The sequence below is a fragment of the Micromonospora sp. NBC_01412 genome (assembly GCF_045040215.1).
GTDB classification, from domain to species: Bacteria; Actinomycetota; Actinomycetes; order Mycobacteriales; family Micromonosporaceae; genus Micromonospora; species Micromonospora rubida.
This window is the reverse complement of sequence record NZ_CP109528.1, coordinates 2972018-3200478: the sequence shown is the minus strand read 5'-3', so window position 1 is coordinate 3200478 and position 228461 is coordinate 2972018. Positions and strand designations below refer to the sequence as shown.

General features: G+C 72.9%; 202 protein-coding genes, 4 tRNA genes, 3 pseudogenes and 1 riboswitch (1 of these 210 cut by a window edge). Of the genes and pseudogenes, 93 read left to right on the top strand and 116 right to left on the bottom strand.

Going from position 1 to position 228461, the window contains the following annotated elements; translation table 11 throughout:
- Positions 1-582: the 3' portion of an epoxide hydrolase family protein gene (locus OG617_RS14650; RefSeq protein WP_405102162.1), read on the top strand. 555 nt of this gene lie to the left of the window's left edge; only the last 582 of its 1137 coding nucleotides appear in the window; its start codon lies off the left edge, out of view; it ends in the stop codon at positions 580-582.
- Positions 583-616: 34 nt separating this feature from the next.
- Here OG617_RS14650 and OG617_RS14645 read toward each other — a convergent pair whose 3' ends face one another.
- A complete protein-coding gene (locus OG617_RS14645; RefSeq protein WP_396676543.1) occupies positions 617-868 on the bottom strand; it encodes a hypothetical protein in 252 nt (83 codons plus the stop codon).
- Positions 865-1233, bottom strand: coding sequence for a DivIVA domain-containing protein (locus OG617_RS14640; protein WP_405103708.1), 369 nt, complete (start codon positions 1231-1233; stop codon positions 865-867). Before OG617_RS14640 ends, OG617_RS14645 begins: the two co-directional genes overlap by 4 nt.
- Before the next feature lie 383 nt (positions 1234-1616).
- Between OG617_RS14640 and OG617_RS14635 the strand changes: the two genes are divergently transcribed.
- Positions 1617-1847: a winged helix-turn-helix domain-containing protein gene (locus OG617_RS14635; RefSeq protein ID WP_405102159.1), complete on the top strand. Its 231-nt coding sequence runs from the start codon at positions 1617-1619 to the stop codon at positions 1845-1847.
- Between the two features lie 118 nt (positions 1848-1965).
- On the opposite strand, the gene OG617_RS14630 is transcribed toward OG617_RS14635, so the two are convergent.
- Positions 1966-3021 carry a hypothetical protein gene (locus OG617_RS14630; protein ID WP_405102157.1) on the bottom strand — a complete coding sequence of 352 codons (1056 nt, stop codon included), beginning with the start codon at positions 3019-3021 and terminating at the stop codon, positions 1966-1968.
- A gap of 65 nt (positions 3022-3086) precedes the next feature.
- Here OG617_RS14630 and OG617_RS14625 point away from each other — a divergent pair, with 65 nt between their 5' ends.
- The 3 genes from OG617_RS14625 to OG617_RS14615 all read left to right on the top strand — a co-directional run bounded on the left by OG617_RS14625 (position 3087) and on the right by OG617_RS14615 (position 5412).
- A complete protein-coding gene (locus OG617_RS14625) occupies positions 3087-3587 on the top strand; it encodes a cation:proton antiporter regulatory subunit (RefSeq protein ID WP_405102155.1) in 501 nt (166 codons plus the stop codon).
- Between the two features lie 7 nt (positions 3588-3594).
- Entirely contained in the window at positions 3595-4800 is a 1206-nt protein-coding gene (locus OG617_RS14620) for a cation:proton antiporter (RefSeq protein WP_405102153.1), read from the top strand.
- Positions 4801-4980: 180 nt separating this feature from the next.
- Positions 4981-5412, top strand: a complete 432-nt coding sequence (locus OG617_RS14615) for a hypothetical protein (protein ID WP_405102151.1) — start codon at positions 4981-4983, stop codon at positions 5410-5412.
- A gap of 74 nt (positions 5413-5486) precedes the next feature.
- Here the strand turns inward: OG617_RS14615 and OG617_RS14610 are convergent, their stop codons facing one another.
- The 5 genes from OG617_RS14610 to dnaK form a co-directional block, all read right to left on the bottom strand.
- Positions 5487-5735 (bottom strand): hypothetical protein, encoded by a 249-nt coding sequence (locus OG617_RS14610; protein ID WP_405102149.1) that lies wholly within the window; start codon positions 5733-5735, stop codon positions 5487-5489.
- A 175-nt stretch (positions 5736-5910) separates the two neighbouring features.
- Positions 5911-6345 (bottom strand): heat shock protein transcriptional repressor HspR, encoded by a 435-nt coding sequence (locus OG617_RS14605; protein WP_396676550.1) that lies wholly within the window; start codon positions 6343-6345, stop codon positions 5911-5913.
- A gap of 32 nt (positions 6346-6377) precedes the next feature.
- A complete protein-coding gene (dnaJ, locus tag OG617_RS14600; RefSeq protein WP_405102147.1) occupies positions 6378-7565 on the bottom strand; it encodes a molecular chaperone DnaJ in 1188 nt (395 codons plus the stop codon).
- Between the two features lie 78 nt (positions 7566-7643).
- Positions 7644-8375 (bottom strand): nucleotide exchange factor GrpE, encoded by a 732-nt coding sequence (grpE, locus tag OG617_RS14595; RefSeq protein ID WP_405102145.1) that lies wholly within the window; start codon positions 8373-8375, stop codon positions 7644-7646.
- A 45-nt stretch (positions 8376-8420) separates the two neighbouring features.
- The gene (dnaK, locus tag OG617_RS14590) at positions 8421-10292 is read right to left on the bottom strand and encodes a molecular chaperone DnaK (protein ID WP_405102143.1); all 1872 of its coding nucleotides are present in this window, start codon (positions 10290-10292) and stop codon (positions 8421-8423) included.
- 195 nt (positions 10293-10487) lie between these two features.
- Between dnaK and OG617_RS14585 the strand changes: the two genes are divergently transcribed.
- From OG617_RS14585 to OG617_RS14575, 3 genes are read left to right on the top strand one after another with little or no spacing between them, the layout of a single operon-like run.
- Entirely contained in the window at positions 10488-12335 is a 1848-nt protein-coding gene (locus OG617_RS14585) for an ABC transporter (protein WP_405102141.1), read from the top strand.
- Complete coding sequence (locus OG617_RS14580) at positions 12332-14023, top strand: GTPase (RefSeq protein WP_405102139.1); 1692 nt, start codon at positions 12332-12334, stop codon at positions 14021-14023. The genes OG617_RS14585 and OG617_RS14580 overlap by 4 nt, the downstream gene beginning before the upstream one ends.
- Before the next feature lie 52 nt (positions 14024-14075).
- Entirely contained in the window at positions 14076-15293 is a 1218-nt protein-coding gene (locus OG617_RS14575; RefSeq protein ID WP_405102137.1) for a hypothetical protein, read from the top strand.
- A 131-nt stretch (positions 15294-15424) separates the two neighbouring features.
- Here the strand turns inward: OG617_RS14575 and OG617_RS14570 are convergent, their stop codons facing one another.
- Together OG617_RS14570 and OG617_RS14565 are read right to left on the bottom strand one after the other, a co-directional pair.
- Positions 15425-16165, bottom strand: coding sequence for a phosphoesterase PA-phosphatase (locus OG617_RS14570; protein WP_405102135.1), 741 nt, complete (start codon positions 16163-16165; stop codon positions 15425-15427).
- Positions 16155-16907, bottom strand: coding sequence for a hypothetical protein (locus OG617_RS14565; protein WP_405102133.1), 753 nt, complete (start codon positions 16905-16907; stop codon positions 16155-16157). The genes OG617_RS14570 and OG617_RS14565 overlap by 11 nt, the downstream gene beginning before the upstream one ends.
- Positions 16908-17405: 498 nt before the next feature.
- On the opposite strand from OG617_RS14565, the gene pdhA reads away from it, so the two are divergent.
- The 6 genes from pdhA to OG617_RS14535 all read left to right on the top strand — a co-directional run bounded on the left by pdhA (position 17406) and on the right by OG617_RS14535 (position 26764).
- Positions 17406-18590, top strand: coding sequence for a pyruvate dehydrogenase (acetyl-transferring) E1 component subunit alpha (gene pdhA, locus OG617_RS14560; RefSeq protein WP_405102131.1), 1185 nt, complete (start codon positions 17406-17408; stop codon positions 18588-18590).
- Positions 18590-19579 carry an alpha-ketoacid dehydrogenase subunit beta gene (locus tag OG617_RS14555; RefSeq protein WP_405102129.1) on the top strand — a complete coding sequence of 330 codons (990 nt, stop codon included), beginning with the start codon at positions 18590-18592 and terminating at the stop codon, positions 19577-19579. Before pdhA ends, OG617_RS14555 begins: the two co-directional genes overlap by 1 nt.
- Positions 19576-21066, top strand: a complete 1491-nt coding sequence (locus OG617_RS14550) for a dihydrolipoamide acetyltransferase family protein (RefSeq protein ID WP_405102127.1) — start codon at positions 19576-19578, stop codon at positions 21064-21066. Before OG617_RS14555 ends, OG617_RS14550 begins: the two co-directional genes overlap by 4 nt.
- 221 nt (positions 21067-21287) lie before the next feature.
- Entirely contained in the window at positions 21288-21425 is a 138-nt protein-coding gene (locus tag OG617_RS14545; protein WP_201753571.1) for a hypothetical protein, read from the top strand.
- Positions 21426-21765: 340 nt separating this feature from the next.
- Entirely contained in the window at positions 21766-24807 is a 3042-nt protein-coding gene (locus OG617_RS14540; RefSeq protein WP_405102125.1) for a hypothetical protein, read from the top strand.
- A gap of 124 nt (positions 24808-24931) precedes the next feature.
- Complete coding sequence (locus tag OG617_RS14535; protein ID WP_405102123.1) at positions 24932-26764, top strand: NHL domain-containing thioredoxin family protein; 1833 nt, start codon at positions 24932-24934, stop codon at positions 26762-26764.
- Positions 26765-26803: 39 nt separating this feature from the next.
- On the opposite strand, the gene OG617_RS14530 is transcribed toward OG617_RS14535, so the two are convergent.
- From OG617_RS14530 to OG617_RS14520, 3 genes are read right to left on the bottom strand one after another with little or no spacing between them, the layout of a single operon-like run.
- The gene (locus tag OG617_RS14530; protein ID WP_405102121.1) at positions 26804-27553 is read right to left on the bottom strand and encodes a LamB/YcsF family protein; all 750 of its coding nucleotides are present in this window, start codon (positions 27551-27553) and stop codon (positions 26804-26806) included.
- Positions 27537-28466 (bottom strand): biotin-dependent carboxyltransferase family protein, encoded by a 930-nt coding sequence (locus OG617_RS14525; protein ID WP_405102119.1) that lies wholly within the window; start codon positions 28464-28466, stop codon positions 27537-27539. Before OG617_RS14525 ends, OG617_RS14530 begins: the two co-directional genes overlap by 17 nt.
- Entirely contained in the window at positions 28463-29074 is a 612-nt protein-coding gene (locus OG617_RS14520; protein ID WP_405102117.1) for an allophanate hydrolase subunit 1, read from the bottom strand. The genes OG617_RS14525 and OG617_RS14520 overlap by 4 nt, the downstream gene beginning before the upstream one ends.
- Positions 29075-29180: 106 nt before the next feature.
- Here OG617_RS14520 and trhA point away from each other — a divergent pair, with 106 nt between their 5' ends.
- Complete coding sequence (trhA, locus tag OG617_RS14515) at positions 29181-29858, top strand: PAQR family membrane homeostasis protein TrhA (RefSeq protein ID WP_396676568.1); 678 nt, start codon at positions 29181-29183, stop codon at positions 29856-29858.
- Between the two features lie 174 nt (positions 29859-30032).
- On the opposite strand, the gene OG617_RS14510 is transcribed toward trhA, so the two are convergent.
- Positions 30033-30320: a DUF6458 family protein gene (locus OG617_RS14510; RefSeq protein ID WP_405102115.1), complete on the bottom strand. Its 288-nt coding sequence runs from the start codon at positions 30318-30320 to the stop codon at positions 30033-30035.
- A 115-nt stretch (positions 30321-30435) separates the two neighbouring features.
- On the opposite strand from OG617_RS14510, the gene OG617_RS14505 reads away from it, so the two are divergent.
- Positions 30436-30966 (top strand): SixA phosphatase family protein, encoded by a 531-nt coding sequence (locus OG617_RS14505; RefSeq protein ID WP_405102113.1) that lies wholly within the window; start codon positions 30436-30438, stop codon positions 30964-30966.
- A 145-nt stretch (positions 30967-31111) separates the two neighbouring features.
- On the opposite strand, the gene OG617_RS14500 is transcribed toward OG617_RS14505, so the two are convergent.
- From OG617_RS14500 to OG617_RS14485, 4 genes are all read right to left on the bottom strand, one after another.
- Positions 31112-31381 (bottom strand): DUF6458 family protein, encoded by a 270-nt coding sequence (locus tag OG617_RS14500; protein WP_043961115.1) that lies wholly within the window; start codon positions 31379-31381, stop codon positions 31112-31114.
- A 266-nt stretch (positions 31382-31647) separates the two neighbouring features.
- The gene (locus OG617_RS14495) at positions 31648-33504 is read right to left on the bottom strand and encodes an acyl-CoA dehydrogenase (RefSeq protein ID WP_405102111.1); all 1857 of its coding nucleotides are present in this window, start codon (positions 33502-33504) and stop codon (positions 31648-31650) included.
- A 281-nt stretch (positions 33505-33785) separates the two neighbouring features.
- Entirely contained in the window at positions 33786-34913 is a 1128-nt protein-coding gene (locus tag OG617_RS14490) for a PP2C family protein-serine/threonine phosphatase (protein WP_405102109.1), read from the bottom strand.
- Between the two features lie 121 nt (positions 34914-35034).
- The gene (locus tag OG617_RS14485; RefSeq protein WP_405102107.1) at positions 35035-35664 is read right to left on the bottom strand and encodes a septal ring lytic transglycosylase RlpA family protein; all 630 of its coding nucleotides are present in this window, start codon (positions 35662-35664) and stop codon (positions 35035-35037) included.
- A gap of 247 nt (positions 35665-35911) precedes the next feature.
- Here OG617_RS14485 and OG617_RS14480 point away from each other — a divergent pair, with 247 nt between their 5' ends.
- Positions 35912-36460, top strand: a complete 549-nt coding sequence (locus OG617_RS14480) for a phosphoribosyltransferase family protein (RefSeq protein WP_405102105.1) — start codon at positions 35912-35914, stop codon at positions 36458-36460.
- A 97-nt stretch (positions 36461-36557) separates the two neighbouring features.
- Positions 36558-36971 (top strand): ASCH domain-containing protein, encoded by a 414-nt coding sequence (locus tag OG617_RS14475; protein ID WP_405102103.1) that lies wholly within the window; start codon positions 36558-36560, stop codon positions 36969-36971.
- 11 nt (positions 36972-36982) lie between these two features.
- On the opposite strand, the gene OG617_RS14470 is transcribed toward OG617_RS14475, so the two are convergent.
- On the bottom strand, positions 36983-37873 hold the full coding sequence (locus OG617_RS14470) for an LLM class flavin-dependent oxidoreductase (RefSeq protein ID WP_405102101.1): 891 nt from the start codon (positions 37871-37873) through the stop codon (positions 36983-36985).
- A gap of 135 nt (positions 37874-38008) precedes the next feature.
- Positions 38009-38902: a LysR family transcriptional regulator gene (locus OG617_RS14465; RefSeq protein ID WP_405102099.1), complete on the bottom strand. Its 894-nt coding sequence runs from the start codon at positions 38900-38902 to the stop codon at positions 38009-38011.
- 155 nt (positions 38903-39057) lie between these two features.
- Here OG617_RS14465 and OG617_RS14460 point away from each other — a divergent pair, with 155 nt between their 5' ends.
- The 5 genes from OG617_RS14460 (at position 39058) to OG617_RS14440 (ending at position 42512) form a co-directional block, all read left to right on the top strand.
- Positions 39058-39411, top strand: coding sequence for a DUF1801 domain-containing protein (locus tag OG617_RS14460; protein ID WP_405102097.1), 354 nt, complete (start codon positions 39058-39060; stop codon positions 39409-39411).
- Positions 39408-39839 (top strand): VOC family protein, encoded by a 432-nt coding sequence (locus tag OG617_RS14455; protein WP_405102095.1) that lies wholly within the window; start codon positions 39408-39410, stop codon positions 39837-39839. The genes OG617_RS14460 and OG617_RS14455 overlap by 4 nt, the downstream gene beginning before the upstream one ends.
- A gap of 9 nt (positions 39840-39848) precedes the next feature.
- Positions 39849-40325, top strand: a complete 477-nt coding sequence (locus OG617_RS14450; protein ID WP_405102093.1) for a GNAT family N-acetyltransferase — start codon at positions 39849-39851, stop codon at positions 40323-40325.
- A complete protein-coding gene (locus tag OG617_RS14445; protein WP_405102091.1) occupies positions 40322-40960 on the top strand; it encodes an SAM-dependent methyltransferase in 639 nt (212 codons plus the stop codon). The genes OG617_RS14450 and OG617_RS14445 overlap by 4 nt, the downstream gene beginning before the upstream one ends.
- Positions 40961-41699: 739 nt before the next feature.
- Positions 41700-42512 carry an inositol monophosphatase family protein gene (locus OG617_RS14440; protein WP_405103706.1) on the top strand — a complete coding sequence of 271 codons (813 nt, stop codon included), beginning with the start codon at positions 41700-41702 and terminating at the stop codon, positions 42510-42512.
- Here OG617_RS14440 and OG617_RS14435 read toward each other — a convergent pair.
- Complete coding sequence (locus OG617_RS14435; RefSeq protein WP_405102089.1) at positions 42509-42769, bottom strand: e9imm peptide; 261 nt, start codon at positions 42767-42769, stop codon at positions 42509-42511. The two genes, OG617_RS14440 and OG617_RS14435, sit on opposite strands and share 4 nt — an antisense overlap.
- Positions 42770-42886: 117 nt before the next feature.
- Here OG617_RS14435 and OG617_RS14430 point away from each other — a divergent pair, with 117 nt between their 5' ends.
- Positions 42887-43750, top strand: a complete 864-nt coding sequence (locus tag OG617_RS14430) for a hypothetical protein (protein ID WP_405102087.1) — start codon at positions 42887-42889, stop codon at positions 43748-43750.
- Positions 43751-43809: 59 nt separating this feature from the next.
- On the opposite strand, the gene OG617_RS14425 is transcribed toward OG617_RS14430, so the two are convergent.
- The 4 genes from OG617_RS14425 to OG617_RS14410 form a co-directional block, all read right to left on the bottom strand.
- Complete coding sequence (locus OG617_RS14425; protein ID WP_405103704.1) at positions 43810-44448, bottom strand: response regulator; 639 nt, start codon at positions 44446-44448, stop codon at positions 43810-43812.
- Positions 44445-45695 (bottom strand): sensor histidine kinase, encoded by a 1251-nt coding sequence (locus OG617_RS14420; RefSeq protein ID WP_405102085.1) that lies wholly within the window; start codon positions 45693-45695, stop codon positions 44445-44447. Before OG617_RS14420 ends, OG617_RS14425 begins: the two co-directional genes overlap by 4 nt.
- Positions 45692-47209: an alpha/beta hydrolase gene (locus OG617_RS14415; RefSeq protein ID WP_405102083.1), complete on the bottom strand. Its 1518-nt coding sequence runs from the start codon at positions 47207-47209 to the stop codon at positions 45692-45694. The genes OG617_RS14420 and OG617_RS14415 overlap by 4 nt, the downstream gene beginning before the upstream one ends.
- A 272-nt stretch (positions 47210-47481) precedes the next feature.
- Positions 47482-48432 carry an AraC family transcriptional regulator gene (locus OG617_RS14410; RefSeq protein WP_405102081.1) on the bottom strand — a complete coding sequence of 317 codons (951 nt, stop codon included), beginning with the start codon at positions 48430-48432 and terminating at the stop codon, positions 47482-47484.
- Positions 48433-48527: 95 nt separating this feature from the next.
- On the opposite strand from OG617_RS14410, the gene OG617_RS14405 reads away from it, so the two are divergent.
- The gene (locus tag OG617_RS14405; RefSeq protein WP_405102079.1) at positions 48528-49382 is read left to right on the top strand and encodes an NAD(P)H-binding protein; all 855 of its coding nucleotides are present in this window, start codon (positions 48528-48530) and stop codon (positions 49380-49382) included.
- A 5-nt stretch (positions 49383-49387) separates the two neighbouring features.
- Positions 49388-49888, top strand: a complete 501-nt coding sequence (locus tag OG617_RS14400) for a DUF1772 domain-containing protein (protein ID WP_405102077.1) — start codon at positions 49388-49390, stop codon at positions 49886-49888.
- Between the two features lie 194 nt (positions 49889-50082).
- On the opposite strand, the gene OG617_RS14395 is transcribed toward OG617_RS14400, so the two are convergent.
- Positions 50083-50156 (bottom strand) — tRNA-Gly (locus OG617_RS14395).
- A 266-nt stretch (positions 50157-50422) separates the two neighbouring features.
- Here OG617_RS14395 and OG617_RS14390 point away from each other — a divergent pair.
- Positions 50423-51406, top strand: coding sequence for a zinc metalloprotease (locus OG617_RS14390; RefSeq protein WP_405102075.1), 984 nt, complete (start codon positions 50423-50425; stop codon positions 51404-51406).
- 74 nt (positions 51407-51480) lie between these two features.
- Here OG617_RS14390 and OG617_RS14385 read toward each other — a convergent pair whose 3' ends face one another.
- The gene (locus OG617_RS14385; RefSeq protein WP_405102073.1) at positions 51481-52041 is read right to left on the bottom strand and encodes a pyridoxamine 5'-phosphate oxidase family protein; all 561 of its coding nucleotides are present in this window, start codon (positions 52039-52041) and stop codon (positions 51481-51483) included.
- A gap of 99 nt (positions 52042-52140) precedes the next feature.
- Between OG617_RS14385 and dcd the strand changes: the two genes are divergently transcribed.
- Positions 52141-52719, top strand: coding sequence for a dCTP deaminase (dcd, locus tag OG617_RS14380; RefSeq protein WP_396676594.1), 579 nt, complete (start codon positions 52141-52143; stop codon positions 52717-52719).
- Between the two features lie 51 nt (positions 52720-52770).
- On the opposite strand, the gene OG617_RS14375 is transcribed toward dcd, so the two are convergent.
- Entirely contained in the window at positions 52771-53811 is a 1041-nt protein-coding gene (locus OG617_RS14375) for an NlpC/P60 family protein (RefSeq protein ID WP_405102071.1), read from the bottom strand.
- Between the two features lie 12 nt (positions 53812-53823).
- Positions 53824-53964, bottom strand: a riboswitch (cyclic di-AMP (ydaO/yuaA leader).
- Positions 53965-54175: 211 nt separating this feature from the next.
- Here OG617_RS14375 and OG617_RS14370 point away from each other — a divergent pair.
- Entirely contained in the window at positions 54176-56167 is a 1992-nt protein-coding gene (locus OG617_RS14370; RefSeq protein ID WP_405102069.1) for an N-acetylmuramoyl-L-alanine amidase, read from the top strand.
- 72 nt (positions 56168-56239) lie between these two features.
- Here the strand turns inward: OG617_RS14370 and OG617_RS14365 are convergent.
- The 8 genes and pseudogenes from OG617_RS14365 to OG617_RS14330 all read right to left on the bottom strand — a co-directional run.
- A pseudogene (locus OG617_RS14365) lies at positions 56240-56683 on the bottom strand (IS30 family transposase); the annotation flags it as partial.
- Positions 56684-56755: 72 nt separating this feature from the next.
- On the bottom strand, positions 56756-58504 hold the full coding sequence (ltrA, locus tag OG617_RS14360) for a group II intron reverse transcriptase/maturase (RefSeq protein ID WP_405094407.1): 1749 nt from the start codon (positions 58502-58504) through the stop codon (positions 56756-56758).
- A gap of 726 nt (positions 58505-59230) precedes the next feature.
- Positions 59231-59971 (bottom strand): annotated as a pseudogene (locus OG617_RS14355) (IS30 family transposase); the annotation flags it as partial.
- Between the two features lie 367 nt (positions 59972-60338).
- Positions 60339-61358: an NlpC/P60 family protein gene (locus OG617_RS14350; RefSeq protein ID WP_405102067.1), complete on the bottom strand. Its 1020-nt coding sequence runs from the start codon at positions 61356-61358 to the stop codon at positions 60339-60341.
- 177 nt (positions 61359-61535) lie between these two features.
- On the bottom strand, positions 61536-62537 hold the full coding sequence (locus OG617_RS14345) for a hemolysin family protein (protein WP_405102065.1): 1002 nt from the start codon (positions 62535-62537) through the stop codon (positions 61536-61538).
- Positions 62530-63840 carry a hemolysin family protein gene (locus OG617_RS14340; protein WP_405103702.1) on the bottom strand — a complete coding sequence of 437 codons (1311 nt, stop codon included), beginning with the start codon at positions 63838-63840 and terminating at the stop codon, positions 62530-62532. Before OG617_RS14340 ends, OG617_RS14345 begins: the two co-directional genes overlap by 8 nt.
- 123 nt (positions 63841-63963) lie before the next feature.
- A complete protein-coding gene (locus OG617_RS14335; RefSeq protein WP_405102063.1) occupies positions 63964-66159 on the bottom strand; it encodes a (Fe-S)-binding protein in 2196 nt (731 codons plus the stop codon).
- Positions 66160-66467: 308 nt separating this feature from the next.
- A complete protein-coding gene (locus OG617_RS14330; protein WP_396676600.1) occupies positions 66468-66731 on the bottom strand; it encodes a cell division protein CrgA in 264 nt (87 codons plus the stop codon).
- Between the two features lie 230 nt (positions 66732-66961).
- On the opposite strand from OG617_RS14330, the gene OG617_RS14325 reads away from it, so the two are divergent.
- Genes OG617_RS14325 through OG617_RS14310 form a run of 4 tightly spaced genes read left to right on the top strand, consistent with a single transcriptional unit; the run spans position 66962 to position 70251 of the window.
- Positions 66962-67768 carry a DUF881 domain-containing protein gene (locus tag OG617_RS14325; protein ID WP_405102061.1) on the top strand — a complete coding sequence of 269 codons (807 nt, stop codon included), beginning with the start codon at positions 66962-66964 and terminating at the stop codon, positions 67766-67768.
- A complete protein-coding gene (locus OG617_RS14320) occupies positions 67765-69318 on the top strand; it encodes a class E sortase (protein WP_405102059.1) in 1554 nt (517 codons plus the stop codon). Before OG617_RS14325 ends, OG617_RS14320 begins: the two co-directional genes overlap by 4 nt.
- Before the next feature lie 2 nt (positions 69319-69320).
- Complete coding sequence (locus tag OG617_RS14315; RefSeq protein WP_405102057.1) at positions 69321-69596, top strand: hypothetical protein; 276 nt, start codon at positions 69321-69323, stop codon at positions 69594-69596.
- Between the two features lie 4 nt (positions 69597-69600).
- A complete protein-coding gene (locus OG617_RS14310) occupies positions 69601-70251 on the top strand; it encodes an aminodeoxychorismate/anthranilate synthase component II (RefSeq protein WP_405102055.1) in 651 nt (216 codons plus the stop codon).
- A gap of 106 nt (positions 70252-70357) precedes the next feature.
- Here the strand turns inward: OG617_RS14310 and pknB are convergent, their stop codons facing one another.
- From pknB to OG617_RS14275, 7 genes are all read right to left on the bottom strand, one after another.
- The gene (gene pknB, locus OG617_RS14305) at positions 70358-72166 is read right to left on the bottom strand and encodes a Stk1 family PASTA domain-containing Ser/Thr kinase (RefSeq protein WP_405102053.1); all 1809 of its coding nucleotides are present in this window, start codon (positions 72164-72166) and stop codon (positions 70358-70360) included.
- Positions 72163-73620 carry a protein kinase domain-containing protein gene (locus tag OG617_RS14300; protein WP_405102051.1) on the bottom strand — a complete coding sequence of 486 codons (1458 nt, stop codon included), beginning with the start codon at positions 73618-73620 and terminating at the stop codon, positions 72163-72165. The genes pknB and OG617_RS14300 overlap by 4 nt, the downstream gene beginning before the upstream one ends.
- A 1-nt stretch (position 73621) precedes the next feature.
- Positions 73622-75124 carry a peptidoglycan D,D-transpeptidase FtsI family protein gene (locus OG617_RS14295; protein ID WP_405102049.1) on the bottom strand — a complete coding sequence of 501 codons (1503 nt, stop codon included), beginning with the start codon at positions 75122-75124 and terminating at the stop codon, positions 73622-73624.
- Positions 75121-76548 (bottom strand): FtsW/RodA/SpoVE family cell cycle protein, encoded by a 1428-nt coding sequence (locus OG617_RS14290; protein WP_405103700.1) that lies wholly within the window; start codon positions 76546-76548, stop codon positions 75121-75123. Before OG617_RS14290 ends, OG617_RS14295 begins: the two co-directional genes overlap by 4 nt.
- Before the next feature lie 93 nt (positions 76549-76641).
- Positions 76642-78063 (bottom strand): PP2C family protein-serine/threonine phosphatase, encoded by a 1422-nt coding sequence (locus tag OG617_RS14285; RefSeq protein ID WP_405102047.1) that lies wholly within the window; start codon positions 78061-78063, stop codon positions 76642-76644.
- Complete coding sequence (locus OG617_RS14280) at positions 78060-78548, bottom strand: FHA domain-containing protein (RefSeq protein ID WP_161688774.1); 489 nt, start codon at positions 78546-78548, stop codon at positions 78060-78062. The genes OG617_RS14285 and OG617_RS14280 overlap by 4 nt, the downstream gene beginning before the upstream one ends.
- A gap of 6 nt (positions 78549-78554) precedes the next feature.
- Positions 78555-79358 carry a DUF3662 and FHA domain-containing protein gene (locus OG617_RS14275; RefSeq protein ID WP_161688773.1) on the bottom strand — a complete coding sequence of 268 codons (804 nt, stop codon included), beginning with the start codon at positions 79356-79358 and terminating at the stop codon, positions 78555-78557.
- A gap of 206 nt (positions 79359-79564) precedes the next feature.
- On the opposite strand from OG617_RS14275, the gene OG617_RS14270 reads away from it, so the two are divergent.
- From OG617_RS14270 to OG617_RS14255, 4 genes are all read left to right on the top strand, one after another.
- Positions 79565-79650, top strand: a tRNA-Leu gene (locus OG617_RS14270).
- A 127-nt stretch (positions 79651-79777) separates the two neighbouring features.
- On the top strand, positions 79778-80851 hold the full coding sequence (locus OG617_RS14265) for an NAD-dependent epimerase/dehydratase family protein (RefSeq protein WP_405102044.1): 1074 nt from the start codon (positions 79778-79780) through the stop codon (positions 80849-80851).
- Entirely contained in the window at positions 80833-81654 is an 822-nt protein-coding gene (locus OG617_RS14260; protein ID WP_405102042.1) for a WecB/TagA/CpsF family glycosyltransferase, read from the top strand. Before OG617_RS14265 ends, OG617_RS14260 begins: the two co-directional genes overlap by 19 nt.
- Before the next feature lie 100 nt (positions 81655-81754).
- On the top strand, positions 81755-82357 hold the full coding sequence (locus tag OG617_RS14255) for a hypothetical protein (protein WP_405102040.1): 603 nt from the start codon (positions 81755-81757) through the stop codon (positions 82355-82357).
- Here OG617_RS14255 and OG617_RS14250 read toward each other — a convergent pair.
- From OG617_RS14250 to OG617_RS14240, 3 genes are all read right to left on the bottom strand, one after another.
- On the bottom strand, positions 82328-82732 hold the full coding sequence (locus OG617_RS14250; protein ID WP_405102038.1) for a hypothetical protein: 405 nt from the start codon (positions 82730-82732) through the stop codon (positions 82328-82330). The genes OG617_RS14255 and OG617_RS14250 overlap by 30 nt on opposite strands.
- Before the next feature lie 233 nt (positions 82733-82965).
- On the bottom strand, positions 82966-83187 hold the full coding sequence (locus tag OG617_RS14245) for a DUF397 domain-containing protein (RefSeq protein WP_396676614.1): 222 nt from the start codon (positions 83185-83187) through the stop codon (positions 82966-82968).
- Positions 83157-84038, bottom strand: coding sequence for a helix-turn-helix domain-containing protein (locus tag OG617_RS14240; RefSeq protein WP_405102036.1), 882 nt, complete (start codon positions 84036-84038; stop codon positions 83157-83159). Before OG617_RS14240 ends, OG617_RS14245 begins: the two co-directional genes overlap by 31 nt.
- Positions 84039-84661: 623 nt before the next feature.
- Here OG617_RS14240 and OG617_RS14235 point away from each other — a divergent pair.
- Together OG617_RS14235 and OG617_RS14230 are read left to right on the top strand one after the other, a co-directional pair.
- On the top strand, positions 84662-84946 hold the full coding sequence (locus tag OG617_RS14235; RefSeq protein WP_405102034.1) for a hypothetical protein: 285 nt from the start codon (positions 84662-84664) through the stop codon (positions 84944-84946).
- A 102-nt stretch (positions 84947-85048) separates the two neighbouring features.
- Positions 85049-85501 carry a hypothetical protein gene (locus OG617_RS14230; RefSeq protein ID WP_405102032.1) on the top strand — a complete coding sequence of 151 codons (453 nt, stop codon included), beginning with the start codon at positions 85049-85051 and terminating at the stop codon, positions 85499-85501.
- A 55-nt stretch (positions 85502-85556) separates the two neighbouring features.
- Here the strand turns inward: OG617_RS14230 and OG617_RS14225 are convergent, their stop codons facing one another.
- The gene (locus tag OG617_RS14225; RefSeq protein ID WP_405102030.1) at positions 85557-86291 is read right to left on the bottom strand and encodes a PASTA domain-containing protein; all 735 of its coding nucleotides are present in this window, start codon (positions 86289-86291) and stop codon (positions 85557-85559) included.
- 130 nt (positions 86292-86421) lie between these two features.
- Positions 86422-87114, bottom strand: a complete 693-nt coding sequence (locus OG617_RS14220; RefSeq protein WP_405102028.1) for a PASTA domain-containing protein — start codon at positions 87112-87114, stop codon at positions 86422-86424.
- 108 nt (positions 87115-87222) lie between these two features.
- Here OG617_RS14220 and OG617_RS14215 point away from each other — a divergent pair, with 108 nt between their 5' ends.
- Complete coding sequence (locus OG617_RS14215; RefSeq protein ID WP_405102026.1) at positions 87223-88605, top strand: hypothetical protein; 1383 nt, start codon at positions 87223-87225, stop codon at positions 88603-88605.
- A gap of 7 nt (positions 88606-88612) precedes the next feature.
- Here the strand turns inward: OG617_RS14215 and OG617_RS14210 are convergent, their stop codons facing one another.
- Entirely contained in the window at positions 88613-90091 is a 1479-nt protein-coding gene (locus OG617_RS14210) for a glutamate--cysteine ligase (RefSeq protein WP_405102024.1), read from the bottom strand.
- Between the two features lie 369 nt (positions 90092-90460).
- Positions 90461-91042 (bottom strand): YceI family protein, encoded by a 582-nt coding sequence (locus OG617_RS14205; protein ID WP_405102022.1) that lies wholly within the window; start codon positions 91040-91042, stop codon positions 90461-90463.
- A 101-nt stretch (positions 91043-91143) separates the two neighbouring features.
- Here OG617_RS14205 and OG617_RS14200 point away from each other — a divergent pair, with 101 nt between their 5' ends.
- A complete protein-coding gene (locus OG617_RS14200) occupies positions 91144-91653 on the top strand; it encodes a MarR family winged helix-turn-helix transcriptional regulator (protein WP_405102020.1) in 510 nt (169 codons plus the stop codon).
- A 277-nt stretch (positions 91654-91930) separates the two neighbouring features.
- Here OG617_RS14200 and OG617_RS14195 read toward each other — a convergent pair whose 3' ends face one another.
- From OG617_RS14195 to OG617_RS14175, 5 genes are all read right to left on the bottom strand, one after another.
- Positions 91931-94636 (bottom strand): ATP-binding protein, encoded by a 2706-nt coding sequence (locus tag OG617_RS14195; RefSeq protein WP_405102018.1) that lies wholly within the window; start codon positions 94634-94636, stop codon positions 91931-91933.
- Between the two features lie 152 nt (positions 94637-94788).
- The gene (locus OG617_RS14190) at positions 94789-95943 is read right to left on the bottom strand and encodes an acyl-CoA dehydrogenase family protein (RefSeq protein WP_405102016.1); all 1155 of its coding nucleotides are present in this window, start codon (positions 95941-95943) and stop codon (positions 94789-94791) included.
- A gap of 96 nt (positions 95944-96039) precedes the next feature.
- Positions 96040-97572, bottom strand: a complete 1533-nt coding sequence (locus OG617_RS14185) for an acyl-CoA carboxylase subunit beta (RefSeq protein WP_405102014.1) — start codon at positions 97570-97572, stop codon at positions 96040-96042.
- Between the two features lie 253 nt (positions 97573-97825).
- The gene (locus tag OG617_RS14180; protein WP_405102012.1) at positions 97826-98737 is read right to left on the bottom strand and encodes a hydroxymethylglutaryl-CoA lyase; all 912 of its coding nucleotides are present in this window, start codon (positions 98735-98737) and stop codon (positions 97826-97828) included.
- A 489-nt stretch (positions 98738-99226) separates the two neighbouring features.
- Complete coding sequence (locus OG617_RS14175) at positions 99227-99382, bottom strand: hypothetical protein (protein ID WP_405102010.1); 156 nt, start codon at positions 99380-99382, stop codon at positions 99227-99229.
- Positions 99383-99812: 430 nt separating this feature from the next.
- On the opposite strand from OG617_RS14175, the gene OG617_RS14170 reads away from it, so the two are divergent.
- Positions 99813-100739, top strand: a complete 927-nt coding sequence (locus OG617_RS14170) for a hypothetical protein (RefSeq protein ID WP_405102008.1) — start codon at positions 99813-99815, stop codon at positions 100737-100739.
- Between the two features lie 77 nt (positions 100740-100816).
- Here the strand turns inward: OG617_RS14170 and OG617_RS14165 are convergent, their stop codons facing one another.
- The 4 genes from OG617_RS14165 to OG617_RS14150 form a co-directional block, all read right to left on the bottom strand.
- Complete coding sequence (locus OG617_RS14165) at positions 100817-102184, bottom strand: acetyl/propionyl/methylcrotonyl-CoA carboxylase subunit alpha (RefSeq protein ID WP_405102006.1); 1368 nt, start codon at positions 102182-102184, stop codon at positions 100817-100819.
- Positions 102185-102340: 156 nt separating this feature from the next.
- Positions 102341-102964, bottom strand: a complete 624-nt coding sequence (locus OG617_RS14160) for a TetR/AcrR family transcriptional regulator (protein WP_405102004.1) — start codon at positions 102962-102964, stop codon at positions 102341-102343.
- 71 nt (positions 102965-103035) lie between these two features.
- On the bottom strand, positions 103036-105882 hold the full coding sequence (locus tag OG617_RS14155) for a hypothetical protein (protein ID WP_405102002.1): 2847 nt from the start codon (positions 105880-105882) through the stop codon (positions 103036-103038).
- A 7-nt stretch (positions 105883-105889) separates the two neighbouring features.
- A complete protein-coding gene (locus OG617_RS14150; RefSeq protein ID WP_405102000.1) occupies positions 105890-107677 on the bottom strand; it encodes an HSP90 family protein in 1788 nt (595 codons plus the stop codon).
- A 123-nt stretch (positions 107678-107800) separates the two neighbouring features.
- On the opposite strand from OG617_RS14150, the gene OG617_RS14145 reads away from it, so the two are divergent.
- The 3 genes from OG617_RS14145 (at position 107801) to OG617_RS14135 (ending at position 110576) form a co-directional block, all read left to right on the top strand.
- Positions 107801-107989, top strand: coding sequence for a hypothetical protein (locus tag OG617_RS14145; RefSeq protein WP_405101998.1), 189 nt, complete (start codon positions 107801-107803; stop codon positions 107987-107989).
- An 863-nt stretch (positions 107990-108852) separates the two neighbouring features.
- Positions 108853-109398 (top strand): SigE family RNA polymerase sigma factor, encoded by a 546-nt coding sequence (locus tag OG617_RS14140; protein ID WP_405101996.1) that lies wholly within the window; start codon positions 108853-108855, stop codon positions 109396-109398.
- Positions 109395-110576 carry a hypothetical protein gene (locus tag OG617_RS14135; protein WP_405101994.1) on the top strand — a complete coding sequence of 394 codons (1182 nt, stop codon included), beginning with the start codon at positions 109395-109397 and terminating at the stop codon, positions 110574-110576. Before OG617_RS14140 ends, OG617_RS14135 begins: the two co-directional genes overlap by 4 nt.
- Positions 110577-110692: 116 nt before the next feature.
- On the opposite strand, the gene OG617_RS14130 is transcribed toward OG617_RS14135, so the two are convergent.
- The 3 genes from OG617_RS14130 to OG617_RS14120 form a co-directional block, all read right to left on the bottom strand.
- Complete coding sequence (locus OG617_RS14130) at positions 110693-111595, bottom strand: sulfurtransferase (RefSeq protein WP_405101992.1); 903 nt, start codon at positions 111593-111595, stop codon at positions 110693-110695.
- Between the two features lie 97 nt (positions 111596-111692).
- Complete coding sequence (locus tag OG617_RS14125; RefSeq protein WP_405101990.1) at positions 111693-112139, bottom strand: imidazolonepropionase-like domain-containing protein; 447 nt, start codon at positions 112137-112139, stop codon at positions 111693-111695.
- A complete protein-coding gene (locus OG617_RS14120) occupies positions 112139-112906 on the bottom strand; it encodes an SGNH/GDSL hydrolase family protein (protein ID WP_405103698.1) in 768 nt (255 codons plus the stop codon). The genes OG617_RS14125 and OG617_RS14120 overlap by 1 nt, the downstream gene beginning before the upstream one ends.
- A gap of 339 nt (positions 112907-113245) precedes the next feature.
- Between OG617_RS14120 and OG617_RS14115 the strand changes: the two genes are divergently transcribed.
- From OG617_RS14115 to OG617_RS14100, 4 genes are all read left to right on the top strand, one after another.
- On the top strand, positions 113246-115042 hold the full coding sequence (locus OG617_RS14115; RefSeq protein WP_405101988.1) for a proline--tRNA ligase: 1797 nt from the start codon (positions 113246-113248) through the stop codon (positions 115040-115042).
- A gap of 59 nt (positions 115043-115101) precedes the next feature.
- Positions 115102-115527, top strand: coding sequence for a CBS domain-containing protein (locus tag OG617_RS14110; RefSeq protein ID WP_405101986.1), 426 nt, complete (start codon positions 115102-115104; stop codon positions 115525-115527).
- A gap of 68 nt (positions 115528-115595) precedes the next feature.
- Positions 115596-116027, top strand: coding sequence for a SufE family protein (locus OG617_RS14105; protein ID WP_405101984.1), 432 nt, complete (start codon positions 115596-115598; stop codon positions 116025-116027).
- 58 nt (positions 116028-116085) lie between these two features.
- Complete coding sequence (locus OG617_RS14100; RefSeq protein ID WP_405101982.1) at positions 116086-116721, top strand: DsbA family protein; 636 nt, start codon at positions 116086-116088, stop codon at positions 116719-116721.
- 51 nt (positions 116722-116772) lie between these two features.
- Here the strand turns inward: OG617_RS14100 and OG617_RS14095 are convergent, their stop codons facing one another.
- The 3 genes from OG617_RS14095 to OG617_RS14085 all read right to left on the bottom strand — a co-directional run bounded on the left by OG617_RS14095 (position 116773) and on the right by OG617_RS14085 (position 119240).
- Positions 116773-117321 (bottom strand): YbaK/EbsC family protein, encoded by a 549-nt coding sequence (locus OG617_RS14095; RefSeq protein WP_405101980.1) that lies wholly within the window; start codon positions 117319-117321, stop codon positions 116773-116775.
- Positions 117322-117443: 122 nt separating this feature from the next.
- Entirely contained in the window at positions 117444-117638 is a 195-nt protein-coding gene (locus OG617_RS14090) for a hypothetical protein (RefSeq protein ID WP_405101978.1), read from the bottom strand.
- A 177-nt stretch (positions 117639-117815) separates the two neighbouring features.
- Complete coding sequence (locus OG617_RS14085; RefSeq protein ID WP_405101976.1) at positions 117816-119240, bottom strand: MFS transporter; 1425 nt, start codon at positions 119238-119240, stop codon at positions 117816-117818.
- Positions 119241-119549: 309 nt separating this feature from the next.
- Here OG617_RS14085 and OG617_RS14080 point away from each other — a divergent pair, with 309 nt between their 5' ends.
- Positions 119550-124049, top strand: coding sequence for an HAD-IC family P-type ATPase (locus tag OG617_RS14080; RefSeq protein ID WP_405101974.1), 4500 nt, complete (start codon positions 119550-119552; stop codon positions 124047-124049).
- Positions 124050-124152: 103 nt separating this feature from the next.
- Here the strand turns inward: OG617_RS14080 and OG617_RS14075 are convergent, their stop codons facing one another.
- Positions 124153-125118, bottom strand: coding sequence for an L-threonylcarbamoyladenylate synthase (locus OG617_RS14075; RefSeq protein ID WP_405103696.1), 966 nt, complete (start codon positions 125116-125118; stop codon positions 124153-124155).
- Positions 125119-125577: 459 nt separating this feature from the next.
- Between OG617_RS14075 and OG617_RS14070 the strand changes: the two genes are divergently transcribed.
- From OG617_RS14070 to OG617_RS14060, 3 genes are all read left to right on the top strand, one after another.
- Positions 125578-125928, top strand: coding sequence for a hypothetical protein (locus OG617_RS14070; protein ID WP_405101972.1), 351 nt, complete (start codon positions 125578-125580; stop codon positions 125926-125928).
- Positions 125929-125938: 10 nt separating this feature from the next.
- On the top strand, positions 125939-126592 hold the full coding sequence (locus tag OG617_RS14065) for a class I SAM-dependent DNA methyltransferase (protein WP_405101970.1): 654 nt from the start codon (positions 125939-125941) through the stop codon (positions 126590-126592).
- A 74-nt stretch (positions 126593-126666) separates the two neighbouring features.
- The gene (locus OG617_RS14060) at positions 126667-127233 is read left to right on the top strand and encodes a histidine phosphatase family protein (RefSeq protein ID WP_405103694.1); all 567 of its coding nucleotides are present in this window, start codon (positions 126667-126669) and stop codon (positions 127231-127233) included.
- Positions 127234-127475: 242 nt separating this feature from the next.
- On the opposite strand, the gene OG617_RS14055 is transcribed toward OG617_RS14060, so the two are convergent.
- The 6 genes from OG617_RS14055 to gyrB all read right to left on the bottom strand — a co-directional run bounded on the left by OG617_RS14055 (position 127476) and on the right by gyrB (position 133524).
- Positions 127476-127551 (bottom strand) — tRNA-Ala (locus OG617_RS14055).
- A 43-nt stretch (positions 127552-127594) separates the two neighbouring features.
- Positions 127595-127723 (bottom strand): DLW-39 family protein, encoded by a 129-nt coding sequence (locus OG617_RS14050; RefSeq protein ID WP_405101968.1) that lies wholly within the window; start codon positions 127721-127723, stop codon positions 127595-127597.
- 43 nt (positions 127724-127766) lie between these two features.
- Positions 127767-127840, bottom strand: a tRNA-Ile gene (locus OG617_RS14045).
- 151 nt (positions 127841-127991) lie between these two features.
- Entirely contained in the window at positions 127992-128921 is a 930-nt protein-coding gene (locus OG617_RS14040) for a DUF3566 domain-containing protein (RefSeq protein ID WP_405101966.1), read from the bottom strand.
- A gap of 3 nt (positions 128922-128924) precedes the next feature.
- Positions 128925-131447, bottom strand: coding sequence for a DNA gyrase subunit A (gene gyrA / locus OG617_RS14035; protein ID WP_405101964.1), 2523 nt, complete (start codon positions 131445-131447; stop codon positions 128925-128927).
- A 130-nt stretch (positions 131448-131577) separates the two neighbouring features.
- Positions 131578-133524 (bottom strand): DNA topoisomerase (ATP-hydrolyzing) subunit B, encoded by a 1947-nt coding sequence (gene gyrB, locus OG617_RS14030; protein ID WP_405101962.1) that lies wholly within the window; start codon positions 133522-133524, stop codon positions 131578-131580.
- Between the two features lie 528 nt (positions 133525-134052).
- Here gyrB and OG617_RS14025 point away from each other — a divergent pair.
- Complete coding sequence (locus OG617_RS14025; RefSeq protein ID WP_396676658.1) at positions 134053-134607, top strand: hypothetical protein; 555 nt, start codon at positions 134053-134055, stop codon at positions 134605-134607.
- Here the strand turns inward: OG617_RS14025 and OG617_RS14020 are convergent.
- Positions 134592-135074: a MarR family winged helix-turn-helix transcriptional regulator gene (locus tag OG617_RS14020; RefSeq protein WP_396676659.1), complete on the bottom strand. Its 483-nt coding sequence runs from the start codon at positions 135072-135074 to the stop codon at positions 134592-134594. The genes OG617_RS14025 and OG617_RS14020 overlap by 16 nt on opposite strands.
- 102 nt (positions 135075-135176) lie before the next feature.
- On the opposite strand from OG617_RS14020, the gene OG617_RS14015 reads away from it, so the two are divergent.
- The gene (locus OG617_RS14015; protein WP_161688735.1) at positions 135177-135404 is read left to right on the top strand and encodes a hypothetical protein; all 228 of its coding nucleotides are present in this window, start codon (positions 135177-135179) and stop codon (positions 135402-135404) included.
- Positions 135405-135407: 3 nt separating this feature from the next.
- On the opposite strand, the gene OG617_RS14010 is transcribed toward OG617_RS14015, so the two are convergent.
- From OG617_RS14010 to dnaA, 5 genes are all read right to left on the bottom strand, one after another.
- On the bottom strand, positions 135408-136061 hold the full coding sequence (locus OG617_RS14010; RefSeq protein ID WP_405101959.1) for a DUF721 domain-containing protein: 654 nt from the start codon (positions 136059-136061) through the stop codon (positions 135408-135410).
- Complete coding sequence (gene recF / locus OG617_RS14005; protein WP_405101957.1) at positions 136051-137184, bottom strand: DNA replication/repair protein RecF; 1134 nt, start codon at positions 137182-137184, stop codon at positions 136051-136053. Before recF ends, OG617_RS14010 begins: the two co-directional genes overlap by 11 nt.
- Positions 137185-137200: 16 nt before the next feature.
- The gene (gnd, locus tag OG617_RS14000; RefSeq protein ID WP_396676662.1) at positions 137201-138073 is read right to left on the bottom strand and encodes a phosphogluconate dehydrogenase (NAD(+)-dependent, decarboxylating); all 873 of its coding nucleotides are present in this window, start codon (positions 138071-138073) and stop codon (positions 137201-137203) included.
- A gap of 41 nt (positions 138074-138114) precedes the next feature.
- Positions 138115-139248: a DNA polymerase III subunit beta gene (dnaN, locus tag OG617_RS13995; protein WP_405101955.1), complete on the bottom strand. Its 1134-nt coding sequence runs from the start codon at positions 139246-139248 to the stop codon at positions 138115-138117.
- Between the two features lie 870 nt (positions 139249-140118).
- Positions 140119-141984, bottom strand: a complete 1866-nt coding sequence (dnaA, locus tag OG617_RS13990; RefSeq protein ID WP_405101953.1) for a chromosomal replication initiator protein DnaA — start codon at positions 141982-141984, stop codon at positions 140119-140121.
- 585 nt (positions 141985-142569) lie between these two features.
- Here dnaA and rpmH point away from each other — a divergent pair.
- From rpmH to OG617_RS13940, 10 genes and pseudogenes are all read left to right on the top strand, one after another.
- Positions 142570-142707 carry a 50S ribosomal protein L34 gene (gene rpmH / locus OG617_RS13985; RefSeq protein WP_088959667.1) on the top strand — a complete coding sequence of 46 codons (138 nt, stop codon included), beginning with the start codon at positions 142570-142572 and terminating at the stop codon, positions 142705-142707.
- A gap of 35 nt (positions 142708-142742) precedes the next feature.
- Positions 142743-143159 carry a ribonuclease P protein component gene (gene rnpA / locus OG617_RS13980; protein WP_405101951.1) on the top strand — a complete coding sequence of 139 codons (417 nt, stop codon included), beginning with the start codon at positions 142743-142745 and terminating at the stop codon, positions 143157-143159.
- Positions 143156-143443, top strand: a complete 288-nt coding sequence (gene yidD / locus OG617_RS13975; RefSeq protein WP_405101949.1) for a membrane protein insertion efficiency factor YidD — start codon at positions 143156-143158, stop codon at positions 143441-143443. Before rnpA ends, yidD begins: the two co-directional genes overlap by 4 nt.
- Before the next feature lie 3 nt (positions 143444-143446).
- Positions 143447-144436: a membrane protein insertase YidC gene (gene yidC / locus OG617_RS13970; RefSeq protein WP_405101947.1), complete on the top strand. Its 990-nt coding sequence runs from the start codon at positions 143447-143449 to the stop codon at positions 144434-144436.
- Between the two features lie 217 nt (positions 144437-144653).
- Entirely contained in the window at positions 144654-145247 is a 594-nt protein-coding gene (locus tag OG617_RS13965) for a protein jag (protein WP_405101945.1), read from the top strand.
- 4 nt (positions 145248-145251) lie between these two features.
- Positions 145252-146172, top strand: a complete 921-nt coding sequence (rsmG, locus tag OG617_RS13960; protein ID WP_405101943.1) for a 16S rRNA (guanine(527)-N(7))-methyltransferase RsmG — start codon at positions 145252-145254, stop codon at positions 146170-146172.
- A 265-nt stretch (positions 146173-146437) separates the two neighbouring features.
- On the top strand, positions 146438-147793 hold the full coding sequence (locus OG617_RS13955; RefSeq protein ID WP_405101941.1) for an AAA family ATPase: 1356 nt from the start codon (positions 146438-146440) through the stop codon (positions 147791-147793).
- A 27-nt stretch (positions 147794-147820) separates the two neighbouring features.
- Positions 147821-148882 carry a ParB/RepB/Spo0J family partition protein gene (locus OG617_RS13950; RefSeq protein ID WP_405101939.1) on the top strand — a complete coding sequence of 354 codons (1062 nt, stop codon included), beginning with the start codon at positions 147821-147823 and terminating at the stop codon, positions 148880-148882.
- 1378 nt (positions 148883-150260) lie between these two features.
- Positions 150261-150455, top strand: coding sequence for a hypothetical protein (locus OG617_RS13945; protein WP_405101937.1), 195 nt, complete (start codon positions 150261-150263; stop codon positions 150453-150455).
- A 760-nt stretch (positions 150456-151215) separates the two neighbouring features.
- Positions 151216-151810 (top strand): annotated as a pseudogene (locus tag OG617_RS13940) (hypothetical protein); the annotation flags it as partial.
- Between the two features lie 203 nt (positions 151811-152013).
- Here the strand turns inward: OG617_RS13940 and OG617_RS13935 are convergent.
- Together OG617_RS13935 and OG617_RS13930 are read right to left on the bottom strand one after the other, a co-directional pair.
- Positions 152014-153009 (bottom strand): D-alanine--D-alanine ligase, encoded by a 996-nt coding sequence (locus OG617_RS13935; RefSeq protein WP_405101935.1) that lies wholly within the window; start codon positions 153007-153009, stop codon positions 152014-152016.
- 7 nt (positions 153010-153016) lie between these two features.
- A complete protein-coding gene (locus OG617_RS13930) occupies positions 153017-154330 on the bottom strand; it encodes a PLP-dependent aminotransferase family protein (RefSeq protein WP_405101933.1) in 1314 nt (437 codons plus the stop codon).
- Positions 154331-154629: 299 nt separating this feature from the next.
- On the opposite strand from OG617_RS13930, the gene OG617_RS13925 reads away from it, so the two are divergent.
- Complete coding sequence (locus OG617_RS13925) at positions 154630-155295, top strand: GNAT family N-acetyltransferase (protein ID WP_405101931.1); 666 nt, start codon at positions 154630-154632, stop codon at positions 155293-155295.
- Positions 155296-155382: 87 nt separating this feature from the next.
- On the opposite strand, the gene OG617_RS13920 is transcribed toward OG617_RS13925, so the two are convergent.
- From OG617_RS13920 to murJ, 7 genes are all read right to left on the bottom strand, one after another.
- Positions 155383-156552, bottom strand: a complete 1170-nt coding sequence (locus tag OG617_RS13920; RefSeq protein ID WP_405101929.1) for an N-acetylmuramoyl-L-alanine amidase — start codon at positions 156550-156552, stop codon at positions 155383-155385.
- Between the two features lie 220 nt (positions 156553-156772).
- Complete coding sequence (trxA, locus tag OG617_RS13915; RefSeq protein WP_405101927.1) at positions 156773-157096, bottom strand: thioredoxin; 324 nt, start codon at positions 157094-157096, stop codon at positions 156773-156775.
- A 74-nt stretch (positions 157097-157170) separates the two neighbouring features.
- Positions 157171-158124 carry a thioredoxin-disulfide reductase gene (gene trxB, locus OG617_RS13910; RefSeq protein ID WP_396676677.1) on the bottom strand — a complete coding sequence of 318 codons (954 nt, stop codon included), beginning with the start codon at positions 158122-158124 and terminating at the stop codon, positions 157171-157173.
- Between the two features lie 220 nt (positions 158125-158344).
- Positions 158345-159349: a hypothetical protein gene (locus OG617_RS13905; protein WP_405101924.1), complete on the bottom strand. Its 1005-nt coding sequence runs from the start codon at positions 159347-159349 to the stop codon at positions 158345-158347.
- Positions 159346-160125, bottom strand: a complete 780-nt coding sequence (gene sigM / locus OG617_RS13900) for an RNA polymerase sigma factor SigM (protein ID WP_405103692.1) — start codon at positions 160123-160125, stop codon at positions 159346-159348. Before sigM ends, OG617_RS13905 begins: the two co-directional genes overlap by 4 nt.
- Positions 160126-160168: 43 nt before the next feature.
- Complete coding sequence (locus OG617_RS13895; RefSeq protein ID WP_405101922.1) at positions 160169-161773, bottom strand: protein kinase family protein; 1605 nt, start codon at positions 161771-161773, stop codon at positions 160169-160171.
- A 450-nt stretch (positions 161774-162223) separates the two neighbouring features.
- The gene (gene murJ / locus OG617_RS13890) at positions 162224-163969 is read right to left on the bottom strand and encodes a murein biosynthesis integral membrane protein MurJ (protein ID WP_405101920.1); all 1746 of its coding nucleotides are present in this window, start codon (positions 163967-163969) and stop codon (positions 162224-162226) included.
- A 126-nt stretch (positions 163970-164095) separates the two neighbouring features.
- On the opposite strand from murJ, the gene OG617_RS13885 reads away from it, so the two are divergent.
- Positions 164096-165559, top strand: a complete 1464-nt coding sequence (locus tag OG617_RS13885; protein WP_405101918.1) for a CCA tRNA nucleotidyltransferase — start codon at positions 164096-164098, stop codon at positions 165557-165559.
- Positions 165560-165617: 58 nt separating this feature from the next.
- On the opposite strand, the gene OG617_RS13880 is transcribed toward OG617_RS13885, so the two are convergent.
- From OG617_RS13880 to OG617_RS13865, 4 genes are all read right to left on the bottom strand, one after another.
- Positions 165618-167111, bottom strand: a complete 1494-nt coding sequence (locus tag OG617_RS13880; RefSeq protein WP_405101916.1) for a flotillin family protein — start codon at positions 167109-167111, stop codon at positions 165618-165620.
- Positions 167112-167166: 55 nt separating this feature from the next.
- A complete protein-coding gene (locus OG617_RS13875) occupies positions 167167-167679 on the bottom strand; it encodes a hypothetical protein (RefSeq protein ID WP_405101914.1) in 513 nt (170 codons plus the stop codon).
- Between the two features lie 135 nt (positions 167680-167814).
- Entirely contained in the window at positions 167815-168915 is a 1101-nt protein-coding gene (locus OG617_RS13870; protein WP_405101912.1) for a hypothetical protein, read from the bottom strand.
- The gene (locus OG617_RS13865) at positions 168912-169433 is read right to left on the bottom strand and encodes a SigE family RNA polymerase sigma factor (protein WP_405101910.1); all 522 of its coding nucleotides are present in this window, start codon (positions 169431-169433) and stop codon (positions 168912-168914) included. The genes OG617_RS13870 and OG617_RS13865 overlap by 4 nt, the downstream gene beginning before the upstream one ends.
- A 100-nt stretch (positions 169434-169533) precedes the next feature.
- On the opposite strand from OG617_RS13865, the gene OG617_RS13860 reads away from it, so the two are divergent.
- Positions 169534-170013, top strand: a complete 480-nt coding sequence (locus OG617_RS13860; RefSeq protein WP_405101908.1) for a methylated-DNA--[protein]-cysteine S-methyltransferase — start codon at positions 169534-169536, stop codon at positions 170011-170013.
- Positions 170014-170035: 22 nt separating this feature from the next.
- Here the strand turns inward: OG617_RS13860 and OG617_RS13855 are convergent, their stop codons facing one another.
- The 3 genes from OG617_RS13855 to OG617_RS13845 form a co-directional block, all read right to left on the bottom strand.
- Positions 170036-170566: a hypothetical protein gene (locus tag OG617_RS13855; RefSeq protein WP_405101906.1), complete on the bottom strand. Its 531-nt coding sequence runs from the start codon at positions 170564-170566 to the stop codon at positions 170036-170038.
- A gap of 110 nt (positions 170567-170676) precedes the next feature.
- Positions 170677-171756: an inositol-3-phosphate synthase gene (locus OG617_RS13850; protein WP_405101904.1), complete on the bottom strand. Its 1080-nt coding sequence runs from the start codon at positions 171754-171756 to the stop codon at positions 170677-170679.
- A 23-nt stretch (positions 171757-171779) separates the two neighbouring features.
- A complete protein-coding gene (locus OG617_RS13845) occupies positions 171780-172418 on the bottom strand; it encodes a PadR family transcriptional regulator (RefSeq protein WP_350880212.1) in 639 nt (212 codons plus the stop codon).
- 175 nt (positions 172419-172593) lie between these two features.
- Here OG617_RS13845 and OG617_RS13840 point away from each other — a divergent pair, with 175 nt between their 5' ends.
- From OG617_RS13840 to OG617_RS13830, 3 genes are all read left to right on the top strand, one after another.
- On the top strand, positions 172594-173067 hold the full coding sequence (locus OG617_RS13840) for a DUF5318 domain-containing protein (protein ID WP_405101902.1): 474 nt from the start codon (positions 172594-172596) through the stop codon (positions 173065-173067).
- A 191-nt stretch (positions 173068-173258) separates the two neighbouring features.
- The gene (locus OG617_RS13835; protein WP_405101900.1) at positions 173259-176147 is read left to right on the top strand and encodes a transglycosylase domain-containing protein; all 2889 of its coding nucleotides are present in this window, start codon (positions 173259-173261) and stop codon (positions 176145-176147) included.
- 130 nt (positions 176148-176277) lie between these two features.
- Entirely contained in the window at positions 176278-177792 is a 1515-nt protein-coding gene (locus OG617_RS13830; RefSeq protein WP_405101898.1) for a glycosyltransferase family 87 protein, read from the top strand.
- 22 nt (positions 177793-177814) lie between these two features.
- Here the strand turns inward: OG617_RS13830 and OG617_RS13825 are convergent, their stop codons facing one another.
- Positions 177815-180022 (bottom strand): hypothetical protein, encoded by a 2208-nt coding sequence (locus OG617_RS13825; RefSeq protein ID WP_405101896.1) that lies wholly within the window; start codon positions 180020-180022, stop codon positions 177815-177817.
- A complete protein-coding gene (locus tag OG617_RS13820) occupies positions 180019-180810 on the bottom strand; it encodes a deoxyribonuclease IV (RefSeq protein ID WP_405101894.1) in 792 nt (263 codons plus the stop codon). Before OG617_RS13820 ends, OG617_RS13825 begins: the two co-directional genes overlap by 4 nt.
- A gap of 717 nt (positions 180811-181527) precedes the next feature.
- On the opposite strand from OG617_RS13820, the gene rpsF reads away from it, so the two are divergent.
- From rpsF to dnaB, 5 genes are all read left to right on the top strand, one after another.
- Positions 181528-181818 carry a 30S ribosomal protein S6 gene (gene rpsF, locus OG617_RS13815; RefSeq protein WP_120683045.1) on the top strand — a complete coding sequence of 97 codons (291 nt, stop codon included), beginning with the start codon at positions 181528-181530 and terminating at the stop codon, positions 181816-181818.
- Positions 181819-181906: 88 nt separating this feature from the next.
- Positions 181907-182455, top strand: a complete 549-nt coding sequence (locus OG617_RS13810; protein WP_405101892.1) for a single-stranded DNA-binding protein — start codon at positions 181907-181909, stop codon at positions 182453-182455.
- Between the two features lie 41 nt (positions 182456-182496).
- A complete protein-coding gene (gene rpsR / locus OG617_RS13805; RefSeq protein WP_007073789.1) occupies positions 182497-182736 on the top strand; it encodes a 30S ribosomal protein S18 in 240 nt (79 codons plus the stop codon).
- Between the two features lie 14 nt (positions 182737-182750).
- Complete coding sequence (gene rplI, locus OG617_RS13800) at positions 182751-183197, top strand: 50S ribosomal protein L9 (protein WP_405101890.1); 447 nt, start codon at positions 182751-182753, stop codon at positions 183195-183197.
- Positions 183198-183450: 253 nt separating this feature from the next.
- Complete coding sequence (gene dnaB / locus OG617_RS13795; RefSeq protein WP_405101888.1) at positions 183451-186603, top strand: replicative DNA helicase; 3153 nt, start codon at positions 183451-183453, stop codon at positions 186601-186603.
- A gap of 87 nt (positions 186604-186690) precedes the next feature.
- On the opposite strand, the gene OG617_RS13790 is transcribed toward dnaB, so the two are convergent.
- Genes OG617_RS13790 through OG617_RS13775 form a run of 4 tightly spaced genes read right to left on the bottom strand, consistent with a single transcriptional unit; the run spans position 186691 to position 191651 of the window.
- The gene (locus OG617_RS13790; protein ID WP_405103690.1) at positions 186691-187098 is read right to left on the bottom strand and encodes a zf-TFIIB domain-containing protein; all 408 of its coding nucleotides are present in this window, start codon (positions 187096-187098) and stop codon (positions 186691-186693) included.
- A 19-nt stretch (positions 187099-187117) separates the two neighbouring features.
- On the bottom strand, positions 187118-187753 hold the full coding sequence (locus OG617_RS13785; RefSeq protein ID WP_405101886.1) for a phosphoribosyltransferase: 636 nt from the start codon (positions 187751-187753) through the stop codon (positions 187118-187120).
- On the bottom strand, positions 187750-189123 hold the full coding sequence (locus OG617_RS13780) for a glycosyltransferase 87 family protein (RefSeq protein WP_405101884.1): 1374 nt from the start codon (positions 189121-189123) through the stop codon (positions 187750-187752). Before OG617_RS13780 ends, OG617_RS13785 begins: the two co-directional genes overlap by 4 nt.
- Positions 189120-191651, bottom strand: a complete 2532-nt coding sequence (locus tag OG617_RS13775; protein ID WP_405101882.1) for a putative bifunctional diguanylate cyclase/phosphodiesterase — start codon at positions 191649-191651, stop codon at positions 189120-189122. The genes OG617_RS13780 and OG617_RS13775 overlap by 4 nt, the downstream gene beginning before the upstream one ends.
- Positions 191652-192389: 738 nt before the next feature.
- On the opposite strand from OG617_RS13775, the gene moaC reads away from it, so the two are divergent.
- The 4 genes from moaC to OG617_RS13755 all read left to right on the top strand — a co-directional run bounded on the left by moaC (position 192390) and on the right by OG617_RS13755 (position 195139).
- Positions 192390-192881, top strand: a complete 492-nt coding sequence (gene moaC / locus OG617_RS13770) for a cyclic pyranopterin monophosphate synthase MoaC (RefSeq protein ID WP_405101880.1) — start codon at positions 192390-192392, stop codon at positions 192879-192881.
- Positions 192878-193348 (top strand): molybdenum cofactor biosynthesis protein B, encoded by a 471-nt coding sequence (locus tag OG617_RS13765; RefSeq protein WP_387022387.1) that lies wholly within the window; start codon positions 192878-192880, stop codon positions 193346-193348. Before moaC ends, OG617_RS13765 begins: the two co-directional genes overlap by 4 nt.
- 103 nt (positions 193349-193451) lie before the next feature.
- Entirely contained in the window at positions 193452-194711 is a 1260-nt protein-coding gene (locus OG617_RS13760) for a molybdopterin molybdotransferase MoeA (protein ID WP_405101878.1), read from the top strand.
- Positions 194708-195139 (top strand): molybdenum cofactor biosynthesis protein MoaE, encoded by a 432-nt coding sequence (locus OG617_RS13755; protein ID WP_405101876.1) that lies wholly within the window; start codon positions 194708-194710, stop codon positions 195137-195139. Before OG617_RS13760 ends, OG617_RS13755 begins: the two co-directional genes overlap by 4 nt.
- Before the next feature lie 60 nt (positions 195140-195199).
- Here the strand turns inward: OG617_RS13755 and OG617_RS13750 are convergent, their stop codons facing one another.
- Both OG617_RS13750 and OG617_RS13745 read right to left on the bottom strand, forming a co-directional pair.
- Positions 195200-196654 carry a glycosyltransferase 87 family protein gene (locus OG617_RS13750; protein ID WP_405101874.1) on the bottom strand — a complete coding sequence of 485 codons (1455 nt, stop codon included), beginning with the start codon at positions 196652-196654 and terminating at the stop codon, positions 195200-195202.
- Positions 196655-196870: 216 nt separating this feature from the next.
- The gene (locus OG617_RS13745; RefSeq protein ID WP_405101872.1) at positions 196871-197413 is read right to left on the bottom strand and encodes a DoxX family protein; all 543 of its coding nucleotides are present in this window, start codon (positions 197411-197413) and stop codon (positions 196871-196873) included.
- Between the two features lie 156 nt (positions 197414-197569).
- Between OG617_RS13745 and OG617_RS13740 the strand changes: the two genes are divergently transcribed.
- The gene (locus OG617_RS13740) at positions 197570-198115 is read left to right on the top strand and encodes a GNAT family N-acetyltransferase (protein WP_405103688.1); all 546 of its coding nucleotides are present in this window, start codon (positions 197570-197572) and stop codon (positions 198113-198115) included.
- Positions 198116-198155: 40 nt separating this feature from the next.
- Here the strand turns inward: OG617_RS13740 and OG617_RS13735 are convergent, their stop codons facing one another.
- The 3 genes from OG617_RS13735 to OG617_RS13725 all read right to left on the bottom strand — a co-directional run bounded on the left by OG617_RS13735 (position 198156) and on the right by OG617_RS13725 (position 200946).
- Positions 198156-199391 carry an AAA family ATPase gene (locus OG617_RS13735; protein ID WP_405101870.1) on the bottom strand — a complete coding sequence of 412 codons (1236 nt, stop codon included), beginning with the start codon at positions 199389-199391 and terminating at the stop codon, positions 198156-198158.
- 159 nt (positions 199392-199550) lie between these two features.
- Positions 199551-199997, bottom strand: coding sequence for a hypothetical protein (locus tag OG617_RS13730; protein ID WP_405103686.1), 447 nt, complete (start codon positions 199995-199997; stop codon positions 199551-199553).
- 511 nt (positions 199998-200508) lie between these two features.
- The gene (locus tag OG617_RS13725; RefSeq protein WP_405103684.1) at positions 200509-200946 is read right to left on the bottom strand and encodes a hypothetical protein; all 438 of its coding nucleotides are present in this window, start codon (positions 200944-200946) and stop codon (positions 200509-200511) included.
- Between the two features lie 559 nt (positions 200947-201505).
- Here OG617_RS13725 and OG617_RS13720 point away from each other — a divergent pair.
- Positions 201506-202543 carry an EamA family transporter gene (locus OG617_RS13720; RefSeq protein WP_405101868.1) on the top strand — a complete coding sequence of 346 codons (1038 nt, stop codon included), beginning with the start codon at positions 201506-201508 and terminating at the stop codon, positions 202541-202543.
- 10 nt (positions 202544-202553) lie between these two features.
- Positions 202554-203306 carry a prepilin peptidase gene (locus tag OG617_RS13715; protein ID WP_405101866.1) on the top strand — a complete coding sequence of 251 codons (753 nt, stop codon included), beginning with the start codon at positions 202554-202556 and terminating at the stop codon, positions 203304-203306.
- Between the two features lie 19 nt (positions 203307-203325).
- Here OG617_RS13715 and OG617_RS13710 read toward each other — a convergent pair whose 3' ends face one another.
- The 5 genes from OG617_RS13710 to OG617_RS13690 form a co-directional block, all read right to left on the bottom strand.
- Positions 203326-206523: a UvrD-helicase domain-containing protein gene (locus OG617_RS13710; RefSeq protein WP_405101864.1), complete on the bottom strand. Its 3198-nt coding sequence runs from the start codon at positions 206521-206523 to the stop codon at positions 203326-203328.
- A gap of 117 nt (positions 206524-206640) precedes the next feature.
- A complete protein-coding gene (locus OG617_RS13705; protein WP_405101862.1) occupies positions 206641-207885 on the bottom strand; it encodes a metallophosphoesterase in 1245 nt (414 codons plus the stop codon).
- 9 nt (positions 207886-207894) lie between these two features.
- On the bottom strand, positions 207895-208170 hold the full coding sequence (locus tag OG617_RS13700) for a MoaD/ThiS family protein (protein WP_396676716.1): 276 nt from the start codon (positions 208168-208170) through the stop codon (positions 207895-207897).
- A gap of 3 nt (positions 208171-208173) precedes the next feature.
- Positions 208174-209187, bottom strand: a complete 1014-nt coding sequence (moaA, locus tag OG617_RS13695) for a GTP 3',8-cyclase MoaA (RefSeq protein WP_405101860.1) — start codon at positions 209185-209187, stop codon at positions 208174-208176.
- Entirely contained in the window at positions 209184-210101 is a 918-nt protein-coding gene (locus tag OG617_RS13690) for a fructosamine kinase family protein (RefSeq protein WP_405101858.1), read from the bottom strand. Before OG617_RS13690 ends, moaA begins: the two co-directional genes overlap by 4 nt.
- Positions 210102-210332: 231 nt before the next feature.
- On the opposite strand from OG617_RS13690, the gene OG617_RS13685 reads away from it, so the two are divergent.
- The 3 genes from OG617_RS13685 to OG617_RS13675 all read left to right on the top strand — a co-directional run bounded on the left by OG617_RS13685 (position 210333) and on the right by OG617_RS13675 (position 212913).
- Positions 210333-211364 carry a DUF4192 domain-containing protein gene (locus tag OG617_RS13685; RefSeq protein ID WP_405101856.1) on the top strand — a complete coding sequence of 344 codons (1032 nt, stop codon included), beginning with the start codon at positions 210333-210335 and terminating at the stop codon, positions 211362-211364.
- A 203-nt stretch (positions 211365-211567) separates the two neighbouring features.
- Positions 211568-211921: a hypothetical protein gene (locus OG617_RS13680; RefSeq protein ID WP_405101854.1), complete on the top strand. Its 354-nt coding sequence runs from the start codon at positions 211568-211570 to the stop codon at positions 211919-211921.
- 170 nt (positions 211922-212091) lie between these two features.
- Positions 212092-212913 (top strand): metallophosphoesterase, encoded by an 822-nt coding sequence (locus OG617_RS13675; protein ID WP_405101852.1) that lies wholly within the window; start codon positions 212092-212094, stop codon positions 212911-212913.
- A gap of 42 nt (positions 212914-212955) precedes the next feature.
- Here the strand turns inward: OG617_RS13675 and fdhD are convergent, their stop codons facing one another.
- On the bottom strand, positions 212956-213810 hold the full coding sequence (gene fdhD, locus OG617_RS13670; protein ID WP_405101850.1) for a formate dehydrogenase accessory sulfurtransferase FdhD: 855 nt from the start codon (positions 213808-213810) through the stop codon (positions 212956-212958).
- Positions 213811-213953: 143 nt separating this feature from the next.
- Positions 213954-214541 carry a flavoprotein gene (locus OG617_RS13665; RefSeq protein ID WP_405101848.1) on the bottom strand — a complete coding sequence of 196 codons (588 nt, stop codon included), beginning with the start codon at positions 214539-214541 and terminating at the stop codon, positions 213954-213956.
- Between the two features lie 324 nt (positions 214542-214865).
- Here OG617_RS13665 and OG617_RS13660 point away from each other — a divergent pair, with 324 nt between their 5' ends.
- From OG617_RS13660 to OG617_RS13650, 3 genes are all read left to right on the top strand, one after another.
- Positions 214866-216056, top strand: a complete 1191-nt coding sequence (locus OG617_RS13660; RefSeq protein ID WP_405101846.1) for a hypothetical protein — start codon at positions 214866-214868, stop codon at positions 216054-216056.
- Between the two features lie 125 nt (positions 216057-216181).
- Positions 216182-218302, top strand: coding sequence for a tetratricopeptide repeat protein (locus tag OG617_RS13655; protein ID WP_405101844.1), 2121 nt, complete (start codon positions 216182-216184; stop codon positions 218300-218302).
- Positions 218299-218883: a flavin reductase family protein gene (locus tag OG617_RS13650; protein ID WP_405101842.1), complete on the top strand. Its 585-nt coding sequence runs from the start codon at positions 218299-218301 to the stop codon at positions 218881-218883. Before OG617_RS13655 ends, OG617_RS13650 begins: the two co-directional genes overlap by 4 nt.
- Here the strand turns inward: OG617_RS13650 and OG617_RS13645 are convergent.
- Positions 218870-221791 (bottom strand): AAA family ATPase, encoded by a 2922-nt coding sequence (locus tag OG617_RS13645; protein WP_405101840.1) that lies wholly within the window; start codon positions 221789-221791, stop codon positions 218870-218872. The genes OG617_RS13650 and OG617_RS13645 overlap by 14 nt on opposite strands.
- A gap of 104 nt (positions 221792-221895) precedes the next feature.
- On the opposite strand from OG617_RS13645, the gene OG617_RS13640 reads away from it, so the two are divergent.
- Entirely contained in the window at positions 221896-222618 is a 723-nt protein-coding gene (locus OG617_RS13640; RefSeq protein ID WP_405103682.1) for a molybdenum cofactor guanylyltransferase, read from the top strand.
- Positions 222615-222869 (top strand): DUF6457 domain-containing protein, encoded by a 255-nt coding sequence (locus OG617_RS13635; RefSeq protein WP_405101838.1) that lies wholly within the window; start codon positions 222615-222617, stop codon positions 222867-222869. Before OG617_RS13640 ends, OG617_RS13635 begins: the two co-directional genes overlap by 4 nt.
- A 161-nt stretch (positions 222870-223030) precedes the next feature.
- Here OG617_RS13635 and OG617_RS13630 read toward each other — a convergent pair whose 3' ends face one another.
- Positions 223031-223399, bottom strand: a complete 369-nt coding sequence (locus tag OG617_RS13630; protein WP_405101836.1) for a hypothetical protein — start codon at positions 223397-223399, stop codon at positions 223031-223033.
- Between the two features lie 337 nt (positions 223400-223736).
- Between OG617_RS13630 and OG617_RS13625 the strand changes: the two genes are divergently transcribed.
- Positions 223737-224840 carry a T3SS (YopN, CesT) and YbjN peptide-binding chaperone 1 gene (locus OG617_RS13625; protein ID WP_405101834.1) on the top strand — a complete coding sequence of 368 codons (1104 nt, stop codon included), beginning with the start codon at positions 223737-223739 and terminating at the stop codon, positions 224838-224840.
- Positions 224841-224937: 97 nt separating this feature from the next.
- On the opposite strand, the gene OG617_RS13620 is transcribed toward OG617_RS13625, so the two are convergent.
- Together OG617_RS13620 and OG617_RS13615 are read right to left on the bottom strand one after the other, a co-directional pair.
- The gene (locus OG617_RS13620) at positions 224938-226848 is read right to left on the bottom strand and encodes a beta-propeller domain-containing protein (RefSeq protein ID WP_405101832.1); all 1911 of its coding nucleotides are present in this window, start codon (positions 226846-226848) and stop codon (positions 224938-224940) included.
- A gap of 162 nt (positions 226849-227010) precedes the next feature.
- Complete coding sequence (locus OG617_RS13615) at positions 227011-227466, bottom strand: Lrp/AsnC family transcriptional regulator (RefSeq protein WP_387022487.1); 456 nt, start codon at positions 227464-227466, stop codon at positions 227011-227013.
- A gap of 59 nt (positions 227467-227525) precedes the next feature.
- Between OG617_RS13615 and ddaH the strand changes: the two genes are divergently transcribed.
- Entirely contained in the window at positions 227526-228359 is an 834-nt protein-coding gene (gene ddaH, locus OG617_RS13610; protein ID WP_405101829.1) for a dimethylargininase, read from the top strand.
- Positions 228360-228461: the final 102 nt, after the last annotated feature.

Here is a 228461-nt window from a genome sequence, read left to right as displayed (position 1 = left end):
GTCGGCCGGTTCGACCCCGAACACGTCGTCGGGGTGCACGTCACCCAGCTCTTCTCGTTCCCGTCCGGCGACCCGGCCGAGTTCGCGGGGCTGTCCGAGGCCGACCAGGCGGCGCTCAAGCACCTCCAGTGGTTCTACGAGAACAAGTTCTCCTTCAACCAGGTGCACAGCCAGCAGCCGCAGACCCTGGCCTTCGCCGTGGCCGACTCGCCGGTCGGGCTGCTGGCCTGGAACGCCCAACTCTTCGACACCAGCCTGGACGCCGACTTCGTCCTGGCCAACGTGGCGATCTACTGGTTCACCGGCACCGCCGCCTCGGCCATGCGCTTCTACTGGGAGGACGCGCACGCCACCGAGCAGCCCGCCGGGCCGACCACGGTGCCGACCGGGCTGGCGATGTTCCCCGGAGACTTCCAGTCGATCCGCCGCTTCGCCGACCGGGACCACGCCAACATCGTCAGCTGGCACTCCTTCGACGCCGGCCCGGGCGACCGGGGCGATGTCGGCGGCCACTACCCCGCCCACGAGGCGACCGACGTGCTGGTCGGCGACATCCGCCAGTTCTTCGCCGCCCTCCGCTGACCACCCCGGCCGGGGACTCCTGTGGGGGCCGCAGTCAGCGGGGCACACGCGCCGCGCAGGGCGTCTCGTGTTCGGCCCGCAGCACGCACCGCCGCCCACCATCGAGCCGGCGGTCGCAGAACACGCGGTGGCGTACCCCCTGGTTGTCCTCGGTCGAGACGGTGGTCTCGCCGGGATCGACGGGGGCGACGATGGCCAGCGAGCGGACGGCGGTCCGGGCCAGGATCTTGGCGCGGGCCAGGTCGGCCGCCGTCACCGGCAGGTGGATGACGTACCGGCGGCTCACGGACGCCGCCGGGCCAGGTCACGCGCGGCGGGTGCCTGGCGGGACTGCCACTCCCGCAGCGCCGCCTTGATCCGGGCGACCTCCTCGCGGCTGCGCGCCAGCGCCGCGTAGGCGGCGGCCAGGTCGGCGGCGACCCGGTCGAGGAACTCGGCGACCTCCACCGGGTCCGCGCCGCGCCGGCGCGGCGTGAAGGTCCGGCTCCGCACCTGCCAGGGCCGCAGGGGAAGGTACGAGCGGTACGCGCCGGCCGGCGGCCGGTTGCGCGGACCGTGCCCGACGGGCCGGGCAGCACCGACGGGCCGGTGGGCTGCCGAGTATGGCCCGGCGTGCCGGCGGCTGAGCAGGGATCGCAGAAGTGCACGCACCACAGGCTGTCCTTTCCTCGACGACTCGGTGTGCGATGCCGGAAGGGGCGGTCGGTCGACACGGCCGACCGACCGCCCGGCCCTGCCCTCCACAGCCGCCAAGCCGCAGGAGAGCAGGACCACCCAGGGGGCGATCCGGCACTTGAGCCGGACCACCCACAGGGCTGACACGACCCGGACCAGGGGGAGGCCCGGCTATGCCAGCGGGGCGGACGTCAACGCCGGGGCCGGCTGCCTACCAGGCTTTCCGCTGAAGAACGTCCGCCTCGGCAACATACAATGCAAAGCATTGTAGGGCAAGGGTCGCCATGCTTAGCACGCAAAGTCTTGGCTGACCGGGCGGTGCCATGGGAGGATCTTGGGGCCTACCAGGAGTTGCCGCCATGCCCCGAGTTCCCGACCGTCAGCGCATCGCCCAGGACATCCGAGACAAGATCGCCTCAGGTGAGTACAGCCCGGGCGACAAGCTGCCATCGCTGCGCGAGTTGATCGCCCACTACGGAGTCTCCGCCGAGCCGGTGCGCTCCGCCCTGCTCATCCTCCAGGCCGAAGGGCTGATCGAAGGACACCAGGGCAAGGGCACCTACGTCAGCCCTCGCCCTCCGGCCACCTGAACCACGGTCCGCAGCGGTTGACAGCACAAACGATTCAGCTCCATAGGCGGCGGAACAGCACCACCCCGGCCGTACCGCCCGATCGGCGTGGCAGCCGCCATCCGCACGGGCCGGCCGCTCAGGTGGGTTCCAGCACCACCCGCACCCATTGACGGCTGCCGACCGGCCCCGAGGCCAGCAGCACCTCGTCGGAGGCGCGGCCCAGCACCGTGCCGTCGTCCAGCAGGGTCAGGTAGTGCTCGGGGCCGAGCGGCCAGTCGAGCCGGTCGTACCGGCCGTCGGCGACCACGCCCACGCCGTCCGGGCCGCTGACGGCGAACCGGCCGGTGGTCAGGGGCACCACCGAGAGCGCCCGCGCCGGATGCCCCTCGGCGGGCACGGGCAACCACCGGCCCAGGTAGCGCCAGAGGGCGGGAAATCTCGTCCGGTCCGGCGGCCAGCCGATCAGCCGCGCCTCGCCGTCCGGCCCGGCCACCGGGCGCAGTATCCCGACCTCGCCGTCGAGGGCCGGCACCGCCGTCCGCTGCCAGCTCCGCCCGCCGTCGGGGGAAACCGCGGCGTACGGCCTCCCGCCGTCGACGCCGGCCGCCACCAGCAGGCCACGGGTCTCGACGAGGCCGCGCAGGTTGGGCACCGGCGGCTGGGCGGGCAGGGGTGTCATCCGCTGCCCCTGCCAGCGAACCGCCCGGCCGGTGGCCTCGTCGAGCTGGAACCGGCCCTGGGCGGCCTGCCAGGCGGCGGGGCCCCGCTCCCCGATGGCGTGCGCGAAGGTGAGGCCGCCGTCGGTGGAGGTGTACCAGTCGCGGGACCCGACGGAGATCGCCAGCGCGCCCGGGGCGACGTAGAGCTGCGGGTTCTCGGAGACCGGGTGCGGGTGCCGGAGCCGCCGCCAGGTGCGCCCGCCGTCGGTGGTGGAGTAGAGCAGCGCCGGGCAGCGCTGGCCGCTGCAGCCGCTGAACTGGGCGTACCCGCGCTCGGCGGTGACGAACTCGACGTACGGCGGGTCGTACCGCCGGCCCACGGCGACCCGGACGTGGCGTATCTCGACGTCGGAGGCCGTGGGCGACGACGCCGGCGCGGTGGTCGCCGGATCGGGCGAAGGGGCCGTCCGGTCCGGGGGTGGGCGACGGACAGGGCCGATCGAACAGGCCGTCACCAGTGGTACGAGCAGCACAGCGACCGCCCATCGGAGGAACCGACCATTCATCGATCTTCCCCTCAGCCGGTAGCCTTGCCCGCGTGCGAGTACGTGTCGAACAGACTGCCCTCCCCGGAATCGGAATGCGTCACGACCTGGTGACGGAATCCGGCCGGCGGCTCGGCGTGGTTTCCCACCGCAATGGCCGCCGAGACCTCGTCCTGTACGACCCGGACGACCCCGATTCCTGCCAGGCCGACATACCCCTGACCGACGACGAGGCGGAGGCGCTGGCGGACATCCTCGGCGCGTCGCTGATGCTCGGTCAACTCTCCGGGCTCCGCGAGCAGGCCGCCGGTCTACTCACCGAGCAGGTCGCCATCCCGGCCGGCTCGAAGTACGTCAACAGGCGGCTCGGCGACACCAAGGCTCGCACCCGGACCAGCGCCTCCATCGTGGCGGTGCTGCGCCACGGCGAGGTGATCGTCTCGCCGGACCCGGCCTTCCGCTTCGAGGCCGGCGACGTGGTCGTCGTGGTCGGAACCCGCAAGGGTCTCGACGGCGTGACAGCCATCCTCGCCGACAACGATCCGGACGGCTGAGGCGCGGATGCACGAGACCACAACGCTGCTCATCGAGGTCGGTGCGCTGCTCTTCCTGCTTGGGCTGCTGGGGCGGCTCGGCCGGCGGATCGGCCTCTCACCCATTCCCCTCTACCTGCTCGCCGGGCTCGTCTTCGGGCACGGCGGCGTGCTTCCGCTGGCCGCCAGCGAGGAGTTCTTCGCCGTCGGCGCCGAGATCGGCGTGATCCTGCTACTGGTCATGCTCGGCCTGGAGTACTCGGCCGGCGAACTGGTCGGCAACCTGCGCTCGGCGGCGCCCGCCGGGTTGATCGACGGCGTGCTCAACGCGCTGCCCGGCGCGGCCTTCGCCTTCCTGCTCGGCTGGGACTGGGTGGCCGCCATCGTGCTCGGCGGCATCACCTGGGTCTCCTCGTCCGGGGTGATCGCCAAGGTGTTGGCCGACCTTGGCCGGCTCGGCAACCGGGAGACGCCGGTGATCCTCTCGGTGCTGGTCATCGAGGACCTGGCGATGGCCCTGTACCTGCCGCTACTCACCGCCGTGCTGGCCGGCAGCGGCCTGCTCGGCGGTGGCATCGCGCTCGGCGTCGCGGTCGGCACCGTGGTGCTGGTGCTCGTGGTGGCGATCCGGTACGGGCACCTGATCTCCACGGCCCTGTCGGCGAAGGACCCGGAGGCGCTGCTGCTCGGCGTGCTCGGCCTGACCCTGCTCATCGCCGGCCTCGCGGCGAAGCTCCAGGTGTCGGCGGCGGTCGGCGCGTTCCTCGTCGGCATCGCGCTGTCCGGCCCCGTGGCCCACCACGCCACCGAGATGCTCTCCCCACTGCGGGACCTCTTCGCCGCGGTCTTCTTCGTGTTCTTCGGGCTGGTCACCGATCCACGGGACATCCCGCCCGTGCTGCTGCCGGCGCTCGCGCTGGCCGTGGTGACGATGGGCACCAAGACGATCACCGGGTACCTGGCGGCCAGGCGGGTCGGGATCGCCGAGCCCGGCCGCTGGCGGGCGGGACTTGCCCTGGTGCCCCGCGGCGAGTTCTCCATCGTCATCGCCGGGCTCGCCGTCGCCGCCGGCAGCGTGGAGCCGAAGCTGGCCGCGCTGGCCACGGCGTACGTGCTGATCACCGTGGTGACCGGGCCGATGCTGGCCCGGCTGCCGGACTTCGCCTGGTTCAAGGTGTGGCTGCGGCAGCGGGCCGTCCGCCAGCGAGCGAAGTCGCTGGCCAGCGCCGACTGATCCGCGACGCAGGCACGGGAACGGGCCGGGTCGGCCGTACGGTCGACCCGGCCCGTTCCATCGGTTGTCGAATTGGTGCGCGGAGCCCTTCCGCTGGTCGGCGGCCCGGGCTACCGTTCGCCCCAGCAGCCAGGGTCCGCGGGGGGCGGTCCCCCGCGTACGCGAGCGGAAGGTTGGCCGGTGAGCGTGCAGGAGTCGACGTTCCACGGCTTCACCAACCCCGTCGACCCCTCCCCCGCGGAGCTGCGGGCGTGGGCCTACCAACCGGACTCCGTGCCGCTGACCTCGATGCCTCAGGACTGGGACCTGCTGGTCGCCGGGGACCACCTCGTGCAGACGCTGTTCGAGCTGGCGATGGATCCGGCCTGCCCGGCCCGCCGGTTCGCGCTGCACTGCCTCTACATCTACGCCGCCGACGGCATCCGGACGAACTTCCGCGCCCATCCCAAGCGGCGCTTCCGCAAGCTGGTCGAGCAGGCGGAACGGGCCGGCGACGAGCTGATGCACAACTGGGCGCACAACAGCCGGGTGTTGCTGGCCCGCCCGGACCTGTTCGCCTACCGGGACTGGTGCGAGGGCGGTCTGGTCCGGGAGAACCGCCGCATCGGCTGACGGCATGTGTCCCTGACACGCGAACGGGCCGGGTTCCCCCGTGGAACCCGGCCCGCACGTCGTCGCACCGGCCGTCAGGCGGCCGATCCGCCGCGCCTTTCGCGCTGCTGGTCGCGCCGCGCGTCGGCCCGCCCCTGATTGCGCCGCGCGTCGGCCCGCCCCTGGTCGACGCCGTGGTCGAGCTGGTCGGCGAACCGACCTTCCTTGATCCTGTCGGTGAACCGACCCTCGGTGATCTTGTTGAACTGCTCCTGGGCGGACTTCGCGATCCGGTCGAGCCGCGACTCCGCCTGCTGCGCCACCTTCTTGACCGGTTCCGACATGGTCCCCCCTCGCCGGCGCGGTGGTTCCAGCGGTGCCTATGGCCCGAATTGAGCTGATAGGGCCTGATTCACAGGTTAACGGAACGGCCCGGTCCGCGCCGGGATACCCGGGAAGCGGACCGGGCCGGTGGAGCGGTCCGGAGCGGTGGAGCTGTGCGGGGGTGCGGCGGTGCGGTCAGCGGTCGCGGCGCGGGCGCCAGACCACCAGGGCGGTGGACGTGCGGTTGGTGGGCACCAGATCCCGGCCGGGAAACCGGGCCAGCGACTCCAGCTCGGCTACCCGGCGGTACGCGGCGTCGAGCTCCGCCTCCAGCCGGGCGATCCGCTGCTGCGCCTGCTCCAGCAGACGTTCCAAGCCGATGATCCGCTTGACCCCGGCCAGGTTGACGCCCTCGTCCTGACTGAGCCGCTGCACCTCGCGCAGCAGCACCACGTCCCGGACGCTGTAGCGGCGCCCGCCGCCGGCCGCCCGGCCGGCCTGCACCAGGCCGAGCCGGTCGTACTGGCGCAGTGTCTGCGGATGCATCCCCGCCATCCGCGCCGCCACCGAAATCATCAGGACCTTGGCCTCGTAGGCAGGGTCATCCGAGCCGGTGAACTGTCCCACCATCCCCGCTCACCTCCGCACGCACTCCAGCAGGCTCAACTGAACCGACGCACCCGGGCGTCGAGATGTTCCCGGGCGGCCGGCGGGGCCTGCTCGGCGAACGCCTCCAGCGCCGCCCGCGCCTCGTCGGACACCCGTGCCGGCACCACCACGTCGAGCGTGACCAGCAGGTCGCCGGCCTGGCCGTCCTTGCGCACCACGCCCTTGCCGCGGGCCCGCAGCACCCGGCCGCTCGGCGTGCCCGGCGGCACCCGCAGGGTCACCGTGCCGTCGAGCGTGGGGACCCGCAGGTCCGTGCCGAGCACGGCCTCCGGGAAGGTGATCGGCACGGTCAGCGTCAGGTCGTCCCCGGTACGCCCGAACAGGTCGTCCGGCCGGACCTTCACCTGCACGAACAGGTCGCCGGCCGGGCCGCCGCGCTCGCCCGGCTCGCCGCGCCCGGCCAGCCGGATCCGCTGCCCGTCGGCCACCCCGGCGGGGAAGCGGACGTTCAGCGTGCGGGTCTTGGTGACCCCGCCGGTGCCGTGGCACTCCGGGCACTTCTCCTCGACGACCGTGCCCACGCCCTGACAGTTGCGGCACGGCTCGGAGAGGCTGAACGACCCCTGGTTCCGGGTGGTCACCCCGGCGCCGTGGCAGACCTGGCAGGTCACCGGCTGGGTGCCGGGCTTCGCCCCGCTGCCGTGGCAGATGTCGCAGATCCCGGGCGCGCGCAGGGTCAGCGGGAGGGTCACCCCGCGGACCGCGTCGTCGAAGTCGAGCGCCACCTCGGTCTCGATGTCCCGGCCCTTGGCGGGGCCACGCGGACGGGACGGGCCGCCGGCTGCCCCGCCGCCCGAGAAGATCGAACTGAACAGGTCCTGGAAGCCGGCCCCGCCGAAGCGACGGTCACCGCCGCCGGCCGCGCCGCCGAACATGTCCGAGACGTCGAACGGCTGCCCGCCGGGCCCGCCCGCGCCCCGGGCGTTGCGCCGGAAGGCACCCGAGCCGAACAGCGAGCGCATCTCGTCGTACTCGCGGCGCTTGGCCTCGTCGCCGAGCACCGCGTACGCCTCGGAGACGGCCTTGAACCGCTCCTCGGCCTGCGGTTCACCGGGGTTGTGGTCCGGGTGCGACTCCCGGGCCAGCTTCCGGTACGACTTCTTGATCTCGTCCGGGGAGGCGGACTTCTGCACGCCCAACGTGGCGTAGTAGTCCTTCTCGATCCAGTCCTTGGAACTCACCGGTCCACCCCCTTCCATGGGACGTGCCAGGCCGTCCCGTCCGCCCGGTGTGGGCGGACGGAACGGCCCGGGTCAGTACTACTCCGGGTCGGCCACCGCGACCATGGCCGGCCGCAGCAGCCGTTCGCCGAGCTGGTAGCCCCGGCGCATGACCTGCACGCAGGTCGGTTCGGTCACGTCGGCGGAGGTCCGGTGGGCCACCGCCTCGTGCCGGGTCGGATCGAACGGGTCGCCCTGCTCGCCGAACGCGCTCAGGCCGAACTTGCCCAGCGCGGTGGTGAGCTGCTCGGCCACCGTGCCGAACGGGCCCACCAGGTCGCCGTGCTCGCGGGCCCGGTCCAGGTCGTCCAGGATCGGCAGCAGCGCGGCGAGCACCGAGCCGGCCGCCTGCTCCTGAACCAGGCCGCGGTCCCGGTCCACCCGCTTGCGGTAGTTGGCGTACTCCGCCGTCACCCGCTGGAGGTCCCGGGTCCGCTCGTCGAGCTCGGCCCGCAGCCCTTCCAGCTCTGCGCCGGGGGCCGGGGTGCTGCCCTCCACCGGCTGCGCCGGGGCGTCGACCACGGGCGGCCCGTCCACGGAGGCGGCCTCGACCTCGATCTCGTCGACCACGACCTCGGCGTCGGCGACCAGCCCCTCCGCCGGGACGTCCGCCCCGGCGTCGGCGGCGGCGGGCTCCTCCGACGTACTGATCTTGCGATTGTCACGGACGACGATCCGCGGCTGCTCGCCGGCGGACTGCCCGGCGGTCGCGGAGCCACCCGGCGCCGACCCGGTGGAGTCCGGGTCGGCGGCTCGTGGCTTCTCCGTCATGCGGTTACCTCATCCCTGCCGTGAGTACGCGTCCGAGGCGAATCGTCACTTCTTGTCCTCGTCCACGATCTCCGCGTCGACCACGTCGTCGGCGCCGCCGGCCTGCGCGCCACCGGTCGCCCCGGCGCCGGCGCCAGCGCCCGCCGCGCCCGGCTGCTGGCCCGACTCGGCCTGGTCGGCCTGCTGAGACGCGTACAGCAGCGAGCCGGCCTGCTGGGAGACCTGCGCGAGCCGCTCGTGGGCCGCCTTGATCTTCTCGATGTCCTGACCGCCGAGCGCGCCGCGCAGTTCACCGAGGGCCTCGTTGAGCTGCTCCCGGTTCTCGCCCGGCAGCTTGTCGCCGCTCTCGGCGAGGAACTTCTCGGTCTGCCACTGGAGCGCCTCGGCGAGGTTGCGGGTCTCCGCCTCCTCGCGGCGACGCTTGTCGTCGTCGGCGTGCTCCTCGGCGTCCCGGCGCATCCGCTCGATGTCGTCCTTCGGCAGCGAGGAGCCGCCGGTGATCATCATCTTCTGTTCCTTGCCGGTGCCCAGGTCCTTGGCGTGCACGTTCACGATGCCGTTGGCGTCGATGTCGAACGTGACCTCGACCTGGGGCACGCCGCGCGGCGCGGGCGGGAGGCCGGTCAGCTCGAAGGTGCCGAGCTTCTTGTTGTAGGCCGCGATCTCCCGCTCACCCTGGAACACCTGGATCAGCACCGACGGCTGGTTGTCGTCGGCCGTGGTGAAGACCTCGGAGCGCTTGCTCGGGATGGTGGTGTTGCGCTCGATGAGCTTGGTGAAGATGCCGCCCTTGGTCTCGATGCCCAGGCTCAGCGGGGTCACGTCGAGCAGCAGGACGTCCTTGACCTCGCCCTTGAGCACGCCCGCCTGGAGGGCGGCGCCGACGGCGACGACCTCGTCCGGGTTGACGCCCTTGTTGGGGTCCCGGCCGGTGAGCTGCTTGACCAGGTCGGTGACGGCCGGCATCCGGGTCGAGCCGCCGACCAGGATCACGTGGTCGACGCCGGCGACCTTGATCCCGGCGTCCTTCACGGCCTGCTCGAACGGGCCCTTGCAGCGGTCCAGCAGGTCCTGCGTCAGCCGCTGGAACTCGGCGCGGCTGAGCGTCACGTCCAGGTGCAGCGGGCCGGCCGAGCCGGCGGTGATGTACGGCAGGTTGATGTTGCTGGTGGTGGCCGCCGACAGCTCGATCTTGGCCTTCTCGGCCGCCTCGCGGAGCCGCTGGAGGGCCATCTTGTCCTGGGCCAGGTCGATGCCGTGCTCGCCCCGGAAGGTCTTCACCAGGTGGTCGATGATCCGCTGGTCCCAGTCGTCGCCACCGAGCTGGTTGTCACCGCTGGTCGACTTGACCTCCACGACGCCCTCGGCCAGCTCCAGCAGCGACACGTCGAAGGTGCCGCCGCCGAGGTCGAAGACCAGGACGGTCTGCTCCTGGGAGCCCTTGTCCAGCCCGTACGCCAGGGCGGCGGCGGTCGGCTCGTTGACGATCCGCAGCACGTTGAAGCCGGCGATCTCGCCGGCCTCCTTGGTGGCCTGGCGCTGGCCGTCGTTGAAGTAGGCCGGGACGGTGATCACCGCGTCGGTGATCTGCTCGCCCAGGTACGCCTCGGCGTCCCGCTTGAGCTTCATCAGCGTCCGGGCCGAGATCTCCTGCGGGGTGTACTTCTTGCCGTCGATGTCGACGGTCCAGTTGGTGCCGATCTCCCGCTTGACCGAACGGATGGTCCGGTCGGGGTTCGTCACCGCCTGGCGCTTGGCGACCTCACCGACGAGCACCTCGCCGTTGCGGGCGAACGCGACGATCGACGGGGTCGTCCGCGAGCCTTCAGCGTTGGCGATGACGGTGGGCTCACCGCCCTCGAGAACGCTGACGCAGGAGTTCGTCGTGCCGAGGTCGATACCGACCGCACGTGCCATCTTCGCTTCCTCGCTTCTTACGTTGGAGCAGGTGACGGGGTCCGCCCGCCGCGCACTCGCCACAAGTTGAGTGAACTTGACTCAATAGTGCCACGCCCACGGCGATCGTCAAATCGGGTTGAGCCGACCCGACGCAACCTCGCGTTCCGGGGAGCCCGGTTGTCTTCCCTTGCCCCGGTCGGGCACGCTTTAGCGGTGACGACGCACGGGGATCCCGTTAGCCGCTCCGGTTCGCCCGCCGTCGCCGCCCGTACCGGCACCGAGGACGCCGGGGAGGACCCGTCCGGCCCTACCGCAGACGGCCTGCCCGCCGCGCTCACCGACCTGCGGGCCGCGATCGGCGCTGCCCGGTTCCCGCTCACCCTGCCCTCGGCCGAGTCCGCCCGCCAGATCGGCGCGAGCCTCACCGCGCAGCTCGACGACTATCTCCTGCCCCGGTTGGCCCGGCTCGACGCGCCGCTGTTGGTGGTCGTCGGCGGCTCGACCGGGGCCGGCAAGTCGACCCTGGTCAACAGCCTGGTCCAGGCCCGGGTCAGCGCCGCCGGGGTGCTCCGGCCGACCACCCGCTCCCCGGTGCTGGTGTGCAACCCGACCGACTCAGGCTGGTTCCGCCAGGGCGAGCTGCTTCCGGGCCTCACCCGCACCAACGAGCCGAGCGAGGACCCGGGCACCCTGCACCTGGTCACCGCCCCGGCGCTCCCCGCCGGGCTGGCCTTCCTCGACGCCCCCGACATCGACTCGGTGGTCGACGCCAACCGGGCGCTGGCCGGGCAGCTCCTCGCCGCCGCCGACCTCTGGCTCTTCGTCACCACCGCCGCCCGGTACGCCGACGCGGTCCCCTGGGAGCTGCTGCACACCGCGCGGGACCGGGGCGTGGTGATCGCGATGGTGCTCGACCGGGTGCCGGCGGAGGCGACCGACGAAGTGGCCGCCCACCTGGCCGAGATGCTCGCCGACCAGGGCCTCGGCGCGGCGCCGCTGTTCGTCCTGCCCGAGACGTGGGTGGACGGCCAGGGCCTGCTGCCGGACCAGGTCACCGCCCCGCTGAGCACCTGGTTCGCCCGGCTGGCCGCCGACGCCGGGGCGCGGGCCGCCGTCGTCCGGCAGACCCTGGACGGGGCGCTGGCCGCCCTGCACCCCGCGGTGGCGGGGCTGGCCGACGCCGCCGACGAGCAGATCGCCGCCGCCGACGCCCTCGACGAGCGGGTGCTGGCCGCGTACCGGGGGGCCGAGCGGACCGTGGAGCAGGGGCTGAAGGACGGCCGGCTGCTCCGCGGCGAGGTGCTCGCCCGCTGGCAGGAGTTCGTCGGCACCGGCGAGTTCTTCCGCACCCTGGAGGCCAGGATCGGCCGGCTGCGGGACCGCCTGGTGGCCACGGTGACCGGCCGGCCCGCGCCCGCCACGGAGCTGCGCAACGCCATCGAGTCTCAGCTCGTCACACTGCTGCGCGGGGTGGCCTCCGAGGCGGCCGAGAACACGTACACCGGGTGGCGGGCACACCCGGCCGGGGCGGCGCTGCTCGACCCGCCGCTGGCGCACCCGGCCGAGGACCTCCCCACCCGCGCCGAGCGCCTCGTCCGCGACTGGCAGCGCGGGGTGCTGGAGCTGGTCCGGGCGGAGGGCGGCGACAAGCGGTTCGTGGCCCGCACCGCCGCGTACGCGGTCAACGCCACCGGGCTGGCCGTGATGATCGCCGTGTTCGCCTCGACCGCGTTCATCCCGACCGGGCTGGAGGTGGCCACCGGGGCCGGCACGACCGTCGCCGCGCAGGCCGTGCTCCAGGCGATCTTCGGCGACCAGGCCGTGCGTACGCTGGCCGACCGGGCCCGGGGCGACCTGCTGGCCCGGGTCCGGGAGCTGCTCGACGCCGAGGCCGACCGGTTCCTGTCCCGCACCGCGGCGGCCCGCCCGGCGGCGGACGCCGGCGACCCGCTGCGCGCCGCGGGCGACCGGGTGGAGGACGCCCGGCACCGCAGCGGCCTGGCGACGGCCGGCGTGTCGGGCCTGCCCGCCGCACCGACCCCGGAGGCCGAGACCCGATGACCAACATCGCCGGCCGAGTACGCGAGGCGCTCCGGGGTGACCAGCGGGTCGACCCGGACGCGCTGATCGCCCGCCTGGACGCGGTCCGCCGGTTCCTCGACGCGGTGGACGGCGAGCTCCCCGACGCCCAGCTCGTGCCCGCGCACACCCTGGTCGAGCGGGCCGGCACCCGGCTTGCGCTCTCCCGGGACCACACCGTCGTCGCCCTCGCCGGGGCCACCGGCAGCGGCAAGTCGAGCCTGTTCAACGCGCTCGCCCGGCTGACCCTCTCCACGGTCGGGGTGCGCCGCCCCACCACCGGCGTGGCGCACGCCTGCGTCTGGGGCCCGCTGGACGGGGCGAACCGGCTGCTCGACTGGATCGGCGTGCTGCCCCGCCACCGGTTCGTCCGGGAGAGCGCGCTGGACGCCGACGACGAGTCCGCCCTGCACGGGCTGGTGCTGCTCGACCTGCCGGACTTCGACTCGGTGCAGCGGTCGCACCGGCTGGAGGTGGACCGGCTGCTCGGCCTGGTCGACCTGGTGGTCTGGGTCGTCGACCCGCAGAAGTACGCCGACCGGGTGATCCACACCAGCTACCTGCGAGAGTTCCACCGGCACCGGGACGTGACGCTGGTGGTGCTCAACCAGGCCGACCGGCTGCCCCCGGCCGAGCTGCCCCGGGTGCTGGACGACCTGCGCCGGCTGCTCGACGTCGACGGGCTGGGCGGGGTGCCGCTGCTGGCCACCACCGCCGTCGACCCGGCCGGGATCGTCGAGCTGCGCGGGACGCTGGAGCGCACGGTCGCCGGGCGGCAGGCCGCGCTGCGGCGCCTCGCCGGGGACGTCGACGCGGTCGTCGCCGGACTGGACGAGCTGGTCGCCGCCGACGCGCCGGCCGACGCGCCGGACGAGGGGACCGTCGGTTCGCTGAGCCGGGCGCTGGCCGGGACGGCCGGCGTGCCGGCGGTGGCGGCGGCGGTCGAGGGGGCGTACCGGCACCGGGCCGTGGCGAGCACCGGCTGGCCGCTGGTGCGGGGCTGGCGGCGGCTGCGCCCCGACCCGCTGCGCCGGCTGCACCTGCCCGGCCCGGTCGCCGACGCGGACGCCGGGGACCCGGCGGAGAGCCTGGTCGCCGCGACCTCCGTACCGGATCCGACCGCCGCCCAGCGCTCGGCGCTGGGGCTGGCCGTGCGGGCGGTGGCCGACCGGTCCGGCGCGGGCCTGCCGGCCCTCTGGGCGACCGCGGTGACCGCCGCCGCCCGGTCCCGGCTGGGCGACCTGCCGGACGCGCTGGACCGCGCGGTGGCCGGCGCCGACCTGGGGATGGACCGCCGGCCGGTCTGGTGGCGGTTCGTCGGCGCGGTGCAGTGGCTGGTCACGGTCGCGGCCGTCGCCGGCCTCGGCTGGCTCGCCCTCGGCTACGCGCTGCGCGCCCTCGGCCTGCCGGCGCTGGAGTATCCGCGGGTCGGCGAGGCCCCGCTGCCCACCGTGTTGCTGCTCGGCGGCCTGCTCGCCGGGCTGCTGCTGGCCGCGCTGACCCGCCCGGTGGTGCGGTGGTCGGCCCGCCGGGCCAGCCGCCGGGCCGAGAGGCGACTCACCGCCGCCGTCGATGCGGTCGGCCGGGAATACGTGGTGACGCCGGTCCGGGCGGTGCTCGACCGGTACGGGCAGGCGAGGCAGGCGTTGCGGGACGCCGAGCGCCGCTGAACCCGGTCAGCCTTCACTGTCCGGGGCTCTCCCGCGGGCGTAGGGTCGACGCATGGCCACGCCTCAGACCCCCTACGACGCGGTGCTGCACGCCGCACGCGACGTGACCAGGCTCGACACCGCCCTCGATGCCGAGATGCTCGGCGCGGCGCTGCTGGGCAGCGTCTACGCCGTCGCGGAGACCGGTCGGGAGGAGGCCCTCCGGGAGTTCGTCTCCGGCTTCCTCGCCGCCACCACCCGCCGGCGCACGGCCGCAGCAAGGACCATCCGCGCCGTCTTCGCGGCCCTGGTGCCCACTGCGGAGGGCGCGGCGAAGGTCCACCCCGGCACCCAGGCCCCCGCCTGGTCCGAGCAGCTCGGCCGGGTGCGCCTCACCGGCACGTGGTGCTACGGCGATGTGTACGGCGACCAGACCTCCTACCTGGCCACCTTCGCCTACGACGATGAAGCCGGCGGCCCGGAGCACGCGCTGGTGGCCCTGGTCGACCACAACATCGGCATCGCGAAGGACATCTTCGTCGGGGGCCCCGCCGGCCGGATCGTCGACCAGGTCCGGGAGATGGTCGACGGCGACGAGTTGACCTGGTTCCGGGAGGAGGACCCGGCCCGGCTGCACGGCGAGGTCGGCCGGCACCTCGCGGTCACCGACGAGCTGGGCGAGCTGCCCGCCGAGGGATCGCTCGCCACCGACCGTGCGCTGGCCGGCGCGCGGTTGGCGCTGCTGCCCCGGCCGGCGCGTGCCGCCCGGGGTGCCGAGCCGCTCTCCGGCGACGAGCGGACCGCCCTGGTCCGGGCGTTTCTCGCCTCGCCCGAGGCGGTCCGGTTCGACCTGGACCCGTCCGACGACGCGGGGCTCGCCTCGCTGCACTTCTGCCTCAGCCTGCTGCTCGACCACGCCGCGAGCTTCCCGGACGCGGACCCGCTGCGGTGGAGCCCCACGGTGGCCGAGCTGTTCCTGCTCGACTGGGTGCACCGGCGGGCCGTGCTCGACATGGACGACGCCGCGATGCTCCCCCGGGTGCTGCGCGGCTGGGCGGCGTACGCGGCCCGACGCAAGGGGCTGCCGGAGGCTGCGGCGACCCGGACCGACACTGCGATCGAGGAGATGGTTCCGGAGTTCGCCCGGCTCTACTCGACAGGGGAGCGGCGCAGCCCGGCCACCGCGGCCGTGGCCCAGCTCATGGCCGACGGGGTTGACCCGGACGACCCGGTCGCCCTGGACGCCTGGATCGAGGCGAACCGGCACCGGCTCGCCGACGACGGGGCCTGAGCGGGGCGGGGCACCGCTGCTCGGCCGCTGAGCGCCCCGCCCGGGCGGGGTCGCCGGCTTTGCCGACGGGGGGCCGGCCCTGCCCGACGGCCCGCGCGGGCTGCGGGGTCAGGAGCGGTCCGCGCGGCGGCTCAGCCGAGCGCGGCGTAGACGACGCCGGCGACCAGCCCGCCGACGGCGCCACCGACCACCACCTGCGGGAGCGTGTGGGCGCGCAACCGCACCCTTGACCAGCCCGCCAGCACGGGCAGCGGCGCGGCGGCCAGCAGCGGGGCGCCGAAGGTGAGCGCCAGGACGACCACCGCCCCGGCTGCCACCGCCGTGTGGATCGACAACTTCCACCAGTGGCTCACCGTCACCGCCACGACCAGCCCCACCACGCCTGCGGCCACCAGGGCAAGCAGCGGGCGGGGCGCGCCGAACGCCGCGAGCAGGGCCCACCCGACCGCCACCGAGGCCAGCCCGAACAGCAGCGGCAGCCGGCGCTGCTCGCGTACGCCGACGTGGTGGTCGGTGAGCCGCCCGCGCCGCACCCCGCCGAGGATGTACGCGAACGGGATGCCGCTGGCGAAGACGGTGGCGAGCAGCCCCCAGGCCAACCCGTGGGCCCCGCCCCGGGCTCCGTGCCAGGCCACCACCACGGTCAGCAGGGTCACCAGGACGGCTGGGGCGGTCAGCTCGGTGACCAGCCGGGCGATCCGCCGGCCCGGCCCGGCTGGCCCGGCCGGCTCAGCCGGCTCGGCCGGCTCGGCCGGGACCGGAGGCTCGGCCGGGAGGCCCGGTCCGCTCAGCGCCCCGTCCCCGGTCGCGCCGGCCGGTCCCCGCTCCAGTCGATGCCGCGCACCTGCCCGCCGATCCGGTTCACGCTCCACGACCCCGGAGCGTCCCACGCGGCCGGGCTGCCGGGTCGACGGTCGCGCCGGGGCTGCTCGTGGTCGGCTCCCAGCTGGGCGGCTCCGAACTGGTCGGCTCCGAACTGGTCGAGGGCCCGGTGTCGCCTGGCGGGGAAGGGGCCTGCGTCGAGCCGGAGATCGTCACCGTGGGTTCGGCCGTGGGCGTCGGCTCCGGCGTCGGCGGGTCGGTCGGTGACGGCACCGGCGTCGGGTGTGGCGCCGGGGTCGGGCTCGGCGAGGGGGACGCCGTGGGCGGCCGGGGGGCCGGCGGGGGGATCGGCGCCGGTGGCGGCGGATCACGTACCGCGTCCGGGTCGGACCGGTCGGGGTCAGTCGGCGGGGCCGGGCCCTGCGGCGCGAGACCCGGGCCGGACGGGCCGGTCGACGGCACCACGACCAGGCCCAGCCGGGCGGACGGGATCGCCCCGGGCCGGCCGGTCCCCGGCAGCGGGACGACCACCGGGCCGACGGACGGGGTGGGAATGAACGGGGTGCCGCTGTCCGGCAGCGCCGTGCTGCCCACCGTGGCCGAGCCCGCGCTGACGGCGGCGAGGATCGGCATCGAGGCGGTGCCGGCGAGCAGGGCGACGGTGAAGAGGTATCCCCGGCCGTGGGCGGCGGAGCCGGGGGCGCGGTGCGCGCCGACGACCCGGCGGTAGCCGCCCGCCGCGCGGTGCCGACCGAGCAGCGGAACGGCCGGACCCTCACCTGGCTGGGACACGCACACTCCTCGTCGTCGGACACGGTCACGGGCGGCGCGGCAGCAATAAGCGGACATAAGCCCACGAAAAGTGCGGCTCGGCGTCATCAGCTTGAACCAGTGACGGTCAGTTCACCAGGCACCACAGCGTGTCGACACACAATTTGTCCGACCCCACCTCCCGGCCGCGAAACCGCCTACGACAAATCCGTCGATGAGCCGCGAAGCCGACAGCGGCCGGAAACCTGGGCGGGCGTACTGTGGGGTCCCTCACCTCCTCTGCGAATATGGACCATGACGGCAACGCAGCCGCGGCCTCCGCGCACCCGCGGCAGACGCGGTTGGGCGCCGGCGCTCCCGAACCGGGTTCGTCCCACGGATCCGGCTCACGCCGCGCGGCAACCCCCACCGGGGCTAGGCGCGGCCGCCAAGGCCAGCCCGGCACCGGCCGGGCCGGCGCACGATTTGCGCGGACGGGTCACCCCCCGGCGCCGACGCAGACACGACAGGGAGAGACGGATGGCAAAGGGCGACCCCGGGGTCACCACCCGCGGCCGGCGGGCCGCACCCCGTTCCAAGCGGGCCGCGTCAGCGGCTGCAGGCAACCCGGAACTCGTACAGCTGCTTACGCCCGAGGGCGAGCGCATCGAGACGGCGTTCGGCCCGGACGGGACGGAGTACCGCGTCGACTTCACCGACGAGGAGTACCGCGGGCTCTACCGCGACCTCGTGCTGGTCCGCAAGCTCGACGCCGAGGCCACCGCGTTGCAGCGGCAGGGCGAACTGGGCCTGTGGGCGAGCCTGCTGGGCCAGGAGGCCGCGCAGGTCGGCTCCGGCCGGGCGCTGCGCAGCCAGGACATGGCCTTCCCGACGTACCGGGAGCACGGCGTCCTCTACTGCCGGGGCATCGACCCGATCATGCCGCTCGGCCTGTTCCGCGGCGTCGACCAGGGTGGCTGGGACCCGAACGAGTTCAAGTTCAACATGTACACGATCGTGATCGGGGCGCAGACCCTGCACGCGACCGGGTACGCCATGGGCGTTCACATGGACGGCAAGACCGGGACCGAGGACGGCGAGGCGGTGATCGCCTACTTCGGCGACGGCGCCACCAGCCAGGGCGACGTCAACGAGGCGTTCGTCTGGGCCAGCGTCTTCAACGCCCCGCTGGTGTTCTTCTGCCAGAACAACCAGTACGCCATCTCCGAGCCCCTGGAGCGGCAGACCCGGGTGCCGCTCTACCAGCGGGCCGGCGGCTTCGGCTTCCCCGGCGTCCGGGTCGACGGCAACGACGTGCTCGCCTCGTACGCGGTGACCCGGCACGCGCTGGACAACGCGCGACACGGCCAGGGCCCCAGCCTGATCGAGGCGTACACCTACCGGATGGGGGCGCACACCACCTCCGACGACCCGACCCGGTACCGGATCGCCAGCGAGGTCGAGGCCTGGCAGGCCAAGGACCCGATCGCCCGGATGAAGGCGTTCCTGGAGAAGCAGAAGATCGCCGACGCGGACTTCTTCGCCGCCCTCGACGAGCAGGCCCGCGCCGAGTCGGTGCACCTGCGCGAGCGGGTGCTCGCCATGCCCGACCCCGAGCCGGTGACGATGTTCGACCACGTCTACCCCCACGGGTCCCCTGAGCTCGACGAGCAGCGGGCACAGTTCAGCCGCTACATGGAGTCGTTCGATGGGAGCGCCCACTGATGGCCACGGAGACGCTCACCCTCGGCAAGGCGCTCAACACCGGCCTGCGCAGGGCCCTGGAGGACGACCCGAAGGTCATCATCATGGGCGAGGACGTCGGCAAGCTCGGCGGCGTCTTCCGGGTCACCGACGGGCTCCAGAAGGACTTCGGCGACCAGCGGGTGATCGACACCCCGTTGGCCGAGTCGGGCATCATCGGCACCGCGGTCGGCCTGGCCATCCGCGGCTTCCGCCCGGTCTGCGAGATCCAGTTCGACGGCTTCGTCTACCCCGCGTACGACCAGATCGTGTCGCAGGTGGCGAAGATGCACTACCGCTCGCAGGGCAAGGTCCGCATCCCGATGGTCATCCGCATCCCGTACGGCGGGGGCATCGGCGCGGTCGAACACCACTCCGAGTCGCCGGAGGCGTACTTCGCGCACACCGCCGGCCTGAAGGTCGTGACCTGCGCCAACCCACAGGACGCGTACTCGATGATCCAGCAGGCGATCGCCTCGGACGACCCGATCGTGTTCCTGGAGCCCAAGCGGCGCTACTGGGAGAAGGGTCCGGTCGAGCTGGACGCCCCGCTGTCGGCGGCGTACCCGCTGCACTCGGCCCGGGTGACGCGGCCCGGCACGGACGTGACCGTGCTGGCGTACGGGCCGATGGTGCGCACCTGCCTGGACGCGGCGGCCTCCGCGGCGGAGGACGGCCGGGAGCTGGAGGTCATCGACCTGCGCACCCTCTCCCCGCTGGACCTGACCGCCGCGTACGAGTCGGTGAAGCGCACCGGCCGGTGCGTGGTCGTGCACGAGGCCCCGGGCAACCTGGGCCTGGGCTCGGAGATCGCCGCCCGGATCACCGAGGAGTGCTTCTACTCCCTGGAGTCCCCGGTGCTGCGGGTGACCGGCTTCGACACCCCCTACCCGGCTTCCCGGGTGGAGGAGGAGTACCTGCCGGACCTCGATCGGGTGCTCGACGCGGTCGACCGGACCTTCGGGTGGTGAGCGGCGTGTCGCGGATCAAGGAGTTCAACCTGCCCGACCTGGGCGAGGGCCTGGCCGAGGGCGAGATCCTCGCCTGGCTGGTCAAGGTGGGCGACATGATCGAGCTGAACCAGCCGATCGTCGAGGTGGAGACGGCCAAGGCCGCCGTCGAGATCCCGGCGAAGTGGGCCGGCCAGGTGCGGTCGATCTTCCACCCGGCGGGCAGCACGATCGAGGTCGGCACTCCGATCATCGCGATCGACACCGACCCGGGCGCCGGCCCGATCGAGGAGTCGACCACGGGCACCCCGTCGGCGGCGTCGCTGGCGGCGGTCGAGGTGGCCCCGAGCGAGGGCGCGATCGAGCCGGGCCTGATCGGCGGCCCCGCCCCGGGCGGCCGTACCGCCGTCCTGGTCGGCTACGGCCCGCGCACCACGACGGCCAAGCGCCGGCCGCGCAAGGCTGGCGTCCCGGCCCAGGCCCCGGCCGCCCCGGCGACCCAGGCCCCGGCCGCCCCGGCGACCCAGGCCCCGGCCGTTCCGGCGCCGGTCCCGGCCGCCCCGGTGGTCGCCGCGTCGACGAACGGCAACGGCCACGGGGGTACGCGCACAGGCGGGCCGGTGCTGGCCAAGCCGCCGGTACGCAAGCTCGCCCGGGACCTCGGCGTCGACCTGGCCGCGCTGACCGGGTCAGGCCCACTGGGCTCGATCACCCGGGAGGACGTACAGCGGGCGGCGAGCGGCACCGCAACGGCGGCCGAGCCGCTGACGGTGACGGCGCCGACCACGGCGGCGGCGAGCTTCGGCGCGGACCGTGAGCAGCGCATCCCCGTCAAGGGGATACGCAAGCTCACCGCCGAGAACATGTCCCGCTCGGCGTTCACGGCCCCGCACGTGACGGAGTTCCTGACCGTCGACGTCACCCGGGCGACGAAGGCCCTGGACCGGCTGCGCGGCCGGCGGGAGTGGCGCGACGTCCGGGTCTCGCCGCTGCTGCTGGTGGCCAAGGCGGTGCTGCTCGCGGTGCGGCGGCACCCGATGGTCAACTCGACATGGGCCGGCGACGAGATCGTCGTCAAGGACTACGTCAACCTGGGCATCGCGGCGGCCACCGAGCGCGGGCTGATCGTGCCGAACATCAAGGACGCCGGCCGGCTGTCGCTGCGCGAGCTGGCGGACGCGATGACGGACCTGGTGCAGACGGCCAAGGCTGGCCGGACCACGCCCGCCGCCATGTCCGGCGGCACCCTGACGATCACCAACGTCGGGGTGTTCGGGGTGGACACCGGCACGCCGATCCTGCCCCCGGGCGAGTCGGCGATCCTGGCCTTCGGCGCGGTCCGTGAGATGCCCTGGGTGCACAAGGGCAAGGTCCGTCCGCGTCAGGTGACCACGCTTGGCCTGTCCTTCGACCACCGGATCATCGACGGTGAACTCGGGTCGAAGTTCCTCCGCGACATCGGGGACTTCCTGACCGACCCGGAGGCGGCGCTGCTCGCCTGGACCTGACGGTTAGCCGACACCAGCCACGGCCGGTGTGCCACGGGTGAACGCCCGGCACACCGGCCGTTGCCGTTGGCAGAAGAAAACCCATGAATAGGGCCTCGTTGGCCTACGATCCTTAGGCAAGTGTCTCAGCTCACCTACTAATCGATGGATTCTCCGTCCTCCATGCGCTTCAATGGACACATCAGGGGCTGACAACCGAATAGCTATGAGGAGAGACCCAGATGAGCATGATCGAGCGAATCCGCAACCGCCGCGACGCCAACCGCCGTGCCCGCGCCATCGAGCACGCGCTGCGTTCCGCCAACTCGCCTGCGGTCCGTGACGAGCTTCTCGCCATCGCCCAGCGTCACGTGAGCTGACGCCCCGCACTTTTCTCTCCTCCTCCAGTTCGACGACCCGCCCGGTCACCCCCGGGCGGGTCGTCGGCGTTTCGGACCGATTGACACCGGGATTCCGCCTCGCGGCACCGCCCGGTACGGTGGGGATCGGTCGTCAACCGCACGTCCGGACCCGTCGCGCCGATAGATGCTGCTCGACACGGTTCGGCAACGCGCAGTGACGGCCGGTGCTCCCCGGATGCCCCGGGCGGTCACCGGATACGGTGCGGGGAGTCCCCACAGCCGGTCCGCCGGCGACGCCGGCACCAGGCCGACGCAACGTCGGCATCGGCGGCCGACATGTGATGGAGGAGGCGCACCGATGACGTCCGAGGGCCCGCACCACCCCGGCCAAGAACCGGACGAGGTGTCGCCGGGCAACGGCGCACCGGCGTCGTACGGCGTCGCCAACCCGGACCTGGGCTGGGCGCCTCCGCCCCCCACGGCCCGGCCGAATCCGCCAGCTCCCGCCCGGGTCGCGCAGAACGACCAGCCACCCACGGCTGCCTGGGGTGCCGCCGCCCAGCCGAACGCCCAGCCGCCGACCGCCGCGTGGGGCGCCGCGCCTCAGGGCGGCCAGCCGCCCACGGCGGCCTGGGGCGCCGCACCGCAGAACGAGCAGCCACCCACCGCCGCGTGGGGCGCCGCCCAGGTGCCGGCACAGCAGCCGGAGCCGGCTCGGCCGGACGCGTGGGGCCCGCCGTCCGCCGCGCCGCAGCCCGCCTGGGGCGAGGCCGACCAGCCGATGCCGGGCTGGAAGCAGGAGGATCAGCCCGGCCCGGCCTGGGCCGCCACCGCGCCGACCACGCCGCCCGGCTCCGCCGGTGTTCCGCCCCAGCCGGCCTGGGGAGCGCAGCCCGAACAACCGGCGCCGGCCTGGGCCGCCCAGGCCGAGCAGCCGCCCGCCGCGTGGGGCCAGACCGAGTCGGCCGCCCGGGGCGCCGCCCGCGTCCCCGGCCAGGCCACCCCGCCCCAGGACGCCTGGCCCGCCCAGGCCGACGCCAACCGGCCCGACGGCTGGAACCCCACCGGCCAGCAGGACGACGAGCCCGCCCGCCCTGGCGGCTGGAACGCCGGCGGCCAGCAGGACGACCCCGCCCGCTCCGGCGGCTGGAACGCCGGCTCGCCCGCATCCCCTCAGGACGACCCCGCCCGCTCCGGCGGTTGGAACGCCGGTCGGCAGCAGGACGACGAACCCGTTCACCCGGGTGGCTGGGCCCCGGCCGAGCAGCCCGCGTTCGCCGGCAACGCCGAGCAGCCGCCCGCCCCCTGGGGGCAGACCGAGTCGGCCGCCCGGGGCGCCGCCCGCGTCCCCGGCCAGGCCACCCCGCCCCAGGACGCCTGGCCCGCCCAGGCCGACGCCAACCGGCCCGACGGCTGGAACCCCACCGGCCAGCAGGACGACGAAGCCGCCCGCCCGGGCTGGAACGCCGGCCCGCCCGCCTCTCCTCAGGACGACCCCGCCCGCTCCGGCGGTTGGAACGCCGGCGGGCGGCAGGACGACCCTGCTCGCTCCGACGGCTGGGCCGCAGCCGAGGGCAGGCCCGACGACCAGCCCCAGCCGACCGCCTGGGCCGGCGCCGACGGGACGGCCAAGCCCGGCGCGTGGGGCGCGGCATCGGTGCCGCAGCCGCAGGATGATCGGCCGGCCGTCCCGGACTGGGCGGCGGCCGAGCCGACGTCCGTGCCGCCGGCCCGGGCCACCGCCACCGTCGGCGTGGACGGGCCGCCGTCCTGGAGCGCCCCGGCGGAGAATCAGCAATGGCCCGGACCGGACCGGACCGAGCGGCCCGGCGTGCCGGACGTCGAGCCGTGGGCGCCGGGCGAGGCGTGGGGACGTTCCGCCGAGGCGGAGCCCGCCGCGCCGCAGCCGGCCGGCAACGGATGGGGGCCCGAACGGTCGGAGGATCGGCCGCTGTACCAGCCGGCACCGGCCCCGGGGATCTCACCGGCCAACGCCGTCCCGCTGCCGCCACAGGAGCAGCGGGTGCCCGGCGCCAGCCTGGCCGCCGCCCCGCCGGCCGACTACCTGCCGCCGGCCCAGTTCACCCCGGAGGTCGAGGCGCCGGTCGAGCCGGGCGTCCGCGAGGGAGGGCCGTCGGCGTACGAGCCGGAGCCGGCGGGGGTCGACAACGGCTGGGGCCACGCCGAGGAGCCGCAGTCTCCGGCCGGCCCGGTCGTTCCCGCTCCCCGGATGTCGCCGGAGGGCCAGGCGTCCGCCCGTGCCGCTGTCTCCCTGCCGGAGGCCGGGGAGTCCGCAGCCGGCGCCGCCGGCAGCGTCTCGGCGAGCGCGTCCGTGCCGCTGACCAGCCGGGTGATGCCCCCGACCGACCAGGCCCTGCGGCCCGGCGACACGCCCGCGCCACAGCCCCGGGTGTACGGCCGGCCCACCCGCCCGGAGCCGGTCGAGGAGCCGGAGCAGGCGGAGGACCTCGGCTTCCACCCCGACCCCAACCCGCCGCACCGCTTCGACGCGCCGGCCCCACAGGGCCGCTTCGACGAACACGATCCCCAGGGCCGATTCGACGAGCCGGGCCAGCGCGGGCGCTTCGACGAGCCCGGGTCCCAGGGCCGGTTCGACGAGCCCGGGCCGCATGGCCGGTTCGACGAGCCCGGCCAGCAGCAGCAGCGGTTCGACGACCGGGCGCCGCAGCGCTTCGACGAGCCCGACCGGCAACACGGGTACGGCGACGGGCCGCCCGCCGCAGCGGCGGCGGTTCCGCCTGTCTTCCCGCCCGGCGTGCCGTCCTTCGTGGACCCGCCGGCCAGCAACCGGCCGGTGAACGGCGTCCGGCCGCACGACGGCGACCGGCCGGGTGACCAGTTCGGCGGCCCGGCGGGCTCGGCCGGCGGCGGCACCGCCGTCCAGGGCGCGGTGCCGGGGCACGGCCCGACACCGTTCGGCGAGCCGGCCGGGGGTGGCTTCCCGCCAGCCTTCCCGGCGCAGGGCCAGCAGTCCGGTTCGTCCTGGGACGTGGAGTCCGAGCAGGGCCGGTTCGACACGTTCAAGCCGGACGCGGCCGAGCAGAAGACCGAGGCACCACCGCCGAAGGTGCGCAACGGCCGGGTGCTGGCCGCCGTGCTGGTGGCCGCCGTGCTGATCCTCGCGATCCCGCTCGGCCTGCTCACGCTGCTCGGGAAGTTCAGCGACGACAAGGCGCCGACGTTCGACCCGGCGGTCGGCTCCTGCGTGAAGCAGACGGGCGACAACGCGACGGCGGCGACATGCGGCGGCGCCGACACCTTCACCGTGGTGTCGAAGGTCGCCGCCAAGGAGAAGTGCGCCGACCCGGCGCAGCCGCACGTAGTGCTCCGAGGCGACCTGCCGAACAAGGTGCTCTGCCTGAAGCCGTCCACCAAGTAGCGGATTTCCCGAGGGCGGGGCCACGGACCACCGTGGCCCCGCCCCCGTCGTACGCCGCCGAATGTGACCGGGGCCGCGCAAGGTGTTGGCGGGTGGGGCATCCCCGTTCGGGCAGACTGAGGGGATGAGCGCACGAGTACGGGCCCCGGAGCTGCGCGGACGGGGTTGGCTGAACACCGGTGGGCGGGACCTGAAGCTGTCCGACCTGCGCGGCAAGATCGTCGTCGCGGACTTTTGGACCTTCTGCTGCATCAACTGCCTGCACGTGCTCGACGAGCTACGCCCGCTTGAGGAGAAGTACGCCGACGTGCTGGTGGTCGTCGGCGTCCACTCGCCGAAGTTCGAGCACGAGAAGGATCCCGACGCCCTTGCCGCCGCCGTCGAGCGTTACGGGGTGCACCACCCCGTCCTCGACGACCCCGAGCTGGACATGTGGCAGCAGTACGCGGCCCGGGCCTGGCCGACCCTCACGGTGATCGACCCCGAGGGGTACGTGGTGGCCACCATGGCCGGCGAGGGCCACGCCGAAGGGCTGGCCCGGCTGGTGGACGAGTTGGTCGCCACCCACGAGGCGAAGGGCACCCTGCACCGGGGCGACGGCCCGTACGTGCCGCCGGCCGAGCCGGAGACCACCCTGCGCTTCCCCGGCAAGGCCGTCCTGCTCGACGACGGTAACCTGCTGGTCTCCGACTCGGCCCGGCACAGCCTGGTCGAGCTGGCCCCCGACGGCGAGACGCTGGTCCGCCGGATCGGCTCGGGCGACCGGGGGCGGGCTGACGGCCCCGCCGACGCCGCCGCGTTCTCCGAACCGCAAGGGCTGTGCCGGCTGCCGGAGCACGTGGCCGAGGTGGCCGGGTACGACCTGGTCGTCGCGGACACCGTCAACCACCTGCTGCGCGGAGTGAAGCTGGGCACCGGCGAGGTGGTCACCGTCGCCGGCACCGGCCGGCAGTGGCGTTCCACGGTGGACGACCACGCCCACGACGCGCTCTCGGTCGACCTCTCCTCCCCCTGGGACCTGGCCTGGTACGACGACAAGGTGATCGTCGCGATGGCCGGCATCCACCAGCTCTGGTGGTTCGACCCGATCCGACGCACGGCCGGGATGTACGCCGGCACGACGGTCGAGGCGCTGCGCGACGGCCCTCAGGCCGAGGCGTGGATGGCCCAGCCGTCCGGCCTGTCGGTGTCGACCGACGGCGCGCGGCTGTGGGTAGCCGACAGCGAGACCAGCGCGGTCCGGTACGTCGAGAACGGCATCCTGGCCACCGCCGTCGGGCAGGGGCTGTTCGACTTCGGCCACGTCGACGGGCCGGCCGAGCGGGCGCTGCTCCAGCACCCGCTGGGCGTCTGCGCGCTGCCGGACGGGTCGGTGCTGGTCGCCGACACGTACAACGGCGCGGTCCGGCGGTTCGACCCGGGGACCGGCCAGGTGTCCACGGTCGCCGACGGGCTGGCCGAGCCGAGCGACGTGGTGCTGACCGCCGACGGCGGGGTGCTGGTGGTCGAGTCGGCGGCGCACCGGCTGACCCGGCTGGCTCCGGGCGCGCTGTCGGCCGCCGGGGCGAGCACGGTCGACGGCCCCCGGCACCGCACCGAGCGGAAGCCGACGGACGTGGCGGCCGGCGAGGTCACCCTGGACATCGTCTTCACCCCGGCCCCGGGGCAGAAGCTGGACGAGACGTACGGCCCGTCGACCCGGCTGGTGGTCTCGGCGTCCCCGCCGGAGCTGCTGCTGGAGGGGGCGGGCACCGGCACCGGCCTGTCCCGCCGGCTGGTGGTCGACGGGGCGGTGGCCGGCGGGGTGCTCCAGGTGACCGCCCAGGCGGCGACGTGCGACGCCGACGTGGAGCACGCGGCCTGCCACCTGACCCGGCAGGACTGGGGCGTGCCGGTCCGGGTGGTCGAGGGTGCCGCGGCCCGGCTCCCGCTGGTCCTGCGCGGCCTGGACGCCTGACCGCCGCCGCCCCGAGGCGGGGCCGGCGGAGCGGGCCGTTCACACGAACGGGGTGGGGGCGACTCCCGCGTCGATGAGCGCGGCCCGCACCAGGGCGGCGGACGCGACCGCGCCCGGGGTGTCCCCGTGCAGGCAGATCGATTCGACCGGGCAGGGGACGACAGTGCCGTCGACCGCGACCACGGTCCGCTCGGTGGCCATCCGGACGGCCCGCTCGGCCACCTGCTCGGGGTCGGTGACCAGCGCGCCGAGGGCGGTGCGGGGCACCAGCGTGCCGTTGGGCAGGTAGCCCCGGTCGGCGAAGCCCTCGGCGACCACCCGGATGCCCGCCCCGGTGGCGAGCTGGGCGAGCACCGAGCCGGGCGCGCAGAGCACCGGCAGCTCGTGGTCGTAGTCGTTGATCGCGGCGACCAGCGCGGCGGCCTGCGACTCGTCGGCCGCCGCCGCGTGGTAGAGCGCGCCGTGCGGCTTGAGGTACCGGACCCGGATGCGGAACGCCCGGCAGAACGCGTCGAGCGCGCCGAGCTGGTAGGTCACCTCGTCGCGCAGGTCGGCGAAGGCGTACGCGATGTGCCGGCGGCCGAAGCCGGCGAGGTCGCGGTAGCCGACCTGGGCGCCGACGGTGACCCCGCGCTCGGCGGCGGCGGCGCAGACCCGGCGCATGGTGGACGGGTCGCCGCCGTGGAAGCCGCAGGCGACGTTGGCCGAGGTGATCAGGTCCAGCAGCGCCTCGTCGTCGCCGAGCCGCCAGATGCCGAAACCCTCGCCGAGGTCAGCGTTGAGGTCCATGGAACCTCACCGTAGTGCCTGGGCGGGCCTGCGCGAGTCCGGTCACGTCGTCCACCACCCCGACGACCGGGTAGCCGCCGGTGGTCGGGTGGTCGGCGAGGAAGATCAGCGGCTGGCCGTCGGCGGGCACCTGCACCGCGCCCAGCACGACGCCCTCGCTGGGCAGTTCCCCGGCCACCGCGCGGGGCAGGGGTGCGCCGACCAGTCGCGCGCCGACCCGGTTGCTCACCGCGCTCACCGTGTACGCCGTGCCGTACAACAGGTCGAACGCGGCCGGGGTGAACCATTCGTCGCGGGGGCCGGGGCGCAGCCCGAGCAGCAGCTCGGCCAGGGCCGGACGGCCGACGGTGCCGTCCACCGGCGCGGGGTCGCCGGGCGGGGCACCGAGCGGCAGGGTGTCGCCGTCGCGCAGCGGGGGCGGCCCGAGGCCGGAGAGGGTGTCGGTGGACCGGCTGCCGAGCACCGGTGCGACGGCGATCCCACCGGCCACCGCGAGCCAGCTCCGCAGTCCGGTGCGGGCCGGGCCGACCCGCACCACCGCCCCGGCCGGGACCGCGAGGGGCCGGCCGACGTCGCCGGGCCGGTCGCCGACCCAAACGTCGACGTCTGCGCCGGTGATCGCGACCGTCCCGGCCCGGGTCAGCCGCAGCGTGCAGCCGGTCAGGGTGATCTCCAGGCCGGCGGCGGCCTCCGGGTTGCCGACGAGGCGGTTGGCCAGCCGCAGCGCCGCCGGATCGAGCGCCCCGGACCGGGGTACGCCGAGGTGCGCCCAGCCGGGCCGCCCCTGGTCCTGCACGGTGGTGAGCGCGCCGGCCCGGAGCACCTCGATCCGGCCGGCCGGTTCGTCGCCGGCCGGGGCGGCGGGTCGGGCGGCGGGTCGGGCGGCGGGTCGGGCGGCGGGTCGGGCGGTCACCTGGCCGCCAGGCGGACCCGGGTGCCCGGGGTGAGCCGGGCCGGCGGGTCGGCGCGCACGTCGAACAGGGTCAGGTCGGTCCGGCCGACGAGCAGCCAGCCGCCGGGCGACGCGCCGGGATAGATCCCGGCGTACGGGCCGGCCAGGGCTACCGAGCCGGCCGGCACCCGGGGCCGGGGCGTCGGCAGCCGGGGGACGGCCCATTCCGCCGGCAGCCCGGTCAGGTACGCGAACCCGGGCGCGAACCCGCAGAAGGCGACCCGGAACTCGGTGCCGGTGAGCCGGGCGACCACCTCGGGCACGTCCACCCCCCAGTGGCCGGCGACGGCGGGCAGGTCCGCACCGTCGTACCCGACGGGGACCTCAGCCTCGTCGACGGGCGCGGCGGCGTCGGCGGGCCGGGGCGTCCAGCCGGCGACGAGCGTGGCGGCCCGGGCCTGGTCGGGCACCCCGTCGAGCAGCACGGTACGGGCCGCCGGGACGATCTCGACGGCGGTCAGCTCGCCGGCTGCCCGGCGGCGCCACAGCTCGGCGCGCCATGCCTCGACCTGGTCGGGGCCGTCACAGTCGAGCAGCAGGGCGTTCGTGCCGACGGGTCGGATCCGCATCCCGTCATGATTCCCGATCCGGCGGACGGCCAGGGGCGTCGGACCCCTCGGTCTCGTGACCCGAGACACTACTTGCAGGTAACCTACGGTGCCGTAACCTAATGGTGTGACGACCTCCGCCCCGCTTCGACTCAAGCCGGTCGACATCGGAAAGCCCCGGATGCGGGGCTGGCTGCACGCCTACGCGTTCTTCGTCGCACTCGTCTGCGGCATCGTGCTCTGTTCCGTCGCGGCCAGTCGGCCCGGCTGGGCTCCGCTGGTGAGCTGCCTGATCTACAGCCTGACCGTGTGCGGGCTCTTCGGCACCAGCGCGCTCTACCACCGTCGGGTGTGGTCGGAACGCGGGTACCAGATCATGCGCCGGATGGACCACTCGATGATCTTCGTGTTCATCGCCGGCACGTACACGCCGCTCTGCGTACTGCTGCTGGACGCCCGGCACGCGACCACCATGCTCGCCCTGGTCTGGGGCGGCGCGCTGGGCGGGGTGGCGGTGAAACTGATCTGGCCGCACGCCCCGCGCTGGGTCTCCGCCCCGCTCTACCTGGCGCTCGGTTGGGTCGCGGTGGCGATGCTGCCGCAGATCCTGCACTCCGGTGGGGTGACCGCGCTGGTGCTGCTCGCCGTCGGCGGCGCGATCTACAGCGTCGGCGCGGTCTTCTACGCGCTGCGCCGCCCCAACCCGTGGCCCACGGTCTTCGGCCACCACGAGTTCTTCCACGCCTGCACCCTGGTGGCCGCGATCTGCCACCACATCGCGATCTACTTCGCCCTGTTCGCCTGAGCCCCACCACCCGACCCCTGTACGTATCCACCGAGGGCCCCGCACCGTTGCGGGGCCCCGGGGTTCTCGGGTTCTCGGGTGGGTCGCCGGCCGGTGGTCGGCCGGGCCGACAGGGCCGGCAGGCTGTCCTCGGCCAGCCGGCAGGCGGTCGTCGCCGGGCCGGCAGGCGGTCGTTCAGACCGTCCGGCGCGGGCGGCGCACCTCGCGGTACTCCTGCACCACCGGCTCGCCCTGCACCGGCACGACCCGGTCGGCCACGACCCGGTTCTCCCGCACCGGGGTGGCCACCATGGTGCGGCGGCCCCGGTTCCAGAAGTAGAGGGTGGTGAGCAGGCTGACGACCCCGGTGAGCATCAGCACCCAGCCGACGACGCCGAGGTTGAGCCACCCCAGGTCGGCCTGCACGGCGAACGCGAAGATCGCACCCAGTGCGATGAGGAAGATGCTGGCACCAATGCCCATTTTGTCGCCTCCTTGGCTGTCAGCTGGCGCTGCTACCCGCCGCGGCCATGGATGAGGTTGCGGCACCCATCGACATACCCCGGCACTCCGCTCGCCAATCGGGCAAGCTGGGTCCATGACGGACGCCGGGGGTACGGAACGGACGCTGGTGCTGCTAAGGCACGCCAAGGCGGAACCGCCGGGCGACGACAGGGACGCCGATCGGCGGCTGACCGCGCGGGGCGACGCCGACGCCGCCGCAGCCGGCGCCTGGCTGGCCCGGCACGGCCTGCTGCCCGACGTGGTGTTCTGTTCGACCGCGAGACGCACCCGGGAGACCTGGCACGGGGTGGCGCTGGGCATGACCGGCTCGCCGGACGAGACCGGGCCCGCCGGTTCCTCCCCGGCGGTGCGCTACGAGCCCGGCGTGTACGAGGCAGGCCCGGCGGAGCTGCTGGCCCTGGTCCGGTCGGCACCGCCAGGGGCGACGACGGTGCTGCTGGTCGCCCACAACCCGGGTGTCTCGCTGCTCTCGGCGCTCCTCGACCCGGAGCGGGCGGACCCGCAGGGCATGCGTACCGCCGACCTCGTGGTGCACCGCACCCGGTTCCCCTGGGCCGACCTGCGCCAAGCCGACATCACCGCCCGCCACACCGCACGGGGCTGAGCCCGCGAGGCGGGCCCCTCTGGACGCGGTCCACGGACCCGACACTTCCTCAACGCCCGACAAAACCACGCCCGGGCGGCGGCAACAGGACGGGTACGCGTGGCAGGGGCCCCGGTGCGACCAGGGCCCCTGCTCACGGGCTCACTCAGGACGGCGGCGCCGTGGGCGGAGGCGGGTCGGGCGGAGGCGGCATCATCGCGGTCGGATGCGACAGCCGGTTCTCCTCCACGATCAGGGTGCGCGCCCGCTTGCGCCGGTCCTGCCAGAACCAGAGCGTGGTGAGCAGCACGGCCAACCCGGCCAGGATGAACACCCAGCCGACCGCGCGCAGGTCCACCCACCAGACGTTCGCCCGGATGGCGAAGGTCAGGATCGCGCCGATGGCGATCAGGAAGATTCCGCTACCAATGCCCATGTGCGCTGCACCCCCACGTGCGGTGGCTCTGGGCGTTCACTGACGACGTCCGCGCCCCGGTTACCCGCCCGCGCCGGCAACTACCCGCCCCAAGCCCCCCGATAGCGACACAATCCACGCACCCCGACCCAACACCGCCCCCGCCCCACGGCCCGGGGGCCGTCCCGAACCAGGCGCCGGCACTTTCACGGAATTTGTGGCCTCCCGGCGCGGGACAGCCCCTCATTCCGTGAAAGTGCCGGCGTAAACCCGGGGGGTGGGGTGGGTTAGAAGGACTCCTCCGGGAGGTCCATTACGTCAAGGTCGGTGTTCTCGATGATGCGCCGGTCCGCGCCGAGGCGGGGCAGCACCTCGCGGGCGAAGAACTTCGCGGCGCCCACCTTGCCGGTGTAGAACGCCTTGTCCGCGGCGGACAGCTCACCGTTCAGGGCGCGCAGGGCCACGTCGGCCTGCCGCTGGAGCAGCCAGCCGACGACCAGGTCGCCGATCGCCAGCAGGAACCGCCGGCTGCTCAGGCCGACCTTGTAGAGCGCGCGGGAGTCGCCGGCCTGCGCCTCGCCCAGCCAGCCGGTGAGCACGCCGAGGATGCTCTGGATCTCGGCGAGCGCCTTGCCGAGCGCCTGCCGCTCCTGCTTGAGCTGGCCGTTGCCGCCCTCGGAGGTGATGAACTCCTGGATCTCGGTGGCCACCGTCATCAGGGCCTTGCCGTTGTCCCGGACGATCTTCCGGAAGATCAGGTCGAGGCTCTGGATCGCCGTGGTGCCCTCGTACAGGGTGTCGATCTTGGCGTCCCGGACGTACTGCTCCAGCGGGTAGTCCTGGAGGAAGCCGGAGCCGCCGAACGTCTGGAGCGACTCGTGGCCGAGCATCTCGTACGCCCGCTCCGAGCCGACGCCCTTGACCAGCGGCAGCAGCAGGTCGTTGACCCGCTTGGCGATCTTCGTCGCCTTCTCGTCGCCGGCCGCCTCGGCGATGGCGACCTGGTCCTGCCAGGTGGCGGTGTAGCAGACCAGGGCGCGCAGGCCCTCGGCGTACGACTTCTGCAGCATCAGCGAGCGGCGCACGTCCGGGTGGTGGGTGATGGTGACCCGGGGCGCGGTCTTGTCGGCCTGCTGGATCAGGTCGGCGCCCTGCACACGGTTCTTCGCGTACTCCAGGGCGTTGAGGTAGCCGGTGGAGAGGGTGGCGATCGCCTTGGTGCCGACCATCATCCGGGCGTACTCGATGATCATGAACATCTGCCGGATGCCGTCGTGCTTGTCGCCCAGCAGCCAGCCCTTCGCCGGCACGCCGTGCTCACCGAAGGTCATCTCGCAGGTGTTGGAGACCCTGATGCCCATCTTGTGCTCGACGTTGGTGGCGTAGACGCCGTTGCGCTCGCCCAGTTCGCCGGTCTCCTCGTCGAAGTGGTACTTCGGGACGACGAACAGCGACAGCCCCTTGGTGCCCGGGCCGCCGACGCCCTCTACGCCGACCGGGCGGGCCAGCACGTAGTGCACGATGTTGTCGGTCAGGTCGTGCTCGCCGGAGGTGATGAAGCGCTTCACGCCCTCGATGTGCCACGAGCCGTCCGGCTGCTGGACGGCGCGGGCGCGACCGGCGCCGACGTCCGAGCCCGCGTCCGGCTCGGTGAGCACCATGGTGGAGGCCCACTGCTTCTCGACGAAGAGCTTGGCCCACTTCCGCTGCCGCTCGTTGCCCTCGACGTGCACCACGTGCGCGAAGGAGGGGCCGGAGGAGTACATCCAGACCGGGGCGTTCGCGCCGAGCACCAGCTCGGCGAGCGACCACCACAGGGCGCGCGGGGCGTTGGTGCCGTCCAGCTCCGGCGGGAGGTCCAGCCGCCAGAACTCCGAGTCCATGAACGCCTGGTACGACTTCTTGAACGACTCCGGCAGCGGGGCAGTGTGCGTGGCCGGGTCGAAGACCGGCGGGTTCCGGTCACTGTCCGTGTAGCTGGCGGCCAGGTCCTCGCGGGCGAGGCGGTCCACCTCGGCGAGGACGCTGCGCGCGGTGTCGACGTCGAGATCCGAGTACGGCTCCTGGCCGAACGCCCGGTCCGCCCCGAAGACCTCGAACAGGTTGAACTCGAGGTCCCGAAGGTTGCTCTTGTAGTGGGTCATGCTCGCTGGCCCCGCTTCCGGACAGGTGCTACCGATCAGTAACTCCGAACTGTATTACTCGTCGGTAGGCAGCGACAAGCCGATCGTGGAAGTGACAGCGATTACACACCCGCGTTCCGGGGCTCGCCGGGCCACCGAAGCAGCAGGCCAGCGGCCATGGAGCCGCCGCCGTCCGGAGCCGGATGACGAAATCGTGCCCAATCTTGGAAGCAGCGGGCTCAACCGTGCCGCGACACACACATCTTCCAGGAAACAACATGATTCCGACACGGGGCGTCTCGTCAGCTCTCGGCGGCGCCGACCTCCCAGCTCGGCACCGGGGCGGTCGCCGCGCTGCTCGGGCCCGCGTACTCCATCAGGACCAGGGCGATGTCGTCGTCGAGCCGGCCGTGCACCCACTCGACCAGGGCGGTCTCCAGCGAGGCCAGCCCGTCGCCGACCGTGCCGTGGCCGAGCAGCCGCCAGGCCCGGTCGGCGGTCGGGAAGAACTCGCCGTCCCGACGGGCCTCGCCGAGACCGTCGGTGAACAGCAGCAGGCGGTCGCCTGGCTCCAGCCGCTCGACCCGGGGCCGGACGACCGGCATGAAGCCCAGCGGCGGGGCGGGGGCCGGCGGTTCGAGGGGGATCACCGCGCCCCGGCGCAGCAGCAGCGGTGCCGGGTGTCCGCAGTTGACGATGGTGAGCGTGCCGCCCCGCTCCTCGACCAGCGCAGCGGTGACGAAGTCCTCGTCGCCGACGTTGCGGGCCACCGCCCGGTCCAGGTCGGCCACCACCGCCCGCAGGTCGGCCCGCTCGTACGCCACGTGCCGGTACGAGCCGAGCACGATGCTGGCCAGCCGGACGGCGTCCAGCCCTTTGCCCCGGACATCGCCGATGATCATGCGGACGCCGTACGGGGTGTCGATCGCCTCGTACAGGTCGCCGCCGATCTCGGCGGTGGCGGTGGACGAGATGTAGCGCCCGGCCACCGCCAGGGTGCCCACCTGCGGGCCGAGCGGACGCAGCACCGCCTGCTGGGCCACCGCCGCCAGCTTGGACAGCTCGGCGATCTGCTCGGCCTGCCGCTCCCGGACGCCGGCCACCACACCCGCGATGGCGGTGGCCAACGCGATGCCGGCCACGTTGACCGCGGTCACCAGCGACGTCGTCGGCTCCATCAGGGCGAAGGTCGACCCGATCGCGGTGGCGGCGGCGCCCACCCCGAGCACCACCCGCCAGGAGGCGAGCGCGGCGGCGAGGAAGGGCGCGGCGACCATCAGGGCGATGTAGTGCGCCGGACGCCCGTCCGCCAGCTCCACCGCGGAGATGATCGCGAGCAGGGCAAGGGCCGCGCCGAGGCCGGCGCGGGATCCGGGGCTCAGCGGGCCTCGGCCCGACTGAAAGGCATGCGTGCGTACGAGGGACAGCATGCCTGATCGACGTGGACCGGTGAATGAACCTGGCCCGTCGTCCGAGGATGTTCTGCCCGGCCGGTCTGTGGCGTCGGACCGACGGGCGACGGGTACCTTGCCCACCGCCAGGGCCGCCGAGTCAGCCCAGGACCTCGTACTTCACCGTGAGCGCGCCGACGTCGACGGAGGTAATGGTGGCGAACGCGGCCCGGGACAGGTCGATGCAGCGGCCCTCGATGAACGGGCCACGGTCGTTGATCCGCACGGTGACCGACTTGCCGTTCGCCGGGTTGGTCACCCGGACCTTGGTGTCGAACGGCAGGGTCTTGTGCGCGGCGGTCAGCTCGTCGGGGTTGAAGTTCTCCCCGTTGGCCGTGAGCTGGCCCTCGTCGTAGAAGGACGCGCCGCAGGAGCCGCTGTCGACGACGGTGCTGGTCGGGGCCGGCTTCTTCGTCGTGGCGGCCGGCTTCGGCGCGGCGGTGCGGGCCTTGCTCCGCGACGCGGCCTGGGTCCGGGTCGCCTTCGGGCTGGCGGTGACCGTGGGCGAGGGGCTGGCGCTGGGCGGCAGGCCCGCGCTCGGCGAGGCCGGCACGGTGGGGCTGCTCGCCGGGGCGTCGACGAGGGCCGGCGCGGAGTCCGCCGGTTCGCCGGAGGCGAGCTGGACGGCGCCGACGGTCCCACCGACGACGAGCGCGACGCCGACAGCGGCGGTGGCCGCGATGCCGGCCGGCGAGGTGAACATGCGGATACGGGAGTGCCTACCAGCCACCGGGCCCGTCCTTTCGTCGTCGCTGAACAAACCGGCCCGGACCGTAACGAGAGAAGCACTTCCGAAGTCAACGTGGTCATGGTGCTATGCACGCATTTGCTCGCATACGTGTAGCCGATCATCCGAGGCGAGGGGGCCCACTCGGCCCCGAACCCGTCCGGCCCCGAACCCGTCCGGCCCCGAACCCGTCCGCCGCCGGGCCCGGCCGGTGCCGCACGGGTCGCCGGGATGTCGCAGGATGGGCGGCATGCCCGCTGAGCTGAGCGAACGCCTCGTCGAGCTGTTCCGGTGGATCGATCCCGGCCCGGGGAGCACCCACCTGGTCAGCGACGTCTCCGGCTGGTGGCGGGACCCGGCGGTCCTGGCGGAGCTCGGGCCGGCCCTGGTCGCGCCGTTCCGGGCCGCCCGGCCGACCGTGGTGCTCGCCCCGGCCATCACCGGGCTGCTGCTCGGCCCGCTCGCCGCCACCGCACTCGGGGTGGGCTTCGTGCCGGCGTACAAGGCCGGGGACGGGCGGCTGCCCGCCGGGGCGACCACCTGGGCGCAGAGCCCGCCCGACTTCCGGGGCCGCCGGGTCGAGCTCGGCGTCCGGGACCGGCACCTGGGCCCCGGGGACCGGGTGCTGGTGGTCGACGACTGGGTGGCCACCGGCGCCCAGCTCCACGCCCTGTACGAGATCTGCGCGACCCGGGGGGCCGAGGTCCTCGGCACGTCCGCGGTGGTCGCCGACTGCCCGCCCGCCCTCGCCACCGAGCTGCGGGTACGCGGCCTGCTCGACGCCGCCCGGCTGGGCTGAGCGGCGACTGTGCGCCGGGCAGCTCAGCCGAGCGCCGAGGCCAGACGGTGGTGAAATCGGGCGGCGGTCGGCGGCGGGCCCGCGTAGCCTCGGCAGGATGTGGCCTCGCATCGGTGGACTGCGTTCCCTCGCCCTCGGCACCCCCGGCGAGCAGCGGGCCCGACTCAACGCCCTGGTGCTCGCCGGGGTCAAGACGGCGACCGCCGGCCTGATCGACGAGTACGCCGAGGAGGGCGAGGAAATGGAGCGGGCCGGCGAGCGGCTGGCCCTCGTGGACGACCACGACGCGCTGATCGGGGTCGTCGAGGTGACCGGCGTCGAGGTGGTCCGCTTCGCCGACGTCCCCTGGGACTTCGCCCATTCGGAGGGGGAGGGCGACCGGTCCATCGAGGAGTGGCGGGCCGGGCACGCCGCCTACTGGGCCCGGGTCGGCACCCCCGTCACCGACGACACCCAGGTCGCCTGCATCCGGTTCCGGCTCGTCTCGACCGAGGGCGGCACCGCCACCTGACGCGCGGGCGGTCAGGCGGGGGCGAGGCGGCGCAGCTCGGGCAGCAGGCGGGTGGCCGCGTCCACCAGGACGGCCTCGTCGCCCGCGTACCAGCTACTGGCCCGCGGCCAGTGCGTGACCACGTCGGTGAAGCCCAACGCGGCGGCCCGCCCGACCTGCTGGGCGAAGAAGTCCGCGCTGCTCAGCGAGAAGACCGGGGCGGAGTCGAGGGAGAGGTAGCGGTCCAGCGTGGCCGGGTCGCGGCCGGCCTCGGCCAGCGTCCGGTCCATCCGGGCGGCGAGGTCGGACACGGTCCCCCACCACGCCTCCAGGTCGTCGCCGCCCTCGCCGGTGGTCACCCAGCCCTCCCCGAACCGGGCCACCAGCCGCATCGAGCGGGGGCCGTTGGCGGCCATCACGAACGGCACCCGGGGACGCTGCACGCAGCCGGGATTGTTCCGGGCGTCCACGGCGGCGAACCACTCGCCGCGCCACGTCGTCCCGTCCTCCCGCAGGATCAGGTCGAGCAGCTCGGTGAACTCGGCGAGCCGGTCGACGCGCTGGCGCGGCGGCAACGTCTCGCCGCCCAGCACGGCCGAGTCGAAGCCGATGCCACCCGCGCCGAGACCGAGCAGGAACCGGCCGGCGGAGACGTCGTCGACGGCGGTGACCTGCCGGGCGAACGCCGCCGGGTGCCGGAAGTTGGGCGAGGCGACCAGGGTGCCGAGCCGGATCCGGGAGGTCACCGTCGCGGCGGCGGTCAGCGTCGTCATCGAGTCGAACCAGGGCCCGTCGACCAGGTCCCGCCAGCCCAGGTGGTCGTACGTCCAGGCGTGGTCGAAGCCCCACTCCTCCGCCTGCCGCCACCGGCGCTGCGAGTCCGACCAACGCTGGTCCGGGAGGATCACGATGCCAATCCGCATGATCGCCAGCGTACGGCCTGCCGGGTTCCCGACCCGCTCGCCGCCCGGCGCCGACCCTCGTTCCCGGCGCGGCACCGGGCTCAGCCAGCCACCGAGCGAGGCTCAGGCCACGGAGCGAGGGCCGGCGGGCGAGGCTCAGGCCGGTGTGCGTGCCGTCGCGTCCGTCGCGGCCCGGACGAACTCAAGGACCCGGGCCGTCGTGTTGCTCTCCAGCCAGACCGGCCCGCGCCGGATCGGCGGGGCGTCGCTGATCGGCACGTACGCGACATCGGGACGTGGGTAGTAGCGCCGGGTGTGCTCACCGACCGGCAGGACGCCCCGGCCCAGCGCCACCAGGGTCAGCATCTCGGAGAAGGTGTCCCCCGCCGGTCCCTTCGGCACCGGCCGGCCCGACGGGGTGCGCTCGGGGGTGCGGTCCCGCTTGAACTCCGCCGAGGTCACCGCCGGGTACTGCACCACCGGGTGCTCGGCCAACACCTCCAGCGAGACGGACCCGGCGCGGGCCAGGGGATGCCCGGCGGCCACCGCGAGCACCCGGCCCTCCGTGAGCAACGCCGGGCCGCACGCCATCCCGTCGAACGGGTACGAGGCCACGAGCACGTCGACCGAGCCGTCAAGCAGGCTGGCCCGGGAGTTGGCGAGCTGCGCCTCGCGTACCCGCACCTCGCAGTTGGGGTGCCGCTCGCTGAACAGGGCGACGACCCGCAGCAGCACCGACGCCGTCCCCTCACCGAGGAAGGCGACCCGCAGCTGCCCGGTCGTTCCCCGCCCCGCCTCGGCGGCCCGGCGCACCGCCGCCTCCATCCCGTCGACCAGCGGGCGCAGGTCGTCGGCGAGGCGGCGGCCGATCGGGGTCAGGGTCACCACCCGGCTGGTACGTGCGAACAGCGGCGCGCCGATCCGCCGTTCCAGCTTCTTCACCACGTGGCTGACCCGCCCGGTGGTCACCCCCAGCCGCCCGCCGGTACGCCCGAAGTGCAGCTCCTCGGCCAGGGTCAGGAACGTCTCGACCTCGTACCGTTCCAGCATCCGACCCCCACCACGCGGCGACCCGACCACCGTTCGTTGACCGAGGGTAAACGATCGTAGCCCGATCCTGGCTTGGTCGGACGCGCCGTCCGGTCGATCGTTGAGGGCATCACCCGGGGCCCTGCCCCACCCCTGACGACCACGAGGAGTACGCCATGCCCAGCAACTACCTGACCGAACTCGACGCCCCGCTGCGGGAGGTCGGGCAACGCGTCCACGCCGTCGTCGAGGCGGCCCTGCCGGAGGCGACCGGAGCGCTGTGGCACGGCCACCCCGTCTGGGGCCTCGGCGACCGGCCCGGCAGGCAGCCCGTGTGCCTGCTCAAGGCCCAGTCGACGTACGTGACCTTCGGGCTGTGGCGGGGGCAGGACGTCGCCGACCCGTCCGGGCGGCTCGTGCCCGGCGCGCGGCGGATGGCGTCGGTGAAGCTGCGCACCGTCGACGAGGTCGACCCGGCCCTGTTCACCGGCTGGCTGCGCCGGGCGTACGCGCTGGAGGTGGCGGCGTGAGCGCGGTCCGGGTGACCGGCTTCGACCACCTGGTCCTCACCGTCGCCGACGTCGAGCGCTCGCTGGCCTTCTACTGCGGGACGCTCGGACTGGAGCCGGTCCGCGTCGACCAATGGCGGGCCGGTGAGGCCCCCTTCCCGTCGGTGCGGGTCAGCCCGGGGACGATCATCGACCTGGTCCGGGGCCTGAGGGGTGGGTCCAACGTCGACCACTTCTGCCTGGTGGTGGCCCCGCTCGACTGGGCCGAGATGATCGCCTTGGGCACCCTCGACGTCGTCGAGGGGCCGGTGGGGCGGTTCGGGGCGCGGGGCAGCGCCACGTCGGTCTACGTCCGGGACCCGGACGGCAACGTCGTCGAGCTGCGCTGGTACCCGCAGGACGAGCCGGCCGACGGTTATCCGGTGGATCGGGAGCCCGTCGGCCCCTAGGTTCACGGGGTGGGTGATGAAGTCAGGGCGGAGATCCGGCTCGCGGACGGGGCGGACGCGGCGGTGATCGCGCGTATCCATCTGCACTCCCGGGCGGCGACCATGCCGTATCTCCCCCCGCAGAAACGCAGCCCCGAGCAGGTGACCCGTTGGGTCGAAGACGTTCTGCTCAAGGAGTGCCGCATCTGGGTGGCGGTACGGGACGCGGTGGTCCTCGGCTACGCCGCTCTCGGGGGCGACGTGCTCGAACACCTCTATCTGCGGCCGGACGCCCGCCGTCAGGGCATCGGCACGCTGCTGCTCGACGAAGTCAGACGGCACAGCCCTCACGGGGTGTCGCTGCACGTCTTCCAGCAGAACACCGACGCCCGCGCCTTCTACGAGCGGCACGGCTTCACGGTCCTGGGCACCAGCGACGGCAGCCAGAACATGGAGCACCTGCCCGACATGACCCTCTGCTGGACTCCGAGCGACGCGGCGGGATGACGGCCCGGACCGACTGGCAGGCGTGGCACGAGCCCTACGCCGACGAGGGGTCGCCCCTGTCTCGCCGGCTGCGCCTCGTGCGGCGGGAGATCGCCGCGTGGCTGGACGAGCGCCCCGGCGAGAGGCTGACGGCGGTCAGCGTCTGCGCAGGCCAGGGGCACGACCTCGTCGGCGTGCTCGCCGGGCGGGCCGACGCGCACCGGGTCCGCGCGACGCTGCTGGAGTACGACGCGGGCAACGTGACCGCCGCCCGGGATGCCGCCGGCCGGGCCGCCCTCACGAACGTCGCCGTCGAGCGGGCGGACGCGGGGCGGCTCTCGTCGTACGCGGGGGCGGTGCCCGCCGACCTGGTGCTCCTGGCCGGGGTGTTCGGGAACGTCACCGACCATGACGTACGCCGGACCGTGGCCGCCCTGCCGCAGCTCTGCGCGGCGGGTGCCACGGTGATCTGGACGCGGACCCGGCGCGCCCCCGACCTGACTCCGGCGCTGCGTGGCTGGCTGCGCGACGCCGGCTTCGTGGAACGGGCGTTCCACGCGCCGGAGGGTGTGCTCTTCGCCGTCGGCGTGCACCGGTTCGCCGGCACGCCACGCCCGCTGGACGCCTCCGGGGAACTGTTCACGTTCGTCCGCTAGCTGACAGCTACCGGTCTGGCCATCAGACCGCAGCCGTTAGAGCCTGTGTCGAAGTCGGCCTACCTCGACTCGGCTCGGCGCTGTTGGCTCGGCGTGGGTGAGAGCGGGGTGGGGTTTCCCCGGGACCCGCCCGCTCCGGGCGTTCAGGCTTGCCCCCTGCGCGGGCGGGCCCCGACGTGTGGGCCCGCACGAGCGCACACGATCGCGCTGGACCGCGCTGGATCGGGGAACAAGATCGTGCTCGATCAGGGAAAGTGTGGCCTCCTACTCGTAACGAGGCCACACTTTCCGGGATCGAGCACGACCTTGCACGCCTGGCCGATCAACGGCGGTCCCGGGAGGCCGCCCGGCCCCGGAACGCTCCGGGACTGGTAGATCTCCGCTGATCGTCAGGGCAGCGGTCGGTTCCGGTTGGTGACGATCGCGCTTGCCTGCCGCCGGAGACGTGGCCGTGCGTCTCCCCGCACCTCGACGGCAGAGCGCCCGCCCCACGGCGCTCGACCTGGCCGCCGAGTTCTACTGCCATTCGGTCGCGCTCGCCTTCTACCTGGCCACGTCGATGTACGAGGCGATGGACGACGTGTACCGGCTGGGCGGGCGTCCCGACGGGGCCGCCATGTACGCCCGGTTCCTCGGCTGGCTGTCCCTGACGCGCCGGCCGCGCCACAGGACGCAGCGGAGCGCCCGAAACGGCGGATCGGGCGACATTCGACCCGCCGAGGGCCGGTACTCTGCGCGCATGCTGGACAGCGACGAGGACGTGGCGATCGAGGCCGCGCAAGCGGGAGCCGTCATCGTCCGGGCCAGGTACGGAGCCGCCCTGACCCGCTTGGAGAAGTCCGGGGGTGACTTCGCCACCTCGGCCGACATCGAGGCGGAGAACGCCATCCTCGGTGTCCTCCGCTCCGCGCGGCCGGAGGATGCCGTGACGGGTGAGGAGAGTGGACGCACAGGTGCCGACGGCACCGCACGCGAGTGGCTGGTCGACCCCCTGTGCGGCACGCTCAACTACGCCGTACGCAACATGCTGGTCGCCGTGAACGTCGCGCTGCGGACCGATGCGAAGGTCACCGTGGCGGCCTCGGCCGACCCGTTCACGGACGAGGTGTTCTGGACCGACGGCACTCACGCGTACGTACGCCGCGACGGCGTGGACGAGCGGCTCATACCTTCCGCCGAGTCACGGTTGGTGGATGTCAATCTCGATCCGCCGTTTCCGAACGCTCCCCGGTTCCAGGCGGCGCGGTTGCTCGCCGACCCGGGGTTCGTCGAGCGGTTCCGGCCACGCGTGGTCTCCACCACCCTGGCGGTCGCCTGGGTCGCCGCCGGCCGACGGGCCGCCTATGTCACCGACGGCGACCTGCGGGACAGCGTGCACTTCGCAAGTGGGATCGCTCTGTGCCAGGCCGCGGGATGCGTGGTGACCGGCATCCAGGGACAACCGCCGCACACCGGCTCGGGCGGGCTCATCGTGGCGGCGGATCGTCAGACGCACGCCGCCCTGCTGGCGCTGGTCGACAAGCAGTTCCCACCTGACGGCGATGCCACCTAGCTGGTCGACGGCTCCGTCCACGGCCCGGACCGCATCTCGATCGGCTCGTAGGCGACGGCCCGGTCAACGACCTCAGCGGCCGTCATCTCGGGGACCGAAAAGATCATTTCAGCGACGTCCGGGCAGACGAGGTCACGTTCGAGCTGAGCCAACAGGTCGTTGAGCTCAGCGTCGTCCGCGTAGCCGAGACTCATGATCCGCTCAACGAGGGCGATGGCCTCATCCCGGGTGAGCTTCGGAGGCAGACTCTGATCCATGCCGCGCAGCGTAGGCGAGGGTGTTCGACTCCCCGGCGTCCCGGTCGTGTTCGACCCGCCGACCACCCCACGCCGCCCCGGCTGGCCAGGGGACCAGCACGACTATTCTTCATGATCATGGGCGGCCTGTACGGGGACCTGACGGTCGAGGAGTTGCGCGAACGCTGCGCCGGGTGGGACCGCGCGGCTCTGCTCGCCGACTTCGACCGGCTCTGCGACTACCGCAGCGCCGCCGACTGGAACGCGCTGGTGCGTGTCTGCGAAGCATTCGCCCTGATCGGTTGGGGCGACCGGGAGCCCGTCGAGGCGTTCGCCGAGCGCTGGATCAACGGCTCCTTCTACACCCAACTGCAGGACGTACGGTTCCGGGCGATCGCCGGCACCGCACACGGCTGGTCCCGGCGCGGCGACACGTTCGTCGTCGACGGCGGCCCGGAGACCGTCGACCCCTCGGTGACCGCCCTGCACTCGCAGCGCATCCCACTGGCCAAGAACCCTGTCCGGCTGGTCCGATCCGGCAACTACCAGATCGAGGCGAAGCCGTTCGTCGACGAACTGGCCCGCCTGCGGGGCCTGCTGGACGAGCGGCTCGCCAGGCCGTACGGCCCCGGCTTCGGCTACCTCGGGCTCCGCCTGCTGTTCAGCCTCCCCCACGGCGGCCCGGGGCTCGGCATGGAGTACTTCCACGACGACATCGGCCCGCCGTCCGCCCCGGACGCCAAGCCGTTCCTGCGGCCCCGGCTGGAGCTGGGCCGGCTCACCCGGCGCCGCGGCGAGGTCGTGCTCACCGTCGAGCGGCACTACACCGACGCCGAGGCCCGCGCCGGCCTGGACCGACAGAAGCGGGACTTCGCGGCCGACCTCGTGGCCACGATCGACGGGCTGGCGACGAAGCTGCGCCGCAAGGCCCCCGAATACCGCCTCGACGAGCTGCGCGCCGATCTCGACACGATCCTCGACGAGTGGATGCCGTCGGCCTGACGGACCCATCGCTGCGCCCCGTCGTCCGCTCACCGGGGCCAGCAGCCGAAGAGGGCCCGTCAACCTCGCAGGTAGGTCAGGACGGCGAGTACCCGGCGGTGGCCGTCCTCCACGGGAAGATCGAGCTTCATGAAGATGTTGCCGATGTGCTTGGCCACCGCGGCGTCGCTGACTCCGAGCGTGCGGGCGATCGACGGGTTGGAGCGGCCCTCGGCCATCTGCCCGAGCACCTCCCGTTCCCGCCGGGTCAGCCGGTCGAGCGGATTGGTGGTGCGTTGCCGACCCAACAACTGCCGCACCACATCGGGGTCGATGACGGTCTCGCCGGCCGCGACCCGCGACACCGCATCGGCGAAGTCGGCGACTTCACCGATGCGGTCCTTGAGCAGGTAGCCGACCCCGGCCTGACCGGACGGGCCGAGCAGTTCGGCGGCGTACGCGGTGGCCGCGTACTGCGACAGCACCAGGACCGCCGCGTCCGGGTCACCGGCGCGCAGTGTCACCGCGGCGCGCAACCCCTCATCGGTGAACCCGGGCGGCATGCGGACATCGGTGATGACCAGGTCAGGCCGGCACTCCAGGGCGGCCCGCAACAGCGAGTCACCGTCGCCGACCGCCGCCACGACCGTGTGGCCGAGGCCTTCGAGCAGGCTGACGAGACCAGCCCGCATGAGGGTGGAGTCCTCGGCCAGGACTATCCGCAGCGACACGGCAGGTCGATCCTCACCACGGTCGGGCCTCCTCGCGGGCTGTTGATCTCCAGGGTGCCATCCATGACGGCCACCCGGTCGGCCAACCCCCGGATGCCCGTGCCCAGCGCCGGGTCGGCGCCGCCCCGCCCGTCGTCGGTGATCGTCAGCACCAGCCGATCCTCCACGACTCCTCCGGTGACCTGGACGCAGGTGGCGGCGGCATGCCGAACCACGTTGGTCAGGGCCTCGGAGACGACGAAGTAGGCGGTGGACTCCACCGCGGGCGACGGGCGGCTGGGCATGACGAGGTCGACCTCGACCGGAATCGGGCACCGCTCGGCGAGCTCGCGTACCGCCTCGGCCAGCCCGAAATCGGTGAGGATCTGCGGATGGATGCCGCGGATCTGCTCCCGGATCGCCGCGAGCGCCATCCGGGCCTGTTGGTGGGCCACGCCGACGAGCTCGCCCGTCCGTTCGTTCTTGCCGGCGAGTTCCATCTCGGCCAGGCTCAGATTCATGGTCAGGAGCAGCAGGTGCTGCTGTGCGCCGTCGTGCAGGTCGCGTTCGATACGCCGGCGTTCGGCCTCGAACGCATTCACCAGCCGATTGCGCGACTGGGCCAGCTCGTCCATCTGACGGCTCAACTCGGTACCGGTGGGGGCGAGCAGCCACCTGGCGAACTCCGCCTGCCCACCGGCGAGAACGCTGATCCCGTAGAGAGTGACGACCGTCGCGGGCACCCCGACCAGGGCGGCGACGGCGAACGCCTGGCCAACCGTGTCGACCGACCAGGCGACCAGATCGATCTGGATCTGACCCGGGTCCATCGTCGCGACGAACAGCGGCAGCGCCAGCAGGATGACGCAGATGAAGGCGACGAACAAGGCGACCGTGTCAAGGAGGAGGAGCACCGACTGCAGGCACGCGAAATAGCCGAGTTCGCGCCAGGTCGACGCCTCGCGCACCCGCAGCCGCGCCCACGCCAGCCCGCTTCCGGGCGCCGTCGCGTGCGGGTTGCGGACCTGGGCCGACGTCAGGAGGCGGAGCCGGTGACGCTCCAGTGCCCCGATCGGCATACCGATGAGCAGGAGCAACGGCGGGAACAACAACAGCGCCAGTACGGCGACCCACGCGGCTCCGGCGACCGCCACCGTGCTGGCGACGTAGGCCAGGCTCCGCCACGGCCACGACGACCGGAGAAAGCCGAGCGGATTGCCCGCTATCGCCCGCCACACGCTCGCAGCCACGTTCACGCCCCTGCGACACAGTCTGTGTCGCGGATCGGCAGAACGCCGTCGACCAGGTAGCGGTTCACGGTGCCGTCAACGCATTCATTCTCCGCGGCGAGGTACTGGCCATGCGCGAAACGGCCGCGCAGCGTCACCATCCGCGAGCCCGCCAGCGCCTGGTGCATCGCCTGCTGCCCCGGGTACGGGGTGGCCGCGTCGCCGTCAGCCCCGACGATCAGCGCCGACGCGTTGTTGCGGATCGTCGTGGTCGCCTCGGCCGGCCGCACCGGCCAGAACGCGCACGGCGTGATGTTGCGGGTCAACGGCCCGAACAGGGGCTCGTCGGCACGGTGGGCCTGAATGTCGCGGAAATACGTGCCCGGATCCCGAGAGGCAACTCGGTCGGCGCAGAGGACGGCAGTCCCGGCTCGGTCGGCGGCGTAGCCCACGCCGGTGAACAGACCGGAGAGAAACGCCTCCAGCGACGGCGTCGGCGTGGGCGTCGTCGGTTCACCGCCTGCTGCAGCGTCGAACACCCGCAGTTGCTCGGCGAGATCCGCATAGTCCTCGACGAGGTCGTCGTAGAAGTGGACGAACAGGAGATACGGCAGCACGTGCGAATCCACCGTGTACGTGCCGATCTTGAGCGGACGGCGAGCGGTGGCGCTGTTGATGCGGTCAACCGTGGCCAACACCTCGCCGACGGTGGCGCCCAGGCCGTACTCGTCGTTGCGATCGGCCGCCCACGCGGCCCAGTGTTCGAGCGCGGCCTGGATCGCCGCCGCGTTGCGGGAGAACAGGCCCGGGCCGAAGATGTCCGGATCCACGGCGCTGTCCAGCACCACCCGGTCGGCGCGGGAGCCGAACATCTGCAGGTAGACCGCCCCTAGGTAGGTGCCGTACGAGTAACCGAGGTAGGACAGTTTCCGTTCCCCCAGGACGCCTCGAATGAGATCCATGTCCCGGGCGGTGTTCCGCGTGGACGCGTGCGGCAGGAGATCGAGGTTACCCTGCGCACACCCGGCGGCGAGCTCCTTCGCCAGTGCCACGCTCTCGTTGAACGTGCCCCGGTTCGGGCCGGCGGAACGCAGGAACGTGTTGGTCTCCCACCGGCACTCGATCGGGCTGCTTCGGCCCACGAACCGCGGGTCCATCCCGATCAGGTCGTACCGGGCCGCGACCTCCGGCATCCGCTCGCCGGCGAGCACCATCCCCATCCCACTGTCTCCAGGGCCTCCCGGGTTGAGCATCAGGACGCCACGGCGCCGGGCCGGGTCGGTCGCCTTGACCCGCGCCATCGCGACCGTGGTCGTACGGCCGTGCGGGCGGCTGTAGTCGACCGGAACGGTCACCTCGCCGCACTGGGCGCCCGCGTCGTCGAGAGCGGCACCCAACTCGTCGGCCGGGCCGGTGAGGCAGCCATGCCAGTTCACCGACTGCTGTTCGGCAACCCCGGCCGACGCGACAGTCGCGGTCAGTACTCCGCCGATGGTGAGTGCACCGGCGGCGACAATTGCCGTGATTCTTCGAATTCGCACAGGTCAACCCTAGGAACCACCCATTCGGCGCGCGATGGTGCACGAGCCCGCACACGCGGTCGAGGCGCCGGTACCCGAACGGTATACCTGGCCCTACCTTCCGCAGCGGGGTGCACCGGACGCCCCGGCCCCGACGGCCGAAGTCGAGGCACCGGACGGGTCGCCGTAGCCCGCAATCTGCTCCGGGTGGTTGAGACGCCCTGACTTGCTTGCGCGAACTTACCGGCAGTTCGGGCGCTTCTACGTGGGTGACCGCCGGAGGGCGAGCGGGTTCAGACCGCCGCCAACCCCTCCGCGTTGATCCGGTGTTCGGCCGGGCTGACCCCGCGTACCCGCTTGAACGCGGCGCTGAGCGCGAACGGACTGCCGTAGCCGACCCGGCGGGCCACCGCGCTGATGGTGGCGTCCGGCTCTCTCAGCAGATCGGCCGCCAGGGCCAGTCGCCAACCGGTGAGGTACGCCATCGGCGACTCACCGACAAGCTCGGTGAACCGGCGGGCCAGCGCGGCCCGGGACACCCCGGTACGGGCGGCGAGCGTCGCCACCGTCCAGGGGTGGGCCGGATGGTCGTGCAGCAGCCGCAGCGCCAGGCCCACCACCGGATCGCCGTGTGCCCGGTACCAGGCCGGGGCCGCCGCCTCCGGACGGGAGAACCAGGCCCGTAGTACGGCGATGAGCAGCAGGTCCAGCAACCGGTCGAGGACCACCTCCTGGCCCGCCTCGTCCTTGGCCATCTCGTCGGCGAGCAACGGGACCAGCGGGCTGCTCCACGCCTCATCCGGCAGCACCAGCAGCGCCGGCAGCACCCGCAGCAGGCGCTGGCTCACCTCCCCGTGGAACTGGTAGGTGCCGCTGAGCAGCACGGCCGAGCCGTCCAGCCGCTCGCCCCAGGTGCGTACGCCCAGGTCCATCACGGCGCACAACTCTTCTCCGGCCGGAGTGGCGCTGCGCTCACCGGGGTGGATCACCGCCTGCGGCGGGGTGCCCGGGTCGTCGGCGATCGTGTACGGCTCCGGACCCCGGATCACCGCCACATCGCCGGGGCGAAGCCGGACGGGGGCGCCGGTGTCCGGCACCACCCACGCGTCACCACGGAGCATGGACACCAGGGTGAGTGGTGCGCGGTCCTGGATCCGTACCGACCACGGCGGGTCGAACACCGATCGGAGCAGGAACGCGCCGCGTGCTCTCGGCCCGTCCAACAGCCCCGCCAGTGCGTCCATGCACCCAGGCTAGAAGAACCCTGGTGAGACGCCCGAACATGGAGCCAAGCGTCTCACTCATTCCCGGTCAGGCCCCGCTCGGCTTGGCTAGTGACATGACAGAAAACGTGTACGAACAGCCCATCCTGGTCCTCGGCGGCACCGGCAAAACCGGTCGTCGCGTGGTGGACCGCCTCACCGCCCTCGGCCGTCCGGTACGGGTCGGTTCCCGCTCCGGCGAGCCACGGTTCGACTGGACCGACCAGAGCACCTGGGCCGGCGTGCTGGAAGGGGTCGGGTCGGTGTACCTGGTGTACTACCCGGACCTGGCCGCACCGGACGCCCCCGCCACGATCCGCGCGTTCGTCGAGCAGGCGGTGGCCGGCGGCGTCGAGCGGATCATCCTGCTCTCCGGCCGGGGCGAGGAGGCGGCTCAGCTCTGCGAGCAGGTGGTACAGCGATCCGGCGCGGAGTGGACGATCCTGCGGGCGAGCTGGTTCAGCCAGAACTTCAGCGAGGATTTCCTGGTGGACTCGGTGCGCGGTGACGAGATCGTGCTCCCGGCCGGCGACGTCGGGGAGCCGTTCGTCGACGCCGACGACATCGCCGAGATCGCGGTCGCGGCGCTGACCGAGGCGGGCCACGTGGGTCAGCTCTACGAACTGACCGGGCCCCGGCTGCTCACCTTCGCCGAGGCGACCGCCGAGATCGCCAAGGCGGTCGGGCGACCGATCACCTACCAGTCGGTCTCCCCGCAGGAGTACGCCGAGGTAATGGCGCGTTACCAGGTGCCCGCCGAGCTGGTGGCCGTCCTGACCGACCTGTTCGGCAAGGTCCTGGACGGGCGTAACGCCCACCTGACCGACGGTGTACGACGCGCTCTGGGCCGCCGGCCCCGGGACTTCGCGGACTACGCGCGGGACGCCGTCGCCACCGGCGTCTGGGCGACCGGACAACCGGATCGGGGCTGATCGTCATGAACACGCTGGCAGCCTGGTCGGCGGCGGTGACCCTGGTGGTGACCGGTCTGATCGCCGGGGTCTACTACGCCTTCTCCGTGTCCGTGATGCCCGGGTTGAACGCGACCGACGCCGGCACCGCGATCCGGTCCATGACGAGCATCAACCAGAAGATCCAAAATCCGCTCTTCTTCGTCACCTTCTTCGGTCCCATCCTCGCGGCCACGATCACCGGCGTACTGCTGCTGATCCTCGGCCACCGTTCGGCGGCGCTGCTGTTCTTCCTGGCCGGGGCCGCGTACCTGGTGGGCGCGTTCATCCCGACGGTGGCCCTCAACGTGCCGATGAACGAGGCGCTCGACGCGGCCGGTGTGCCGACCGACCCGGCGGAGGCGGCGCGGATCTGGGCGGACTACGCCTCGCGCTGGACCTGGTGGAACACCGTGCGCGCCGGGGCGAGCGTGGTCAGCCTGCTGCTTGCCGGATTCGGCGTCTACCTCTGGGGCAGCCAGCGGTGACCACGTCGCCCCGGCGGCGCGGACGAGGCCGCCCGCAAGCGCATCGAGGGTGCCCTCGGCGACTCTGACGACGGGTCGGCTGGAGTGCTCGCCAAGGTCGGTTAATGGCACGTGAATGGCACGCGGCACGTTCCGGGTAGTCGAGATATAGATGAGGCTGGTCAGGCTACCTACCCTGACCAGCCTCATCGTCTTGGAGCGGGTGACGGGAATCGAACCCGCACTGTCAGCTTGGGAAGCTGATGTTCTGCCATTGAACTACACCCGCAGGCGGCCCCACTGTACCCGACGGCGTCGTCGGCTGCACCCAGGCACCCCCATCGCGTGCCGCCGACCGGCAGCATGCGCCCGGGCCGCCGCCGCCACCCACACTCCCTACTTCCCCGCGATCTCCGGGCCATCGATGGATCGAAGAAGTTTCAGGCCGGCACCACATAGCCGTTCTCAAATTCGTCGATGGGTTGTAACGTCTGCCGCACGTTCTAGCCATGGCGCGACACACCCCCTGCCGCGCCGCCAGAAAGAGGTAGGCCCATGGGACTCCGTGCCAACCTGCTGACCCGGCGTACCGCCGGCGTCGCGTCGACGACCCTCGCACTCCTGCTCAGCACCGCCGCCGTGGGTGTCGTTCCGGCCGCATCGGCCTTCTCAGCCGCCCCGGCGGAGGCGTGCGCCGAGCCGGCCGACGTGCACTCCGACGCCCGGGTCAAGGCGGGCGCGCAGGCCAAGCACGAACCCAACGAGCTGACCGCCGCACAGGTCCGCCAGCGCGAGGCCGACCTGGCGGGCGCCCTGCGCGAGCGGGCCAGCTTCCGGGCCGGCGCCGGTGCCGGCACGCTCGCCACCGTGACCATCCCGGTCGTCGTGCACGTCATCCAGGAGAACAGCACCCGGGCCGGCGGCAACATCCCGGACTCGCTGATCACCTCGCAGATCACCGTGCTGAACCAGGCCTACAGCGGCGCCACCGGCGGCGCGGCGACCGCCTTCGCCTTCCAGCTCCAGAAGATCAACCGGGTCACCAACCCGGCGTGGTACCCGATCGTGTCGGGCTCGTCGGCCGAGCGCTCGATGAAGACCTCGCTGCGTGAGGGCGGCAAGAACACCCTCAACATGTACCTCGGCGAGCTGAGCGACAGCCTGCTCGGCTGGGCGACCTTCCCGCAGAAGAAGCTGAACAGCATGGACGGCGTCGTCGTGCTGAGCGAGTCCCTGCCGGGCGGCACCGCCACCAACTACAACCAGGGTGACACCGGCACCCACGAGATCGGCCACTGGCTGAACCTGTACCACACCTTCCAGGGTGGCTGCTCCGGCTCGGGCGACAGCGTGAGCGACACCCCGGCGGAGGCCTCGCCGGCGTTCGAGTGCCCGACCGGGCGGGACACCTGCACCGCCACCGGCAAGGACCCGATCACCAACTTCATGGACTACACCTACGACTCGTGCATGCACCAGTTCACCGCTGGGCAGGCGAGCCGGATGCTGACCGCGTGGAACGCGTACCGCGCGGCCTGACGCACCCCTGTTCCTGACCCTCCGGTGCCGGCTCCGTCCTTCGACGGGGCCGGCACCGGCGTCGTCGTCGGGGGTCAGGCCGCCGCGCGGTGGGCGCTGCGGGCGTGCCGGGCCAGCCCCTGATCCGGCACGCCCACCGGGGCGCCGCCCGCGCCGCCGGCAGCCCGGTGGTCGAGCCACACCTGCACGGCCGGCTGCCCCGGGCCCCCGCCCGGGAAGACGGAGCCGCCCTGGTAGCGGCGGGCGAGCATCGCCACGTCGACGGTGAACTCGAACAGCCGCCAGTCCACCTGCGGGGCGGCCCGCCCCAACTCGGCGAGCCGGGCCACCCGGGCCTGGTCGGTCACCGGCCGGGCGTGCCCCGCCACGTACGCCTCGTCGTCGCTGTCCTCCGGCGGGAAGGAGTGCAGCGCGTAGCGGCCGTCGCGTTCGAGGTCGCGCCGCTTCGGCGAGTCGACGATGAAGCAGAAGAGCCCGTCGTCGGTGATCACCGGGGAGACCGGGTGCACCCGGGGCCCACCGTCGGCGCGGACGGTGGCCAGGTAGCCGAAGCCCGGCCCGTACTGCTGCATGAGGAGGCGGATCCCGCCGGCGAGTCGTGGCTCGTCAGCGGCGAATTCGGACCAGGAAGCCATGCCGACATTCTATCGAACACGTGTACGACAGGCGAGCGCGGCACGCCGGGTGCAGCGGGCGATGACAGGCCCACCGACCAGGGTCGCTATGGTGTGGCGATGCTGCTCTCCGACCGCGATCTCGTCAGCGAGCTGAAGGCTGGCACGCTCGCGCTGGAGCCGTTCGAGCCCACCCTGGTACAGCCGTCGAGCATCGACGTGCGCCTCGACAAGCTCTTTCGGGTCTTCAACAACCACCTCTACACGCACATCGACCCGTCGGTGCAGCAGGACGACCTGACCTCGGCGGTCGAGGTGCCCGACGGCGAGCCGTACGTGCTGCACCCGGGAGAGTTCGTGCTCGCCTCCACGCTGGAGGTGATCTCGCTCGGCGACCAGCTCGCGGGCCGGCTGGAGGGCAAGAGCTCGCTGGGCCGGCTCGGGCTGCTCACCCACTCGACCGCCGGGTTCATCGACCCGGGATTCTCCGGTCACGTCACGCTGGAGCTGTCCAACGTGGCGAACCTGCCGATCACGCTCTGGCCGGGCATGAAGATCGGCCAGCTCTGCATCTTCCGGCTCTCCTCGCCGGCCGAGCACCCGTACGGGTCGAAGGTGTACGGCTCGCGGTACCAGGGCCAGCGCGGCCCGACCCCGAGCCGCTCCTGGCAGAACTGGCACACCTGGCCCACCCGCTGACGGCGCGGGCGTGGTCGAGGGGCCCGTCCCGCAGAACGGGCCCCTCGCCGCTCAGTCGGGGCGGCCGTAGCTGTTGATCTGGCCGTCGTCGACGCGCTTCATCTTGACGGGCTGGCCGGCCTGGGAGGCGTGCACCACCCAGCCGTTGCCGACGTACATGCCGACGTGGTGCAGGTCGGCGTAGTAGAAGACAAGGTCGCCGGGGCGCAGGTCGGCGCGGCTCACCCGGGCGGTCACCGACCGCTGCTGGGCCGCGTTGTGCGGCAGCGACACGCCGGCCTTGGCCCAGGCCGCGAGCATCAGGCCGGAGCAGTCGTACGAGTTGGGACCTTCGGCGCCCCAGACGTAGGGCTTGCCGATCTGGGCGCAGGCGAACTTCACCGCGACCCCCGCGCCGCCGCCCGGGTAGGCAGCCGGGCAGGGGGCGGGCCGCAGCGCGCCGCCACCGCCGTTGCCGTACACCTTGAGCCGCAGCTTCTGGAGCCGGTCGATCTCGGCGTTGATCTGCTTCCGCTTGGCGGCGAGCTGCGCCTCGGTGCGGGCGAGCTGGGTGACCATCTCGTCCAGCGGCTTCTTCTTCGCGTCCAGTTCGTCGCGGAGGTCGATGACCGCCCGGACGTCGCGCTGCTGGCGCTCGGCGAACTGGTCGAGCAGCTCCAACTGCCCCATCATCTGACCGGGCGAGCGGCTGCCGAGCAGCGCGTTCACCGCCGAGAGGTTCTCACTCTTGTACGCCTCGACGGCGAGGCCGCTGACCTTGTCCATCGCCTCGTCGACCCGGCGTTGCAGCGGCCCGATCTGCTTGGCGAGCGCGTCGGCCTGCCGGCGCTTGAGGGCGAGGTCCTGGCGGGTGGCGTTGTGCCGCTCGATGAGCGGTTCGAGCTTGTTCCAGTCCTGGTCGATCTGCCGCTCGATCTCGGCGACCGAGGGGTCGGCGTGGGCCGCGATCGGGGCGCCGGTCAGGACGACGGCGGCGCCGGCCAGGGCGGCGAGGGCGGTGGTGAAGCGTGACCAGCGTGGGCGCGGCGCGGCCGGCATCCGGTCGGCGAGCGCCGACCGGCGTGACGGGCGCCGCGGGGCATGGTGTGCCACCGGGCTCCGTTCTCCTTCTTCCCTGACCGCCTACCAGGTTAGCTGACGGGTTCGGGCGGGAAGGGAGAGCGCCCTACCGCAGCGGCGCTGCGGATTCACCCCGGCGTACCTGGGTCCCCGGCTCGCCCGGAGGCGACTCGGCGGTGTCGGACCGTCACCGCCCGGCTGGGCGGTACAGCTACCGGCCGACGATTGACCAGAGTAGAGACGTCCGTTATCGATCCGCAACCCGCCAGGCCGTGACACGGCATACCACACCACCGTGTGGAAGTTTCCTTCACATCAAAACGCCTGGTGGAAAGCTATTGACGCGGGAGGACGACGGCGGGAGGGTGACCTCATCAACATCCACTCGGGAGGTTCAATGCCCCGTTTTGTCGCGTCGTCGAGCAGGCGGATCCTGCTCGGTGCCGCCGTGGCCGCCACCACGGCCCTCGTGCCCCTCGGTACCGTAGCCACCCCGGCCGCAGCCGGCCAGACCCCCGACCGCCAGCAGCAGTACGCAAACGCCGCCGCCGAGTACGGCGTGCCGGAGAGCGTCCTGCTCGGCGTCTCCTACCTCCAGTCCCGCTGGGACACCAACGCCGGCACCCCCAGCACCAGCGGGGGGTACGGGCCGATGCACCTCACCGACGCCGAATACGTGACCGGCCTGCCCACCGGCACCCACCACGACTCCGGCGACGAGGACCCGCGGGGGGACGACTCCCGCCCGGCCCCCGCCGCCGCCCAGCCGTCTGCCGACGAGGCCCCGACCGCCGAGTCGTTGCAGACCCTGGACACCGCCGCCACCCTCACCGGGGCCGACGAGGCGGCCCTGCGCGCCGACGCGCCGACGAACATCCGGGGCGGGGCGGCGCTGCTCGCGTCGTACCAGCGGCAGATCGGCGCCCCGGTCGGGGCCGGCACCGACCCGGCGGCCTGGTACGGCGCGGTCGCCCGGTACGCCGGCGCGGACGGCGCCGACGCGGCGGCGGCCTTCGCCGACGAGGTCTTCGGCACCATCGCCGGCGGCGAGAGCCGGGTGACCGACGACGGGCAGCGGGTGACCCTCGCCGCCCGCGCGGTGACCCCGCAGAAGTCCTGGCTGGACCGGCTCGGCCTGCGCCTGCCGGAGCGCCCCGACGGCCTGGAGTGCCCGTCGAGCATCTCCTGCGAGTGGATCCCCGCGCCGTACCAGTCGCTCGGCGCCGACCCCGGCGACTACGGCAACCACGACCTCTCCGACCGGCCGAAGCGGCAGAAGGTCGAGTACATCCTCATCCACGACACCGAGGCCAGCTACGCGAGCACCCTCAGGATGGTCCAGGACCCGACCTACGTGAGCTGGCACTACACGCTGCGCTCGGTGGACGGGCACATCGCCCAGCACGTGAAGACCAAGGACGTGGCCTGGCACGCCGGCAACTGGTACATCAACTCCAAGTCGATCGGGCTGGAGCACGAGGGCTTCGCCGCCCAGGGCACCTGGTACACCGAGGCGATGTACCGCACCTCGTCGAAGCTGGTCCGGTACCTCGCGCTGCGGCACGGCGTCCCGCTGGACCGGCAGCACATCATCGGCCACGACAACGTTCCCGGCACCGTCGCGGCGAACGTGCGGGGGATGCACTGGGACCCGGGCCCGTACTGGGACTGGTCGCACTACTTCGACCTGCTGCGCGCGCCGGAGCTCAACACCGGCACCCCGCTGACCGGCATGGTGCGGATCGACCCGGACTTCGCCACCAACCGGCCGGCGTTCACCGGCTGTGTGACGGCAGGCGTGCCGTGCCCCTCGCGCGGCTCCTCGGCGGTGGTGCTGCGCAGCGCGCCGCGCGCCGACGCGCCGCTGGTCAACGACGTCGCCCTGCGCCCCGACGGCTCGCCGGCCACGATGCACATCTCCGACCACGGGGCCCGTGCCTCGTCGGGGCAGACGTACGCCCTGGCCGGCCGCGAGGGCGACTGGACGGCGATCTGGTACCTCGGGCAGAAGGCGTGGTTCCACAACCCGTCCTCCGCGCCCACGGCGGCCTGGACCATCGGCCTGGTGGCCACCCCGAAGGCCGGGAAGGCGACGATCCCGGTGTACGGGCGGGCGTACCCGGAGGAGGCGGCGTACCCGGCCGGCGTGCCGTACCAGCCGATCTCGCCGTTGCAGTACACCCTCTCCGCCGGCCAGCGGTACGCCGTCGGCAACGTGCTGCCCAGCGAGTACTACCGGGCCACCACGTTCGACGGCTCGGCGCCCGGTGACTGGACGGTGATCCGGGGCGAGAAGAAGTACGTGCAGATCCAGTTCGGCCACCGGATCATGTACGTCGACCGCGCCGACGTGAACCTGGTGCCGTCCCCGCTGGGCGCGCCCCGCTGACGGTTTCCTCGGCACGACGAAGGCCCCCGGTCGGGTGGGCGGTTTCTGGGGGTCCTCGCAACACCTGATGGCTTAGGTGGCTGTCAGTAGATCACGCAGACGCTCGGCTGGGTTGTCCCAGCCGAGCGTCTGTCGTGGGCGGCCGTTGAGTTCTTGAGCGACGTGCTCAAGGTCTGCGGGTCCGTGGACCGACAGGTCGGTGCCCTTGGGGAAGTACTGGCGGAGCAGGCCGTTGGTGTTCTCGTTGGATCCGCGCTGCCAGGGCGAGTGCGGGTCGCAGAAGTAGACGGGCACCCCGGTGGCGAGGGTGAACTGCTTGTGGGCAGCCATTTCCGCGCCCTGGTCCCAGGTCAGCGATCCGCGTAGGTGGGCCGGCAGTGTGCCGATGAGATCCACCAGCACGTCGCGGACTTCTTCGGCGGTGTGCCCGCCGGGCAGATGCCCGAGCATCACGTACCGGGTGGCGCGCTCGACCAGCGTCACGATCGCGGACTGGTTGCCCGCGCCCATGATCAGTCGGGTAGCCCCGGCGCATTGCTGCGCCGGGGCCCCCTCAGAACCGTGCTTGCGGCGTTAACCGCACACGGCTCAAGCAAGCCCTGGAGGCTCGCTGACGGGCAGAATGCTTGGCCTTTGGCCTTCGCCGGCTGGCTGCCGTCGGAGGCAGTACGCGTGTATGAGACGGGAATGAATAGCGTCCGGCTTACCGTCGATCGGGGCGACGACATGTTGTCTGACGATCGCCTTCCGGATCGTGCGTGTCCACAGTTCCCATTCGGTTGGGGTCTGCGGCGCGTGCTCGGCGTGTAGCAGAAACCCTCGGCAGAGCGAACATCGACCTTGCTGTTTCTTCAAAAGATACAGCGTGGCTTTGCCCGTTGCTGGAGGTCCTTTGCAGCGCCGATCGGCCCAATACTTGCTGAGAGCAGGATCGTCCGGGGACGCCGTGCCCTTGACCAGTTGGTGCCGGACGATCTTCGTCCAGGAAAACTTGATCAGGTAGGAGCCGCTGTCACGGTCACCAAAAACCCACCTGTCCTGCCTGGCCTGGTTGAACCGGCCGAAGTACCTGTCAACGATCCAGTGCTTCGACTTATTCGGGTGGCTGTGTTTCGCCCACTTGTAAAGCAGAATCCACACATAGTTGTCCAGCGCCGTGAATATCTCGCTCGACACCACCGTCCGGTAATAGGCAGACCAGCCCCGGACGATGGGGTTGATCTTGTAAAGCACCGCCGCCGCGTTAGCTCCTCGCAAAGCTATTATCTCGCCGCGTAGCCTTTCCCGGATCCGTCTCAATGCCGCCTTGCTCGGTCTGATCAGCAGTTTCCCGTGATAGCGGCGGACGTTGAACCCCAGAAAATCGAACCCATCGCCAGCATGGACGATACGAGTTTTGCCCTCGTTGAAGGCTAATCCTCTGGACGTCAGCCATTGCCGTAGCCTTTCCTTGGCCTGGTCGGCCCGCTCATGGCTGTGGCACATCACGACGAAATCGTCTGCGTATCTCACCAGCACCGGACTGTCTGTTACCGCACTGCCGGCATCTCTGCCGGCTGTGAGGTAACGGACCCCGGCGGCATTCTCCATTCCATGCAAAGCCACGTTGAACAGCGTCGGGCTGATCACTCCGCCTTGGGGAGTTCCTTCCCCGGTCGGGGCGAACCGGCCATTATCGATCACACCTGCTTTCAGCCATCGTTCCACTCGATCCCTGGCGGGAAACGCGCCAAGCAATGTCAGCAGGTGCCGGTGATCGATCCGGTCGAAGGCTGCCGTCAGGTCAGCGTCGAGGATCCACACCCGCTGCGGGTTCTTACCGTTGAGCGTGGAATAGATGGCCCCGATCGCGTCGTGACAGCCGCGGCCCGGCCGAAATCCGTAGGACTTCGGCTCAAATCGGGCCTCCCATTCAGGTTCCAACGCGTTCGCTGTCAAGGCTTGTAAGGCCCTGTCGGCGATCACGGGAATGCCGAGACCACGCCGTTTCGTGGTTCCGGGCTTAGGAATGTAGACACGCTTGACGGGACGGGCAGTCCACATGGCGCTGTCGTGCTGCATCCAGTCGGCCAGTTCAGCCTTGGATTCCGGGTGCAGCACGACTTTCCCGTCGACGCCCGCCGTCTTACGGCCAGCGTTGATCTCCGTGACTCGCCGCACGCTGATCAGCGTGTTAGCGCGAGAACGGAGCATCAGTTTCTGCAGATTGCGGACCCGTTTAAGGTCCCCCGCCTGCGACGCCGCGAAAATTCTCTGACGCAGACGACCCACGGCATCTTCAGCCTGGCGCCAAGCGATCGACGACCAGTCGATAACATCGCCCTCCGGTCCGTTCACCACGGCAACATACTCACCACGAGCCAATCGGAGTGAACACTTGCGTCACTGTGACGTCCAACTTGTCCTTCGGTTCCGGTGTCATTGTTCAGTGTTTCTCCACAGGCTCACCAGACCCACGTCAGCACCCTTTCGAGTCCGGGCATCGCCCGTATCCGGCCAGTTATACGGAAGAATCCGATGGAGGATCGGATGACTCCTCCGATTTCCTGTTTCCTTTCGGCTACCGGCATTCGCTTCTTGGGCCTTCCTGTCCCCGCTGAAGAATTGAGCTTTCCTCGCAGTCGGCCGACCGGTCATCGAGACCCGGACTCCAACGGGATTTCCACGTTCCGCACGAGTGAGACACGACCGGGGTGGGTGCCCTCTTTATCCCGAGGCGGCGGTGTCCTTCTGGCTGGAGTGACCTCTACCAGCCAGCGCCTGCCGCTTCTCAACGGCCAGCCCTGTACCCCATTACCGCATTCCGTCGACAGGGCTTGGGATCACGAGACATCATCGAGGGTTCATTTGCATTCACCCGTCCGGTCTTCCCCTTAGCCTGTAGCTCCCGGACGGAACGGAAACCCTTGGGCTTGACTCCTGAGCTTCACACCCCGCCGTTACCAGCAACGCATGTCAGGAGAGGGGACGAGCCAACGGACACAGGACCGGGACTTGCCATCAGTAATAGACGAACCTCCAAGCGGCAAATCCACTCAAACTCGTGCGACTTCGTGTCGCACGGTCGCCTTCCCAGTGGCCGGGCACGGCGCGGTCCTCGGCCTCGGCCGGGCGCTCGCTGATCATGACCATGCCGTCGACGAACCGCGGGGTGCGCTGGTCGGGGCGACGATGTGGCTTGCGTCGGGTGCGGCCGGTGCGCAGCGCCGCGGCGACCTCGCGCTTGAGCGCGCCACGGGCCTGGACGTACAACGCCTGGTAGATCGTCTCCGCGCTCACCCGCATCTCCTGGTCCTCGGGGTACTGCCTGAGCAGAGCGTTGCAGATCTGCTGCGGTGACCAGCGTTCGCGTAGCCCGTCGACCACGAAGTCGCGCAGCGGACCGTCCTGCAGAAGCTTGCGGTCCTTAGGCCGGGGCCGGGACGCGGCCCAGGCTCGGTGCGCGGCATAGGCGCGGTAGACCCCGTCGGCGCCGGCGTGGTTGTCGATCTCGCGCTTGATCGTCGAGGCAGATCGCCCGAGCGCTCGCCCGATCGCGTTGAGCGACTGCCCGACGCGGCGCATGTCCGCGATCGTCTCGCGCTCTGCCACGGTCAGGAACCGTGAGTGCAGCTCCTTGTCCAGTGCCGTCAGCGACGGCAGCACCTGAGTGACCACCCCGCTGTTGTAGTCCACCCGGCGCCCATCCCGGTACGTCCGAGAGCTGCGTGTCTTGCGTACTCCCCAGTCCCAGTCCTTGGCGGTGCGCTCGTTGACCCCGACCAGCTGCGCGGCACGGCGCCGGGCAACCCCCTGCTCACGCAGGCGCTCGTACTCATCCCGACGGGGATGACGCCGCGAGGTAGGCGTCGAGCGACGCCCTGCTCGACGAACCCACCCGTACGCGGTGTTCCGGTTGACTCCGGCTTCCCGCGCAGCAACGGCCACGCTGCCAACGCGATCGAAGATCTCGAAGAACCTTGCCTCGAACTCAGCAGAAACGGACACGGTCCTCGCAACTCCCAGAAGGTCTGGGTGTTGCGAGGACCGCTAGATCCCAAGGTGACCGGGGGCCTTCGTCGTGGACGGTCTCAGGTGAGGGGCCTCGCGTGGCACCGGGTCCGGATGGCCTTCGCGGGGGCCGCCCCGGGACGCCTGCTGCGCGCGGCCCGCACCGGGGCCACGTGCGGCGTCAGCCGGGTCGGCGGAAGCCGGCGACCGGCATGGTGTTGATGCTGCTCACGTTGACCGGCTTGCCGGCCCGGGGCGCGTGCACCATCTTGTCGTTGCCGAGGTAGAGGCCGACATGGTGCAGGTCGCTGAAGAAGAACACCAGATCACCGGGGCGGGCCTCCGAGCGCGGGATGGCCCGGCCCTCGTTCCACTGCGCGCCCGTGAAGTGGGTCAACGAGATCCCGGCCGCCTTGTACGCGTACTGGGTCAGGCCGGAGCAGTCGAACGAGTTCGGGCCGGTGGCCCCCCAGACGTACGGGTCGCCGACCTGGGCGCAGGCGGTCCTGATCGCGGTCCGGGCGGCCGAGCTGACCACGCCCTGGATCGTCGGGCAGCCGCCGCCGGCGGGCACCACGGTCTTCGGCATCGACGACTGCAGCTGCTTGATCTCGGTGTTGATCTGCGTCTTCTTGGCCGCCAGTTCCTTGGTCTGCTTCTCCTGGCCGACGATCAGCGTGTCCAGCTTCAGCTTCTGTCCGTCGTACTTGGCCCGGACGGCGAGCACGCCCTCCAACTGACGGCGCTCCTCCGAGGCCAGCCGGTCCAGCATGGTGAGCTGCTCGGCGAGCGTCCCCGGCTTGGTGCTGACCAACAGTGCGCCGAGGTCCTGCGACGGGCCGGAGATGTAGTAGCGGGCGGCGAGGTCACCGACCCGGTTCATCGCCAGCTCGGTCTCGAGCGCGAGCGGCTCGATCTTCTTCTCCAGCTCCGCCGACTTCTGCTTGTTCACCTTGAGCTGGGCGCGCACCTTGTTGTACTGCTCGATGGTGGGTTCGAGCTGCTCCCACTTCTTGTCGATCTGCGCCTCGATCTCGTCGACCGAGGGCTCGGCGTACGCGGGCGCGGTCAGCGCTCCCGCGCCCACGACGACCGCCGCGACCAGGGTGAGCAGGCGGCGCCCAAACCGGCGAGCGCCACCCGGACGAGCCGGTGACCAGCCCGGGACATGGCGATGAGGGGGCATGGATGCCACCGGCACCGACTCCTTCGCAACCGACCGCCGGGCGCCTCGCGAGAGGGAAGATCGAGGCAGACGACCCACAGCGGTCAGCGCCCCACATTAGGCGAGGCCGGCTCGGGTAATCAAGGTGGGTCGGCCCACCATCACGCACCGACAACCGTTCACACACAACGGGTGTGGGCCGACGGGTGCGGCTCAGCCGACGATGGCCGTCAACACGTCGTCGAGGGTCACGACGCCCAGCGGCAGGCGGCCGTCGCTCACCAGGACCATGTGCCGCCGCTCGCGGCGCATCGACAGCAGCAGGTCGGCCAGCGTACGGTCCGGCGGGACCACGGCCAGCGGGTGGTACACCCCGTCGGGCACCGGCGCGCGGCGGTCCGCCCCGGCGTACCCGAGGACGTCCTTGACGTGCACGAAGCCGAGCACCTTGCGGGTGGACCGCTGCACCACGGGGAACCGGGACCGGCCCGTGCGGGTGGCCAGCACCTCCAGGGAGGCCGGCGAGACGTCCTCGGCCACCGTGGTCACCGTCGACCAGGGTTGCAGGGCGTCCGCCGCGGTACGGGTGTGCAGGGCGAGCGCGCCGGTGATCCGGGCGTGCTCCTCCGCGTCGAGCAGCCCCTCCGTGCGGGCCTGGGCCACCAGCCCGGCCAGCTCCTCGGCGGTGAAGACCGTCTTGACCGAGTCCGTCGCCTCGACCCGCCACAGCCCCAGCACCTGCCGCGCCGCCCACTTCATGGCCAGCAGCAGCGGCTTGGTCGCCGTGCAGAACGCGAGCATCGCCGGCCCCAGCCAGAGCGCCGCCGGCTCCGGCCCGGCGAGGGTGATGTTCTTCGGCACCATCTCGCCGACGACGGTGTGCAGGAAGACCACCACGCCGAGGGCGATCAGGAAGGCCACCGGGTGCACCGCCCCGGCCGGCAGCCCCAGCGCGTGGAACGGCGTCTCCAGCAGATGCGCCAGCGCCGGTTCGGCGATCGCGCCGAGACCCAGCGAGCAGACCGTGATGCCGAGCTGCGCCCCGGCGATCATCAGCGGGATCTGGTTCATCGCCGACAGCGCCCATCGGGCCCGCTTCGACGTCGCCGCGAGCGGCTCGATCACGGTCCGCCGGGACGCGATGAGCGCGAACTCGCTGCCGACGAAGAAGGCATTGCCGAGCAGCAGCAGCACGGTCACCGACAGTTCAAGCATCGTCGCCGGGCTCCTCCGGGCGGACCACCCGCACCTGCTCGATGCGGTGCCGCTCCACCTCGACCACGGTGAACTCGTACCCGCTCTCCTCGACCGTCTCCCCGGCCACCGGGATGTGCCCGAGCCGGGCCATCAGGAAGCCGGCGAGGGTCTCGTACGGGCCCTCGGGCAGCCGGAAGCCGGTCTGCTCGGCCAGCTCGTCCTCGCGCAGCACCCCGTCGACCAGGGCGGTCCGCTCGCCGCCCGGCACGGTCAGCTCGACCGGCCCGCCGTCGTCGACCGCGGCCGGGTCGAACTCGTCGGCGATCTCCCCGACCAGCTCCTCCACCAGGTCCTCCATGGTCACCACGCCGTCGGTGCCGCCGTACTCGTCGACCACGATCGCCAGGTCCGAGCCGGCCGCCTTGAGCGCCGCGAGGACGCCGTCGAGGTCGAGGCTCTCCGGCACGTACACCGGCTCCCGGGCCACCGAGGCGACGCTGGTGCTGGCCCGGCGGGCGAGCGGGACACCCAGCGCATCCGGCACCGCCGCGACGCCGGTGACCAGGTCGAGGGTCTCCTCGAAGACCGGGAACCGGGTCCGGCCGGTCTGCTGGGCGAGGGTGAGCAGCTCGGCCACGCTGGCCGTGGCGCGCAGCGCGATCACGTCCACCCGGGGGGTCATCGCCTCGGCGGCCCGCTTGTCGCCGAAGCGGATGGTGCGCCGCAGCAGCATCGCGGTGTCCGGGGGGAGCGCGCCGGCCTGGGCCGAGATCACCGCGAGCAGGCCCAGTTCCTCCGGGGATCGGGCGCTGGCCAGCTCCTCCTGCGGCTCCACCCCGAGGCGTCGCACCAGCGTGTTCGCCGAATTGTTCAGCCCTCTGATCAGCCACCCGAACGTCCGGGAGAAGCCGCGCATCCCCGGGGCCGTGGCCAGCGCGGTGGGCATCGGCCGGGCCAGCGCCAGGTTCTTCGGCACCAGCTCGCCGAAGAGCATGGAGAGCAGGGTCGCGAGGCCGAGGGCGAGGAACGGGGTGAACCGGTCGGCGGCCGCCCCCAACGGGTGCAGCAGCGGGGTGAACAGGCGGGCCAGCGCCGGCTCGGCCAGGTACCCGGTGAGCAGGGCGGTGATGGTGATGCCGAGCTGTGCCCCGGAGAGCTGGAAGGAGAGTTCGTGCAGCGCGTAACGGACGGTGGCCGCCCCGCTGTCCCCGGCCGCGGCCCGCCGATCGAGCTCCGGCCGGTCCACGGTGACCAGGGCGAATTCGGCCGCCACGAAGAATGCGTTGCCCGCCGTCAGCAGCACGAAGCCGACCAGGGGCAACACCGTGGTAACGAGAGGACTGTCGATGATCGGTTCACCTCGGCGCGATTGTTCCACGACCGGCCGCATCGCACACGACCACGCGCAGTGGCCGCCGGCCCGTCGCCGCCCGGGGCTCCGCCGTCAGCTACCGGCCGTCGCGGTCTCCTTCGCGCCGGCGGCGTCCGCCGGCTTGATCGAGCGGAGCAGCACGCTGGCGACGTCGATGACCTCGACCTGCTCGCCGGCGCCCTTACCGTTCACGCCGTCGTTCAGCATCGTCGAGCAGAACGGGCAGCCGACCGCGATGGTCTTCGCCCCGGTGGCCATGGCCTCCTCGACCCGGTCCACGTTGATCCGCTTGCCGATCTTCTCTTCCATCCACATCCGGGCCCCTCCGGCGCCGCAGCAGAAGGAGCGCTCGCTGTTGCGCGGCATCTCGGTGACCTCGCCGGCGATGGAGCTGTCGAGAACCTCGCGCGGCGGGGCGAAGACCCGGTTGTGCCGGCCCAGGTAGCAGGGGTCGTGGTAGGTGACGCCGCCGTCGACGGGCTGGACCGGGGTGAGCTTGCCGGTGCTGACCAGGTGGGCCAGGAGCTGGGTGTGGTGCACCACCTCGAACTCACCGCCGAGCTGCCCGTACTCGTTGCCCAGGGTGTTGAAGCAGTGCGGGCAGGTAGCGACGATCTTGCGCTTGTTCTTCTCCCGGCCCTCGAAGGCCTCGTTCAAGGTCTCCACGTTCTGCTGGGCGAGCATCTGGAAGACGAACTCGTTGCCGATCCGGCGGGCCGGGTCGCCGGTGCAGGTCTCGCCCTCGCCGAGGATGGCGAAGCTGACGCCGGCCTCGTTGAGCAGCGTGGCGACCGCCCGGGTGGTCTTCTTGGCCCGGTCCTCGAACGCGCCCGCGCAGCCGACCCAGAAGAGGTACTCGAAGTCCTCGACCTCGCCGACCCGGGGCACCTCGAAGCCGAGGCTCTTGGTCCAGTCCTCCCGGGTGTTCTGCGGCGCGCCCCACGGGTTGCCCTTGTTCTCCAGGTTGCGCAGCATCACGCCGGCCTCCGACGGGAAGCTCGACTCGATCAGCACCTGGTAACGGCGCATGTCGACGATGTGGTCGATGTGCTCGATGTCGACCGGGCACTGCTCGACGCACGCCCCGCAGGTGGTGCAGGACCAGAGCACGTCCGGGTCGATGACGCCGCCGTCCTCGGCCCCGCCGATCAGCGGCTTCTCCGCCTCGGCGAGCGCCAGCACGTCCATGTGGGCGAGCTGCGCGGCGGTGGCCTTCTCCTCGCCGGTCAGGTCCTTGCCGCCGCCGGCCAGCAGGTACGGCGCCTTGGCGTACGCGTGGTCGCGCAGGCTCAGCACCAGCAGCTTCGGCGACAGCGGCTTGCCGGTGTTCCAGGCCGGGCACTGCGACTGGCACCGGCCGCACTCGGTGCAGGTGCTGAAGTCGAGCAGGCCCTTCCAGGTGAACTGCTCGACCTGGGCGACGCCGAACTGGTCGGACTCGGGGTCGGCCTCCTCGAAGTCGAGCGGCTTGCCCTTGCTCATCATCGGCCGCAGCGCGCCGAGCCCGGAGCCGGCCTCGCCCGGGTTGCGCTTGAAGAAGATGTTGAAGAACGCCAGGAAGCGGTGCCAGGCGACGCCCATGGTCACGTTGAGCGCGATGACGATCAGCCAGGTCATCGAGATGGCGATCTTGATGACGGCGGCGATGCTGACGCCGGCCTCCCAGTCGGGCAGCAGCGAGCCGACGGCGTGGCTGACCGGGGCGGCCCAGACCGGGTACTCGAAGTGGTCGGTGGCGACCTTGAAGCCCCGGATGACGAAGCCCATGATCAGCACCGCGAGGACCACGGCCTCGACGAAGTAGCCCTGCCACATGGTCGAGCCGGTGAACCGGGACCGCCCGCCCGGCCGGGTCGGCCGGTTCAGGACCCGGATCGCGATCAGCACCAGGATGCCGACCACGCCGAGCACCGCGATCAGCTCGGTGACCAGGCCGTAGACCGCCAGGCCACCGATCAGCGGCAGGCCACCGGTCGGGGAGACGACCTCGAAGTACGCCTCCAGCACCAGCAGCGACAGCACGATGAAGCCGACCATCACGAACCAGTGCGCGGCGCCCACCACGCTCCACCGGAGCATCCGCGTGTGGCCGACGGTCTCCGCCAGCATCGTCTTCGTGCGGGTGGCCCTGTCGGTGAACCGCTCCGGATCGGGCTGACCCAACCGGATCACTGCCACCATCTTCATGACGGCACGCACCGCGAGCCACACCGCCACGGCGGTGATGGCGGCCGCGAGGATCGTGGTGACGATCTGGACGCTGCCCATCGAGTTGGCCTCCCGGTCTGCTGCCTGTCGAGCGGCTCGGCGACAGGGTCGGGTCTGGTGCGTGACCGGCGTTCCGCCGCCCGCGCACATCGACCGGACCGGTCGATGACCTCGCTCACTCAGTCATGCAGTGCAGCCTACGCGCAAGGTTACCCAGCAGTAACGTGAGTCATCTCGCAGCCCGGGGCCACGCCGCCCTGCGGACACCATAGGGTGCCCGGCGCCGAAGCGCCGGGCAGGGGCTCGCGGGGTGACGTGGATCGTGTCCACCGCCGGGGATGACGCGCCGGGCCGACTGCCCGGCCGGGTCAGCGCCAGCGGGAGAGCAGCACCAGGGATCCGACCATCGCGCCGAAGCCCACCGCGAGGTTCCAGTAACCCCACGACAGGACCGGGTACGCCTGCTCGGAGAGGTAGTAGATCACCAGCCAGCCGATGCCGGCGACGATCAGCGCAACCGCCGTGATCGGCAGCCAGACCGGGCTAGGCTTGCGCGTCGCCGCCGTCGCCGTCGGACGCACGTCCGTCGGCGGGGTGTACACCTTCTTCTTGCGGACCTGAGACTTGGGCACGACGCTCTCCAGAGGGGGTGACGACCTCGTCCGGCCTGACAACCGGGCACGGGGGCGACGGTCCATGGCCAATAATGTTTCGACAGCTAGCGTAGTCCCGAAGGCCCGTCCAGGCCATGAATGGGGTCAGGCCGATGCGCCGAGTGACCGAAAAGGGCGGGACTGTTCGGGTGCCCACACCGGTCCGCGTCGTGGCGGGCTGACACCAGACGACGCGGAAGGAACGGTCGGTGGAGTACACATCCGGCGCCGCCTCCTGGCGGAAGGTCCTCCGGCGGGCGGTCATCGCCCTCCTGCCCCGACGCCCACGCCAGCGCCGACCGGGCTGGTCGATCGGGGTGCCGCTGATCGCCGCCGCGGCCGGGCTGCTCTTCACCACCACCGCGACGACCGCCGGGGGCACCGCCCTGCGCGAGGACCGCCGCCCCCAGCTCACACAGCTCATCGAGGACCGCCGGGAACAGGTCGCGACGAGCGAGCTGCGGGCCGCCCGGCTACGCGGCGAGGTCGAGGACGAGACCGCCGCCCTCGCCGACTCCGACGGCCCGATCAGGGATCAGCGGGACCGCGCCGCCGCCAGCCGCCAGGCCGCCGGGTTCACCGCGCTGAGCGGGACCGGCGTCGTCGTGGAGCTGGACGACGCGCCGCGACGCCCGGAGCAGGGGCTGCCCGAGGGCGCCAGCAACGACGACCTGGTCGTCCACCAGCAGGACGTCCAGGCCGTGGTGAACGCGTTGTGGGCCGGCGGCGCGGAGGCCATGTCAATCATGAACGTCCGCGTGCTCGCCACCAGCGCGGTACGCTGCGTGGGTAACACCCTGCTGCTGCACGGCCGGGTGTACTCCCCACCGTTCAAGATCGTGGCAATCGGCGATCCCGCTGCCCTCCAGCAGGCCCTCGCCGCATCCGAGGGAGTCCGGGTGTTCAAGGGCGTGGTCAACGACTTCCACCTCGGGTACCGGGAGACGGTCTCGACGGTCACCGTGCCGGCCTTCGAGGACTCGACAGCCCTGCGCGCGGCCAAGGTGCCCCGGTGAGCCGGACGCCCGACGACCGCTGGGACGGCCGGCACCCCGGCCGGGACGAGGAAGCGACCGACTTCCTTCCCCCGGTCGACCGGCCCGGCCCGAGCCCGTCGGAGCGACCCGGCCAGGCCGGCGCCTGGCCCGACCCGGTGCTGCCGCCCCGCTCGACGGCCCCCCGGGGCGGCGATCCAACGGCGCCCGGCACCCGGCCGAAACCGGCGGACACGCCGCCCGCCTGGCCCGGCCCCGCCACGAACCGTCCCCCGGCCCGCGCCCCCGAGTTCAGGGGCAGGCCCCCGACGGGTGCGCCCCAGCGGCCCGGTCCCACCCGGCCGCCCGCAGACACGCCGGTCCCCAGGCCGACCCCCGGCGCTGGCCCGTTCCCCGGGCCGACCCGGGACCCGCACGCCCGTCCCACCGCCGGTCCGGGGCGACAGCCCGACCCGTATCACGCGTCCGGGCGCGGACCCGACCCCCGGGCCGCCGACGGCCCGGGCCTCCCGCCGTACGGGCGGCCCGACCAGGCCACGCCGGAGTCGTACGGGCGGCCCGCCGACCAGGCCGCGCCGGAGTCGTACGGGCGGCCCGCCGGGGATCGTCCCGAGTTCGGGCCCACGAGCCGACCGGCGTCCGCCGCAGAGGCCCCCACCGCCTTCCTCCCGACGGTGCCGCCCGGCCGGCCACCGGCCACCGGCCCGGCCCTGGACTCGACCGCGCTGATGGGTGCCGTGCCCCGCACGGCGGATGGCCACGACCCGGGCGGTGCCGACGCCGAGCCGGCCGAGCCGCCCCGGCCGCGCCGTGGCGAGCGGGTGGTCCAGCTCCGGGCCGAGCAGACCGGCGAGGGCTACAAGAGCGTCTACTCCGAGCTGACCCGGCCGTCCGTCTGGACCCGGCTGCGCACCGGGGTGCGGGTCACCGGCGAGGTGCTGATCACCTTCGGCCTGGTGGTGCTCCTCTTCGCCGGGTACGAGGTGTGGGGCAAGTCGGCCATCGTCGACGCCCACCAGAACGACCTCGACCGCCAGCTCGCCCAGGCCTGGGGCGCGACCGGCGACCCGACCGTGGCCCCCACCGCCACCGCCACCGCGAAGCCGAAGCCGCCGGTGCACGGCAAGCCCCTCGCCGGGCTCTACATCCCGAAGCTGGACAAGAACTGGGTGGTGGTCGAGGGCGTCACCCAGGAGGACATCCGGTACGCCCCCGGCCACTACCCGGACAGCGCCATGCCGGGCGAGGTGGGCAACTTCGCGGTCGCCGGGCACCGCAACCGAGCCACGTTCTGGCGGCTGGACGAGCTGGACAGCGGCGACGCCATCGTGGTCGAGGGCAAGACCGACTGGTACGTCTACAAGGTCTACAAGACCCGGATCGTCAAGCCGAACCAGGTCGAGGTCGTCGCTCCGGTGCCGATGGAACCGGACGCGAGGCCGACGAAGAAGCTGCTCAGCCTCACCACCTGCAACCCGAAGTTCGACAACTACCAGCGCCTGATCATCCACGCCGAGCTGGACCGCACCGAGGCAAAGTCGGCGGGCCGGCCGGCGGAGCTGGAGGGCTGACGATGTACGGCTGGATCTGGCGCAAACTGCCGCTGGGGCTGCCCGGCAAGCTGGCCGGTTCGCTGCTGCTCGCCACCGCGACGGTCGCCCTGCTCTGGTACGTGGTCTTCCCGTGGGCGGAGCCGCTGCTCCCCTTCGACGACGTGCAGGTCACGCAGGACTCCGGCGTGCCGGGCGGCGACCCGGGCGTGGACGGGAGCGCCCCGGCCGGCGACGAGCACGACCTGCCGTACAACACTGACCAGAACAACACCCCGCCCCCCACCCCGAACAGGTGAGTCGATGCGCGTCCTGGTGATCGACAACTACGACTCGTTCGTCTTCAACCTCGTGCAGTACCTCGGCCAACTCGGCGTCGACTGCGACGTGCGGCGCAACGACGAGATCGACGTCGAGGAGGTGGGCCGGGTCGGCGCGGCCGGCGTCCTGCTCTCCCCGGGGCCGGGCAGCCCGGACCGGGCCGGCATCTGCCTCGACGTCATCCGCCGGTACGCGGGCGAGCTGCCGATCTTCGGCGTCTGCCTGGGTCACCAGGCGATCGGCGAGGCGTTCGGGGCGACCGTGGCCCGCGCCCCCGAGCTGCTGCACGGCAAGACGTCCGAGGTGCGACACCACTCGGTGGGGGTACTGGCCGGGCTGCCGGACCCGTTCACCGCCACCCGGTACCACTCGCTCACCGTGCTGCCCGAGACGCTGCCCGACGAGCTCGAGGTCACCGGCTGGACGGGATCCGGGGTGGTGATGGCGATGCGGCACCGGACGCTGCCGATCGAGGGTGTCCAGTTCCACCCGGAGTCGGTGCTCACCGAGGGGGGCCACCTGATGCTGGCCAACTGGCTGGCGACGTGCGGCCACCCCGAGGCGCTGGAGCGGGCGCCGGAGCTGGCCGCCGAGGTCGACGCCCGCCGCCGCTCCGCCTTCACCGCCGCCTGACGTCGACCGGTCGTTCGCGCCGCCCCGAAGGTCGACCGTCGCGTTCGCGCCGCCCCGAAGCCGGAAACGACGAGCCCGGCCCCTCTGGAGGGGCCGGGCTCGGAGGTCACTGCTCGGGGAGGCGGACCGGCGGGGTCGGGAACGGCTGTCCGCCGCCGCCGCCGCCCGGCGGCGGGGTCGGACTGTTGGTGGGCGTCCCGGTCGGATCGGTGGGCTCCGGGCTGGGCTCGGGCACGTCGACCTCGATGGTCACCCGCTCACCCTGCTCCAGATTCGTGCCACCCCGCGGGCTCTGGCCGGAAACCTTGCCGGCCTGGTCAGCCGGCACCTCGTCGCCGTCGACGATCTTCACCCGGTAGCCTGCCCGCTCCAACTCCCGCTTCGCGTCCTCCGCCGAAGAGCCGACGACGTTCGGCACCTCACGGATGTTGCCCTTGGAGACCGTCACCGTCACCTCGGTCTCCTCGGCGACCTTGGTGCCGGAGGGCGGGTCGACCGCCGTGACGTTCCCCTTGGGGGCGGCGTTGTCGACCTCCTTCTTGGTCACCCTTAGGTTCAGCCCCTTGAGCTGCTGCTCCACGTTCTTGAACGGGGAGCCGACGAGGGCGGGCGGGATCGCCACCTCCGGCTTGCCTCCGCAGAGCTGGATGGTGACCCCCTCGCCCTTCTCCAGCTTGGTGCTCGCCGGCGGCTCCTGGTTGACGACCGTGCCCTTCTTGCAGGTGCTGTCGAAGACCTGGTCGCCGACGGTGGGGACCAGGCCGGCTCCCTCGATCGCGGCCACTGCGGCGGCGCTGGTCTGACCCGCCACGTCTGGGACACCGACCTTCTCGGAGCCGCCCTGGTTCAGCAGGATGCCGGCGACCAGGGCGATCACGGCGAGCACGCCGAGCGCGGCGAAGGTGGCGATCACCCAGGAGGAGGCCTTGCGCTGCCGGGGGTCGCCGACCCGGGCCGGCGGCTGCTGCCGGGTGGCCGCGCCGCCGACGACCTGCGTCGGGTAACCCGACCCGGCGGCCGCCATCGGAGCGGTCTCGGCCTCCTGCATCACGGGGGTGGCCAGCACCGGCCGGCCGGCCGCCGCCCGGAGCAGGTCGGCCCGCATCTCGCCGGCGCTCTGGTACCGGTTGAGCGGGTTCTTCGACAGCGCCTTCAGCACGATCGCGTCGATCGCGGGGGTGACGTCCGGGTTGATGTCGCTGGGGGTCGGCGGGGCCTCCCGGACGTGCTGGTACGCCACGCTGACCGGGCTGTCCCCGACGAACGGCGGGTGGCCGCAGACCAGCTCGAAGAGCACGCAGCCGCCCGCGTACACGTCGGATCTGGCGTCGACGGCCTCGCCGCGCGCCTGCTCGGGGGAGAGATACTGCGCCGTGCCGATGACCGCACTGGTCTGGGTCATCGTGGTGACACCGGAGGCCAGGGCCCGGGCGATGCCGAAGTCCATCACCTTGACCTGGCCGGTCTGGGTGAGCATCACGTTGCCGGGCTTGATGTCCCGGTGGATGATGCCGTGCCGGTGGCTGAACTCCAGCGCGGCGCACATGTCGGCGCAGATCTCCAGCGCCCGGCGCGGCTGGAGGCGCCCCTCGATACCCAGGAGCTCCTTGAGGGTCCGCCCGTTGACGAACTCCATCACGATGAACGGCAGTGTCTCGCCGGTCGGCCCGGTCTCCTCGCCGGTGTCGTACACGGCGACGATCGCCGGGTGGTTGAGCGAGGCGGCGTTCTGCGCCTCCCGACGGAACCGCATCTGGAACGTGTCGTCCCGGGCCAGGTCGGCCCGGAGCATCTTGATCGCGACGTCCCGACCGAGCCGGAGGTCACGGCCGCGGTGCACCTCGGCCATGCCGCCATAGCCGAGCAGCTCGCCGACCTGGTACCTGCCACCGAGCAGGCGGGCCTGCGCTGTCATCGCGTCTGTCGTCCTTCGCTCGTCGTCGTCTCGTCGCCACCCGGCAGGAGCCGTTCCACCCGACGGTACGGCGTCCGGAAGGATTCGTCGCCCTCGCCGGCCACCGACGCACCGGAGGTCACGGCCCGGATGCCGAGGACGCCGGGATCACCGGCCGCCGAATTCTTCCGCCAGTTGTAGGAAATCACGCCGGAGCAGAGCAGGACCACTACGGCCAGCGCGATGACCAGCAGGACCACCCCTGAACTGGACCGTTGCGGAGGGGCCGGCGGTGGGCCGAGCTGCCGTGCGTACCCGATCGGGCCGGCCTGCCGGACCGGGGCCGGTGGCACGGTCGCGGCGCCGCGCGGGTAGGCCGGCGGGGCGGCGACCGGCGGGCGGGAGACGGCCGCCGGTGGCTGCGCCTGCTGGTGGGTGACCGGCGGGCGCGGCTGGTGGACGACCGGCGGCCGGGGTGCGGCGACCGGCGGCCGGGGCTGCGGCGGCGCGGACGTCGGGACCGGCCGCTGTGCCACCGCGGGCGGGCGGGGCGGCTGGCGCGTGGCGGGCGGCACCTGGGCGCGGGCCTGCGGGGCCGCCGGGGATGCCGGCGCGGCGGAGATCTGGCCGAGGTGCCCGGCGGTGCGGGACTGCTGGCCGAGCGCGAGCTTCGCCTGCCGGGCCACCCCGGCCAGGGCGGCGGCGCTGGGCCAGCGGGCGGTCGGATCCTTGGCCATCGCCCGTTCGACGATCGCCCGCACCGGCGGCGGGATGTCGCCGGGCAGCGGCCGGGGTGCGTCCCGGACGTGCCTCATCGCGATTTCAAGCGGATTGTCCCCCTCGAACGGCCGCCGTCCGGCGAGGCACTGGTACGCGACCACTCCGAGGGCATAAACGTCGGAGGCGGGCGTGGCGACCGCGCCGGTGGCCTGCTCGGGGGAGATGTACGAGGCGGTGCCGAGCACCGAGCCGGCTGCGGTGAGCTGGCCGACCAACTCGGAGCGGGCGATGCCGAAGTCGGTCAGCACCAGCGTCCCGTTCGGCCGGACGAGCAGATTTCCCGGCTTCACATCGCGGTGCACGATGCCCTTGCAGTGCGCCGCGTGCAGCGCGTCGGCGGCCTGGGCGAGCAGTGCCATGGTGCGGGCCGGGGTGAGTCGGCCGACCCGGCCGAGCGTGGAGGAGAGTGCGTCGCCCTCGACGTACTCCATCACCAGGAAGGCGATCTCCTGGTCGCTGCCGAAGTCGTAGACGTCGACCACGCCGGGGTGGTTGATGGTGGCCATGGTGCGGGCCTCGCCGCGGAACCGCTCGGCGAAGCCCGGCTCGTCCAGCAACGCCGGGAGCAGGCTCTTCACCGCGACCGTCCGGCCCAGCACCTGGTCGGTGCCGCGCCACACGTCGCCCATGCCGCCGCTGGCGATCCGCTCGTCGAGGCGGTAGCGGTTGCCGAGCTGGACGCCGGGGCTGAGCATGTCAGCGGCCCCCGGGGTCGGCGATCGCCGCCTGCATGATCTTGCCGGCGATCCGGGCCGCCTCGCCGCTGCCGCCAGCACCCGCCTCCTCCAGCATCACGCAGACCGCGGAGACCGGGTTGCCGTTCTTGTCGAACGCGAAGCCGATGAACCAGCCGTGGTCGGGAGTCTGCGGGCCGGACTGGGCGGTGCCCGTCTTGCCGCCGACCGTGTAACCGTCGATCTTCGCGTTGCGGCCGCTGCCGTTCTCCACCACGCTGACCATCATGTCGCGCAGGTCCGACGCGACGGGGCCGCTGACCGGCTGGCGCAGCTCCCGCGGCTTCGCGGTGTAGTAGCTGGTGGTGCGGTCCGGCGCGAGCAACTGCCGGACCAGGTACGGCCGCATCTGGCTGCCGCCGTTGGCCACCGTCCCGGCGATCAGCGCCCCCTGGAGCGGGGTCATCTTGACGTCGCGCTGGCCGATCGAGGACTGCGCCAGGGCGGCCGGGTCGGTGGCGCCGTCGGGGGCCTCCATCGTTCCGGTGCGGCTGGCCGCCGTCGGCAGCCCGCCCTCGCCGAGCTGGCCGACAGTGAGGTCCTCCTCGAAGCCGAACTGGCGGGCCTTCTCCTTCACCTTGTCGGCCCCGAGCTTGACGCCGAGCTGGGCGAAGCCGGTGTTGCAGGACTCGGTGACCGCGTCGAGGAGGGTGACCTGGTCCTCGGGGCAGATCGACGGCGCGGCGTTACGGATCGGGGTGCCCGAGGTCGGCGGGGTCCAGCTGGAGCCGGCCGGGATCTCGGTGTTCTTGCCGACGCCGTTCTCCAGGGCGGCGGCGGCCACCACGATCTTGAAGGTGGACCCCGGGGGCAGCACCTCCGACAGCGCCCGGTTCTTCAGCGGGCCGTCCGGAGCGTTGTCCAGCTTGTTGTACGCCGCCGTCGCCTCGTTGCTGTCGTGGCTGACCAGCGGGTTCGGGTTGAAGCTGGGCATGGAGACCAGCGCCTGCACCGCACCGGTACGCGGGTCGAACGCGATCGCCGCGCCCTTCTTCGCCCCGACCTTGTTGTCGGCCAGCCCGGTGTACGCCGCGTCCTGGGCCCGCTTGGAGAGGGTGAGCAGGACGTTGCCGCCGCCGGTCTCGTCGCCGGTGAACATGTCCCCGATCCGGTTGACGATCAGCGCGTCGCTGGTGCCGGCGAGGAAGTCGTTCTCCACCCGCTCGATGCCGGTGTCGCCGAGGTTGACTGGCTTGTAGCCGAGGACGTGCGCGTACTTCTCCCCGCCGGGGTAGGTCCGCAGGAACCGCAGCTTGCCGCCGGTCTCCTTGCTGGTGGCCAGGGCGGTGCCGCCGGCCTCGATGTTGCCGCGCTTGCGCTCGTACTCGGCCACCTGGACCCGGCCGTTGTAGTCGCTGTTGCGGTATTCGTCCGCCTTGTAGGCCTGGATCCAGTTCAGGTTCGCGAAGAGCAGACCGAACAGGACCATCGCGACGACGCCAACGCGGCGCAGGGGTGCGTTCACGGCCGGATCACCTCCGTGGGGGCACCGTGCAGTTGCTCGGGCGGGCCGCCCCCGGGTCGGGCCGCGGAGCCGCCGGCCCCGGCCAGCGGACGGCGCGCGCCGTCGGAGACCCGCAGCAGCACCGCGATGAGCAGCCAGTTCGCCATCAGCGACGAGCCACCGGCGGAAAGGAACGGGGTGGTCTGACCCGTCAGCGGGATCAGCTTGCTGATCCCGCCCACGATCACGAACACCTGGAGTCCGAGGGTGAAGGCCAGGCCACCGGCGAGCAGCTTGCCGAACGAGTCCCGCACCGCCAGCGCGGCCCGCAGCCCCCGCTCCACGATCAGCAGGTAGACCACCAGCAGCGCGGAGAGCCCGAACAGGCCGATCTCCTCGCCGATGCCGGCGAAGATGAAGTCGTTCTGCACCTCGGGGATCTCCAGCGGCTGCCCGCCGCCCGGCCCGGCGCCGAACAGGCCGCCGCTGCCGAGCGCCAGCAGGCCCTGCACCAGTTGGTAGCCGTCCTCGTACGGGTCGGCGAACGGGTCCAGCCAGATCTCGGCGCGCAGGTGGAAGTTCGCGAACGGCCCGCCGATCACGCCACCCAGCACGTACGCCAGATAGGCCCCGCCGAAGAACAGGATCAGGCCGATGAGCAGCCAGCTCACCCGTTCGGTGGCGATGTAGAGGGTCACCACGAACATGCCGAAGTAGAGCAGCGAGGTGCCCAGGTCCTTCTCGAAGACGAGCACCAGCACGCTCAGCACCCACACCGCGAGCACCGGGCCGAGGTCCCGCCCGCGCGGGAAGTCGATGCCGAGCACCCGGTGACTGGCCAGCGACAGCACCTCGCGCTTGCGCACCAGGTAGTAGGCGAAGAAGACGAGCAGGGCCAGCTTGGCGAACTCGCCGGGCTGGATGCTGAAGCCGCCGATGCGGATCCACAGCTTCGCGCCGTAGATCTCGGAGTACTTCGCCGGCAGCACCGCCGGGATCATCACCAGCACGATGCCGGCGAGACCCAGGGTGTACGCGTACCGCGAGACCGACCGGTGGTCACGCATCAACGCGAGCAGGACGGCGGCGAGGAACACCGAGGCGAGCGTCCAGGCGAACTGCCGGCCGCCGTTACCGGCGAAGATCGCCAGCGACTCCCGCTCCCCGGGGGTGGCCCTCGCCAGGTCGAGCCGGCGCAGGAAGCCCACCCCGATCCCGTTGAGCAGGGCCACCGCCGGCAACAGGGCCGGGTCCGCGAACGGCGCGAGGAACCGGATGACCACGTGCAGGGCGAGGAAGACGGCCGCCAGCACGGCGGTCGGGACCCAGAAGTCCGGGGTGACCGTGTCGAGCACGGTCGCCTCCACCGTCGCGCCGTACGCGGCCACGATCACCAGGGCCAGCAGCAGCAGGGACAGTTCGGCGTTGCGCCGCGACCTGGCCATGCGTACGCCGGACTGCTCGCCCGTCGTGGCGGGCGAGGCTGCCGGTACGGCCGCTGCGGTCACGGATGGTCCTCGGACTTTCTCAGCCGACGCTCACTCGGGTGACCGGCAGCCGGCGGGGTCCGCCGTGGCCGTGTCGGAGGGCAGCGTGTCGGGTGTGGTGGTGGGCGAGGACGTCAGGGTGGCGGCGGGTTCGCCGCTGGCGACCGCAGTACGGCTCGCCTTGGGGGTGACCGCAGGGGTGGGGGTCGCCGAAGCCGAGTTGGCCGGATCCGGCGTCGCCGTCGGGTTGGCCGGGCAGATCGGCTTGAGGTTCGGGTTGGCCGGGTCGTCGCTGGTCAACTCGGCCAGCCGGCGTTCGGCGTCCGGCTCGTTCTTGGCCGGGATGCCCTGCTTGACCTGCTCCTGCGCCGCCAGGGTGAGGTCGTCCAGCCGGGCGGGGCTGGTGGAGTGCACGGCCGAGAGGTCCAGGCCGGCGACCTGCCCCTGAACGCCCCGGAACACGGCCACCTGGCCCTGCTCGGTGGCGCCGACGTAGTACTGCCGCTGGGTGTAGCTCCAACTGGCGAAGAGCACGCCGCCGAGGATGACCACGAGGCCGACGAGCATCGCGGTGGTCCGCAGCGGGCGCCGCTTCGGGCGGTCGTCGTCCTCCTCGGCCGGCTCCTCGGGGGCGGGCGGCCGGGGCGCGGACAGCGCCGAGGCCCGCGCGGCGGGCGTGGAGACGTCGGCGGAGGTGGCCATGCCCCGGTCGCGGGCGGCGGCGCCACCGACGATCGGGCTCGCCTCGACGATGTCCTGGGCGGTGGCGTCGGCGATGATCACCGTGATGTTGTCCGGGCCGCCGCCGCGCAGCGCGAGCTGCACCAGCCGTTCGACGCACTGCTGCGGGTCGGTGTACTCGCGCAGGGAGTCGCCGATCGTCTCCGCGCTGACGACGCCGGAGAGGCCGTCGCTGCAGATCAGGTAGCGGTCGCCGGGCAGCACCTGCCGGACGCTGTACTCCGGGTCGATGTCGCGGCCGTCGAGCGCCCGGGTGAGCAGCGAACGCTGGGGGTGACTGCTCGCCTCCTCGGCGCTGATCCGGCCCTCGTCGACGAGCATCTGGACGTACGTGTCGTCCTTGGTGATCTGCGCGAACTCACCGTTGCGCAGGAGATAGGCCCGCGAGTCACCGATGTGGACCATGCCCAGCTTGGTGCCGGAGAACAGGGTCGCGGTCAGCGTGGTCCCCATCCCCTCCAGCTGCGGGTTGGCGTCCACTGTGTCGCGGAGCTGCTGGTTGGCGGTGCCCACGGCCGAGCGCAACGCGTCGACCAGGGCGTCACCGGGGACGTCCTGGTCAAGCGGCTCCATGGCACCGATGACGATGTTGCTGGCGACGTCACCGGCGGCCATGCCGCCCATGCCGTCGGCGACGGCGAGAAGCCGCGGTCCGGCGTAGACGGAGTCCTGATTACCGTCTCGGATCAGACCGCGGTCGCTGTGGGCCGCATAGCGCAGGGTCAGAGTCATGGCCGTAATTCGAGAGAGGTGCGGCCGATACGGATCGGCACGCCGAGGGGGACGGGGGTTGGTCCGGTGACCTTAGCGCGATCCAGGTAGGTGCCGTTAGTCGATCCGAGGTCCTCGACGAACCATTGCCCGTCACGCGGCACGAGTCGGGCGTGTCGCGCGGAGGCGTAGTCGTCGGTGATGACGAGGGTCGAATCCTCGGCCCGACCGATGGTGATCTGCGATTCGCCCAGGGTGATCCGGGTGCCGGCGAGCTGGCCGGCGGTCACCACCATCTGGTGTGCGGCCCTGCCCCGTTTCACCTTCGCCGGCTTGGCCAGCGGCTGCCCGGTCGAGGCCCCCACGGCCCGTGGCGCAGCCACCAGGCGACCCGAGCGGGCACCCGCGAACAGGTCCCGGCGGATGACGCCGACCACCGTGAACACGAAGATCCACAACAGGATGAGGAACCCGAACCGGGCGACGGTGATGACGAGTTCCGGCAAGGCGGATCAGCCGTCCACGCGGAAGGTCAGGGTGGTGGTGCCGAGCTGGATCATGTCGCCCGGGTTGAGGGCGACGGCGGAGACCCGCTGGCCGTTGACCATGGTGCCGTTGGTCGACCCGAGGTCGGTCAGCACGACCTGGCCACCGTCGAAGTCCAGCCGGGCGTGTCGCCGGGAGATGCCGACGTCCGGCAGGCGCAGGTTGGCCTGGTCGCCGCGGCCGATCACCGTCGAGCCCATCTGGAGCGGGTAGGTGCGGCCGTCGCCGGAGACCAGCCGGACGTTGCGCCCGCCGCCGTGCCCGGGCGGCGGGCCGTAGCCGCCGCCCTGGTCGTACGCCGGGTACGCGGGCGGGCCCTGGTCGTAGCCGCCCTGGTCGTAGCCGGGCGCGGAGACCGGGGCGACGTCGCCGCCGGTGTAGACCTCGGCGGTGACCCGGAACATCCCGGTGTCGAGGCCCTCGCCGCGCTCGATCTCGACGATCACGTCGCCGTAGACCGTCCAGGCCTGCTCGCCGATGAACTCCGCCTGCGACTGGGCCAGCTCCTGGGCCAGCGCGGCGGCGTACGGCGCCAGACGGCTGTGGTCGTAGGGCGAGAGATCGATCACGTAGCGGTTGGGCACCAGCGTTCGCCCACCGGCCAGGATCGCCTTGTGCGCCTCGGCCTCCCGCTGCATGGCGTTGAGGATCTCCACAGGGTGGACCACCCCTTTGAAGACCTTGGCGAAGGCTCCCTCGACCAGGCCTTCCAAACGCTTCTCAAAGCGTTGCAGCACGCTCACCGGCTCCTCCTCGGGTCCCGAGGACATGATGGTATCCGGCCGGCGCGCATGCAGCTCACACGCCGCTCGGCCGCCCGCTGCCGGCCCGCTCGGACGGGCCGGTGCCCTCGTGCTACAGTTTCGTCCGCCACGAACGGTAACCGGTCGTGGCCAGGGTCGGAAAGACCGTAGGATGTGTCGGGCCGCTGGCGACAGCGAAACCGGGGCGGGCTACAGTATTACCGGTCAGCCACGGGGAAGTGGCGGAATGGCAGACGCGCACGGTTCAGGTCCGTGTGTCCGAAAGGACGTGGGGGTTCAACTCCCCCCTTCCCCACCAGATCGAGGGCTTCGCAGCGATGCGGGGCCCTTGAGTCATTCCGGGGGGCTGCGTCGCGTCCGGCCGGTGCCGGACGTCACGCTATGCTCCGATCGTTTCCCTGCCTCCTATGGACCAGGAGTGGCGTGTGAGTGTCGCGTTGGTGACCGGGTCGGGCGGCCTGATCGGTTCCGAGGCGGTCCGGCACTTCGCCGGCCTCGGTCTCGACGTCGTCGGCATCGACAACGACATGCGGCAGGAGTTCTTCGGCGCCGAGGCGTCGACCGCATGGAACGTCCGGCGGCTGACCGAGGAGCTGGGCGGGGCGTACTCCCACCACAGCATCGACATCCGGGACCGCGACTCGCTGGCGACGCTCTTTGCCCGGTACGGCCGCGACATCGCCGTGGTGATCCACACCGCCGCGCAGCCGTCGCACGACTGGGCGGTCCGGGACCCGTTCACCGACTTCGACGTCAACGCCGGCGGCACCCTCAACGTGCTGCAGAACGTCCGCGAGCACTGCATCGAGGCGCCGGTGATCCACTGCTCCACCAACAAGGTGTACGGCGACCGCCCCAACAGCCTCCCCCTGGCCGAGTTGGAGACCCGGTGGGAGATCGAGCCGGGGCACCCGTACGAGCAGGGCATCCGCGAGGACATGTCGATCGACGCCTGCCTGCACTCGGTCTTCGGCGCGTCCAAGGTCGCCGCCGACGTGATGGTGCAGGAGTACGGCCGCTACTTCGACATGCGGACCGCCTGCTTCCGGGGCGGCACGCTGACCGGCCCGGCGCACTCCGCGACCGAGCTGCACGGCTTCCTCGGGTACGTGATGCGGGCCAACATGGAACGCCGGACGTACAAGATCTTCGGTTACCAGGGCAAGCAGGTCCGGGACGCGATCCACAGCTCAGACGTGGTGTCGGCATTCGAGGCGTTCTTCCGCAACCCGCGCTCGGCTGCCGTCTACAACCTCGGCGGCGGGCGGCACTCCAACACCTCCAACCGGGAGGCGTTCGCCCTGGCCGAGGAGATCACCGGCCAGGAGATGGTCACCGAGTACGTCGAGGCGAACCGGGTCGGCGACCACAAGTGGTGGATCGGCTCCAACGAGGCGTTCCAGGCCGACTACCCGGGCTGGAAGCAGGTCTACGACGTCCCGATGATCATGCGGGAGATCCACGAGGCCAACGTGGACAAATGGGTTCCGGGCGCATGACGGTCGGCAGCAAGCGCAACGTCCTCGGCGTCCTGGTCGACGCCACCGACTACGCCACCGCGACCGAGCGGGTGGTGGCCGCGGCGCGCGAGCGCCGGCCGCTGGCGCTGACCGCGCTCGCCGTGCACGGCGTGATGACCGGCGTGCTCGACCCGGCGCACAACGCCCGGCTCAACTCGTTCGACGTGGTCACCCCGGACGGGCAGCCGGTGCGCTGGGCGCTGAACCTGCTGCACCACGCCGGCCTGGCCGACCGGGTCTACGGCCCGCTGCTGACCCTGCACGTGCTGCGCCGCTTCGCCGAGGAGGGCCTGCCGGTCTACCTCTACGGCTCGACGGAGGACACCCTGGGCCGGCTGATCCCGGAGCTGGAGCGGATGTTCCCGGCCCTGAAGATCGCCGGGGTGGAGCCGTCGAAGTTCCGGGCCGTGCAGCCGGGCGAGGACGTCGAGATCGCCGACCGGATCAAAGCCAGCGGTGCCCGGCTCGTCCTGGTCGGGCTGGGCTGCCCCCGCCAGGAGATCTGGGCGTACGCCATGCGGCCCCTGCTCGACATGCCGCTGATGGCGGTCGGGGCGGCCTTCGACTACCACGCGGGCCTGCTCCGCAAGCCGCCGCCGTGGATGCAGCGGGCCGGCCTGGAGTGGTTCTGGCGGCTCGGCCTGGAGCCGAAGCGGCTCTGGCGCCGGTACGTCATCCTCAACCCGGCCTACCTGGGCCGGCTGGCGGCGCAGAAGACCGGCCTGTGGAAGGCCAAGCCGCCCGCCCCGGCCAACGAGCGCCCCGCCACCTTCGCGGTCTGACCGGCCTCTTCCGGTCCCCGCCCCTAGTGGTGGCAGTTGCGGGACTAACCGGGGGCCGGCCCGGATCCGCCCCGGGGCAGGGTTGGGCGAGGCTGGGCCCATGGATGAGCATCTCATCGTTCTGCTGCCGGTCGCCGGCGTCTGGCTGGCTGCGGGGTTCCTCGCCGACCGGTTGCCCCGGCTGGACCGCGCCCGCGCACTGCACCGGCGTACCGGATGGGTGCTCGCCCTGACCCTGACCGGCCTCGGCCTGACGGCGGGCGTGCTGGCCGCCGGGTTGCAGAGCGCCGGCGCCGGCACGGTGGACCGGGCCGCCGCCGGGCTCGCGCTGGCGGCCCCACCCGCGCTGCTCGTCGCGGTCTGCACCGTCAGGCGGGTCCGCCGGCTGCGAACCGGCGCGGGCGCCCTCGCCACGGCGCCGCACGCCCCGGCCCCGCACGGCCTGCGGGCCGCCGCCGCCCATCCGCTCGTCGGCCTGCCGCTCCAGGTCACCGGCCTGGCCACCGTCCCGGGCGTGCTCTCGGCCAGCGGCCTGGACGTCTTCGCCGGGCCCGGCACGACCGGGGCCGCGGTCACCGTCGGCGCGCTGGGTGTCGCCGCCATCGGGGTACGACACGCGCTGCGCCACAGCCGGCTGGCCGAGCGGGCGCTGCCCCAGCAGCAGCCGGCGTCATCACGGGTGGCCAGTCCCCTGCACGTATAGCAGCTCCAGGATCGCCCGGGTCGCCTCGAACCAGCGGTCCATCCAGCCGGGCGGGGGCACGCTCCCCTTCGGCGGCAGCTCCAGCAGCAGGCCGCGCAGCAGCGGGTGGTCGGCCAGGGACTCGGCCGAACCGGTCGGCCAGCCGGCCGGCGGGAACGACGGCTCGGTGAGCGGGTTCGGGTCCAGCGAGGGCAGCGACAGCGGCGGCCCAGCCTGCTCGGGTGCCGGCGACCCGCCGTCCCGGCCACCGAAATCGGTGTCGGTGGAGACCACTTCTGTCAGCACGGTGTCCCGACGGGCCCCGCGGTACTTGCCGCCGAACCGCTCCGGTTTGCCCGGACCGTTGGTGAGGTTCTCTGACCCGATCGTCGTCATCGTCTCGCCTGCCTCGCTCGGTTGCCGATCCGTGCGGCGGGTTGTCGACCAGCGCCGTACCGAGGGGTACAACGACCCGGGGCGGGGGTGGCGACGGGTCCGGGCCCGATCCGTACCGCCGACTGCCGATCCGTACCCGCAGGTCACGGATCCACCCCCGGACGCGCGACGGGCGCGGAACGTCCGGCTACGCTGCCGGACGGGCCGCGCCCGTCGTGTCTGGGTCCGGTCCATCAGTCCCGGGCGAAGGTGCCTTCCCTGGTGCCGGCGACAAAGGCGTGCCAGTCACCCGGAGCGAAGATCAGGTTGGGCCCGCTCTTGTCCTTCGAGTCCCGCACCCCGATCGCCCCGGTCACATACGCCACCTCGACGCAGTTGTCACAGTTCGGCCCACTTTTCGAGCTCTTGAACCACGTCGCCCGCGTCAGGTCCCCACGGGACCACTTGGTCGCCACTTCCACAACGGCTCCTCTGCCAGTTTTGCGATTTGTGCGATGGATTCCTCCGGGCGTCTGGCCGCTGCTCGAATGTGATCGAAGATGAAGTGGTACCGCTGCAGTTCGTCGCTCTTCTCGAGAAAGAGCCCACCCGTGGCGTTCTCCGCGTACACGACATCGGGATCACCCGCTTCGGGGAAGCTGAGGATGGTGAAAGTGCCGTCCATGCCGGCGTGCGCCCCTACCGAGAACGGCAGGATCTGGAGCGTCACGTTCGGCAGCTCCGCCACCTCCACCAGCCGCCTGAGCTGACCACGCATCACCGCGTCGCCGCCCACCGGCCGGCTCAGCACCGCCTCATCGAGCACCACCCAGAGATCGGCCGAATCGTCCTGGGTCAACAACGACTGGCGGTCGATTCGGACACGCACTCTCTGCAAAACCTGATCGGCGGTGAAGTCCGGACGGGCGGTGCGGATCATCGCCGAGGCGTACTCCTCGGTCTCCAGCAGGCCCGGCACCACCTGCTGCTCGTACGTCCGGATGGAACTCGCGGCCGACTCCAAGCCGACGTACGACCCGACCAGCACCGTGCTGTACGGGTGCCACCAGCCCTTCTGCCGGGCCTCCCGGGCGATCTGCACCAGCTCGTCGCTCTCGGTGCCGGACACCCCGTAGATCAGCAGCATGTCCCGGACATCGCGCGGGGTGGCGGTGGTGTGGCCGGTCTCGATCCGGGAGATCTTCGACGCGGAGCACTCCAGATGCTCGGCGACCACCTCGATCGTGATGCGTGCCGCGTCGCGGTGGCGGCGCAACTCGGCGCCGAGTCTGCGACGGCGGATGGTGGGGCTACGTCGCTCACTCACGGCGTCCCCCAGCGGGCCACGTGGCCGGACCGATCGCTGCTCGCGCTCACCCGGTTACCTCCGGTCGATCGCGCCCGGAATCGACGCCCGCCGGGGGCGCGACCGTCGGGCGGCGAGCGTTTCGCGGCAGAGGCGTGGTGCCGGTCGTCGACCGGCCGCGGCGGGCGAAACCGGCGTCCAGTGTGCCGCCCCGGGGACAGCCGCATCAAGCGTCTATTTCCGCGCGCCGCTCACGTATCGGCAAAAGTCGACATGCAACTTGCATGAAACCCGCCGCTGATGCAGTCTGTCCGTAGGGCCAAGGTCACTCACCGTTCCGGTTGGCCACCGGAGAGGCGGGTGCTCCGCCGCGACGGAGCGCCCGGTCGAGGGACCCGCCCCAGGCACCACACGGACCTGCCCCGGTTCCAGGCCCCGTTGTCGCATGCCACTGGCTGCGACGGCGGGAGCGACGACCGGATGCAGTCGGGTGATGGTCGGGTGACGGCACGCCACCAGCGTGCACGGCCCGACCACCACCGACCCGCCTGACCGGTTCACGAGGCACGACCACGTCACCGGGCCCACGGCATCCCCCGAATCACCGCCGGCACACGCCGGCCGATCCTCTTCAGGAGTCCTCTGTGCTTCCCCGCTCAGGTGACGTACTGCACGTGACTCGCGCGGCGAGTGTCCAGTTCCTCAGACCGATCATGTTCCGCGTGATCCGGGTGCACGACTGGCCCACGTACGAAGGTTGGGTGTGGCTCGACGGCTACGAGTTGAACGCGGCGGGGGACGCGGTCAACCAGCGGTCAATCTTCGTGCAGGCGGCCGGGCTGCGTCAGCTCCGGACCGCTTCGCAGCCCCGGCAGCACACCGCCCGCCCGCGCCGCCCGGTGGTCCGTACGGCGGTCCGGGTGGGCTGACCCGCCGGAATCGCAGGTCGGGAGGCGTGCCGCCGGCATAGAATCGGTACGCCCACCCCGGCGAACGTCTCCACCCCGCGCGTCCCGGACCCTGAACCTGGGATGGTCATGGTCATTCTGCCCGCCGCGCGGCGACACCACCGCTCCCGTACCCTCTATGCCTTCGGCCTGCTGGCGCTGCTCGGCATCGTCACCACCCTCGTGGTGGTGGTCCGATATCCGGCCCTGTCCGCCACCGAACTGAGCGCTCCGGTCCCGGCCCCCGAGATCACCGTGGTGGACGAGGGGTCCGATCCCGGGCCGGGCTGGGCCGACCGGGCTGACCCGGCGGCGGGGGCGCAGGGCGCTCCGGCGGGGGCGGTCGGCGTGCCGGGCCCCGCCGGCGCGGGCGCCGGCGACGGAACGGACACGGTGGTCGAGGCCCACCGGGCACCGGGTGGGGCGGCGGAACGCCGGGACGACGTGAGCCGCTCACTGTTCTGGTCCGGGGTCCTCGGCCTGGCCATCTCGCTGGCCGGACTGGGACTTGTCGGGACCAGACGCCGGAGGTGGTGAGCGCCCGACCGACGCGGCAGGGGCTCCGGCGCCGCCGAGGGCCGGCCCGGCAGCGTCAGGGCGTCGGACTGGCAGCCGTGGTCGCCGACGGCTCGACCGCGCTGGTGGTGGGTGCCGGGGCCGCCGCGACCACCAGCGTGACCTTCTCCCCGGCGGGCACCAGCTCGCCGGGGCCGGGGTCGGTCTCGATCACCGTGCCGGCCGGCTGGTCGGACTCCCGGGCCTCGATCCGGTGCTCGATGCCGAGCTGCTCCAGGACCTGCTCGGCCGTCGCCCGGGACAGCCCGACCAGCGGCGGCATCGGCACTGCGGGGCGGGTGGTCGACGGCGGGGTGGTGGACGGCCCGGCGGTCGTCGCCTCGGTCGTCGGAGCGCCGGTCGTCGCCGGGGCGGTGGTCGGCCGGGCCGAGGGGGTGTCCCCGGGACCGGGGGAGTCGCCGGCCGACGTGAGCAGCCAGAGGCCGGCCCCGAGCAGGCCGGCCAGCAGCAGCGCCAGGACGCCGAGCAGGATCGGCGTCCACCAGCGCCGGCCGGGCTGGTCCTCGGCGTACCAGTCCTCGCCGGCCGGGTCGCGGTAGTCCGCCGGGCGCGGCGGCGGGACCCCGGCCCGCCCGGACCAGACCTCAGGGGTGGCCGGCGGCTGCCGACCGGTGTCCCCGGACCGGGGCAGCGGCCGGGTCTCGTCACCGGCGCGGGATTGCGGCCGGGTCTCGTCGCCCGGGCCGGGCAGCGGCCGGGTGGGGTCGTCGGCGTCGTCGGCGGGTGGCGGGTCCTGACGGTCGTCGCTCATCGCACGTCCTCTCCCCACCGGGCGGGCGGCCTGGCCCTCGGCGTCCACGCTAACCGCTGCCGCGCGCATCGGCCGGGATCAACGCGGCGAGCCGCAGGGGTGGGAGGCCGGTCGGTGCGCCGGCCGGAGGTCACGGGGTCGGTGCCGGCTTCCCGCTCGGTTCCGCCGGCTCCTCGCCGCAGGTCAGGGTCACCGGATCGTTCCAGTACGCCGTGCTGTCGGGCTCCGGGTCCTGTGCGGTGACGATGCCGGTCCGGCCGGTGCGGTAGCGCGGGTAGAGGCCCTCCTCGACCAGGTCGTCGGCCGCGTCGGAGCAGTCGTCGTCGAGCAGGTCCGGGACGCTGACCTCGGGTGCCGGCCCCGCGACGTACAGCGCGACGGTGGTGCCCCGGCGCACGGCCGAGCCGACCGGGGGGTCGGCGCTGCGCACGTCCCGCCCCGAACCGGTGCCGAAGACCAACCGCCAGCCGAGATGGAGGTCCCGCAGCTCGTCCCGGGCGTCCTCGAAGTCCGTGCCCAGCACCGGCGGGACGGTCAGCCCGCCGGACGGGGTGGACGCGCTGGTCCGGGGCGCGGACGGCGCAGTCGTCCGGACCGTCGGCGACGGGGTCTCGGAGGGGGTGGCCGGGACCGTCGCGCCGGCGTCCACATTCCGGCCGGACGGTGGGGTGCCCTCGTCGGCCAGCAGCCAGCCGCCGGTCGCGCCGACGGCCGCCAGGAGCACGACGGCGAGGCCACCGCCGAGCACCTTGACCATCCGGCCCGACCCGGATCCGCCCGGCTCGCCGGGATACGTCTCCCGAGCGGTGTTCCCGTCCGTCATCGCGCCCACCATCTCATCACCGGCGACCGTACCGGGCCGCGCCAAACGCCGGGGCCCGCTCTCCGCCACGACTCGCCGGGCCGACCTCGGGACGTTACGCTCCCCGGCATGGCCAGACGAGGCTGGGGAGGATCGATCGCCACGGCGGTCGGCGTCGCTGCCGGCGCGGGCGCGGCCCAACTGGGCTTCGGCTACGGGCTGGGCATCATCAACTGGGCGGCGGCGGACGCCGGTGGCGGGACGGCCTGGGTGGCCAGCCTGGCCTGGGCGACCTGGATCGCGAGCACCTCGACGATCGCCGGGGCGGTCTGCGCCCAACGGCTGCGGCTGCGGCAACGCGCCCCGGCACCGGCGGCCCCCGCCCCGGACGCTCCCCCCGTCGCCGAGCAGCGCCCGGAACCGGTCGCCGCCCCCGACGCGCCCGTGGTCCCGGCCGGTGGCGGCTCCCCCGACGGCCCGGACCCGGTCGGCACGCCCGCCTGGGTGGACCCGGTCGGTGTGCCGTCCGCGCCCGAGCCGGTCGGTGGGTCCGGGGTGGGCCCGGTCGGCTCCTCCGGTGTGACCGTTCCCGCCCCGGCCCCTGGCGGTTCCGGGTGGGGCGAGGCCGGCGGGCTCGGATCGACGGTCCTGGCGCTCGCCGGGGGCGTCGGCGCGCTGGTCACCATGCTGCTGGTGGCCGTACCGGCTCGGGCGGCGAGCGTCCCGGACGTCTCCGCACCGCAGGCCGTGGCAGCCGCGTACGCCGGGGCCGGGGTGCTGATCGGGATGCTGGTGGCCAGGTGGGCGCTACGCTCGCCGGCTGCGGCGGCCGGCGTGATCGCCACCGTCGGCTGGCTCTGGCTGCTCGCGATGGTCGCCGTGGCGGACGGGGTGTTCTCGGGGCGCGGGCTGACCACCGCCCAGCTCGGCATCTGGCAGCTCAGCGCGGACCGGCCAGGCCTCTGGATCCGGGACTGGTTCTACTGGCCCGGCGCGCTCCTGGCGCTCGGCTCGGCACTGCTGATCGGCGCCCTGGCCGCGCGGCGTACCGCCCGGTCCCCGGAGCACCGGCTCGGGGCGGCGGCCTCGGGCGCGGCGGGTCCCCTGCTCATCGCGCTGGCCTACCTGCTGGCCGTGCCCGGCCTCGCCACGACCGGGCGGGAACAGGTGTCGGCCCACCTCATCGCGCCGTACGCGGTGCTGGCCGGTCTCGCCGGGTCGATGCTGACCGCGGCGCTGGCCCAGCGGGCGGCGGCCCGCCGCGCCGGCGTACCGGGGCCGCCTGCGGCCCTGCCCAGGTCCGGTGCCCCGGTGCTGGTGCCCCGACAGCGCTCCGGCCCGGCCGACGCCGAGCCGGAAACGCCCGTCGCCGACCAGGCCGGCCCGCTCACGCCCGCCGCCGGCCAGGCTGCCGGATCCGGGACGGTCGAAGAAGCCGGGACGGTCGGGACCGCCGGGGAGGCCCGGCCGCCGACGGCGGCGAAGCCACCCGGCGGCCGGCGCACCCGATGACGCCTGGTCAGTCGACCGGCCAGGTGTGCACCGGCTCGTTGCTGCGCTGGAGCGCCACGTAGCGCTGCACCATGTCGTGCAGGGCCGCGCCACGGTCCATCCCCCGGTGCCGCTCGGCGGCCCAGACCGCCTCGGTCTGCCACACCGCGCCGTTGCGGCCGGTGCGGCACCGCTGCTCGATGATGCCGAGCAGACGGTCCCGCTCGGCCGGCGCGACGCCGAAGCGGTCCAGCCCGACGGCCGCTGTCGGCAGCAGGGTGTCGAGCACCAGCTTGGTCACCGGCACGTCCCCGAGGCGGGGCCAGTGCAGGACGGCGTCCATGCCGCGCCGGGCGGCGGTGTGGAAGTTCTCCTCCGCCGAGCTGAACGTCAACTGGCTCCAGATCGGCCGGTCCGCCTCGGCCAGGCCCCGGGCCAGCCCGAAGTAGAAGGCGGCGTTCGCCAGCATGTCGACCACCGTGGGGCCGGCCGGCAGCACCCGGTTCTCCACCCGCAGGTGCGGACGGCCGTTCATGATGTCGTAGACCGGCCGGTTCCAGCGGTAGACCGTGCCGTTGTGCAGCCGCAGCTCCGCCAGCTCGGGGACGCCACCGGCGTGCAGCACCTCGACCGGGTCCTCGTCCTCGCAGATCGGCAGCAGCGGCGGGAAGTAGCGGACGTTCTCCTCGAACAAATCGAAGATCGAGGTGATCCAGCGCTCCCCGAACCAGACCCGGGGGCGTACACCCTGGGCCTTCAGCTCGTCGGGGCGGGTGTCGGTGGCCTGCTGGAACAGGGCGATCCGGGTCTCCGCCCAGAGCTGCCGGCCGTACAGGAAGGGCGAGTTCGCCCCGACCGCCACCTGGACGCCCGCGATGGCCTGGGAGGCGTTCCAGTAGTCGGCGAAGCTGTCCGGGGCGACCTGGAGGTGGAACTGGAGGCTGGTGCAGGCGGCCTCCGGCGCGATGGAGTCGGTGTGGGTCTGCAACCGCTCGACACCGCGGATGTCCAGCTCGATGTCCTCGCCGCGGGCGCCCACGATCTGGTCGTTGAGCACCCGGTACCGGGCTGCGGTGGAGAGGTTGTCGACGACCAGGTGGCGCTCGGTGAGGGTGGGCAGGATGCCGACCAGCACGATCCGGGCCTCGGACCTCGCCGCCCGCTCGTCGGCCCGGGTCAGGCTGCTGCGCAGGTCCTGCTCGTAGTCGGCGAAGCCGCCGCCCTCGATCAGCCGGGGTTTGGCGTTCAGCTCCAGGTTGAACTGCCCCAGCTCGGTCTGGAAGAGCGGGTCGGCGATGTCCGCGAGGATCTGCTCGTTGCGCATGGCCGGCTCGGCCGCCGGGTCCATCAGGTTGAGTTCGATCTCCAGCCCGGTCATCGGCCGGTCGGCGTCGAACCCGAAGTCGTCCAGCATCAGCGCGAAGACGTCCAGACATCGCCGGACCTTCTGCCGGTAGCGGACCCTGTCCTCTCGGGAGAAGGCGCCCTGCTCGACGTCCCTACCCATGTGCCCTCCCGGCGCGAGGCGCTGCGGAACGGTACCGCCCCGCAGCGCATTGTGAACCTTCTACGGTAAAAGTGCCCAGCGCGTCGGGCCAGAGGCCGGCGCCGGGCGATCACCGCGACGGACGACCGCGACCGGAACGAAGAGCGCTCCCGACGGATCTCTACCCAGGTGGACGCCACCGCCACCGCCCAGGACGCGCGACGGCACGTGACGATCCACACCGTCACCGCCCGGGATGCCGGCTCCGCGCCGCGCCAGGGGCTCATGGGCCGGCACGGCCGCAGGCCCGCGTCGACTGGTACGACGCGGGCCTGCGGGGTCTTCCGGTACGGGACGCGGAGGCACGCGGTCCTCGCGAGTCAAGGAAGATCAGGCCTGGCGGACGGCCTCGCCCTCGATCTCGATCTTGATCTTCTTGCCGACCAGCACGCCACCGGTCTCCAGGGCAACGTTCCAGGTCAGGCCGAAGTCCTCGCGGTCGATCTCGGTGCTCGCGGAGAAGCCGAAGATGTCCTGGCCGAACGGGCTGCGGCCCACGCCCTCGAACTCGACCTTCAGCTCGACCGGACGGGTGACGCCCTTGATGGTCAGCTCGCCGGAGAGCACGAACTCGTTGCCGTCCCGGGACTTCACGCCGGTGCTGCGGTACTCCAGGGTCGGGAAGGTCTCGGTGTCCAGGAACTCGGGGCCGCGCAGGTGGGCGTCCCGGTCGGCCTGGGCGGTGCTGATGCTCGCGGCCTGGATGGTCGTGGCGACCGAGGACTGCAGCGGGTCCTCGGCGATCGTGATCGTGGCGGTCGCCTCGGCGAACTCACCACGGACCTTGCTGACCATCATGTGCCGGGCGACGAAGCCGACCCGCTTGTGAGCCGCGTCCAGCAGATAGGTGCCGGCGGCCGGGATCGTGAGGCCGTCCCACTCGCGGGTAACCGATCCGGTGCTGCTGGTCATGGTCCTGTCCTCCAGGGGAGATTGTTTAGTAGCCTGACGGCTGACTGAGCAACTATAGCCACAGCAATATTCCTCATGTCAAGTACTGCTACGATGGACGGGTGGACCAGAACGTGTTCGACGACCCCCGGATCACCGCCGTCGGCCTGCTCGTCGAGGCGCACGCCGGGCTGTCGGCCCGGTTCGCCGCCCAGTTCGAGGAGCACGGGCTGTCCCCGGTCGAGTTCGAGGTGCTGACCCGCCTCGCCCGCTCGCCCGGCAACCAGCTCCGGATGACGGACCTGGCCGCACAGACCTCGCTCTCCACCAGCGGGGTGACCCGGGTGGTGGACCGGATGGAGCGCGACCGGCTCATCCGCCGCCGGGCCTGCCCGTCCGACCGGCGCAGCTCGTACGCCGTGGTCACCGCAGCCGGCCTGGAACGGCTGGACCAGACCCTCCCGGGGCACCTGCGCATCATCGAGCAGTGGTTCACCGGCCAGTTGGCACCCGACACGCTGCACGTCCTCCTCGACGGCCTCCGGCAGGTACGCGACGCCGTGCACCCGGGGGCGACGGCGGGCAGCACCAACCCGAACCCGGAGGAGCCGGCCGCCCCGCCGGGTTGCTGATCCGACCGGCCGCTGATCCGACCGGCGCTCGCGGCCGGATGCGGGAGCGCAGGTCGGGCGGGTCCGGCGTGACACCGGCAGAAAGACCGGCAGAATCCGTTGAGCCAGCGGTAGCTATCCGGACGGAACGGACGAAACAACTTACCTGTGGTGGCTACTGTGCTCTGAGCGGGGGCGCACCGGGGGGTGCTGGCGCGAGCGATGAGCGAGGGGTAACACCAAGGGGGCTTCTTCGCTCGCGCCACCCCTCGCGCCACCTTCCGCGTCATCTTCCGCGTCATCTTTCCGCCGCTCCGCAGCGACCGAGATCGTGGCCGGAGGCCGACCGCAGGGGCGCGAGCTGGGCGACCTCCCGGGGCAGCAGACTGATGCCACTCTCCCGGCAGACCCGGTCCAGCCGGTCGAACACCTCCGCGTCACCGACACTCGCCGCCAGCCCGACCAGGGCCTCCACCACGTCCCGGCGGTGCCGTCCGCCGGCGCCAGCGTCGACCGCGGCGGCGAACCACTCAGCCGCCAGGTCCCGGTCCCCCCGGTGCAGGGCGATGTTCGCCTCGATCAGCGCACAGGCCGCCTCCTCGACCCGGGCCTCCCCGCCCCGGCCACAGGCGTCCCAGCCGAGGACCGACCGGACACCGGCCGGCCCCGCGCCGAGCGTCGCGTCGCCGGCCACGCACGAGCGGAGGCCGGACAGCACCTCGGTCGCCTCGTCCGGACGCCCGTCCTGGGCCAGCGCCAGTCCGACGGTGCCGAGGGCCCGCCGGCGGTGCCCCGGATCGCCGAGCTCCGCCACCCCGGCGAGCACCCGTCGGCCCTGCGCCACGGCATCGGCGTACCGGCCCTCCAACCGGGACACCTCCGCCAGGTTCGCCCGGGCCAACACCCGCAGTCGCCGCTCGCCGCACTGGGCGGCCAGCCGGTCCACCGCGGCCAGCCGGCGGCGGGCCCCGGCCAGGTCGCCCAGCCGGGTCTCGTGCCAGGCCAGGTTGTTCTGCGCCACGGCCATGTCGCGTACCCGTTTGTGCCGGGTGGCCAGGGACAGGACCGCGAGCGCCTGCTCCCGCGCCTCGTCGTGCGCGTCTGTGGCGACCAACAGCGCCCCGAGCACCGTACGCGCCTCAAGTTCGCCGGTCACGTCGCCGACCCGGTGGAACACCGCCCAGGCGCCCCGCGCCGCCGGCAGTTCCTGCTCCGCCGCCCCGTGCTCGGCGGCCAGCCGGGCCACTCCGAGCACCGCCCAGGCGCGCAGCATCGGGTCGGCGTCGGCGGTACGCGGGTCGGCCAGCAGCCGGCGCAGCCACTGCCGCCCGAGGACGTTGCGCCCCCGGAACCGCCACCAGCGGGCCAGCCCCGCGGCCAGCCGCAGCGCGGTGACCGGGTCGTCGACCGCCGCGTGGGCCAGCGCGGCGGTGATGTCGCCGGCCGCCTCGTCGAGGCGGCGGACCGCCGAGGTGAGCTGGGAACCGGCGAGTTCGACGACGGTGCGGGCCACCAGCCGTGCGAAGACGTCGGCGTGCCGCCGCCGGACGACGCTCAGCTCGCCGGCGCCGATGGCCTGCTCGGCGGCGAACTCCCGCACCGCGTCGAGCAGCCGGAACCGGAACGGCCCGACACCGCGCACGCTGAGCAGGCCGAGCTGGAGCAGGCGGTCCAGCAGCGGCACCGGGTCGACCGACACGGTGCCGTCCGGGTCGGCGTCGTCGGCGAGCATCTCCTCGGCCAGCTCCACCGACCACCGGTTACGGAACGCGGAGAGCCGACGCAGCGCTGCCCGCTCGTCCGGCGCGAGCAGGCGGTAACTGGCCGCCACCGCGTCCCGCAGGGTGACCGGCGCCCCGCCCACCGCCCCGCCGGGCTCGGACGCCGCCCACCCCGGCCCAGGGGCCGGCAACGGCGAGGTGGCGAGGTCGAGGACACGGTCGCCGTACCGGTCGAGCAGCTCGTTGAGGTCGAGGATGCGCCCCCGGGCGGCCATCAGTTCGATGGCCAGCGGCAGCCCGCCCAGCCTACGAGCGAGCGCGGCGAGGGCCGGCAGCTCGGCCGGATCCGGCGGCTCCCGCCGCACCCGGGCCAGGCGCGCGGTGAACAGCGCCACCGCCGGGTAGCCGGCGAGGACGTCGGGCTCCGCCGGGTCGAGCTCGGGCGGGGGCACGTCCAGCGGCGGCACCGGCCAGACCCGTTCGCCGGGCACGCCGACGGGATGCCGGCCGGTCACCAGGATCCGCAGCGTGGGCACGGCACGGGCGAGCCGGTGCAGCGCCTCGGCCACCGCGTCCGGCGCGCGTTCCACCGCGTCGATCAGCAGCAGCGCCTGGCGGCCGGCGAGCCGGACGGCGAGGTCCGGGGGGCGGGCGCCGCCGAACACGGCCGCCACCGCCGAGAGCACGTCGGCGGCGTCCGAGCCCTCCCCGACGAGCACCCCGGCCGCGCCTCCCGGTGCCCGTCCGGCGACGGCGTGGGCCACCGCCAGGGCCAGCGCCGTCTTCCCCACCCCGGCCAGCCCGACGAGGCTGACCACCGGTGGGCCGTGGCCGGCGGTCAGCAGCTCGACGAGCTCGGCCACGTCCCGCTCCCGACCGATCAGCTCAACCGGGGGCGGAAGCGCGATCGGCGTACCGGCGGAGTGGGCGGCCGACGACGGCCCGGCGCCGACGGGCGGGGGCGGGTGCCACGACGGCCCGGCGGCGAGGCCTTCGGGCGGGGCCGGGGCGGACCGGGCCGGGGCCGCGCCCCGGGCGGCGGCGGTGAACTCCGCGAGCGCCGGACCGGCCAGGTCGAGCGCGCCGGTGAGCAGCTCGACGGTGGTCCGCTGCGGTCGTGCGGACCGACCGCGCTCCAGGTCGCGGACCGTGCGCACGCCGATGCCCGCCCGGGACGCCAGCTCGGCCTGGGTGAGGCCGGCCGTGCGCCGGTACGCGCGCAACAGGTCCGACAGGCCGGTACGCCCGTCCACCCCCGGCGGACGATCATGATCGGGCGCCATGGGCAGGAAGGGTACGGATCGGGTGCGACGGCCGGCAGGCAACCGTCGCCCTGCCGACGCCTCGGGGCACGGATATCCGACAATCCCGCCGCAACGGCTGCGGTCGGCGGTGTTCCCCCCGTGCCGCAGGCGTCAGCGAGGGGCCGTTCCGTTCACAGGCCGAGGTCGCGGGCGATGATCATGCGCTGGACCTCGCTGGTGCCCTCGCCGATCTCCAGGATCTTGGCGTCCCGCCAGAACCGGGCCACCGGGTACTCGTTCATGAAGCCGTAGCCGCCGTGGATCTGGGTGGCCTCGCGGGCGTTGTCCACGGCGATCGTGCTGGCGTGCAGCTTGGCGATCGCCGCCTGCCGCTTGAACGGCTCGCCGGCCAGCATCCGGGCCGCCGCGTCGTAGTACGCGAGGCGGGCGGTGTGCGCCTTCAGCTCCATGTCGGCGATCTTGAACTGGATGGCCTGGTAGTTGCCGATCGGCTGGCCGAACGCCTGGCGCTCCTTCGCGTACTTCAGCGACTCGTCGACGCATCCCTGGGCGAGGCCGACGGCGAGGGCGGCGATCGCGATCCGGCCCTCGTCGAGGATGCTGAGGAACTGGGCGAAGCCCCGGCCGCGCTCGCCGAGCAGGTTGGCCGCCGGGACCCGGCAGTCGTCGAAGGTCAGCTCGTGGGTGTCCGAAGCGTTCCAGCCGACCTTGGAGTAGCCCGGGGCGACCGTGAAGCCAGGGGTGCCGGACGGGACGATGATCGTGGACAGCTCCTTGGCGCCGTCCGGCCGGGTGCCGGTGACGGCGGTGACCGTCACCAGGGTGGTGATGTCGGTGCCCGAGTTGGTGATGAACGCCTTCGAGCCGTTGATCACCCACTCGTCGGTGGACTCGTCCAGCACCGCCCGGGTCTGGGTGCCACCGGCGTCGGAGCCGGTGCCGGGCTCGGTGAGGCCGAAGCCCGCGAGGGCCTCGCCGCTGACCAGCTTCGGCAGCCACCGCTCCTGCTGCTCGGCGGTGCCGAACCGGAAGATCGGCATCGCGCCGAGGGAGACCGCCGCTTCCAGGGTGATCGCCACGCTGGAGTCGACCCGGGCCAGCTCCTCCAGGGCGAGGCAGAGCGCGAAGTAGTCGCCGCCCATCCCGCCGTGCTCCTCCGGGAAGGGCAGGCCGAACAGGCCCATCTTGCCCATCTGCCGGATCACCTCGTACGGGAAGGTGTGCTTCTCGTAGTGCTCGGCGATGACCGGGGCGACCGCCTCGCGGGCGAAGTCCCGCACGCTCTCCCGCAGCGCCTCTTGCTCGTCGGTGAGCCGGAAGTCCATCGGTTCCTCCTGTACGGGTTCCTCCGCCGGACGCTCGTGACGCCGACGGTCCTTGGTCGCGGTGGCGGTGCCGGTGCCCCTGGGGTGGGGGGCGGTCTAGACCGGGGTGACGCCGTGCCTGCGGCGGGAGAAGTGCCGGTCCTTGGTGCGGGCGGCGGTGAACCGGCGGACCAGCTCGGCGCGCAGCTCGTGCGGCTCGACGATCGTGTCGACCACCAGCTCGCTGGCGAGCCGGACGATGTCGATGTCCCGCTCGTACTCCTCGCGCCTCGCGGCGACGAAGGCGGCCCGCTCGGCCTCGTCGGCGATGGCGGCAATCTTGTTGGCGTAGACGGCGTTGACTGCGGCCTCCGCGCCCATCACCGCGATCTTCGCGGTGGGCAGGGCGATCGTGGCGTCCGGCTCGAAGCCGGGGCCGGCCATCGCGTACAGGCCCGCGCCGTACGCCTTGCGCACCACCACGCAGATCTTGGGTACGGTCGCCTCGGAGATCGCGGTGATCATCTTCGCCCCGTGGCGGATGATGCCCTGCTTCTCCACCGCGCTGCCGACCATGAACCCGGGCACGTCGGACAGGAACAGCAGCGGCACGTTGAACGCGTCGCAGAGCTGCACGAACCGGGTCGCCTTGTCGGCCGAGTCGACGAAGAGCACCCCGCCCTTGAACATCGAGTTGTTGGCAACCACGCCGACGACCTCGCCGTCCAGCCGGCCGAAGCCGATGGTCAGCTCCTTGGCCCAGAGCGCCTGGATCTCGAAGAAGGAACCGTCGTCGAGCAGGCCCCGGACGTACCGGCGCATGTCGAACGCCTGCCGCTCGCTGGCCGGGACGAGCGCGGCCAGGTCGGCCTTCTCCGGGGCGGGCAGCGCCTCGGCGGCCGGCGGCGGCTGCGTCCAGTTCGCCGGCAGGTACGACAGGTAGCGCCGGACCACGTCGAGCGCGTCCGCCTCCGTCTTGCAGAGGAAGTGCCCGACGCCCGACTCGGCGCAGTGCACCTTGGCCCCGCCCATCGCCTCCAGGGTGGTCTTCTCCCCGGTGACCATCTCGACCATCCGGTCGGAGCCGAGGTACATGCTGGCGTTGCCGTCCACCATCGCCACCACGTCGCAGAACGCCGGAATGTACGCCCCGCCGGCCGCGCTCGGCCCGAACAGGGCGCACACCTGCGGAATCGAGCCGGACGCGCGGACCTGGTTCCAGAAGATCTTCCCGGCGCCGCGCCGGCCGGGGAACAGGTCGACCTGGTCGGTAATCCGGGCGCCGGCCGAGTCGACCAGGTAGACCATCGGCACCCCGGTCGAGTACGCCCGCTCGATGATCCGAATGATCTTCTCGACGGTGCGCGCGCCCCAGCTTCCGGCCTTGACCGTGGAGTCGTTGGCCATCAGGCAGACCTGCCGGCCGTCGATGATGGCGGTGCCGGTGACCACGCCGTCGGCGGGCAGGCCCTCGGCCAGCGCATTGGCGTACAGGCCGTCCTCGACGAAGGATCCCTCGTCGACCAGGAGCGCCACCCGCTCGCGGGCGAACAGCTTCCCCTTGGCGGCGTTCGCCGCGTGGTACTTGTCCGCACCGCCGGACCGGGCGCGCATACGCAGCTGCTCCAGTGCCTCACCGTCGAGCGTCACGCCGACTCCCTCGCCGCCTGCCCCGGCCGCGCGGCCTTGTGAACCGCCCGACACCCAACCTGAACGATCGTTAGGCTAGCGCATCCCCCCACCCCCCTGCGACCCGCCACCCCACCCCACCCCGCTCCCACCCTCCACCCTCCACCGAGGCGTTGATCAAGAGGTTTGCGTCAGGAGGGGCAGGAATCCTGACGCAAACCTCTTGATCAACGGGGCCGGCTGGGGGCCGGGTTGGGGCCGGGTTGGGTGGGGGTTAGGTGGGGAGGGGGGTTAGGCGGGTGCGGGGGCCGGCGCGGAGGACGCCGGAGGGGAGCTTCTTGTTGAGCAGGTGCTCCGCCAGCTCGGCTGCCTCGATCAGGGCGTCCAGGTCGATGCCCGTGTCGATGCCCATGTCGTGCAGCATGTGCACCGCCTCCTCGGTGGCCAGGTTGCCGCTGGCCCCCGGGGCGTACGGGCAGCCGCCGAGGCCGCCGACGCTGGCGTCGAACTCGGTGATCCCGAGCTCCAGTGCGGTCAGCAGGTTCGCCAACGCGGTGCCTCGGGTGTTGTGGAAGTGCAGCAGCACCGGGACGTGGGCGTTGCGGTCGCGTACCGCGGTCAGCAACTCGCGGACCCGGCGCGGCGTACCCATGCCCGTGGTGTCGCCGAACGCGACCCGGTCCGCGCCGTCGCGGACCACCCGGTCGACGATGCCGGCGACCCGCAGGGGGTCGATGTCCCCCTCGTACGGGCAGCCGAAGCTGGTCGCCACGATCACCTCGGCGGTCGCTCCGGCGCCGTGCAGCAGGTCGATCAGCTCCGCGATGTCGTCGAGCGACTCGTCGGTGGACCGGTTGACGTTGCGCCGGTTGTGCGTGTCGCTGGCCGAGACCACCACCTCAACCTCGGTGAACCCGGCCGCGAGGGCGCGCTGGGCGCCCCGGGTGTTCGGCACCAGCGCTGAGTAGCGCACCCCGTCGACCCTCGCGACCCGCTGCCACACCTCGTCCGCGTCGGCCATCTGCGGGATGGCCTTGGGGTGCACGAACGACACCGCCTCGATCCGGCGTACGCCGGTGCGGGAGAGCGCGTCGATCAGCCGCACCTTGGCCCCGGCCGGGACCGGCTCCTCGTTCTGGAGCCCGTCGCGCGGCCCGACCTCGCGGATCGACACGGCTGTGGGCATCTGGCTCATGGTCACCTCGCTGTGGCGTCGGGTCGCCCGGGCGCCGTCGCCCGCCGCCCCTCGTGGGGACGGCCGACGGGCGACGCCGGACGACCGGTGTTCCCTCCAGGGAACCAGAACCTCGGGAGCTGACGCCAGACCGGCCCCGAACCGGCTGGCTGCGGAAGCGCGGGCACCGCCGCGGGGCGGGGGCCCCAGCCCGCCGAGGATGGCCAGGCAGGCGTAACGCGCAGGGCTCGCCGGGCCGTATAGCAGCATTCCCGGTCGGGGGACGGACACGCTGTACGTCGCCCGGTCGCCCGGGTGGCCCGTCCGGCCGAGCACGGGGGCACGTTCGCCGGAACGGGGAACTGGACGGCCGGAATCCCCATCGACACATCGATCGGCCACGCCCCGGATCGTTACGTTTGGCACGCCCCGACTCACCACGGTGGGTTGGGGCGGCGAGGCTGCCGGCCGTCGGCCCGCTCCTCGCCACCCCCTCCGGGATCAGGGCTGCGACGGTCCTTCCAAGAGCTCCGCAGCACCCCGGAGCGTGGCCGAGAGGGCGCCGGCGTACGCGACGGCGTCCTCTCGGCCCAGCAGCACGGCCATGGCTGCCCCGCCCTCCGCGCCCAGCGACATGGATCGCAGCCACCGGGCCATCCGGCGACGGTCGACGGGCCACCCAGCCCCGTCAATCGGTCTTCTTCTTGTCATTTCATCCATCCAGAGACGCAAGATGCACCGATGGAATTTCCACCGGTCGAATACGCGCGTACCCGATAACTGCCGAACCGGCGGATCGCCGCCGCACCGGTCGCGCGACAGGAACAACGACGCGACCCGGACGGGTACGCGCGTTTCTGGCCGGGTAGGCGCGTGGCGGGGCCGGCCAAAGTGGATGATCGGGACCGAGTGACCGCAGACCAGTGGCCGCAAGGGGTCCAGGACGGCCGACCACACGGAATTGGGCAGTCCTACCCGGACAGGCACCCGGCCAAAAACTGACCATGCGCGCAGTAAAGGCAGTCCGCCGTTGATCAGAGGGGGTACAAATACGGTTCCGAGTCATGTAGCTCTTGGAAGGACCGACATGACCCCCCACAACACCACGCCGCCCCCGGCGGGAGAGCAGCATCAGCGGCACCGGCTCGTCGCCCGGGCCCGACTGGCCGCCGGCTACGAGTCCCGGTACGGCTCGACGGCGGTCTCCGCGTACGGGCTGGCGGTCCGCGACGTCGTCGAGAGCTGCCCGGAGGTCGGGCCGATCGACACGTGGAGCAGGCTGTCCGAACGGATCTGCCGGGACCGGCCCGGACGGAACCGGGACACCCTGCGCAAGCGACTCTCCCGGCACTTCACCACGGAGACGAAGGGCCCTCCGTGGCCGACGGTGGTCCTGGTCGTGGAGTACACGGTGCCGAAGGCCGACCGCGCTGCGACGCTGGACCACCTCGGGCGGCTCTACGAGGCGGCTCGGGAGGAGAGACCGCCGTCGCGGGGCCGCGAGCCGGCCGGACCGGTCCACCCCCACACCGAGACCCACTCGAATGACAGCAGCGGCGGCGGCAGCGGTTACGGCGAGGGCGACAGCAGCGGTGGCAGCGACAGCAGCGGTGGCGGCAGGAACGAAAGCGGCGGCGGTGGCAGTGAGGACGGGCTGCGGCGGGAGAACGCTTCGCTGCGCCGAAGGCTGGCCGCCAGCCAGGCCGAGAACGACCTGCTACGCGCCGCCCTCCGCGCGCCGGCTCGGCAGGCGGTGGGGGGACGCTCTCGACACCAGCCGCTCAGCGGCGAGACCCGCCCGGAGGATGTGCCACGACAGCGGGAGTCCTCGGCCCCGGCCGGGACTCCGCGCGGGGGCTGGAACCCGGGACGCTTCCCCGCCGGACCGTCCACCACCAACGACGCGCCAGCCGGGCGGCACCGTTCACCCCGCATCGACCCGATCTGGCTCACCCCCACCCCCGACCCCAACACCCCCCACCCCCACCCCGCCGGGGACCTCCGGCGACGTTGATCAAGAGGTTTACGTCGGCGTAGGCCGGAACCCCGACGTAAACCTCTTGATCAACGCATGTATGCGGGTGGGTGGGGTTAGCGCATCCGGCCGACGATGGTGGTGTCGTAGTCGCCGGAGAGGAAATCCTTGTTCTCGAGGAGTTCGGCGTGGAACGGGAGGTTGCACTTGGGGCCGGTGATCTCGAAGGCCGCCACCGCCGCCCGGGCCCGCTCGACGGCCTCCGCCCGGTCGCTGCCGCTGACGATGAGCTTCGCCATCAGGCTGTCGTAGAACGGGGTCACCGTGTTGCCGGCGACGTAGCCGGAGTCGACCCGGACGCCCTCGCCCGTCGGCTCGTTCCAGGTCTTGATCACGCCCGGGCCGGGCAGGAATCGCTTCGGGTCCTCGGCGTTGATCCGCAGCTCGATGGCGTGCCCGCGCGGGACGAGAGCGTCCGGGTCGAACGTCGGGGCGAGGCCGGATGCCACCCGGAGCTGCTCCTCGACCAGGTCGATGCCGTAGACGTACTCGGTGACCGGGTGCTCCACCTGGAGCCGGGTGTTCATCTCCAGGAAGAAGAACTCCTCGGAGCCGGGGGCGTCACCCGCCTGGCCCCGCTGACGGGGGACCAGCAGGCACTCGACGGTGCCGGCGTTGCGGTAGCCGACCGCCTCGCCCGCGCGCACCGCGGCGGCGAGGATGCGCTCGCGCAGCTCCGGCGAGACCGCCGGGGACGGGGACTCCTCGACCAGCTTCTGGTTGCGCCGCTGCACCGAGCACTCCCGCTCGCCGAGCGCCACCACCCGGCCGTCGGCCAGGCCGAGGATCTGCACCTCGACGTGGCGTACCCGGGGGAAGTACCGCTCGATCAGCACCGAGCCGTCGCCGAACATCCGCTCGGCGAACGAGCGCACCTTGTCGTACTCGGTGCGTAGCAGGGCCTCGTCGGTGGCCACGCCCATGCCCATGCCGCCACCGCCGGCCGCCGCCTTGACCATCACCGGGTAGCCGATCTCGGTGGCGGCGGCGACCGCCGCCTCCACGTCGGCCGCCGGATCGGTGGTGCCCGGCGCGACCGGGACCCCGGCCGCCGCCATCAGGTTCCGGGCGTTGATCTTGTCGCCCATCGCGGTGATCGCGTCCGCGCCGGGCCCGACCCAGACCAGCCCGCTGGCCTCGACGGTACGGGCGAACTCGGCGTTCTCCGACAGGAAGCCGTAGCCGGGGTGGATCGCCTGCGCGCCGGTCGACTTGGCTGCGGCGAGGATCGCCTCGACGTTGCGGTAGCTCTGGGCCGGGTTGGCCGGGCCGACACAGACCGCCTCGTCGGCCTCGGTGACGAACGGCAGGTCGGCGTCGGCCTCCGAATGCACCGCGATCGCGCGGATCCCGAGCCGCTTCGCGGTACGGATGACCCGGCGGGCGATCTCGCCCCGGTTGGCGACCAGCAGCGACTCGATCATGTTCTCCTCCAGCGTCCAAAAGATGGGACGGAGGCAAGGAAACCATGGGTGGGCCGCTTCGCACGAGTCAAGCGCCACAGGTCCGGGCGGGGTCCCGGGGGCGGGGCCGGGGAGGTCCGGCCCCGGCGACGGGTGGCCGGGGCGACCCGGACCAGCTCAGGCAGCCGTCTCGGCCAGCAGGGCGGCCAGGGTGGCGGCGCGCAGCAGGGCGGCGCGGCGTCGCCGGTCCACCTCACCGCCGAGGAACGGCGTCGAGTTCATCAGGCCGAACGCGGCGTGCGCCAGCACCCGCGCCTCGCCGGCGGGCTGCCCCGGGTGCAGTGCGGTCAGCACGGTCACCCACTCCTCGACGTACAGCCGCTGGAGCCGGCGGATGCGGCGACGCGGCTCGTCCGGCAGCCGGTCCAGCTCGTGCAGGTGCAGCGCGATCACTGCCGGGTTGGCCAACGCGAACTCGACGTGGAAGTCGATCAGCGACTCCAGCGTGCCGCGCGGGTCGTCCGGGTGGCCGGCGGCCCGCGCCCGCCCACCGTCGAGCAGCCCCTCGCTGACCGGGACCAGCGCGGCGACCATCATCGCCTCCTTGCCGGCGAAGTGGTGGTAAAGGGCGGGGCCGGTGACGCCGGCGGCGGCGCCGATGTCGTCCATCGACACGCCGTGATAACCCCGCGAGGCGAAGAGCCCGACGGCGATCTCCAGGATCTCGTCCCGCCGGGACCGCCGCCGACCCGTACCCGTCACGCCGCCCGCCGTCCCCCGTGCCCGCTGTTCCACGCTCACCGGGCAAGCCTAGACCCGCCGCCGGACGGGGTGGGGCTCGGTTACCCGGCGGTCGCATCCGCCGGGACCGGTCAGTCCTCCTCGTCGGCGGTCAGCCCGTGTTCCGCGCGGACCGCCGCCGCGTCGTCCGGGCGGCCCAGCTCGTCGAGCGCCCCGGCCAGCAGCCAGGCGGCCCGGGCCGCCGACCGGGAGCCGGAAGGCAGCCCGCCCAGCACCTCGCGCAGCAGCGGCTCGGCCTCGCCGGGGCGGCCGGCGTGCAGCAGAGTCTCGCCGGTGAGCAGTTCCACCCGGGCCGCCTCGCCGAAGGCCTCGATCGACCGCAGCCGGGCCGGGACGCTGGCCAGGCGGTCCAGCGCCTCGTCCGTTCGGCCGACGCCGGCCAGCACCCGGGCCGCCACCTCGGCGGCCAGCGCCACCTCGTACGTCACCACCGGCGGCTGCTCCGGCTGACCGGTCAGCACGGCCGAGAGCCCGTCGCAGACCTCCACCGCGCGGACCGCCGCCGGCCCGTCGCCCGCCCAGAAGAGCGCGTCCGCCTCCCGGCGGCGGGCGCGCAGCTCGTCGACCGGCGCCTCGGCCAGCCGGTACGCCGTCGCGGCCTCGGCGAACCGCTGCCCGGCCAGCGCGTCCCGGTCGGCGTCGTAGAGCAGGCCCCCGGCCTCCTCCAGCACCTGCGCCCGGTGCGGCAGGTTGTCCGGCCCGTCGAGGTTGCGGGCCAGCAGGTCCAGCAGGGCCAGCGCCGGTTCCAACTCGCCCAGGTCGACGTAGATCCCGACCAGCAGGTGCCGGCAGCGGTCCGCCTCGGCCTGGGCCCCGAGCCGGTCCAGCCCGAGCACCGCCTCCTCGGCCACCTCGGCCGCCTCCGCGGGCCGCCCGGCGACCCGGTACGCGTTCGCCAGCTCCCAGCGCAGGAAGGCGTCCCCGTCGGCGCCCTGTTCCACGCAGAGGGTCACCGCCTCGGCGAAGTCCTCCACCGCCTCGGCCGCCCGCTCCGCGGCCAGCAGCGCCCGGGCCCGGAACACCCGGACCGGGAGCCGGGCGCCCGGCGGGGCGGCACGCAGCGCCTCGTCGCAGGACGCCACCGTCTCGGCGTGGTCGTCCACCGCCCGGGCGTACGCGAGCGCGGCGGCGGTGACCAGCTCGCCGACGCCCACCTCCCGGGCCAGCCGGCGGGCCTGCCCGGCCGCCGCCCGGAACTCGTCCGGCCGGTCCAGTTCCTCCAGCACGTTCGCGCGGTGCAGCGCCGCCCGGGCGGCCAGCCACGGATCGTCGTACGCCTCGGCGGCGGCCCGGTCCGCGGCAGCCAGTGCCTCCGACCAGCGTTCGAGGTGCGCCAGCGCCAGCGCGAGCCGGTCGTGCGCGGCGGCCCGCTCCCGGGCGTCGGCGTGCGCGGCGAGGAATTCGGCGGCCTCCCGGACCAGCACCAGCCCCTCCTCGTCCTCCCCGCTCATGCAGAGCAGCACCCCGAGCCGGCCGGCCACCACCTGCGCCCGGACCTGGTCGCCCAGCTCCCGGTACGCGGCCAGCGCCGCCCGGTTCGCGTCCCGCGCCGCCTCCGGGCCGGTCTCGGTCAGCTCGGCCGCCCGCAGCTCCAGCCGGCGGGCCGCCGTCCGGGGCGACGCCTCGGCGGCGCCGAACCGCTCGTCGTACGCGGCCAGCGCGGCGACCAGCCCCGACCGGCGGTGGGTGCGTAGGCACTCGTCGGCCAGGTCGAGCAGCTCGTCGGCGGTGGCGTCGGCCGGGACGGCCGGCTCCTCGGCCGGGGGTGCCGCCGGCTGCGGGGACCGGGCCGGGTCGGCCGAACTGCGGCGCAGGCTGGCCGAGAGCGGCAGGTGCTCCCCGGCGGGCCCGGTGGCCAGCCGCCGGGCGATCCACTCCGACTGGTACGAGGTGCCGTTGCGGGCGTCGAACCGGGCGGCCAGCGCTGTCGCGGTGTCGGCCAGCTCGGCTGCCAGCGCGGCGGCGGACACCTCACCCGCCGGCCGGTCGCCGGCCGCCCGCCGGTGCAGCGTGACGTCGCCGGCCCCGGCGGCCCGGCGCAGCGCGGCGGCGGCGGTGGCCGCGAAGTGCATCGCGGCGGCCGGGGTGGGCGCCCGGTCCAGCCAGTCCAGGTGCCGCTCGACGATCTCCACGGCCCGGGCCTCGTTGCCGGTCAACGTGCAGAACTCGACATGGTCCCCGATGTCCCACAGGTCCGACAGGTTGCCCCGCAGCCGCCGGTACGCCTCCCGGTGCGCGTCCCGCGCCGCGTCGCCCCGCCCCGTGCGCAGGTACGGCACGAGCAGCGCGGTGAGGATCGCCTGCGGCTGCTCCGTGCAGGTCAGCCGGCCGGCGAGGACCGGCTCGGCCAGCGCCACCGCCTCGTCGTACCGGCCGACGTGGGCGAGGTGTGCGACCTGGGTGGTGGGGTCGCAGCCGGCGCAGTCGGACAGGTCGTCGCGCGGCGCGGTCAGCCACTCCCGGTACCACCGCTCGGCGGCCTCGGCGTCGCCCACGTGGTCGGCGACCAGGTAGCGGTGCTTGTGCACGGCCTGGAGGCTGTGCCCGGCGTCCCGGTACCGACGCTCCATGTCGTCGAGCACCGCGTACGTGCGGTCCAGCGGCAGTTCGGGGAACTTCAGCATGGCGTTGACCATGTACTTGAAGTGCCAGAGGAGCTGGTGGGCATAGCCCTGGTGGTACGGCTGCGGGTCCCGGTCGAACTCGGCCAGGCACCAGGAGAAGGTGACGAAGGACTTGCCCGCCTCACCGCCGTAGACGTACCCGGTGGTGGCCTGCATCCGGACGGCGAACGCCAGGTGCCGGTCGTCCCCGGTGTCGGCCCGGCGCAGCAACTGCTCCAGGGCTGCCGTCCGCCCCGCCCCGTACGGCATGTCGGTGGTCCCGTGCAGCATCCGCCACAGGTCGTCCTCGCTCATCGCGGCCTCACTCCCGTCCCGGTACGGCCCGGCCGAGCAGGCCGAGGAAGGAACTGTTCAGCAGCGCGGCGTCGGCAGCGCGGATGGGATGGTGCCCGAGCAGCAGGGCCTGCCCGTACAGCGCCTCGACGGCGAGCCCGACCAGCTCCGGGTCGTCGAGGGTGGTGACCCGGCGGACCAGCGGGTTGCGGTGGTTGAGCACGAGCTGCGGGCGGTCCGGCGGGGCGGACGCGGCGAGCGCGTCGAGCACCCCGCCCCACAGCTCGTCGGCCCGGTCCCGCGTCGCGGTCAGCTGGTCGTTGAACGCCGCCGACCGGCTGACCAGGTAGAGCGCCGGCAGCGACACCGGGTCGTACGCCCGGATCACCACCTCGCAGCCGAGCCGCTCCAGGGCCCGCTGCGCCCCGGCGAGGAACGGCCGGAGGGCCAGCTCCACCTGCGGGTCGAGGGCCTCGAAGCGGGTGGTCAGGTCGCTGGGCTCCAGCCGTTCGATGAGCACCGACCGGTCCACCGTCGGCAGCCGCTCGATCAGCTCGGTGTCGTACGTGTAGCCGGCGTTGACCACGGCCAGGTCCTGCGCGGCGGCGACGGCGGCGAGCTGGCGGAACTCGTCCAGGCCGGCGGCGTACCGGATCAGGCCGTGCTGCTGGCGGAACTCCGCCAGGGTGAGCGTGCCGACGTTGGTGTCCATCGGCCACCACTGGTCGACCAGGCGGAGCATCTCGTCGTCGTGCAGGGCGAGCGCCTTGACCCCCAGGTGGTGCACCTGGAGAAACTCGGCGAGCCGGCGCGGGTCGTGCCGGGCCAGCCGGACCAGCCAGCCGCGCACCTGCGCGCCCAGGGCCTCCCGGGTCGCGGTCAGCAGGGTGTCCTCGTAGAGCGCCTCGCGGCTGGCGGTGGGGCGCAGCTCGCTGGCGTCCACCACGCAGTGGGCGAAGAACGCCCAGTCGGGCAGCAGCCCGTCGGCGTGCTCGGTGAGCAGCATCCGCTTCAGGTACACCCGGTGGCCGGCGCGGGCGGCCGGGTTCACCGGGGTCGGCAGGATGAACGCGACGCCGGTCAGCCCCGCCTCCGGCACCGACAGCGGCACCACGTCGAACGGGTCGACGCCGAGGTGCTGCCGGGCGTACCGGAGCAGGGCCGGGCGGTCGGCGGGCGTGCCGGGCGCGGTCGGCCAGGGTGGATCCCCGGCGGTGGTGACCACGTCGCCGACCCGGACGGTGACCGGCAGCAGCGAGCCGTAGAGCCGGGCCAGGTCGGTGACCGTCCCGGTGGCGAACCACTGGCCGGCGTCGCGGCGCGGCACCAGGGTCACCGTCGTCCCCGGCTCGGCCCGCCGCTGCCCGGCGGGGGCGGTCGCGACGGCGTACCGGCCGTCGGAGTACCCGGTCCAGAGCACCGTCGGCTCGTCGGCGTGCCGGGTGACCACCCGGATCTCGTCGGCGACCAGGAAGCAGGAGAGCAGCCCGATGCCGAACTGGCCGAGGAACTCGTGGCGGGAGAAGCCCAACTCGTCCCGCTTCGAGCTGCGGCCGATGGTGGCCAGCAGCTCGTGCACCTGCGCCTCGGTGAGGCCGATGCCGGTGTCGTGCACCCGCAGCGTTCCGTCGCCGGTCAGCTCGGGCGGCTCGATGCGGACCAACGCCGGGACGTCGGGCTCGGTGGCCCGGCGCGCGGTGATCGCGTCCACCGCGTTCTGCATGAGCTCACGGACGTAGACCCGTGGGCTGCCGTAGAGATGGTGACTGAGCAGGTCGACCACGCCTCGGAGGTCGACCTGGAAGGTGCGGTCCACGCCTGCTGCTCCCCGGTCCGGTGCCGGCGCTCACCGTACCGGTGATCGCCGACGGCCGGCTGCCCCCGCCCCCGTCCGCCGGAACTTGACCCTCGACCGGGTTGAGCCCCGAGGGTCCGCCGCATGCCCCGTACTGCCCCGGCCGCCCCCGCCGCCCCCCGCCACGCCCCGCCGTGCCCCGGCCGGTCGGCCCCGGTCGGCCTCGGTCGCGACTACCGGCTGCTCTGGTCCGCCGCCGTCTCCTCCCGATTCGGCGACAGCCTGCATACCCCCGCCCTGGCCCTGCTGGCCGCCCCCGGGCGATGGCCGTGATGACCGTCGCCGGGCAGCTCCCGCCGCTGCTGTTCGGCCCCCACTCCCACTCCCACCCCACTCCCCGCGATCTTGCACTTTGTGCCCGAACGAATCCGGCGAAAAGCCCCAGAGTGCGGGCCACAACTGCAAGATCGCGGAGGACAGGCGGGGCGTGACGCGGGAGGAGGGCGCGGGCGGGCGGTGTGGCGGGGGGCGAGGGGGGCGGTGGGGGTGTGGGGACGCGACGCTGTGGCGGCTGACCGTGGCGACCGCCGGGAGCAAGCTCGCGATCAGCGGGCTGATGGCGGTGCTGGTGCTCTACGCGCTCGACGTGCTGTGGGTGCCGCCGGCCGGGTACGGACTGTTCGCCGCGGCGGCGGTGCTCGGCGGCCTCGCCGGTGGACTGGGGGCGGGTCGGTTGGTGGCTCGGCTCGGCACGGTGCCCGCGTTCCGCGCCGTACTCGCCGCCCAGGCCGTCGCGCTGACCGGGCTGGCGCTCGCCCAGCACCCGGTGCCCGGCGGGCCGGTGTCTTCGTGTTCGTCACCGTCGCGTCGTGGCGGGCGCTGGGACCGGCCAAGCCGCAGCCACCCGCCACCGCCGAGCCGGCTGCAACCGCCCAGCCGCCCCGGTGCCGCTGAGCGCCGGTCACCGCTATGCGGCCTGTCATCGCCGAGGCCAGATGTTCGGCCCAGCGCTGCCCCGATTGGCCGACGCCCACCGGGCGCCGCAGCGGTGCCAGCCGCGCAGTGCTGGGTGGGGCAGCCGCGCAGTGCGGTCGGATCTCCGTGGCGGTGCCGGCCGGGGTCGGCCAACCTTTTCCGGGTCCCCGTGCGTCTGCCTGGTGACGCGGTATGCGCGACGCTGGCCGGAGGGAGGGCGAATGGCAGCGCCGACGATCGACGACGGGCGGGACGGTTACGTCACCTTCGTCGAGTGCCACCAGCACCGGCTGCTGCGCGCGGCCTACCTGGTCTGCGGCAACCGGCACCAGGCCGAGGACCTGCTCCAGGAGGCGTTGCTGAAGCTGGCCCTGCGCTGGCCCGCCGTGCGGCGTGGCGACCCGGCCGCCTACGTGCGGGCGATCCTCTACCGCGACACCGTCTCCTGGTGGCGCCGTCGCCGCCGGGAGTGGCTGAGCGCGTACCCGCCGGAGCGGCCAACGGCCGAGGGCGACGGGGCACTGCGGCTCGCGCTGCGCGACGCGCTCGGCCACCTGCCGCCCCGGCAGCGCGCCGTGCTGGTGCTGCGCTACTTCGAGGACCTCACCGAGGCGGCCACCGCCGAGGCGCTCGGCGTCACGGTCGGGACCGTGAAGAGCCAGTGCCACGCAGCGCTGCGCCGGCTCCGCGAGGTAGCGCCGGAGCTTGGTCACGACGAGGGACGGCCCGGCAACGGCCTGGTCACCGGGATGGAGGTGAACCCGTGAGGGAAGAGGAAGTGCACCGGCTGCTCACCGTCGCCGCCGAGGACGTCCGCCCGGCGCACGCCGCGGCAGCCGGCTGGGAGCGGGCCCGCCGGGTGCGTCGCGCCCGCCGTGCCGCCGGTGCCGCCGCGCTCGCGGTTGTCCTGCTCACCGGGGGTACGGCGCTGGCCCTGCGCCCCGCTGACCCGCCGCCACCGGCAACCACCGCGACACCGGACCGGAGCCCGGTCCCGCACCCCGTGTCCGTGCAGACGATCCCGGCCGACCTGGCCTATCCCGGGCGCCCCCTGGGCCGCCTCGGCGACCCGGTCGGCGCGACGCTCTCGGCCCGGCCGGTCCGCAGGGCGTTGGCGCTCTACCAGCCGATCGACCCGGAGACCGCCGTCGAGGGGCGGATCCGGGTGCTCGGCGACGACGGCCTCGTCCGGGACCTCGACGTGGTCACTCCCGCCCCGACCCGCGACGCCGGAGGCAACGAGGCGGTGCCGCTGAAGAGCGGGAGCCTCTCCCCGGACGGGCGGACCGCCGCCTTCGCCCAGACCGACGAGGTGATCGTGGTCGACCTGACCACCGCCGCCGTGCGCCGCCACCCGCTCAGGGGCTATCTGGAGCACGTCCTCTGGTCCGGCAGCCGGCTGCTCGTCGGCGACGACGACACCACGTACGACATGGACCCGCACACCGGCACCAGCCGGAAGATCCCGGTGTCGCCGTGGGACGTCGTCGCGCCCGACCCGACGGCCCCGCCGAACGCCCTGCTCGAACTGGGCGGCACGCCGCCGAGCCTGACGCGGGTCCGCTGGAGCGGCGACGAGACGCACCGGGGCAGCGGCCCGGTCGACTTCCGCGCGCTGCCCCGCGGCCACCGGGTCGACGAGTTCTACGGGCGGGGCTGGCAGCGCGGCGAGCGGATGGCCCGGGCCGGCTGGATCACCACCGACACCATGGGCGGGCGGGAGGGCGTCGCGCTGCTGAACGCCGAAACCGGCGTGGTGACCCACCTGCTCGACCTGGGTCGGGACCGGTCGAAGGGCTGCTGCGAGGTGCTCGGCTGGGACCGGGACGGGGCGGTGCTGCTGCGCCACGCCCCGGGCGGACTGCTGCGCTGGCAGCCCGAGACCGGCGAGGTGACCGGCGTGGTCCAGGACCTGCACGGCGAGGTCTCCCTCGCCGCCGGCTGAGCGCGCCGGCCTGCCCCCGCGCCGCCGCGTCGGTCGGTCCCCGTACGGCCGCCCGTACTGTGGCCGCCACGACAGATGCCCTGGTCGAGGCGCTACGGCACCTATCAGGATCTTGCTCAGCTCGCTAGACCGCCCGGCTGGTCGCCCCGTACGACGGGGGCCCGGACCAGGTTGCCCCACTCGGTCCACGAGCCGTCGTAGTTGCGCACCTGCGGGTAGCCGAGCAGGTGACGCAGCACGAACCAGGTGTGGCTGGACCGTTCCCCGATCCGGCAGTACGCCACCACGTCGTCGGCCGGACTCAGCCCGAGCTGGTCGGCGTACAGGGCGCGCAGTTCGTCGGCGGACCTGAACGTGCCGTCGTCGTTCGCGGCGGACTTCCACGGCTTGTTCACCGCGCCCGGGATGTGCCCGCCGCGCAGCGCGCCCTCCTGCGGATAGTCCGGCATGTGCAGCATCTCGCCGGTGTACTCGCCGGGCGAGCGCACGTCGACCAGCGGCCGGCCGGCGGCCACGTGCGCCATCACCTGCTCCCGGTACGCCCGGATCGGCGCGTCGTTGCGCTGCGGCACCGGGTACTCGGCGCGGGGCCGGGTCACCCTGTCCCGGGTCAACTCGCGCCCCTCGGCGGCCCACTTCTGCCGGCCGCCGTCGAGCAGCCGCACGTCGGCGTGCCCGAAGAGCGAGAAGACCCAGAGCGCGTACGCGGCCCACCAGTTGAAGTTGTCGCCGTAGAAGACGACGGTGTCGTCGCGGCCGATGCCCTTGGCGGCACACAGCTCGGCGAAGCTCTTCGCGTCCAGGTAGTCCCGGGTCACCTGGTCGTTCAGCTCGGTGTGCCAGTCGACCTTCACGGCGCCCGGGATGTGCCCGGTGTCGTAGAGCAGCACGTCCTCGTCGGACTCGACCACCACCAGCCCTTCGTCGCCCAGGTGTTCGGCCAGCCACTCGGTGGTGACCAGCCGCTGCGGGTCGGCATACGACTGAAGGCGAGGGTCCGGATCACTCGGCACAGGCATGAGTCTCAAAGTACGCCGGTTCCCCGACGGGATGCCCCACATCGGAAGCAGACGATTATGGAGGGCCACACGGTGCGGGCGTGCGGGCGTGGGACGGTCAGGCGCGGCGGTGCACGAGCCGGCCGGCCACCACCGTGGCGAGGCAGGTCCCGTCGTCGGCGAAGACGGCCAGGTCGGCCCGGCCACCGACGTCCAGCGCGGGCGGTCGTACTCGGTCGAGGACCGCCACGTCGCCACGGACCGCCGCCGCCCGCAGGCCCGGGTCGGTGAGGTGCGCGGCCGGGACCGCCGCCGCCCCGGAGCGGAACAGCGCGTAAACCCGCTCGCGCGGGGTGGGGGCATCCGGCAGCGGCCCGTCGTGCACCAGCGCCGGCCCGAGGGTCCCGGCCCACCGCCGCAACCGCACCCCGGGGTACGCGGCCAGCAGCTCGTCCAGCGGCGCGACTGCCTCGATCCGGCTCCCGGCCACCAGCACGGCCCCGCCGGGCCCCGGCGGGTCGTCGAGGGTACGGCGCAGCAGCCGCGCGGCGTGCAGGGTGGGCATCAGTCGGCGAACGGGCCGAGTCGGGGCCGCTTCGCGGTGACCGTGTCCCCGGACGACCGGCCGGTCAGCCGGCGCTTGATCCACGGGGCCAGGTGCTGGCCCGCCCAACGGAGGTCGGCGGCGCGGGCGGCCAGCCAGGGCGTCGGCGCGGGGTGCGGCGGGACCATGAGCCACTCCTCGTCGCAGCCGATCCCGAGCGCGGTCAACACCTGCGCGGCGACCCGCCGGTGCCCGGCCGCCGACAGGTGCAGCCGGTCGGTGCTCCACAGCATCGGGTTGAGGAAGGTGTCGTCGGCGTACAGGTCGACAAGGATCGCGCCGTGCCGCTCGGCGGTCTCCCCGACGGCCTGGTTGAGCAGTTGGACCCGGGGGGCGACCAGGCGCTGGCCGGGCAGCCGGGCCATCACGTCGGCGAACCGGAACAGCACCACGTCCCCGCCGCCCGAGCGCAGTCGGCCGACCACGGCGTCGAAGCGGGCCGCCAGGGCGTCCGGGTCGAACGTGCGGCGCAGCACGTCGTTACCACCGGCCGCGAAGCTGATCAGGTTGGGCTTCATCGCCAGCGCGGCCGGCACCTGCTCGGCCACGACATTGGGGAAGAGCCGGCCCCGGATCGCCAGGTTCGCGTACCGGAAGTCGGGGCCGGCCTCCGCCGCGAGCCGGATGGCCACCAGGTCCGCCCAGCCGCGGTAGGTGCCGTCCGGGTACGCGTCGTCCATGCCCTCGGTGAAGCTGTCCCCCACCGCCACAAAACTGCGCCAGCGCAACGCGCCCTCCCGTACTCCTCGGATCGCCAAGCGACGATCAGTCTGGCACTGCCGTCGGGGCCCGGTGAACCGGACCGGGCCGACGTGTCCCACCTCCCAGGCCCAAATCACCGGTTGCAGGGCGGCGGATCGACCATCCCTCTCCGGTACGGCCCCCGGGCGACGAACCGCTCGAACAGCTCCCGTGGCATCGGGTCGGCGCTACCTGGCGCAGGTCCACCCGCCGCGGCCAGAGCGAGTGTGTCGAGGTGGCCGACAACCTGCCCGGCGTCGTCGTGCGGGGCCGCACGACGTCGAAAATGACGGTCGCCCCTCCCTCGCTGGCCGTACGCTGCGCTGATGCTGCTGCGCATGTCGACCCTGCTGCTCCGGACCCTGCGCGAGGACCCGGCGGACGCGGAGGTGCCGAGCCACCGGCTCCTGCTGCGCGCCGGCTACGTCCGCCGCGCCGCGCCGGGCGGCTACACGTGGCTGCCGCTGGGCAAGCTGGTGCTGGACCGGGTGACCGAGGTCGTCCGGCAGGAGATGACCGCGATCGGCGACCAGGAGGTGCACTTCCCGGCGCTGCTGCCGGCCGAGCCCTACCGCACCAGCGGCCGGTGGACGGAGTACGGCGACGACATCTTCACCCTGGCCGACCGCAAGGGCGCCGAGCACCTGCTCGCCCCGACCCACGAGGAGCTGGCCGCGCTGCTGGTGAAGGACCTGTTCACCTCATACCGGGACTTCCCGGTGACGCTGTTCCAGATCCAGACGAAGTTCCGCGACGAGGCCCGCCCCCGGGCCGGGCTGCTGCGCGGACGCGAGTTCCTCATGAAGGACGCGTACTCGTTCGACCTGGACGACGCGGGCCTCCAGGCAGCGTACGACCGGCACCGGGCGGCGTACCAGCGGATCTTCGACCGGCTCGGGCTCGACCACACGGTGGTCCGCGCGACGTCCGGGGCGATGGGTGGGTCGGCGTCGGAGGAGTTCCTGGCCGCCACCCCGGTCGGCGAGGACACCTTCGTCGGCTGCACCGCCTGCGCCCACGCCGCCAACACCGAGGCGGTCGTGACCCGGGCCCCGGCCGCCGGCGACCCGTCCGCGCATCCGGCGTCGGCCGTGCACGACACCCCGGAGACCCCGACCATCGCCGCGCTGGTCGAGCTGGCCAACGCCCGCCGGCTCGCCGACCGCGCCGACTGGACGGCCGCCGACACCCTGAAGAACGTCGTGCTGACCGTCCGCCGGCCGGGCACGGACGAGGCCGAGCTGCTGGTGATCGGCCTGCCCGGCGACCGCGAGGTGGATCTGAAGCGGGTGGCGGCGGCGCTCGCCCCGGCCACCGTGGCGGTCTTCGACGGCTGGGCCGACCACCCGGAGCTGGTACGCGGGTACATCGGCCCGCAGCTGCTCGGCAAGCTGGGGATCCGGTACCTCGTCGACCCCCGGGTGGGCGTCGGCAGCGCCTGGCTGACCGGCGCCAACGAGCCGGGCCGGCATGCCACCGACGTAAGCTGCGGCCGGGACTTCACCCCGGACGGCACGATCGAGGCGGCCGAGGTGCGCCCGGGCGACCCGTGCCCGGCCTGCGACGCCGGGACCCTCACCATGCGGCGGGGCATCGAGATCGGGCACATCTTCCAGCTCGGCCGCCGGTACACCGACGCGTTCGCCGTCAACGTGCTCGGCCCTGCCGGCAAGCCGGTCCGCCCCACCATGGGCTGCTACGGCATCGGGGTGTCCCGGGCGGTCGCCGTGATCGCCGAGCAGCACCACGACGACCGGGGGCTGGTCTGGCCGGCGGCGGTCGCGCCGTGCGACGTACACCTGGTGGCGGCAGGGAAGGGGCCGCAGCTCGACGCGGCGCTCGACCTCGGCGGTCGCCTCGCCGCCGCCGGGCTGCGGGTGCTGGTCGACGACCGCACCCACGTCTCGGCCGGGGTGAAGTTCACCGACGCCGAGCTGATCGGCGTCCCACGCGCCGTCGTGGTCGGCCGCCGCCTCGCCGACGGGTACGTCGAGCTGCGCGACCGGGCCACCGGCGAGCGGGCCGAGCTGCCGATGGAGGGGCTGGTCGACCGGCTGCGGGACGAGGCGCTGCGCGCCCGGGGGGAGCTGGTGTGGCAGCGACCGCAGGGAGAGATGGTGTAGTGACCGCCGCATTGGGTACCGGTCACCGAATCGACACAGGTTCGCATTCGGAGGCTCTCATGACCGGTTACCGGGTCAGCGACGTAATGACCAAGCAGGTGGTCTACCTGCCTGCGGAGACCACCCTGGACGAGGCCGCCAGGGTGATGAAGGAGGCGGACATCGGCGACGTGGTGGTCACCGACGGTGCCAGCCTCGCCGGCATGCTGACCGACCGCGACATCGTGGTCCGGGCGGTGGCCGAGCGCAGCGATCCGGCCAGCACCACCATCGGCTCGATCATCACCCGGGAGGTGGTGATGATCGAGCAGCATTCGACCGCCGGGGAGGCGGCCTCGCTGATGCGCGAGCGCGGCGTCCGCCGCATCCTCGTCTGCGACAGCGAGCGCAAGCTCGTCGGCATCGTCTCCCTCGGCGACCTTGCCATGCAGTTCGACCCCGCCTCCGCCCTCAGCGACATCAGCGAGCAGGCCCCTACCGGCTGAAAGGAAGGGTCCATTCTCAACGCCTCCGGTAGAGGAGGGCCCACTCTCGGCACCGGTAGCCTGACTGGATGCCCGAGATGCCGACCAAGCTGGCCGAAATCGTCGACGAGTTCGCCTCCGCACCCCGCGACGTGGTGCTGGAGATGCTGCTGGAGTACGCCGACGTCATCCCGCCGCTGCCCGAGGAACTGGCCGGCCGGGAGGGCATGGAACAGGTCCCCGAGTGTCAGACGGCGTTCTTCCTGCGCGCCGAGGTCGCGCCGAACGGCACGGTGACCACCTGGTTCGACTGCCCGCCGGAGGCGCCGACCACCCGCGCCTTCGCGGGCATCCTCGCCGAGGGGTTGGCCGGGCTGAGCGCCGAGGAGGTGCTCGCCGTGCCGGACGACCTCTACCAGCGGATGGGGCTGGCCCAGGTGATCAGCCCGCTGCGGGTCCGGGGCGGCACGGCGATCCTGGCCCGACTCAAGCGCCAGGTCCGGGAGCAGACCGCCGCCTGACGCCACGAACCTCGACCGACCGGGAACAGCCGCGCCGGTCGGCGGGTTGTCTCCGGTCATGGAGATCGAGATTTACGCCGACGTGGCCTGCCCCTGGTGCTACATCGGCAAGCGTCGACTGGAGCAGGCCCTGGAGTCGTACGACGGTGAGGTGACGGTCCGGTACCGGCCGTTCCAGCTCGACCCGTCGCCGGTGCCGACCCCGCAGCCACTCGTGGCGGGGCTGGCCGCGAAGTTCGGCAGCCAGGAACGCGTCGAGCAGATGTTCACCCACGTGACCGAAGTCGCGGCGGACGCGGGGCTGCGGCTGGACTTCGACCGGGCGGTCGCCGCCAACACCTTCGACGCCCACCGGCTCGTTTGGTACGCCACCCGGCGAGGGCTCGCCGCCGAGACCGTGGACGCCCTGTACCGGGCCCACTTCAGCGACGGCGTGGATGTCGGATCGCGTGCGGCGCTGGCCCGGCTCGCCGCCGGGGCAGGGCTCGACGAGGCCGAGGTGCGGGCCTTCCTCGACTCCGAAGAGGGGTCGTCGGAGGTCACCGCCGAGCTGGCCGCCGCGCGGGAGCTGGGCGTGACCAGCGTCCCGACGTTCGTGCTGGCCGGGAAGTACGCGGTCACGGGGGCTCAGGAGCCGCAGACCCTGCTGGCGGCCCTGGCCGAGGTGGAGCAGCGCGAGTCGGGCGCCCGCTGACCATCGAAGATCACGATGTTTCACGTGCAACAACATCGACAAAGTTGAGGCTCACGCCGGCTTGGCCAGGCCCTCCACCACCCGCGCCCCGGGCAACGCGCCGAGGGCCGGCCCCGGCAGCGCGATCTTGCTGTGCCGCACGCCCGAGCCGATGATGACGTGCGGGGCGGCGATCACCCGTGCGTCGACCAGGATCGGCCAGTCCTCGGGCAGCCCGATCGGGGTGATCCCGCCGTATTCCATCCCGGTCGCCTCGACCGCGTCGGCCATCGGGGCGAAGCTCGCCTTGCGCACGTCGAGCATCCGGCGGGCCATCCCGTTGACGTCCACGCGCGTCGTGGCGAGCACGACGCAGGCGGCGTACCGCACCTCGCCCTCGCGCCGGCCCGCGATCACCACGCAGTTCGCCGACACGTCCAACCCCACCTCGTACGCGGCGCAGAACGCGGCGGTGTCGGCGAGGTCCGCGTCGATCGGCGCCACCAGCACGTCGTCGACGTCCACCGGGGCGTCGGCGGCCCACTGCCCGATCGCGGCGGCCACCGGGGGCGCCAGCAGGTCCAGGCGGGTCCGGGCGGGCTCGGTCTTCAACGTCCCCATCACGGGTGGATCCTCGCACCCCGCCATCCCACGTGCTCGCGGAGGCCCGTCATGGATCGACCCGGCCCCGTGCCCGGGCCGACCCACCGGACCCGTTCCGCCCCGGTCGGAACGGGCGGCCGTCAGCCGTTGGCGACGAACGGGTTGTCCCGGACGAACGTCCGGTCCTCGGCGGCGGCGACCTCCTCGGCACGGAGCAGGTCGGGCCGGCGGGCCTCCAGGTCCTCGAAGGCGTGCCGGACGGCGATCCGGATCACCCCGTAGAGGAACACGAATCCGCAGACGTAAAGGGTCACGGTGGTGACGAGAACCAGCATGAGGTCACCGTAGGCAGCCGCCAAACGAGTGGACTTCTCATCTCCGGCCGGTTCCCCCGTACGTGTCGGCCAGGTGGTCGGCCCAGCTCCGGCTGCCTGCCGGGGTCGCCGAAGACGATCAGCCCGGGGAGCCGGGCCTGCCACCTCGGGGAGCACCGCGGCGGCGGAACGGCTCTGTCATCCGGCCGGCCCGGCCGGAGCCGGCACCACCCGGCCGGCGAGGAGGACGCCCAGCCCGGCCAGGACGGCGGCCAGCACGAGGACGGCGGTGTAGCTGCCCGGGCCCGGCGCCGACCCGACCGCGAGCACCGCGCCGGTCAGCGCCAGCACCGACGCCGCGAACAGCGAGTCGCCCAGTTGCAGGGAGGAACTGTTGCGCCCCTGCTCGCCGGGGGCCGACAGCTCCAGGGTGAGCACCGACAGCGACGGGTACAGCAGCCCCATTCCGAGCCCGGCGACGGCCCAGCCGAGCACGCCGACCGGTAACGGCACCGCCGGCCACACCGCGAGCGCCACCGTCGCCGTCCCGACGGCGATGCAGACCAGTCCGGCGCGCACGAGGGTGGCCGGCGAACCGGGCACGGGCAGCCGAGCCCGGCCCCCGCTCCCCGGGGCGCTGTCCGGCGCGGGCAGCCGGCCCTGTAACCAGGACCCGGCCGACCAGGAGAGCGCCCCGACGGTGAGCATCAGGCCCGCCTCGGTCGGCGACAGCCCGCGTTCCCGGGAGAGCATCAGCGGGATCACCACCTCCGCGCTGGCGAACGCGGCGGAGGCCAGACCGCGCAGCCCGATCACCATCGGCAGGCCCCGGCCGGCCCGCAGGAAGCCGGCCGGCAGCAGGCGCGGGGCACAGCACAGCAGGCCGGCGAGCGCCGCCGCCACCAGGCCGACCGCCGACGCGCCGCGCTGCTGCCCCCCGTAGTGCAGCAGCGCGGCGCTCACCCCCGCCCCGCAGGCCCAACCGACCCGGGCCGCCGCGCCCGCCGCCAGCCGGACCACGGGCGAGACAACGGCCCGCAGGCTCGGCTGGATGAGCAGCGCCGCCGGCACCGCCACCGCCGGCACCGCCAGGAAGACCCAGCGCCAGCCGAGGTGCTCGACGATCAGCCCGGCCAGCACCGGCCCGACCAGCGACGGTACGACCCAGGCCGCCGCGAACGCGGCGAAGATCCGCCGGTGCAGCGCCTCCGGGTACGCCCGCGCCACCACCACGTACAGCGCCACCGAGAGCAGGCCGGAGCCGAAGCCCTGCAGCAACCGACCCGCCACCAGCACGCTCATCGTCGACGCGGTGCCGGCGAGCAGGAGCCCGGCGACGAACCAGCCGACCCCGTGCCACACCGGTGCCCGGGGGCCTCGGGCGTCGCACCAGATTCCGGAGACCACCATGGCCACCACGCCGGAGGCGAAGGGGCCGCCGAACGCCAGCCCGTACCAGGACAGCCCGTCGAGGTCGCGGGCGACCGTGGGCATCGCGGTGCCGACGGCGAGCGCCTCGAACGCGATCAGCGAGACCAGGGCCACCACGCCCACCGTCATGGCCCGCAGGCGCGGGGCGAACAGGCGCTCCGGCGCGACCGGGCACGCGGCCGCGGCGGTCACCGGTGTCCGGCCGTACCGGACACCCGGACCGGGGCCCGCCTTGACGCATCCCGACGGCGCCATCCACCCACCGGCCGCCCCCGGCCGGCCTGCGGCCCGAACAGTTCCCACGACATGCGGCCAGCCTCCCCCTTGAACCCCGATTGAAGTCAAGCCAGCCGGCGGAAACTTCCCCGCCGACGGGGCATAACGGGCGTACGGACGGGAAGGCAGCCCGCCGGGACCGAGCGTGGGAGGCCAGATGGGGCGCGGCGGGGGCAACGGCGAAACCGGGAGGCCCGACCGGCCGATCTCCGGCCGTACCGCTCGATGACGTTGCTGGGCCGGATGGCCGGCCGCCTCCTACCGTCGGTGGCGGTGCCACACCTCGTCGGCGACGCGTCCCGGGCGGTGCCACAGCTGGTCGGTGTCGCGTCACGTACCGCCGGCGCCGCCACGGTCCGGCTGGCCCGGCTGACGGGCCTGACCCGACGCCGGGTCTGGTCCCGGCCCGGGCGGTACCACATCGAGGTGCACGGCGTCTGCCAGGACGGCGGCGACAGGCTGGCCCGGCAGGTGGAGCGGGAGCTCGAGCAGCTGCCCGGCGTGCGGTGGGCCAGGGTCAACGCCCCCTCCGGCCGGGTGGTGGTGGAGGTCGGGGAGCCGGAGCCGAGGTTGCGCGACCTGATCGCCACGGTCGCCCGCTGCGAACGCACCTGCGAGCACGAACCGGACCCCGACATCCCCCCGCCGCACCCGCCGGAGGAAGGGCCGCGCACGCCCCGCACCCTCGGCGCACTCGCCTCGGACGCGCTCGGCCTGACCCTGTCGGCGGCCACCCGGATCCTGCCGTTCACCCCGGTCCCCGCCGAGGTGGCCGGGGTGCTCGCCGCCGTCGACCTGCACCCGAAGCTGCACGCCCTGGCCGGTCGAGGGCTGCGCGCCGATCCCCGCGCCGAACTGCTCTTCCCGCTCGCCGAGGCGGTCGTCCAGGGACTGACCGGCGGCTGGACCGGGATCGTGCTGGACGGTACCCAGCGGATCGTGCGGTGGGGCGAGGCGCACGCCCAGCTCGTGGCCTGGACGAAGGCCGAGCCCCGGCTCACCGGCGACCCGGAACGGGCCGTCGCCCGGGCGCCCACGGCCGGGCGGCCGAACCCGAAGCCGGACGGACTCGTCGAGCGGTTCGCCGAACGGATGTTGGCAGCGGGGGCGGCGGCCGGCGCGGCGGCGGTTCCTGTGGTCGGCCGTAAACGGGCCGCCGCGGTGGCGCTGTCCAGCCTGCCCAAGGCCCCGGGCAGCGGCCGCGAGGGGTACGCGGCCCAGCTCGGCCGGATGCTCGCCCGGCGCGGCGTGATCGCCATGGACCGCAGCGTGCTGCGGGAACTGGACCGGATCGACACGGTGGTGCTGGACGCCGCAGTGCTCGGCTCGGACCGGGGTGTGCTGGCCGATCTGGCCCCGCTGTCCGGGGCGGACACCGGGCAGGTGGCGGCCCGCGCCTTCGCCCTCTTCGACCCTGCCGCTCCGGACCGGGTGTGGGAGGCGGACGGGTGGCGGCTCGGCCCGCTGGACGGGCTCGACGCCACCGACCCGGGCGACACCGACGACAGCCGGCGGATGCGGGCGGACGGGGGCACCCTGCTCGGCCTCGCCGAGGGGGACCGTCTCGCCGCCCTGCTCCGGGTGGAGCCCGAACCCGCCCCGGCCATGGCCGCGCTGCCGACCGCCTCCCGGCTGGCCGGCCTGCGCCTGGTGGTGGCCGGCGACGACGACGGCCGGTACGCCTTCGCGGACGCCGTGCTGCCCGGCGGCGCCCGGATCGCCGAGACCGTCCGCCGGTTGCAACGCGACGGCGCGGTGGTGATGCTGCTCTCCGCCGACCGGGCGGCGCTGGGCGCGGCCGACTGTGGGCTGGGGCTGGCCGGCCCGGAGGATCTGCCGCCCTGGGGCGCGCACCTGCTGGTCGGCACCGACCTGCGGATCGCCGCGCTGATCATCGAGGCGGCCGGGGTGGCCCGCCGAATGACCGAGCAGAACATCCGGCTGTCCATGGCCGGCACCGGCCTGGCCGCGCTGGGGGCGTTCACGGCCGATCCCCGACGGCTGCCGAGACGGTCGCTGAACACCGTCAACGGGACCGCCGCCCTGGCCTTCCTGCACGGGGTGTGGCGGGCGGGTCGGCTGCGGGACCGCGCCGACTCCCCGGTCCCGGCCGTGACCGCCTGGCACCTCATGCCGGCCGACGCCGTGCTCCGCCAGCTCGACACCGACGTCGACGGCCTGGACTCCGCCGAGGCGGAGCACCGCTCCGGTGGCGGGACCGGGGAGGGGACCGGCCCGTCCGGGCTGCTCCACGCCTTCGTCGACGAGTTGGCCAACCCGCTCACGCCGGTGCTCGCCGCCGGCGCGGTGCTCTCCGCGAGCTTCGGCTCGCTGGTCGACGCAGCCCTCGTCGGCGGGGTGGTGGCCGGATCGGCCCTGGTCGGGGCGGTGCACCAGCGCAACACCGAGCGGGCGCTGGCCGAGCTGCTGTCCCGCTCGGCGGTCACCGCCCGGGTCCGCCGGGACGGCGAGGAACGGCCGGTACCCGCCGACGACCTGGTCCCGGGGGATGTGATCGTGCTCGGGCCCGGCGATGCCGTACCGGCGGACTGCCGGATGCTGGCGACGGACGGCCTGGAGGCCGACGAGTCGTCGCTGACCGGCGAGTCGCTGCCGGTGGGGAAGACCGCCGACCCGGTGGTCGCCGCCGCCGTCGCGGACCGGCGCTCCATGCTGTACGAGGGCACCACGATCGCCACCGGTCACGGCACCGCCGTGGTGGTGGCCACCGGCGCGGGCACCGAGGCCGGGCGGAGCCTGGCGCTGGCCCGGCAGTCGCCCCCGGCCAGCGGGGTGGAGGCCCGGCTCGGCCGGCTGACGCGCTCGGCGATCCCGCTGGCCGCCGGCTCGGCGGTGGCGGTGGCCGGGGCGGGACTGCTGCGCGGCGTACCCCTGGCGGAGACGGCGGCGACCGCCGCGAACCTGGCCGTGGCGTCGGTGCCGGAGGGGCTTCCGTTCCTGGTCAGCGCCGCCCAGCTCGCCGCGGCCCGACGGCTGGCCGAGCACGGCGCGCTGGTCCGCAACCCGCGCACGATCGAGGCGCTGGGCCGCGTCGACGTGCTCTGCTTCGACAAGACCGGCACCCTCACCGAGGGCCAGTTGCTGCTCGCCGGCGTGGGCGACGGCGGCGGCACCCGGTACGCCCCGCCGAACCGGCTGGACGATCCGCTGCGGCTGACCCTGGCCGCCGCGCTGCGAGCCACCCCGGCCGGCGACCCGGACGAGCTGCCACAGCAGACCGACCGGGCGGTCCGCCGGGGGGCCGGGGCGGCGGGGGTCGACGAGCGGGCCGGCGCGGACGGCTGGCTGGCGGCGGGCGGCCTGCCTTTCGAGCCGTCCCGCGGCTACCACGCCACGGTCGGCAGAACCGGCGACGGCCTGCTGCTCAGCGTCAAGGGCGCGCCGGAGACCGTGGTGCCGCGGTGCGCCGACCGGCGTACCGCCGACGGTGGCGACGCACCGCTTGACGACGCCGGCCGGGACGAGCTGCACCGGATGCTCGCCGACCGGGCCGGTGCCGGGCACCGCATCCTGGCCGTCGCCGAGCGGCGGGTCGCCGGGGAGACGGTCACCGACGAGCAGGTCGACGACCTGGTCTTCGTCGGCTTCCTGGCGCTCGCCGACGGAGTACGCGAGTCGGCCGCGCCCGCCGTCCGCCGGATCCGACAGGCCGGGGTGCACACCATCATGATCACCGGTGACCATCCGGCGACCGCCTCTGCGATCGCGTCGACCATCAGCCCCGACCACGGCGAGCAGCGGGTGGCGACCGGCACGGAGCTGGACCGGCTCGACGACGACGCGCTCGCCGAGCGGCTCGCCCGCACCGACGTGGTGGCCCGCTGCACCCCCGCCCACAAGGTCCGGATCATTCAGGCGTTGCAGAAGTGCGGCCGGACCGTGGCGATGACCGGGGACGGGGCCAACGACGCCCCGGCGATCCGGCTGGCCGACGTCGGCATCGCCCTCGGCCAGCGCGGCACCCCCGCCGCGCGGGCCGCCGCCGACCTGGTGGTGACCGACGACCGGCTGGAGACGATCATCGCCACCCTGGTGGAGGGGCGGGCCATGTGGTCGTCGGTCCGGCACGCGCTGAGCATCCTGGTCGGCGGCAACCTCGGCGAGATCGCGTTCAGCGTGCTGAGCGCGGCCAGCACCGGCCGTTCGGCGCTCACCGGGCGGCAACTGCTCCTGGTCAACCTGCTCACCGACCTCGCGCCGGCGCTGGCCATCGCGGTCCGGCCGCCCGGCTCCGACCACGCCGACCACCTGCTGCGGGAGGGCCCGGACACCTCGCTCGGCGCGACCCTCAACCGGGAGATCGCGCTGCGCGCGGCATCCACCACGCTGGGCGCGACGGTGGGCTGGACGCTCGCCCGGTACACCGGACGGCAGCGCCGGGCCGGCACGGTCGCACTCGCCTCGCTGATCGGCACCCAGCTCGGGCAGACCGTGCTCGCCGGCGGGACCAGCCCGGCGGTGCTCGCCTCGACCGCCGCGTCGGTCGGGGCACTGGTCTTCGTGGTGCAGACCCCGGGGGTCAGCCAGTTCTTCGGCTGCACCCCGCTCGGGCCGGTCGGCTGGAGCATCGCCGCCGGCTCGGCGCTCGGCGCCACCCTGGCCAACGGCACCCTCACCCGCCTGCTCAACAGCGAGGAGGGTGCCCCGGCCGACACCGGAGGGGCGGACGTGCCCGGTGGCGAGAGTGCTCCCTCCGACAGGTGAGGACGGATGGCGCACGTGGCCGCCGGCCGGCCGTTGGTCTCGTGCCGCACCAACCCGCCCGGGTCCGTCACCCGCGACCCGTGACCCGCCTGAGCACCGCGCGTCAGCCGCCCTGGTGCCAGGTCGCGGCCGCCCGGCCCAGCCGGTCGTTGATCGCCCGGCCCACGCCGACGTCCGGGACCCGCTCCGCGACGATCTCGGTCACCCCGGCCGCGTCGAGCCGGTGCAGCGCGTCGAAGAGTCGGGCCGCCGCCACCGTCAGGTCCCCCGCAGGCGACAGCACCTCGACCGCCGCCCAGTCACCGCCCGCCGGGCGCTCCCGGAAGGCCAGCAGCCCTCGCCGGCCGCCGTCGCCGGCCGCCGACTCCGCCGCCCCGACCACCCGCAACGGGGTACGCGGGGCGTAGTGCGCGGCCAACGTGCCGGGCGCCACCGGCTGGCCGGAGCTGCCCGACCGTACGGTCACCGGCCCGACCGCCTCGACCAGGGCCTCCAACGGCAGCGCGCCGAGCCGGAGCACCACCGGGTGCCCGCCCCGGGCGTCCACGATGGTGGACTCGATTCCGCACCGGGTCGGCCCGCCGTCGAGCACCACGTCCACCGCCGCGCCCAGCCCGGCCACCACGTGCTCGGCCCGGGTGGGGCTGAGCTGACCGAACCGGTTGGCGCTGGGCGCGGCCACCGGCACCCCGGCCGCGGCGATCAACGCCCGGGCGGACGGCTCGTCCGGCACCCGGACGGCCATCGTCTCCAGCCCCGACGTGACGATCGGAGGGATCGCGGCTGGCCGGTCCACGATCAACGTCAGCGGACCCGGCCAGAACCGTTCGGCCAGCGCCTCCACCGCCGCCGGCACCCGCCCCACCAGACCGGCCAGGTCGGCCGCGTCGGCCAGGTGGGTGATCAGCGGATCGAAGCTCGGCCGCTGCTTAGCCTCGAAGATCCGGGCCACCGCGCGGGCGTCCAGGGCGTCGGCACCCAGTCCGTAGACGGTCTCGGTGGGAAACGCCACCAGCCCTCCGGCGCGCAGGACGGAGGCGGCTTCGACGATGCCACCCTCGGCGGGCAGGACGCGCGGGGATCCGGTGCTCACGCCCCGACGCTAACCTGCCCGCCGGAAGGGCCCGGCTGGCGGGGGTGTGCCCGCCTCCGAGCCCCCCACCAGCCGCGGCTCAGTTGTCGTTGAGGAACGGGTATCCCCGGCACTCCGACTCGGCGCCAGCCTTGTACCGGCAGACAGGAAGCCGATGTACCGGTTCTCCGGCAGGTTGTAGGCCCCGCCCTCGCTGGCCCGGTGGGTGGCGCAGTTGCCCTCCCCACCCCGGCTGAAGCTGTACAGCGTCGGGCCGTACGCGTCGTCGACGCGACCCACATCTTCACCGCGTAGCCGCCGGCGTCGATGTCGATGTCGATGTCGATGTCGCAGATCTTGACGATGTCGCCGTGCTCGTCGAAGGTGGCCCGCCGCGCCCCTTCCTCGCCGCCCGGGCGCTGGACGTCCCGTCGACGGCTGTGGCAGCCTGGCCCGATGTCCCGGGTCCGGCTGGCGGTTGCCGCCGGCAGTCTCCTCCTCGTCGCCTCCTGCGGCCTGCCGTGCCTCCCGTTCCTGGACCTCTCGGCGGTGTCACTGCCCTACCAGGACCCGACCCCCGGCATGCTGGAGGAGCAGGCCGAAGAGATCGCTGCGGCCGAACACAGACTCGCCGTGTACGCAGTCGTCGCCGGCGTCCTCGCCATCCTCGGCCTGGCAGCCCTGATCTACGCCTGGAAACACAGCCGGTCTCGCAAGGGCGACCACGGCGTCCAGCTCTCAAAGCCGAGAGGATCGGCACTGCCGCCCGCCGCCGCCGACCCGGCCGACGGCCGACATCTCAACTAGGGTCGCCCACATGGCTGAGCCCTCCTACCTCGCAGCGGTTCGAGAGTCGTACGACGCGGTCGCCGAGGACTACGTCAAAATCGCGCCAGCACGGTTTTCAGAGGACGCGTTGGCACGCGGGATGCTGGCCGCGTTCGCCGAGCTCGTAAAGGCCAACGGCCGGCGGCCGGTCGCTGACCTCGGATGCGGCCCCGGCCACGTCACGGCCCACCTGGACTCCCTCGGTGTCGCCGGGTTCGGCGTTGACCTCTCTCCGAAGATGGTGGACATCGCCCGCCGGACGTACCCGACCCTGCAATTCGACGTCGGCTCCATGACCGCGCTGGACCTTCCCGACGGGCACCTCGGCGGCATCGTCGCCTGGTGGTCGGTCTTCCACACGCCTCCGGAGGACCTCCCGGTGGTGTTCGGGGAGTTCCATCGAACGCTGGCCCCAGGTGGCCTGCTGTTGGTGGGATTCCATGTCGGCGACGAGCATCTGCGCCCCGAGCGCTCCTACGGCCACCCCGTGTCCTACGACGCCTATCTGTTGCTGCCCGACGACATCGAGGAGTTGCTGCGCCGGGCCGGAATGGTCGTCACCGCGCGACTAACGCAGGAGCCCAGCCAGAGCCTCAAGAGGCCCCAAGCCTGCCTGATGGCCCGTAAATCCGAGCACTCCTAGCGCCGGCGGGATCCGGCCGGGCCTGGCCGCTGTGGTGTCTTCAGCGACCCTTCTCATTTCGTCAGTAGTATCGCCTGATACCGACTGAGATCGTCTTCGAGACTCACTCCTGGAGCGAAGACAACGACCGAGGTCTTGCTACCGGGTGGCTGCCGGGCCGGTTGTCTTCCAGGGGACGTGCGTTGGCAGCCGAACTCGGCCAGCGTAGGAGAAGCGACGGCATCGAGGCGGTATTCGCCTCGGACCTGCGTAGGGCTGTGGAGACGGCCGACATAGCCCTCTCGGGAACCACGATCCCCCTGCTACACGACTGGCGCCTGCGGGAGTGTGACTACGGGGAGCTCAACGGCCTTCCGGCCGCCGAGCTGCACGAGCGGCGCAGCCGGTATCTCGACCATCCCTACCCCGGCGGCGAGAGCTGGCGACAGGCCGTGCACCGGGTCGGTCGTTTTCTCGACGATCTGTCGCTGCGGTGGGCGGGCCGGCGAGTCCTGGTGATCGGGCACGTTGCCACTCGATGGGGCCTCGACCATTGGATCAGCGGGGCCCGGCTGGAAGACCTAGTCGACGCTGACTTCGCCTGGCGTGAGGGCTGGGAGTACCGGATGGAAGAGCGTCAAGATCCGCGAGACAGGCCTTAGCGCCGGGGCACCACAGCGCTTGCCCGATCGGCTGCCCTCGTGGGTGTCGTGGTCGGCGTCCGGGAGCCGCGTGCACTCCGGCATCCCGCATGCCCGGTCACCGGCGCTGCGACTGCGGGGTCGAACCGCAGGAGGTGCAGCGTGCGAGAAGGCCGCCGGGCGGTCACAAGATCAAAGCTGACCTGCGCCCAACTCATGCCCGTTGATCTTGTTCCGAAGAAACGCCTGTTCAGAGGCGCTAATGGTGGAGCCCAGGGGACTCGAACCCCTAACCCCTGCCTTGCAAAGGCAGTGCTCTGCCAGTTGAGCTAGGGCCCCGAGGGCGGGCGAAGCCGCCGACGGCTGAAACTGGGAGGAACGATCAGCGCAGGTCAGGGGCGGTGGTCGCCTCGTGCCACAGTGCGCGCTCATCGTTCGAAGCCTTGATCTTCCTGACCACCACGGCGGCCACGCCGACAACGCCGGCCAGAATCAGAAGCTTCTTGAACATGGGGCGACCCCTTGCGCTCGACAGCCGTCGGAACCATGTGCGGTGGGGCTAGCTGGAATCGAACCAGCGACCTCAGAGTTATCAGCTCTGCGCTCTAACCGACTGAGCTATAGCCCCGCGTGGCGACGGCCAAGGTTAACGCATCCGCCCGCCGCGCCCCAAATCGGGGGCCGGTGATCGGTCCGTGCTCGCCGTACCCCCTGAAACTACCCGGACGCACGACGCCGGGGCGCGCGCTTTACGCGGCGCGCCCCGGCGTCGGATGCGATCAGTCCCGCTCGGCGAGCGTCAGCTCGATCCCGCCGACCAGGTCGGCGCAGACGTTGTAGACGAACGCGCCGAGGGTGGCGAGCGCGGTGAACAGGACGACGTTGACCAGACCGATCAGGGCGGAGCTGAGGATCACGCCCTTGGCGGTGATCTGGAAGCCGCTGGTGCTCTGCCCGCCGGCGTTGACCAGGTCGCTCAGGCTCTCGTTGACGCTCTGGAACACGCCCATCGCATCCAGCGCCAGGTAGAGAACCGAGGTGGCGACGACCACCACGATGAAGAGCACCACGGAGACGGCGAAGGCGAACTTCATCACGGACCAGGGGTCGATCCGCTTCAGGTTCAGCCGGGCCCGCCGCGGCCCGCGGGACGCGGCGGAGCTGACCGAGGTACGCGCGGCACGTACCGCTTCACCGACCCGGGCGGCCCCGACGGCCGAGGCCGACGACCCGGCGACCCCCGGCGGCAGCCCCCCGCCGTTGGCGGGGCGACCCCCCGCGCCCGGACGGGTGCCGTCCGGGCGCGGATTTGTCGTGCCGCCACCGACGCGCGGCAGCGTGCCGGTGGCGGCACTGCCAGTCGACTGGCCGCTTCCTGTCCGGATCGGCGCTGTCGCCCCCGGGCGGGCGGCGTTCCCCGTCCCCGCGGCCGGAGCGGCCGGAACAGCCGGAGCAGCCGCGGAGGTGGGCGCGTCGATGCCCGATGTCTCCGCCTTGTCACCGGCCCCCGAGTCGTCGCCGGGTGTCTCCGGTGGCGGTGCCATACCGGGAGCCCGGGTGAACTTCGGGGCAGGCGCGTCGGCGGGGACCGTCGCCCGGCCCACGGCCGCGCGGCCGGTCGCTGGTGCGCCGCCCTTCGCGGCGGCCTCCTCGTCGACCGGGTTGGCCGAGGTCCCCTTGTTCCCCGACTTCGCCTGTGTCTCCGTCATCAACTAGTCCTGTTCGTCAGGCTCGTCGGCATTGCGAGCAATCGCCACGATAGTCACGCCGTCCGGGAGGTCCATCAGCTTGACCCCCATTGTGTTCCGGTCACGCGTACGGCGTACAGGCTTCACCGGAGTCCGGATGACGCCACCGTTGCTGGTGATCGCGAACAGCTCGTCGTCCGGGTCGATCACCACAGCGCCGACCAGACCACCGCGTCGCTCGGTGATCTTCGCAGTCAGCACGCCCTTACCTCCCCGGCCCTGGACCGGGTATTCCTCGATCGGGGTACGTTTCGCGTATCCCCCGTTCGTGGCCACCAGCACGTCCAGCCCCTCGCGGACGACCTCCATCGCGAGCAGGACGTCGTCGTCGGTGAACCGCATGCCGATCACGCCCGACGTGGCCCGGCCCATCGGGCGCAGTGCCTCGTCGGTGGCGTTGAAGCGGATCGCCTGGGCGTTCTTGGAGACCAGCAGCAGGTCGTCGGACGGGGCGACGAGGGCAGCACCGACCAGCTCGTCCTCATCGCGCAGGTTGATCGCGATGACTCCGCCGGAACGGTTGGAGTCGAACTCCTCGAGCCGCGTCTTCTTCACCAGGCCGTTCTTCGTGGCCAGTACCAGGTAGGGCGCCACCTGGTAATTCGGGATTTCGATGATCTGCGCGATCTGCTCGTCCGGTTGGAACGCGAGCAGATTGGCCACGTGCTGGCCCTTGGCTACCCTACTGGCTTCCGGAAGCTCGTACGCCTTGGCCCGGTACACCCGGCCCTTGTTCGTGAAGAACAGCATCCAGTCGTGCGTGGAGCAGACGAAGAAGTGGCTGACGATGTCGTCCTGCCGCAGCGTAGCCCCGCTGACGCCCTTACCGCCGCGCCGCTGCGAGCGGTACAGATCGACCTTGGTCCGCTTGGCGTACCCGGTGCGGGTGATGGTGACCACCACGTCCTCGCGGGCGATCAGGTCCTCCATGGAGACCTCGCCGTCGAACGGCATGATCTTCGTCCGCCGCTCGTCGCCCCACTTCGCGACGATCTCGCCGAGCTCCTCCGAGACGATCCGCCGCTGCCGCTCCGGCTTGGCCAGGATGTCCTTGAGGTCGGCGATCTCGATCTCGAGCTTGGCCAGGTCGTCGAGGATGCGCTGCCGCTCCAGGGCGGCGAGCCGGCGCAGCTGCATGTCCAGGATCGCGGTGGCCTGGATCTCGTCGATCTCCAGCAGCCGGATCAGGCCCTGCCGGGCGTCCTCCACCGTGGGCGAGCGCCGGATCAGGGCGATCACCTCGTCGAGCGCGTCCAGCGCCTTGGACAGACCACGCAGGATGTGCGCCCGCTCCTCGGCCTTGCGCAGCCGGAACGCGGCCCGCCGCCGAATCACCTCGATCTGGTGCTCGACGTAGTAGCGCAGGAACTGGGCCAGGTTCAGCGTGCGCGGCACGCCGTCGACCAGCGCCAGCATGTTGGCGCCGAAGGTCTCCTGGAGCTGGGTGTGCTTGTAGAGGTTGTTGAGCACCACCTTGGCGACCGCGTCGCGCTTGAGCACGAGCACGATCCGCATGCCGGTACGCCCGGAGGACTCGTCCCGGATGTCGGCGATGCCGGCGAGCTTGCCTTCCTTGATCAGCTCGGCGATCCGCTCGGCCAGGTTGTCCGGGTTGACCTGGTAGGGCAGCTCGCTGACCACCAGGCAGGGCCGACCCCGCTTGTCCTCCTCGACCTCCACCACGGCCCGCATCCGGATCGAGCCCCGACCCGTCCGGTACGCGTCCTGGATGGCCTGGGTGCCGACGATCAGGCCGTAGGTGGGGAAGTCCGGGCCCTTGACGATCTCGATGAGCGCGTCGAGGGTGGTGGCCTCGTCGACCTCCGGGTTCTCCAGACACCACTGCACCGCCGCGCCGATCTCGCGCAGGTTGTGCGGCGGGATCTTGGTGGCCATGCCGACCGCGATGCCCTCGGAGCCGTTGATCAGCAGGTTCGGGATCCGCGACGGCAGGATGGTGGGCTCCTTGGCCCGGCCGTCGTAGTTGTCCTGGAGGTCGACGGTGTCCTCGTCGATGTCCCGCAGCATCTCCATCGCCAGCGGGTCGAGCTTGCACTCGGTGTAGCGCATCGCCGCAGCCGGATCATTGCCGGGCGAGCCGAAGTTGCCGTTGCCGTCGACGAGCGGGTACCGCAGCGACCAGGGCTGCGCCATCCGGACCAGCGCGTCGTAGATGGCCGAGTCGCCGTGCGGGTGGAACTGGCCCATCACGTCGCCGACGACCCGGGAGCACTTGACGTAGCCGCGGTCCGGCCGGTAGCCGGAGTCGAACATGGCGTAGAGGATCTTGCGGTGGACCGGCTTGAGCCCGTCCCGGACGTCCGGCAGCGCCCGCCCGACGATGACGCTCATCGCGTAGTCGAGGTAGGAGCGCTGCATCTCCACCTCGAGCCCTACCGGCTCGATGCGGTCATGCGCCACGACTGCGGCGGCAGCGGTCTCGGGGACCTCGGGCTCGCTCGGGGTGGACTCGGGGGAATCGGTCACTGTTAACCCTTATCAGAATCAGAGTCGGTTTCGTGCTGTGGATAACCGCTGTGGAAACCGGCCAGGCTGTGGATAAACCTGTGGACCGGGCGGGCCGCCCGTGGACGACAGGGGCGGCCCGCCCGGTCCGTCAGATGTCCAGGAAGCGGACGTCCTTGGCGTTGCGCTGGATGAACGAGCGACGCGCCTCGACGTTCTCGCCCATCAGCACGCTGAACAGCTCGTCCGCGGTCGCCGCGTCGTCGAGCGTGACCTGGCGCAGGGTGCGGGTGCCCGGGTTCATCGTGGTCTCCCAGAGCTCGGGATAGTTCATCTCGCCGAGACCCTTGAACCGCTGGATGTCGTCCGGCTTGGCGTTCGGCTTCTTCTGCTGGCGCAGCCTGATCAGCCCGTCCCGCTCCCGGTCCGAGTACGCGTACTGCGCGTCGTCGCCCTTCTTGTTCCACTTGATCTTGTAGAGCGGCGGGGCAGCCAGGTAGACGTGGCCCAGCTCGACCAGCGGCCGCATGAAGCGGAACAGCAGGGTGAGCAGCAGCGTCTGGATGTGCTGGCCGTCCACGTCGGCGTCGGCCATCAGCACGGTCTTGTGGTACCGCAGCTTCTCGATGTCGAAGTCGTCGTGGATGCCGGTGCCCAGCGCGGTGATCAGCGCCTGGACCTCGGTGTTCTTCAGCACCCGGTCGATCCGGGCCTTCTCCACGTTGAGGATCTTGCCGCGGATCGGCAGGATCGCCTGGGTGCGCGGGTCCCGGCCCTGCTTGGCCGAGCCGCCCGCCGAGTCGCCCTCGACGATGAACACCTCGGACTCGCGCGGGTCGGTGGACTGGCAGTCGGCCAACTTGCCCGGCATCGAGCCGGACTCCAGCAGCGACTTGCGGCGGGCCAGCTTGCGGGCCTGCTGCGCGGCGATCCGGGCCCGGGCCGCCTGGGACGCCTTGGTGATGATCATCTTGGCCTCGGCCGGGTTGCGGTCGAACCAGTCGACCAGCCGGTCGTTGCAGACCCGCTGCACGAAGCTCTTCACCGGGGTGTTGCCGAGCTTGGTCTTGGTCTGGCCCTCGAACTGCGGGTTCGCCAGCTTGACCGAGATGATCGCGGCCAGGCCCTCCCGGATGTCCTCGCCGGAGAGCTTCTCGTCGCCCTTGAGCAGCTTCTTGTCCGTGCCGTAGCGGTTGACCACGCCGGTCAGCGCGGACCGGAAGCCCTCCTCGTGGGTGCCACCCTCGTGCGTGTTGATCGTGTTGGCGAAGGTGTAGACCGACTCGCCGTACGATTCGTTCCACTGCATGGCGATCTCGAGCGACATGCCCTCCTCCTCGGCACCGAACTCGACCACCGTCTTGTGGATCGGGGTCTTCGAGGCGTTGAGGTGTCGGACGAAGTCGGCGATGCCGCCCTTGTAGCAGAAGGTGACCTCGCGCGGCTTGCCCTCCTCGCCCTCCTGGACCCGCTCGTCGAGCAGGTGGATGGTGAGGCCGCGGTTGAGGAAGGCCATCTCCTGGATGCGGCGGTAGATGGTCTGGAAGTCGAAGTCGACGGTCTCGAACACGTCGGGGTCGGGCCAGAACGTGACCGTGGAACCGGTGCGGTCGGTGGTCTCACCCTTGTCCAACGGGCCCGGCTTGGAGTTGGTGTACTTCTGCCGCCAGACGAAGCCGGACTTGTGGATCTCCACCGCCATCCGGCTGGAGAGGGCGTTGACGACGGACACGCCGACGCCGTGCAGACCGCCGGACACGGCGTACGCCTTGCCGTCGAACTTGCCGCCGGCGTGCAGCACGGTCAACGCCACCTCGACGCCCGGCTTCTTCAACTTGGGGTGCAGGTCGACCGGGAAGCCCCGGCCGTTGTCGGTGACCTGGACCCCGCCGTCGGCCAGCAGCACCACGTCGATGGTGTCGCAGTGTCCGGCCAGCGCCTCGTCGACGGCGTTGTCGACGACCTCCCACACCAGGTGGTGCAGACCGCGCTCACCGGTCGACCCGATGTACATGCCGGGCCGCTTACGGACCGCCTCCAGCCCTTCGAGGACGGTGATCGACTCGGCGCCGTACTCCTGCTTGTCCTGCGCTGCCACCCTCGGCCACTTTCTCGCGCCCCCGAGCCGCAAGCGGCGCGTCGGACGCGGGTTCGGCGGACAGGACGCGACGTCGGCGCGCGGACCGAGACCGGTGGAAACCGGGGTACGGGCCGGAACGCCGGTCGCCGCGGTTGCCCGCGGATCGCGATCGGCTCGACCCGACGTGGGACAATGATCTCGGACCTTTGGTGGGCCCGCGTCCGTCGCTCCGTGTCGGGTCTTCGTCTCGCCTCAATCTTACTGTGCGCGGACGACAGAACCGCCACTCGGCACCCCTTTCGCGGCGGCTGAGACCTCCGTAGCCGGCCGAACCGCGCCACCCGCGACTCCCCCTACACGCCAAGCCCGGATCGGCGGGCGGCGTCGCCGCCGATCGGGCCGGGACGTTCAGGGGTCGGGGTCGCGGCGGGGCCCGTGACGGGCGTAAGTTTGCGTCGCCCAGCGTGGCTGGTCTTGATCTTTTCCGGTCGGAACCGGACGATCGACCCGAACGATCCGACACGTGCTCTCAAGGGGTGACGCTAGATGGGGCTGGACAACGTCGCGGTGCACTGGCCGCGGACCGGCCGCTTCTACGACCCGGTCGCACCGGCCGAGTTCGTTGATTTCGGCGAGATCGTCGACCTGCCGCGGATCTCCGCGCCGACGGCGGCCCTCGCGGAACACATCGCCAAGACCGGGACCGTCCGGGCCACCGCGTACACCGAGCTGGTCGACCTCCTGCTCGGGCTGGAAAATGTGCTCTACGCCACGGACGCCGCCGCCGAGGACGAGGACCCGGTGATCGACCCGGACGGCTGCGCCTGGGTCGCCGGCGGAGTCGAGCGCTTCGTGGCCGGGCACCGCCCCCACGGGGAGACGGTCGACTTCGACTCGGTGAGCACCGTGCTGCGCGGCCTGCTCGCCGACGGCCGCCTCGCCGAACAGCAGCTGCGCTGGCTGGGCAGCCGGCTGGACGCGCTGCGCGACGACAACGGCGACCCACCGCAGTGGGACTTCACCTGCGCCGAGCTGGGCGTGCTGGCGGCCTTCTACCGCCGCTGCGCCGACCGCGGCTTCGCGGTCTACGCCGACGCTTGACCGGGGTTCGCCCCGCCCGCGCCGGCCCGGTTCGTCGCCACGATCACCCGGGTCAGGACGGCGTGCAGGTCCCGCAGCTCCTCGATCGGCATCCCGAGCCGCCGCACGATCGCCGGCGGGATCTCCTCGGCGCGGGCACGCAGCGCCTGACCGCCGGCGGTGAGCGTCACGGCCAGGCTGCGCTCGTCGGCGGGGTCGCGCTCCCGCCGGACGTACCCGTTGGCCTCCAGTCGCTTGAGCAGCGGTGACAGCGTCCCCGGGTCGAGCTGCAGCAGGCGGCTGAGCTCCCGTACGGAAAGCGGCGCGTGCTGCCACAGCGCGAGCATGACCAGGTACTGCGGGTGGGTCAGTCCCATCGGCTCCAGCAGCGGGCGATAGACGGCGACCACGCCGCGCGCCGCCACGGACAGCGCGAAGCACACCTGCTCCTCCAGGGCCAGGGGGTTGCCCTCAAGCTGGTCGGACACCTCGGCCTCCTCGTCGTCGCCGTTGCGATCCTAGCAACGATTGGTGTACCAATTATTGGTACACGAATTGTTTTCGGGCGCGGTGCGGGAGAGGCCAGGCGGATGAGCGACGACAAGCAGGTGGGCGACTCCTCGGGCGGGGGCGGCCGCCTCATGGGCTGGGTGTTCCGCAACCTCGCCGGCCCTTCCCAGGTGCAGGGAGCGGTGCAGGGCGGCTCGCGTCATGCCCGGGAGGCGTGGAAGCAGGACCTGGAGAGGCGTAAGCAGTGGAGCCGTGAGCAGCGGGAGCGCAAGCGCGCCGAGCGAGAGGCCCAGCGCCCCGGCCACTGACCGTCAGCCGTAGGTGTCGCGTGGGCCCCGCCCCCGGACCCTGCGCGGCCCACGCGACCAGGACGGCGCAGCCGGGCCGTGAATGTGCAGCTTGCGCACCACGTTGTGGCCCACCTCGCTGGCGATCTTCTTCAGCAGGGAACCGGCGAGCAGCCGCAGCTGGGTCGCCCACGCGGTGGACCGGGCCTCCACGGTCAGCTCGCCGTTCTCCAGCTTCACCGGGCGGCTGTTCTGGGCCACCTCGGAGCCGACCACTCGTTCCCACGCGCCGAAGACCGTCGCCTCGGCGGCCGGCTGCTCCCAGCCGCGCGCCTTGACCAGCCGGTTGAGCACCGCGCCCAGCGGCTGCGGATCGCGCGGATCCGGCCCCGGCCCCGAGTAGCCGCGCAGCCGCCGACCGCCCTCGCCGTCGCCGGACACCACGCTGCGCCGGCGGGTCCGGGCCGCCGAGTCGCGGCGGGCCTTCGCGGCGTCCAGCACCGCCCGAGCCAGCTCCGGCCCCGACCCACCCCCGTCGGGTACGTCTTTACCACCGCCACCGCCACCGGCCGCCGCGCCGTCGGGCCGACCGGCACTGTCGGCCGCCGCGCCGGTCGGGGTACGTCCCGGGGCCGACGGCCCGAGGCGGGCCGGTGGTAGTTCCCGCTCAGCCGACACGACGCACAGTCCCCTCGCCGACCTGGTACCGGGCGCCCCGCAGGCCGGCCGGCACGTCGTCGTCCACGGCGCAGGTCACCAGCACCTGGCTGGCCCCGCCGACCAGCTCCGCCAGCCGCTCCCGGCGACCCGCGTCCAACTCGGCGAAGACGTCGTCGAGCACCAGTACCGGCTCGATGCCGTCGGAACGGAGCAGGTCGTACCCGGCCAGCCGCAGCGCCAGCGCGAACGACCAGGACTCGCCGTGGCTGGCGTACCCCTTCGCGGGGAGCGGGCCGAGGGTGAGCACCAGATCGTCGCGGTGCGGGCCGACCAGGGTGGTGCCCCGCTCGACCTCGGCCGACCGGGACTCGGCCAGGGCCGCCGTCAACGCCTCGACGAGCGCCGCCCGGTCCGGCGTCGGGTCGGTCAGCTCCACCGACGGCCGGTACGCGACACCGGCCGCGCCCCGGCCCGCCGCCACCGTGTCGTACGCCTTGGTGACGTGCGGGCCGAGCGCGGCGACCAGCTCCAGCCGGCCGGCGAGCAGTTCGGCGCCGTGCCGGGCCAGGTGGGTGTCCCAGACCGCGAGGGTGGACAGGTCCCCGCCCCGCGATCCGCCGGTCTTGCGGGCCAGGTACGCGGTACGCAGAAGGGCGTTGCGCTGCTTGACCACCCGCTCGTAGTCGGCGCGCACCCCGGCGTACCGGGGCTGGCGGTTGACCAGCAGGTCGTCGAGGTAGCGGCGGCGCTCGGCCGGGTCACCGCGGACGAGTTCCAGGTCCTCCGGAGCGAACAGCACCAGCCGCAGCGCGCCGAGGACGTCGCGGGCCCGCCGGGCCGGAGAGCGCCCCAACCGGGCCCGGTTGGCCTTGCCCGGGACGATCTCCAGCTCGATCAGCAGCTCGCGCCCGTCGTGCACCACAGCGCACCGGATCACCGCAGAGGACGCCCCCATCCGGACCAGGGGGGCGTCCGTGGCGACCCGGTGCGAGTCCAGGGTCGCCACGTAGCCCAGCGCCTCGGCCAGGTTGGTCTTGCCGACGCCGTTGGCGCCGGTCAGGACGTTCGGACCCGGCTCCAGATCGACGCCGACCCGCTCGTACGAGCGGAAGTCGACCAGTTCGAGCCGGCGGACGTACACAGGTTGTGGATACCGCTCAGCGCTTGTGGACGGCGTGGCCGCCGAACTGCTGGCGCAGCGCGGCGACGGCCTTCATCGCGGGCGAGTCGTCCTGCCGGGAGGCGAACCGGGCGAACAGCGACGCGGTGATGACGTTCAGCGGCACGCCCAGCCGGACTGCCTCGTCGACCGTCCACCGGCCCTCGCCCGTGTCCTCGGTGTAGCCGCTCAGCTCGGCCAGCTCCGGGTCCTCGTCGAGGGCCCGGTCGAGCAGGTCGAGCAGCCAGGAGCGGACGACGGTGCCCTCGCGCCAGGACTTGAACACGCCCGGCACGTTGGTCACGATCTCCGACTTGGCGAGCAGCTCGTAGCCCTCGGCGTAGGCGTGCATCAGGCCGTACTCGATGCCGTTGTGCACCATCTTGGCGTAGTGGCCGGCACCGACCGGGCCGGCGTGCACGAAGCCGAACTCCCCGGCCGGCTTGAGCGCCTCGAAGATCGGCAGCAGCCGGTCGACGTGCTCCTGCGCGCCGCCGACCATCAGGCCGTACCCGTTCTGCTTGCCCCAGACGCCGCCGGAGACGCCGACGTCGAGGTAGCCGATGCCCTGCTCGGCGAGACGCTCGGCGCGGGGCGCGTCGTCGCTGAACCGGGAGTTGCCGCCGTCGATGATGATGTCGCCCGCACCGAGCACGCCGGCGAGGTCGTCGATGGTCGTGTCGGTGACGCCGGCCGGGACCATCACCCAGACGGCGCGGGGCGCGTCGAGCTTGTCGACCAGCTCGGCCAGGCTCGCGGCGTCGCTCAGCTCCGCGTTGCGGTCGTAACCGACCACCTCGTGCCCGGCGGCGCGCAACCGCTCACGCATGTTGCCGCCCATCCGGCCGAGTCCTACCAGGCCGAGCTGCATCTGTTCCTACCTCCGCTGCGTCTGGATCAAGGGGTGTGCGATCAGCGGGAGACGCGGATCGGCATGATCAGGTACCGGTACCCCGAGATGACCTCACCGTCCTCGCCTGCGGGGGAAATCACCGCCGGCTTGAACGCGTCGACGAACGTGAGCAGCGCGAACTGGGCGCCCAGGTTGTTCAGGCCATCGATCAGGTACTGCGGGTTGAAGCCGATGGTCAGCGCCTCACCGGTGAAGGTGGCGTCCATGGCCTCGCTGGCCCGGGCCTCCTCGGTGCCGCCGGCCTCGACGACGAGCCCGTCGGAGCTGAAGCTGAGCAGCACCGGGGTGGTGCGCTCGGCGACCAGGGCGACCCGCTTCACGACCTCGATCAGGGTGCTCACCGCCACCCTGGCCTCGGCGTTGTGGCTGCTCGGGAACAGCGAGCGGACCGGCGGGTAGTTCGCGCCGTCGAGCAGCCGGCTGGTGGTGCGCCGGGTACCGCCGGAGAAACCGATCATGCCCTCGCCGGCCGCGCCCTGGGAGAGTGCCATGGTCACCTGGCCGCCGAGCGGGCCGAGCGCCTTGGCCGTGTCGTGCAGGGTCCGCGCCGGCACGAGGGCGTTGATGCTCACCTCGGGGTCGTCCGGGTTCCACTCCATCTCGCGCAGGGCGAGGCGGTACCGGTCGGTGGCGAGCATGGCCAGGTTGCCACCGGAGAGCTCGATCCGGACGCCGGTCATCATCGGCAGGGTCTCGTCCCGGCCGGCGGCCACGGCGACCTGGGCGACGGCTGCGGCGAACGCCGCGGCGTCGACGGTGCCGGCGCTCTCCGGCATCTCCGGCAGGGCGGGGTAGTCCTCCACCGGCATGGTGGGCAGGGTGAACCGGGCACTGCCGCAGACCAGCTCGAGATGCGCGCCGACCGCGGCGATGTCGACCGGCTTGGCCGGAAGCGCCTTGGTGATCTCGGCAAGCAGCCGCCCGGAGACCAGCGCGGCACCGTCGGCGTCGCCGTGCACCTCGACGGTCACCTGGCTGGAGACCTCGTAGTCGAAGCCGGAGACCTGCAGGTTGCCGTCGGTCACCCTCAGCATCACGCCGGCCAGCACCGGCACGGAAGGCCTGCTGGGCAGGCTCTTCGCAGTCCACGCCACGGCCTCGGCGAGCGCGTCGCGCTCTACTCGGAACTTCATCAATGCCTCCGCGTCGACGTCAGCAACAACTCTCTCATGCCGACCGCTGCCTACCGTCCCGCCCGACCGTGCGGGTACCCATCGCACCTTAGGGCGCGGGGGCATCGGCTGTGCGCCCGACCCCGCGGATCGCGTCGGTGCCGGGCGGGCTGTCCCCGGCCGTTCCGAACCCGATCCACAGGAAGCCCAACGGTGATGATTGGTTTTTGTTCTCTTAGAAGAACAAACTCATCGTCTTCATCGCACCTGTGCATACTGTGGAAAACCGGCGTCTGCGCAGGCCAGACAGGTTATCCACCGGTGGATTGCCTGTGGATAACCGGGGGTACAACCGGCCCCGCGATCCACAGGCCCCCAGGACCGGCCGAGTTGTCCACCGTCGTCCACCGGTTATCCACCGGTTATCCACCGACTTTCTCCCCAGACCTGTGGACGGGCCGACCCGCCCAGGGCCCCGTCGTCCCCAGAACCTTCAACAGGAAATCCACAGGACCCTTCGGATCCGTGGACAACAACCAGCTCTGTCCCCAGGCGTCCACAGGCGTCCACAGGCTCATCCCCAGGGTTTGTCCACAGCCTGTGGGTAACTGGTGGCGGGCGGACCGTAGTTTTCCACCGACGGTGGATAACCGGCTGTGGAAAACCCGCGGCGGCTGTGGACAACGAGCGGCGGCTGTGGGCGGACACCGGCCCGATCTTGCGGGCTCGCCTCTCGCCCGGGTCGAGCCCGACCGCCCGGGACGCCCTGTGGACAACGGATCGGGCGGGTGGGATGTGTCCGGGGTCACCCGGCTCCGAACGCGCGGACGCCCGGCCGGGTCCGGCCGGGCGTCGGGTCCTCGCGCCGCGGGTAGGCGGCGGGCGTACGGCTCAGGTGGTCTGCTTGATCCGGTTGGTCAGCTCGGCGATCTGGTTGTAGAGCGAGCGGCGCTCCGCCATCTGCTGACGGATCTTCCGGTCGGCGTGCATGACGGTGGTGTGGTCCCGGCCCCCGAACGCCTGCCCGATCCGGGGCAGCGACAGGTCGGTCAGCTCGCGGCACAGGTACATGGCCACCTGGCGGGCGTTGACCAGCACCCGGGACCGGGAGTGCCCACGCAGGTCCTCCAGGCTGACCCCGAAGTAGTCGGCGGTGGAGACCATGATCTGGTCGGCGGTGATCTCGGGGCCGGCGCCGTCGGGGATGAAGTCCCGCAGCACCTCCTCGGCCAGCGACAGCTCCACGGTCGACCGGGTGAGGCTGGCGAACGCGGTGACCCGGATCAGCGCCCCCTCCAACTCCCGGATCGAGTTCGACACCCGCGAGGCGATGAACTCCAGCACGTCCGGCGGGGCGTACAGCCGCTCCTGGGCCGCCTTCTTCTGCAGGATCGCGATCCGGGTCTCCAGGTCCGGCGGCTGGATGTCGGCCAGCAGCCCCCACTCGAACCGGGTCCGCAGCCGGTCCTCCAGCGTGGCGAGCTGCTTCGGCGACCGGTCCGAGGTGATCACGATCTGCTTGTTGGCGTTGTGCAGGGTGTTGAAGGTGTGGAAGAACTCCTCCTGGGTCCGCTCGCGGTTCTCCAGGAACTGGATGTCGTCGATCAGCAGGATGTCGACATCGCGGTAGCGGCGCTGGAACGCGCTGGTCTTGTCGTCCCGCAGCGAGTTGATGAAGTCGTTGGTGAATTCCTCGGTCGAGACGTACCGGACCGAGCGGGCGTTGCCCAGCGTGGTGGCGTAGTGGCCGATGGCGTGCAGCAGGTGGGTCTTGCCCAGCCCGGAACTGCCGTAGATGAACAGCGGGTTGTACGCCTTCGCGGGCGACTCGGCCACCGCGACCGAGGCGGCGTGGGCGAACCGGTTAGACGAGCCGATGACGAACGTCTCGAACATGTACTTCGGGTTGAGCCGGTTCCCGCCGGACTCCGCACCGCCGGGCCGCCGGTCGTCCCGGCCTCCGGACCGATGATCCGCGCCACTGCGCCCCGGACCGCTGTCCGTCCCGCCGTCGCGGGGCAGCCGCTGGCCGGTCGCCGGTCCGGCGTCGCGGTAACGGGGCTCGTAGGACCGGCTGTCGGCACGCCCCTCGTAGCCGCGCCGACCCGGCGGAGACGGTTCGGCGAAGGCGGCGCTGAACAGCGGCTCCTGGGCGTCCCGGCTGGCCGGCACCAGCCCTGGCCGGTGACCGTCGGAGCGTGCGGGGGCGTCATCCGCCGACGGGTGTTCCGACGTGCCGCGCTCCGGGTAGCCGGCGTCCTCGCGCCCGGAACCGGCCGGCCGGCCGCGATCGGCGTGGGCCTGCTCACCCCGGTCCGGGTACCCGGGGGCGGGAAAGCCGGGCTCCGGCTCGTGCCGGTCCGCTCCCGGCCCGTCGTAGCCACGGGCGTCGAAGCCGGGCGGGGCGTCGAAGCCGGAGGGCCCGTCGAAACCTGGCGGGCCGTCGGCGTCGGGGGCGCTGCGGTAGACCGTGCCCGCCGGGCGTCCGGCCGCGTCCTCGGCCACCCGAACGGTGACGGCCACCTGGATCGGCCGGCCGAGCCGCCGGGTCAGCGCCTCGGTGATGGCGGGCCGCAGCCGGGACTCGATCACGTCACGGGTGAACGCGTCCGGGACGGAGAGCAGTGCGGTGTCCTCCACGATCGCGCGGAGGCGGGTGAGCCGCAGGTACGCACGTTGCTGCGCGGAGATGATCTCATCGGCGAGCTCGTCCGTGGTCGCCGTCCACACCGCGGCAAGGTCGGTCGTACCGGCCACCGTCGTGCCACCCCCTCGCCTCTGCTCCCGACCGCCGCTGGTCCAGCCCGAACGGCTGACCGGTCGTCGTTATCCACAAGTTATCCACAGCCTGTGTGTACCGACCGATTGTGGCCTCCCGCCAAACGCGGGTCGGACCTGCCCCCTGTCTGGGTGGGCGCTGAAGCGGGTTTCACCGTGCCGAACGATTCACTACCTTGTCCGGTCTTGCCTGCCGACGCCAATCGGCTGCCGACGCCGACCGCAAACGCGCACGCTAACAGCGGGGGGCGGGGCCCATCAACCGTCGCCGCGTGGCACCCTTGTCGGTATCTGTGAAAACCACCGCTTCGGTCGCCCTCGCGGCACGGCGGGGCCGTCGTACGAGGTGTTTGACGGTCATTGTCCCCCTGCGTAGGCTGGAGCGGCTGCTCTGCCGCCCTCTGCTAGGGTGGTGCGTGCTTGCTGTCCGCGGTCGTCTTCCCCGCATGGTCGGGGTCCCACGCCCCGGGCAGCACCGATCGGGGCCACCGCCGAGGGTGGCCTGGACCACCACACGACCCCTGCGGTTCTACGCCCGGGGCGTATGAAAACGGAGAGCCTGACGTGAGCAAGCGCACCTACCAGCCGAACAACCGCCGGCGCGCGAAGACCCACGGCTTCCGGCTGCGCATGCGCACCCGGGCCGGTCGCGCCATCCTCTCGACCCGTCGCTCCAAGGGCCGCACCCGCCTGTCGGCCTGAGGCCGACCGGTCCGGTCCGGGGGACGTGGGCAGTCGTGCTGGCGGCCGCACAACGACTGCGGCGCAGCAGCGACTTCGCCGCAGCGGTCCGGGCTGGCCGTCGAGCCGGCCGAGGCGCGCTCGTCGTCCACCTGACACTGCCCGCCACACCCGACCCCACGACCGACACCTCGCCGAAGCCGGCGCGGACCCCCGGTGCGGAGGAAACCTCCGTACCGACCCGCGCCGGCTTCGTCGTGTCCAAGGCCGTCGGCCCCGCCGTGGTCCGTAACAGGGTTCGGCGTCGACTGCGGCACCTGGTCCGCGAGCGGCTGGCGGCCCTGCCGGCCGGCAGCATCCTGGTGGTACGCGCGCTGCCGGCCGCCGCCGAGGCGTCGTACGCCCGGCTCGGGGCTGACCTCGACGGGGCGCTCGCCGCCGCCCGCGCACCTCGGGGGCGGCGGTCCCGATGAACAGCGGTTCCACCGCGTCACGGCCGCCGAGCCCGGGTGCCCGGGTGCTGACCTGGCCCATCGTCGCGTACCGTCGTTGGATAAGCCCGGCCCTGCCGGCCCGCTGTCGGTTCTACCCGTCGTGCAGTGCGTACGCCCTTGAGGCGGTGTCCCGGCATGGTGCGCTCCGGGGAGTCGGCCTGACGGTCCGGCGGTTGTCGCGCTGCCACCCCTTTCACCCAGGTGGATACGACCCGGTGCCCGAGCCGGGCGGTCACCGCCGTGCCGATGTGACTGGAGCCTGAGAATTGTTCAGTCTGGACTGGATCTACTACGCGATCTCGTGGATCCTGCTGACCTGGCACTCGGCCTGGGATGCCATCGGGGTGCCGGTCGGCGCCGCGCTCGGGACGAACTGGGCCTGGATCCTGGCCATCGTCTTCCTGGTGGTCACCGTCCGGGTGATCCTGTTCCCCGTCTTCGTCAAGCAGATCAAGTCCCAGCGGGCCATGCAGTCGCTCCAGCCCAAGGTGAAGGAGCTCCAGGAGAAGCACAAGGGTGACCGGGAGACGCTCCAGAAAGAGATGATGGAGCTCTACCGGAAGGAAAAGGCCAACCCGCTCATGGGCTGCCTTCCGATGTTCCTCCAGATCCCCGTCTTCCTCGGCCTCTTCCACGTGCTGCGCCGCCTCGACCCGGCCAAGGACAACAAGACCCTCTACGGCTGGACCGTCGACCAGTTCAACAGCGCCTCCAGCGCCAAGATCTTCACCGCCCCGATCGCCGGCAAGTTCGGCTCAACCGCCGACGAGCTGGCCCGCCTCGGTGCCAACGGCACCACCGTGAAGGTGATCGCCGGCGTCCTGGTCCTGATGATGATGGGCACCACCTACCTCACCAGCCGCCAGATGATCCTCAAGACCGGCTGGGCGGAGGACCCGCAGCAGCGGATGATCCAGCGCCTGATGCTCTACGGCATCCCGCTGTCGCTGCTCGTCTCGGGTGCGATCTTCCCGATCGGTGTGATCATCTACTGGGTTACCAACAACATGTTCACCCTCGGCCAGCAGCAGTGGGTGCTGCGCAAGTACCCGCCGCCGCCCACCCAGGGCCGCACCGGTGCCCCCGCGTCCCGCGGGCCGGTCCAGCCGGCCAAGAAGACCGGCGGGCTGCTCGGCCGCAAGGCCGCCCCGGCCCCGGTCAAGCAGGCCCCGTCCGCGCCGAAGGTCGCCGGCCCCAAGCCGGGCGCCAAGCCGGTCAACCCGAAGAAGAGTGGCCCGGCCAAGCGTCAGGGCTGATCCTCCCGCTGTCCGTCGCCGGCCCGGCCGGCGACGGACAGCCACGGCCCCTGGCAGCCGCCCCCAAGGCAGGCGCCGGGTCGGAACCGCCGCGCCCCCGCGCGGACACGGGTGAGATTGGCCCGTAGAGACGTGCCCAGGGCACCGGCGATCTCCCGCCGGGCCCAGGAAACCAGCGGACCCGACGGTCCGGCCGAGCGAGTACGGAGATGAGACCGTGACCGAGACCAGCATCCCCAGCGCTGACCAGTCCGTGGACGAGGAGAGCGTACCGATCGAGGCCACCGACGACACCGAGGCGGAGGATGGCGAGGCCGGCTCGGGCACGCGGGAGAAGAAGGCGCCGGCCGAGAGCGAGCTGTTCCGGCAGAGCGAGATCGCGGCCGACTACGTCGAGGGACTGCTCGACATCCTCGACTACGACGGCGACATCGACGAGCTGGTGTCCGGTGGCCGCCCGGTCGTCGAGGTTGTCGGCGACGGGCTGCAGAACCTGGTCGGTCAGCGCGGCGCCACCGTGGAGGCGCTCCAGGAGCTGGCCCGGCTGGCGGTGTTCCGGCAGACCGGCACCCCGAGCCGGCTGCTGCTCGACGTCGGTGGCTACCGCGCCAACCGCCGCAAGGAGCTCGCCGCCGTCGCCAAGAACGCGGTGGAGAAGGTCAAGGAGTACGGCGAGCCGGTGCGGCTGGAGCCGATGTCCGCGTTCGAGCGCAAGTGCGTCCACGACGTCGTCAACGCGATGAGCGGGGTGGAGAGCGAGTCCGAGGGCGTCGAGCCGAACCGCCGCATCATCGTCCGGCCGGCGGACTGACCGGGTGACACACGACGACACCACGGCAGACGCCGTGACCGGCCCGGGTGGCACGCCGCCCGGGCCGTCGCCTGTCGGGTCCCGGCGGCTCGTCGACGGGTCGGATCCGGCTGTCGGGCCCGACGACACCGACGGGCTGGAACTCAACGAGGGGTCGACCGCGGCCGTCGGGCCGGACGGCACCGACGGGCCGGATCCGGCCGTTGCGGCGCTGCCGCCGGAGTTGGCCGAGGCGGCCAGTTCTCTCTTCGGCGAGCGGCTCGACCTCGCCGCCGCGTACGCGGAGGTGCTCGCCACCGACGGGGTGCTCCGGGGCCTGATCGGGCCGCGCGAGGCACCACGAATCTGGGAGCGGCACCTGCTGAACTGCGCCGCGGTGGCGGAGCGCATCCCGGAGGGCGCGTCGGTGCTGGACGTGGGCTCCGGCGCGGGCCTGCCCGGCCTGGTGCTCGCGATCGCGCGCCCGGACCTGACTGTGACTCTGGTCGAGCCACTGGCCCGGCGTACCTCGTTCCTCGTCGAGGTCGTGGAGCGACTGGGTCTGACGAAGACGGTCCGGGTGTTCCGGGGCCGGGCCGACGAGGCGGCGACCGGGTCCAACGGTGTCGGGCCGTTCAGTGCGGAGATCGTCACCGCGCGAGCGGTGGCCCCGCTCGACCGGCTTTCCGCCTGGTGCCTACCACTGGTGGCACCGGGCGGGCGCCTGTTGGCGATGAAGGGATCGTCCGCCGGCGACGAGATCGCCGAGCACGCCGGGGCGGTTGCCAAGCTGGGCGGGGGTGAGCCCAAGGTGCACCACTGCGGGGTCGGGGTGATCGAGCCGCCCGCAACGGTGGTGGAGATCGTCCGGGAGCGGGTCGTGAACCCGCCGCGGGTCAAGCCCGCGTCGAAGCGGACGCGCGGTGGGCGGCGCCGGGGTCGCTGATCCGACTTCCCTGCGATCCCGCCGGCTTCCCACCGCAGGCCGCGTCGTTGATAGTGATGCGGGTGCGCGGAGGCCTGAGAACCCGACGTGGACCCGCCACGCCTGTCCGCCGTAGGCTGGCCGCGCGCCGATAGTGTGGAGCGGGCGGCATCCGCGCCCCAGGGGACCCCGGCCGCCTCCGCCGGGCCGTACGCTCCGTGGTGCGACGAGCGTGACCAAGACGACGGGGTGCGGACCGACCATCCGGAGCGGGCAGGGATGACAGGTGCATGACGACGGCAGGTACGACGATCCACGGGTGACGACCGGCCGCGGAGGACACTCCGCGGCCGACCCCGTTTCACGTGAAACCGACCAGCGTGACCGGGCCGCCGATGCCCTGGGCACGGATTCGCTGCCAGCCGACCGCGATCGGGCGGTTCACCGTGACGCGCCGAGCGGCCCGGATGACACGTCGCGCTCCGTGGGAAGAGTCGGCACGGTCTACGGTGCGAGCCGCCCCGATGATGACCTGGCCGCCGCCCGAGCCGCCGCCGAACAGCGCGACAACGCCGCGCCCGTCCGGTTCGAGCCGGCACCCTCGGCCGTGGCCGCCGTTCCCCGACAACCCGCACCTCGAGCGGTGCCCGATGCGGCCTCCGGAGTCGCTGTTCCTGTCGACACGCCGGCACCGCCGGCCGGGGCCTACGGGGCCGATCCGGCGGATGCCGCGTACGTTTCACGTGAAACCCCGACGCGCGAAGAGGATGACCCACCGTTGGCTATGGAGGCTATGCGCGCCGTGCAGATCCTTAATCCGAGTGGCGAGGTCACCATGCCCCGCCCCGAGCGGACCAGGGTGATGTGCGTCGCCAACCAGAAGGGCGGCGTGGGTAAGACCACGACCACGGTGAACCTGGCGGTGGCGCTCGCCCTGCACGGAAACCGGGTTCTCGTGGTCGACCTCGACCCGCAGGGCAACGCGTCGACCGGGCTGAGCGTCCCGCACCATACGGGCGTTCCAGACGTCTACGACTGTTTGATCAACAGCGTGCCCCTGGAGGAGGTGGCCCAGGGCGTCGAGGGCATCCCCAACCTGTGGTGCGTGCCGGCCACGATCGACCTGGCCGGTGCCGAGATCGAGCTGGTGTCGGTGGTTGCCCGAGAGTCTCGCCTGGTCCGGGCAATCGCCGCCTACCCCGGCCACTTCGACTACATCTTCATCGACTGCCCGCCGTCGCTCGGCCTGCTCACCGTCAACGCGCTGGTGGCCGCGCAAGAGGTGCTGATCCCGATCCAGTGCGAGTACTACGCGCTGGAAGGGCTCAACCAGCTGATCAACAACATCAACCTGGTCCGTCAGCACCTCAACCCGAGGCTGGAGGTCTCCACCATTCTGCTCACCATGTACGACCGGCGTACCCGGCTGGCCGACGCGGTGGAGCAGGATGTCCGGAACCACTTCGGCGACAAGGTGCTCCAGGCGGTCATCCCCCGGAACGTTCGCGTCTCGGAGGCTCCGAGCTACGGCCAGTCGGTGGTGACCTACGATCCCGGTTCGCGGGGGGCGACGAGCTACTTCGAGGCCGCCCAGGAAATCGCCGAGCGTGGGGTCAAGGAGCCGGTGAGCCGGAATGCGTAGTGCGGATGAGTCGCTGGGAGGCGTCGTATGAAGAACCGTCCTCGGGGCGGTCTGGGTCGGGGGCTCGGTGCCCTGATCCCCACCGGTCCGGTCCAGCCCGCCGGAACGATGACGGCGACGCCTGAGGGCGGTGAACGCGCCGTCCAGGTTCCGCCGGCGATCGCCTCGCCCGCGGCGCCCGAACCGAAGGCGGTGCCGGAGCCGGTGGCGACTGAGCCGGTGGCCACCGAGTCCGAACCGACGGAGCCCGAGCTTCAGCTGAGCCCGGTGCCGGGCGCCCGGTTCGCCGAGATCCCGGTCGACGCGATCATGCCCAACCCGAAGCAGCCCCGCCAGGTCTTCGACGAGGAGGCGTTGGAGGAACTGAAGACCTCGATCCAGGAGGTCGGTTTCCTCCAGCCGATCGTGGTACGGGCGCTGGACGGCGAGAAGTACGAACTCGTCATGGGCGAGCGCCGGTGGCGAGCCGCGCAGGCGGTCGGTCGGGAGAACATCCCGGCGATCATCCGGGACACCCGCGACGACGCCATGCTCCGGGACGCCCTACTGGAGAACATCCATCGGGCCAACCTCAACCCCTTGGAGGAGGCCGCCGCCTACCAGCAACTGCTGGAGGAGTTCGGCGCGACCCACGAGGAGCTGGCCCGGCGGATCGGCCGCAGCCGACCGCAGATCTCCAACACCATCCGGCTGCTGAACCTGCCCGCCCCGGTGCAGCGGCGGGTCGCCGCCGGGGTTCTCTCCGCCGGTCACGCCCGTGCGCTGCTGAGCCTGGACGAGGCGGAGGCCCAGGAGCAGTTGGCGCTGCGCATCGTCGCCGAAGGGCTGTCCGTCCGGGCCACCGAGGAGATTGTCGCGCTCGCGCTGGCGGACGGGCCGGCCAAGAGCCCCGCCGCGAAGCGACGGACCAAGCCGCACGCCCCCGCCCTGACCGATCTTGCGGACCGGCTCTCCGACCGGTTCGACACCCGCGTGAAGGTGGACATCGGCCGCAGCAAGGGCAAGATCACGATCGAGTTCGCCACGGTCGACGACCTTGAGAGGATCGTCGGCATCATCGGGGTCGGCCAGGAGGAAGCCGAGGACTGATCCCGAATCGGATCCCGGCCGCGCCGTCCGTGCAGGACGACGCGGCCGGACCGTCTTCCGGCCCTTCCGCCGGAACGGGAGATGCCGGCCGCAACCCCAGGCCCCGCAAACCACCGAAGCAGGCCGGGTACGAACAGGCTTGCCGCGGCGGCTGCCGGTCGACTCGAAGTCCTGTCCCCGCCAGGAGTGCTCGGCACCGACCGGGGCGAGCTCGTGGAAATGTGGGGAGAAACCGGTGCGTGTGTCGCGCGGCTGAGCCTCGCGATGGCGGGACCTGATGGGCCGGTGAACCGGCGACGCGGGATCTCGAACGCGGATGGCCGAGCAGCCCGCTGTGCGTACTTCTGCGGGCATGGCCGGTGTGACGCGGCTCCAGGGGTGGCTTGGCTCGATCACGAGCCCCAGGGCCGGCAGGAGGCGCCCTGAGAGTAGGGGCAGTAGCGGCGCGTCGGCTCGGAACCAGTCGTGCGTGCCCGGCAGCACCGGGGCGGCGTTCCACGTGAAACGTCGGCCTTCGGCACCGGCAGGCGACCGCCAGGCGACCGCCGTCAGGTGCCCGGCCCAGGGAAGCCCAGCCGCCGAGGGCCTGCGGCCACGCCGCCATGGTGGCCCTCTCCAAGCGCGGCCTGCATGCCGCGCCGCCAACGCCCCACAGTCGTGGCTCCGGTGCCACCGGCGTGCGGGCCGAAGGACACAGGCGGGTGTGGCGGTACCCGCCCCCGCAACGCCCGTTCGATGCCGTTCCGTCCACGGCGAGCCGCCTCGCCGTGGACGGAACGGCATCGGCGCTGCCTCCGCAGGTTCGCCTGCGGGACGGAGCGACACCCGCGAGGCGGGTGCTGGTTCCACGTGAAACAGCCAGTCCTGCCTTGCGATCCGTGGCGGGCCGGCGACCGGCGAGCCACATCGGTCGACGGTGGTGCGGTGGTGCTGTGTGGCCAGGCCCGCTCGGCGGAGCGACTGGAGGCGAGCGGGGCCCGCGCCGCCGTGGTTCGGGGCCGGATAGGCCGAAGGGGCGAGACCGGGCGCGTGCGTTTGCCGAGGAGCGGGATCAGCAGCAGCAGCGCGGCCCGGGCGAGGGCAGCGCCGAGGAGCTGGGCCGAGGAGCTGGGCCGAGGAGCTGGGCCGAGGAGCTGAGCCGAGGAGCTGAGTCAGGGAACTGGGCCGGGCACCAGTGCCGGAGCGGAGATCGGGAACCAGAGCCGAGGGCCCGAGTTAGGCCCGGGAGGCTGGATTGCCGCCGTCGGTTTCACGTGGAACCAACGGGGCCGATGGGTGGGGAGCAGGGCGGGCGGGATGCATCGGCACGCCCGGCGCGGCGTGTGGAGGGCGGTGTCCAGCCGGTCCGGCCCCTGGGGCCGGACGGGTGCACCGGGCGGTGCCGTTTCCCGGGCCCGCTCGCGCCGGGGCGATGACCACCCTCGGCCTGCTGGCCACCACCGGCGTGCTGCGCGAGCTGTTCGCGGCCGTACCCGCTGCGGTGCCGGACTCTGTCCGCCGCCGGAGGCGAGGTGGCGGCATCCTGATCGGCCCTGCCACTCCCCACCGCCGACCTGGTCCCCCGGCGGAGTAGCCGGCGAGTCGGGAGGCCTGGCCGACTCGTCCAGGGTGCGCGGCTGGCCGTCGGTCAGGTCGAAGCGGAGCCGGACCACGCCCGCCTCGCGTTCGGAGAGCGTCTGGAGCATCTGCCGGAGCTGGTCCTGCGTCGGCGAGGAGGGGGCGGTGTCGACCCCGACGACAGCCCAGAACAGTCAGCGGTCCGGGACGAAGCGGATCACGGTGGGAGGCGCCCATGGCCGGCGAGGACGGAGGGGCGACCGGTCCCGAGGTAGCGTCGCGGCGGCTTGCTCCCGCGTTGGTCGCGGGCAACCGCAGGACTTCGCCCGCCGAGGTTCGCCCGGCAGCGTGCAGGACCGCGACGGCGCGAAACGCGCCCCTCGGTTCGCCCCGCGCCCGCCCCTGCCGGGGCCTCGAAGCGCTCACATTCCGGCGGTCGGGCCAGCGACCCATCGCCCTCCGGGTCGTTAGGTACGACGGAACCAGAGGGCTGTGCACAACTTCGCAGCCGAGCCGCCAAAGTTATCCACAGCGGTTTTCCACAGGCACCCCCCGTTTCACGTGAAACCCCGCGTGAAACGCGGTGCCAGCCTGTGGATGACGTGGGGTGGTGATGACCCCAGAGGCCTGTGGATAACGTGTGGACAATCGATGCGTGGTCGAGCCGGAGCGGGCCTGACCCGGAGCGGAGCGGGCGGCTGCGGCCGGCCCGGCGTACCCGAGGGTGGGCGAATCAGGTAGGGACAGTCGTGGCTCGCTCGGTTAGGGTCAGCGTCGTGCACGACACCCCTCCCTCAGTCCCCGATTTCACCTCCTGGCCCTCTTTCCCCTTCGAGGGCGACCTTCAGGTCAAGCACCTCGACGACCCGGTCGCGGTGGAGCCCTCGCGCAAGGGCGAGGGAGCTCGGGAATGCACGGCGTGCAGCGCGCCGGACGACGCGTACATCTGGGTCGGCGAGCGCTGGCGGGTTCGCGCCATGGACCGGCCGACCGGGCTGCCGATGGTGCTGATCCTGGAGTCCCGTTCCCACCTCGACCTCGGCGACCTGCCCAACCTTCTCGCCGCCGAACTGGGCGTGATGACGGTCCGGCTGGAACGGGCCATCCGCTCCCTCGACGGCGTCGCGCGGGTCCACGTCAACCGCTGGGGTGACGGGTCGTCCCACCTGCACCTGTGGTTCCTGGCCCGGCCCTACGGGCGACTCCAGCTCCGAGGCACGTTCCTGTCGCTGTGGGACTCGATCCTTCCGCCCATCTCCGAGGAGCAGTGGCGGGAGAACCTGGCCCTGGTGGCGGCCTGGCTGGCCGAGTTCGGCGGCCGTCCGCTGGCCGAGCCGCCCCGCATCCGTTGGCAGGCGCCGTCGAGCATCGCCGCGCAGTCGTCCGCCTCCGCCTCCGTCCAGGAGGAGGACGACGCCATCGGGGTGATCGAAGCGGCCGAGGAGATCCCGGAACCAGTCGGCGGGGAGGACGCCGCAGCCCAGCCGACCGATGAGCCGACGGGCCAGCCGGGACGCCGCTGACCCCACGCGCCGCGGACCGACGCGCGGGAAGGGTCAGACCCGCGGGAAGATTCAGACGGGACGGGCTACGGCCCGGGTCACCAGCGAACCGAGCAGCCGGCCGAAGTCCAGACCGGCGGCCTGCACCGCGAGCGGCAGCAGCGACGTCTCCGTCATCCCCGGCGAGACGTTGACCTCCAGCACGTGCGGCCGGCCGTCCGCGTCCACGATTAGGTCGACCCGGGAGAGGTCGCGCAGCCCGAGCGCGGTGTGTGCGGCCACGGCCACCTCGGCCACCGTGTCCGCCACCTCCGGATCCAGCCGGGCCGGCGCGTGCCAGGTGGTCCGGCCGGCGGTGTACCGGGCCGCATAGTCGTACACGCCGTTGCGGGGCACGATCTCCACAGCGGGCAGCGCCCGCGGCCCCTCCCCGAGGTCGACCACCGAGACGGCCACGTCCATGCCGGGGACGTATCGCTCGACGAGCGCCGTCGAGTCGTACGCGAAACAGCCGACCATCGCGGCCGGCAGCGACGCCGCCTCCCGGACCACGGCGGCGCCCAGCCCGGAACCGCCCTGCGCCGGCTTCACCATCAACGGCAGGCCCAGCCGGTCGACGATCCGGTCCAGCACCGCCACCGCGCCCAGCTCGGAGAATCGGTCGTGCGGCAGCGCTACCCAGTCGGGGGTGGGGATGCGGGCCTCCCGGAGCACAGCCTTGGCCGACGGCTTGTCCCACGCCAGCCGGGACGCGCGGGCGTCGCAGCCGACGTACGGGACGTCGCAGAGGTCGAGCACGCCGCGCAGCGAGCCGTCCTCGCCGGTGGCGCCGTGCAGGGCGATCACCACGGCGTCGGGCGGGTCGGCGACCAGCGCCGGCAGCAGGGCGATGTCGGCGTCCCGCAGCTCCGCCTCCACCCCGACGGCCCGGAGCGCGTCGAGCACCCGGCGGCCGGACCGGAGCGAGACGTCCCGCTCGTAGGAGAGCCCGCCGGCGAGCACCAGCACGTGCAGCTCGGTGGCGGCGGGGTCGGTCACGGTGATGCGCTCGGCAGGGGTCGAAGCCATGCCGGAATCATGCCAAGTCGGGTCCCGGCGTGTCCGCGCCGGCCTGCCCGCGCCGTACTTCGGGACGGTTGACCGTGCCGAACACCCGGCGCATGGCGATGTCCTGCTCCATCACGCCGGCCAGCCGGCGCACGCCCTCCCGGATCCGTTCGGGTGACGGGAAGGAGAAGTTCAGCCGCATGTTGCCGGTGCCGGTGCCGTCGGCGTAGAAGCCGGTGCCGGGCACGTACGCCACCCGCGCCGCGATGGCCCGCGGCATCATCGCCTTCGAGTCCAGGCCGTCGGGCAGCGTCGCCCAGACGAACAGGCCGCCGGCGGGGTTGGTCCAGGTGGTGCCGGCGGGCATCAGGTCGTCCAGGGCTGTCAGCATCGCGTCCCGGCGCTCCCGGTAGACCTCCCGGTAGACCTTGAGCTGCTCCCGCCACGGCATCGTGCCCAGGTAGGTCGAGACGGCGGCCTGGGCGTACCCGCTGGGGCAGAGGATCTGCGCCTCGCTGGCGATCACCAGTTTGTCGCGCACCGCGTGCGGGGCCAGGATCCAGCCCACCCGCAACCCGGGGGCGAAGGTCTTGGAGAAGGTGCTCAGGTAGAACACCCCGTCGCGGCGGCGGGCCCGCAGCGGGCGCGGGGCGTCACCCTCGAAACCGAGCTGACCGTACGGGTCGTCCTCGACCACCAGCAGGCCGGCGCGTTCGCAGATGTCGAGCACCCGTTCGCGTCGTTCCTCGCTGAGCGTCACGCCCGTCGGGTTCTGGTACGTCGGGATCGTGTACAGGAACTTCACCCGCCGTCCGGCCCGGGCCAGCTCCGCGACGGCAGCCTCCAGTGCCTCCGGGATCAGCCCGTCGTCGTCCATCGGCACATGCACCACCTGGGCCTGGGCGGCCTGGAACACCCCGAGCGCGCCGACGTAGGTCGGCCCCTCGGCGAGCACCACGTCACCCGGGTCGAGGAAGAGCCGGGCCACCAGATCGAGCGCCTGCTGGCCGCCGACGGTGACCACCACGTCCTCCGGCGACGCCCCGCAGGCCGCGTCGATGCCGGAGAGGGCCATCACCTCGCAGATCCGCTCGCGCAGCTCCGGGGTGCCCTGGCCGATGCCGTACTGAAGGGTGGTGGCCCCGTGCTCGGAGCCGAGCCGGCCGAGCATCTCGCCCACGGCGTCCAGCGGCAGGGCGGCGATGTAGGGTGCGCCTCCGGCGAGGGAGACAACCTCCGGCCGGCTGGCCACCGCGAACAGCGCGCGGATCTCCGAGGCGGTCATACCCCGGACGCGCCGGGCGTACCGGTCGGTGTAGTCGTCGAGCGTCGTGCCGGTCATGACATCACCTCGATCGCGTGTCGGGCGGCTCCCGCCTGCCCGGGGTACCCGGGACGCCGCAGACCATGGCGGCACGGGACGCAGATGCCCCGATGGTAGTCCGGTCGGCGACGACCTGGGCTACGACGTGACCCCGGAGTCCACATCCCGGACGTGGACCCGGACGGCGGGGTACCCCGGGTGCATTCGCGCGTCCCCTCCCGTAGCCTCGCCAGTCGGCGTACGATCGCTCGTCGGGGGCCCGAGGCGGCGGCGTTGCGCGCCGGTCTCGCCTCCGAGCCTATTGTGGGGATGCGCCAATGTCGCGACGTCTGGTGAGCTTGACCCTCGACACCCTCGAAGACCTGCCCCGCCCCTGCCGGCAGTGCGTCTACTGGGAGCTTGATCCGGTGTCCGCCGACCGGGCCTGCGCGGCTGGCGACCCGGGGCTGGAGAAGGAGGCATGGGTCTCCCAGACACTCCTGGAGTGGGGCTCCTGCGGCAAGCTCGCGTATGTCGACGGCATGCCCGCCGGCTTCGTCATGTACGCACCGCCGGCGTACGTGCCCCGCGCGATGGCGTTCCCCACCTCGCCTGTCTCCGCCGACGCGGCGCTGCTGATGACCGCGCACGTGGTCGCCCCCTTCGCCGGTGGCGGGCTCGGCCGGATGCTCGTGCAGGGCGTGGCCCGGGACCTTACCAAGCGGGGGATCAAGGCGATCGAGGCGTTCGGCGACGCGAAGTTCGGCGACGACGGCGACCCGCCCGGCAGCTGCGTCGCCCCCGCCGACTACTTCCTCTCAGTGGGCTTCAAGACGGTCCGCCCGCACCCGCGCTATCCCCGGCTGCGGTTGGAACTGCGTACCGCGCTGAGCTGGAAGTCCGACGTCGAGTACGCCCTCGAGAAGCTGCTCGGCTCGATGAGCCCGGAGACCCTGCTCCGGCCGGTCCGGCCCGCCCCGGCCACCCGTTCCACCGGCGGCTGACCCCCACTGCCACTGCACTGCCACGGCCGCGCGGCGCGGACGTCTGTGGCCCGGCCGGCCCCGTTCGAGGGCTCGGGCCGGCCGGGCTCAGGCGGTCGCCACCCGGCCCGCCGCGACCGCCGCACGCAACTCGCTGACGTCGATCGAGCCGGTGGGCACGTCCCGCTCGACCGGGAAGTACATCCGCTGGACGGCGGCCACGATCGCCTCGACGATCCGGTCCCGGAAGCGCGGGTCGACCAGCAGCCCACGGTCCGCCGGGGAGGTCAGGTAGCCCACCTCCACCCGTACCGCCGGCATCCGGGTCAGCCGGAGCAGGTCCCACGTCTTGGCGTGGGTCCGGCAGTCCCGTAGCCCCGTCCGGGCCACGATCTCCCGCTGGACCAACCCGGCCAGCCGCTCACCGGTGGCCGAGGTGACCCCGTTGTCGGTCCCGTAGTGGTAGGTGGCCACGCCCTCGGCCTCCGGATTGGCGTGCCCGTCGGTGTGCAGCGAGATGAACACGTCCGCGCCCAAAGAGTTGGCCAGCTGCGCCCGCTCCACGTCCGGCAGGCAGCTCCCCGGCGCAGGCCCCCGGGTCAGCTGCACCCGTACCCCGGAAGCGGCGAACCGCCCCTCCAGCCTGCTGGCCAGGTCGTGCACCAGGTCGGACTCGGTCCACCGCATCGGCCCGTCCGGCACCACCACCCCCGGATCGGTGCCGCCGTGCCCCGGGTCGATGACCACGGTCCGGCCGACCAGGGCCGGGCCGGCCTGCCGGATCGCGTCGGACTCGCGTAGCCACTGCGGCCGGCCGCCCACCACCTTGCGCCCCAGGCGACGCAGCGCCCCCATCGTGTACGGGCCGCAGGAGCCGTCGGGCTTGAGCCCCATCTCCCGCTGGAACTGGGCCACCGCCCGGGAGGTGCGTACGCCGTAGATGGCATCGGCACGACCCACGTCGTACCCCATCTCCAGCAGGCGTTCCTGCAGCGACCGGACGTCCTCGCCGATCAGTGGCTCCGGCACCGCGTGGTACAGGGTCCGCGCGCCGAGCCGCCAGCGGGCGGCGTCCAGGGCGCACCACGTCTCCGCGCCGACCCGCCCGTCCACGCTGAGCCCTCGGGACTGCTGGAACGCCCGGACCGCGCGCTCGGTCGCGGCGTCGAACTCGTCGTCGTCGCCCGTGGGCGCCGAGGGGAGCAGGTCGAGGCCGGTCAGCACGCCGCGGATCTCGGTCACCGCCGGTCCCCGGTCACCGGGTCGGATCGGACGCACGCTCGACCCCCTTCGCACGGTTGCCGGCCGGTTGTCCCGCGACGCCGGAGGTGGGCCGCGACCCGGACGGCGACGGGGCGCGGCGTGGCCGACCACCGGACGCCCCCCGGTTGAGGCTATGCGGTCCGGCCCGCCGAGGTGCGGTGTCCGCCCAGGTCAAGGGTCGGAAACCCGGAACCCCCGCACCCGGGAGGGGTGCGGGGGTTCCGGGTCGCGTCGGTCAGAGCACGGACTGGATCAGCTTGACCAGCTCGCCCTTCGGCTTGGCGCCGGCGATGGACCGGACCGGCTCGCCGTCCTTGAAGACGGTCAGGGTCGGCACGGACATCACCCGGTAGGCGCGGGCCGTCTCCGGGTTCTCGTCGATGTTGAGCTTCACGATGCTGACCTGGTCGCCCATCTCGCCGGCGATCTCCTCCAGCAGCGGCGAAACCTTGCGGCACGGCGCGCACCACTCGGCCCAGAAGTCGACGAGCACCGGCTTGTCGGACTTCAGCACGTCGACGGCGAAGCTCGCGTCGGTGACCGCCTTTGTCGCTCCCACTATGACTCTCCTCCAGAAAACTCAATCGTCGTTCGGTGCCACGCCGTGTGGCGGCGTCGCTGCTGCTGCCGGGCTCAGGGCTGGATCGTGGCGATGAAGCGCTCGGCGTCCAGGGCGGCGGCGCAGCCCGTGCCGGCGGCGGTGATCGCCTGCCGGTAGGTGTGGTCGACCACGTCACCGGCCGCGAACACGCCCGGGATGCTGGTCCGGGTGCTCGGGGCCTGCACCTTCACGTAGCCCTCGTCGTCCAGCTCGACCTGGTCGCGGAACAGTTCGCTGCGCGGGTCGTGACCGATCGCCACGAAGACGCCGGTGACGTCGAGAACCTTGCTCTCCCCGCTGTGCACGTTGCGGACCCGTACGCCGGTGACCTTGCCGTCGGCGCCGAGGACCTCCTCGACCACCGAGTTCCACTCGGTCTTGATCTTGTCGTTGCTTAGCGCCCGATCGGCCATGATCTTGCTGGCCCGGAACGAGTCGCGCCGGTGGATGATGGTGACCGACTCGGCGAACCGGGTGAGGAAGCTGGCCTCCTCCATCGCCGAGTCACCGCCGCCGACGACCACGATGTGCTGGTTGCGGAAGAAGAAGCCGTCACAGGTGGCACAGGACGAGACGCCGTGGCCGAGGTATTCCTGCTCACCGGGCACACCCAGGGGACGCCAGGCCGAACCGGTGGAGAGGATGATCGCCTTGGCCCGGTACGCGGTCTCGCCGACCCACACGGTGCTCACCACGTCGGAGCCGACGCTGCCGGTGTCCTTCAGCTCGACCCGGGTCACGTCGTCGGTGAGGAACTCGGCGCCGAACCGCTCGGCCTGCTTGCGCATGTTGTCCATCAGCTCGGGGCCGAGGATGCCGTCGGCGAACCCGGGGAAGTTCTCCACCTCGGTCGTCGTCATCAGTGCGCCACCGGACTGCACGCCCTCGATGATCAGGGGCTTGAGGTTGGCGCGCGCGGCATAGACCGCCGCCGTGTAGCCGGCCGGCCCGGAGCCGATGATGATCAGGTTGCGGACCTCGTCCACTGCCGTCTCCCGATGTGTGTGGTCGCCATCGGCGTGCGCACCGATGCCGGTCTGAGTGCCGCCGCCACGCGGACGCCGACTCCTGACTTGCAGAACGTCATCGTACGAAGTGGGGATTCCCGAGCCGGTCGTCCGGTGGGTCAGGTCACGTGGAAGGACGTCATCGCCGATTCCGCCTTGCCCGGGCCCGGCCGGTCACCCCGACCGGCGAACCGCGACCTCACCCTACCCGCGCCCGGTAGCGGGTGTCGGCCCCGGATCCGGGTACGCCGCACTCCGGGCCGCTGACCCACGCCCAGTGCGCCCCGGACGGGTCGACGAAGCGCACAACCAGCGCCGGGTCGCCCCGGAACCGGGCGTAGTCGACCAGGTCAACGATTAGCGGACCGGCCCCGTGCTCGGTGCTGACCGCCGCGAGGCAGGAGTTCAGGGCACCCGGCGTGGTGAGCCGGGAGAGGCCGCCGATCGCCGGGAGGCGTTCCCCCTCGACGGCCGGCGGTTCTGCCGATCCCTGCCCCAACGTCTTGGCCGGCCCGGTCGGCGGCACGGCGGAGGCCCTGGCGGCCAGCGCCTCCGGCGTCCAGTCGGTGCCGCTGTGCTGCGGCGTGCCGGCCGCGCGGAACGAGCCTTGCGCGCCCCTCACCGCCCCGGCGGGTTCGCTCACCGTGGTGGTCGAACCGCTGTCGGACTGCGTGGTCTCGGCAACGAACCGGTGGAGCCCCAGCCCGACGGCGAACACCGACGCCGTGGCCAGCGCCACCGGCCCGGCGATCCGGGCCCAGCGTCGTCCGCGCCGGCCGGGACCGGCGGTGCCGGTACGCCCGGTCGTCGGCCCGGACCCGCCGGCCGGCCGGCGTGACCCGCCCGACGGCTGGGTCGGCACCAGCGCGGGCGGCACACCGGTCGCGCGGTAGGGGTCGGGCCGGTCCGTGGCGTCCGGCTCGGCGGAGGAGTCGGTGGGCGTGCCCGGGCCGGCGCCGGCCAGCACGGCGGCGATCCGGTCGGCGACCGCCAGCGGCATCTCGGGGGCCAGGCCGGTCCAGGCCGCGAGGTCCTCGCCGACCCGGGCCAGGGCCGGCACCAGCGCGTCGTGGGCCTCGACCCAGGCCGGGTCCTCCTCGACCAGCCGGGCCACGACCGCCTCGTCAGGCGTGCCGGTGAGCGCGCCGCCGAGGTAGTCGGCGAGCAGGTCGTGGTCGACCTCCCTGAACCCCCCGGCCGTCACGATTCCTCCAGGTTGGCGTTGCGCCGGGAGTGCCCCGACCCAGATCGGACGCCCCCCGGCTGCCGGGGGTTCCCTGGGGTGACGACGGGCACGTCCGGACCGGCCACGGCCCCGCCGGGAACGACGCCCGTGCGCAGGTGGCCGAGGGCCACGGCGAGTCGGGCGCGGCCCCGGGCACAGCGGCTCTTGACCGTCCCTTCTGCGACGCCGAGGATCCGGGCCACCTCGGCCACGGGGTAGCCCTGCACGTCCACCAGCACCAGCGCTGACCGCTGCTCGACCGGCAGCTCGGCGAGGGCCTGGCGGACCACCAGGGCGGTGTCGTGGTCCTGGACGGGGGCGGCCGGCTCCACCCCGCCGGTCGACGGGCCGTCGTCGGGGCCGTGTGTCCCGTCCGGCAGCGGAACGGTCGGGTGCGCCTGCCGGCGGCGGATCCGGTCCAGGCAGGCGTTCACCACGATCCGGTGCAGCCAGGTGGTGACGGCGGAGTCGCCCCGGAAACGGGCCGCCGCGCGATGGGCGGAGAGCAGCGCGTCCTGGAGCGCGTCGGCGGCCTCCTCCCGGTCGCCGATCGTCCGCAGCGCCACCGCCCAGAGCCGGTCCCGGTGTCGGTGGAAGAGCTCGGTGAAGGCGTACCGGTCGCCGGCGACGTGGGCGCGGAGCAGCTCCACGTCGCTCGGCCCGCTGCCCAGGACGGAGCCGGTCGGAACGGCGACCGGTGGACGGCGCTGGCCGTCCACCGGTACGTCTGTGGTCCGCTCGCCGTGGCCGTCCATCACCACGCCCGCCCGGGGTGGCGACCCGTCGACGGTCGCCGGCTCACGACCCCTGGACCGTGATCTCCTGGACCCCGACCTGGTAGCCCCGGTCGTTCGAGGGCAGCGCGGTGAGCCAGAACAGCAGGAAGCGGTACTTCGCGTCGGCGTCGAAGCCGTTGAAGGTCATGGTGGTGCCGTCGTGCTCCTCGAACGGCTGCCCGACCGGGCTCGTCCGGTAGCTCGTGAACAGCAACTTGTCGCCGGCCGAGGTGGAGGGGGGGTCGGTCTTGCCGGCGAAGAGCTGGGCGGACGCCCCGGTGGCGGAGAGGCTCACCTGCACCGACTTGACCGTGCGCTCCTCGCCGAGGTCGATCCAGACCCCCATGCCGCTCTTGCGGTTGCCGAAGTTCGTCTGGGTGTAGGTGTCGGTGTCCCAGCCCTTGTCCTGGTCGCCGTCGGTCACCCTCTCGGCGCCGCCCAGCTCGTCGCGGAGCTTGCTGTCCGGGTCGATGATGCGCACGTCGCTCACCGAGAGCTTGCGCGTGGCGGCGGCGGGGGCCGCCTCGCTGGCCGGGGCGCTGCTGGACGGCCGGGCCACCGGCTCGGTCAGCGGGGGCTCGTCGTCCCCGCCCAGCGCGCTGATCCCGATGAGTAGGCCGACCAGTGCGACCGCCAGCAGGCCGGCGATGCCGATGGCGACCTTCCGGCCGCCCACCGACGCCAGCGGGGACGGCTCGTCGCCGGTCTCCGCGGCGAACCGCAGCGGCCCGGCCGGCTCCAGGTACGGCTCTTCCTCGATCGGAATGTCGAGCCGGCCCAGCTCGGCCGCGAGCACGTCCGACGGGGGCGGGGCGATCCCGGCGTCGAGCAGGTCCATCGTCAGGTCGTCGAGGTAGGCCGGCACCCCGGCGCGGACCTGCCGCGGCGCGGCGATCGCCCCGCTGGCATCCCGGACGGCGTCCGGGATGGCGGCCCGGCCGTGCCCGGCGGTGGCGCCGCGCAACGGGGCCTCGGCGTGCGGCCAGTGCCCGGTCAGGGCGAAGTAGAGGATGCCGCCGACTGCCCGGACGTCGTTCTCCTGGCTGTCGGCGCCGTCGGTGCGGGCGTCGGCCAGCACAACCCGGCCCTCTTGGCTGATCATCACGGTGCCGGGGTGCATGTTGCCGTGCACCATGCCGGTGGCGTGCACGGCGGCCAGCGCGCTGGCCGCCGCGTTGCCGATCGCGGTCGCCCGGCCCGGGTCGAGGGGGCCGTCCGCCACCATCTCCCGCAGGGACTGCCCGTCCACCCACTCGCGGACCACGTACGCCCGCTCGGCCTCGTCGATGGCGTCGTAGACGCCGACCAGATTCGGGTGGATCACCCGGCTGGCCGCGACGGCAGCCTGGAGCATCTCGGTGGCCGAGTCGCCGCCCGGGTAGCGCAGCACGACCGCGACGGGACGGCGCAGCACGACGTCGACTCCGCGCCAGACCAGCCGGCCGGCGCTGTCATTGTTGATGTGCTCGACCAGCTCGTACCGCTCGGCGAGAATCTCACCCGCCGTGGGAGCACCGAAGGTCATGACCGGCGGAGCGCTCTCCTCCGCCTCCTGACCCTCGCCGACCTGGGTCACCCGTCCTCCCTCGGTGATCGTGTCGATCGATGGACCCGCGCTGCTGGGCATGTGGCTTCCCGCTCTGCCTGTTGAGGAACGGCCGACGGTGCCGACGCGGAACGCCTGGCTCAGCCGTACCCGTCGAGAGCGACCTTACCCGGGTTGCCCGCCTCCCCGACATGTCATCTTCCCGCCGCACCCGGCGGAGGTGCCGGGACATGCCGGACTCGTCCGGTTACGGCCGTTGTCGGCCGCGTTGCTGGCACATGTACTAGCCAATCTAGAGGTTGACCGCAAGTAGTCGCCGCAGGGGCCGTGCCGGTGTGGCGGGCCGGTTCCGCCGCCCGGATTCCCCACCTAATGGCCCGTCATGCTCAACCTTCCGGCTGGTTATCCACAGGCCCTTGCGGTCACTGACCCGCGAATCGCTGAGTTATCCACAGGTGTATCCCCAGCCTGGTGATCCCCAGTCACTCTGCGTACCAGCCCGGCCGCAGCGGCTCCCGGCGCGGTGCCGGGTCAGCGCCCGAGCCGGCTGCGGACCATCCCGATCACCTCGGTGATCTCCCTGATCCGCAGCACCATGGCGAGCCCCAGGTACGTCCCGCCGATGACCCCGCCGCCGACCACGATCTGTACCGCCGACTGGACCAGCGTGGGCGCGTCGTCGCCCGGCAGCAGCTTCACCACCAGCAACCCGAGGACGGTGGCTCCGGCGGCGGCGACGGCCACCCGCACGAACGTGCCGGCGATCTGCCCCATCCCGAGCCGGCCCACCCGGCTGCGTAGCAGCCACGCCGAGATGACGGCCGCCGCCGCGTACGAGATGGCGTTGCCGAGCATCATCCCGGCGGCGGCGAAGCTCGCCGCGAAGAGCGAGAAGAGGCCGATCTGCACGGCGACCCGCAGCCCCACCACCGGGATGTTGATCAGAGCCGGCGTCCGGGTGTCCGGCAGCGCGTAGAAGGCGAAGGTGAACAGCTGGCTGATCGCGAACGGCACCAGTGCCACGGCCGCCACGACCAGCACCGGGACGGTGTCCCGGGCGTTCTGCTCGGTGAACGCACCGTGCTGGAACAGGGCGAACGCGACCGGGGTGGCCAGCACGGCGTAGCAGACCCCGATCGGGGCCAGCACCGCGGTGACCGTCCGGGTTCCCCGAGACAGGTCGGCGGCCAGATCGGCGTACCGGCCGTCGGCCGCGGCGGCGCTCATCCGGGGCATCAGCGCGGTGATGATCGACACGGCGATGATCCCGTGCGCCATCATCAGCAGCAGGAAGACGTTGTTGTAGATCAGCGGTCCGGCGGCCTTCTCGCCGCTGGCCCGGCTCAGCAGGTTGAACACCACGACCAGGCCGAGTTGGCTGACCGCGACGTAGCAGAACATCCAGGCACCGAGCCGGCCCAGCTCGGCGAGGCCGAGCTTGCCGAAGTCGAAGCGGAACCGCCAGCGGAAGCCGACCTTGCGCAGCGCCGGCAGCAGGCCGGCGGCCTGGATCGCCACGCCGAGCAGGGTCCCCCCACCGATGAGCAGGACGCGCCCGAGCGACATCTCGCCCGGCTCGACGATCTTCGCTCCGAAGATCGCGATGTAGAGCCCGCCGGTCGCGATCACCACGATGTTGTTGAGGATGGGGGCCCACATCGGGGCCGCGAAGTGGCCCCGGGTGTTCAGCACCGCGCTGATCAGCGCGCTCAGGCCGGTAAAGAAGATCATCGGCAGCATCAGCCGGGACAGCGCGTTGACCAGGTCGCGGTACTCGTCGGTCTGCTGGTCGCTGGCGTACAGCCAGGTCAGCACCGGGGCCAGCGCCACCGCGAGCACCGCCGCCACGGCCAGCGCGATCACCGCCAGGGTGAGCAGCCGCTGGGCGTACGCCTGGCCCCGGTCGTCGTCGGTCTTGCGCCGGCGCACCAGCACCGGGACCAGCACGCTGGTCAGGATGCCACCGAGCAGGAATTCGTACACCATGCCCGGGAAGATCTGCGCCGTGGTGTAGGCGTCGCCGACCAGGGCCCCGCCCAGCGCGGCGGTGAGCACGAGCGTGCGTAGGAAGCCGGTGCCCCGGCTGACCAGGCTGCCGATCGCCATCACCGCGCTGTTCGTCGCGGCGCTCGTCTCCGCGACCACCTCCTGCGGGGGCGCGGTCGACTCCATGGCGGGCTGGTTCAACGGCTCCGCCGAGATGAAGGTGGCGTCGTCGCCCGGGGGCCGTCCGCCGCCCTGCGCGGCGTTCGCGCTGCGGTAGAGACCGCCGCTCATCTTCCAGCCTCCAAGGGGTACGTCAGAGCCGGGCACCGGCCCGCACCCCATGACCATAGTCAACCCCACCGCTCACCCGCGCCCGGCGGATCAGTTCCCCCGCCGGCCCGATAGGCTGGCGATCCCATGTCCGAAGCCTCCGCTCCCCACGCCGCTGACCGCCGCGAGCTCACCGCCGCGCAGCACAACGCCGTCGCCGAACTGCTCCGCGTCTCCCCCGTCGCCGACGAGCTGGGCCGCCGGTTCGCCAGGGCGGGCCACGAGCTGCACCTGGTGGGGGGGTCGGTACGCGACGCCCTGCTCGGTCGACTCGGCGACGACCTGGACTTCTGCACCGACGCACACCCCGACCAGACCCTGCGGATCATCAAGGGCTGGGCCGAGTCGGTCTGGGAGACCGGCCGCGAGTTCGGCACCATCGGCTGCCAGCGCGACGGGTTGCGGCTGGAGATCACCACCTTCCGCGCCGAGGCGTACGACCAGGTCAGCCGGAACCCCGTCGTCGAGTACGGCACCAACCTCACCGACGACCTGAAGCGCCGCGACTTCACGATCAACGCGATGGCGGTCAGCCTGCCCGGGCACCGGTTCACCGACCCGCACGGCGGCCTCGACGACCTCGCCGCCAAGGTGATCCGCACCCCCGGCACCCCCGCCGAGTCGTTCGGCGACGACCCGCTGCGGATGCTGCGGGCGGCCCGGTTCGCCGCCCAGCTCCGCTTCACCGTCCACCCGGACGTGCGCGCCGCGATGGCCCGGATGGCCGCCGACCTCGACCGGATCACCGCCGAGCGGATCCGCGACGAGTTCACCAAGCTGCTCTGCGGCGCGGACCCGATCACCGGGCTGCGGCTGCTGGTCGACACCGGGCTGGCCGACTGCTTCCTGCCCGAGCTGACCGGGCTGAAGCTGGAGATCGACGAGCACGCCCAGCACAAGGACGTCTACGAGCACACCCTCACCGTGGTGAGCAACGCCGTGTCGTACGAGACCGACGGCTGCGACTTCGTCCTGCGGATGGCCGCGCTGATGCACGACGTCGGCAAGCCGGCCACCAAGGCGGTCGGGTCGGACGGCCGGGTCAGCTTCCACCACCACGAGGTGGTCGGCGCCCGGCTGACCAAGGCCCGGATGAAGGCCATGAAGTACCCGAAGGACGTCACCACGCAGGTGGTCAAGCTGGTCGGCCTGCACCTGCGCTTCTACGGGTACGGCCGGGGCGAGTGGACGGACTCGGCGGTGCGCCGCTACGTCACCGACGCCGAGGACCTGCTGCTCCGGCTGCACAAGCTGACCCGCTCGGACTGCACCACCCGCAACCGGCGCAAGGCCGCCGCCCTGGCGGCGGACTACGACGCGCTGGAGGAGCGGATCGCCCGGATCGAGGCCGAGGAGGACCTGGCCCGGGTCCGCCCCGACCTGGACGGCAACGCGATCATGGAGCTGCTCGGCGTGCCGCCGGGGCCGGTCGTCGGCCGAGCCTGGAAGCACCTGAAGGAGCTGCGCCTGGAGCGCGGCCCGCTGGACCGCGACGAGGCCGAGGCGGAGCTGCTGCGCTGGGCCCGAGAACAGGGCATCACGCCGACCTGAGCGTGGAAAAGGGGCCCTGGCCGACGGATGACGTCGGCCGGGGCCCCTTTTCGTCAGCTCAGGCGTCGACCGCGGGCTTGCCGCCGCCGGACTGGGCCGCCCCGAGCTTGCCGAGCAGACTGGCCAGGTCGATGCCGGTCAGGTCGGTGCCGAGCTGGAGCCCCTGCGCCACGTTGCTCGCCACCGACTTCGTCAGCGAGGACGCCCCGTCGGTGGAGATCACCGTCATCTTGTCGATCGCGCCGATCGGCGCGCTGGCCGCCGCGACCACCTGCGGCAGCACCCGGACCAGCAGGTCCAGCACCGCCGCCTCGCCGTACGCGGCGAATGCCTCGGCCTTGCGGGCCATCGCGTCGGCCTCGGCCTGACCCTTGGCCAGGATGGCAGCCGCCTCCGCCTGCCCCTCCCGCTCGACCGCCTCGGCGATCGCGGATCGCCGGCGCTGCTCGGCCTCGCCCTCCTTGGCGCCCTCGATCGCGTTCGCCTCGGCCAGGGCGGCCCGACGGGCCCGCTCGCCCTCACCGGTGAGCCGGGACTGCTCGGCGACGGCCTGCGCGGCGGCGATGGTGGCCTGCCGCTGGGCGTCGGCGTTCAGCACGGCCGCGTTGCGGGCCGCCTCGGCCTCCTGCTCCACCTTGTACCGGGCGGCGTCGGCCGGCTTGCGCACCTCGGTGTCGAGCTGGCGCTGCTTCAGCTCGGCGTTGCGCTCGGCCACCTTCTGCTGCTCGGAGAGGATCGCCTGGTCCCGCTCGGCCTGGGCGAGCGGGCCGGCCGCCGCCGACTTCGCCCTCGCGGCGTCGATCTCGGCCTGGATGGCGGCCTGCTTCAGCGACAGGTTCCGGTTCGCCTCGGCGATGGCCTCCTCGGCCAACAGTCGCTCCTGCTCGGCCTGCTGCCGGGCCCGGGCCTCGGCGATCGAGGCGTCCTTGAGCACCCGGGCCGCCTCCGGGCGCCCCAGGTCCTGCAGGTACGACCCCTCGGCCACGATGTCCTGGAGCTGGAAGGTGTCCAGCACCAGGCCCTGGTTGGTCATCGAGTGCTCGGCCTCCTCGGCCACCGCGCTGGCGAATGCCGCCCGGTCCCGGATGACCTCCTCGACGGTGAGCCGGCCGACGATCGAGCGCAGCGCGCCGGCCAGCACCTCGCGGGTGAAGTTGTCGATCTCGTCCTGCTGGTGCAGGAAGCGCTGGGCGGCGGCGCGGATCGCGTCCTCGGTGCCGCCCACCTTGACGATGGCGACGCCGTGCAGGTCGGCCCGGATGCCCTGCTTGCTCACCGCGCCCTTGATGCCGACGTCGATGCGGCGGCTGGACAGGTCCAGCGACTGGATCTTCTGCACCACCGGCAGGACGAAGACCGACGCGCCGAGGACGACCTTCTGCCCGGAGTTGTCGGTGGACCGGCCACCGTCGGCGTTCTGCGTGGTCCGGCCCTTGCGACCGGTGACGATGAACGCCTCGTTGGGCCCGGCGACCTTGATCCGGGAGAGCACGAAGAGGAGGAGGAAGACGACGAGGAGGACCACGCCGCCGATGGCGATGAGAAGGGGCATGCGACTTCCGCTCCGAGGGGTGTGAGGGGGGTTCGGTTGATCCCTGCGGCAGGGTTCAGTAGGTCTCGACGTACACGCTGGTCTCGCTCAGGGCCTCCACCACGAAAACCTGGGCGCCGATCGGGATCGGCTCGTCGGCGCGGGCGTTGAGCTTCACCGGCAGGCCGGCGACGCGGATGCGGACCTCGCCGTACCCGCCCGCCGGCACCGGGGTCACCACCAGGCCGAGCGCGCCGACCAGGTCGTTGCGGGTGGGAGTGGGATCGGTCCGCATGGCGCGGGCCGCCCGGCTGAGCCGGACCGCGAGCCAGGCCGTGGGCACAGCAGCCACCGCGCCGCCGGCCACCGCCGCCGTGATCATCCCCGGGGTACGCCCGCCGACCAACTCGTTGACGATCGCGGCGCCGAAGCCGAACGCACCGGTGAAACCGGCTACCGCCTCGACGGACACCGGCCCGTCGACGCCGGGATGGCCGAGCTGGAACAACTCCGCGCCGAGCAGAGCCAGCGCCAGAACGGCGACGCCCGCCCCGCCGATGATCAGGAAGATGAGCGTCCCCGAGGCCATGAGCTGCACGGTAGCCCTGCCGCGCAAGGTCGCCGCGGCCCTTGGCCCACGCCCGGCGGAGGCGGTGGGGCAGGGCGCGTCAGGTGGAGGCCGTAGGGCAGGGGCGTACCGGCGGAGGCGGGGGCCGGTCCACGCTCAGCGCGGGGCGGGGGAGAGTTCCAGGGTGGCAACCTCGCGCGGCACGGGCTGCCGGGCCAGCTCCCGCCCGGCCGGATCGGCGAGCACGAAGTCCCGGTAGCCGTACAGGCGCCGGTAGAGGAGGCGGTCGTCGGAGACGAAGACGGCGTCGGCCGTCGGCAGGGCCCGGAGCACCCGGCCGGTGGCCGTCTCCACCAGCAGTGGTTCGGTCTGGCCCTGCACCACCACCAGCCGGCTGTCCGGCGACCAGGCCCACGGGCCGACCGGGTCGCCGGGCACGGCCACGAACCGGGTCGGCCGGCCGTCGTCGGCGGAGAAGAGCTGAACGCCCCGGCGGGGGTGCCGCGCCGACTCGGACCGGGGGGCGGACGCGTCGGTCTGCTGGAGCGCCAACTCCCGGCCGTCCCGGGTCCAGGTGAAGAAGCAGTGGTCGGTGCAGAAGTAGCGGACGGTGTCGACGGGGTAGCGACGGAACCCGCCGTCCGTGGAGAGGACGCCGATGAACCGCTCCCCGGTGTCCTTGTCGCTGATCGTCACCACCAGTCGCCGCCCGTCCGGCGACCACTGCGGCGGCCCGACGCCAGGGCCGACGCGGATCCAGTTGGTCCGGCCCCGGGCCGTGTCGCCCAGTCCGATCTCCAGGGGCCGGTCGGCGTCGACGAGGGCGGTGAACGCGCCCCTCGGCGCCGGCCACACCCCGGCGTAGCCGTCGGCGCGCTGGTAGCGGTTCCGGCTCCGGTCCAGCACCCAGCCGGTGCCGCCGCTCAGGGCGCTGCCGACCACCCAGCCTCCCGGCAGGACCAGCGGCGACGCCGTCCAGTCCCGACCCGGGGTCGGGAGCAGGTCCGGGCCGGGGTTTGCGCTGACGGTCGGCTCGGGCACCGCCGGCAGGCCCGGCGGTCGATGCCGCAGCAGCACGAACGGCAGGAGCACGGCGGCGACGGCGAGCACTGAGACGCTCACCACCATCGCCCGGCGGCGGGCCCGCACCCGCCGGCCGCGCCGCAGCGCACCGGCCGCCAGGTCCGGGACCGCACGGGCCTCGCCCGCGAGTCCGTGTACGGCGGCCCGCAGCGCCTCCTCGGCGGACGAGTTCATCGGTTCACCTCCGGCCGGTCGGCGTGGTCGACGAAGTCGGGCACCAACTGCCGGAGCTTGGCCAGCGCCCTGGACGCCTGGCTGGCCACCGTCCCGGTCCGGCAGCCGAGCAGGGCGGCGGTCTGCTCCACGCTCAGGTCCTCCAGGTACCGCAGGGTCAGCACCGCCCGCTGCCGGGGCGGCAGCGTCAGCAGGGCGTCCCGCAGCAGCATCCGAAGATCGATGTCGTGCCCGCTGTCCCGCTCAGCCGGGGGCTCGGGCAGCACATCGACCGGCACCTCCGGCCGCCGGGAGCGGCGCCGCCAGCCGGAGACCTGGTCGTGGTACAGGATCTTCTTCACGTACGGCTCGGCGTCGCCCCGGATCCGCGGCCAGCGCGCGTACGCCTTGGCCAGCGCGTTCTGGAGCAGGTCCTCCGCGCCGTGCTGGCTGCCGGCCAGGGCGTACGCGAAGCGCAGCAGGGCCGTGCCCCGCTCGTTGACGAACGCGGTGAACTCCCCGTCGGTCACCTCAGTCACCGCCCACCTCCGATGCTCAAGACGCCCACCGGAGCCGGAATCTTGCCTCGTCGGGCGACCGGGTCGCGGCGCGGTCGGACCGGGAGGGAAGAATGGGGGTATGCGCTGGACCGTCCTCGACTCGCCGATCGGCGAGTTCTCCGTGGCCACCGACGACGCCAGGGTGTGCGGCGCGCACTTCGGGCGGGTCGCGGCGGCGGCCGAGGCGCCCGGCGACGAGTTGTCCGGGCGGGCCGTGGCGGAGCTGCGGGCGTACTTCGCCGGCGAGCTGACCGAGTTCACGGTGCCGGTGACGGTGCGCCGGGGCTCCGAGTTCGAGCGGGCGGTGTGGCGGGAGATGACCCGCATCCCGTACGGGGAGACGATGACGTACGGGGCGGTGGCCAAGGCCGTGGGGGACCAGGGCGCGGCGCGGGCGGTCGGGGTGGCCTGCAACCGCAATCCGATCCCGGTGATCGTGCCCTGCCACCGGATCGTCGGCGCGGGGGCGAAGCTGGTCGGCTTCGGCGGCGGCCTGCCCCGCAAGGTGACGCTGCTGGAGCTGGAGGCCCGGGTCGCCCTGCAACGCGCCTGGTCGTGACCGGGGGGTCGGCGGGGGCGGCTCAGCCCGCGACGAGGAACGCGACGCCCAGGCCGATCAGCGTCAGCACCGCGATCCCGCCCCCCGCGATCCCCGCGATCAGCCCGATCTTCGTGCTCCGGTCCATGGCCCGCTGCCACCCGGACGGGACCAGCACAGAGTCCACGAACGCGGTCAGCTCGCGGGAGTCGAACCGGTACCTGCGCACCAGGCTGCCGTCGTCGTGCAGGCCGACAACCGCGCCGCGCCGGAAGCTGATCTGGGTGCCCTTGAAGACGCTCGCGCTCAGGGACGCGCCGATCACCTGCCCGTCGATGCCGAACCGGTAGCTCAGCTTCCGGCTCTCCTGCTGCCGGGTGTAGATCCGGTTCGCGTCGTCGAACCGCAGCACGACGGCGTGCTCGATGGTGAGCCCGCTGCGGTGGAACAGGGTGTGCCAGCGCATGTCGGCCACGGCCAGCCCGACCCGCGCGCCGCCCGGGACGGGGGTCACCGCGTACGGGGTGTCGCGGGCCCGTTGCACGAGCTGGGCGACGATCTGCGAGGAATCCACGGTTTGCTCCTTACTGCCGCGCCGGAGTGGGAGGGGCGGTGGCCGGCGCGAAGCGCGAGGGCCGGGTCCCGACGGACCCGGCCCTCGCGGTGGTGCTGGTGGTCAGCGCGTCAGCGCTCGACCTCGCCCTTGATGAAGGACTCGACGGCGGCGTGCGCGTCGTGGTCGGAGTACTGCACCGGCGGGGACTTCATGAAGTACGACGAGGCCGACAGGATCGGGCCGCCGATCTTCCGGTCCAGGGCGATCTTCGCGGCCCGAACGGCGTCGATGATGACGCCGGCCGAGTTCGGCGAGTCCCACACCTCGAGCTTGAGCTCGGCGTTGAGCGGGGTGTCACCGAAGGAGCGGCCCTCCAGGCGGATGTACGCCCACTTGCGGTCGTCGAGCCACGGCACGTGGTCCGACGGGCCGATGTGCACGTCGCTCTTCTGCATCTCGTGCGGGATCTGCGAGGTGACCGACTGGGTCTTCGAGATCTTCTTCGAGACCAGCCGCTTGCGCTCCAGCATGTTCATGAAGTCCATGTTGCCGCCGAAGTTGAGCTGGTACGTGCGCAGCAACTCGACGCCGCGGTCCTCGAAGAGCTTCGCCAGGGCGCGGTGCACGATGGTGGCGCCGACCTGGCTCTTGATGTCGTCGCCGACGATCGGCAGGCCCGCGTCGGTGAACTTCTGCGCCCACTCGGGGTCGGAGGCGATGAAGACCGGCAGGGCGTTCACGAACGCGCAGCCGGCGTCGATCGCGGCCTGGGCGTAGAACTTGTCGGCCTGCTCGGAGCCGACCGGCAGGTAGGAGACGACGACGTCGACCTGCGCGTCGCGCAGCGCCTGCGCGACGTCGACCGGCGCGGCGTCCGACTCCTCGACGATCTCGCGGTAGTACTGGCCCAGACCGTCGAAGGTCGGACCGCGCTGCACGCTGACGCCGGTCGGCGGCACGTCGCAGAGCTTGATGGTGTTGTTCTCGCTGGCGACGATCGCCTCCGCGAGGTCCATGCCCACCTTCTTGGCGTCCACGTCGAACGCCGCGACGAACTCCACGTCCGAGACGTGGTAGTCGCCGAAGGTGACGTGCATGAGACCCGGGACGCGGTCCTTCGGGTCGGCGTTGCGGTAGTACTCCACGCCCTGCACGAGGGACGAGGCGCAGTTTCCCACACCGACGATGGCGACGCGGACGGAGCCCATAGCGTCTGCCTCCTTCTTCTTCATCACGGCCGCTCTTTCCTGGACTCTCCAGGCGGAGGCGGGCTGTCGTTATCTCGTCGGCCGCCAACCATCCCGGCTCGCGGGATCGTCGGGGCACGGCCGGAGCGCTCGTTGGCGATGAGCTCCTCCAGCCAGCGGACCTCGCGCTCACAGGCGTCGAGACCGTGGCGTTGCAGTTCCAGGGTGTACGCGTCGAGGCGCTCGGCCGCCCGGCCCAGCACGTCGCGAAGACCCTCGCGACGCTCCTCGATCTTTCGGCGGCGACCCTCCAGGATGCGGAGTCGGGTCGCCTGGTCAGTGCGGGCGAAGAACGCGAAGTGCACACCGAAGCCCGTGTCGTCGTACGTCTCAGGACCGGCCTGCCCGATGAGCTGGGCGAAGCGTTCCTTGCCCTCCGCAGTGATCTTGTAGACCACCCGACCTCGTCGGCTGGTCAGCGCGGGAACCTCCTCGGCGGTCGCGGGTGCCTCGGCGGCTTCGGTGATCCATCCCGCCGCCTGCAACCTGCGCAGGGTCGGGTAGAGCGAGCCGTAGCTGATCGCCGCCCGGATCGCGCCCAGCTTGGCCGCGAGCTCCTTGCGGAGCTCGTAGCCGTGCATCGGGGACTCTTGGAGGAGGCCGAGGATGGCGAGCTCGAGCACGGGCCACCCCTTCTTACCCCTGACGCGTGGGCGTAACCACCGCGATGTATCGGACCGATACATCGCACGTTAGCTGCTTACCCAGGATCAGGGCAAACCCTTCGAAGCGAGTTCCCGGGGTGACGGAATGTGACGGTGGTCGCCTCGTCGGGCCTGACCGCGTACCCTTCTCCGCATGCGTACGCAGCGCCAGGTGGTCGACTACTCGCTCCGGAAGCGGGCGGTGCTGCGTGAACTCCTCGCCGGCCGGGTCGGCACGTATGACGTCTGCGACGCGTCCCCGTACCTGAAGAACGCCGCCCGGTTCCACGGGGAACCGACCGAGGAGCGCTGCCCGATCTGCCGCAGCGAGAACCTCACCCACGTTCACTACATTTACGGGGACGAGCTCAAGCAGTCCGCCGGGCAGGCGCGTACTCTGACCGAGTTGCCCGTCCTGGCGATGACGCTGCGTGAGTTCCAGGTCTTCGTGGTGGAGGTGTGCCTCGGCTGCGACTGGAACCATCTCGTCGAGCAGTACCTGCTCGGCCGGGACGGGTTGGCCGGTGACACGGAGGCAGGGGCGGAGCAGGGCGCGGTGGGCGGCACGGCCGCCTCGGTCGCTGGTGCCGGTCCGGCCATTCGGCGGAGGCGAGAGGCGCAACGGTGAATCCAGCTGGTTCGGTTGGCCCGGTGTGGCGAAAGCGGGACGACCGACAGCCCTTTGGCCTGATTGGCCCGATTGATCCGGAAGCAGCGCCCCCGACCCGACAAGCTCGGGCGGGGACTTCGCGTGTTTCAGCTCACGGCAACCCGGTGGCGGCGCGCTCGCGTCCCACCGCGACCGGCAGGGTGTGAGGAATGAACTCGTACGGCGATCCCAGCTCCTCGCGCGGGCGGTCCCAGATCCCGGGCGCCAACAGCGACCCAGGCACGGCCGACGCGCACGGCCGCGGCGGCGACGCCCGCGGCAACGGCTGGTCACCAGAGGGTACGGCACAGGGCGGCCGTGCCTCGGTCGCGCCCCGGGCGGCCGCTGGCGGCCGGGCCTCCGTGGGCGGCTCGGCATCCGTGCCGCCGCCGCGCGGCGCCGCCGGCTCCGCCTCGGTCGGGTCCGCCTCGGTCGGGCGCGCGGGCGCGGGCCGGGCCTCGGTGCCGGCCCCCGGCGCACCGGCGGCCGGACGGGCCGGCGCGGGCCGCGCCTCGGTGCCCGTCTCCCCGGCGCCCGGCGGTGCCCCGGCCGGGCGGGCCTCGGTCGGGGTCGGCTCCGCCGGGCGGGCGAGCGTCGGGTCCGCCGCAGTGGGCGGGCTCGCCGGCCGGGCGACCGTCGGCCGGGCCGGGGTGGCCCCGGTCTCCGGCGGCGGTGCGGGCGGGCCGGGCGGCCCCGGCGGGCCCTCGGGGCCGGGGCGGGGCGGTCGCGGCGGTCGCGGCGCGGGCGACCCGAACACGATCGCGCGGGCGAAGAAGCGTCGCCGGATCAACATGCTGATCGCCGGCTTCGCGATCTTCATCATGCTGGCCGGCATCGGCGTCGTCGGGTTCACGTACTACTCCACCACCGTCGTGCTGCCCGAGCAGTTACCGCTGCCGCTGTCCACCACCGTGTATGCCAAGGACAACAAGACGGTCCTGGCCACGCTCGGCGACCAGAACCGGCAGCTCGTCAAGATCGGCGAAATCCCGCAGCACGTGCAGGACGCGGTGGCCGCAGCGGAGGACCGGAACTTCTACCGGCACTCCGGCGTGGACTACAAGGGCATCGCCCGGGCCGCGTGGAACAACATCTCCAACGGCGACAAGCAGGGCGCCTCGACCATCACCCAGCAGTACGCCCGCAACGCCTATGCGAGCCTGAAGGACGACACGTACGCCCGGAAGGTCAAGGAGGCGATCCTCGCCTCCAAGCTCAGCGAGGATTACACCAAGGCCGAGATCATGGAGCACTACCTCAACGTGATCTACTTCGGGCGCGGCGCGTACGGCATCGAGGCGGCGGCGCAGACCTACTTCGGGGTGCCGACCAAGAAGCTCACCGTGGCCCAGGCCGCGGTGCTCGCCGCGCTGATCAAGCAGCCGGTCAAGAGCGAGACTCACATGGGCTACGACCCGGCGGTCAACCTGGTCGACGCGAAGTCCCGGTGGACATACGTGCTCGACGGCATGACCGCCGAGGGTTGGATCAACGCCCCGAACAAGCCACAACGACCGACCGATGCGCAGTACCCGAAGACGCTCAACCCGAAGGCCGCCGGCTCGGCCGCGTTCGGCGTGGGCACCCCCCGCGGCAACGTGATCAACTACGTTCGGGAGGAGATGGAGCAGTGGGGCATCTGCACCAACTCGGAGGCTGCCGGCAAGGTCAGCTGCGTCGACGCGCTGCGTGAGGACGGCTACCGGATCCAGACCACGATCGACCCGAAGCTGCAGGCCGCTGCGGAGAACACCGCGATGCGGGCCAAGAAGAACTCCGAGCTGGCCGGCCAGCCGAAGAACCTGATGGCGGCGGTGGTCTCGGTCGACCCGAAGACCGGCCGGGTGCTCGCCTACTACGGCGGCGACAGCGGCGCGGACTTCGACTACGCCGGCAAGAACACCGACTCCGCTGGCAACCTCACCGGCGGCCACGCCCCGGGTTCGTCGTTCAAGGTCTACACGCTGGCAGCCGCGATCAACGCCGGCATCTCCGTGAAGTCGCACTGGGACGCCACCCCGTTCAAGCCGGAGGGCTTCAAGAACGAGGTGCAGAATGCGGGCCGGGGCGCCGGCGTCTGTAAGAAGTGGTGCACCCTGGAGGAGTCGACGGTCAAGTCGTACAACGTGCCGTTCTTCCACGTCACCGCGAAGATCGGCCCGGACAAGGTGGTCGACATGGCCCGCGCAGCCGGCGTCAGCACGATGTGGACCACCTCCGACAACCCGCCGAAGCCGGTCGACCTGACCAAGAAGAAGGGCGAGGATGTCGCCCCCGCGCCCTTCTACCACGTGATCGGCTACGGCCAGTACCCGGTGACGGTCCTCGACCACGCCAACGGCCTGGCCACCCTCGCGAACGAGGGCAGGTACAACAAGGCCCACTTCGTGATGAAGATCGAGAAGCAGAACGTGGACACCGGCAAGTGGGAGCCGGTCAACGGGGAGAAGCTCAATTCCCAGCAGCGGATCCGCGCGGACGTGGCCAAGGAGGTCACCAGCGTCCTCAAGCAGATCCCCGGTCCCAACGGCCGGTCGCTGGAGAACGGCCGGGAGGCGGCGGGCAAGACCGGCACCTGGGAGTACGACAGCAAGCACAACGCCCACGCCTGGATGGTCGGCTACACCCCGCAGATCGCCACCGCCGTCTGGGTGGGCAGCAAGGACCCGAAGAAGCCGCAGATCATCGACAAGGACGGCGTGGACATCGGCGGCTCCAAGCTCCCCGGCGCCATCTGGCAGCGGTACATGAACGCCGCGCTGAACGGTGAGGACAAGAGGAGCCTGCCGTCGGTCACCGGGATGGGCGATCAGGACGCCGGCAACGGCACCGAGCCGCCGCCCCCGGTCCAGCCGGAGCAGCCCAACTGCGACCCGCTGAACATCTTCTGCCCGCAGACCCCCGGCAACCCGGGCAACCCGGGCAATCCCGGCAACCCGGGGACCCCGGGCAACCCAGGCGGTACCGGCGCCCCGACCGACCCCCGGCCGGGAGGGAACGGCAACGGCGGTAACGGCGGCGGGCTGTTGCCCACCGTCGCGCCCCGCACCCGCGAGTGAGCGGACCGGGCTGAGCATCGACGCCGCCGGCGGCCGGACACCACGTCCGGCCGCCGGCGGCGTTTCGCGTACCGGAATGTTCGCGCCTGGGTGGGACGCGGAGGCCACCGATACGGGATGATTCCTGTCCATGAGCACCCAGTCGACGGCAGACATCGACGACGCCGGGTCCAGCGACCACCCGTCCCGTTCGGACGGCTTCGTCCGCGGCGCCTCGGAGTTGATCGGCGGCCCGCTGGGCGACCACGCGGTCGCGTTGGACCGGCCCGCCGGCCGCGAAAGTCGGTTCTGGACGGCCGCCCGGATCGTGCTGGCCCTGGCCTGCCTGACCCTCGCGCTGCACTGGGTGCAGAAGTCGCCCTGCCAGGACGGTGCCTGGCAGAACAACGTGCAGTACACCCGCATGTGCTACACCGACGTGCTGGCGCTCTACTACGCCGAGGGGCTCAACGAGGGCAAGGTGCCCTACCAGGACCACCCCGTCGAGTACCCGGTGCTGACCGGGTACTTCATGGGCGCGCTCGGGCTGCCGGTGCACGCGCTCGGCGTCGACAACCCGGAGATCAACCAGGGGCAGTGGTTCTACAACCTCAACGTCCTGGTGCTCGGCGCGCTCGCGGTGGCCACCGTCGCGGTCATCCTCAACCTGCGCCGCCGACGACCGTGGGACGCCGCCCTCTTCGCGCTCGCCCCCGCCCTGTTCCTCACCGCCACCGTCAACTGGGACCTGCTCGCCGTCGGGCTGGCCGCGTTCGGGCTGCTCGCCTGGGCCCGCCGCCGTCCGGTGGTGGCCGGGGTGCTGCTCGGCCTGGCCGGGGCGGCCAAGATGTGGCCGCTGTTCGTCCTCGGGCCGATCCTGGTGCTCGCCCTGCGCGCCAACCGGCTCCGCGCCGGCCTCACAGCCGTCGGGACGGCGCTGGTGGCCCTGGTCGTGGTCAACCTCCCGGTGGCGCTGCCCTACCGCGACAACTGGGGCCGCTTCTTCGAGCTGAACACCACCCGGCCCATCGACTGGGGCACCCTGTGGTACATCGGGCGCTACCTCGACGGCAAGGTCAACACCGGTGGCCCCGGCTCGACGGGGCCGTTCGATTGGCTGAACGCCAACATCCCCACCCTGAACTGGCTCTCATACGCCCTCTTCGGGCTGGCCTGCCTCGGGGTTGCCGCGTTGGCGCTGCTGGCGCCGCGCCGACCCCGGCTGGCCCAGCTCGCCTTCCTGGTCGTCGCCGCGTTCCTGATCTTCAGCAAGGTCTGGTCACAGCAGTTCGTGCTCTGGCTGCTGCCGTTGGTCGTCCTCGCCCGGCCGAAGTGGGGCGCGTTCATCGCCTGGCAGGTCGCCGAGATCGGCTACTTCGTCGCCTTCTACGGCGAGCTGCTCGGCACTGCGACCAGCCGCCCGGTGTTCCCCGAGGGGGTCTTCGTGCTGGCCTCCGCGCTTCGGTTGGGCACCGTCGTGCTGCTCTGCGTGCTGGTCGTCAAGGAGATCCTGGACCCGGGCCGGGACGCCGTGCGGGCCACCTACGCCGACGACCCGGACGGCGGCGTGCTCGACGGCGCACGGGACGCGCCCTGGCTGAGCCGCTGGCGGCGACGGCGGGCCGACACCGACACCGCCGCCGAACCGGCCCCGGCGGGCACCTGACGCCACCGGGCCCGGTCGGCTGTCAGAGCCGGTAGACCACCGCGCCGCCGACCTCCTCCCGGGTGATGCCGAGGGCATCGACCGGAGCGTCGATCGTCGTCTCCCACGGCGTGCCCGCGATCCGGTCGCGCAGCACCACCACGTTGCGGACGCCCAGGTCGCGCAGGTAGGTCACGCTCGTCTGGTTCGGGAAGCTCTCCGCGACCTGCCGAATCTCGGCCTGCCGGAGGGGCGTGAAGCCGCTGCCGCCGTTGACCATGTCCTGGAACCTGCTCGTCGACCACAACATCACCGGCTGGTCGAGGTTCTGGCTGCTCGGCAGCACCAGCATCGGGCCGTCCACCGACCGCATCGCGGCGGGCTGGGCCGGCACCACCGGATGCGGCGTGCTGTTCAGCCCTTCGGCGGCCACCAGCAGCAGCGGCAGCACCGTGGCCAGCCGCAGCCACGGACCCGGCCACGGCGGGACCCGCTCGGCGGCCCACTCCCGCACCCGGACCGCGAAGGCGCTGACCGCGCCCGCGGCGAGCAGCCCGAGCAGCAGCGTCGTCCACAGCATCATCCGCCCGGGCGTGCGCAGGCCGTTCCAGCCGGGCAGGTACTCGAACAGCAGCCCGTAGGTGAAGGTCCCACCGAAGAACCGGGTGCCCATCGCCAGGACCATCGTCACCACCACCCCGGCGAGCAGCAGCAGCCGGTGCCGCAGTCGCCACACCGAGAAGAACAGCCCGCCCGCGGCGAGCGCGTACAGCACGAAGCCCGGCAGCAGGGTCATCTCCGGGTGCCAGGGCAGGACCGACCGCGCGCCCTCGTGCAGGCCGCCCCACACCCGGGACTCCGCCGGGGCGGTGAAGAAGCCCGAGAGCGGCGGCGAGTAGACGCCGATGTCGCCGAGCGTTCGCGCCGCGTTCGAATGCAGCTCGGTGACCTTGAAATAGGGGACGGCGAGCAGCCCGCCCACCCCGGCGAAGAGCAGCGCGCCGACCACGTCGGCGACGAGCAGCCGGACCCCGAACGGCCGGGGGTTCGACCGCCGCCGGACGAACCACGTTACGGCGGCGACCAGCGTCGCCCCCGCCAGCACGTACGCGAACGGCAGCCCGATGCCGAAGCCCAGGCTGAGCTGCCAGGCGGCCACCAGCCAGCCGCCGTACGCCCACCCGGCGTGCCGCCGCTCGGGGCGGTAGCCGTGGCGCAGCGACCAGCCGTGGCCCCGGGCCAGCATGGCCAGCGCCAGCGGGATGCCGCCGTTGGACACGATGTGCAGGTGACCCGCCTGGGCGAGCAGCCAGGGGGCGTACGTGTAGCTGACCCCGGCCACCGCCGCGCCCGCCCGACCCGCGCCGAGCTGCCGCGCCAGCGCGTACGCCCCGAACGTGGCCAGGGCGTGGGCCAGCAGGAACATGATGTTGTACCGCAGCAGGGCGGCCTCGGGGCCGGTGCCGATCATGCCGGCCGGCGCGTAGCCGAGCAGGGTGTCGGAGAACGCGAAGTTCCACGGGTCCGGGAAGAACGTGTTGGACTGCCACAGCTGCGCCGGGTCGGTCAGCAGGATGTGCCCCGACCAGGCCATCTGCCAGGCCTGGAGGCTCGGGTCCCAGTAGTCCTGGGGCAGCGTGTAGAGCGGGTAGCGCAGCGTCGGCCAGGTGAGCGCGACGGCCAGGGCCAGCGAGGCGAACACGGCCAGGGTCCACTCGTGGACCAGGAACTGGCCGACCGCCCGCAGGACACGCCTCACCCGCCCGGGCACCGGCTCCGGAGCGGGGGCGAACGCCTCCCACCGATCCGGCTTCGCCCCGTCGCCGTCCTTCGCGGTCTCGCCGTCCTTCGCGGTGCCGCCGTCCTTGTCCGCCTTCTCCTTGTCGGCGTCCTTCGCCGTTCCGTCGTCCTTGTCCGCCACCTCCTTGTCCGCCGCCTTCTTGTCGGCGTCCTTTTCGGTGTCGCCGCCCTTGGCGGCGTCCGTGTCTGCGGACCTGGTGACGGCGTCGTCCTGAGCGGCGTCGTCCTTCACGATGCCGGCGTTCCCGCCGTCGGCGCCGTCCCCCGTTGTGGGCTCGGCGGGCTGCCCGGCGTCGGCCGGGTCGCTGCCGGCTGCCTGCCCGCCGTCGGTCGCCTCGCCGTCCCCGGTGCCCTTCGTGGCGGTGTCCGGGGTCTTCACGGCGGCACCGTCCACCAGCGGACTCCCGCCGGTCTTGTCCTCGTCGGTGGCGTCGACCCGCTCGGTCGTCATGCCGCCGGGCTTCCCGCGCCGAGCCGGTCGCGCAGGAACGCGATGTCGGTGCCCTGACCGTCCACCCCGCCCGGGGTCTCCACGATCGCCGACGCGCCCGCCGCCCGGATCACCGCCACGACCAACTCCGGGTCGATCGTGCCGCCGCCGAGGTTGTCGTGCCGGTCCCGGCCCGAGTCGAACGCGTCCTTGGAGTTGTTGGCGTGGACCAGGTCGATCCGGCCGGTGATGGCCTTGACCCGGTCGACCAGGTCCAGCAGCTCCTCACCCCCGGCGTGGGCGTGGCAGGTGTCCAGGCAGAAGCCCACCTCGTACTCGCCGACGGCGTCCCAGAGCCGGGCCAGCGCGTCGAGGCGACGGGCGCAGGCGTTGTCGCCGCCGGCGGTGTTCTCGATCAGCACCGGCAGGGCGAAGCCGCCGGACTCCGCCGCGTACGCGAAGGTCTTGCGCCAGTTGTCGAAGCCGACCGCCAAGTCGTCGCCCGCGTTGACGTGCCCCCCGTGCACGATCAGGCCCTTCGCGCCGATCTCCGCCGCCGCGGTGGCGTGGCCGAGCAGCAGCTTCCGGCTCGGGATGCGGATCCGGTTGTTCAGCGTCGCCACGTTGATGACGTACGGCGCGTGGACGTAGAGGTCGACCTCGGCGGCCCGTAACCGGTCGGCGTCCTCCCGTGGTTGCGGGGCCTTCCAGCCCTGTGGATCGGAGAGGAAGAACTGCACGGCCTCAGCGGCCCGGGCGGCCGCCTCCGACAGCGGGTCGGCGGAATCGACGTGGGCTCCGATACGCATGGAGGCGAGCCTACGTCGCGGCACCGACGCGCGGGGTGACGGTGCGCCCGGGGTGGCGGTATCCGGCACGGGGCGGACAGGGACGAGGCCGGGGGTGGCGTCACCGGGGGCGGGGGCGGTCGTTGGTCCGGGTGGGATCGACGGTCGGCTCTCCGGGGCGCGGGCCACGGGGCGACCGGGCTCCGGCCGGAGCGGGATCCGCCGTACTGCAGGCCGTCCTGGAGCGGCTGCCAGCGGGGCGGTCCGGCGCCAGCCGATGCCATCCCGCCCGGAACTATCCTCAGAAGCCGGGGCAAAAGTTCCAATAAGCCCCACAGGCGACGATAGTCATTGTACGGTCAGATAACAACACGATGAAGCTCCGCGGGGCGTCGCGATCCAACCTCATCGGTGTGGTCGTTCCTCCCCAGGTCCCACCCAAGGAATGCGGACGGGACGCCCCGCGGCCTCGTGACGGGGGCCCGGGCCGACGCCAGCGTCGGCCCGGGCCCCCGTCCTGCACGGCTGTTCCGTGCCGCCGGATCCGCCGTCCGGTCGGCCGTGCCCGCCGGCGACCCGCCGGGAGCGGCCGACCTGCCCGGGCATGATCGTTCGGACCGGGTATTCTGGTCCGGTTGTCCGCGTCCGGCCGGGTTCCCCCGGTCCGGAGCGGGCAGACGCACGACCTCCTGCCGCGGAAGGACCGTGGCCGCTTAGCCCACAGGAGGTGAGCACGTCTTGCGTCATTACGAGATCATGGTGATCCTCGATTCCAGCCTCGAGGAACGCACCGTCGCCCCGTCGCTCGACACGTACCTGAACGTGATCCGGACCGCGGGTGGCTCGGTGGAGAAGACCGACGTGTGGGGCCGTAGGCGCCTCGCGTACGAGATCAACAAGAAGGCCGAGGGCATCTACGCCGTCATCGACCTGCAGGCGACGCCTGCGGCGGTGGCCGAGCTGGACCGTCAGCTGCGGCTCAACGAGTCCGTGCTGCGCACCAAGGTCATCCGTCCGGAAATGCGCTAACAGCGTTTAATCCGGTTCACCCGGTTCACCCGGATCAGCTTCATCGACGCTGTCGTAGGGCTCTGAGAGCCTGTACGGCGAACGATGAGTGCGCGAGGAGATGGTCATGGCAGGAGACACCACCATCACGGTCATCGGCAATCTGACCGATGACCCCGAGTTGCGATTCACCCCCTCGGGGGCCGCGGTCGCCAAGTTCCGGGTCGCTTCGACGCCCCGGTTCATGGACAAGGCGTCCGGCGAATGGAAGGACGGCGAGCCGTTGTTCCTTGCGTGCACGGTCTGGCGTCAGGCCGCCGAGCACGTCGCCGAGTCGTTGCAGCGTGGCGCCCGGGTGATCGTGTCGGGCCGGCTGCGTCAGCGGTCCTACGAGACCCGCGAGGGTGAGAAGCGCACCGTCATCGAGCTTGAGGTCGACGAGATCGGCCCGTCGCTGCGCTACGCCACGGCGAAGGTGCAGAAGATGTCCCGCTCCGGCGGCGGTGGCGGCGGCTTCGGTGGCGGCGGTGGCGGTGGCGGTGGTGGTGCCCAGGGCGGCGGCGGAGGCAACTTCGACGACCCTTGGGCCTCGGCCGCACCAGCTCCCGCGCGCGCTGGTTCGGGTGGCGGCAATTTTGATGAGGAGCCCCCGTTCTAATGGCGCCGAGCGCCCGCGATCGCAAACCAGGAGCACGGTCAATGGCTAAGGCTGCGGCCCTTCGCAAGCCAAAGAAGAAGGTGAACCCGCTAGACAAGGACGGGATCACCTATATCGATTACAAGGACACCGCGCTGCTGCGCAAGTTCATCTCCGACCGCGGCAAGATCCGCGCTCGACGGGTGACCGGCGTGACCTCGCAGCAGCAGCGGCAGATCGCCCGCGCGGTCAAGAACGCCCGCGAGATGGCGCTCCTGCCGTACACGGCCACGGCCCGCTGAGAGGAGGCACCGACATGAAGATCATCCTGACTCAGGAGGTGTCCGGCCTCGGTGCCCCGGGCGACATCGTCGAGGTGAAGGACGGCTACGGCCGTAACTACCTGCTGCCGCAGGGCTTCGCGATCGTCTGGACCAAGGGTGCGGAGAAGCAGGTCACGGTTATCAAGCGGGCCCGCTCGGCCCGGGAGATCCGCGACCTCGACCACGCCAACGAGGTCAAGGCCCGGCTCAACAGCCTGAAGGTCAACCTGAAGGCCCGCGCCGGCGACGGCGGGCGGCTCTTCGGTTCGGTCACCCCGGCCGAGATCGTCGACGCCGTCAAGGCGGCCGGCGGCCCGACCCTCGACCGTCGGCGGCTGGAGCTGCCCGGCCACATCAAGTCGCTGGGTGCGTACCCGGTCAACATCAAGCTGCACCCCGACGTGACCGCCAAGTTCGACCTGAACGTCGTCCAGGGCTGACACCGAAGCACCACGCACAGGGCCCGCACCGGTACGCCGGTGCGGGCCCTGCGTCGTGATACGGCCCGGTCAGCCGATCGGCCACGGCGCTGATCCGCACCGTCGAGAGCCCACCCCCGTCCACGGCCGCCGGCAACGCCACGGCCGCCGGCAACGCCACGGCCGCCGGCAACGCCACGGGTTGCCGACCGCCGCCGGGGCGTGCGGGTGCCGACTGCTTGCGCGCCGCCGACTGGTTTGCCCCCGGGGCGGGATGGCTCCGCCCTGGCCCGAAGGGCCGACCGGGGCTGCGGCGCGACGTAGCGCAGCCGTCTGCGGGAGGCCGTACGGGCGAGGGATCCGCGAAACTCACCGGAAATTTCTTATCCACAGGCTGTGGGCGGAGCCTTCCCAGGTCAGAGCGTTATGCGGGAGAATTCCCCAGCGGTTGTCCACAGGCTGTGCACACCCTGCGCCCATGTTGTCCACCGGCGTCCACAGGTTGTCCCAAGGCTCGTCCACCGGCGTGGTTGAGTCGCTGACCTCGGGTTCCGTATGGTTGCCTCTCGACCGACGGTGCGATGACCCCCGATCGACCCGACCGGTCCGATCGGAAGTCGTCGTGCCCGGCGGCGGACCGGTAGTTCGAACCGACGCAGCGGAGGGGGGACCCGTGTCGGTCGCCGACGACATGCGGACGGAGCCACGAGGCGGTGGCCAACCACCGGCCCCCTCCCAGCGGGAGGGCCAGTTCGAGAAGACCCCGCCCCAGGACGTCGCCGCCGAGCAGTGCGTTCTCGGCGGCATGCTGCTGTCCAAGGACGCCATCGCCGACGTCGTCGAGATCCTGAAGTCCCACGACTTCTACCGGCCGGCGCACGCCACCGTCTTCGACGCCATCCTCGACATCTACGGACGGGGCGAGCCCGCCGACCCGATCACCGTGGCCGCTGCCCTGGCCGACTCCGGCGACCTGGCCCGAATCGGCGGGGCCCCGTACCTGCACACGATGATCGCGAGCGTGCCGACCGCCGCGAACGCCGCGTACTACGCCCGGATCGTCGGGGAGCGGGCGGTGCTCCGCCGGCTGGTCGAGGCCGGAACGAAGATCGTGCAGCTCGGGTACGGCACCGGCAACAACGGCGGCCGGGACGTGGACGACATCGTCGACCTCGCCCAGCAGGCCGTCTACGACATCACCGAGCGTCGGGTCAACGAGGACTTCGCCGTCCTGGCCGACATGCTCCAGCCGACGCTCGACGAGATCGAGGCGGTCGGCGCCCAGGGCGGCATGATGACCGGCGTGCCGACCGGCTTCACCGACCTGGACCGGCTGCTCAACGGTTTGCACGCCGGGCAGCTCATCATCGTGGCGGGGCGGCCCGGCCTCGGCAAGGCACTCGCCCTCGACACCCCGCTGCCCACGCCCAACGGCTGGACGACGATGGGCGAAGTTAAGGCCGGCGACCAACTTATCGGTGCTGACGGGTGCCCGACGACGGTCACCCACGCATTTGATGTGATGGAGGGTCGACCCTGCTACGAAGTCGAGTTCTCCGACGGCAGTGTGATCGTTGCGGATGCCGAGCACCTGTGGAAGACGACTACACGCGCTTCCCGGCGTGCCGGCGCGGTTCGCCGGGAGGTCGCTTGGTCCCCCTCTGCGGTGGAGCGGCTGCGACGGGTGGCGTCTGAGGCATCCGAGGATGTCAGCGTTGCTGAACTGGCGTCAGTGATCGGCGACGAGTTCGTCCACACCGCCCGCCGCGTCGTGCGAGACCTCCCGTACCAATTTGCTCCGCTGGCGCAGGGGCGGCGCGGGGGCCCGCGTGCCCGTGTCTACCCGGCCCGCGCCGTCTACAGGCGCCTTCTGGATCGCGTAAGCGCCTGGCAGGATACGGTTGACGCCGCCCGGTACTCCGATGTCGTTACGACCGAAGAGATCCGAGCAACGCTGCGAACCGCCACCGCCGACCGCAGGTTGAACCACGCGGTACGAAACGCCGAAGCACTGCAACTGCCGGAGGCGGACCTGCCGGTGCCCCCGTACACGCTGGGCGCCTGGCTTGGTGACGGACACAGCGCCGGTAGCCGGCTCACCACCGTTGACCCGGATATCCTGCGGCGGATCGAGGCGGACGGCTTCGAGACGAAAAAGTCAGCGACAGAGCCGACGCTGTACTCAATCCGGCCTCCGGAATGCCCCATGTGTGGCCGTGGCCGCAGGGGCTGCGTCCTCTGCGCCAGTTCTCCGTCGTCGCTGACGCAGTCGCTGCGGGCAATCGGCGTGCTCGGTAACAAGCATGTGCCGCAGTCGTACCTGCGGGCATCGCAGACGCAGCGCCGGGCGCTGCTCGCGGGCCTGCTCGACACCGACGGCACCATCACCAACGCTGGCACTGCTCAGCTCACTACAACCTCGGCGAGGCTTGCCGAGGGTGCCTACGAACTGGTCGTCAGTCTCGGGTATCGCTGTTCAATCAGCCGCAAGGTGGTGAAGGGTCGCAGGCCGGAAACCTCCATCGCGTACAACCTCAACTTCACGACCACTGACGAGGTGTTCCACCTGCCTCGGAAGCAGGAGACTCATCGCCTACGCAGGCGCAGCGAGAGTACCGTTCGGACTGACAGCCGGTTCATTGTCGATGTGCGGCCGGTACCGAGCGTCCCGGTCCGCTGCGTGACGGTGGACAACCCGGACCACCTCTACCTGGCCGGCCGGTCCATGATCCCGACGCACAACAGCACCGCTAGCATGGACTTTGCCCGTAATGCGGCCATTCGGGCCAACCAGGCTGCGGCGATCTTCTCGCTGGAGATGAGCAAGGTCGAGATCGTCATGCGACTGCTCTCGGCCGAGGCCCGGGTCCCGCTGCACGTGCTGCGCAGCGGCCAGCTCTCCGACGACGACTGGACCAAGCTGGCCCGGTGCATGGGCGAGATCAGCGAGGCCCCGCTCTTCGTCGACGACACGCCGAGCATGAACCTGATGGAGATCCGGGCGAAGGCGCGCCGACTCAAGCAGAAGCACGACCTGAAGCTGATCGTGGTCGACTATCTCCAGCTGATGACCTCGCCGAAGCGTACCGAGAGCCGGCAGCAGGAGGTCGCGGACCTGTCCCGTGGCCTCAAGCTGCTCGCCAAGGAGGTCGAGTGCCCGGTGATCGCGGTGAGTCAGCTCAACCGTGGTCCTGAGCAGCGCACCGACAAGCGACCCCAACTGTCCGACCTGCGTGAGTCTGGCTCAATCGAGCAGGATGCAGACGTTGTCATCCTTTTGCACCGAGATGACTACTACGACAAGGAGTCGCCACGCGCGGGCGAGGCGGACTTTATTGTTGCCAAGCACAGAAATGGTCCGACCGACTCCATCACCGTGGCCGCCCAGCTCCACCTCTCCCGCTTCGTGGACATGGCGATCGTCTGAAGCCCTGCCGGCGAGCGGGACGGACCGTGGGCCGGACCGGTGACGGAACCGGCCCGGCCCGGCCCACGGTGTGAACGGCAGTCCGCTCTAATCGAAGAGTTCGCCGAGGAAGCCGCCGTGCTTCTTCTTGCGGCGGTAGTGGCCGTGGTAGCCGTGGTGCTGCTGGCCGTGCCCGCCGTACGCCGGGGCGGCGGGCGGGTAGCCGTGCGTGGGCGGCGGGGGCGGCGGGGGAACCGCGCCGTACCCCGGCTGCTGTGGCTGGTGCGCCGGCGGAGGCGGCGGCGGGTAGGCGCCGGGCGTCTGGGGGCGCTGTGCCGGGTTCTGGGCGCCCGCCGGCTGCTGCCGGTTCCAGTTCGCCTCGGCCTCGAACAGCTTCTCCAGTTCGCCGCGGTCGAGGAAGATCCCCCGACACTCGCCGCACTGGTCGATGACGACTCCGCTGCGTTCGTACTGACGCATGTCTCCGTGACACTTGGGACAGGTGAGCTGCATTATCCGAAGGTACCTGGTGATGTCACCCGATTGCGGCGAGTAGGTCGGTCACCTCGTCGTCGGAGACCTCGTGGAAGTCCTCGTAGTAGCTGCTGACCGAGCCGAAGCCGGCGGGCCGCTGGACGCAGACCACCTCGTCGGCCTCGGCGACCAACATCTCGTACGCCTCCTCGGCGCCGACCGGGACCGCGACGACCACCCGTCGGGCACCGAGTTGCCGGGCCACCTGGACGGCGGCGCGGGCGGTGGCCCCGGTGGCCAGGCCGTCGTCGACGATGACGGCGGTCCGTCCGGTCAGGTCGAGCGGGGGGCGCCCGGCCCGGTAGCGGCGTTCCCGGCGCTCCAGTTCCGCCTGCTCGTGGCGTTGCACCTCGGCGACCTCCCCCGGGTCGACCCGGGCTGCCACCAGTTCGTTGAGCACCCGCACCCCGTTGGGGCCGAGCGCGCCGAAGGCGACCTCGGGTGCCATCGGCATGCCGAGCTTGCGCACCACCAGCACGTCGAGGGGGGCGTGGAGCCGCTCGGCGACCACCCGGGCCACCGGCACCCCGCCCCGGACCAGCCCGAGCACGGTGACGTCTGGCCGGTCGGCCAGCCCGGTGAGCCGGTCGGCGAGGACCTGGCCGGCGTCCTCTCGGTCGGGGTAGGTCGTCGTCATTCCTCAGGTGTACGCCCTGCGGGCCGGCCCGCGCCGGCAGTCTGGCGAGAACGACCGGTCGGGGGGCGGAGATCGTCCGGCTCGGGGCGGGCGAGGGCGGGTGCCCAGACCAGCAGGGCGACCGGGTAGAGCAGGTACCCGAAGCGGGTGGACGGCATCAGCAGGATCGCGGCGAGCAGCCCGTACCCGCAGATGAGGGCGGTGGCGGCGGCCGTGCGGGGCGGGCGGCGCAGCAGCCGGACGGCGATCCCGACGCCGACCGCGACCAGCAGGGCGGCGGCGACCACCCGGCCGGCGGGCAGGGCGGTCGCGATCAACTGCCCGGGGAACGGGGACTGCGCCGGGCTGGTGACCAGGCCGTGGCCGAGCGGGAAGCGCAGCACGTTCTCGACCAGCGCGTCCCGGTCGACCAGCAGCGCGGGGAGCAGGGCGAGCGCCGGGACGCCGAGCGCGCCGATGGCGAGCCGCCCGGTGGAGCGCCGGGTCGCAGCCCAGGCGATCAGGACGAGGGCGACCGGCCAGGCGAAGAGCTTCAGCGCGCCGGCCAGCCCGACGGCCAGGCCCGCGCGGCCCGGCCGGTCGACGGCGGCGAGGGCGAGGGCCAGCAGGCAGAGGGCGAGCACGGGCAGGTCGTCGCCGCCGGTGGCCAGGGTGAGCGCGCAGATCGGCAGCACGGTGGCCGCCTGGACGCCCCGCAGCACCGCCGCTGCCCGGTCGGCCCGGTCGGTGCGGTCGGTGCGGTTGGCCCGGTCGGTCGGGCATAGGGCACGGACCGCCAGGGCGAGGGCCAGCGCGGTGGCGACCGCGAACCACAGCCGGGCGTCGGTCCACCAGCCGTCCGCGACCGCCCGGGGCAGGCCGAACAGGGCCATTCCCGGCTGGTACGGGGTGTAGCCGAGCAGCCGCTCGTCGGCGGGGAGCGCGGCGATCGCGTCGTGCCCGAGGTAGGGGGTGCCGGTCTCGGCGAGGCGGGCGCCGGCGTGTTCGACGACCACCACCTCCTCCTGTGCCCGGTCGGTCCGGCCGGCTGCCCGCTGGGCGCCCTGCTGGACCAGCGGCAGCACGGTGGTGGCGGCCCAGGCGAGGCCGGTGACCGCCCAGCGACCGGGTAGGCCGGCCAGGGACGAGGCGGCGTCGCGCCGCCGGGCGGCCAGTTGACCCGCGACGGCGACGGCGGCGAACAGGTACCCGAACGCGGCGACGGTTCCCCAGGCCCGGTGCGGCGGCAGGGTGGAGGTGGCTGCGGTGACCGCCGCGAACGCGGCGGAGACGGCGTACAGGCCGATGTCGAGGGCGAGGCCGCCGGCGGCCCGGTCGACCCTCCGCCAGCTCGCGGAGGTGCGGGTGGTCCGGTCGGCGGCGGCGGTCACGCGGGCAAGTGTGGCAGACGCTCCCCACGGCCCCGGCCGCCCTGCCGGCGGCCGGAGGGGAGCCGGAGTACGGCGCCCGCGTCGTGCAGCGGCGGGGCGAGGATGCCGGGGCGACCGCCGAACCCCCGGTGCAGCGTGGAGAGCAGCGTCCCGGCCGGCACCGGCCGGCCGAACAGGTGGCCCTGCCCGGCGGTGCAGCCCAGCTCCCAGAGCGCACGGCGCTGCGGCTCGCTCTCCACCCCCTCGGCGACCACGGTGAGCCCGAGGTTGCGGCCCAGGTCGAGGGTGGACCGGATGACGGCGGCGGCCTCCGCCGACGCCTCCATGACCGACACGAAGCTGCGGTCGATCTTCAGCTCGTGGACCGGGATCCGGGAGAGCAGGGAGAGCGAGGAGTAGCCGGTGCCGAAGTCGTCCAGGGCCAGCCGGACGCCCTCGTCGCGCAGCCGGGTGAGCACCCGGTCGACCACGTCGAGCTGGCTGAGGGTCAGCGTCTCGGTCAGCTCCAGGACCAGCCGGTCCGGCGGCAGGTCGTGGGCGCGCAGCCGGGCCAGCACGGAGCCGGGGAAACGGGCGTCGAGCAGGCTGCGCGGCGACACGTTGACCGCCACCGACAGGTCGAAGCCGGCCGCCCGCCAGCTGCCGGCGGCGATCAACGCCTGGTCGAGGATCGCCTCGGCGAACGCCGGGAGCAGCCCGGAGCGTTCCACTGCCTCCAGGAAGCGCAGCGGGTCGATCATGCCGTGCACCGGGTGGTGCCACCGGGCCAGGGCTTCCGCGCTGGTCACCTCGCCGGTGCCGAGGTCGACGATCGGCTGGAAGTTGACGGTGAACTCGTGGTCGGCGACCGCGCGGGGCAGCTCCCCGCCGAGGGTGAGCCGGCCGAGGTCGGCGGTGTCCCGGGCCGGGGCGTACGTGGAGATCCGCTGGCCGGCCCGCTTCGCCTGGTACATCGCCACGTCGGCGCGGCGCAGCAACTCGGCGACCCCGCCGCTGGCCGGTGCGACGGCGATGCCGCCGCTGGCCTCGACGCTGATCCGCATGCCGTCCAGGTCGAGCGGCTCGTGCAGCGCCGCGAGCAGCGCCTCCGCCCGGTGGGCGGCCACCGCCGGGGCGGGCAGGCCGCGCAGGAGCACGGCGAACTCGTCGCCGCCGAGGCGGGCCACCAGGTCGTCGCCGTGGGCGGCCCCGCGCAGCCGGCCGGCGACCTGCATGAGCACCCGGTCGCCGGCGGCGTGGCCGAGGGTGTCGTTGACCTCCTTGAAGTGGTTGAGGTCGATCAGCACCAGTGCGGTCACTCCGTCGGCGTACCGGGCGTTGAGCTGCTCGGTGCCCTGCTCCAGCAGGTGCCGCCGGTTGGCCAGGCCGGTCAGCGCGTCGTGGGTCGCCGCGTACGCGTGCTCGTCGGCGACGCGGGCCAATTCGGCGTACGCCTGGGCGTTGCGCAGGGCGGTGCACAGCGCGGAGGCGAAGGTGCGCAGGGTGTACTGCTCGCGTTCGGAGAGCCGGACCGGGCCCCGGAACCGCAGCCGCAGCGCGCCGATGTCGACGGCCCGATCGGGCCCTTCGAGGGGCACCTCGATGGCCGACCCGTCCACCGCGCCGGCCTGGTCGGCGGGCCCGTCGTAGGTGAGGGTGCCGGCGGCGCCCCGGACGGTCCGGGTGCCCTCGCGCAGGGCGATCTCCACCTCGTCCGCGGAGAACAGTTCGGCGGCCTGGGTGACGGCGGTGGTGAGCACTTTGTCGAGGTCGACGACGTTGAGCGCGTCGGTGGTCCGGGCGAGCCGCTGCCAGGCGTCGCGTTCCGCCCGGTTGCGGACCCGGCTGGAGTAGGCAAGGTGCAGGCTCAGCACCAGCGGCGGCACGACGATCAGGAAGCTGGGGTTGCTGTTGAGGATCAGCAGGGTGGAGACGATGACGGCGAACCGGGCGGCGGCGCTGGCGATGCGCAGGTCGTAGTGCTCGCGGAACAGGTCGCGGACCCGGGTGCGGGTGGCGAGGGCGATGACCGGGAACGTCAGCACCTCGTCGAGGACGACGACCACGAGGTACGCGGCGACGAGCGCCCAGATCGGCCGGCCGACGGACCCGCCGATGGGCCAGCTCCAGCCGGCCGTCAGCAGCACCATCCCGCCGACGGCCGCGGTGACCATGTCCTTCGCCACGCCGAACGCCAGCTTGAGGGGCGCCACCCGGAGGATGCCCCGGACGAACCCGACGCCCAGGCCGGTCGCGAGGATCACCCAGGGCACGGGTGCCACCGCGAGCCCGACGAGCACCGCGACCTCGGTCCAGGAGACGCCGTGGGTCGTCGCCCGGATGCGGATTCGCACGTTCACGGTGGCGCCTACCGCCACGAGGAAGGCGACGGTCGCCGCGCTGGTGAGCTCCCGGGCGCTCGGCGGGCCGCCGAACCCGATGTCGCGCAGGCTGAGCAAGACCGCGGTGGCGGCACACAGCACGACGAGACCGACAAGCAGCAGAAGCCGCCGATCGGTCTCACTGTCGCGTCTTGCGCTCCCAGCCACGTCCAGTCCCTCTGCCGCCGATGATTCCTGGCAGTGCGTATCTCGGACTTTACGGCCGGTCAGGTCTCGGGTGAAGAGTTCGATCAGAGCCAGTCGTGAGCCTTCATGGTCCCGCCTTTCGTCTAAAGAAACTTCGTCGACCGATGCCTGCCCGGGCTTGGCTGACACGCAGAATCTTATGACGTTTGATGGGCCTTCGCGGCATTGCATGTCCATATGCGCAGAATGCGCTAATGAGTACCGTTCCTGTCACTCACCGTTCTGATGCGAAAACCCACAGCGTAACTCCTGGGAGTTCTCGGCATAATTATCGGAGCGGGCTTCCTTCCCGTCTCTCCCCGGTCCGTCCATAGCCGTTTGCGCTGGTGTTGGTACCCCCTGGTGCGGTCGTTCAACGGGGCGGTGAATTGTGGTGACGGTCCGGTGTCCGTTCGGCGCGCGGAGTCCGACGCGCTTTTGCAAGGTTTTGTTTAAGTTTGTATACATATGCGCGACCGAATGCCGTAGCAATCAATTCTCGGGCCTGCCCATTCGCCCGGTCCGCGGCGGCGCCCCATTCCCACGTGAACGGCACCCGGCTTGTTCGAGTCGGTTCCTCGTCGCCCGAACGCCCGCCCCTGGGACCCGTCGCCCCGATCCGGACCCCGGCGCCGGCCACGACGGCGCCGGGCCGCGCCCCGACCCCCGGCCTTTGGCCGGGCCCGGGCCCGGGGCGTACCGGACGATAGGCTCGCGACCGTGACCGATCCCACGCAGCTCACCCACGTCGACACGGCGGGCGCGGCCCGCATGGTCGATGTCTCCGCCAAGGCGGTGACCGGCCGGCTCGCGGTGGCCGCCGGCCGGCTGCGGACCACCCCCGAGGTGGTCGACCTGCTGCGCCGCGACGGGCTGCCCAAGGGCGACGCGCTCGCCGTGGGCCGGCTCGCCGGCATCATGGGCGCGAAGCGGACCCCCGACCTGATCCCGCTCTGCCACCCGATCGCGCTGCACGGGGTGACGGTCGACCTCACCCTGACCGACGACACCGTCGAGATCACCGCCACGGCGCGGACCGCCGACCGCACCGGCGTGGAGATGGAGGCGCTGACCGCGGTCGCGGTCGCCGGCCTGGCCCTGGTCGACATGGTCAAGGCGGTCGACCCGGCGGCGTCGGTGGAAGCGGTGCGGGTGCTGCGCAAGGAGGGCGGCAAGACCGGCCGCTGGCTACGGCCGGAGGACCGGCCGTGATCCGCGCCCGGGTGGTGGTCGCCTCCAACCGCGCTGCGGCCGGCGTCTACGCCGACACCAGCGGCCCGCTGCTCGCCGCCGGGCTGCGCGAGTTGGGCTGCCAGGTCGACGACCCGGTGGTGGTGCCCGACGGCGAGCCGGTCGGCGAGGCGCTGCGGGCCGCCCTGGCCGCCGGGGTCGACGTCGTGCTGACCAGCGGCGGCACCGGGATCACCCCCACCGACCGGACGCCGGACGTGACCCGCGCGCTGCTCGACCATGAGATCCCCGGCATCGCCGAGGCGATCCGCGCGCACAGCCGGGACAAGGTGCCTACGGCGGCGCTCTCCCGGGGCGTCGCCGGGGTGGTCGGCCGGATGCTGGTGGTCAACCTGCCCGGCTCCACCGGCGGCGCCCGCGACGGCCTCGCGGTACTCGGCCCGATCCTGGCCCACGCCGTCGACCAGTTGCGCGGCGGCGACCACTGACGGTCCGGCGGGCGGGGTGGTCCCGCCCATAGGGCCGGCGCGCGGGCTGCGCCGACCGGCCACTGGCGGGGCGGGCCGGACCGCCCGAGGATAGGCTCAGCCGGTGAGCACGGAAACCGCGTCCGCCGCCGAGCAGGTCGCCGTACCGCCGCCGGCGGGCTGGGAGGAGGCCCGCTCCCGGGTGTACGCCGTCGGCCTGGCCGCCGCGCTGCCCGCCGTGAGCCGGCCGCTCGCCGACGCCGACGGGCACACCCTCGCCGAGCCGTTGGCCACCCGCACCGACCTGCCGGCCTTCCCCACCTCCAGCGTGGACGGCTGGGCGGTGCGTGGGGGCGGGCCGTGGCGGATCGTCGGTCGGGTCCTGGCCGGCGGCAACCCGTCCCCGCTGGCCGAGGACGGCACCACCGTCGAGATCGCCACCGGCGCGATGGTGCCCGAGGGCGTCACCGCGATCCTGCGGATCGAGGAGTCCACCCGGGCGGCCGACGGCCGGGTCGCCGGCACCCCCCGACCGAGCCCTGAGTGGCGCCGGCCGGGCGAGGAGGCGTACGCGGGGGAGGAACTGCTCCCCGCCGGCGCCCCGGTCGACCCGGCGGTGATCGGTCTGGCCGCCTCCTGCGGGCACGACGTCCTGCGGGTGCGCCGCCCGCCCCGCGCCGCGCTGCTGGTCTTCGGTGACGAGCTGCTGACCTCGGGCCCGCCGGCCGACGGCCGGGTCCGCGACGCCCTCGGCCCGGCCGTGCCGGCCTGGCTGCGCCGGTACGGCTGCCAGGTGCGCCCGGCCGACGTGGTCGGCCCGGTGGCCGACACCCTGCCGGCGCACGTGGCGGCCCTGCGCGCGGCACTGGCAACGGCCGACGTGGTCTGCACGACGGGCGGGACGATGCGCGGTCCCGTCGACCACCTGCACCCGGCCCTGGAGGCGCTGGGCGCGGACTACGTGGTGAACACGGTCGCGGTCCGTCCCGGCTTTCCGATGCTGCTGGCCCGGCTGACCGACCCGGACGGCCGGGCGCGCTTCATCGCCGGCCTGCCCGGCAACCCGCAGTCGGCGATCGTGGCGCTCGTCTCGCTGGTCGCGCCGCTGCTGGCCGGCTTGCAGGGACGGCCGATGCCGGCGCTGCCGCACGCCACGCTCGCCGAGCCGGTGCCCGGTCGCGGCGACCACACCCACCTGGCCCTGGTCCGGCTGGACCGGGCGGCGGGCACTGCCCACCCGGTCCGGCACGTCGGGTCGGCGATGCTGCGCGGGCTGGCCGGCGCGGACGGGTTCGCGGTCATCCGCCCCGGCACCACGGGCGAGCCGGGCGCGCGGGTGCCGGTCGTGCCGCTGCCCCTGCTTCCGGGGGAACGGGCCTGGTGACGATCGAGGAGTCGACGGTCTTCGGCACGGTAACCGAGGAGCCGCTGGACCTGGCCGCCCACGAGGCGGCCGTCGCCGACCGGCGGGCCGGGGCGGTGGTGTCGTTCCAGGGCATGGTCCGCGACCACGACCACGGCCGCGCGGTGATCAGCCTGGAGTACGAGGGCCACCCGAGCGCGGTCGCCGTGCTCCGGGAGGTCGCCGCCGAGGTGGCGGCCGACCCGGACGTGTACGCGGTCGCGGTGTCGCACCGGGTCGGCCCGCTCGGCATCGGTGACGTGGCGCTGGTCGCGGCGGTGAGCACCGCACACCGGGCTGCCGCGTTCGCCGCCTGCGCCCGGCTGGTGGACGAGGTGAAGGCACGCCTGCCGATCTGGAAGCGGCAGGTGTTCGCCGATGGCACCGAGGAGTGGGTCAACTGTCCCTGACGCCGTCGGGCAGGTGCGCTGCCCGGGTCAGCTGCCGTGCCCTCGGCGACCGCCGGAGCCTCAGCTGCGGCCGTTGACCAGGGAGGTGCGGCCGAACCGGTCGGCGTAGAAGGCCGGCTCGGCGCCGGGCCGCCACGGCAGCGCGGCGACCAGCACGATCAGGGCCACGGCGAGGGAGTTCTCCATCAGCGCCCCGAACAGGCCGTCCTGGTAGTGCGACACCTCGGGGAGCTGGTGCTCGTACGGCCAGATCGGCGAGGTCAGGAACAGCAGGTAGAGCCCGACCGCCGCCACGCCGTGCCGGAGCCCGGTGAGCGTCGGGTACCAGATCGGTGGGCGCAGCCCGTTGACCCCGGGCAGCCCGCTGTACGACGACACCTGGCCGGTGCGCTGCACCGACCCCCGGCTCGCCTCCCGGCGGCGTACCGCCGCGTCGGCCAGGACGATGATCGCCGGAATGACCCAGACGAGGTGGTGCGACCAGGAGATCGGGCTGATCACGTTGGCGGTGAGCCCGACCAGGGTGAACGCGGTCAGCTCGTCGCCGTCGGCGCGGGCGCTGACGGCCCGGGACAGCCCGAGGGCCAGGATCAGCACCGAGAACGACAACCAGAGCAGGCCGGGCGTCTCGATCGAGTCGTAGAGCCGGGCCAGCAGGCCCGCGAGGGACTGGTTGGGCGTCATGTCGGCCGCGCCCACCCGCTCGGTCTGCCACAGCACGCTGCCGAAGTAGGCCCGGGACTCGGTGCCGACGAGGGCGAAGCCGGCGAGGGTGACCCCGATCGTGGTGCCGACCGCCGTGGCCGCCGCCCGCCACTGCCGGGTGATCATGAGGTACACGATGAACAGCGCGGGGGTCAGCTTGACGGCAGTGGCCAGGCCGATGCCGACCCCGGCCCAGGCCCCGCTGAACACGAAGCGCCGCAGCGGCCCGTCGGCGGGGTCGAACCGGGTGCCCCGCTTCGCCCGCCAGCGCAGACCGATCAGGTCGGCCATGATCAGCGCGAAGAGCAGCAGGTTGACCTGGCCGTAGCCGAGGGTCTCGCGGCCCGGCTCGAGGGCCACCGCCATCGGCGTCGCGATGCCGACGGTGAACCAGAGGGGCCAGCCGAGCCGGTCCACGACCGGCCGCAGCAGGCCGGCCAGGACGAGGGCGAGGGCGGCGATGCTGGCCAGCGCGTTCAACCAGCCGGCGACCTGCACCGGCACCAACGCCATCGGGAGCATGATCAGCCCGCCGAAGGGTGGGTACGTGAAGCCGAGCGTCGTGGAGGGGGCGATGAAGTCGTACAGCTCGTTGCCGTTCATCCACCACGCCACCGCGCCGTGGTAGATCTTCATGTCGAAGAAGTTGTACGGCCGCCCGAAGGCGCCGATGGCGAACCACGCGGCGTACGCGACGGCGGTCACGACACCGACCCGCACCGCGGTCCTGCGGTCGACCCGACGGGTCAACCGGGTCACGCGGCGGATCGGCGTGAGGCGGTCCATCCGTCGTCCGACGGTCGCCGGCATGGCGTGGCCACCCCCGTACCAAGATCGTCCTACCCGTCCAGGTCCAGCACGGAGCCTAGAACGGCGCCTCACGTTAATGCCTCCCGCGTTATGCGACCGTGTCCGATCCCACACTGATTTTTTACATTTCCACCGCGTTAACGCCTACCGGGCGGTTCAGGTAATTCGCGCCCTTAGCGGGGAAGGGCCGGGGGAGGGGGAGCATCGCGCCGCAGGTCAGCCGGGCAGTCGGCGTGCCGTGGCGGCCGAACGTACGGCGATCCGGGCCTCCCGGCGGGCGGTCCGGACGGCCCGCTGCACCGACCGTCGCGAGTGGCCGATCCGGTGCCCGGCCCGCCACCGCAGACCCGGCTTCCCCTCGGTGTCGGCGGCGGCGAGCAGCAGCCCGCCGAGGAGGCCGAGATTCTTCATGAACTGGGTCTGTTGCTGTGCCCGCTCGGCCGGTTCGCCCTTCCAGAAGGGATGACCGGCGACGGTGGTCGGGACCAGCGTGCCGGCGAGCACCAGCGCGGCCGGGCGGGTGAACCTCCCGGTGGCCAGCATCAGGCCGCCGATCAGCTGGGCGGCCGAGTTGATCCGGACCAGCGTCTCGGTGTCGGTGGGGATGCGGGGGGAGACCTGCTGGATCAGCGGGCCGACCCGGTCGGTCACCGGCTTCGCGGCCGGCACCAGCCGTCCCGGGCTCTGCAAGCTGCGGGCGCCGCTGACCACGAAGACGCCGCTCAACATGACGCGGGCGAGGGAGCGCACGGGTTTCATGGATCAGTCATACCCCGTCGCGGCGGCGGCTACCCCTGCAACGGCCCGATCCGATCGGCCGACGTGGACGCCGGAGGCGTACCCATGATCCGGACCGCCACGCCGATCGAGGCGACCGTCGCTGGTGGACGGGCTCCGGCCGGTAACCTCGCCCGGGTGACCACGCTGCGGCTCCGCCCCGAGGGTCCGGCCGACACCGACCCGGTCCGCCGGGTGCTGGCGGCGGCGTTCGCCCGCCCGGACGTGCTGGCCCCGCCCGAGGTGGGGCTGGTGGACGAGCTCCGCGACACCGACGCCTGGATTCCCGAGCTGGCCATGGTCGCAGAGTACGGCGGCGAGGTGGTCGGGTACGCCCTGTTCACCCGGGTCCGGATCCACCACGACGGCGGCACCGCCCCGGTGCTGGCCCTCGGCCCGGTCGCGGTCGCGCCGCACCGGCAGCGGGTCGGGCACGGCACGGCCGTGGTCCAGGCCGGCCTGGACGCCGCCACCGAGCTGGGCGAGCGGCTGGTGGTGGTGCTCGGCGACCCGGCCTTCTACCGGCGGTTCGGCTTCACCCGCGCCGACCGGATGGGGCTGACCAGCCCGTGGTCCGGCCTGGGCGACCCGTGGCAGGCGCTGGTCCTGCCACCCAGCACCAGCGGGGAGGGCCCGGTGCCCTGCGGCGAGGTGCTCTTCCCGCCGCCCTGGTCGAGGGTCTGACCGCCGGCCCGAGACCTGGCCAACGCCCTCCGTGCCCGGGTCAGGCCGGCTGGGTGCGCAGGTAGCGGCCGAAGTGCGGCACGGTGAAGGCGACCGTCCCGCGTTCCCCGGAATAGATCAGCCCCTTCTTGATCAGCGCGTCCCGCGCCGGGGAGAGGCTGGCCGGCTTGCGCCCGAGCGCGCGGGCGATCTCGGCGGTCGGCACCGCCGCGTCCATGTCGTCCCGGCCGCCGGTGTCCCCCTCGATCAGGGACAGCGTCGCCATCGCCCGCATGTACTCGCGTTCGGCCGGGGTGGCCCGCTCGAACCGGGAGCCGAAGAAGCCCACGGCCAGCTCCGCCTCCGCCTCGGGCGCGGCGACCCGGACGTCCGCGTCGGTGATCGGGGAGCGGGGCGCGTGGTCCCAGGTGGCCTTGCCGTACGCCTGGACGAAGTACGGGTAGCCGCCGGACTTCTCGTAGAGCAGGTCGAGGGCCTTCGGCTCGTACTCGACCTCCTCCCGCTCGGCCGGCGCGCAGAGCGCCCGGTCGGCGGCGATCCGGTCGAGCCGGTCGATGCGCTGGTAGCGGAACAGCCGCTCCGAGTACGACTTGGCGGCGCTGAGCACCGCCGGCAGGTGCGGCAGCCCCGCGCCGACCACGATCAGCGGTGCGCCGAGCTGGGACAGCTCGTGACACGCGGCGCAGAGCGCCGAGACGTCCTCGGCTCCGACGTCCTGCATCTCGTCGATGAAGACCGCGATGCCGGTGCCGACGTCGGCGGCCACGGCGGCGGCGTCGCTGAGCAGCTCCACCAGGTCGATCTCGATGTCGCCGGAGTCGGCCCGCCCGGTGGCCGCCGGCACGTCGATGCCGGGCTGCCAGCGGTCGCGCAGCTTCGGGGCCGCCCCGGCCCGGCCGGCGGGCGCGGAGCGCTGGGCGAACGCCTTCAGCACCCCGAGGAACGTGTCGATGCGGTCCGGGGCGCGGTGTCGGGGTGCGAGCTCGCGGACCGCCATGTGCAGCGCGGCGGCGATCGGGCGGCGCAGCGACTGGTCCGGCCGGGCCTCGATCTTGCCGCTGCCCCAGAGGTGGTTGATGGCCTCCGAGCGGAGGGTGTTGAGCAGTACGGTCTTGCCGACGCCGCGCAGGCCGGTGAGCATCAGGCTGCGCTCGGGGCGGCCCCGCGCGATGCGCTCCAGCACCACGTCGAAGACGTCCAGCTCCCGCCCCCGCCCGGCGAGCTCGGGCGGGCGCTGGCCGGCGCCCGGGGCGTACGGGTTGCGGACCGGATCCACGAATCGCACAATATCGGGCCGTCTAGCCGGAAACCTAGACATCCGTAGAGGGCGCTACCGGCGTGTCGCCGGTCGCCGGTCGCCGGTCGTCGGTCGTCGAGACAAAACTAGGGCTGTCTAGCGCGCACGCTAGACAGCCCTAGTTTCGGCTATCGGGGTCTAGTTGCTGCGCTTCCTGAGGCAGAGCACGTAGTCGAGGGAGTTCAGCGGGTTGTCGCTTACGTAGTTCGCGGTCGCCTTCGGTGCCAGCGTCTTGCACCGGTCTCCGTTCGAGGTGCCCGGGATGCGCAGCAGGATCTCGTAGGTGTTCGGCCCGCAGGGCACCTTCCGCAGGTCGGCGTCGGCGGCCGTGCCGTCGTTGACCACGCAGTCGCCCTTGGTGAGGTACTGCCCCTGGCTTTTGGTCGGGCTCGGCTCGGCCGTGGTGGGGGCCGTCGTCGGCTCCTCGCTCGGCTCCTCGCTCGGCTCGGACGTCGGCGCCGCAGGGGTGGAGACCGCCGGCCCGGCGGACGGGCCGCCCTTGTCGTCGGCTGCCTTCCAGACACCCCACGCGGCCAGGCCGAGGCAGGGACAGAGCAGCAGCACGACCACCAGGGCGATGATCAGGCCGATCCTCCGGCCGCTCCGCTTCGTCGGGGGCGGGACGGGCCCGTACCCGTACCCCGGTGCGGGGGCCGGCGGACCCCACGGCCCGGCCGGTGCCGGCTGATCGGCGGGCGGGTAGGGCCCGGGCGGCTGGCCCACGGGCGGGTAGGGGCCGGGCGGTGAGGGCTGACCGGCTGCCGGGTAGGGCCCGGGCGGCGGGTAGCCACCGCCCGCTGGCTGGTCGCCGGGCGGCGGGTAGCCACCGCCCGCTGGCTGGTCGCCGGGCGGCGGGTAGCCACCGGCGGGCGGCTGGCGCCACAGCGGGGCGGTCGGCGGTTCCGTGCCGCCGGTCGGCGGCGGCCCCCACTGGGGCAGGGTCGGGTCGACGGGCGGCCGGTCGTACGGGTCGTCGGGCGAGCCGGAGGCGGGTGTTCCGTAGGTTGCCATGTCTTCCCCAGGGGTGTGGTGGCCGGCGGCGCGTCCGCGAGGGGCGGGTCGGTCCGGCGGGCCGAGGACGGGTGGGACGGCGCCGTCAGCGGGATTTCAGGCACAGCACGAAGTCGAGGGTGTCCAGCTGACTGTCGAAGAAGTACCAATTGGTGTACCCGGTGACCTTGGCGCACTTCGCCTCGGCATCCTTCTCGCCGCTGGTCTGCCCGTCGAATCGGCGCAGCACCTCGTACGTCTTCGGGGCGCACGGGGCGATCAGCAGCTTGGGCTTGCCACCCGCCGGCCCCGTGTTGCGGACGCACTGCCCGGCCTTGACGAAGCGGGGGTCGGCCGACGACTCGGGGGCCGCGGCGGTCGGGGCGGGGGCCGTCGGGGATGCCGGTTGCTCCTCCGGCGTCGCGTCAGCGGTCGGCCGGGCCTGACCGGTGCCCTCTGGCGCTTCATCCCGATTCAGCAGGTACCACACCAGCGAGCCGCCGCCGAGCAGCAGCACCACCAGGGTGGCGAGCACGGCGATCAGCGGCCCCCGGCCGCGCCCTCGGCTCGGGGGCGGCGCCGGTGCCCGGGTGTGCGCCGGCCGGCCCGGGCCGGGCCCCGGGTACGGCTCCGTGACGTACGGGTCACCGGGCCGCCGGGCCGCCGGGTACCCCGGTCCGCCGCCGCCCGGCCGGTACACCTCGGGTTCGTGGGGCCACGGTTGGGGACGGTCCCACGGGTCGGGCTGCGGCTCCCGGGACGGCTGCGCGAACCGTCGCGGATCGTCCGACCAGGACGCATGGTCCGCCGGGTGGGGGCCCCGCTCGGAAGGCCCGTGGTGCCCCGGCTGGCGAGGCGGGTAAGCCGTCTGCGACTCCCCCTGACCGTCGCCTGCCCACGGCCCGGAGGACCTGTCGTACCCGTCGGGGGCCCACGCCCCGGCCGGTGTGTCGTACCCGTCGCCCGGTCGTCTAGCGGGCCACGGCCCGGCGGGGCCCTCACCCGGTGGTCCGTAGTTCGACATGCGCACCCTCCTACCCGAGCGGTGAGGCCGGCCACCAAACAGGACGCCGACGCCGTGGTCACCGTAGCGTGGCCAACCGATGACATCACCTCCTCCGCGTGCGACGGCATCGACCGGTCCGCCCGTACCGGCGGGCCCGGCCGCACCTGGCGGGCCCGCCGGAACCGTCCCGCCCCCGGTCCGACCGGCCCTGATCTGGACCGCGCTGACCGTCGTCTACGTGCTGTGGGGCTCCACCTACCTCGGGATCCGGGTCGCGGTGGAGTCGCTGCCGGCGCTCACCTCGGCCAGCCTCCGGTTCGCCGCGGCCGCCGCCGTGCTCGCGCTCGTCCTGCGGGTACGCCGGGGAGCGGGCGCCCTGCGCGTCGACCGGCGTCGGCTCGGCTCGGCCGCGCTGGTCGGAGTGCTGCTGCTGGCCGGCGGCAACGGACTGGTGGTGCTCGCCGAGTCCGGCCCACCCGGGTCGGCCGTGCCCTCGGGCGTGGCCGCGCTGCTGGTCGCCACCGTCCCGCTGTTGGTCGTCCTGCTCCGGACGACCGTCGGGGACCGGCCGCGTTTCTGGACCTTCGCCGGGGTGAGCCTCGGCTTCCTCGGCCTGGTCCTGCTGGTGCTGCCGACCGGTGGGTCGACGGCCGTGCCGCTGGCGGGGGCGCTGACCGTGGTCGCGGCGGCGACCTCCTGGTCGGTGGGGTCGTTCCTGTCCAACCGCCTGACGATGCCGACCGACCCGTTCGTCGCCACGGTCTACGAGATGCTCGCCGGTGCCGTGGCGCTGGCCGTGCTCGCCGCCGCCCGGGGCGAACTGCGCGACTTCGACCCCGGGCAGGTCACCGGCCGGTCCTGGCTCGCCCTGGCGTACCTGATGGTCGCCGGCTCGCTGGTCGCCTTCACCGCGTACGTCTGGCTGCTGCATCACGCGCCGATCTCGCTGGTGTCCACGTACGCGTACGTGAACCCGGTGGTCGCGGTCGCGCTCGGCGCGCTGCTGGCCGCCGAGCCGGTGACCAGCCAGGTGCTGCTCGGCGGCGCGGTGATCGTCGCCGGGGTGGCGCTGGTGGTGAGCACGGAACGCCTCGGACGACGGACCGGGGCGGCGGGCCGGGTGCCCCGGCGGTAACGTCCGGCCGGTGTCCGCCGGGCTGCCTGTCCTTCTCGCGGCTCTCGGCGCGGCTGCCGGTGCCGTCGCACCGTGGCTGGCCGGCCGGTTCATCACGACCCGGCCGGCGACCGGCACGCCGCCCGCCGGGGTTTCCGTTGCTGGGGTGTCCCTTGCCGGGGTGTCCGCCGCCGGTACGGCCGGAGCGGGTTCCTCCCTGGACCCACCCGCCCGGCATCGGGTGCCGGCCCGCGCATCAGCCCGGGCGTCGGCCTGCGCGGCGGTCGGGGCGGTCGTCTTCGGCGGGCTCGGCGTCGCGTCGGGCGTCGGGGCGGCGCTGCCGGCCTTCCTCGCGGTGGCCGCGCTCGGGCTGGTGCTCGCCGTGGTCGACCTGGCCTGCCTGCGGCTGCCCGACCCGCTGGTCGGCGTGGCGGCGCTCGCCGCGGTGGTCGGTCTGGTCGCGGCGGCGTCGGTCGCCGGCCGGCCGGACCGGCTCCTCGGCCCGCTGGCCGGGGCGGCGCTGTCGTTCACCGGGTACGCGCTGCTGGCCCTGCTGCCCGGCTCGCGGCTCGGCTTCGGCGACGTCAAGCTCGCCGCCGTGCTGGGGCTGCCGCTCGGCTGGTTGGGCTGGCCGACGCTGCTGACCGGGCTGGTCCTGCCGCACGCGCTGCACGGGCTGGCGGTGCTCGGCCTGCTGGCCGCCCGCCGGGTCCGCCGGGACACCCTGCTGCCGCTCGGGCCGGCCCTGCTCGCCGGCGCCTGGCTCGCCGCCCTGCTCGGCTGAAGCCCCCGGGGGCAGCCTTTTACAGCAGGCGGAGCTGGCGGTCCTTGGGTCGGCGGGGTTCGGTCTCGCCCAGGCGCTCGAACAGGCCCGGGTCGATCACGTCGAGGAACGGCGTCGGCCGGCAGTCCCGCTCCGACCCGTGCCGGGCACGCCGGGCGGCGTGGCTGACGTAGAGGCGGTCCTGGGCCCGGGTCAGGCCGACGAAGAAGAGCCGCCGCTCCTCGGCGACCTCGTCCTCGCCCGGGGTGGAGCCGGGCCAGCGCAGCGGGAGCAGGCCGTCCTCGCAGCCGACCAGGAAGACCACCGGGAACTCCAGGCCCTTCGCGGCGTGCAGGGTGAGCAGGGTGACCGCCTCGGCGCGCGGGTCGAGGGCGTCCACCTCGGCGCCCGTGGCGAGCTGGGACAGGAACAGCTCCAGGTCGTCGCCGCAGCGCCGGGCCAGCGGGGTGAGCAGATCCGCCGCCGCGAGGGCCTCCTCGGGGCGTACCGAGCCGGAGCCGTCGAGGGTGGGGGCGGCGAAACGGTCGGCGACCACCTGGGCGGCGAGCCGGACCCGGGCCGGCAGGCCGCCGTCGAGGCCGTCGGCGTGCCGCAGCTCGCGGGCGATCGCGGTCACCCCGGGCCGGTCCCGCAGCCGGTCGTGCGAGCGCTTCTGCACCGGGATGTTCGCCCGGGCCAGCGCGTCCACGATCGGTGCGGCCTGCGCGTCGGTCCGGTACAGCACGGCGATGTCGGAGAACGACAGGCTCGTGGCCCGGCCGTCGATCCGGCCCGAGTCCAGCGACCGGTGGGACAGGCCGCCGACCAGGTCGTCGACGGTGCGTACCACGAAGTCGGCCTCGTCGGCGACGGACGCGGCGGCGTACCGGCCGACCAGCGGGGCCTCCGGGTCGAGCCGGGCCGGGTCGAGCCGGCGGCCCCGGACCAGCGACGACGGCGCGATGGCCTGCACGGCGGCGGCCAGGATCGGCGCGGACGAGCGGTAGTTGCGGTTCAGCCGGACCAGCCGGGCATCGGTGAAATCCTCGGAGAAGCGCAGGAAGTAGCCGACGTCCGCGCCCCGGAACGAGTAGATCGCCTGGTCCGGGTCGCCGATCGCGCACAGGTTGCCGTCGGCGGGGCTGAGCAGCCGCAGCAGCTCGTACTGGACGGCGTCGACGTCCTGGTACTCGTCGACGAAGATCCACTGCCACCGGTCCCGGTACCGCCGTACCAGCTTCTTGTCGGCGCGCAGGAGCTCCACCGGCAGGGTGAGCAGCTCGTCCAGGTCGACCAGGTCCCGCTTGCGCAGCAGAGCCGTGTAGGCGGCCAGGTCCTCGCCCGCCTCGGCCTTCGCAGCCGCCCGGTCGGCGTCGTCGGCGATCCGGAAGCCGGCCGGCAGCCCGGCCGCCCCGGCGTTCTCCCGCAGGATGCCCAGCCCCAGCGAGTGGAACGTGCCCACGGTGATGTCCTCGGCCACAGGGCCGAGCAGCCCGTCGAGGCGGTGCCGCAGCTCCTCGGCGGCCCGCCGGGTGAAGGTGATCGCGAGGCAACGCTCCGGGAAGACGCTCAGCTCTGCGCACAGGTACGCGATCCGGTGGGTCAGCGTCCGGGTCTTGCCGGTGCCCGGGCCGGCCACGATCAGCAACGGCCCGCCCGGCGCGGACGCGGCCACCCGCTGCATCGCGTCCAGCCGGTCCAGCAGCCCGGTGCCGACCTCCTCCATCCCGGCGAGCATCGGCTCGAACGGCTCGTGCGGGGAGGGCTGCGGCGGAATCGGCGGGGGCGGGGCCGGCGGGGCGGCCTTCCGCTTCGGCTCGGCCTTCGCCGCCGCCGGCCGCTTGGCCTTCGCCTTCGCCGCCGGCTCCGCGGCCGTCCGCTGCGCGGGCACCGGTACGTCGAACAACGTCTCCGCCTGCTCCCCCGCCGCCTTCCCGCCCAGCTCGCTCGGGTCGAACAGGGTGATCACCCCGTACTCGCCGTCGTAGCCGGGCACCCGGCGCACGTCGCCCCGGCGCAGCCGGCCGATCCCCTCGGCGAGCAGCTCCCCGCCGACCCGGCCGATCTCGTCCAGCGGGGCGCGGGTCAGGATGTCCAGCTCCGAGCCGAGCGCGGCGACCAGCTCGTTGAGCTTCCCCTCGACCTTCTTGGACCTTGGGCCCACCTTGTTCAGCTCGCCGAGGATCTCGGCCAGCGGGACCAGATGGGTGACGTCCCGGGCGTGCTGAGGCCGGTGCCCCTCGGGCCGGTCGGCCAGCTCCTCGACCCGGCTGAGCACCCCGACCGTCAGCGGCTTGCCGCACTCCGGGCAGCGCCCGTCGGCGGCCCGGGTCCGCTCCGGGGACCAGTTGATCCCGCACAGCCGGTGCCCGTCGCCGTGGTACTTGCCCTCCTCGGGGAAGAACTCGACGGTGCCGGCGAGGCCGTCACCGGTGCGCAGGGCCTCCCGGATGGCGAAGTAGTCCCGGCCGGAGGCGAACACCGTGGCCTCCCGGCCCAGGGCGGGCGGGGAGTGCGCGTCCGAGTTGGACACCAGCCGGTAGCGGTCCAGGCTGCCGACCCGCCAGTTCATCTCCGGGTCGGACGACAGCCCGGTCTCCACGGCGAAGACGTGCTCGGCCAGGTCGGCGTAGCAGTCGGCGATCGCGTCGAAGCCGGACTTCGAGCCCAGCGCCGAGAACCAGGGCGTCCAGATGTGCGCCGGCACCAGGTAGCCGTCCGGGCTGGCCTCCAGGGTGATCTCCAGCAGGTCCCGGGAGTCCAGGCCAAGGATCGGCCGACCGTCCGAGGCGATGTTGCCGATCCGGCCGAGGGCGGTGTTGAACCGCTGCACCGCGTCCAGGTCGGGCAGGTAGATCAGGTGGTGCACCTTGCGGGTCCGGTCGTCCCGCTTGTAGATCGTGGAGATCTCCACGCTGAGCATGAACCGGACCGGGTCCGCCTCCGCCTCGCTGGCCAGCCGGGGCGGCAGCCGGCGGGCGATGTCCCGCTCCGCCTCGGGGCTGAGCCGGTACAGGCCGGGCTCGGCCGGGTGCAGCGTCTCGCGCAGGTGGTCGTACCAGGCGGGGTGGGTGAAGTCGCCGGTGCCGAGCACGCCGATGCCCTTGCGCCGGGCCCACCAGCCGAGGTTCGGCAGGGTCAGGTCACGGCTGCACGCCCGCGAGTACTTCGAGTGGATGTGCAGGTCCGCGACGAACGGGGAGGGACCACCGGCGGGTGCGGCGCTGAACGGGAGCACGCCGCATCCTGTCACGCCCGTCCCGACGGCCGCTCCCCGCCACGCGTACGGGTGACCTGAGCATCCTTCCCTGGACACCCCGCCCGCCGCCCGCTAGGCGTGCGCGTCCGCACCGGGTCAGGGGGTGCGGAGTTCCACCAGGGTCACCTGGGGGTCCGCGCCGACGCGGACCGGGGGGCCCCAGAATCCCGCGCCGTTGGTCACGTACACCTTCGTGCCGTCGACCTCGCCGAGGCCGGAGACCACCGGTTGTTCGAGCTTCACCAGCAGGTTGAACGGCACGATTTGACCGCCGTGGGTGTGCCCGGACAGTTGCAGGTCGACGCCGAACTTCGCCGCCTCGACGGCCGCCACCGGCTGGTGGGCGAGCAACACCACGGGGCGGCCCGGGTCCCGGTCGCCGAGCGCGGCGGCGAAGTCGGCGGGGGCGGCCAGGCCGGTGCCGGCGGCGCTGACGTCGTTCACCCCGGCCAGGTCCAGCACCCCGCCCGGGGTCCGGATCTCCTGCCGGGTGTTCTGGAGCACCCGCAGGCCGAGCCGGTCCACCTCCTGCACCCACTCCTCCACGCCAGAGTAGTACTCGTGGTTGCCGGTGACGAAGAAGCTGCCGTACCGGGAGCGCAGGTCGCGCAGCGGCGCCGCCGCCTCGCCCAGCTCGGCGACCGAGCCGTCGACCAGGTCGCCGACGACCGCGACCAGGTCGGCGTCCAGCCGGTTGATCATTGCCACGATCCGCTCGGTGTGCGCCCGGCCGCGCAGTGGCCCGAGGTGGATGTCCGAGACGGTGGCGATGCGCAGCCCGTCCATCCCGCGCGGCAGCTTCGCCAGCGGGATCCGTACCCGGTCCAGGCGCGGCGGGCCCATCGCGTTGCGTACCCCGTAGCCGGTGACCCCGGCGGCCGTGAGGCCCGCGAAGATCGCCGCGCCGCGGGCCAGCAGCAGCCGGCGGTCCGGATCGTGGTCGGGCTGGTCGACGGCCGCGACGGCCGGCGGTTCCGCCCTGCCGGAGGCGCCCACCAGCACCGGCTCGGGCGCGGCGGCGGCCGGCTCGGCGGCGACCACCCGGCGGCGCAGCACCAGCCGGGCGACCAGCATCGGCACTTCCAGCACCAGCAGTACGACCAGCAGGTAGAACATCAGCGCGAGCCACAGGTAGCCCGGCCAGGCCAGCCAGAACAGGCCGGCCCGGGTACCGATCATCGTGGCCGGGACGAGCAGCGCCAGCACCAGCGCGGCGACGGCCCCGATCCGCCGCCACCGCCCCGGGCCGGTGGTGTCCTTGACCAGCCGCTTCCAGAGGTAGAAGTGGAGCAGGCCGACGACGAGCGCCGCGAAGCCCACGAACGCCAGGGTCGCCAACACGGAGCCTCCTCAGCCGCCCGCGAACGGGGGCAGTACGTCGATCGTCGCTCCGGCCGGCAGCGGTGCCCGACGATCATGACAGGTCACGCCGTCGACCAGGAAACTCGCCACGGTCAGCACGGCGGCGAGCCGTACGCCGTGCCGCTCGGCCAGGTCACCGGTGAGTTCGCCCAGGGACCGCCCGGCGGGCGCGGTCTCCTCGGCGGTGCCGGCGGCGGCCCGCGCCCCGGCGAAGTAGCGGACGGTCAGCAGCCCGGTCGGGTGGTCCGGTACGTCGCGGTGCACCCGTCACCCGCCGATCGCGGACATCGGCCGGGCCGGCTGGAGGAAGGCCGGGTCGTCGATGCCGTGCCCGGCCCGCTTGCCCCACATCGCGGTGCGCCAGCGCCGGGCCAACTCGTCGTCGTCCGCCCCGGCCCGCAGCGCCCCGCGCAGGTCGGACTCCTCGGTGGCGAACAGGCAGGCGCGGACCTGGCCGTCGGCGGTGACCCGGGTGCGGTCGCAGTCGCCGCAGAACGGCCGGGTCACGCTGCCGATCACCCCGACCCGGGCCGGTCCTCCGTCGACCAGCCAGGTCTCGGCCGGCGCGGCGCCCCGCTCGGCGGGGTCCGGGGCCAGGTCGAAGCCGGTACGCAGCGCGGCCAGGATCTCATCGGCGGTGACCATGGTCGACCGGTCCCAACCGTGCTGGGCGTCCAGCGGCATCTGCTCGATGAACCGCAGCTCATAGCCGTGGGCCAGGGCGAAGCGGAGCAGCGCGGGGGCCTCGTCGTCGTTGACCCCGCGCATCAGCACGCTGTTGATTTTCACCGGGGCGAGCCCGGCGGCGGTCGCCCCGGCCAGCCCGGCGAGCACATCGGCGAGCCGGTCCCGCCGGGTCAGCCGGGCGAACCGGGCGGCGTCGAGGGTGTCCAGCGACACGTTCACCCGGTCCAGCCCGGCGGCCCGCAGGGCGGGGGCCAGCCGGGCCAGCCCGAGGCCGTTCGTGGTCAGCGAGATCCGGGGTCGGGGCTCCAGCGCGGCCACCGCCGCGACGATGCCGACCAGGCCGGGGCGGATCAGCGGCTCCCCGCCGGTGAACCGCACCTCGGTCACCCCGAGGTGCCGCACGGCCAGCCGGACCAGCCGGACGATCTCGTCGTCGGTCAGCAACTGCGGGCCGGCCAGCCAGGGCAGCCCCTCGGCCGGCATGCAGTACGTGCAGCGCAGGTTGCACTTGTCGGTCAGCGAGACGCGCAGGTCCCGGACGACACGGCCGTACCGGTCGACGAGGACGCCCTCGGTCGGTGGGGGGACGGTCATCCCTCGACCGTAGCGCGCCCGGCCACGCGCAGGGCGGCGCGGGCGGCGTCGCCGACCGCCTCGCGGTACGCCCCGCCGAACAGGGCGGCGTGCACCAGCAGCAGGTGGAGTTGGTGCAGCGGAACCCGCTCGGTCCACCCGTCGGCCAGCGGCCATGCCTCCCGGTAGGCGCCCATGATCCGGTCGTGGTGCGGCGGCCCGCCGAACAGCGCCAACTGGGCCAGGTCGGTCTCCCGGTGCCCGCCGTGCGCGGCCGGGTCGATCAGCCAGGCCCGCCCGTCGGTCCCCCAGAGCACGTTGCCCGGCCACAGGTCGCCGTGCACCCGGGCTGGCGGCTCGTCCCCGCCGAACTCGCCGATCCGGTCGAGGACCGCCTCCACCAGCGCGGCCTCGACGCCGGTGAGCGCGCCGCCGTCGACCGACATCCGCAGGTACGGGGCGAGCCGCCGGCGCGCGAACCAGTCCGGCCACGGGCCCGGGTCCGGCGTGTTGTCCTGGGGGAGCGCGGCGATGAAGCCGGGCCACTCCGCGCCGAACGCGGCGGCCCCGGCCCGGTGCGTCGCGGCCAGGTCGCGGCCGAACCGCTCGGCAGCCTCGGGCGTCGGCTCGCCGGCCTCGACCCAGTCGAGCGCCAACAGCTCCGGCAGCGCCACCACCACCTCCGGTACGGGGACCCCGCCGGCCTCCCGCAGCCAGCTCAGCCCGGCCGCCTCGGCGGCGAAGAAGCCCTCTGGCACCGGCCGCCCGGCCCGCTCCTCCGGCCAGGTCTTGGCGAAGACGGAGTGCCCGTCGTCCAGGGTCAGCCGGGACGCCGCGCAGACGTCCCCGCCGGCGACCGGCGTCTCCCGGATCCGCTGGTGGGTGAGGAAGGTCGGCAGGTGTTCCGGATGCGCCCGCAGGTACGCCAGGTCCATGACCGCAAGGTAGCCGCTCGGGGCGCTTCCCGTGGGTGTCTCCGGTGTGGTCCGACGTCAGCGGGGCGTGCCGCCCGGCCAGGCGACGGGCCCCACCGGCCGTTGCCGGGTCACCGCCGACCCAACGGTGACCGGGGCTGAGCTGCGCCGCTACTCTCCGTGGCTGTGGACAACCCGCGTGTCGTCCACAGGCCCTGTCGAGACGTTCGGACGCGGCCGAGGCTGCCTCCCATGGCCCGTACCGACCGCCCCCGGCTCACCGTCCGTTCGCCCGCCGACCTCATCGCGGCCGTGCCGTACCTGCTCGGGTTCCATCCCGCCGACAGCGTGGTGGTGGTCGCGATGCGGGGCCGGCGGATCATCTTCGCCGCCCGGGCGGACCTGCCCGGCCCGGGCGACGACCCGCTCGACCCGGCCACCCACCTGGCCGGCGTCATCGCCCGGCAGGGCGCCGAGTCCGCCACCGTGCTCGGCTATGGCGACGCCCCCCGGGTCACCCCGGCCGTCGACGCGGTACGCGGGTCGCTGGCCGCAGCCGAGCTGACCGTGCTGGACGCCCTGCGGGTCACCGACGGCCGATACTGGTCCTATCTGTGTGACGAGCCGGCCTGCTGCCCGGCTGAGGGCACCCGGTACGACACCGGGGCCAGCGAGGTCAGCGCGGCGGCGGTCTTCGCCGGTCAGGTGGCCCTGCCCGACCGGGCGGCCCTGACCACGCAGGTGGCCCCGTTCGGCGGCCCGGCCCGGGTGGCGATGGGCCGGGCGGTCGACCGCGCCGAACGCCGGCTGGCGGCCATGCTGGTCGGGGCGCCCGAGGCCGACCTGCTCGGCGGTCGGACGCTGCGCCGGGCCGGCGTGGACGCCGTCCGCGCCGCCCTGCGCCGGTGCCGGCGGGGCGAGCGACTCACCGACGATGAGGTGGCCTGGCTGACCCTGCTCCTCACCCATCTGCCGGTCCGCGACCACGCCTGGGAGCGCACCGACGGGCGGGAGCGGGACCTCGCCCTCTGGACCGACGTCCTGCGCCGCGCCGAGCGGGACCTGATCGCCGCTCCGGGTTCCCTGCTGGCCTTCGCCGCCTGGCGGGCCGGGCAGGGGGCGCTCGCGGCGGTGGCGCTGGAACGGGTGCTGGAGGCGCACCCGGACTACTCGCTCGCCCTGCTCCTCGACGACCTGCTGCGTCGCGGGGTGCCCCCGTCCCAGCTCGACGGCTGGCCGACGACCGGCCCGCCCGGCGTGCTCCGCCGCCGCCGACGCGATTGACGAGCCGGTTGGCGTGGAGGGCGGGCTGGTGCTTCCGGCTCTCCCCTCGGGGGGCGAGGCCCGCACGACTTCATTGATCGTCTGCGCTTGAGTGAGACGACACGCCGTGTGCAGTGTCCGTTATCGACAAACGATCATGCAATACCCTCGGCCGCTCCTGAAATTCGCCCGCGCGCCGCACCCAACTGATAGATCATGTCGGCGTGGCAGACGTCGTCGAGATCCACATACCTCTGGTGCCGACCCCGGGTCTGCCGGTGGACGCCTATCCGTTCCCCTGGATCGAGCGGATCGAGGACTTCCTGGTTGGCCTCGATGAGGCGGGACAGGTCGAGGTGCCGGACGACGGCGAGCAGTACGACGGCAACTACGTCTTCTTCATCGCCGGGGCGAACGAGGACGTCCTGCTCAAGGCGGCCTCCCGGGTGGCTGCGCTCGACGGTGTGCCTGCCGGCGCCTTCGCCATGGTCACCAGAGACGATGCCGAAGAGATGGGCCTGGGACGACACGTCGACCTGCCGCTGCCCGCCCCCTCAGCGCCAAGGGCGCATGCGTGAGCCCGTCGAGGCCACCGACCTCGAACTGACGGCTGGCCGGGTGGTCGACTACGGCGGAGGCGGACGTGTCGATGGTTCCGTCGTCTCGGTGGGATGACGTCGTCGGGGGGATGACGTCCACGGTGGGATGACGTCGTCCGGAGCGGCAGGACAGGAAAAGGAGGTGGGTCGTGACACGCGGACGGCCGGCGGACTCGGGGCCCGCCCGGGTCCTCGTGGTCGGCGACGTCCACGGCGAGTTCGAGTTGCTCGCCGGCTGGTCGGCGGCCGTCCGTGAGGCGCTCGGCCCGCTCGACGCCATACTCGCCGTCGGCGACGTCGAGGCCAACCGCGACGAGGCCGACGCGGCGGGGGTGCACGGCCCGGAGAAGCACCGCAAGCTCGGCGACTTCCCGCTGCTCGCGGAGGGGTTGATCGACCTGGGTGCCCCGCTGTATTTCATCGGAGGCAATCACGAGCCCTGGCCCGCGCTGGACGCGGCCGGCCCCGGCCGGTGGAGCGAGGACGTCCACTTCCTGGGTCGCGCGGGTGTCACCGAGGTCGCCGGCCTGCGGGTGGCGTTCCTGTCCGGCATCCACTCGCCCCGCGTCACCGACGTCCCCAAAGCGCGCCGGGACACCGCCAGGGAGCGCACCTACTACACGGCCGATGAGGTACACCAGGTGAGTCGGGCGGCCCGCCGGACGGGGGCCGTCGACGTCCTGCTCACCCACGACTGGCCGGCCGGGATCACCGGACCGCGCCGGACCGGCCCGGTCGGCCGGGCTGAGCTGCGTACGTTGTGCGAACGCCTCCGGCCGCGGTGGCACTTCTGCGGCCACATGCACGACCGGTGCCGGGGGGCCATCGGACCCACGGAGGTCGTGTGTCTCGGTCACATCCGAAGTGGGCCGAAGGCGTTCGCCGTCATCGAACGAGCGCCCGACGGTCGCCTGCTGCTCGTCGAGGACGTGACCGGTGGGGCGTGGCGCCCGGAGCACCTCACGCCGTGACCGTCCGTCGTCGAGCGGCAAGACCTGCGGCGGCCGGCGTTGTCAGTGGTTGATCCGGTGCGCCCCCGCGTAGACGTTCATGGTCCGGCCGCGCAGGAAGCCGACCAGGGTCATCCCCGCCTCCTCGGCCAGGTCGGCGGCCAGGGTGCTGGGGGCGGAGACCGCCGCGAGCAGCGGCACCCCGGCCATCCACGCCTTCTGGGTCAGCTCGAAGCTGGCCCGGCCGGAGACCAGCAGCAGGTGCCCGGCCAGCGGCAGGCGGCGTTCCCGTACCGCCCAGCCGACCACCTTGTCGACGGCGTTGTGCCGGCCGACGTCCTCGCGCAGCACCACCAGCTCCCCGCCGCCGGTGAACAGTCCGGCCGCGTGCAGGCCGCCGGTACGGTCGAAGTTGCGCTGCGCCGCCCGTAGCCGGTCCGGCAGCTCGGCCAGCATCCCGGCCGGGATGCTCAGCGGGTCGTCCGCGACGGCGAACTGGGAGCGGGTCCGCACGGCGTCGATGCTGGCCTTCCCGCACACCCCGCAGGAGCTGGTGGTGTAGAAGTTCCGGGCCGCGTCGGTGGCCGGCTCCGGCACGCCGGGGGCGAGCACCACGTCCACCACGTTGTACGTGTTCGGCGTGTCCGCGCCCGCGCAGAGCTGGGCGGTGTGCACGTCGGCGGCGGACCGGATCAGCCCCTCGGTCAGCAGGAACCCGATCGCCAGGTCCAGGTCGTCGCCGGGGGTACGCATGGTCACCGCCAGCGGCCGCCGCCGGCCCGGGCCGCCCGGACCGACCCGGATCTCCAGCGGCTCCTCCACGGAGACGCTGTCCGGCCGGTGCACCCTGGCCCGGGTCGGGTCGGCCGCGTCGAGGTCGATCCGCAGCACGCTGCGTCGGTCAGTCGCCCGTCCCATCCCGCCATCCTGCCCGAACGGCACGGGCGGGACCACGCGTCCACCAGTGGCGTCTGCCGGACGGAGACGGTAGGCGGCGCGGGCTCGACGGGGCGAGAGCGGCGCGGCCCCGTCGAGGGCGGGAGGTGGCGTGGCCCGTCGGGTCAGGAGGCGGCGGCCGGGCCGGCGGGCTCCTCGGCCTCGCCGGACAGGCTGCTCTCCAGCCAGCTCGCCACGAGTTCCGCGACCGCGTCGGGCGGGGGCATGGCGATGCCGACGACGTTCTCGCGCTGCCACAGCTCGAAGATCACCCGCTCCTGCGGCTCGACGACGGTGTGGCCCTCGTCGCGCAGCGTCTCCACGTGGCGCTGGGTGATCCGCTTCACCCACATCGACTTGTTCATGCTCGGGAAGAAGATCGCCGGCCGGTCGCTGGCCAGCAGGGCCGTCTGCGCGGGGGTGCCGGCCAGGCCGAGCGCCGCCGCGGCGATCGTGCCGGCGGTCGCGGGCAGCACGACGATGCCGAGCGAGCGCTTGGCGAACTCGGTGGGGTTCAGCGCGGGATCGCCGCTGGCGAACACCTCGTCCGCGTACCAGGCGGCCACCTGGGGCTGCACGAACCGCTCGGCGCTGGCGGTGAGCAGCACCCGCAGCGGCAGGTCGATCTCCTGGCGCAGCCAGGACAGGTACCCGGAGGCCGCCATCGCGGCGCTGGAGCCGCAGATGATGACCGAAAGCGCGTCGTCTCGCATGCGGACAGCGTCCCGGCGCGGGGACGCCGCGGACATGGGGGAACGGCCCCATCTTCGCCGCCCGGTCGGCGCGGGAGTTTGGGGGCCGCTCCCCATGCCGCCCGGAGCGTCCGGCTGGCAGGTTCGTCCTCAGCCGGCCGCCCCCACGACCCGCCGGCCGAGGAGGTGAACGGCCATGAAGAAGATCACGATCCGCAAGACGGGCTCCATCAAGCTCACCACGTCGGCGCCGCTGTACTGCACGGACTGCTGCTGACCGGTCGGCCGTCCCGGCGCGTCGGTGCGCCGGGACGGCCTTCGCCGGGCCCATGCCCTGGAGGAACCATGTCAACCACCCGCCTGGAGTTCCATCCGCTCACGTACGTGCCGGAGCGGGACGGTGTCACGGTCGGCCGGATCGACGCCGCGTCCTTCGCAGTGCTGCCCGAGGACGGGGTCGCGCTGCTGCGCCGCCTCGCCGACGGGATGCCGGTCGGCGAGGCGGAGCAGTGGTACCGGCGTACCTTCGGGGAGCCCGTCGACATGGCCGATTTCGTCGACACGCTGCGCGAACTCGGCTTCATCCGGGCAGACGGGGAACCACCGGCCCGGCCGCCCGAGGTCCGCTTCCGGCGGCTCGGCCGCGCGGCCTTCTCCCCGCTGGCCTGGGCGGCGTACGCGCTGATCGTGATCGCCGCCGCCGTGGCCATGGTGAGCCGGCCGGAGCTGCGGCCGCACGCCCGGAACGTCTTCTTCGTCCCCTCGCTGCTCGCCGTGCAGCTCGGGCTGGCCCTGTGTCAGTCGCCGGGCATTCTGTGGCACGAGTGGTACCACCTGCTCGCCGCCCGCCGGCTCGGCCTGCCCACCCGGATGCGGGTCGGCCGACGGCTCTACTACGCGGTGGTGGAGACCGAGCTGGACGCCCTGCTCACCGTGCCGGCCCGGCAGCGCTACCTGCCGATGCTGGCCGGGCTGCTGGCCGACGCGGTGCTCTTCGGCGCGCTGGTGCTCGTCGCCTGGGTCGGCCTGTCCGACGGCCTGTCCTGGCCGGGACGGCTGGCGCTGGCGGTGGCGTACACCGTCCTGCTGCGGATGTCCTGGCAGTTCTACGTCTTCCTGCGCACCGACCTGTACTACGTGGCGACCACAGCGCTGGGCTGCACCAACCTGCACGAGGTGAGCCGGGCCTGGTTGCGCGACCGGTTCGCCTGGCTGCCCTGGGTGCGCCCGTCCGACGAGCCCCAGGACGACTGGTCCCCGCGCGACCGGCAGCTCGCGCCCTGGTTCGCGCTGATCACCTGCGGCGGGGTCGTGGCGCTGCTGGTGACCGTCACGCTGTGGACCGCGCCGCTGGTGCTGGAGTTCGCCTCCCGGGTCGTCTCCGCCCTGGTGAACGGCTCCCCCACCGGCCCCGGCTTCTGGGACTCGATCGGGTCGCTGCTGCTGGTCGCCTTCGAGATCGTGCTGCTGCCGCTGCTCGCCGGCCGTACCCGGCGGCGGGCCGCCCCCGCACCGGACCCGGCGACGGCGGGCTGACGGCGCCCCGCCCGGCCACCCCCGCCCGGCCACCCCCGCCCGGCCACCCCCGCCCGGCCACCCCCGCCCGGCCACCCCCGACACCCACCGCGACGCAAGGTCCATCCCAACGGAGGAGCAACGGCATGACTGCACACCAATGGCGGATCGGGCCGGCGCCGGTCGACGGCGAACAGGTCGATATCGCGGTCGACTGTCACCGGGGGCTGCGCGGTCCCTACATGGGCCTGGGCAGCCTGCTGCGGCTGGTCGTACCCGAGGCGTACGGACGCTGGCCGGACCTCGTCCAGCGGCACCTGACCGAGATCCTGTCCGCCGCCCCGGAGCTGCGCGGGGCGATCGACGCGGCACCCGAGACGCTCACCTCCCTGGCGGTGCCCGAGGAGCGGACCCGGATCTACCCCGCCAACCGCACCCGCCGCCTGGCGCACGGCGCGACGGAGTTCCTCGCCGGGTACGCCGCCCGCGCCGGCCGCCTCCCGCTGCGGCTCGCGTTCGACCGGGTGGACCAGGCGGACCCCACCGACCAGGAGTTCCTCGCCATCTTCCTGCGCCGAGTGCGGCCGGACGTGGTGCGGGTGCTGATCGGCACCGGCGGCGGGGCGCTGGAGCCCGAGCTGACCGCGGCCCTCGACCGGTACGCGGGGCGGCTGCCGGAGCTGACCCAGGTCGCCGGCCGGCCCGGACGTGACCCGGAGGAACTGCTCCGGGCGTACGTCGACGCGGACGGCACCTCTGCGGACCCGGCCGAACTGGCCGCGTACCGGCAGGCCGACCCGCAGGCGCGGGTGGCGCTGCACGACGCCCGCGCGGCGCTGCTTCGCGGACGGGGTGATTGGAGCCTGGAGCTCGGCGCGATCCCCTGGCAGCTGGAGCGCGGCAGCGACCCCGCCGGGGCCGGCGCGGAGGCGCTGTACGAGGCGGCGCGGCACTGCGGTGCGCTGGGCTACTACCACGCGGTGATCGACTATGGGACCCGTGGCCGGGCCGTCGTCGACCCCGACACGCAGATGGAGCGGTTCTGGCTGCTCAGCACGCGGGCGAGTTCGGCGATGGTGGTGCTCGGCCGCACCGTCGAGGCGGAGCCGACCTACCTTGACCTGCGCAGCCGGTACGCGGAGCCGGAGCTGCAGATGTCCACCGGGTACGCGCTGGCCATGCTCTACACCCGCTTCCACCCGGAGGAGCTGAGGGACCACCACCTGGCCCGGGGCTACATCAACAACTCCATCGCGATCGCCTCGCTGCTGCCCGACCCGCAGAAACGCGCCTTCCACTCGGTGTTCCAGAACAACGGGCTGGCGCTGATCGAGATGCGGCTGGGCCGGCTGCCGGCGGCGCTTCGCCTGGTCGACGACGGGCTGAACCGGCTCGACCGGGAGCTGCCCGGCGACAAGCACCGGCTGCACCGCTCGGTGCTGGTGCACAACCGGGGCAAGGCGTACCTCGCCCTGGGCCGGTTGGACGAGGCGCTGACGGACCTGACCAAGGTGATCGAGCTGGACCCGAACTACGCCGACTACTACTTCGACCGGGCCGACGTGCGGCGCCGGCTGGGCGACCTCACTGGCGCGGTCGCGGACTGCGACACGGCGATCAGCCTGTCGCCGCCCTTCTTCGAGCTGTACTACAACCGGGCCGACCTCAAGGCCGAGCTGGGCGACCTGGCGGGGGCGATCGCCGACTTCGGCTACGTGGTCGAGCTGGAACCCGACCAGCTCGACGCCCGGGTGAACCTGATCAGCCTGCTGCTCGACGAGGGCTCGGTCGACGCCACCCGGCCGCAGGTCGAGGAGGGGCTGCTCCGCCACCCCGGCGAGGCCCGGCTGCTGCACCTGCGGGGCGTGTTGGCGGTGACGGACGGGGCGGAGGCGGACGCCCGGCGGTACCTCGACGAGGCGTTGGCGGCCGACCCGGCGCTGGTGGCCGCGCTGGCCAGCCGGGCCGCCCTGGCCTTCGACGGCGGGGACCACGAGCGGGCCGTGGCCGACCTGACGGCCGCCATCGCCGTGGACGCGGACAACCCGGACCTGCTGTACAACCGGGGGTTCGTCCACGAGGCGGCGGGCCGGTGGGCCGAGGCGGTCGCGGACTACAGCCGGGCGATGGACATGCCCGGTGCGGACCGGGAGGAACTGCTCAGCCGGCGCGCCCGCTGCCACGCCGAGCTCGGCGACGTCGACGCCTCCCGGGCCGACCGGGCGGCCGGCACCGCCGGGCAGCCGAACCTGGCCGGCGCGCGGTGACCACCACGGCCTCCCGGCGCGCCGGGGCGGGGGCCGTCCGGGTCCCACCGGGGGACCCCGCCCCGGCCGCGCCGCCGTCCCCCGGGGCCGAGCCGGCGCGGCCGGCCCCGGTCAGCGGCCCCGAGCTGCGGGAGTTCATGCGCAACTGGGCCACCGGGGTGGCGGTGGTGACCAGCCGGCTGGCCGGGCGGCCGGTCGGCTGCACGGTGAACGCGTTCACCTCGGTGTCCCTGCGCCCGCCGCTGCTGCTCGTCTCGCTGGCCCGTACGAGCCGAACGCTGGCCGCGATCACGGCCGAGGGCGGCTTCGCGGTGAACCTGCTGGACCGCCGGCAGCGTGACCTGGCCGACCGGTTCGCGACCGCCACCGGGGACCGCTTCGCCGGGGTGGCGCACCGCACGGTCGACGGGCTGCCCCTGCTCGACGGGGCGATGGCGGTGGCGGTGTGCACGGTGACCCAGCTCATCGGCGTCGCCGACCACATGCTGGTGCTCGGCTCCCCGTACCGGTGCCAGGCCGGGGACGACGCGGACCCGGCCGTCTTCTTCGGCGGCCACTACCGGACGGTCAGTCCGGCGTGACCTCGTCCCGGACCCGGGCGGCGTAGCGGCTGAGCGCCGCCCGGTTCGCCTGCTCGGTCTTGGCGATCAGGCTCGCCACGTGCTTCTCCACGGTGCGCGGCGAGATGAACAGCTCGCTGGCGATGCTGCGGTTGTCGGACCAGTCCGCCATGAGCTGGAGAACCTCGTACTCCCGCTCGGTGACCCCGATCATCCGCAGCGGCTGCGGCACCCGGCTCGTGGTGCGGCGGTACGGCACCACCACGCCGAGCCGGCGCAGATGGGCCCGACAAGCGCGGGCCGGGGCCGGCAGCCCCGCCCGGCAGAAGTACTCCTCGGCGCCGCGCAGCCAGTCGACCGGGTCCCCCCACCGGTCCGCGTGGGCGGCCGGCGCGACGAGCCGCAGGCCGAGGTGGACCACCACCGGGTGGGCCTGGGCCCGCCGCACCGCCGTCACCGCCGCGCCGGCCGCATCCCGCTCGCCCTGCCGGCCGAGCAGCACCGCCTTCGCCAGCAGCACGAACTGCCGGTTCCAGTGCAGCCGCCCGGCCGGCGTCGCACCGACCTCGCAGCACCGGCGCCAGTCGGCGTCGCCGTCCAGCACCGCCAGCAGCAGGCCCAGCCCTTGCTGGCCGGTGAGCGGGTAGGGCGCGGGCCGCCCGGCGTCGCACGCCGCCGCCCGGTCCAGCTCGCGGCGGGCCCGCCCCGGGTCCTCCTCCAGCAGGGCGCACACCGTGGCGGCCATGCCGTGGGCGAGCGCGGCGACCGGCGGGCCCGTGCCGTCGTCCGAGAGGCCGGCCAGCACCGCGTCCAGCTGGTGCCGCCGCCCCCGGTGCCCGGCGCACACCGCACGGACCAGCGCCAGCAGCGGCGCGCTGTCGCCCAGCCCGAGCCGGTGCGCCTCGGCCGCGCACTCCTCGACGAGCCGCTCGGCCTCGGCGTACTCGGCCCGCAGCGCGTGGTCCCAGGCGAGCAGGACGTCGACCGTGTGCCGCGCGGCCGAGGCGCCCGTCCGCCGGGCCCGCTCGGCGGCGCGCAGCAGCGCGTCGGTGTCCCCGGTGAGCAGCCACCGCTGCTCGGCGAGCAGCACCGCGGCCCGGTTGCGCCACAGCGGCAGGTGGTGTCGCTCGGCGAGCCGGCGCATCTGGGCGAAGCAGCACTGGGCCTCGTCCGCGCCCTGCCGCCGGGCCAGCATCCCGCGCTCCTGCCAGCCGAGGCAGGCGACGCCCGGCAGCCCGGCGAACTCGGCCTTCTGCACGGCGTGCGTGGCGAGCCGGGCGGCCCGCTCCGGCGCGTCCGGGCCGAGGTGGGCGGCGGCGACGGCGTCGACCGCCGCAGTCTGCCGATCGTGGGCGCCGGGGCCGAGCACCGTACGGGCGGCGTCGAGCTGAGTGGCGGCGTCGGCGCGTCGACCGGCGAGGAGGGCGAGCCGGGCGAACAGGACGTGCACCGCCGCCAGCCGCTCGGGCGGGACGGCCGGATGGCAGAGGTCGTCGAGGTTGTCGAGCAGCCGTAACCCGCGCCGGGCCTCGCCGCTCTCCACCAACGCGCAGAGCAACTCGTGCAGCACGTCGGCGCGGAGCGGGTTGTCGGCCGACGCCTGCGACAGCCGCCACGCCCGGTCGAGGGTCTCGGTCGCCGACCGGAGCCGCCCGGCGTTGAGGTCCCGGCGCCCGGCCAGGGCGAGCAGCCGTACGGCGCCCCGCACGTCGCCCGCGAGCTGGGCGAGCCGGGCGGTGAACCGGCACCACTCCCCGGGCAGGCCCGGGTACAGCTCGTTCACCGCGTCGACCGACTGGAGGGCGAGCGCGGCCTGGTCGGTGGGGGTGAGCTGGCCGAGCAGCGCGACGGCGGTCGTCATGGTGCGGAAGGCGTACCAGTCGTGGTCGTCCCCCTCGGCGGCGAGCAGGCCGGCGGTCACGGCGGCGCGCAGGTGCCCGAGCAGGTCGTCCTGTTTCATCCGCAGGGCCCGGCCGAGCACGGAGATCGGGAACCGCTCGCCGATCACGGCCGCGGCGGTGAGCAGGTGCCGGCCGGCGGGACCGAGCCGGTCGGCCTGGTCGATGACGCTGTGCCGCACGGTCGGCGGCACCTCGGTCTGCACCTCGTCGACCAGAAAACACCCGCCGGACTCCACCACCAGGGTGCCGCTGTCCTGCATGGCGCGCAGCAGTTCCGTGGCCAGGAACGGGTTGCCGGCGCTGTCGCGGCAGAGCCGGTCCAGGACCGGCTCTGGTATCCGCTCCGGGGCCAGGCCCAGCCGGGACGCCGCCAGCAGGTGCACGGCCCGGCGGCCCAGCGGCTCCAGGCGCAGGACGGTGCCGCTGCACCGCCGGCCGAGCGCCTGTGCCAGGTCCCACGCCGGCCCCGGCTCGGGCCGGAGGGTGGCCAGCAGCAGGGTGCCCTGGTCGGCGATGTTGTCGGCCAGGTACTCGACCACCGCCAGCGTCGCCGGGTCGGTGTCGTGCAGGTCCTCCAGCGCGAGCAGGCAGCCCCGTCCGGTGCCGGTGACCGAGAGCAGCCGCAGCACCGCCTCGGCGAGCAGCACGGGGGACGGCGCGGTCGTCGCCGTCTCCGTTGACCGGTATTCCGGGATGAGATCGCCGAGGGCGGACCGGTAGGGCCGGAGGCAGGCGTGCTCCAGGATCGGCTCGGTGCGGAACAGCAGGGCCAAAGCCTCGGTCAGGGGGCGAAGGGCCACGGCGCGGACGGTCGAGCCCGCCCGGCCGAGCAGCACGCCCATCCCGGCCCGCCGCCCCCGGTGGGTCGTCTCCAGGGTCAGCCGGGACTTGCCCATGCCGTCGCCGCCGACCAGGAAGATCGTGCCGCCGCAGCCCCGCCGGGCCTGGTCCAGCGCCTCGTGCAGGAGCTCGCGTTCCCGGTCCCGGCCGACCAGGGTGGGCAGTTCCGGACGGTCGCCTGCTGGCATGTGCACCTGTCCCCCCGTCCAACATCGAAGAGCGTGGCGCCCCGGCCCGAAGCGCTGCCGACCGGCTCGGCCACGGGCGCCACGAGGCTTCGGACGGAGCGTTCCTGAGTCGTCACTCTATGAAGGAATTAACAAGATTTACAGACCCGTCCGGACCGTCCGCTCCCGCCCTGCCGGTCGACTCCGCGACATGCGTCCCCGGCCCGGGCGGGCGGTACGGTGACCGCGTGGCGGGCTGGGCGGCGATCGTGTTGGCGGGCGGGTCGGCGCGCCGGATGGGGGGCGTGGACAAACCCTCCCTGCCGGTCGGCGGTCGGCCGATGCGCGACCGGGTGCTGGACGCCGTGGCCGACGCCGACGTCCGGGTCCTGGTCGGCCCGGCGGGCCCGGTGCCGCCGGGGGTTCGGCTGACCCGGGAGAGTCCGCCGGGCGGCGGTCCGGTCGCCGCCACGGCCGCGGGCCTGTCCCTGCTGCCCGCCGGTACGCCGACCGTCGCCCTGCTCGCCGCCGATCTGCCCCTCCTCACCCGGGCCGCGGTGCGGATGCTGCGCGACCAGCTCGCCGACCCGGCGGTGGACGGTGCGTGTCTCGTCGACCCCGACGGCCGGCGGCAGCCGCTGTGTGGGGTGTGGCGGGTCGCGCCGCTGCGGGCAGCCCTCGACCGGCTCGCCGCCGCCCGGGGCGGGACGCTCGACGGCGCGGCCGTGCGGGCGTTGCTCGCCGGCCTGACCGTGCGCGACCTGCCCTGGTCGGGGACGGGCCCGCCGCCCTGGTTCGACTGCGACACTGACGAGGACGTACGCCGGGCGGAGGAGTGGACGCGATGACGGTGATGGACGACTGGGTCACGGCGGCCTGTGCGGAACTGGGCCTCGACCCGGACCAGGTGCCGGTGCCGGTCGTGCTCGACCTGGCGAGGGACGTCGCCCACCAGGTGCTGCGCCCGGGTGCGCCGGTCGGCGCGTACCTGCTCGGCCTGGCGGTGGGGCGTGGGGCCGACCCGGCCGCGACGGCCGGCCGGCTGAGCGCGCTCGCCGGCACCTGGCCGGTGGATCTGGGCGACCAGCCTCCCGCCTGACCTCTCCAGCCCTGGCCGGCCACAGATCGGGTGTTCCGCACACGGCCAGCCCAGGGCGTCGGCCAGCAGGTCCCGGCTTCCTGCCAATCCTCAGATTGGCAGGAAGCCGGGACCATTTCGGGCGTCACCCATTATCGCGGAAACGTGCAGAGGTGTTTGGCCTACACGTCATCCAGGCATGCCGCGTACGTGTAACCGTCCTGGCTGGAGAAAACGATTCTGACCCAGAGGTTGCTGTAGACGCCGCAGGCGGTCACCCAACCGCCGGTGACGGTGGCGTCGCAGTCGTACTGGTATCCCTTCTGCGCCGTCGTGATCAGGCTTCCCGTCGTGTACGGGGTGCTCCGAATGGGCAGGTTGGTCGCGATCGACGCGACGCGCCCCGTGCCACAGATGCTGCTGTTCACAGAAATGTCATCAACGGCCGCGACGGGTGCGGGCGTCGCCCCCTGCGCGCTGGCGGCGGTTGGTGCGGCTAGGAGGGTGACGAGCGCGAAGAACAGCGTCACAACGGCTTTCGGTGCCTTCATCTTTTCCCTTTCCTGTGGGCGGACACGAGTGGGCGCGGCGAATCGCGCCTGGGCTGATGCTCGTTCGCAAACGTCGCTCTATTGCCATGCGCCGATGTCATCAACCGGATATGACCCTACCTCATTGTATGCCGTGCCGCTACTCTTCGCATTCACGGCCGACATTTGCCGCAGAGGAATGCAGGCGCGGGTAATCCACGGGAGGGCGACGTCCATAGCGAATGCCTGATGACCGCAGGCGCGGCTCCGTGCGCCATGGGCCGGTGTCCGATCCTGGTCGGCCTGATTCGGCCCCGGGGCGTCCTGGGTAGGGTGACCGTGACGGACGGAGGCGATCATGACGGTAGGCCACCCCTCGGCGCCGGCCGGAGAACCGCCAGGCGGCACGCACGAGCAGCACGAGTCGATCCTGCTCGACGAGCCGACCACGGCTGACCTGCGGGCGAAGGTGACCGAGGCCTGGCGCGAGTTCGCCCGGGCCCTGGCCGAACGGCTGCGCGAGTTGCCCGCCGGGACGCACGTCGAGCTGACCCTCGACCCCACCGCCTCCGGCACCGGGAATGCCGTCTACTCGATCAGCGTGGACTTCACCGCCGAGGGCCGGCTCTCGGCGCGGGCCGTCGGCAACGCGACCCTCCCGCAGGGCTACCGGCTGGACCGGTCCGCCGTCGCCGACATGGTCGCGCTCGGCTGGTCCCCGCCCGGGGTGGTCCCGGGCTCCGGCGAGCACTTCGGCCTGGAGGGCGACACCGCCGAGGCGACCCGGCTGGCCGCGCTGCTCTCCCGCACCCTGCGGGACGTCTACGGCGCGCCGCACCCGGCGTTCCTGGTCTACGTCGTGCACGACGTAGAGGGCGAGCCCGTGCCGGTGGAGCCGCTGGGCACCGCGCGCAGCGAGTTCGGCCCGGACCAGGACGTCGAGGCTGACCTGGACGAGGCGCTGGCCGCCGCAGGCGCCCAGGCTGCCGAGAGCGGCGTGCTGGACCTGGCGGAGCGGGTGCGTACCGTCGTCTCCACCATGCTCAAGTCCAGCTCCGACCAGTTGCAGGTCGACTCGGACGGGGACATCAACATCCGGGCCGGGTCGGCGATGGTCTTCGTCCGGGTCCGCGACAACCCGCCCCTGGTCGACGTCCTCTCGCCGGTGCTCACCGAGGTCGAGCCGACCGAGCGGCTCTACGTCAAGCTCTCCGAGCTGACCAACCGGATGCCGATCGGGCGGCTCTACTGCGCGGACGACACGGTGTGGGCGTCCATCCCGGTCTTCGGCCGCGACTTCCAGGCCACCCACCTGATGCTCGCCGTGCAGGTGATGACCGGCCTCGCCGACGAGCTGGACGACCGGCTGCACGGCGAGTTCGGCGGGAAGCGCTTCTTCGGCGAGGCCGACAAGCCCGGCCGGCGGGACCAGGACGAGCACCGCACCGGCATGTACCTCTGACGGAGGGGCCGGCCGTGGCTACGCCACGATGAGGTCGAGAGCGGGTGGGACCCGGGCGGCCCGGGTGCCGGGCCCCACCCGCCGGCAGGGGGGCGGCTCAGGTCGCCGGCAGCCAGGCCAGCATGGTGCCGCCGGACGGGTCACTGGCCCGCAGGCCGGCGTCGGAGACGGTCCAGAGGACGCCGCCGACCAGCACCGACCGGGCGACGGGGGCGCGGCCTGGGTGGGCGACCGCGCCGACCCGCGTGACGGTCCCGCCGGTGGCCCTCAGCAGCAGTAGCGAGCCGTCGTGGACCGGGATCGCCACCAGGCCGGTCCGGGGGTCGTAGAGGAAGGCGTGCGGGTCGAACTCCGCCGTCGAGCCGGCCCTCGGCAGGTGGTACTGGGCCAGCCGGGTGGGCCGGGCCGGGTCGGCCACGTCGAACAGGGAGACCTGGAGGCCCTGCACCCGCCCGTCGGCGTCGGCCTCCTGGCCCACCCCGATCAGCCGCCCCTCGCCGGCCGGGTGCAGGTACGCCGAGTACCCGGTGATCTTCAGCTCGCCGGTGACCCGGGGCGCCGCCGGGTCGGTCAGATCGAGCGAGTAGAGCGGGTCGGTGCGTCGGAAGGTCACCACGTATCCGGTGGGGCCGATGTACCGCACCGAGTGGATCTGCTCGTCCCGGCCGAGCCCGCTGACCGTCCCGGTGCGGGCCAGGGCGCCGTCCCGGCGGGTCAGCACGTACACGGCGGACTCGGTCGCCGGTCGCACCCCGCGCCTGTCGCTGCTGCTGGTGGTGGCCACCCGCAGGTGGCCCTGCCACTCCGACAGGGCGTACTGGTTGATCAGCGTGCCCGGCACCGCGCCGCTGGCCAGGTAGCGGGGCCGGCCCGGGGCGCCGGTGTCGAACTGGTGGATCACGGTGGTCGTGTCGTCCGAGGGCCCGAGCTGACCGCGCGGCCTGAGCTGGCCCGGCCGCTGCTGCTGGCCGGCGAGGTAGAGGCTGCCGGCGGTGCCGTAGACGGTGTCCGCGTCGCCGGCCACGCTGACCGGGTCCCCGTCGCCGAGCCGGCCCGTGGCAAGGTCGAAGCTGAGCACGGTGAGCACGGCGGTACCGGTGCTGTCGGCCGTCGCGCTCAGCCGGTCGCAGCCGACCCGGCCGGCGTCGCCGCGGCCATCCTCGGTCCGTTCGTACGTCGGCAGCCAGGCGTCCAGACCGGCGCGGGCGATCACCGCCCGGTTCGCCGCCAGCCGCTGCGCGTCGGTGGCGTCCTTGTCGAGGTCGGGGAAGACCAGCCGGGGCTGCGATCGGACCACCACCCGGGCCGTCGGGCCGGTGAGCCGCGCGTCGAGCAGGCTCCCGTCGATCCGGTACGTCCCGGTCAGCGTGGGCCGCCCGGCCAGGTCCACCAGCAGCAGTCGGGGCCCGGCCGGCACGTCGGCCGCGCGCCGGCTGCCCGACGGCTCGACGGCCGGGCGGACCGCCGCCGACCGCACGAGGACCAGCGCCCGGTCCCCGTGCAGCAGCAGGCTGTCCGGCGACCACCCGAAACGACCGCCGTCGCCGGTCAGGTCGAGCTGCCCGGTGGCCCGCCGGGTCGCCGCGTCCACCACCCGCAGCACGCCCCCGGTGACCGTGACGATCCGCCGGCCGTCGGTCTTGACCAGGTCCGGCTCGTCGGCGCCGGGCTCGTGGTTGTTGGTGCCGGAGTGTTCCGCCGCCGCGCCGGCCGCCGCTCGCGCGCCGTCCGCCGTCTTGGGCACCATCGCCGGATCGGCGAGACCGCCCTGCGTCATGCCCGTGCGCCAGCCGGGCTGTAAGCCCCACGGCCCGACCGAGGCGGAGGCTGCGGCGCGCAGCCGGGTCAGCGCCTCGGCGCAGGTGTCGAAGGAGACCAGCCGGAGCGGGCCCGACGGCGGTTCCGACGGCGGTTCCGGCTCGTGGCGTGGGAGGACGGCGGCACTCCCGGCCAGCAGGGTGAGCGCGACCAGCGTGCCGGCTGCGGCGGTGAGGTGTCCCCGTGTCATGCCCGCTTCGACGCCGCGTGTCCGGCTCCGGTTCCCGACCCCGTCACGCCTGGGAAGCGATGCCGCCCGCAGCGGGAAGCGCCGCCACGGGCCGCCACGGGCGGGTCCGGCGTCGGCTCGCGGGTCCGGCGCCGGTAGGGCCGACGCCGGTTCGCGGGCCGGTTACGCGGAGGGTCCGACGCCGGGGGATTCGACCAGGCGGGAGAGCACGATGGTGCTCCGGGTCGAGGTGACGAAGGATTCGGCACGCAGCCGCTCTAGGGCATCCTCCAGGTGGGCGATGTCCGCGGCGCGCAGGTGCACCAGCGCGTCCGCCTCCCCGGAGACGGTGTACGCGCCGACCACCTCGGGGTGCCGGCGGACGGCCACGCCGATCTGGGCGGGAGTGGTCCGGCCGGCGCAGAACAGCTCGACGAACGCCTCCGTCGTCCAGCCGACGGCGGCCGGGTCGACGACGGCCGTGAATCCCCGGATCACCCCGGTGGCGCGCATTCGGTCGACCCGGCGCTTGACGGCGGGGGCGGAGAGTGACACCCGGGTGCCGATGTCGGCGTACGAGGCGCGCGCGTCTGCCACGAGCAACGCAATGATTCGCTGGTCTACGGCATCTATCTGCAACGTTCCGCCTTCGGGAAGCAATGGTTGTGGCTGTTACCAAAGTTGTAGGGTACCTACCCTTGGTCACCGTGAACCAGCAGCGAGTCCTGCGAAAGCGGACATATCTCATGTGCTCGCCGGAGCGCTTCGCCGTCGAGTACGCGATCAACCCGTGGATGGACGTCACCACCCCCGTCGACGCGGAGTTGGCGGTCAGGCAGTGGGACCGCCTCCGGGGGACCCTGGTCGGCCTCGGTCACGAGGTGCACCTGCTCACTCCCGAGCCGGGGCTGCCCGACATGGTGTTCGCCGCCAACGGCGCGTTCATGGTCGACGGGACGGTGTACGGCGCCCGGTACAAGCACGAGCAGCGGGCCGCCGAGGCCGGTCTGCACCGGGCGTTCTACGAGGCCCAGGGGTGGCGGTTCATCGCACCGGGCGAGACCAACGAGGGCGAGGGCGACTTCGCGTATCTGCCGGAGGCGCACGGGGGCCTGATCCTCGCCGGCCACGGCTTCCGCACCGAGTTGCCCGCGCACGCCGAGGCGCAGGAGGCGCTCGGTCGACCGGTGGTGTCGCTGCACCTGGTCGACCCGCGCTTCTACCACCTCGACGTGGCGCTGGCCTCGATCGACGACGGGAACGTCGCCTACTACCCGGGCGCCTTCTCGGCGGCCAGCCAGCAGGTCCTTGCCCAGCTCTTCCCGGACGCGGTGCTCGCCGACGACGCCGACGCCCTGGCCTTCGGGCTGAACCTGGTCAGCGACGGCGCGAACGTCGTGCTCAACGGGGCCGCGACCCGGCTCGCCGGCAGGCTCAAGGCCGCCGGATACACGCCGGTGCCGGTCGAGCTGTCCGAGCTGAAGAAGGGTGGCGGCAGCGTGAAGTGCTGCGTCGCCGAGCTGCGCCTCTGACCACGGCGGCGCTCGGCGGCCGCACCACCGCACGGGCGCGTCGGCGGGGAGGGGCCGGTCTCACCTGGGGGAGACCGGCCCCTCGCGCGTCCGCTGCCGCTC

What these genes read in the sequence shown, in the direction of transcription:
- OG617_RS14635 (WP_405102159.1), top strand. Translation starts at nt 1,617, where the DNA reads ATGCCCCGAGTTCCCGACCGTCAGCGCATCGCCCAGGACATCCGAGAC.
- OG617_RS14620 (WP_405102153.1), top strand. Translation starts at nt 3,595, where the DNA reads ATGCACGAGACCACAACGCTGCTCATCGAGGTCGGTGCGCTGCTCTTC.
- OG617_RS14610 (WP_405102149.1), bottom strand. Translation starts at nt 5,735, where the DNA reads ATGTCGGAACCGGTCAAGAAGGTGGCGCAGCAGGCGGAGTCGCGGCTC.
- OG617_RS14605 (WP_396676550.1), bottom strand. Translation starts at nt 6,345, where the DNA reads ATGGTGGGACAGTTCACCGGCTCGGATGACCCTGCCTACGAGGCCAAG.
- grpE (WP_405102145.1), bottom strand. Translation starts at nt 8,375, where the DNA reads ATGACGGAGAAGCCACGAGCCGCCGACCCGGACTCCACCGGGTCGGCG.
- dnaK (WP_405102143.1), bottom strand. Translation starts at nt 10,292, where the DNA reads ATGGCACGTGCGGTCGGTATCGACCTCGGCACGACGAACTCCTGCGTC.
- OG617_RS14580 (WP_405102139.1), top strand. Translation starts at nt 12,332, where the DNA reads ATGACCAACATCGCCGGCCGAGTACGCGAGGCGCTCCGGGGTGACCAG.
- OG617_RS14575 (WP_405102137.1), top strand. Translation starts at nt 14,076, where the DNA reads ATGGCCACGCCTCAGACCCCCTACGACGCGGTGCTGCACGCCGCACGC.
- pdhA (WP_405102131.1), top strand. Translation starts at nt 17,406, where the DNA reads ATGGCAAAGGGCGACCCCGGGGTCACCACCCGCGGCCGGCGGGCCGCA.
- OG617_RS14555 (WP_405102129.1), top strand. Translation starts at nt 18,590, where the DNA reads ATGGCCACGGAGACGCTCACCCTCGGCAAGGCGCTCAACACCGGCCTG.
- OG617_RS14545 (WP_201753571.1), top strand. Translation starts at nt 21,288, where the DNA reads ATGAGCATGATCGAGCGAATCCGCAACCGCCGCGACGCCAACCGCCGT.
- OG617_RS14540 (WP_405102125.1), top strand. Translation starts at nt 21,766, where the DNA reads ATGACGTCCGAGGGCCCGCACCACCCCGGCCAAGAACCGGACGAGGTG.
- OG617_RS14535 (WP_405102123.1), top strand. Translation starts at nt 24,932, where the DNA reads ATGAGCGCACGAGTACGGGCCCCGGAGCTGCGCGGACGGGGTTGGCTG.
- OG617_RS14530 (WP_405102121.1), bottom strand. Translation starts at nt 27,553, where the DNA reads ATGGACCTCAACGCTGACCTCGGCGAGGGTTTCGGCATCTGGCGGCTC.
- OG617_RS14520 (WP_405102117.1), bottom strand. Translation starts at nt 29,074, where the DNA reads ATGCGGATCCGACCCGTCGGCACGAACGCCCTGCTGCTCGACTGTGAC.
- OG617_RS14510 (WP_405102115.1), bottom strand. Translation starts at nt 30,320, where the DNA reads ATGGGCATTGGTGCCAGCATCTTCCTCATCGCACTGGGTGCGATCTTC.
- OG617_RS14505 (WP_405102113.1), top strand. Translation starts at nt 30,436, where the DNA reads ATGACGGACGCCGGGGGTACGGAACGGACGCTGGTGCTGCTAAGGCAC.
- OG617_RS14500 (WP_043961115.1), bottom strand. Translation starts at nt 31,381, where the DNA reads ATGGGCATTGGTAGCGGAATCTTCCTGATCGCCATCGGCGCGATCCTG.
- OG617_RS14495 (WP_405102111.1), bottom strand. Translation starts at nt 33,504, where the DNA reads ATGACCCACTACAAGAGCAACCTTCGGGACCTCGAGTTCAACCTGTTC.
- OG617_RS14490 (WP_405102109.1), bottom strand. Translation starts at nt 34,913, where the DNA reads ATGCTGTCCCTCGTACGCACGCATGCCTTTCAGTCGGGCCGAGGCCCG.
- OG617_RS14480 (WP_405102105.1), top strand. Translation starts at nt 35,912, where the DNA reads ATGCCCGCTGAGCTGAGCGAACGCCTCGTCGAGCTGTTCCGGTGGATC.
- OG617_RS14475 (WP_405102103.1), top strand. Translation starts at nt 36,558, where the DNA reads ATGTGGCCTCGCATCGGTGGACTGCGTTCCCTCGCCCTCGGCACCCCC.
- OG617_RS14470 (WP_405102101.1), bottom strand. Translation starts at nt 37,873, where the DNA reads ATGCGGATTGGCATCGTGATCCTCCCGGACCAGCGTTGGTCGGACTCG.
- OG617_RS14465 (WP_405102099.1), bottom strand. Translation starts at nt 38,902, where the DNA reads ATGCTGGAACGGTACGAGGTCGAGACGTTCCTGACCCTGGCCGAGGAG.
- OG617_RS14460 (WP_405102097.1), top strand. Translation starts at nt 39,058, where the DNA reads ATGCCCAGCAACTACCTGACCGAACTCGACGCCCCGCTGCGGGAGGTC.
- OG617_RS14445 (WP_405102091.1), top strand. Translation starts at nt 40,322, where the DNA reads ATGACGGCCCGGACCGACTGGCAGGCGTGGCACGAGCCCTACGCCGAC.
- OG617_RS14440 (WP_405103706.1), top strand. Translation starts at nt 41,700, where the DNA reads ATGCTGGACAGCGACGAGGACGTGGCGATCGAGGCCGCGCAAGCGGGA.
- OG617_RS14435 (WP_405102089.1), bottom strand. Translation starts at nt 42,769, where the DNA reads ATGGATCAGAGTCTGCCTCCGAAGCTCACCCGGGATGAGGCCATCGCC.
- OG617_RS14430 (WP_405102087.1), top strand. Translation starts at nt 42,887, where the DNA reads ATGGGCGGCCTGTACGGGGACCTGACGGTCGAGGAGTTGCGCGAACGC.
- OG617_RS14410 (WP_405102081.1), bottom strand. Translation starts at nt 48,432, where the DNA reads ATGGACGCACTGGCGGGGCTGTTGGACGGGCCGAGAGCACGCGGCGCG.
- OG617_RS14405 (WP_405102079.1), top strand. Translation starts at nt 48,528, where the DNA reads ATGACAGAAAACGTGTACGAACAGCCCATCCTGGTCCTCGGCGGCACC.
- OG617_RS14400 (WP_405102077.1), top strand. Translation starts at nt 49,388, where the DNA reads ATGAACACGCTGGCAGCCTGGTCGGCGGCGGTGACCCTGGTGGTGACC.
- OG617_RS14390 (WP_405102075.1), top strand. Translation starts at nt 50,423, where the DNA reads ATGGGACTCCGTGCCAACCTGCTGACCCGGCGTACCGCCGGCGTCGCG.
- OG617_RS14385 (WP_405102073.1), bottom strand. Translation starts at nt 52,041, where the DNA reads ATGGCTTCCTGGTCCGAATTCGCCGCTGACGAGCCACGACTCGCCGGC.
- dcd (WP_396676594.1), top strand. Translation starts at nt 52,141, where the DNA reads ATGCTGCTCTCCGACCGCGATCTCGTCAGCGAGCTGAAGGCTGGCACG.
- OG617_RS14370 (WP_405102069.1), top strand. Translation starts at nt 54,176, where the DNA reads ATGCCCCGTTTTGTCGCGTCGTCGAGCAGGCGGATCCTGCTCGGTGCC.
- OG617_RS14345 (WP_405102065.1), bottom strand. Translation starts at nt 62,537, where the DNA reads ATGCTTGAACTGTCGGTGACCGTGCTGCTGCTGCTCGGCAATGCCTTC.
- OG617_RS14335 (WP_405102063.1), bottom strand. Translation starts at nt 66,159, where the DNA reads ATGGGCAGCGTCCAGATCGTCACCACGATCCTCGCGGCCGCCATCACC.
- OG617_RS14315 (WP_405102057.1), top strand. Translation starts at nt 69,321, where the DNA reads ATGTACGGCTGGATCTGGCGCAAACTGCCGCTGGGGCTGCCCGGCAAG.
- OG617_RS14310 (WP_405102055.1), top strand. Translation starts at nt 69,601, where the DNA reads ATGCGCGTCCTGGTGATCGACAACTACGACTCGTTCGTCTTCAACCTC.
- pknB (WP_405102053.1), bottom strand. Translation starts at nt 72,166, where the DNA reads ATGACAGCGCAGGCCCGCCTGCTCGGTGGCAGGTACCAGGTCGGCGAG.
- OG617_RS14300 (WP_405102051.1), bottom strand. Translation starts at nt 73,620, where the DNA reads ATGCTCAGCCCCGGCGTCCAGCTCGGCAACCGCTACCGCCTCGACGAG.
- OG617_RS14290 (WP_405103700.1), bottom strand. Translation starts at nt 76,548, where the DNA reads ATGGCCAGGTCGCGGCGCAACGCCGAACTGTCCCTGCTGCTGCTGGCC.
- OG617_RS14285 (WP_405102047.1), bottom strand. Translation starts at nt 78,063, where the DNA reads ATGACTCTGACCCTGCGCTATGCGGCCCACAGCGACCGCGGTCTGATC.
- OG617_RS14275 (WP_161688773.1), bottom strand. Translation starts at nt 79,358, where the DNA reads ATGTCCTCGGGACCCGAGGAGGAGCCGGTGAGCGTGCTGCAACGCTTT.
- OG617_RS14260 (WP_405102042.1), top strand. Translation starts at nt 80,833, where the DNA reads ATGGGTTCCGGGCGCATGACGGTCGGCAGCAAGCGCAACGTCCTCGGC.
- OG617_RS14255 (WP_405102040.1), top strand. Translation starts at nt 81,755, where the DNA reads ATGGATGAGCATCTCATCGTTCTGCTGCCGGTCGCCGGCGTCTGGCTG.
- OG617_RS14250 (WP_405102038.1), bottom strand. Translation starts at nt 82,732, where the DNA reads ATGACGACGATCGGGTCAGAGAACCTCACCAACGGTCCGGGCAAACCG.
- OG617_RS14230 (WP_405102032.1), top strand. Translation starts at nt 85,049, where the DNA reads ATGGTCATGGTCATTCTGCCCGCCGCGCGGCGACACCACCGCTCCCGT.
- OG617_RS14225 (WP_405102030.1), bottom strand. Translation starts at nt 86,291, where the DNA reads ATGAGCGACGACCGTCAGGACCCGCCACCCGCCGACGACGCCGACGAC.
- OG617_RS14220 (WP_405102028.1), bottom strand. Translation starts at nt 87,114, where the DNA reads ATGACGGACGGGAACACCGCTCGGGAGACGTATCCCGGCGAGCCGGGC.
- OG617_RS14215 (WP_405102026.1), top strand. Translation starts at nt 87,223, where the DNA reads ATGGCCAGACGAGGCTGGGGAGGATCGATCGCCACGGCGGTCGGCGTC.
- OG617_RS14210 (WP_405102024.1), bottom strand. Translation starts at nt 90,091, where the DNA reads ATGGGTAGGGACGTCGAGCAGGGCGCCTTCTCCCGAGAGGACAGGGTC.
- OG617_RS14205 (WP_405102022.1), bottom strand. Translation starts at nt 91,042, where the DNA reads ATGACCAGCAGCACCGGATCGGTTACCCGCGAGTGGGACGGCCTCACG.
- OG617_RS14195 (WP_405102018.1), bottom strand. Translation starts at nt 94,636, where the DNA reads ATGGCGCCCGATCATGATCGTCCGCCGGGGGTGGACGGGCGTACCGGC.
- OG617_RS14190 (WP_405102016.1), bottom strand. Translation starts at nt 95,943, where the DNA reads ATGGACTTCCGGCTCACCGACGAGCAAGAGGCGCTGCGGGAGAGCGTG.
- OG617_RS14180 (WP_405102012.1), bottom strand. Translation starts at nt 98,737, where the DNA reads ATGCCCACAGCCGTGTCGATCCGCGAGGTCGGGCCGCGCGACGGGCTC.
- OG617_RS14175 (WP_405102010.1), bottom strand. Translation starts at nt 99,382, where the DNA reads ATGGCCCGGTGGCTGCGATCCATGTCGCTGGGCGCGGAGGGCGGGGCA.
- OG617_RS14170 (WP_405102008.1), top strand. Translation starts at nt 99,813, where the DNA reads ATGACCCCCCACAACACCACGCCGCCCCCGGCGGGAGAGCAGCATCAG.
- OG617_RS14165 (WP_405102006.1), bottom strand. Translation starts at nt 102,184, where the DNA reads ATGATCGAGTCGCTGCTGGTCGCCAACCGGGGCGAGATCGCCCGCCGG.
- OG617_RS14155 (WP_405102002.1), bottom strand. Translation starts at nt 105,882, where the DNA reads ATGAGCGAGGACGACCTGTGGCGGATGCTGCACGGGACCACCGACATG.
- OG617_RS14145 (WP_405101998.1), top strand. Translation starts at nt 107,801, where the DNA reads ATGCCCCGTACTGCCCCGGCCGCCCCCGCCGCCCCCCGCCACGCCCCG.
- OG617_RS14140 (WP_405101996.1), top strand. Translation starts at nt 108,853, where the DNA reads ATGGCAGCGCCGACGATCGACGACGGGCGGGACGGTTACGTCACCTTC.
- OG617_RS14130 (WP_405101992.1), bottom strand. Translation starts at nt 111,595, where the DNA reads ATGCCTGTGCCGAGTGATCCGGACCCTCGCCTTCAGTCGTATGCCGAC.
- OG617_RS14125 (WP_405101990.1), bottom strand. Translation starts at nt 112,139, where the DNA reads ATGCCCACCCTGCACGCCGCGCGGCTGCTGCGCCGTACCCTCGACGAC.
- OG617_RS14115 (WP_405101988.1), top strand. Translation starts at nt 113,246, where the DNA reads ATGCTGCTGCGCATGTCGACCCTGCTGCTCCGGACCCTGCGCGAGGAC.
- OG617_RS14110 (WP_405101986.1), top strand. Translation starts at nt 115,102, where the DNA reads ATGACCGGTTACCGGGTCAGCGACGTAATGACCAAGCAGGTGGTCTAC.
- OG617_RS14105 (WP_405101984.1), top strand. Translation starts at nt 115,596, where the DNA reads ATGCCCGAGATGCCGACCAAGCTGGCCGAAATCGTCGACGAGTTCGCC.
- OG617_RS14100 (WP_405101982.1), top strand. Translation starts at nt 116,086, where the DNA reads ATGGAGATCGAGATTTACGCCGACGTGGCCTGCCCCTGGTGCTACATC.
- OG617_RS14095 (WP_405101980.1), bottom strand. Translation starts at nt 117,321, where the DNA reads ATGGGGACGTTGAAGACCGAGCCCGCCCGGACCCGCCTGGACCTGCTG.
- OG617_RS14090 (WP_405101978.1), bottom strand. Translation starts at nt 117,638, where the DNA reads ATGCTGGTTCTCGTCACCACCGTGACCCTTTACGTCTGCGGATTCGTG.
- OG617_RS14080 (WP_405101974.1), top strand. Translation starts at nt 119,550, where the DNA reads ATGACGTTGCTGGGCCGGATGGCCGGCCGCCTCCTACCGTCGGTGGCG.
- OG617_RS14070 (WP_405101972.1), top strand. Translation starts at nt 125,578, where the DNA reads ATGTCCCGGGTCCGGCTGGCGGTTGCCGCCGGCAGTCTCCTCCTCGTC.
- OG617_RS14065 (WP_405101970.1), top strand. Translation starts at nt 125,939, where the DNA reads ATGGCTGAGCCCTCCTACCTCGCAGCGGTTCGAGAGTCGTACGACGCG.
- OG617_RS14050 (WP_405101968.1), bottom strand. Translation starts at nt 127,723, where the DNA reads ATGTTCAAGAAGCTTCTGATTCTGGCCGGCGTTGTCGGCGTGGCCGCC.
- OG617_RS14040 (WP_405101966.1), bottom strand. Translation starts at nt 128,921, where the DNA reads ATGACGGAGACACAGGCGAAGTCGGGGAACAAGGGGACCTCGGCCAAC.
- OG617_RS14025 (WP_396676658.1), top strand. Translation starts at nt 134,053, where the DNA reads ATGGGGCTGGACAACGTCGCGGTGCACTGGCCGCGGACCGGCCGCTTC.
- OG617_RS14015 (WP_161688735.1), top strand. Translation starts at nt 135,177, where the DNA reads ATGAGCGACGACAAGCAGGTGGGCGACTCCTCGGGCGGGGGCGGCCGC.
- gnd (WP_396676662.1), bottom strand. Translation starts at nt 138,073, where the DNA reads ATGCAGCTCGGCCTGGTAGGACTCGGCCGGATGGGCGGCAACATGCGT.
- dnaN (WP_405101955.1), bottom strand. Translation starts at nt 139,248, where the DNA reads ATGAAGTTCCGAGTAGAGCGCGACGCGCTCGCCGAGGCCGTGGCGTGG.
- yidD (WP_405101949.1), top strand. Translation starts at nt 143,156, where the DNA reads ATGAACAGCGGTTCCACCGCGTCACGGCCGCCGAGCCCGGGTGCCCGG.
- OG617_RS13950 (WP_405101939.1), top strand. Translation starts at nt 147,821, where the DNA reads ATGAAGAACCGTCCTCGGGGCGGTCTGGGTCGGGGGCTCGGTGCCCTG.
- OG617_RS13935 (WP_405101935.1), bottom strand. Translation starts at nt 153,009, where the DNA reads ATGGCTTCGACCCCTGCCGAGCGCATCACCGTGACCGACCCCGCCGCC.
- OG617_RS13930 (WP_405101933.1), bottom strand. Translation starts at nt 154,330, where the DNA reads ATGACCGGCACGACGCTCGACGACTACACCGACCGGTACGCCCGGCGC.
- OG617_RS13925 (WP_405101931.1), top strand. Translation starts at nt 154,630, where the DNA reads ATGTCGCGACGTCTGGTGAGCTTGACCCTCGACACCCTCGAAGACCTG.
- sigM (WP_405103692.1), bottom strand. Translation starts at nt 160,125, where the DNA reads ATGGACGGCCACGGCGAGCGGACCACAGACGTACCGGTGGACGGCCAG.
- OG617_RS13895 (WP_405101922.1), bottom strand. Translation starts at nt 161,773, where the DNA reads ATGCCCAGCAGCGCGGGTCCATCGATCGACACGATCACCGAGGGAGGA.
- murJ (WP_405101920.1), bottom strand. Translation starts at nt 163,969, where the DNA reads ATGAGCGGCGGTCTCTACCGCAGCGCGAACGCCGCGCAGGGCGGCGGA.
- OG617_RS13885 (WP_405101918.1), top strand. Translation starts at nt 164,096, where the DNA reads ATGTCCGAAGCCTCCGCTCCCCACGCCGCTGACCGCCGCGAGCTCACC.
- OG617_RS13880 (WP_405101916.1), bottom strand. Translation starts at nt 167,111, where the DNA reads ATGCCCCTTCTCATCGCCATCGGCGGCGTGGTCCTCCTCGTCGTCTTC.
- OG617_RS13875 (WP_405101914.1), bottom strand. Translation starts at nt 167,679, where the DNA reads ATGGCCTCGGGGACGCTCATCTTCCTGATCATCGGCGGGGCGGGCGTC.
- OG617_RS13870 (WP_405101912.1), bottom strand. Translation starts at nt 168,915, where the DNA reads ATGAACTCGTCCGCCGAGGAGGCGCTGCGGGCCGCCGTACACGGACTC.
- OG617_RS13860 (WP_405101908.1), top strand. Translation starts at nt 169,534, where the DNA reads ATGCGCTGGACCGTCCTCGACTCGCCGATCGGCGAGTTCTCCGTGGCC.
- OG617_RS13850 (WP_405101904.1), bottom strand. Translation starts at nt 171,756, where the DNA reads ATGGGCTCCGTCCGCGTCGCCATCGTCGGTGTGGGAAACTGCGCCTCG.
- OG617_RS13840 (WP_405101902.1), top strand. Translation starts at nt 172,594, where the DNA reads ATGCGTACGCAGCGCCAGGTGGTCGACTACTCGCTCCGGAAGCGGGCG.
- OG617_RS13835 (WP_405101900.1), top strand. Translation starts at nt 173,259, where the DNA reads ATGAACTCGTACGGCGATCCCAGCTCCTCGCGCGGGCGGTCCCAGATC.
- OG617_RS13830 (WP_405101898.1), top strand. Translation starts at nt 176,278, where the DNA reads ATGAGCACCCAGTCGACGGCAGACATCGACGACGCCGGGTCCAGCGAC.
- OG617_RS13825 (WP_405101896.1), bottom strand. Translation starts at nt 180,022, where the DNA reads ATGACGACCGAGCGGGTCGACGCCACCGACGAGGACAAGACCGGCGGG.
- OG617_RS13820 (WP_405101894.1), bottom strand. Translation starts at nt 180,810, where the DNA reads ATGCGTATCGGAGCCCACGTCGATTCCGCCGACCCGCTGTCGGAGGCG.
- rpsR (WP_007073789.1), top strand. Translation starts at nt 182,497, where the DNA reads ATGGCTAAGGCTGCGGCCCTTCGCAAGCCAAAGAAGAAGGTGAACCCG.
- rplI (WP_405101890.1), top strand. Translation starts at nt 182,751, where the DNA reads ATGAAGATCATCCTGACTCAGGAGGTGTCCGGCCTCGGTGCCCCGGGC.
- dnaB (WP_405101888.1), top strand. Translation starts at nt 183,451, where the DNA reads ATGGCTCCGCCCTGGCCCGAAGGGCCGACCGGGGCTGCGGCGCGACGT.
- OG617_RS13785 (WP_405101886.1), bottom strand. Translation starts at nt 187,753, where the DNA reads ATGACGACGACCTACCCCGACCGAGAGGACGCCGGCCAGGTCCTCGCC.
- OG617_RS13750 (WP_405101874.1), bottom strand. Translation starts at nt 196,654, where the DNA reads ATGCCGGCGACCGTCGGACGACGGATGGACCGCCTCACGCCGATCCGC.
- OG617_RS13745 (WP_405101872.1), bottom strand. Translation starts at nt 197,413, where the DNA reads ATGAAACCCGTGCGCTCCCTCGCCCGCGTCATGTTGAGCGGCGTCTTC.
- OG617_RS13720 (WP_405101868.1), top strand. Translation starts at nt 201,506, where the DNA reads ATGACATCACCTCCTCCGCGTGCGACGGCATCGACCGGTCCGCCCGTA.
- moaA (WP_405101860.1), bottom strand. Translation starts at nt 209,187, where the DNA reads ATGACCGTCCCCCCACCGACCGAGGGCGTCCTCGTCGACCGGTACGGC.
- OG617_RS13690 (WP_405101858.1), bottom strand. Translation starts at nt 210,101, where the DNA reads ATGGACCTGGCGTACCTGCGGGCGCATCCGGAACACCTGCCGACCTTC.
- OG617_RS13685 (WP_405101856.1), top strand. Translation starts at nt 210,333, where the DNA reads ATGGCCCGTACCGACCGCCCCCGGCTCACCGTCCGTTCGCCCGCCGAC.
- fdhD (WP_405101850.1), bottom strand. Translation starts at nt 213,810, where the DNA reads ATGGGACGGGCGACTGACCGACGCAGCGTGCTGCGGATCGACCTCGAC.
- OG617_RS13665 (WP_405101848.1), bottom strand. Translation starts at nt 214,541, where the DNA reads ATGCGAGACGACGCGCTTTCGGTCATCATCTGCGGCTCCAGCGCCGCG.
- OG617_RS13660 (WP_405101846.1), top strand. Translation starts at nt 214,866, where the DNA reads ATGTCAACCACCCGCCTGGAGTTCCATCCGCTCACGTACGTGCCGGAG.
- OG617_RS13655 (WP_405101844.1), top strand. Translation starts at nt 216,182, where the DNA reads ATGACTGCACACCAATGGCGGATCGGGCCGGCGCCGGTCGACGGCGAA.
- OG617_RS13645 (WP_405101840.1), bottom strand. Translation starts at nt 221,791, where the DNA reads ATGCCAGCAGGCGACCGTCCGGAACTGCCCACCCTGGTCGGCCGGGAC.
- OG617_RS13635 (WP_405101838.1), top strand. Translation starts at nt 222,615, where the DNA reads ATGACGGTGATGGACGACTGGGTCACGGCGGCCTGTGCGGAACTGGGC.
- OG617_RS13630 (WP_405101836.1), bottom strand. Translation starts at nt 223,399, where the DNA reads ATGAAGGCACCGAAAGCCGTTGTGACGCTGTTCTTCGCGCTCGTCACC.
- OG617_RS13625 (WP_405101834.1), top strand. Translation starts at nt 223,737, where the DNA reads ATGACGGTAGGCCACCCCTCGGCGCCGGCCGGAGAACCGCCAGGCGGC.
- OG617_RS13620 (WP_405101832.1), bottom strand. Translation starts at nt 226,848, where the DNA reads ATGACACGGGGACACCTCACCGCCGCAGCCGGCACGCTGGTCGCGCTC.